The sequence below is a fragment of the Ligilactobacillus agilis genome, from assembly GCF_025311475.1.
Lineage (GTDB): Bacteria > Bacillota > Bacilli > Lactobacillales > Lactobacillaceae > Ligilactobacillus > Ligilactobacillus agilis.
On record NZ_CP104397.1, the window covers coordinates 1,495,172 to 1,665,000 of the forward strand.

Genomic DNA, 169,829 nt, shown 5'->3' on the forward strand with positions numbered 1-169,829 from the left:
TCACCGTACTTATCATCGAAGAGGGCAATTGCCCCCATCTTCTTAGCACTTTCTAAGTCAGTCACGATTGTTTCAACCTTAAGGTTAGCCCAAATCTTGTCGTTAACGATGGCTTCAACTTTAGCTAAATCTTCGGCGGTAACAGCCCCAAGGTTAGTGAAGTCAAAACGTAGGTAAGTAGGTTCAACCAAAGAACCTGCTTGGTGTGTATGTTCACCTAAAACGTCACGCAAGGCTTGGTCTAATAAGTGGGTCGCCGTATGATTCTTCTTAACCTTATCGTGGAAGGTTTGGTCAACCACTAAGCGGTAGCTGGTTTCGACTTGCATTGGTTGTAAGACTTCAAGTGTGTGCATATTTTGCCCATTAGGCGCGTGTTGCACGTCAACCACCTTGGCAACTACTTGCCCAGCTTTGTCTTCAATCACACCTTGGTCAGCTACTTGCCCCCCCATTTCTGCGTAAAATGGCGTTTGATCAAAAATTACTTGGGCCTTACCAGTTGTAACTTGGTCAACCAACTGGTCGGCAACAATGATATCCTTTAAGACCCCATTAGCAGTGAGCTGTTCGTAACCTACGTACTTCGATTCAGTCTTAATATCTGTTAAGAGGGCATTTTGAACTCCCATTGACTTAGCGTTGGACCGTGCGTTTCGAGCCCGTTCCTTTTGCTCAGCCATTTCTTGGTCAAATTCGGCCTTAGCAACCGTTAACCCCGCATCAGCTGCGTATTCTTCCGTCAATTCTAATGGGAAACCATAGGTATCATAAAGCTTGAAGGCAGGCTTACCAGGTAAAACAGTCCCTTGTTCTGCTTTAACCTTAGCAATCAAATCATCTAAAAGATTCATCCCGTCTTTTAAGGTTACTTGGAACCGTTCTTCTTCTAGTTTGATAACTTTTTCAATGTAGTCGGCTTCTTGTAAAACTTCAGGGTAAGCAGCTTCCATAATTTTACCCACCACGGGAACTAATTGGTATAAGAAACTACCCTTAATCCCTAATTTTTGCCCGTGCATAACCGCCCGTCTAATTAAGCGGCGGATAACGTAACCCCGACCTTCATTTGAAGGTAAGGCCCCGTCACCAATCGCAAACGTAACGGCCCGCGCATGGTCTGCAATAACCTTGAAGGACACGTCTGCTTCCTTATCTTGACCATACTTCTTGCCGGCAGATAATTCCGCGGTCTTTTCAATAATTGGTAAGAACAAGTCGGTTTCGAAGTTAGTCCGAGCGTGTTGGAAGACAGACACAACCCGTTCTAGCCCCATCCCCGTATCAATGTTTTTATGTGGTAGTGGTTCGTAGGTTCCATCTGGCTTGTGGTTAAATTCGGAAAAGACGATGTTCCAAATTTCCAAGTAGCGTTCGTTTTCGCCCCCAGGGTAGTTTTCAGGGTCATCTTCAGCTAAGTCGGAAAATTCTTGCCCGCGATCATAGAAAATTTCTGAATCGGGACCAGATGGGCCTTCCCCAATATCCCAGAAGTTATCTTCGGCTTCGTAAATGTGGTCGCTGGCAACCCCTACGACTTCGTGCCAAACCCGCTTAGCCTCAGTATCCTTAGGGTAAACAGTGATATACAGTTTTTCGGGTTCGATTGCAAACCAGTCAGGGCTTGTTAATAATTCCCACGCCCAGGTGATTGCTTCTTCCTTGAAGTAATCACCGATGGAGAAGTTCCCCAACATTTCAAATAAGGTATGGTGGCGGGCAGTGTGGCCCACGTTTTCAATATCGTTAGTCCGAATAGACTTTTGGGAACTGGTAATCCGGTGATTCTTAGGCACAACCGAGCCATCAAAATACTTCTTCATAGTTGCGACCCCGGAGTTAATCCAAAGGAGGGTTGGATCATCCTTAGGAACTAAGGGGGCACTCTTCATTACATCGTGGCCCTTACTCTTAAAGAAGTCCAAGTACATCTGTCTAATTTGCGCACTGGTTAATTGCTTCATTGTTCAATTCCTTTCTACAAAGAAAACACCGCTGCCAGTAAGGACGCAATCTGCGCGGTACCACCTTACTTGCAACGATGTTCTCGTCTGCCTCTTTAAGCTATTATTTACATTTTGACCATAGGTAGCACTCAAAAGCTACTTTTCTTACCTTGCAGCAACCGGTAAGTCTCTTAAAAAAGCCTGCCCTTAAGCATGTCCTAATCATACCCAAAGTATAGGTAAAAAAACTTGGCTTGTCAACTCTAAAAGCTATTTTTTTGCTTGTTAGCCCGCCGAGCCGCCCGCATTTCTTGCCGGCGTTCAATCTTTCTTCGTTGTTGTTCGTTTTTCTTGATGGCCCGCTTAATCTTGTTCTTGTAACCAGGCTTGCGCTTCTTTTTGGCCTTGCTAATCATCCCCTTTAATTCAGGGGCGACCATAGCTTTTCTAGTCCGCCGCTTTTCACGCCGGTTACGGTCATAGGAGTCCACCAGTTCCCCCTTTTTCAAAGCCTTGGGACTAAAGGTAATTCCTAATTCCTCTAACTCTTCGATTTGTTCTTCTTCATTAGGAGCGTATAAGGTAATAGCAATTCCTTCCATGCCATTACGCCCGGTCCGCCCTACCCGGTGGACAAAGAATTCTAAGTCTTCAGGTAAATCATCGTTAATAACGTGAGAAACCCCTTCAATATCAATTCCCCGAGCGGCCAAGTCAGTTGCCACTACGTATTGGTAGTCAAGATTTTGAATCTCACGCATCACCCGCTTGCGTTCCCGCGGTTGAATCCCGCCGTGAAGCTTGGCTACTTTAAGGCCCTGAGCCCGTAAATAGTCAGTTAATTCGTCGGCCCGATTCTTAGTGTTGGTAAAGACTAGGGCCAAGTAAGGTTCACCTAAGGTTAGTAATTGGTAAATCAGTTGGTTTTTGTCCCGGCCCTTGGTTGATAACAACCAGTTTTTGATGGTCGGGCTGATGACAGTTTGATTTTTAATCACTTCAATGACCGGGTTAGTCATATACTTATTCAAAAACGGCTTTAATTTTTCCGGAATGGTAGCTGAAAAGACTAACATCTGTAAGTCCTTTGGTAAGCTTGAAGCAATCGCATCCGTTTCCTTTAAGAAGCCTAAATCTAGGGTCATATCCGCCTCATCGACTACTAGGTAGTGGGCATTATGGATGTCTAAGGCATTAGATTTAACCAAATCTAAAATCCGGCCGGGAGTCCCGATTACAATCTGAGGTTGAACGCTTTGGAGCTTTTCTACCTGCCGTTTTTTATCGGTCCCCCCCACGTAATTGTGAACCAAAATTTCACCATCAGTAAACTTAGCAATTTGCTTAGCGGCCTCGTAAGTTTGGTAAGCTAGCTCCCGGCTAGGGCTAGTGATTACAGCTTGGACCGACTTATTGTCTGGATTAATCGCATTAAAAATTGGAAGTAAGAAGGTGTGGGTCTTACCGCTCCCTGTTTGTGATTGACCGACCACACTCTTATTTTTTCTAATCAGCGGAATTAACTTAGCTTGCACCGGAGTAGGTTCTAAAAAGTTAATTTCAGCTAAAGCCTGATTGATAAAAGGCTTAAAGTTAAAGTCTGTAAATTTCATCTAAAAAAGTTTTCACTCCGTTTCTGCTGCACTTGCAGCAATTTGATCTAATTTTTCAACGTAGGTCTCAATGGCGCTAGCATCCTTAAGCATGGCCCCACTAGCTAGTGGGTGGCCACCGCCGTGATACTCCTTGGCTAATTCATTTATCACCGGACCCTTAGAGCGGATCCGGAGTCTGTAAGAATGGTTTTCTTGTTCGACCAAGACGGTCCAACAAACCACTTCTTCTAGTTTACCCAGTAGGGGAACGACCGGCGCCGTGCCTCCGTCACTGAGATTATACTTAGCCATGATTTCCCTTGTTAAAATAACGTAGGCGGCCTTATGCTTGGTTACTACCATATTTTCTAAGACGTAAGCTGATAACCTAGCTAGTGGTTCGCTAATGCTATCGAGCTTGCGATTGAGCTTGGTTGCATCAATGCCGGTTTCAACCAAGGCGGCAGCCACCCTTAAAGTATGAGGAGTAGTAGCGTCATACATAAACCGGCCGGTATCACCGACGATGCCTGCATACAAGACCCTGGCTGCACTAGCTGGTAAGGTTAATTCTGCTTGGCAGGCTGCATAAAAGTCATAGATAATTTCTGAACAACTTGAAGCCTGGGTGTTGACCCAACAAATATCGCCATAAACGTCGTCGTTAGGATGGTGATCTATTTTAATGAGGTACTTTCCCTTGGTATAACGTTCGTCATCTACCCGGGGCCGGTTAGCCGTGTCGGTTACAATCACCAAGGCGTTGTCATACACTGAATCTTCAATCTCATCTTGACTGACTAACCAGTCAAAGCGGCTGACCATTTCGCCGACTTGATAGACTTTCTTTTTGGGAAAGGAAGCCCGAATAATCTCGGCTAAGCCCACCTGGGAGCCATAAGCATCTGGATCAGGCCGTTGGTGCCTGTGAATAATAATTGTGTCGTATTTTTTAATTTGTGCTAAGATGTCTGTCTCAATCGCCATCATAATTCCTCCTCATTTCCCTAACACTTCAGTTTAACATAAGCTTGAATGCAAAAAAAGCTAACTTAATCCCACAATGATAATTGAACGGTCTCCTCACTCTTAGCTAGATTGGTCATAGTCAACCCTAAGAGACGGACGTCAATTTCGTCTTGTTGAATCTGCTCGAATAATTTCTGGCCCTGGTAAGCAAACTCACTCGCGTCATTTTTAAAAAATTCGGCTTGGCTAACCCGCTTGGTGATGGTTTCATAATCACTGTTTCTTACCTTTAAAACTAGCGTCTTACCTCGAAGTTGCTTGGCCTCTAGGCTTACGACTAGCTGGTTTGCAGCTTGCTTTAAAAAGGCGGCAACCTCCTCGGTAGTTGTCAGCGGGCTATCAAAGGTTCGTTCCCGCCCAACCGACTTGCGCTTGCGCTGCCATTCAACAGGCCGGTCGTCGATTCCCCGTACGCATTGATAAAAGAAGTGGCCAATCTTGCCAAACTGGGCGACTAACTCTAAGTCAGAGTAAGCAAATAAATCTGCCCCGGTATAAATTCCCAGTTCGTGCATTTTCAAAACGGTTTTTTGCCCCACCCCGCGAAATTTTTCAATCGGTAAGGGAAATAAAAAACTCTCAACGTCAGCCGGTTTAATGACCGTCAAGCCCACCGGCTTATTGTAGTCAGAAGCTAGCTTGGCTAGAAATTTATTGTAGGAAATCCCGACGGAACTGGTTAGGTGGGTTTGTTCATAAATTTCTTGCTGCAAAAGGTGGGCTAGCTGGACCTCGTCGTAAAGCTTGCGTTTATTTTCGGTAACATCAAGGTAGGCTTCATCCAAGGCCACCGGCTCAATTTTATCGGTAAAACTATGAAACAGCTGGTGAATTTGGCTTGAGACTTGCCGGTACTTATCAAAATCAGGCTTCTTAAATACCGCCTGCGGGCATAATTCTAAGGCCTTGGCGGTCGGCATAGCCGAATGAATTCCATAGTCTCTTGCCACATAGTTAGCGGTAGCGACCACCCCTTTACCCCCAGAGTGTCTGGGGTCCCGCCCAATCACCAACGGTTTAGTCCGTAAATCCGGGTTAGCCCGCATCTCGACTGAGGCATAAAAGGAGTCCATGTCTAGGTGAATAATCTTGCGTCCTGCCACCAAATCCCCCCTTCAAAAAAAAGGAATCCAGGTGAAATCTTATTCACTTGCATTCCCTCTGTGCTATTATTAACAATTAAATTCCCAGTGGTTGCCATCCTTAGCTAGCAAGTCATCGCTTGCCTTTGGCCCCATGCTTGCGCAGTCATAGTTAGGGAAGGCGACCTGGTCGACATTTTGATCCCAAGCCTGTCTAATTGCGTCAACAAACTTCCAGGAGCATTGCAATTCCTTCCAGTGGGCAAAGTTAGAGGCCCGGCCTTGCATTGCATCTAAAATTAACTTTTCATAGGCCTCAGGTACGGCTGCCCGTTGTTCTGGACTCAGCTTGTAGTCAAGGTTTAAGTGGTGCGTATCAAAATCGAAACCTTGGCCGATGGTCTTAGAGTTGAGTTGCAGACTGAGGCTTGGTTCTGGGTCAACGTTGATGGTTAAAACGTCGTGGCGCAAGTTGCTGTCTTCAAACACGTTGTTAGGCACTTGTTTAAAGACCACATCAATTCTAGTTGCCTTGGTCTTCATCCGCTTACCAGTCCGCACGTAGATGGGAACCCCGGCCATGTCCATGGTGTTAACCATTAACTTCCCGGCCACAAAGGTTTCCGTCATGGAGTCTTCTGCCGTCTGTGCTTCCTCGCGGTAACCTATTAAACCATTACCAGGTCCATATTGCCCTCGGACAAAGTTTTCCTTCACTTCTTCTGGGTTATAAATCTTAAGACATTTCAAGGCGTTAATCTTGGCATTTCTAATGTCAGTATCGGTGAAGCTAACCGGCGCAGACATGGTTAATAGCGCCACAATCTGTAAGACGTGGTTTTGAATCATGTCGCGTAAGGCCCCGGCAGTTTCATAATAACCGGCCCGTTCTTCAACCCCTAGGGCTTCACTTAGAGTTATTTGAATATTACTGATGTAGCGGTTATTCCACATGGAGTTAAAGATGCTGTTGCCAAACCGCAAGGCGGCGATATTTTGCACCATTTCCTTACCCAGGTAGTGGTCGATTCTAAAGACATCTTCTTCGGGGAAGGATTTGGAGATTTCATCATTTAGTTCGGTGGCACTGGCTAAGTCACGCCCAAATGGTTTTTCAACAATCACCCGGTTATAACCGGTTTCAGTCATAATTTGTTGTGACTTCAAGTGGTCACAAATTGTCCCAAAGAACCGCGGTGACATGGCTAGATAAAAGAGGCGGTTGCCCCCAATTTGGTATTTTTCATCTAGACTTTGAGCTAGGGCCTGTAAAGTCTTATAGTGGTTAGTATCCGTAACATTATGTGATTGATAGTAAAAGTGGCTGGCAAACTCAGTGGCCACGGTTTGTTCATCATACATCCCATCGATGGAATCTTTGACTACTTCCCGGTAGTATTCATCAGTCCACGGGCGCCGGGCAGTTCCAATGACTGCGAAATTTTCTTTTAGATAGCCCTTCTTATAAAGTTGGAATATCGACGGGTAAAGCTTTCTTTGGGCTAGATCTCCCGTCCCCCCAAAAATAATGACAAGTGCTTTTTCATTCTTTTTCATTTAACTACGCACCGCTTTCTAATCAAAATTTAAACTCATATCTTCATTATACTGGTTAGCCTATATATAAACAATTATTTTCACTCACAAAAAAACTAGGCCTACGCTAGACCTAGTTAGTTAGTTGAAATCTTTAAAACTCCGCCGGTATAAATAAATCCCCATGATTGCCGTTAAAATGTCGGCCACAGCCTGGGCCCAGATAATGCCGTGATAGCCAAATAAGCTGCTAAAGGCTAGCATGACTAATAAGTAAAAGACCCCCTGGCGACTAACTGACATTAAAAGGGCACTCATAGCTTTACTTGCCGACTGAAAGACGGTGGTTAAAACCATGATTAAGCCGATAAATGGGGTGGTTGCTAGGCAGGCCCGCAACATGTAGGCCCCCTCTTTAACAATCTCAGCTTGGTTCATAAAGCAGCTAACCAAACCGGGCGCTAATATCATCAAAATTACTGAGAACACGAGGGCATAGACCACTTCGACCATGATATCAAAGCGTAAAACCTCTTTAAAACGTTGAACATTTTTAGCCCCATAGCAATAACCGACTAACGGTTGGGCCCCAAAGGCAAAGCCGACCAAGACTAAGATGACAATCCCATAGATTTTTTGGGTAATCCCCATCGCCGCCACGCTAGCAGCCCCAAACGGAGCCAGGTAATTGTTTAGTAAGGCCATCCCAAAGGTTTGCATAAAATTGGTGATAGAGGCCGGAATCCCAATTTCAATCACCCGTTTCCAGTCGGCCCAGCTAAGCTTAGCTAGCTTCAAGCTAAAACTTAGGTAGCGACTCTTAGTTTTGACACAGTAAATCAATAAACTGGTGTTGAGCGCATAACCAAGCACATTGGCTAAGGCGACTCCGGCTGCCCCCCAATTAAAAACAAACAAGAACAAGGGGTCTAAGATAATAGCTAAGATTGTCCCCGCCATCGTTGCTACCATTGACTGAACAGCCAAACCTTCGGTCCTAATCAAGTTTCCCGGAACTAATGAAACGGTAATAAAGGTTGAGCCTGCCACTAACACCCGGTAAAAATCGGCTGCATACTGGTAGGTTGCCGGCTTAGCCCCTAAGAGTAATAAAATTGGTTTTTCAAAAATTAATAAAATAACAGTCAATACTAAACTGATTACGATGGTGGCGTAAAAGGAGGCGCTGGCCAAGCGTTTGCTTAACGTATAATTTTTTTGACCAAATAGCTGGGAAACAATGGCGCTGCCACCGAGGCCAAAAATATCCCCCACAGCTAACATAAACGAAAAAAGCGGTGCCCCAATGGTTACCCCCGCTACCAGGTTGGCATTGCCCGTTTTAGCTACAAAGTAGGTATCAGCTAAACTATAAACCATGCTGACAATCATACTTAATACCACTGGTAAAGCTAGTTTAAAGTAGACTTTAGAAACAGCTTCTTTTTCAAATAATTTTTCCATATCCCACCTCTTAAAAAATAGCACTAGAAGCTATTCTAGCAAAAATTTTACTTGCGCGTAAGTGTTGTTTTAGATAATAGATTCCTGCTGAATCGATACCAAATCATACCGTATGAAATAATATCGAAACGTGGCTTAGGCTACCCTCGTTCGTAACTTACTTTGACCAACCCATCCACGCAAAAGCGAACGTCCATCGTCAAGTGACGACTTTCTCCGGGACAACTTTACGGTCAGTTCGGCAGTTGAACTTGTTTCGGAATCTTTCGGAAATGGTCTACCCTAAAACTGCAAGGACCATTTGACTGGGCATAATCCGATGCCCTCTATCCCGTCCGCAAAAGCTTTCGGGACTACTTTTTTGATGATTTGTAAGGCGCCGTTCACGTCGGCGTTAATTAATTGACCAGTATCGGCTTTATACAGTCCTCGCTTCAACCGACGTTTTGCTGGACTAATACCTTTACGCTTGCGAGCTTTATCCCCATTCTCACGAATAGGCTCCTCTTTGTCTAAAAAGGACGTTTGGCTCGTATAAGCTTCACTGTGCTGGATAACCACGATACCAGCCAAATTTGCCTTGTATTTAATTAAATTAATCATTATTTGATGAGGAATCCCAATGAAGTTTTGGTTGTTTTGCTTGTTCATTCGGGAACGTTGCTTCTGTCCTTTATTCTTACCAATGATGATTGTGTTTACCCCATGGCTTAGCGCAAAATCAACGATACGCTTACTTGCTTCATGGGCAAAGCGGTTCATCTTTTGGTTGCGGAAGAAATCAAGACTAGCTAACCGATGGCTGGAACGATTCTGACCTAACAAGTCATGAATACTAGTTAGTCGGGCTCGTTGCTTATTGTAAAACTGGTTAATCGCCTTAATTGGCTTACCGTTGACAATTACCGGCGTAATTCCCGGTACGTTGGTTACCAAGGTAAAGGCATTATTGACCCCAGGGTCAATCCCTAAATAGCGTCCGTTATCCGGCTTATATTGAACTGCTTGGTTCGTCTTGTAGACCACTTCAACAATAAAGCGCCGATTTTGGGGAACAATTCGCACTTCTTGGACTGCCGTAGTCTCTGGGTGAGCCAGTTTAATCTTGAATTTGTCCATGCAAGGAATTTCTACATAGCCATTTTTGCGTAACTTAGCCGTTTGGTTGTCGACAATAATCGTACTTAGTCCGCCTTTTGTTCGGTATTTTGGCAATTTAGGTCGGCCCGTGAATTTACCTGGATTCTTGGCATAAGCCTTGCGAGCCCTATTCCAAGAATCCATACTACGAGCGACCAGTTTAAGTTGCTGTTGAACTAAGTGAACGTTTTTCATCGAACCATAAATCATGTTGTCCTTTTGACGTTTTGATTGCTTTAGCGATGCATCTAGCTTGTTGTAAGATAACCACACTCCCTTAAATAAGGCTTGCCGGGCTCGATAGAGTCCTTGGTTGTAGACGTTATTAGCGAGGTGGCTGAAATGATCTAATACACTGTATTTAGGGTGTGAAGGGCGAATTACATGGCGTTCCGTCAAGTAGTCATACTGTTGTTCAGTCTGATTTTGGCGGATTCTTTGATAGCGAAGCCTTTTGTTTTTCTTCGTCTTTTGTGCCATGCGTCTTCATCTCACTTTCTTCATTGTCACTTAGAGCTTCTTTAATCTTTTTACGTCTTCCTGAATACATACGCATTGAGAATGCGTGCAAGAGACTAATGATTTCCTCGAATATTTCCTGCTGGTCGGTCTTCTTATCGGTGATTTCTGTCATTACCACGATTTCCACGTGATATTTGGCAAAAAGGTATTTGAATAAATCAAAGCCAACCCGACTTAACCGGTCTTTGTGGGTAATTATGACCCGTTGAACCTTATGTGCTAGCACTAGCTCCAACAGCTTAAAGAACTCCTTTCGCTTTTCAAAGGAAATGCCACTTGCGATATCTTGGAAGACTCCGTTAATTTGATAGCCGTTCTTCATCGCAAACGTTTGTAGATTCTCAACTTGGTGCTCCAAATCAGTTTTTTGCTTGGGGGTTGAAACCCGTGCATAAAGATACGTCCCACGTTGTTCGCCCTTATTTAAAATGGCGTAAACTGATTCTGGGTCCCAGTCATAACGACCGTTAGGCAGTTTACGAGCCTTGAGAATCCCTTGTTCCCGCCATCTTTGTAACGTTTGCCGACTAATTTGGAGGGTTTCTAAAACTTCTTTAGCTTTCATATTATAAATTATACCATATGATATAAAAATACATCAACAACATCAAAAATGTTGACTATACTATGAAACCGACCAAATGCAAATCAGCCACCACTCTAATTACATCCGCTGGATGGAAGAAGCTCGGGTGGCCTTCTTGGCTTGCGTCGGCTTTTCCTACGAAAAAATAGAGGCTAGCGGGCTAATTTCTCCGGTTGTAAGCGTCAAATGTGACTACAAGGCCCCAACGACCTTTGCCGACGTCATCAGCATCACCGTAACAGTCAAGCAATTTTCCGGTGTCCGCCTAGTCTTAGGCTACCGGATGACACTGCCTGACCAAACCGTCGTCTGCCTGGCCGAGTCAAGCCACTGTTTTACCACTAAGGCCGGTAACATCGTCAATTTAAAAAAGACCAACCCAGACTTTTATCAAGCCTTAGTCGCTAACCTTAAGGCAGACTAAATAAGTGGGGTCAAACCGGCTAACTAAAACCCGTTTGACCCCACTTTAATGTTTTCTTTAAACTAGGTGAACACCCTTATCAACATAAATGGTATCGCCGACTACACCGGTAGCCAAGTCTGACATCAAGAAAGCACAAGTTCCCCCGATTTCTCTAGTCGTCACTGACTGACCGTCAACAGTCCGTTCCTCAGACATTTCTAAAAGTTCTGAGTGCCCCTTAATTCCTGTTACCGCTAAAGTCTTAACCGCACCGGCAGAGATTGCGTTAACCCGGACCCCGTACTTAGCCATATCTCTAGCCAGGTAGCGAACAGCAGCTTCCAGAGAAGCTTTGGCTACCCCCATCACGTTATAGTTTGGTACGGCCCGTTCTGACCCAAAATAAGTCAAGGTTACAATACTTGCAGGGTTATTCAAGATTGCCTGCCCGTACTTAGCAACTGCTAGTAACGAGTAAGCAGAAATATCTTGGGCAATCGCAAAGTCTTGCCGACTAGCATTCATAATGTCGCCACCCAAGGCGTCCTTAGGGGCAAAGGCAATCGCATGTACAATTCCGTCTACTTTCCCAAACCGGTCTTTAATTGTTGCAAAAGCTGTTTGTAAACTCTCATCAGAAGCGACATCACACTCGATTAAGGCATTTTCATCTGCCACCAATTTATGTAAGCTCTTCTTTAAGCGTTCATTTTGGTAAGTGAAAATCAGCTGCGCTCCTTGTTCCATCATCATTTGCGCACAGCCCCATGCAATTGAGCGCTTGTTAGCAGCGCCCATGACTAAAATCTTTTTTCCAGTTAACAAATCACCCATGTGATTTCCTCCTTAAAATTTCCTAAAACGTGCTTGCCGTCTGGCAATTAATTCCCGACAACTTAGGGCCAGTAGCGGTTCTAGTTGAGTTGTTAATACCCGGGCAACATTTTTAATTACTTTTTTGTGAGAACTTGGTTCCTCAATAATCCCTTCAATTACCCCTTGTTTCAATAAGGATTTCGGGGTCACTTGCATGACCTCAGCAGCCTCATCAGCCCGCCGACTATCCTTCCACAAAATGGAAGCAAAGCCTTCCGGAGAAAGGACGGTATACATGCTGTTTTCCAGCATATAAACCTTATCAGCTAACGCTAGTGCTAAGGCCCCCCCGCTACCGCCTTCACCAAAAATCACGGCAATAATCGGAACTTTTAAGTCACTCATTGCTAACAGGTTTTGGGCAATCGCTTGCCCCTGACCGCCTTCTTCGGCAGTCCGGCCCGGATAGGCCCCTGCGGTGTTAATTAAGGTAATCACCGGCCGCTTGAATTTTTCGGCTTGCTTCATCAAACGTAAGGCCTTGCGATAGCCATTCGGAGTCGGTCCCCCAAAGTGTTTGGCAATCCGTTCTTCAGGCGTTTTGCCCTTATCAATCGCAATTACCGTTACCGCCTGGTTGCCAAGGTAGCCGATACCGCCAATGATGGCCGGATCATCTGCCCCGGTCCGGTCGCCATGCAGTTCAAAGAAATCATCAAAAATCCCCTTGATTAACTCAGGCGCAGTAATCTTATCTTCAGACCGGGCGGCCTTAACAACTTCGGCCGCACTCTTAGCTACCTTTTGCTTGCGTTCAAATAAACTAACCATTAGTTAGCCCCCCTTTTTGGTTGGTGGCTAATAAAAAGGCAATCGTCTCTTTTTGCTTAGCCCTAGGCACAATTGCGTCTACAAAGCCTTCTTTTAGGACCGTTTCTGCAGCCTGTAGGTCTTCTGGGACCCGCTGGTGAATGGTTTGTTCAATCACCCGTTTACCGGCAAAGCCCACTAGGGCGTGGGGTTCTGCCAAGATAATGTCACCTTGCATGGCAAAACTAGCAGTTACCCCCCCGGTAGTTGGGTCGGTTAAGACCGTTAGGTAAAATAAACCAGCGTTGGCATGGTTTTTGACTGCCTGTGACACCTTAGCCATCTGCATTAAAGAGAAAATCCCTTCCTGCATCCTGGCCCCACCCGAAGCGGTAAATAAGACCACCGCCAAGTTTTTCCTGGTAGCTTCTTCAAAGAGGCGGGTAATTTTTTCACCGGTAATCGTTCCCAAAGACCCCATGATAAATTGTGGGTCCATAATTCCTAAAGCAAAGCTAGTCTGGCCAATTTTAGCTAGCCCGGTCAAGACCGAATCGTTTAGTTTGGTTTTGGCCTGGGCCTTGGCTAACTTTGCTTGGTAGCCAGGAAAGTCCAAGGGATCTTTAGTTTGCAGCTGGTCATCTAATTCAGTGAAATCATCCACCAGCCACTCCAACCGTTCCCGGGCGGTAATTCGAAAGCCATACTGGCAAGAAGGACAGGCTTGGTAGCGCCCCAAGTCTTTATGATAAAAGGATTGGTGACACTTAGGACAAGAAATCCACAAGCCGGTCGGAACCTTTTGTTGGGCCGCCTTGTTGGCCTTAACGTGTTTATGGCCTAAGGTCTTTAATTCATCAAACAGTTGCACTATCTAACCCTTCCTTCCACTTAGGCAAAAACTCTCTCTCCAGATAATCGGTGGTTACCTGGTCTTTTAAGAAAGTTGGTGCCTGGAGTATGTCTAGGTGAATGGCTTGGTTGGTCGTAATCCCTAAAATTACCATCTCGTTTAAAAGGCGCTTAACCTTTTCGATTGCCTCGTGCCGGTCGTGTCCTAAAGCAATCACCTTGGCAATCATTGAGTCATAGTAAGGCGGAATTACTAGCCCTGAGTACAAGTCAGAGTCAATCCGCATCCCTAGGTTGCCAACGGGGAAGTAGAGGTACTTGACCTTACCGACAGAGGGCATGAAATTTTTGGCCGGATCTTCAGCGTTAATCCGACATTCGATTGCATAGCCATTCGCCTTGATATCTGCTTGCTTGAAAGGTAAATCCTCACCAGAGGCCACCTTCACCTGGGCTTTAACCAAATCAATTCCCGTAACCATTTCTGTTACCGTATGTTCAACTTGAATGCGGGTATTCATTTCCATGAAATAGAAATGATGCTCGCTATCCATTAAAAATTCGATGGTCCCTGTATTTAGGTAATCAATCGCGTTAGCAGCCCGCACGGCAATTTGGCCCAGTTCTTTTCTTTGCGCGGGTGTAATTGCCGAGCAGGGACTTTCTTCAATCATCTTTTGTTTACTTCTTTGAACGGAACAATCCCGTTCTGGGAAATATACCGTATGGCCGGCCTGGTCACGGAAAATCTGCACCTCAATGTGTTTAACATTTTCCATGATTTTTTCCAAGTACATCCGGTTATCACCAAAACCGTTTTGAGCCTCCCGGCGTGCCTCTTCAAAGGCCGTTGTTAACTCATCTTCATCGTTAACACGTCTAATCCCCTTACCGCCACCACCGGCAGCAGCCTTTAACAACACCGGGTAGCCAACTTTTTTAGCTACCGCCTTAGCCTCAGTTACATCTGAGATAAAGCCGTCACTACCGGGGATAACCGGAACGTTACTTGCCTGCATTTGCATCCGGGCGTTGGCCTTATTCCCCATTAATTCAATGGTTTGTGACTTAGGCCCGATAAAGGTCAAGCCACAAGCTTCACACATTTCCACAAAGCGGCTGTTTTCAGACAAGAAGCCAAAACCGGGATGGATTGCTTCTGCCCCAGTTCCAACAGCTGCAGCCAGGATATTTTGCATATTTAAATATGAATCCTGTGGTCGGGCCGTCCCAACACAGACCGCTTCATCTGCCAACTGAACGTGCAAGCTTTCACGGTCGGCCGTCGAATAGATAGCAACTGACTTGATACCTAATTCTTTTAAAGAACGGATAATCCGAACCGCTATTTCCCCGCGGTTAGCAACTAAAACTTTTGAAAACATTTCTTACCACCTATCTAGCCAATCATAAAGGTTAATTCGGCTGTGCATGCCTTTTTGCCAGCAACCGTGGCAATCGCTTTACCCAAACCGACATTGTTGCGAATCTTTTCTAAGGTCACTTCAATTCTTAAAGTATCGCCTGGGCGGACAACCTTTCTAAACTTTGCTTCTTTAATGCCCCCAAAGTAAGCCGTCTTGCCTTTAAACTCATCCATTGATAAGAGGGCTACGGCTCCCGTTTGGGCCATCGCTTCCACAATCAACACCCCAGGTAAGACGGGGTTACCTGGAAAGTGGCCGTTAAAGACCTGTTCATGGGCGGTAACGTTTCTAATTGCGACCGCCCGCTTACCTGCTTCTAATTCCTCTACCCGGTCAATTAAGAGCATGGGGTACCTGTGGGGAATGATCTTTTGAATTTCTGTTACGTCTAAAACCATCTTACCTTAACCTTCCTGAACTTCAAAGAGTGGTTGATCAAATTCAACCAACTCCTCATTAGTTACTAATACCTTAGTAATAATGCCATCGACTTCTGACTTAATTTCGGTCATCATCTTCATAGCCTCGATGATGCAAACCACGTCGCCTTTATGCACCTTAGTTCCAACTGAAACATAGGCTTCTTTATCGGGAGCTGGTTGGAGGTAAATACTTCCTACCATTGGCGCCTTGATGTAGCTAGCTGCCTGAGCTTGCTCGCTAGCTTCCTCAACCTTTGAACTTGGACTTGGCGTTTCAGCTTGAGGAGCTGGTAGCGAAGAAGTTGTTACAACCTGGGGCTTAAACGTGTTTTCATTCTTACTTAAATGAATATGAAAGCCATCGGTTTCAATTTCTAGTTCCCGCATCGGCGACTCATTAAATTCGGCCATTAATTCCTTGATTTCTTTAAAATCCAATTTACTCACTCCACTTTTTAAATGCAACAACCGCGTTATGACCACCAAATCCTAATGAATTACTGATGGCATATTCAATCTCGGCGGCTTGTGCGTTTTGCGTTACCAGGTTAACTTGGCACTTTTCATCTTGGTTAGCTAATCCAATATTAGCTGGTAACTTACCCATTTGTAAAGCAGCTACGGTGGCAACGGCTTCGATTGCACCGGCTGCCCCTAAAAGGTGACCCGTCATTGACTTGGTTGAACTGACTAGTACCTTGCTGTCCTTGCCAAAGACGAGGTTAATCGCCTTAGCTTCGCCTTCATCGTTGGCATGGGTAGCAGTTCCGTGGGCGTTAATATAGCCGACCTGGTCAGGCTTAATGCCGGCTTCAGCAATGGCAGCCTGCATTGCCCGGGCAGCCCCTTCACCTGATGGGTCTGGGGAGGTGATGTGGTAGGCATCACAGGTTGCCCCGTAGCCAACAACTTCTCCTAAAATCTTAGCCCCCCGCTTTTTAGCGTGTTCTTCACTTTCAAGCACTAAGGTGGCAGCTCCTTCACCCAAGACAAACCCGGACCGGTCCTTGTCAAATGGTAATGAAGCCAGTTTAGGGTCAGTTTGCGTTGATAAGGCGGTTAAGGCTGCAAAACCCGCAATCCCAATTTCATTCACAGAGGCTTCTGCCCCCCCGGTTAACATCACTTGCGCCCGCCCTTCCTTAATTTGGCGGTAGGCTTCCCCAATCGCGTTGGTTGCGGAAGCACAAGCAGTCACGACAGCCGTACAGATATTTTTAGCGTTGGCAAAAATCGCAACGTTACCGGCGGCCATGTTGGCGATAGCCGTAGGGACAAACATAGGTGAAACCCGCTTAGGGCCCTTTTCGTGCATCTTGATTACTTGTTCTTGGATGGTGGTTAAACCCCCAATCCCGGAACCGATAATCACTCCCATGTCATAAGGGTCGGTATTTTCTTCATTAATACCTGCTTGTTCTAAGGCTTCGAGGGCAGTGTGGACAGCGTATTGGGAGTAGAGGTCCATCCGCTTAGCCGCCTTTTTACCCAAGCGTAACTTAGGATCAAAATCCTTAACCTCGCCGGCAACACTAATTCCAGTTGCGCTCGCATCAAACTTAGTAATCTCAGTAATTCCTAGTTTACCTGCCATTAAATTTTCTACAAAGCTGGCGGTATCATTACCAATCGGACTAACTGTGCCCATCCCTGTAATTACTACTCTTGTCATCTTAATCACTCCTAGATTGTCATTCCACCATCAACAGTTATTACCTGGCCGGTAATATAATCGTTTTGCGCCAAGAAGACCGCCGTTTGGGCGACTTCATCAGCCTGACCAAACCGTTTAAGGGGAATTTCAGTCATGATATCTGCTTTGACCTTATCACTTAAGACGGCCGTCATGTCACTGACAATCATGCCAGGAGCGATGGCGTTAGCGCGAATATTGCGCAAAGCCCCTTCCTTAGCGAGGCTCTTGGTTAAACCGATAACCCCGGCCTTACTTGCGGCGTAATTAGCCTGGCCAACGTTACCATGCAAGCCGATGACACTGGCAAGGTTAATGATGACCCCGGCTTTTTGTTTATACATCTTCTTTAGGAAAGCTTGACTCATCAAGAAGGTTCCCTTTAAGTTGACGTCAATTACGCTGGCAAAGTCTGCTTCCTTCATGCCAATCAGCAGCTTATCGTTGGTGATACCGGCATTATTAACCAAAATATCAATTTGACCAAAGGCTGCATAAGCTTCCTTAACCATTCGTTTTACGTCACTAGCTTGGGAAATGTCCCCCAAGACCACCGCAGCTTCCACCCCGTAGCTTTCAATCTGGGCAACTAGTTCTGGCTTAACTGCTGTTCTCGCATTCAAAATCACATTACTACCGGCTTTGGCAAAGGCTTGCGCAATCGCTTGGCCAATCCCCCTTGAAGAACCGGAGATAAATACGACTTTTTCTTTTAAATCCACTTTAATTACCTCTTAGTTTTTCCCCGAAAGCTTGGTAAGTCGCTAAATCTTCAATATGATAGCGGGCCAACTTTCGGTCAATTTGCTTAACAAATTTACTTAAGGTTTCTCCCGGGCCAATTTCTAGGACCCCGGAAACTTCCTTAGTTGCTAATAAATACTTGACACAATCTGCAAAGTGAGTTGGTAGGCACACCTGCTTACTTAAAGTTTCTGCTAGGTTAGCTTTTGTGAATGGTTGGCCTAAGGTGTTACTTACCACCGTTACCGCTGGTTCTTTAAAGGTAACCGCCTCTAGACGTGCGGCTAGTTTGTGGCTACTATTTTTAAAAAGCGGGGTATGAAACGCCCCGCTTACCTTCAACGGCACTACTTTTTTGGCCGCACCAGCTGTTGTTAATTCTTCACTTGCCTTTAAAACCGCCTGGGGACTGCCCCCGATTACGACTTGCTTAGGCGAGTTGTAATTGGCGATTCCAACCGGATTAGCTGCCGTGCTTATTGCTCGGCAGACTGCCTCTACCTGGGCAACATCGGGGCCTAAAACGGCTGCTAGCATACTTTCGTTAGCATCCGCATCGGCTTGCATGTAAGCACCCCGATCTTTTAATAGCGCCATGCCGGCTTCAAAATCCAAGGCACCACTAGCCATTAAGGCCCCGTATTCACCCAAGGATAAGCCAACCATCCCCCTAATGTCTAAGTCAAAATCACGGGCTAACATAGCGTAGATTCCCAAACTGACCGCCACTAAGGCTGGTTGGACGTAGGCCGTTTTTTCTAGTTGGCCGGCTTTATTTGCCAAGATTTCGACAAGGTTTAAGCCACTGGCCTGACTGGCTTGGTCAATTTTTTCCTTAAACAAGGAATCGGTTTGATACAAGTCCAGCCCCATTTCACTATACTGCGCACCCTGTCCAGAAAATAATAAGACTAATTTTTCCATTCAAGGTCACACCCTAACTTATTTTGCGTCGACTTCTTTTTTAACGTAGTTAACCACGTCTTGGATGGTCTTAACGTTTTCGTCTGCTTCAAGCTTGATGTCAAGGTCATCTTCTAATTCGTTCATGATTTCAAAAACATCTAATGAGTCAGCGTCTAAATCTTCTTTGATGTCGGCAGCTAATGTTACATCTGCTTCGTCTACATCTAATTGATCCACTACGATTTCTTTTACTTTGTCAAAAATTTCTGCTTCAGTCATAATTAATTTGCTCCTTTAAATTCACTTAAGTTTAGTATCTAATAATTTGTGTTCCCACGGTCAACCCGCCCCCAAAACCACTTAGGGCAATAATTTGGCCGCGTTTTACTTTGTTTTGTTTCACTAATTCATCTAACAAGATTGGTTCGCTTGCCGCAGAGGTGTTGCCATACTCGCTGATATTGACCGCAAACTTGCTGAGGGGCAGTTTCAAGCGCTTGGCAATTGCCTTGATGATGCGCTCGTTAGCCTGGTGCAAAATAAAGTGGTCAACCTCTGCTAACTCAAGGCCAGCTTGGTGGCAAGCCCGCTTCAAAGAGGCCGGCACCTCCCTGGTAGCAAAGTTATAAACCGCATGTCCGTCCATCGCAAAGGCCGAGATTTGCTTAGGTTTAAAGTCACCAAAGCTTGTTAGCGGCTGGTTTAAGCCCGCGCTTAACTTAGCAGCCTCGCTTCCAAAGGTTTGTAAGTCCGAAGCGAGGATGGCCGTTTGGTCGTCACTTTCAGTTAGCAAGACCCCGGCGGCCCCGTCCCCGAACAAGACGGCCGTCGTCCGGTCTTGCCAGTCAACCACCTTGGATAAGACTTCTCCTCCAAGGACCATCACCTTTTTAGCTCGGCCAGTTGTGATAAACTGGCTGGCAACCTCAAAGGCGTAGGCAAAACCTGAACAAGCGGCTGCTAAGTCAAAGGCAAAGGCATTTGTTGCTTCAATATTGCCTTGAACAATTGCGGCGGTCGCAGGGGTATAAGCATCCGGTGACATGGTCGCTACAATGATTAAGTCTAATTGACTAGCCTGCCAACCGCTTTGGGCTAGCAAATCGCTCGCAACCTTAGTACATAAGTCCGAGGTGTTTTCGCCAAGACTCACGTGCCGACGCTTAATCCCGGTCCGCTTACTAATCCACTCATCGGAAGTTGTCATGATTTGACTTAAATCATCATTACTAACAACCAAGTCGGGGACATAGTGGGCGGTTTGTATTATTTTAACCTTTTCCAAACTTCCTGATCTCCTCGAAATTAAGAATGTTCACGTAAGAACTGTTCTAAATTCCACAGAGCTTTTTCAATCGTCTTAATCTCTGTAGCATCTAGATCTTTTAGGAAACTTCTCACCATCATATTATGGAATGCCTCGTGAGCCCGGTAGATAACCCGGCCCTTCTTGGTTAACCCCAACCTAATCACCCGCCGATCATCCTCAGACCTTAGGCGCTTAACATATCCCTTCCGCACAAGGCGATCAACCATCGCAGTCAAGGTCCCTGGAGTTAGGTGCAATTCCTTGGCCACTTCAGACGCTGACTTATGGTCATACATCGAAATAGCATGAATTGCGTGCATTTCCCGCATGGTTAAGTCGTTAAACTTACTCTTGCGTAATTCGTTTTCTTCAATCCACATGATGCCACTATATATTCTTACTAGTGAGTCATTGATAGCTTTATCTCTTTCATTCATTCTATCTACCGCCTTATCCTAGTTAACCGAATAGTTTGAACATCAAAATTATAACAAGAAATAAGTCTTTCGTCCTAAATTTTTTCGGTGCGCTCCTCGACTATAAACATCAATTCCGCCGTACAAGCTTTCTTACCATCAACAAGTGCTGCGGTTTCGACGATGCCCATGTTAGCCCGTTTCTTGACCATTTTAATTTCAAGTTTCAAAACATCACCGGGCCGGACCATTTGCCGGAATTTCGCATTCTTAATCGATCCTAGGTAGGCCGTCTTCCCTAAAAATTCGGGTGACTTCAAAATCAAAATCGACGCTGCTTGCGCCAAAGTTTCGATGATTAAGACCCCGGGCATGACCGGATTACCTGGAAAGTGACCTTCAAAATAACTTTCGTTAATCGTCACGTTTTTTGTTGCGACAATACTCTCGCCTGGCTTAATCTCATCCACGTAATCAATGTAACAAATTGGGTAGCGGTTAGGGATCAAGTCCATGATTTCTTGTGCATCCATTACTCTCACACTTGTCACCTCACTTATTCAAATTTATTTCGAACATCAAAATATTCGATAGGCAAATAATATTACATTCTAAAAAAGATGTCAACATTTCCTATTTTAGCAAGCCCCTGCTATTTATTACTTCTAAAAATTTAGTCTATTAATCAAACTATCTTTAAAAATCATTCGTTTTTGGGATTTAGCCAAGGTTAGGTCAAGATTTAAATCTTTTGATTTCTTGGGATGATTTTTATTTAAAGATAAATTTAAACTAATAAAAAAGCACCCACAATTTGTGAATGCTTTTGCAATTTACTTTGATTAGCAAAATTCTTATTATTTTTTAATCTAATTAGGTTAACTTTTTAAAAATAAAAAGTTGACTATTCGCTGGGCCACCCGCTGATTTTCATGTAACCGACTGTGTTGCCCCCCCTTGCCCTTAATTACTAGCTCCTGGTAACTAGCAGCTCGGTCGGCTACCAGGTAGGCCAAGGACTTAGAAGAAGCATTAGCCACCCGGCCGTCAGAGTGACTCCCGTCATTTAGGTCACCATAAATATTTAAGACGGCTACTTGCTTCGGGTAGCGCTTTTTAAGGGGCAACAATGCTTGGTAACTATTGGTTTGCTCTTTAGGCGCCCCGTCTTTTCCTAAACTAGCGTCCTTAGGGGCGTCATAATTTAAGATGCCGTTGTAGTGGCCGGCTAGACTCACCTGCTTGTTTAGACGCGGTAGTTTTTTATTCTGGCCGTTGTCTAAGAGGTAATAGGCAACCGCCATGTTGCCCATTGAGTGGGCTACCACGTTAAACTGCTTAATTTGATAGCGGGCCTGTAATTTTTCTACCACCGCCTTTAGGTAGGCCCCATCTTGGTGGTAGTCGCCGTTTTTGTTGTCGGCAAAATTCACCTCGACTAAGGGGTTATTGACGTTGGCCGTAAATTTACCCTTTAAGCTAACCTTGCCACTCTTGCTAACGTTAGCTCGAATTACCCCACTGCTAGCCCCACTATTTAAGGCCGCCTTAACCAGACTTTCTTCCGCCTTATAGCTACTCCCGTAACCATGCAGATACAAGGTCGGGACCTGGGATTGGCGGTACTTTTTAGCATTAGCGTGCCAGATGCCTTGCCGCACCACTAAAAAACCGCCGGCAAGCAAAATAAATAAGCTCGCCCCTATCACTAAGAACTTGCGCCATCTTTCCGTCATTAATCTTCCCTCAACTTTCTGATTGCTTGACAAGGATCGCCTAAACAAAAGCTATTAGCGGGCAAATCCTTAACCACCACACTCCCAGCTTGCACGATGCTGCCGGCGCCAATTTTAACCCCCGGGGCGATAACGGACCCACCACCGATTACGACGTCATCTTCGATAACAATCGGCCGTTCATAACAGTAGTGATTGGCCCGTAACTTGGGGTCTTCGGCGTGGTTAGCCGTATAAATCCCACAGTGGGGGCCGATTACGACGTTATTACCAATCGTCACAAAAGTGCAGTCAATTAAAGAAACGTCTTGCAAAATGGTGACGTTATCGCCAACGGACAAATTAAAACCAAATTCGGTCAAAAAGTTTGCCTCAATCCTGACATTTTTCCCTAGATGGGCAAACAAGCCGGCTAGTAGTTCGTAGTGGTACTCATTTTGATGTTGGACTAAGTCGTTGTACTGGCGACAAATCTTAAAAGAATAGTCCCGGGCTAAATCAATCTCCTCATTATAATCGTAGTAAAGCTCTCCACCATTAGTAATGGCTTGAACTCTTTTGATTAAGTCTTGTTCCATAAATTACCTCATAAAAAAAGGTGAGTGCTCGTTGGCCCTCACCTCACAAATAAGAGGCGCACCCCTTACTTATCTTCCTTTGGTTCGTCTGTTTTTTCAGCGTCCGTTGCAACCACTGTTTCTTCCTTAGCAGCAGTGCTCTTAGCTGGAACTACCCGGCCGACTGCGGCTAGGTTAAAGACTAAATAAACCCCGTCACAATCAAGGGTTACGGTCTTGTCTGCTTGGTTAACTTCGTCAATTACCCCGTGTAACCCACCGATGGTTACGACTTCGTCACCCTTCTTTAGACCATTCATCATTTCTTGACGCTTTTCTTGTTGTTTCTTTTGTGGACGAATCATCATGAAATACATCAAGGCGATGAAGACCACAAACATTAAAATTGTTGAATATGAGCCAGCCATTCCTGCTCCTAAAACCATTTCGGTCACTCCTTAATATAATCTAATTAATACTTTAACAAAAAAACTAAGTGATTACTAGGAACTTTAAGTAAAGCTTAGAAATTTTTCCGGTTTTCCTTGTTGAGGCCGTATTCTTCAAAGAATTCTGCCCGGAAATCTAAGAGGCGGTCTTCCTTGATAGCCGCCCGAATCTTGCGCATCAAATCTAAGAGGAAGTAAAGGTTATGGTAACTAGTCAAGCGCAAGCCAAAGATTTCATCCGTCTTTAGCAGGTGGCGGATGTAGGCGCGCGTGTAGTTCCTGCAGGCATAACAGTTACACTTTTCATCTAGTGGCCTAAAGTCCCGGGCGTACTTGGCATTTTTAACCACCAAGCGGCCCTTAGAGGTCATGCAAGTCCCGTTTCTTGCAATCCGGGTTGGCAATACGCAGTCAAACATATCCACCCCGCGGATTACCCCATCAATTAAGGCATCAGGTGAGCCGACCCCCATTAGGTAACGGGGCTTATTTTCCGGCAGAAGTGGGGTGGTGAAGTCTAAGACGTGGTTCATTTCCGCCTTGGATTCACCCACCGACAAGCCTCCGATTGAATAACCTGGGAAGTCTAAGGAAACCAGGTCCCGGGCGCTTTGTTCCCGCAAGGCCTTGTGTCCTCCCCCCTGAACAATTCCAAAGAGGGCTTGAGTTTGGGGATTTTTATGGGCCCGAAGTCCCCGTTCGGCCCAGCGGCTCGTTCTTTCAATCGACTTTTTAATGTAGTCATAGCTTTCAAAGAAAGGCGGGCACTCGTCAAAACTCATCATGATGTCGGCTCCAAGAGCATTTTCAATCGCAATCGCCTTTTCTGGAGACAAGAAGAGCTTTTGACCGTTGAGGTGGTTTTTAAAGTGAACCCCCTCTTCGGTAATATTGCGCAACTCTGCTAAGGAAAAGACTTGAAAGCCCCCGGAATCCGTCAAAATTCCTTGGTCCCAGTTCATAAACTGGTGCAAGCCCCCGGCTTCTTCAACCAAATCTTCCCCGGGCCGCAACCAAAGGTGGTAGGTGTTGGCTAAAATTACGCCGGCGCCCATTTCCTTTAGTTCCTCTGGGGCCATCGCCTTAACTGAAGCCTGGGTCCCAACCGGCATGAACATTGGCGTGTCAAAGGTTCCGTGGGGGGTCGTGATTTGTCCCAAGCGGGCGCCAGTGTGCTTTTCTTTTTTAATTAAGTTGTAAGTAACTGCTGGTGTCGTCATAAAAATTCCTTTCTACTTAATAAACATCGCGTCGCCGAAGCTAAAGAAGCGGTACTTTTCTGCTACCGCATGCTTGTAGGCATTAAGGATGGTGTCCCTGCCCGTAAAGGCTGCCACAAGCATGACTAAAGTTGACTTAGGCAAGTGGAAGTTGGTGATAAAGGCTTGCACTACCTTCCAGTCATAGCCAGGCCAGATAAAGATGTCCGTCCACCCACTATCGGCCTTGATTTCACCATTAAACTTGCTACCAATTGTTTCCAGGGTCCGAATTGAGGTCGTCCCGACTGCGACAATCCGGCCGCCATTTGCCCTCACTTCGTTTAAAGTTTGGGCGGCCTCTTCAGTTAGCCGGTAAAATTCGCTGTGCATCTTATGATCTTCGACGTTGGAGACACTAACCGGTCTAAAGGTTCCCAGGCCTACGTGCAAAGTCAAGTAGACTAGTTTTACCCCCTTAGCTTCAATTTTGGCTAACAATTCCTTGGTGAAGTGTAAGCCGGCCGTTGGTGCAGCCGCAGACCCAACTTCACGGGAGTAGACTGTTTGGTACATTTCAGGGTCATCCAACTTTTCCTTGATGTAAGGTGGTAGTGGCATTTCCCCTAATTGATCTAAAATTTCTAAAAAGATGCCGTCGTATTCAAACTCAATCAGCCGGCCCCCGTGTTCTAATTCCTTAGTTACGGTTGCCATCAACTTGCCGTCACCAAAGGAAAGCTTAGTCCCCACCTTGGCCCGCTTAGCCGGCTTGACCAAGGTTTCCCATTCGTCGCCCTTAGTGTTGTTTAAGAGTAAGACTTCCACGTGGCCGCCAGTATCGGGTTTGATCCCATAAATTCTAGCTGGCATCACCCGGGAATCGTTCATCACCAAGGCGTCACCAGGATTTAACTGGTCGATAACGTTATAAAAAACATCATCCTTCATTTCCCCAGTCTTTGAGTCCAAAACCAGCATCCGGGAGTGGTCCCGTTTTTCTAGCGGGGTTTGGGCAATCAATTCTTGGGGTAAGTCATAGTCAAAGTCTTCGGTTGTCAAGTGTGCTTGTTTTGTCAAAATAATACCTTCTTTATTTAGTTAATCATTAGTCATTTCAAGGCCTAAGTGGTCATAGGCCGCCTTGGTTACCACCCGGCCTCTCGGAGTCCGCTTTAAAAAGCCAATCTGTAAGAGGTAGGGTTCTACCATATCGGCAATCGTATCCGTTTCTTCCCCGATGTTAGCCGCAATCGTATTCAAACCAACCGGGCCGCCGTGATAGAGCTTAATCATGGTTGTCAGTAGCTTGCGGTCGGTTTCGTCTAGGCCTTTACTATCAACCCGCAGGAGGTTGAGGGCGTAATCAACAATTTCCTTATCGATTTCCGCCTTAGCCGCCACCTGGGCAAAGTCGCGCACCCGTTTTAAGAGGCGGTTGGCAATCCGCGGCGTCCCTCGTGACCGGCGGGCAATCTCATGGGCCCCGTCTTCATTTATATTAGTCGTGAACACCTCCGCCGACCTAAGGACAATCTGGCTTAATTCGGCTTCACTATAGTAATTCATGTGGCCGACAATCCCAAAGCGAGCCCGCAGTGGCGCAGAAAGCATCCCAGCCTTAGTCGTAGCCCCGATTAGGGTAAAAGGCGGCAAGGGAAAATGTACCGGGTGCGCAGTGGCATCCTGGCCCACGATAATATCGATAAAGTAATCTTCCATCGCCGAATAGAGGATTTCCTCGACGTTTTTAGGCAGGCGGTGGATTTCGTCAATAAACAAGACGTCGCCCACGTCTAAATCATTCAGCAAGGCGACTAGATCACCTGGCCGTTCAATCGCTGGCCCGGTGGTGGTCTTGATGTTAACCCCCATTTCGTTAGCGATAATGGTGGCTAAGGTGGTTTTTCCTAAGCCCGGCGGGCCATACAATAAGACGTGATCCAGTGATTCCTGGCGACTCTTGGCTGCTTGAATGTAGACGGCTATTTCTTGTTTGAGCCGACTTTGCCCGATGTATTGATCTAAAAATTTAGGCCGCAAGGTTAAGTCGTCTGTGAAATCAGCCGCTAACTCATCGCTGCTAATTAAGCGTTCGTCGTGTTCCATAGCGTCACCTTACTTTCTCATTAATAGTTTCAAACCATAGCGGAGGTATTCATCAGTCGAGCTAGCTTGGTAGTCAAGCAGCTTAGGCTTAAGCTTTTTAAGCTCGGTTTTAGTGTAGCCTAAAGCTAACAGGGCTTCGAGGCTTTCAGTGACATACTGATTTTCAGCCGCTAAGTCAAGGGCCAAGCCTTGTTGGCCTTGGAGTTGGTCTAAGTTACCTAGGTCGGCCAACTTCCCTTTGAGGTCCAAGATAATTTGCTTAGCCGTCTTCTTACCAATCCCTGGGAACTTGACTAAGTAGCCGTCGTCATCGTTATTAATAGCAGTAACTAGGCCACTTAGGTCGTCGCTAGCCAAAATAGCTAAGGCACTCTTAGGCCCAATCCCCGATACGTTTAAGAGTTTTAGAAATAGTTGCTTTTCAACCTTATTTTTAAAACCATATAGGGAAATATCATTATCCCGCACCGCTTGGTAAAGGTAGACTTTTTGTTGGCTTTCCACTTGGTAAGAAAAGGGGTTGGCCACGTAAACCAAATAACCTAGCCCATTGTTTTCTACAACAATGTGGTAAGGACTAACGTCTGTAATTTTTCCGTTAATGTATTCGTACATACTACCACTCTTTTCTTTTACTTTGGTGTGAATCTTGAATCCGTTTAAACATGTGCTCTAAGTCCTTGGGACTAAGCTTAACCACCGTTGGCCGACCATGAGGGCAGTTAAAGGGATTTTCACAGTCAGCTAACTTAGCTAATAATTCCTTAGCCTGCCTATCATCTAGGTGCTGGTTAGCCTTAATGGCCCGCTTACAACTCATCATAATCGCCGTTTTTTCCCTAAATTGCGCCAAAGTTAGCTTTTGGTCGGTCAACAGGTAGTCAATCATTTCCCGAATCGTGGCTTCTTCTTGCCCCGCCTTAAACCAGGCTGGGTGGGAGCGGATGATGTAAGTATTTTGCCCGAAGTCCTCTAACTTGACCCCTAAAGCTTGCAGGTCGTCTAAGTGTTGATTTAACTTCAAACTCTCGCTAGTTGGGTAGGTCAACACAATGGGCACTAGCAATTCCTGTTGGGCCTGTCCGACCTTAACGATTGCCTGGCGGTAATACTCATAATTGCGCCGTTCCTGGGCGGCGTGCTGATCGATAATATACAAGCCATCGTCACTTTGGGCTAAAAGGTAGGTCCCATGAAACTGCCCGATGTAAACCAGGTTCGGAAAGCGCACTGTTTCGGCCGGACTGGCTTCTTCGTCAACAGCTGCAGCCGCCTCAGTTGGCGCCACTTCCGCTTCTTCAAGCTGCTGGTCCTTAGGCGGCTTGGTTAGTTGTTGGTAGCGTTCGTCCCAGTTTTTTACTGCGGCTTGCTTTAGCTGAGCCTTATCGGTAATGATTAACGCTGGTAGTTTAACGGCCGTTTTGGGGCTGCTTTTTTCCTGGCCTTGGCCTAGCAAAGCCTGGGTAACCTCTTTATTAAGGGCTGGCTTTTTAGGCAGGGCTGGGGGTTGGTTTTTAAACTGATAGGCCCCCTTAGTTTCATTTAAGCCAATCTCTAGTTGCTTGAAATCCAGCTGCTGCTTAGCTTTTTTACCTGCCAGGTTTTCTAAGCCGTTAGGGATTAAATTTTCCTGGCTTAAGGCTTGACTGACGGCCTTAGTGAGTAAAAATTCCAGCTGTTCTTCCTTACTAATCCGCACTTCTTGCTTAGTCGGGTGGACGTTAACATCGACTAAAAGGGGGTCTAACTTGATATTAACCACCGCCAGCGGATAGCGGCCCACCATTAACTTGGAACCATAACCGGCTACAACCGCCTTACTAATCCGAAAGTTTTTAATGTAGCGGCCGTTAATCAAGAGGCTAATGTAAGACCGGGCCGCCCGGGTTAACTTCGGTAAAGAAATTAAGCCACTAACGGCAAAGTCAGCATCCGCCCCACTAAACTCAATCATTTGGCGGGCACTGGTTAAACCGTAAATGGCACTCACTGCCTGCTTCAAGTTACCGTTGCCCGCAGTTTTAAAGATGGTTTTGCCATCGCTAACCAGGCTAAAGGCCACGTCCGTGTGACTTAAGGCTAAGCGGTTAACAATGTCGGAAATGTTGGCCAATTCCGTGGCCCGCGAACTTAAATATTTAAGCCGGGCGGGCGTGTTAAAGAAGAGGTCCGTCACCGTAATCTTCGTCCCGGTCCTAGCAGAGCTAGGTTGTTGTTTGATTAACTCGCCGCCCTTAATCTCCACTAGCGAACCAGCGCTTTCGGCTTGGGTGCTCGTTTCTAAACTAACGTAACTGACTGAGGCAATACTTGGCAAGGCCTCACCCCGAAAGCCTAGGGTTTTTACCTTAAATAAGTCGGCCCGGTCGGTAATTTTACTGGTAGCATGCCGGCGAAAGGCAATCAAGACGTCGGCTTGACTAATTCCTTCGCCGTTATCAATCACCTGGATTGACTTTAAGCCCGCTTCTTCAACGTAGATATCAATTTGACTACTATGAGCGTCTAAGGCATTTTCGACTAACTCCTTGACCACTGAGGCTGGACGTTCGACGACTTCACCAGCCGCAATCTGGTCGGCTAAAATGTCACTTAGTTCATGAATCCGCCCCATCTAATCACTCCCTTACTCTAATTCCTGCTGCCACTTGTAAACGGCGTTCATTACCTCCATCGGAGTTAAGGCCATCAAATTAAGTTGGCCAAGCTCCTTAAGCACCTTATCAGCTTGCTTAGAAACCGGCTTTGCCTTTGGTTCAGCTGGCACTTCTTCGGCAAACAAGGACAGTTGGCCGGCTTCTTTGCTAGGTTCTTCTAGCTTAGCGGCCGGCGAAACTTGGTCTTGCTTATGGGCCTCTAGCTTGGTCAAGATTTTGTCGGCCCGGGTGAGTAACTCGGAAGGCATCCCCGCTAATTTAGCTACGTGAATCCCGTAGGACTTGTCCGCAGGACCAGCTTCGACCTTGTGTAAAAAGACTAGCTGACCGTCTTTTTCGACCGCCCCCACGTGAATATTTTCTAAGTGGGCAAGGGTTTGCTCGAGGTCGGTTAGCTCGTGGTAGTGGGTGGAAAAGACCGTCTTGGCCTTCACCTTATCGTGGACGTACTCGATGATAGCCTGGGCTAAGGCCATCCCGTCGTAGGTCGCCGTTCCCCGGCCAATTTCATCAAACAAAAGCAAACTATTTTCGCTAGCATTTTGCAGGGCTTCATTGGCTTCTTTCATTTCCACCATAAAAGTTGACTCCCCAGAAATCAAGTCATCAGCTGCCCCAATCCTGGTAAAAATTTGATCAAAGATTGGCAAGGCTGCTTGACTAGCCGGGACAAAGCAACCAATTTGGGCCATGATCACCGTCAAGGCTAGCTGGCGCATGTAGGTACTCTTCCCAGACATATTCGGACCCGTCACCAGTAAAATCTGCTTAGTTGGTGACATAATAATATCGTTGGGGACATAAGATTGCCGGCCCACGACCTTTTCAACCACTGGGTGAAAGCCATCTTTGATGACTAAACTCTTGTCGCTGGTAAAAGTTGGCCGCACTAGGTGGGCGTCTTCACTGACCACCGCAAAGCTTTGCAACACGTCTAGCTTAGCCAAAGCCTGCGCCAAGCTTTGCAGGCGTTTAATCTGGTCTTTAATTTGGTCGCGCACCGCTACGAATAACTGGTATTCTAGTTCGTAGGCCTTGCTTTCTGCCCCTAAGATCAGGTCTTCTTTTTCCTTCAACTCTGGGGTAATGAAGCGTTCGGCGTTAGTTAAGGTTTGTTTGCGTTGGTAGCGATCCTTAGGCAACTTAGCTAGGTTAGCCTTAGTGACCTCAATGTAGTAGCCAAAGACCCGGTTAAAACCAATCTTTAAGTTATGAATCCCGGTCAACTCCCGTTCACTAGCTTCGAGCTTGGCTAACCATAACTTACCATTTTTCATGGCGTCTTGGTATTCATCAAGCTTAGGGTCATAACCAGCCTTGATTAAGTTACCATCTGTCACCGAGATTGGTGGTTCATCCACAATCGCTCGGTCAATTAAATCAACCACCTCTTCTAGTGGGTCTAACTTAGCCAAGAGGTCGGCAAATTGTTTACCTGCTAGTTGTTCTAAGACATAGCGAATTTGCGGAACTTCCATCAAGGAAGTTTTTAGTTGGAGTAAATCCCGGCCGTTGACGTTTCCAAAGGCTACCCGGCCTGCTAACCGTTCCAGGTCGTAAACTTTACTTAGGCTTTCTTGCAAACTAGACCGTTCAAAGAAGTTATCCTTTAGAATTGCTACTAATTCCAAGCGTGCTTCGATTTCAGCCTGGTTTAACAAGGGCCGTTCCAACCACTGCTTTAACAAGCGGCCCCCCATGGCCGTCTTAGTTGCATCTAGTAACCACAACAGCGTCCCTGACTTCTTATTGGTCCGACTATTGACCAATAATTCCAGGTTGCGCTTAGCATAGTGGTCTAGCTTCAAATAATTGGCTGGTTCATAATGGACTGCCTTTTGCAAGTGCGCTAAGGCTCGTTTTTGGGTCACCTTTAAGTACATTAACAGGTGCATCACCGCCTCAATCTCACTGGCTTCATGCAGGTCCTGGCTAATGAAACTAAACTCCGCTTGGGCCTGGTAGTCATCTTGGTGGGAACTCAAAATCTTTAACTTAGCTAATAACTCCTTAGTTTGAGCACTGAGACTTTGATCGACCACAATTTCTTTTGTGTGCAAACTCAAAATTTCATTTTGCAGGCTAGCAAGGTTGTTAACGACCGTTGACTTCAATTCACCAGTTGATAAGTCAACGTAGGCAAACCCTAGCTGGCCTGCTTGTTCGTGTAAAGCCGTCAAGTAGTTGTTAGACTTAGCCTGGCTAGCCCCTTCGTCCATAATAGTCCCCGGCGTTACTAACTGAACCACTTCCCGCTTAACCATCCCTTTGGCCTGCTTAGGGTCTTCCATCTGTTCACAGATTGCCACCTTGTAGCCCTTATCGACCAAAATATCGATGTAGTTTTTAGCCGCATGGTGGGGCACCCCACACATTGGGATTGGTTCTAGCGAGTTCTTATTTCTCTGCGTTAGTGTTAGCTCTAATAGCTGGGAACCCTTAATCGCGTCATCATAAAACATTTCATAAAAGTCACCAAGTCGATAGAACAAAAAGGCGTCTGGGTATTGCTTTTTGACCGCCAAATACTGTTCCATCATCGGTGTGACCTTCTTTTTTGCCATCTCTTAATCCTCTCTTCCTAATCTAACCAGGGGTGGTCGGGGTTAATCTGAATCGTCTGAATCGACTTAGCCTTCCCGCTGGCATCATCTAACTCAATTAAACAAGCCCCCAAGGTCGTCTGACTTTCAGTGTCGACCTCAAAGCGCGTCGGCATCTGGGTTAAAAAGCGCTCAATCACATTGGCGCGTTTCATGCCCAAAATCCCGTCATAAGGTCCGGTAAAACCGACATCCGTTAGGTAAGCAGTCCCCCCAGGCAAAATTCTGGCATCATTGGTCTGCACGTGGGTATGAGTGCCCACTACCGCACTAACTTTGCCCGCAAAATACCAGGCAAAGGCTTCCTTTTCACTGGTGGTTTCTGCATGAAAGTCCACAAAAATCGCGTCAACCTGCTTAGCAAGCTTGGTAATTAAAGCCTCCCCGATTGCAAAGGGGTCGTCACTTGGATTCATAAAGACCCGTCCAATTAGGTTAACCACCCCTAATTTCAGCTGGTTAACCTTAATAATTGTATACCCCTGGCCTGGAACCTTATTTGCCGAAAAATTAGCCGGCCGCACCAACTTAGGAGCCCGCCCGATAAAGGTTTGTAACTCCGGGTTATCCCAAGTATGGTTACCCATAGTCAAAACATCGGCCCCCGCCTTGAGAATCTCCTTATAAACCTTCTCGTTAATCCCCCGCCCCCGGGTCGCATTCTCCCCGTTCACAATCGTCACTTGGGGCTGGTACTTTCTTTTCAACAAGGGCAGGTACTGCTTTAACATCTCCTGGCCCGGCTTGCCCATTACATCTCCGACAAATAAAATTCGCACTTGCTTTCCTCTTTCCAAAATAGTCTCAAGGTTAATTTTACCATTTTTTCTTTGCTTTGACAGTAATTGATTCCTAAGCAAAAAGCCCAGGCTAACTAGAAAATACTACGATTAAGTCCTAGTCACACGAACATAAAAATAGCCCCCAGCAGCACTAGTTATGCTGTTAGGGGCCTAGTTCATTTAGCACTTTGCCAAGCTTCACTCAGTCTTTTCACTAGTAATAATATTTGGCTAGCATTTTGTCAATGTAAGCCTGGTCTTTGAAGATGACCTTTAATGTCGCAAGCAAGTCAGCTACATTCTTGTGATTTTGGCGTGCGTCTTCAATTAACCCTTTGGCTATCTCTTCTCTTGCCTCATCGCGGCCTTCTGTACGACCTTCATCCCAGCCTTCTTGCCTTGCATAAGCTCTTTCCATCATAATCATATTTTCAATGTTCATATAACACCTATGTTTTCCTTATTCGTAATAGTACTTGGCTAGCATTTTATCAATATAAACTTGGTCTTTGAAGATGACCTTTAATGTTGCAAGCAAGTCAGTTTCATCCTTGTGATTTTGACGCGCGTCTTCAATTAACGCTTTGGCTGTCTCTTCTCTTGCCTCATCGCGTCCTTCATCCCAGCCTTCTTGCCTTGCATAAACTCTTTCCATCATAATCATATTTTCAATGTCCATATAGCACCTATGTTTTCCTTATTCGTAATAGTATTTGGCTAGCATTTTGTCAATGTAAGCCTGGTCTTTGAAGATAACCTTTAATGTCGCAAGCAAGTCAGCTACATTCTTGTGATTTTGGCGTGCGTCTTCAATTAACCCTTTGGCTATCTCTTCTCTTGCCTCATCGCGGCCTTCTGTACGTCCTTCTACACGACCTTCTTCTTTTCCTTCTACGCGACCCTTATCCCAGCCTTCTTGCCTTGCATAGGCTTTTTCCATTGTAAGAATTGATTCAATACTCATATAATGCTGCTACATAAAATGTGAACAAACGTAATCAAATATAGTAACTGATTACATTTGAGAAAGAATATAGCTTTTCCTTTCCTAATTTTATTTACTACCGTCAACACCAGTATTCCCATATCCCAACTCGGGGGTAATGACAGTGACTGACTCTTGTAGCTTAAGGGTGTAGCCCACCCCGTTAATTTTTACAATAAAGCAAGTAAGTTTCTCACGGCATTTTCGTCTCGTTCCATAACTGCCCCGCACTCATAACAAATATACTCGTTGTGCTTCGTTCCATGTTTCTCGTTGCCATCAAGTCCGACTTTATCTGCGCCGACCTTAACATGCCCACACTGGGAACACCGCTGGGTACTTGGATAGTAACGGTCCGCTAAGATTAACTCCTTGCCATACCATTCACACTTATATTTTAAAACTTGCTTGAAATAGCCAAACATCGACCGGTGTAAGCCTTTAGACGCAACGTGGCTCATCTGCATTTGCTTAACCGCTAAATCTTCGATGGCAATGCGGTCATAATTATTGACTAGCATAGTGGTGAACTTTTGGACAATATCGTGTTGGATATTGGCAACCCGGCGATAATCACGTTGTAACTTGGCTCTCGTCTTAACATAATTATTTGCTTGGGTCGCTTTCTTTCCATTTACCACTCGTTTCCTAGCTAAGAGGCGTTGGTAATGCTTAATGCGTTTGTACAAAGCTTTTAAATTGTTAGGCAAGGTCTTGACTTGACCTTCAGGATAGTCAAAGTGACCAACGTTAACGTCAACGGCTGTCTTTTGCCCGGTCTTAGCTTTTTTCGTCACTTTAACTTCAAAGGGTAAGCTCGCCCAGTACTTGCCGTTTTCACGGTAAATCGAGACTACTTTTAGCTTACCTTTTAAATCATCAGCACCCTTAAAGCTAATATCAGCCCAGTCCTTAACCCCATGCGGCTTATCCAACCGTAACTTACCGTCAACAATTTGAGCTCGGTCAGTTTTAAAACCTTGGCGGGCTGTCTTTTTAGACTTAAACTTCGGTTTGCCCCAATCCGGTAATGACTTCTTAAAGAAGTTTTGCCAAGCTTTACCTAAGTCAGAAATGGCTAGCTGTAAACAACGAGCCGACAGTTGGTACTGCCAATCTTCCTTGTTGGCGACTAACTCATCGCGAACCTTACGTGCGCTTGGACGTAACTTCTTGTCGCCTAAAATTAAGGAAACATCATACATATCATTCCATAAAGCTAAGCCTTGATTCCAACAATATCTGCGATAATCGCATAAATCATCAAGGACTTGTTTCATGGTTTCGTTAGGATACAGTCTAACTTTTTGTACACGTAGCATTAAACTCACCTCCTGTTACAGAGATGATAGCACTTTTTTAAGCAAAATTCAAAACATAAGTTCTAAAAGTTATATCTCTAAAAAGATATTCTCTTTAGCGTTCACAATCCCCATTCCCCCTCACAATTAAAAACTTGTCAAAAAGCAAGCGCTATCAAAATTGTAAAGACATATCAACCTTTTAGCAAGTTTATATTAAAAGGATTTAATAGTTTCAAAAACTCCATAACTTAGTAACCGCTCCTTTTTAATCAAGCATTCAGCAAAATTTTTCTTTTAGAAATCGTCGTCATATTCATCAAAATAATAACAGTCATTAGACTTATTCTTTCGATTTTTATTTAACCAATCAACTATTGCATCCTCTTTATACTTATCAAGATAAAGCGCTCTCTTCTGCTGCTCTGTTAATCCCCAAAACAACGGTATAATTCCAGTTCTTGCTATCTGTCTATAGAAAAGATTTAATGCTACATCTACGTCTAACCCGTGCTTCTTCAATTCCCATTCGGCTGCTAAAACTACTCTTTCGTCTAATTGAATTGCTACCGTACTTCTATACATATTTGTCCACTCTTTTCTTTATAAAATAAATAACTAAAAACAAATATAAGCATTCTGAAAAACTAAACAACTTTTGTATTATATTTTACTCTACTGTTTCAAATTATTCACTATAAACAATGCAAATTAATCAAAAATTTATTTTCAAAATATATTTTTTTAGTTTTTATTTTTTAATCGTCTTACGACGATTTTTGTAGATTCAATCTTTTCGTCTAATCAATTTATTTAAAAATACTAGTAGTTACGTAGTCATACCAATAGCAATACTACCGTAGAAAAATTTTTCCTGTCCTACCTACGAAATTTTCTTCTAGCCTAACTAGTTCATTTTATTTAAAGAGTGGTTATTATTAATCGGCTTACGCCGATTGATTAGAAATTAAATTCTTAGTAATTCTTAAATCACTTAATTTATTTATATTTTTAATTATGTCGGCGAAGCCGACAATAATCTTATCCACTATTAAATTAATATTATCTAACTTAGACTGGAAATTATTTTCTACCCTAGAAGTATTCTTCCCCATGAAATTTTCTTCTACCCCAGTATTATCAGCATTTTCTATCCCCTGGAAATTATCTTCTTGCTGGAAGTTTGCTTCTACCCTAGAAGATTTCTTCTCTAGGGGGTAGAAATTTTCTTCCATAGAAGTTTCCTGTGCAAACTCATCTTCATGTAACCAATCATATTCCTTATTCGCCTGTTCAGTAATTTGTTTCATCATGTATATTTGCTTTTCTAGTGGTGGTTCAGTCTCTTTCGATTTCAACTTGTTAAAAAACTCAGTTATCTTTTCTTCGGCATATAAAGCCTTGCCAAGTTGTGCTCCCTTGCGTAGCTTAGGATCATAACTATTCTTTGAGTGTAATTTGTTATAGGCTAGCTTTCTAAACTCTCTTAACTCAGCTTTTTGTTCAAAAGTTAAATGGTCTGGAATGGGGCCAAAACGAGCTGTCATCTCTGCTTCAATCACTTCCGGGTCAACCTTAGTATCAACCGTGTAATCATACTTATCACATGGTTCCGCCACGGCTTCAATTACTTTCTCATGACTTATTTCCTCATCGTAAAGGTAGCCATCCCTATCCAACGGATCAACCCCTGGCACAAAGCTGATAATCCGTTCGTTTTTATCCAAGGAATTGGCAAGTTCAATGTAACCACACTTAGCCAACTTATTGAGCCAAGCTGAAATTGACCTCACCGTCACATGGTATAAAGCCGCTAAGCGTTGGTTAGAAACCGTAAAAATTCCTGCCATACCGCCAAAGGTATATAGTTCCCCGTAAAGTAATTTCTCGTTAGCAGTTAAGCGTAAGTCAAAGCGAACCTTAGCTGGAATTGTAATTGGATAATTAGCTTCTCGTTTTAAAATCTTAGTCATATCTAAGTTCCTCGTTTTATTCTTGATTGTGGGTAAAGTTATCCCTCTATATATATGATTCGCAAAAACTCACTCAATTAATTCTTTTTTTACCTAAATTTTTAATAAAAAACTTCTCATAATATTCACATGTACAACAAAAAGCCCTAGATACTGGGCTTTTACTCAGTATCTAGGGCCTCACCTAATTCTTTTTATTTTTGCGTTTTATATTTTAAGTAGGTCAATATTCCTAGCAAAGCAGTAAATATAAACGCCAGTAACAATACTAATATCCAACTAAGATTAAAGAGCCAGAGGTGCATTGGTTCTGGATAAAGCACCTTACCGGCAAAGATTACCGCACTAAATAGGATAAGCAACATGAAGATAACGACCGTACAAGCCGGCCATACTTCACGTAAAACAGCAGTTAAATTAAGTTGGACATCTACATTAACATGGGAATTTAGTTTTTTCTTAGTCATCGCTCAGCATATTTAGCTACAAGCAAATCTAAGCCGATGCTAACTAAGCTTGAAAGAATTAACGCAAAGATAAAACTTGCTGTTCCACTAATGCAAGCTATCATTAAATATATTCCTAGCAAGATATAAGTCAGCTTAATGATTCCTGAAACCATATTTTCCTCCTTTCACTTTCCTATAAGAAAAGCCCCCAAACGGGAGCTCTTGTAATCTTAGTTCTTATGTTTAAGCTGCTGGTTCTTCAACATTAGGTTGAGCTGCAGAATAAACCACGTTTTCAGTTTTATCAATATAGGAAGCTGAAACTGGAGTACCTAATAACGGAATTCCATTTCCTTCATCATCAACTTTTTGGAAAACATTCAAAGCAATGATTTGATCCATGCAATCCTTTAATGCAGTTGCATCTAGTTCAGTATTAACGTTCTCAAACTTGAGGTGACGTACAGTGTGGTTAGGTGTTAAAAACTTAAGGTCTAAAATCTTCATAGTATATTTCCTCCTCTATAAATTATTCAGCAATTTGGTTAACTTCTGTGACAGCAATAAACTTAACATCATCACCAGTAAGCTTTTCAACAATCTTACTAAAGTCGATAATCTTTTGATCATCAACATCTTTGCCGATTGATGAGAAACTTCTATGCCCATCAACAGCATCCGCATTAATAGTAGTTAAACGTAAACCCTTCTTAGTCCATTGTTTTTCCATAGTATTTTACCTCTTTCTCTTAAATAAATTCTTGTAGCGGCTACATCCTTAATATACCCCTCATGCAATCAAAAAGCACTAAATCATTCGTATATCACCCTTATGAATTTATTAGTAATTAAAAATGAATTTTTAAGACTAAATTTTGTCCCTTAATGTTATCAAATCGCAAAATCAAGTAATAAATTATTCACTTAGGCGTTGCTACCTAAACTAAGACGAACTCTTATCATTTTGTATTTAAGTTTAAATTTTTACCAAAAAAGAACAATAAACAAACAACATATTAAGAAAAGGTAAAAGTCACGAAAAAAAAGATTAATTTTACTTTTTTTTGCGAACTATATATATGTAGGCCTATATTTTAAATATTAAGGAGTAATTTATTATTATGAATCAAAAAAATAACAACGTATCTCAAGACATCCCTTTACCATTTACTGTTCGTTATAGTAATCTACTAAATTCTAGCGAGAAGGTTCTCTATTCTGATTTGCTCTTTTTATCCCAAAAAAACGGCTACTGCGAAATATCTAATCGGGAAATCGCCACTCTCTACGGTGTCACTATTCCGTGTGTGGCTGGCTGGATAAGTAGCTTACGAACCAAAGGATTCATCAAAATTCAAATTGCACACTTTAATGGTGGCCCTGTCATTGAGCGAAAAATTTATCCTCTCATTCCTGATTTTGAAAACGTTAACACTAAAGAGAAGATTGAAATCCTTAGAAACGTCAATCTTAAAAAAGGAAAAATCACCTACTCAGAACTTGCCTAAAATAAATCTAACAGAAAGTGAAACTAATCTATGATAAGTGAAGTTGAAGAACGTATCATTGCCAATATTTTGCACAAACCAATGTTATTAGACTCCGTTGATTTACCACCATCAAATTTTACAAGTCCATTTTGTAAACAAGTAATTGAAATTGCTTTAAAGCTCCCGACTGGCGAACGTAGTCTTATTTCGATTGCAAACGAAAATTCTGTAAAATTAAGTGAGTATGAATTTGCTACTTTTTATTCAAAGCTCAATAGTCTATACGCTAGAACAATTTCTGAGAGCACGTTCCTTAATGATATAGAACTATTGAAACAACATAGGATAAAAGAAAAGCTTCTAGGAAATTTGGCAACATACCACCAATATCAAACATCTGCAAATTTGGACAATCTCCTTACTTCAATTCAGAATTATCAAAGTTTCAATGATTCAGATTCGGGGGAACTGACCGAAACTATCACACAGATTACCCAAAACGTTGAAGAAGGAGCTACCGCTGGAATTAAAACTAACCCTAAAATTGAACAGAGATTCAAGCACTTTTTAGTTGGTTCCAAGTTAATCTGTATTGGTGCTCGTCCTGGGGTTGGTAAAACTGCGTTTTGCTTAAATTTAATTTGTTCTACCCTAATTCATGATCCCAGCGTCCACATTGATTTTTTCTCGCTAGAAATGAATAAGAGCGAAATCCTTACACGGCTCATGGTGATGCTCTCACAGGTCAATAGCAACGTCTTAACAAGCGGAAAAGCCTTGGAGGATGAAAACATAAGCAAACGTATCTCACAAGCTACAGATATTCTTAAGCAAAGCAAGTTAAGAGTATACGACAGTGTAACTTCATTGGAAGGAATCTTAGCTAAAATCCGCAAAAATGCAATGCTCTGCGCTAAAAATAAATACTTAGCATTTGTCGATTACATCGGCTTAGTTTCGGTAAATTCTAAACGATCACTTGAGCGCTACTTACAACTAGGAAAAATTACACGTGAACTGAAAATTTGTACTAACAGTCTAAATATTCCAATTATCGTCACATCCCAGTTAAATCGCGGTATTGAATTTAGGCAAGAAAAAGAACCCCAACTCTCAGACTTAAGAGAGTCAGGGTCCATTGAACAAGACTGTAATGCCGTTGCCTTTTTATATCGCGATAGCAATAATCCCAATTTAGTTAATTTTACTGTTAAAAAGAATCGTGAAGGTCCACTAGGTCGAATCACATTTAACTTCACAGGTGATACATTGACATTTGTATAGAAATAGAAACGGAGGTTATCATATTTGAACAATGGAAGAGAACTCAACGCAACCCAATTTAAACAAATAATGACTGCACACAACTACAGTGAATCTGTTACTGTCAGAATTAATCTAGTTCGTGCTAGCTACTACTATCAACTGTATAAGCAATTATCCACAGTGGATAACTTTACTTCTGAAAACCAGCAAGACTGTGCATACTATCAAACTGAACGCTATAATTCAGTTAAGCAAGCCCTACTTGTTGCTAAGTTAGAGTATCAGCAAGGTTGGCGCTTAGTCGAAGATATTAGTTGCTATGTCAGAAAACTGCATCGTAAATACGCCGGTAACTTCACCAAGATTACTATCCAAGAAGAAGGTGTCCTAGAGCTTTCACGTTTATGTGAAACTATCTATAACATGCAAAACTCTGGTAAAAACTACGATGAGCCTGATAATCTGCACTTTGAATTGTTGATTGGTGGAGAAGAAAACAGGCTTTAAAATATACAATCTATTTTTCTGTGTAATGAATTTTCGTTACACAGTTTTTTGTTTTAATCTTCTTCAGACAAAAATGGATTTTCTTCCCCATAGAAGTAATCAATATCTTCGTAGTTTTCAGTTATATCTTCAAACGTAATTGGGATGCCCCATAACACATCGTGTCCAACAATCATTACTAATCACCTCGTTTATTGTTGAATGTAATATTTTAAGTCACCACTGTAAGCAGCATGGAAAAGATTTCTCTTTTGTTCAATTAGTTCCTTAGGATAATTTTCTTTCAAGAACTCATCCTCATCGTCGCCTACACCTTTGACATAAAATTCGTAATCGTCATAGACTTCTTCATCATACTTGTACTCTTTACCCTCATAATACTTATCAATGAAAGGTTGCCATTTAGAAAAATCTTTAACAGCCTCTTCATTATTTTTCAATTCTTCTTCTACTTGTCTAGCAACTTCAGCATTATGTTGTCTAACTTTTTCTACCCGAGCTTTTTCTTCAGGATGCTCATCTAAATATTTTTCCCGTTCTTTTCTAGCTCGTTTCTCTGCTTCTTCTTTTTTAGCTCTTTCTTCATCTTTTTTGCTTTCTTCTTCTAAAAACCAAGTCCACCAGTCTTCTGATTCTTCATAAGCTTCTAATTCTTCTTCATCCATAATTAAAACATTCCTTTCTTTTATCATTACCTATAACAATTCGATTCCCTATAATACTTGAATTGTATAATAAAATTAAGAAACATTCTAATCAAGATTATTTAATAAAAACATATAAAAAATAGGATTATAATTATGTAAAAACTATATATACGAGGAATAATAACAATGGAATTTTTAACATTAACACCAAGTGATTATATTTATCCCACAACAATTAACAGAAGCTATACTATCTGTAAATATAATTTTTCAGACTTTGATAAAAAAACTCAAACCTCACTAATTAATGAAGCAAACCAGCTTTCCATAACTGCAAATCCCGGTGAAGCAAACAGTGGACATACTCGTTCATCTATCCAACGTACTAACGATTCATATGCAGGTTTACTTGCAGAATATGCTGTTACACACTTTCTTAATTCTTGCACTAATAATTCTGCAGTAAGACCATACGTTACAACACCAATTAATCAAATTGATATAGTATGGAATAATAATGGGGCTTCATATACTATTGAAGTAAGATCATCTTTTGTAAAAAACGGTATTCCATTTGCACTCTATGCTATAAATAAAATAGATTTTTCACCATATTTTGATGTTCTTGGACCGTATTATCAAAAAACGTATAAAGAAAAATACGAATCTGTAAAAGATCTTTATTTCCGTGTGTTATTTGAAGGAGCTAAAACTAATATAATTGATCGCTTTATTAACAATGATGAATCTTTCTATGTTATCGGTGCAATGCGTGGTAACAAAATTATTAACTATAATAAACATAAAACTTTACAACCGGGTAGCTCTGTACAAAAATATTCAGACTTTTCAGGCGACTATTTTGTTTGTCCCATTAATAAAATTGGAGATATTACAGCATTTAAAAATTATTTCTTGGTAAATTAATTGTGGTCCTCTTGTTTTGGATACTGTATTTTTTTGCTGTCATATGTATAATTAATATCTAAAAAATAACTATATTTAAAACTTTGGGTATGAAAGAGTTTGTACCTAGAGTTTTTTCATTTTTTATAAGAGCTTTTTTAAAAAATAAATTGTGGTAAAAGACAACTGCTAAATCAAAGCTAAAAAAGGATTCTAGGAAAACTACGTAGTTTTCTTAGAATCCTTTGCGAATGAAGCAACCAAAATTTTAGACAACGCTGCATAATTTTATGTATTAGTATAAAAATTCTCTACATTCTATTCATGCTGGTAATTAAAGTTTAATACAAAAATCACATTGAATTACAATGACACCTATAAAAATATATTTCGGCAATTATATATTGTCACTATCTTTAATAATATTTGTATCTTGTTACTAAAGCATATCACTCACATTCCTGGCATCTTTTGAGGCATAGCATACTCTCTAATTTTTTTATAATCCCTAATAGATCTCACATTCTGCGAATAATTAACAAAATCAACAATATCCCATGGGTATATTTCTACACCGTTAGTCTGTCTGATCAGTTCACTTTGATCTCCTACATCACGGCTTATATTAGAAGCAATAAATAAACTAAACCACTCTTTGTAATGATTACTGTCTGCAACATCTTTTTTTGCACTTTCTAATACATGATTACGAATAGAAGGAAGTTCATGCTCAACTTGAAAACTCCTTTGTTTTGAAATAGTTGGTTCTAAAATAGCATGTACTTCATTTTCAAAAACATCTATATCAGCACCAATTTGATTATTTCTGCCTCCTGATGCCGTACTAAATGGAATTCCCTGATCATCAGCTTTATAATTTGCGACAACCTTAAGATCTGGTAAAGCTTTTTTTATTACAATAGCTGAAAGAAACTCTAACCTTGCCGTTTCCTTAATATACTTTAATACTAAGTGACTTGAAGGCCTTTTTTCCACACTATTCATCATTTCTTCTTCAAAGAAACTCCAATCATACTTATTCGCCCAATCTTCGATTGCTACTTCTTTCGCATCCTTTTCTTCCTGTGTTTCTACTTGATTACTTTCAAACATAAGGGAATTATCTATCTTCCCCATATATTTAGAATAACTGTCTACATCTTCACCAAAATCAATATTGTTCATGTATGTAGATAACACATGATTTATTTTTGTATTCTCATTTCTATTAATATCTATGAAACGCCCTGCTCCTCTAAGAGAAATTAACATAGTTAATCTCAATTTTCTTATAACTTCATCAGGTGTTTCTGTCATTATCTTATCGAATTTATAATCTCTTTTTTTTAGTTTAATAAACTCTTTTGAAGCAGGTGCTAAAATATTATTCGGTGTAGAATTATCCAACAGATTCATAGCATATTCATAAACCAACTCATCAGAAGTATTATATCCAAACTTTTTCCTGAATTTATAAATGTATTCACCTAAAGTTCTATAGTCATTATTCCCCCAAGTAATAATAAATGGTAAATCCTGCTTAGAAATTCCGGGACGATTGTAGGTTGTGTCCAAATATTTGATAACATTTAAAACTAAAGGGAAGAAATTAACGCTAATAGTATTGCTCCTATATGGATTATTAATTTGATATTTAGCGAAAGCATTTAAAAAAGCAGATTGCTCAAAACTTTCATCATACATTTCATTTTTTGGGTAGCCATTTTCATATTCATGAATCATTAAGTTCCCATTTTCGGAAATAATAATCTTTTTTCCCTTAACTACTCTTACAAAACCTAACTCATTCAAAAAATTAAATTGGGTATGTAACCTTGATTCCCACCCGCCTTTCCACCCTTTATCTTTATGAGCAGTTATAGTATTTTTCAATAAATACACTATGTCATTTAAAGAAACAGAGCCGGGATCTTCCTCTTTCCATCTCTCAAAAATTGTACTTACCTTTTCAGATGCATTCGCTGATTTATCATCAGCTTCAAACGAAAATTTCTTATCATACTTAGCAATATAAGTTCCAAGTGTTCCTTTTGTTGGTTCAAAAATTTTCTGACGAATTATTTCTCCTTCTAAAGCTAGAGCAATCTCATCATCAATTTCTTTACCTTCAAATTTCTTTAAAATAGAAATAAATTGTGGAATCCTACCTGGATTTCTCAGTGTAGTGTCAAAAGATATAGGCTTTCTCCGTCTCATATCAACTTCTCCTTACGCAATAATAAATTAAAAAACATTGGTTACATATATTTCTCTACTACCTATTTTTTGAGTATTATCAAATCTTGATATATAATTACTTTTAATACTAAACCTATTATATTTAGTTGCCCATTCTGATAAAATTTCATTTGTTTTTTCTTTATGCGTTAACATATTAGAGACCCCCCATTGTATTCCTTTTTCATTCAGTTTATCTAACATCGAATATAACCTACGTTCTTCCTCATCATTCCATAACTTGTTGTAATCGCTAAAAGTTATAAGGTATGGCGGATCAAAATACAAAAAATCTCCTTTTTTTATATTTTGAAGTTCGATGAACTTTTCAAAATCCATTCCATTAGAAACATAAACATCATTTTCGTTGTACCAATTAGCATAATTTCTTAATGCAACTGAAACATTCTTATTCCAATCAACATTACCAACGGGAAGATTGAAATCCCCCTTTGAGTTAAATCTAATCATATGGTTAAACCCATAAATCAACAACATATATAATAAGGCAGTATTAGATTGATCTTTATTATAATCGTGCCTCAATTTTAAATATGATTCTTTATTATATTTTGCAAAATAAGTCTTTTTATATTCTTTCTTTAGTTCTTCAATTTCAGTATTTTTCCCTAATTCTGATAAACTTAAACCATACTCCCTTATACAGTTATACATTTCAGATATGAATTTTTCAATATCACTAGAGTTCTTTTGCAAATAATTATGTAATTCAATAATCTTAGGATTTATATCATTCATTACATACTTATTCGCTTCTACATTTATTGAAGCACTCCCACCACCACAAAAAACATCATAATAAGTCTGAATGTTTTTAGGAAATAACTTCGTTAACTGAGGCATTAATTTGTATTTATCGCCAACGTAAAATAAGGGCGAGCGTATTGCTTTATGCTTCTCTATTTTTCCCACGATTTGCTTGTCACTAAAAAGTTCCATTTGAATCATTTTCTAACCTCCGTAATAAATACATATTCTTTATGCCCTACTAGATTAGTTTTTCCAGCATTAAAATATTGGAAAGGTTTCTCAAAGCTGCGAGTTTTACCTACTTTATTAAGAGATTTAATTATTTCTTCATGCGTAATTTTATTCCTAGAACTATTACTTTTAGAAGTATAGGTGTTATTGTATGTAACAACTATATATTTTGCATCTATATTTGTTACTAGGTCATCAAACACTCTAGGCGCAGAAGTTCTACTGTAATCACTCATATTTTCTGGTGCTGGTTTCATTGCTACACCATATAAATCAGGCTTTTCCCATTTAGCTATATTCTCTAGAACATGATAAAATCTTGAATATTGCCTAGAATTATAAGGTGGATCAATAAATGCAACATCTGCTTTTACTTCTCTAACTAACTGATTTGCATCTTTTCTATAAATTTCAATATCTTTACTTAATGTATTTATAGGATTTATTAATTCAAATACAAATTTATCTTCTATTTTAGTATTCTTCCTATACGCATCGTAGTGCCCTACTGTATTAGCAATTTTATCACTTGAATATAATAATGAAGCAATTAATATAGCCCTTTCTCTTTCATTGAGTTTTTCATCTCTCTCTATCCTTGTTCTTATTTCACCTATAATCTTAGCATCTTTCTCACTGAAAAACTTTCCTCCAAAATTATCATGAAAATAATTATCATCTACACTATTAGTTTCTATCTTTTGATATCTTGCTTGATAATCTTTCATTTTTTCTATATCATAATTTTCATTACCAAAAAATGCCTTATATATAATATTATTTGAAAATAAAAAGTCATTAATGATCAGTTTTTTATACTTAGGCAACATTGACTGTGTGACAACACCCGTACCTGCAAAAACATCCATGAAAGATTCGCCTTTAGTATATTGATTCATTATACTAGATATCCAATTTAATAATTTACTTTTATTTCCTATATATCTTCTATTTTCTAAATTATATTTTCCCATTGAATTTATAACGTCCTTTATTTTATTTAGTTCTTCTAATTCTTTCATAACAACTAAACGGTTTTTACCGATTGTTTTGGCTATTGCATCAAAATAGGATATATTCCATCTTGCTAATTCTCTTTTATTTATGTCACGAATAGTAGTCATAGGAATTTTTGTTTGTATATGCATACTTTTCAAGTCAGAATTATTATTTTTTAAATATAATTCAAGCAACATAATATCACCCCGCAGTTTTTAATATTATATCATTTTTCAAACCATCGAATCAACGATTATCCGTTTTTTAGATGGATATTAATGACATAAAAATAAATACACACACCTCCTAGCTCAAGAAAAAAGATTTTAAGAAAATAGAAAAATACTACTTTTTCTTAAAATCCTCTAAAAATTATGTTTTATCTTGTATCACCGATTATCAAAACCAGCAACTAAATTTTCAAAGTCAATAACGCTACTCAATGGGGTTAATTCATAATTATTTTTCATTTAATTTTCCAACTCTTAAAATGTTAATATCCTTAGTTTTCTTGCTTAAAGTGCCAACCATTAACACCAACTCCTATTAATAATTAAAAAACATGGCTTGGTTTACTTAAATTAATTCAATAACGTAAAGACCTTAGCTATTCCTAGCCCAAATAAATCAGCACTAACAATTACCTTACTACTGGTAAGTGCTAGTGCTGATTTTATTTTTCAGTTTGGTTAGCAAAGTATTGGCGGACGGCGGCTTCGTCGGCCTTGAGTTGGTCGATGAGCTCGGCAACCGAAGCGAATTTGACCATCGGCCGCAACCAGTGGTACCAAGCAACCGTGGCCTCCTGGCCGTAGACATCCTTTGCGAAGTCAAGCAGGTAGATTTCGACCGTCAGATCGAAATTGTCCCCAAAGGTTTCGTTATAGCCAACCGAGGCCATTCCTAGATAGGTTTGCCCTAAAAGTTCGACCTGGGTGGCATAAACTCCCGGTGCGGGTAGGTGCTGGCTGGGATCAATTTCAAGGTTGATAGTCGGAAAGCCGATGGTCCGCCCCCGGGCAAAGCCGTGGACGACTAGCCCCTTAGTTTGGAAGGGGTAGCCTAAGAGCTCGTTGGCCTGGTCAACTTGGCCTTGGTCTAGGTAGGCGCGGATAGCAGTTGAGCCAACCTTGCTGGTGCTAGCGGCCAAGACTAGGTGGTCAACTGCCACGATGTCAAATCGCCCCTTAGCAAAGCTGGGGAGAGTCTCCATGTTGGCTAACTCCTTTTTGCCGTAGGTATAGTCTTGGCCGGCTACGACTACCTGGGCGGACAGGCCGACCATGTACTTGTCCACGAATTCTTGCGGTCCCATAGAAGCTAAGTGCTCATCGAAGGTCACCACGTAGGCGATGTCGGCGCCTAACTGTTCAAACAGCTCCAGCTTGCGCGCAAGTAAGGTGAGATATAAGGCCGGCTTAGGATGTTTTTGATACATTAACTTGGGCTGGCGGTCAAAGGTCATCACCGCTAACTTTAACCCGCGCTCACAGGCAATTTTTTTAGCGGTCTTGATTACCTTTTGGTGGCCTAAATGAACCCCGTCAAAAAAGCCCAGGGCTAAGACGCTCGGCTCCTTGGGCAGTTGGCTAGACTGGTAAGGTTCGCTTAACTTAATAATTTCCACGATGTTCACCTCAACTTAAATCAATCATTTGCTCCGGTTGGTAGCGGGCCTTTGGCTCGTTATACTTGTAGACCGCCCGGGCTTTGCCTTGATACATCAAGACCAACTTAGGAACAACTTGCCCGCCATTAACGTAGCTTGGCGCTAGGAAACCCCCGTTTTTTACAAAGGTCCACTGTTTTTCGCTTAGCTCATGGTGGGCATAAGCTTCTAGGGCGTGGTCAATTGGCGCTAGGGTTTGGGCTAGCTGGTCTGCACTTAGGCTCTCAAGTTGGGCTAGACTAACGGCTTGGCCGATCATAAAGCCACCACTTTTTAAGCGGGTTAGATCTGACATCACCGCCGGGACCCCGAGCTTTTTACCCAGGTCAACGGCCAAGGTTCTGACATAGGTTCCCTTGCCACAACCAACCTCAAAGAAAATGGTTTGCTGGCCACTTTTTTCATCAAAGCTACTTGGCTTGGTTTGCTTGAAGTAGTCGACGTGAATTTGGCGTTTAGGCCGCACAACTTCCTCGCCCTTTCTGGCGTAGTCATAAAGGCGGCGACCGTTAACCTTGATGGCCGAATACATGGGCGGAATCTGAATTAAATCCCCACACAAAGCCTGCATGGCCTGGTCAATTTCTTGGTCACTAAAAGGGCGGACCAAGCGTTGTTGTTCAACAACTGCCCCGTCTAAATCCTCGGTTTCAGTCGCAAAGCCCAGGATAATTTGGCCCATGTAAACCTTGCCCGAATCCATCAGGTAGTTAACGACCTTGGTGGCTTTACCTACACAGATAGGTAAGACCCCGTCCACATTGGGGTCAAGCGTGCCGCTGTGACCAACCCGCCTGGTTTTGAAAAGCTTACGGCACTTAAAGACCGCGTCGTTACTGGTCATGCCCCGCTCTTTATATAAAGCTAATATTCCGTCCATAAAATCCCTCTCAATTTGTAATTTAGTTCCATTATAAAAGGGAGTTTACACTTCTGCAAACTCCCTTTGGCCTAGAAGCGGTCTTCTTGGCGTAATTTGTTTAATAATTCGTCGATATGGTCGCCATAACGCACTGACTTATCCTGTTCAAATTTCAACTCGGGGGTCACGTAAATTGTCAAACGTTTGCCCAGTTCGCCCCGGATTAAACCGGAAGCCTTGTCGAGTCCCTGTTGGGTCTTCTTAGCGTCTGAAGCTAAATCCGACAAGATACTATAATAAATCGTGGCGTGTTGTAAGTCACCCGTAACATCAACGCCGGTAATGGTTACCCCACTCACGCGCGGATCTCTGACCCGTTTTTTTAAGATATCATTTACCTCGCGTTGAATTTCTTGGGCTAGGCGGCCGACCCGAAAGTTCTGTGCCATCTCAATTCCCCTTTTCCTTAGTCGACTGGAACTTCTTCCATGATGTAGGCTTCGATTTGATCGCCGACCTTAATGTCGTTATACTTTTCAATCATTAAGCCACATTCAAAGCCTTGTTTAACCTGCTTAACGTCATCTTTGAAGCGTTTCAAGGAAGCAAGCTTACCTTCGTAAATAACGATTCCGTCCCGAATCAAGCGGACGCCTGAATCACGTTGGATGTAACCATCTGTGACGTAACCACCACCGATGGTTCCAAGCTTAGACACCTTGTAAGTTTCCCTGATTTCCACTTGGCCAGTAACCTTTTCTTCGTAAACTGGTTCAAGCATCCCCTTCATCGCCGTTTCAATTTCGTCGATGGCCTTGTAGATAACGTTGTGTAAGCGAATATCAACCTTGTCTGCTTCGGCTTGGACCTTAGCTTGAGGAGTTGGGCGGACGTTAAAGCCGACGATAATGGCGTTAGAAGCTTCAGCTAGGGTAACGTCACTTTCGTTAATGGCCCCAACGGCTTGGTGAATGATGTTAACCCTTACCCCTTCAACTTCAATCTTATTGAAGGATTGGGCAATGGCTTCAACAGACCCTTGCACGTCGGCCTTAATAATGACCGCAACTTCTTTCATGTCACCTTGCTTCAAGGTATCGAACAAGTTGTCCAAAGTAACGTGGTTCTTTTGGCTTCGTTCCTTCATCAAGGCCCGTTTTGCCCGTTCTTCCCCGGCAGCTCTGGCCGTCTTTTCGTCTTCAAAGACTAAGAAGCGGTCCCCAGAAACTGGGACGTCGTTTAAACCAGTGATTTCAACTGGGGTCGCTGGAGTCGCCTTCTTGATATCATGGCCCCGTGCGTCAAGCATGGTCCGCACCCGACCGAAGGTATTTCCGACCACGATTGGGTCGCCGACATGTAAGGTCCCGTGTTGAACTAAGAGGGTAGCAACTGAACCCTTCCCCTTATCCAAGCGGGCTTCGATTACGGAACCAGCTGCCCGTTGGTCTGGGTTAGCCTTTAATTCTAGGATTTCTGCTTCTAATAAAATCATGTCGAGCAGTTCGTCTAAGTTCTTGTTAAACTTAGCGGAAATTTCAACGAAGATGGTATCGCCACCCCAGGCTTCTGGAATCAATTCGTATTCGGATAATTGTTCCATGACGTGGTTAGGGTTAGCCCCTGGCTTATCAATCTTGTTAACTGCTACAATGATTGGCACCCCGGCAGCCTTAGCGTGGTTAATGGCTTCGACTGTTTGTGGCATTACCCCGTCATCGGCCGCAACCACTAAGACGGTAATATCGGTAATGTTAGCACCGCGAGCCCGCATATCAGTAAAGGCAGCGTGACCCGGTGTATCTAAGAAGGTGATAATCTTATCGTTATGTCTTACTTGGTAAGCCCCAATGTGTTGGGTAATTCCCCCAGCTTCACCTGCGGTAATGTGGGAGTGACGTAACTTATCCAACAAGGTGGTCTTCCCGTGGTCAACGTGACCCATGATGGTCACAACCGGTGGCCGCGGTTGTAAGTTATCCGTACTTTGAGCTTCTTCTTCAAAGAACTTGTCGATATCAGCAACATCGACTTCAACTTTTTCTTCTGCTTCGATACCGTAGTCGGCAGCTAATAATTCAATTGTATCCTTATCAAGGGATTGGTTTTGGTTAACCATTACCCCCATCATAAAGAGCTTCTTGATAATTTCAGCTGGTTCTCTGTGGATTTTCTTCGCAATATCGGCTACGTTCATTCCCACCGTGTAAACAAGTACTTCTGGCAACGGCTTGTTCTTTCTTGCTGGCACAGCCGGCTTTGTGTTCTTGTTTCTATTATTCCGGTTGTTCTTCTTATTGTTACGGTTGTTTTTCTTACCGTTAAAGCGATTATTGTTGTTATTGTTGCGTTGCTTCTTGTTATTGTTCGAAGCATTACCGCCCTTGTTTGTTTGTTTCTTTTTGTCCATATTCTTCCCTGAATGCCTTTCGTTAGTTTTCGCGGCTGACTTAGCCTGGTCAACATTTTGGGAGTGGGGCTTTTTTGTGTGGGCCTGCTTTACTTCAGGCTGCGACTGCGTTTTGGTGGTTGGTTTAGCTTGTTTACTAAATGCCGCGCGTAACTGCCGTTCTTCGTTTTCACCTACCGTTGACATGTGACTCTTGGTTGGAAAACCCTTTTCTTGTGCTAACTTAACTAGTTCCTTACTTGCAACGTTAAGTTCCTTAGCTATTTCATAAATATGTTTTTTACGCATACATTCCGCCTCCTTGGAAAGTCGACTAACCTTAGGCCTAGGTTAGTCTAACTTACCTAGGCTAAAAGTTGTCGCATCTTCTTGCTAAAACCAAGATCAGTGACCGCAATCAATGAGCGTTTTTGCCCGATTGCAATGCTTAACTCCAACTGGCTAAAGTCGCTACTTAAAGCCACGCCATAGGAGTGACACTTGTCACTAATCTTCTTGTGGGTACTTTGCCCCCCGTCACTGGCGATAAAAACCAGGTAGGCTTTCTTGGCTCTAACCTGCTTTAAAACTAATTGTTCACCAGTCACTAACTTGTTTGCTCTTTGAGCTAATCCCAATAAATTTAAAACTTTCTGCCTATTTTCCATTTCCAAATAACTCTTGTCTTGCCACCTGGTGGTCAACATAAGCAACTAATTCATCATAAAACTCCGGCTTGATTTTGATGCCAAAAGCCTTGTCAAAGGTCCGTTCCGCTTGAGCTTTCTTAGCGATTGCGACGTCTAAGAAAATGTAAGCACCCCGCCCAGCCTTCTTGCCGGTTGGGTCGATGCTAACTTCGTTTTCCTTGTTTTTCACAATCCGAACGAGTTCTTTTTTAGGCTTCATTTCTCCGGTCACAATGTCTTTTCTCATTGGTACCTTTCTTTGTGCCATGTCTATCACCCTTTCAAAAATTATTCTTCGTCTAAATCACTGGCTGGTGCTGCTAACTCTGGGTCAACTGCATCTACTGGTTCTTCTGAATCACTAGCTTCCTTTGCTGGTGCCTGTGCTAACTGGGCTTGTAATTCTTCGTAGTCAGATTCTGACTTGATGTCAATCTTGAAGCCAGTTAAACGGGCAGCTAAGCGCGCATTTTGCCCCCGCTTACCGATTGCAAGTGAAAGTTGGTTGTCAGGCACAACCACCGTGCAAGCCCGGTCGTTTTCAGGATCAAAGTGAACGGCCACTACTTCGGCTGGGTTTAGGGCGTTGGCAATAAATTCAGCGTTGTCTTCACGCCATTCAACGATGTCCATGTTTTCACCCTTAAGTTCGTTAACGATGGCTTGAACCCGTTCCCCCTTAGGTCCCACGCAAGTTCCGACTGGGTCAACGTTGTCGCTATGTGAACGAACTGCGACCTTAGCCCGGTCCCCGGCTTCACGGGCGATTGAAACAATTTCCACGGTTCCATCAAAGATTTCAGGAATTTCTTGTTCGAATAACCGCCGTAATAAGTCTGGGTGGGAACGGCTAACGTAAACTTGGGGACCCTTGGCAGAGTTTTCTACCTTGTAAATGTACACCTTAATCTTATCGTGTGGTGAGTACTTTTCGCCAGGAATTTGATCTTGGTGGGAGAGCACGGCTTCGACTTTACCAAGGTTAACGTAGATGTAACGACTATCGTGGCGTTCTACTTCCCCAGTAACGATTTCCTTTTCATATTCAATGTATTGGTTGTAAATGTTAGTCCGTTCTTCTTCGCGAACCCGTTGCATTACCACTTGCTTGGCAGTTTGAGCAGCAATCCGGCCGAAGTCCTTAGGGGTCACTTCAAATCTAATGGTGTCCCCAATTTCATAGGCCTTATTGATGTCTAAAGCATCCTTTAAGCTTACTTCCAAGCGGGAGTCAAAGACTTCGTTAACTACTTCTTTAACCGCATAAACCTTGATGTTACCCCGGGTCCGGTCAAATTCAACTTCAACGTTGTGGGCTTGCCCGTAGTTGCGCTTGTAAGCAGATACCAAAGCTTGTTCTAAAGCTTCAATCACTACTTCTTTTTTCACACCTTTTTCAACTTCAAGTGCATCCAATGCATTTAGCAATTCCTTACTCATTATTTCTACTCCTTAAAATTAAAATCTAAAATTTAATGGCTAAGCGAGCCTTAGCAACTTGTTTACGTGGAATAATTACTTCTTTTTGCCGCGTCTTATCCATATATTCAAGGGTTAATTCGTCAGCAGTCACCTTTCTTAAATAGCCTTCATAAACCTTGTGACCATTAAGTTGTTGGTACAAAGAAACATTAACATACTTATCAACAGCCCGCATGTAATCTGCTTCTTTCTTTAAGGGCCGTTCTGCCCCTGGAGAAGAAACTTCTAAATAATAGGCTTGTGGAATAGGATCTGGGTCGCAGTTATCAAGCTGCTCCCCTAATTCGTCACTGATTAACACACATTCGTCAATGGTAATTCCGCCTGGCTTATCGATGAAAACACGCAAATACCAGCTCTTACCTTCCTTAACAAATTCAACATCTACTAATTCAAAGTGATGACTGGCTAAAATTGGTTCAACCAAGCCAGTTACTGTCTCCACAACGCTACTCACACATTTACCTCCTTAAAGCTTTTCGGCACTAAAAATCTTATTCCAATAAAAAGAGTGAGCATCGCTGCCCACTCATACAGAGTATTTATGTTATTAGTATAGCATGTTTTTCTTACTCTTTCAAATATTATTGAAAAGCAGGTAAAACTTTTCACTTGACTTAGAAAAGATTTTCGAACAGATCTAACTGGTTAGAATCAGGCAGGTCGTCTAAGACGTTATTAACCGTCATAAACTCAATTAAACTGCTGGAAACCTTGCCCCGCTTAGACAAGTCTTCCTTAGATAAAAACTCACCTTCCTCTCTGGCGGCCACGATTTGCTTAGCTACGTTTAACCCTAGACCAGGAATGGCTGTAAACGGTGCTAACAAGTCATCACCGTCAATTAGCCAGTCGGAAGCGGCCGAGCGTTTTAGGTCGACCATCTTAAACTTATGTCCCCGCTCTAGCATTTCATTGGCTAATTCGAGCACGGTTAGGAGGTTCTTTTCCTTAGCCGAAGCTTCGTTACCCTTATCGTTGATTTCTTTCATCCTGGCTTTCACAGTTTCCTTACCATGAGCCATCGCCACTAAGTCAAAGTCGTCGGCCCGCACTGAAAAGTAAGCTGAATAATAAACCAGTGGGAAGTAAACCTTAAAGTAGGCAATCCGCAAGGCCATTAAAACGTAGGCGGCGGCGTGGGCCTTAGGGAACATGTACTTGATTTTCAAGCAAGCCCCGATATACCACTCTTCGACGTTGGCCTCCCGCATTTGGGCTTGCCAATCGTCAGGAATCCCCTTACCTTTCCGCACGCTTTCCATAATCTTAAAGGCAATGTCGGATTCAACCCCATAGTGAATCAAGTCCATCATGATGTCGTCCCGACAACCGATAACCTTCGCCATGGTAATCGTACCGCTCTTAATCAATTCTTCCGCGTTACCTAACCACACGTCCGTCCCGTGTGACAAACCAGAAATCTTGAGGAGTTCTGCAAAGGTGGCTGGGTGGGTTTCCTCTAACATCCCCCGTACAAAGCGGGTCCCAAATTCGGGTACCCCTAGCGTCCCAATCTTTGATTGAATCTGCTCGGGCGTCACCCCTAAGGACTCGGTCCCAGAAAAGAGCGCCATTACCCCGGGGTCGTCGGTAGGAATCGTCTTAGGATCAATCCCCGATAAATCTTGCAACATCCGGATCATGGTTGGATCATCATGACCTAAGATATCAAGCTTCAAGATGTTATCGTGAATCGAGTGGAAATCAAAGTGGGTCGTCCGCCAAGCCGCCGTTAAATCATCGGCCGGGTACTGAATCGGGGTAAAGTCGTAAATTTCCATCGTGTCTGGCACAACCAAAATTCCGGCCGGGTGTTGGCCGGTAGTTCGCTTGACCCCGGTTGCCCCCTTAGCCAGGCGGTCGACTTCGGCGGTGTTAAAGACCTGCTCGGTATCGCGTTCGTAGGCCTTAACGTAACCATAGGCCGTCTTATCGGCCACGGTCCCAATCGTTCCGGCCCGGTAAACATTGTTTTCACCAAACAAGACCTTGGTGTAGTTATGGGCGATAGGCTGGTAGTCCCCGGAGAAGTTCAAATCGATATCAGGCACCTTATTTCCCTTAAAGCCCAGGAAGGTTTCAAAGGGGATATCCTGCCCGTCTTTAACTAAGAGGGTCTGACAGTTAGGACAATTCTTATCCGGTAAGTCGTAACCTGACCCGTACTCACCCTTAGTATAAAACTCTGAGTACTGGCAGTTAGGACAGCGGTAGTGAGGTGGCAGGGGGTTAACCTCCGTAATCCCGGTCATGGTAGCCACTAAACTGGAACCAACCGACCCCCGTGACCCTACCAAATAACCGTCCTTGTTGGACTTGTACACCAATTTTTGCGAAATTAGGTAGATAACGGCAAACCCGTTACCAATGATTGATTTTAATTCCTTATCAACCCGGGCTTGCACTAAGTCTGGCAAGGGATCACCATAAAGTTCCTTAGCCTTATTAATGGTCAAATCCCTTATCTGCTCGTTAGCTCCCGGCATGTTAGGCGTATACAGCTTGTCTTTAACCGGCGAAATTTCTTCGCACCAAGAAACCACCTCGTTAGGCGCAGTCACAACTACTTCCTTAGCTAACTCTTCGCCTAAAAAGGCAAAATCAGCTAACATCTCGTCGGTAGTCCTAAAGTGGGCGTCAGGCAATTTCTTCAACCGGTTCAGCCTGTTTGCCCCCCCTTGTGAGTGGATCAAAATCTTGCGGTAAATGGCGTCTTCTGGGTTTAGAAAGTGGACGTCACCACTAGCAACTACCGGGATATTTAACTCATGCCCAAGTTTAACCATGTTTTGAATGATTTCTTCTAACTGGGCGTTATCTTTAACTAACTCTTTTTCCAGCAAGGGTTCGTATAAGGCCTTGGGTTGGATTTCCAGGTAGTCGTAGGCCTGGGCCTTTTGGCGGGCAATTGCATAGCCTTTTTGCATCATGGCCGTAAAAACTTCCCCGTCCGCACAAGCCGACCCCACGATCAACCCTTCCCGGTACTTAGCCAAGACCGAGCGGGGAATTCTTGGAACCCGATAAAAATACTGGGTCATCCCTTCCGAGGCCAGTTTAAAGAGGTTCTTTAAGCCGGCCTGGGTTTTAGCGATAATCGTCGCATGGAAGGGGTGCTCATTTTTGTAAGCATCATGTTCACCCATATGGTCATTGAGTTGGTCGTGGAACTTAATATCATAGTTAGCCTCCGCGTCCTTTAGCATCGCATAGTAAATATAACCGGTTGCTTCGGCATCGTAAATCGCCCGGTGGTGGTGTTCTAGTTGGACGTTGAGCTTTCTAGCCAGCGTATCCAGGGTAAACCGCTTCATTTCCGGATATAAAAACCGTCCTAAAGGTAAGGTATCAATCCAGGGTTGGCTGATTTCTGGTAAGTGGTGGCGGCTATAGCCCGTATTCATGAAGTCCACGTCAAAGGTAGCATTGTGCCCTACAATCACACAACCCTCACAGAAGGTTTGGAATAGTTTAAAGACCTCTTCTTCAGTTTTAGAGCCCTTAACCATTTCATCGGTAATACTGGTCAACTCGATGGTCGTCTTAGAGAGGGGGTGACCTGGGTCAATGAATTCCTCGAAGCGGTCGATAACTTCGCCGTCCTTCATTTTAACGGCGGCTAGTTCAATCACCTTATCGTAATTAGCCGATAACCCGGTTGTTTCCGTATCGAAGATGACGTAGGTCGCACTCTTTAGGTCGACTTTAGCTTCATTATAAGCAATCGGGGTCCCATCTTCGACTAGGTTAGCTTCCACCCCGTATAAAATCTTGACCCCGTGCTTTTGGCCGGCACTATGGGCTTCCGGAAAGGCCTGGAGGGTCCCGTGATCCGTGATGGCGATTGCCTTTTGGCCCCACTTAGCCGCTTGGGCCACGTAATCAGAGATGCTGTTGGTTGCATCCATCATACTCATATTGGAATGAAGGTGTAATTCAGCACGCTTTTCATCTGCAGGCGCACTATCTACTCGCTTAGCGTGTTTAACCTCCTGTAAGTCATAGGCGTTAACTGTCAGGTCGTGGATGAAGCTATCTTCCTGCACGCTACCACGAACCCTGACCCACATACCGGTTTTAAAGGCCGCAAAGAAGGCCTTATCCTCATCGGTCCGCGAAAATTTCTTAACGATAAATGAGGAGGTATAATCCGTCACCTTTAAGGTTAACAATTGGCGTTCCGACTTAAATTCCCGGACTTCCTTGTCAAAGACATAGCCTTCAATTACCACCGACCGCTCTTCTTCCGTAATTTCTACCATTGGTCGAATTGGCAGGTCGGAACTAATGGCCTTACCCATGAGTAGCGGGCCTTCGCCGGTAACCGGAGCCGGTTCTTGTTTGGCTTGCTTCTTCTTGGCATTTTGCTTTTGAATGGCTTCGACCGCCCGCTTAGTTAGCTCCGCGTCACTTAGGGCTTGCTTTTGTTTGAATTCCTCAATTTTGGCCTGACTCTTGGTTTCGTCTAATAACACAGTCAAATTAAACTTGGGAAAACCTAGGTTTTGGTAAGTTGCCTCAATCTTTCCCAGGGCTTCATTTTTTAAGAAGTTTTGCAACAACTCATTTTCGGCTAGTAAAACCACCCGCTTACCATCCACATACGGGGGCTTATTCTTAGCCAAACTTACTTGCAAGGGCGAGTTTAGCCCACTATTTTGGGCAACCCATTGCCAGTAGTCACCTAACTTACCAGCCTCTAGTTGCTCGCAATTGGTCCGAAATGCCAGGCTTACGCTCGCAATTTCCTTAAAGGCTAACTCGATGTGGTTTTTTAAATCGATAAAGGTTGCATAGGGCAAGACCGCCTCTAAACCGATATAAAAATCCCACCGGCGTGATTTAGTGTGAACCACGACTTTATCAATCACAGCCCCTTCAAAATAGCTTTGCTCACTTTCATTGGGCTGCCACTTAATTTGTTCAAGTAATTTTTCAAATAACTCTGCTTTTGTGAGTGCCACTTGTTTATCCTTTCTTGACCAAAAACACCTAGTGCCATGAACTTCATTGCCGCTAGGTGTTTTACTTAGTTATTAGTCGGCATTATTTGCCAATAAAATATTGAGTGTGTTTAACAACTCATCTTGCTTAATTTCAACGGTTTCGCCACTTTGACGTAACTTGATTTCGACAATACCTTCGCTAGCCTTCTTACCAACGGTAATCCGCACTGGCAAACCAATCAAGTCAGAGTCGGCAAATTTTACCCCCGGCCGTTCGTTACGGTCGTCTACCAAGACACTGTAACCAGCTGCTTCTAAGGTGGCAGTCAATTCTTGGGCTAGCTTAGCCTGCTCTGCTTTTTTCATGTTGATTGGCACAACGTGAATATCAAATGGAGCGATTTCCTTAGGCCAAATCATTCCGTGTTCATCGCAGTGTTGTTCCACAATCGCTGACAGCAAGCGTGAAACCCCAATCCCGTAGCATCCCATGATGATTGGCTTTTGGCGTCCATTTTCATCAAGGATTTGGGCATCCATTGCTTCTGTATACCGGGTCCCTAGCTTAAAGATGTGCCCAATTTCAATTCCGCGGGTAAACTTCAAAGTACCTTGGCCATCAGGACTGAGTTCGCCTTCGTTAACCGTCCGTAAGTCCACGAATTCATCGACTTTAAAGTCACGATTCAAGTTAACATTAATATAGTGATATCCATCTTCATTAGCACCAACACTTGCATTAGCCATGGCCTTAACGTCTAAGTCAGCCAAGACTTGTAAGTCTTCAGAAATACCGACCGGTCCAAGTGAACCAAAGTCAGCTCCTAAGTATTGCTTAGCTTCATCATTTGTAGCTGGACGTAAGAAGTCAGCGCCTAAGAAGTTAGTCAATTTAACTTCGTTTAGCTGATCATTACCGCGAAGTAATACTACCACTAGCTTGTCATCAGCCACGTAAAGTAAGGTCTTGATTGTATTTTCAGGCTTAGTCTTTAAGAAGGCCGCCACTTCATCAATCGTCTTGCAACCTGGCGTTTCCACCTTGGTCAATTCCTTAGGAATCTCATGGGATGGTTGCAAGGTCCGCTTGTTTTGGGCCATTTCTAAGTTAGCCGCATAGTCACTACCATCGGAGTAAACAACCGTATCTTCACCGATTGGGGCAATTGCCATAAATTCCTTGGAGTCATTTCCGCCCATGGCGCCAGCGTCCCCGATAATGCTACGGTAATTTAACCCCACCCGGTCAAAGATGTTTTGGTAAGCCACATCCATATCCCGGTAAACCTTATCCAAGCTGTCCATGTCAGCGTGGAAGGAGTAGGCATCCTTCATCAAGAATTCCCGCCCCCGCAGCAAACCAAAGCGAGGCCGATTTTCGTCCCGGTACTTCATTTGAATTTGGTATAAAGTAAGGGGCAGTTTCTTATAGGACTTGATTGCATCCTTAATAATCGTAGTCATGGTTTCTTCGTGGGTAGGTCCGAGGATAAAATCTCTTTCGTGCCGGTCCTTTAGCTTAAACAAGTTAGGCCCATATGATTCATAGCGGCCAGATTCTTGCCATAATTCAGCCGGTAGTACTGCCGGGGTCAACATTTCCACCGCGTCAATCTTATCCATTTCTTCCCTAATAATTTGCTCTAACTTAAGCAAGACCTTGTGTGCCAACGGTAGGTAGGAATACATCCCAGCAGAAATTTGCTTGATGTAACCCGCCCGTAGCATTAGTTGGTGGCTAATGGCTTCCGCGTCACTAGGCACTTCCTTTAAAGTTGGAATTAACATCTTTGATTGTTTCACAATTATCATTCCTTATCTAAGTATTAATGCAAGAAATAACGCGCAATATCATTCCACGTTACCAGCACCATTAAAATTAACAAGAAGGCAAAGCCCGCCACAGTTACAATCATTTCCTTGTTAGGGTCTAGCGGCTTGCCCCTAATTGCTTCAATTATATTTAATAAAATCTTACCCCCGTCCAAGGCCGGAATCGGCAAGAGGTTGAAAATTCCCAGGTTAATCGACAACAACCCCAATAGCATAATCACGCTTGCTAAGCCGTAATGGGCCGCCTGCGAAGTAAAGCTGTACATGGCTACTGGTCCGCCTAACTGGTCAAGGTTAAAGCCCTTAGTAACCATATTTTTTAAGGCGGCTAAGACTTGGATCGTTACCTGCCAACTTTCCTTAAAGCCGTAACCAATAATTGCTAGCGGACTGCGGTTAACGGTCAGCTTACTGGTAATGCCAATCAAGCCCACCTTTTGGCCGTTGACCTGGGTAGCCTTAGGCGTTAATTCAAACTTAAGCCGCGTGGACTGGCGCTTTACAACCACCGTTGTTTTTTTACCGGGCCGCTCACTAATCGTTTGGGCTAACTTAGTCCAATCGTTAGTCTTGACTCCGGCTACTTCCACGAGCTGATCACCAACCTTAATTCCCGCTTGGTGGGCCACCGAATTAGGCTGCACGCTGGCAATCGTGTTGGTCATGGTTTTAACCCCACCCTGGAGGACTGCCACCAAAGCAAAGGCTACAATCGCTAAGATAAAGTTATTAAACGGTCCCGCAAAGTTAGTCAGCATCCGATTTACCAGCGGAGCGGATTGGAACTGCACGTCCCGCGGGGCAATTTGAACCTCGGTGCCATCATGTTCCACTAAGAGGGCATCGTGGTCAACTTCGTAGCGTTTAAGTTCATCTTCGTTGCCATTTTCATAACCACTAATGTAAAGCTCATCGACTAAGTCCCAGTCGGCTAGCTCTAGGCCAATGCCTCCCATTAAACTTACCTTTTGACTGGTATTAATCTTACTTACCTTGCCATTTTCACCTAAGATTAGGCTTACCACCATGCCCTTTTTTAACTCCTCGCTGTCTTCTTCTAGACCAGCCATCCGGACATAGCCCCCTAAAGGCAGGATGCGCAGCGTATAAGTTGTTCCCGACTTACGGTAAGAAAAAAGCTTAGGCCCCATTCCAATCGCAAATTCACGCACCAAAATCCCTGACCGTTTAGCCAAGGTATAGTGCCCAAACTCATGGACAAAGACAATGGTTCCAAAAACAAGCACAAAGGCTAGAATGGTTACAATCATTTCCCCCACCCCACTAAATTAAACCAGTAAAGTGCATTAAGGGCAGAACAAATAAGAGCGAATCGAACCGATCTAAAATACCACCGTGCCCCGGCAAAATGTTGCCAGAGTCCTTGACCCCGTAGTAGCGTTTGAAGGCCGATTCAACTAAATCGCCTAATTGGCCCCCAACTGAGTAAAGTAAAGTTAACCCAATCATGGTCACAAAGTCATAGGCCTGTAATTCAGGCAAGAAGTAAAGGTAGCAGCTCACAACCACAACGGCCACTAAACTTCCCCCGATTGAACCTTCCCAGGTCTTATTAGGACTGATGTGGGGAGCCAACTTATGCTTACCTAACTTGCGTCCAATCATATAAGCCCCACTATCGGTTAACCAAACGATTAATAAGGCATATAAGAGCATCCACAAGCTAACCGCCCGGGCATGCATCATGTAGCCAAAGCCAATCCCGGCATAAACGCTACCTAAAATCAAGACCCCGGCATCGTCAAATGAAAAGCGGTTCTTAGAAAAGACCGTGTATAACAATAAACACAGACTAAAGAAGTAAAACATCCCTAAATTGGTCACCTGTTCTGGAATAAAATCTAACCAGGTCTTAGGAATTAACAGACTGGCCATCGCCAAAAAGCCAATAATTGCTTCGGGCGAAACCAGTAACTTTTTTTTCATCCGTAAAAATTCTGACATTCCGATTAAGCCCATTGCCACCACTAATAAATTAAATGGTGTCCCCCCTAAAATTAAGAGGGGGATAAAAATAATCAAGGCAACAATGGCGGTAATCACGCGTTGCTTCATTTTTCTTCCTCCGTTACACCCCCAAAGCGCCGGTCGCGACTTTGGTAAGTTTTAATATCCTGATACAAATTAGCCGGTTGATAATCGGGCCAAAGCGTCTCCGTAAAGACTAACTCGCTGTAAGCTAACTGCCACAATAAGAAATTGGAAATGCGCTCTTCCCCACTGGTCCGAATAATTAACTCTGGATCACAGTAAGGAGCCAGCTTGCCGGTCATTAAAGCACGACTGATGGTCTGTTCATCGATTGCTTCTGCTTCTAAGCTACCGGATTTTACTTGTTGACTAAGCTCTTTTACGGCCGTCACAATTTCAGCCCGGCTCCCATAGTTTAAAGCAAAGTTTAAGACCATCCCGGTATTGTCCTTAGTCTGTTCGATTGCATCTAAGACGGCTTTTTTGGTCTTGGCCGGCAGTTGTTCGACGTAACCCATTACGTTAACCCGCACATTTTGTTCGATTAATTCGGGCACGAACTTGTTGAAAAACTTGACCGGCAAGTCCATTAAAAAGCTGACCTCATCGTCAGGGCGCTTCCAATTTTCGGTCGAAAAGGCGTATAAAGTCAAGACCTTGACCCCAAGGTCACTAGCCGCCCGCGTTATCTCCCTGACCACATCCATTCCCTGCCGGTGGCCTGCAATCCGGGGCAGGTGGCGGCGCTTAGCCCAGCGCCCGTTTCCGTCCATAATAATGGCAATATGATTGGGAATTTTGCTTTCATCCAGCTCGATTTGTTCAGCTTCATCATTATTATTCTTGAATAATTTGGTAAACAAAAATTTTCCTCCCTGGCCTTCGCTAATAATTGCCCTAATTGTAGCAAAAAATTGATAACGAGACAAAAAATAGCTTTCTTGTCTCGTTACCAATCAGTAGCTTTAGCCTTGTAAAACTTCTTTTTCCTTATCAGCCGTAATTGCTTCGATGTTCTTAATGGAAGCATCCGTTAATTTTTGGGCTTGGTTTTCAAGGTCCCGCAAATCATCTTCGGTTAAGTCGCCATTCTTTTGGGCCTTCTTTAAGGCATCCATCATATCCCGGCGAACATTTCTCACGGCTACCTTAGCCTTTTCAGAAGTAGCCTTAACTTCCTTAGCCAATTCCTTGCGGCGTTCTTCGGTTAATTGTGGAATTACCAACCGAATAGCAGTCCCGTCATTGGCTGGAGTTAAACCTAAATCTGAAGCTAATAAGGCGTGTTCAACGTCCTTTAGTGAGGACTTGTCATAAGGGGTTACCAATAAGACCCGTGCTTCTGGAACAGAAATTTGTGCCATTTGGTTTAAAGGTGTGGGTACCCCATAATATTCAACGTTAATCCGGTTTAACAAACTAGCGTTAGCACGACCAGCCCGAATATTACCTAATTCACGTTGTAAAGCTTCTTCGGCCTTGGTCATCTTAGCTTGATGTGCTTCTAAAATCTTGTCCATTAAATTACTTCCCTTCTACCGTTGTCCCGATGTTTTCACCTTCGACAACGCGCTTAATGTTTCCATGTTCGTTCATATTGAAGACGACTAGCGGAATATCATTATCCATTGAAAGTGAAGAAGCAGTGGTATCCATTACCCGCAAGCCCTTGTTGATCACTTCCATATGAGTTAGACGTTCAAACTTAACTGCTTCTTGGTTAGTCTTAGGATCGGCTGAGTAAACTCCGTCTACCCCGTTTTTAGCCATTAAAATTACATCCGCGTTAATTTCTGAAGCCCGTAAAGCGGCCGTGGTATCAGTTGAGAAATAAGGGGAACCTGTTCCGGCAGCAAAGATTACAATCCGACCCTTTTCTAAGTGGCGGACTGCCTTTCTTCTGATGTATGGTTCAGCAATTTGTCGCATTTCGATTGAAGTTTGTACCCGGGTTGGGACCCCAATCGTTTCTAAGTTATCTTGCAAAGCTAAGGCATTCATTACGGTCCCTAACATCCCAATGTAATCGGCTTGGGCCCGTTCCATCCCCATTTGCGCGCCGGCTTCACCACGCCACATGTTACCACCACCAACAACGATGGCAATTTCAACACCAAGGTCGTGAACTTCCTTGATTTCTTCGGCAACCTTTCTAATTTCAGGCGGGTTAATCCCATGGCCTTGCGCTCCTGCCAAAGCTTCACCGCTTAACTTCATTACAACACGCTTGTATTTTATTTCAGACATGTTCCATCCTCCTAAAGTCAATCTCGTCTTAGTTTTGCTAACAAACCTGCTAGTGCTTCTTACTCATTTTAACATAAATAGCCGCTTGAAAAAACTTTTGGCCCGCTTGAAAAAGTGGCTTGACTAAGAATTTTCTGTTTGTCTACACACTATTTAAAATAATAACATTTTCTCCCCTAGATTTCTTTAAGAAATTTAGTAAAAACTGGTTTTTTTATACCAATTCTATCGAAAATTTGTAATAATAGAGGTGAAAGACGAGGAGGTAAATTTATGTTTAAGAATAAAATTTTGCAAAGCTTTCTAGCACTCCTCTTCGGGATGTGCCTTTTTTATGGGGGCAAGATTCAAGCTGATTACGCCATCACCAACTACGACGTCAACGTCAACCTACAACAAGATGGCTCAGCCGATATTACCCAGCAAATCACCTATAACTTTAAGGGTACTTCCCGGGGAGTCTACTATGATCAACCATTGGAAAAGGGCGTGGTTGCGACCCAGCCAAGTATTGTTGTCCAAGAAAACGGTCAATCAATCCAATTAACTCCTAATCAAGATGGGAGTAACAATAGTTTTCAAGTCATAGAAACAGACGACGCCTTAAAGTTGAAACTGTTCCACAATACGGCCGATACAACCACTACCTATTATTACAGCTATCATGTCACTAACTTTGTTAAAAATTGGCAGGATACGGCCGAGTTAAACTGGACCATTATCGGTAATAAGTGGAATGTGCCTTTAAATAACGTCCGGCTTAAGTTCCAACTTCCTAGCACCAACGTTGCTGACCTCAAGGCTTGGACTAGAAGCGAAAGTAAGGCCACAACCAGTATTTCTAAGGAAAAAGGTAGCGTAGTGGTCAACCTCAAGCAAAATCCAAGCGCTAGTCAAGTTAAAACCCGCTTACTCTTTCCAACTAGCGTTGTTAGCACTAACGGCTTAGTGGTAAACCAAAAGCACAAGCAAGCCGCCATCAAGTCTGAACAGGCCTGGCTTAAGGACAATACCCAGACTAAAAAGGTCTCAAACCGCAACAACTTGATTTTTAAGGCCGGCGTCTTTGGCTTAGCCTTAGTCATCATCTTAGTGTGGGCGCTTTACCTCTTAAGCCACCCAGTCAAAAAACAAAAGTGGCCCGACGTCAATCCCCCTCATTCCTATGAGATTCCACCAATGTCTGCTCCGGTAGCTATGTCTATTTACACCGATAACGTGCCGGACAATAACGCCTTGGGGGCCTACCTCTTAGAACTAGCGGTTAAACAAAAGATTGCTATCGAGGAATTTAACACCAAGCGTAAGGACTACCAGCTAACCTTACTCGATGCTTCCTTAGCCAATAGTGAACCGATGATTGATTTTCTCTTTAATACTGTCGGTGACGGCAAGAAAGTTACCCTACATGAATTAAGGAAGTATGGTAAAACCCAACGGGAAAGTAAGCAGATGAGTCACATTTACGACAAGTGGAAAAACCAAGTTGAACAAGAAGCACTTTCCTACGACTACCTCAGTAAGAAGTCAGCTGGTAATTTCTACCTAACTATTTTCCTTTGCGGGATTAGTTGCTTACTCCTCTTGTGGGCGCTCTTCTTATGGAAGACTCCGTGGATGACCGGTCTTAGTTTAGTCTTAATCTTAGGCCAAGTTGGTTTTAACGTTTACCACTTTAGAAAGCACTCCCCTTACACCGAAACTGGGGTTGAGCTAATCACCCAGCTACGGGCCTTTAGACACACCTTAAAGGACTTAAATAAAATCAACCTAAAGTCCAAGGGGGATTTAAACTACTGGAGCCAAGTTTTGCCATATGCGATTGCCTTTGGCTACAACAAGCGGGTTATCAATGCCTTACAGGCTAACTTTACCGTTAAGGAATTAGAAGAAGGCTTAGGTTTTTATTACAACCTCCTCTTCACCGCCCCAATCGACTTTGGTGATTCATTTTCAACCAGTGTTACCCGGGCGCTAGGTAACTACCACCCAAACAATAATTAAGAGCCACATTAAAAAGGCACTAGACTTGATTTAGTCTAGTGTCTTTTTTGGTTTATTGGCCTTAAGCAAGGATAAATTTTTCGATAGCAACAGCTACCCCGTCGTGTTTGTTATCAGCCGTGACGAAATCGCTAGCAGCCTTAATCATCGGTAAATCATTCCCGCCATCACCGATTGCCATTACGTCTTGGCTTAAATCAACATCTATCGCTACTAACTTGACTGTCATTTACTTTCCTTCTTTCTGCACTTCAATAGGTTAATTATACACCACTTCAAGAAAGCGATTAACTCCTTTGAACTAACGGCTCGCTTTGGGAGGCTACTCAGTTATTCTTTAACGCCTGCAAGCAGGAAAAAGGCAGAAAAAAGACGGCTATCACTAGTCGTCTTTATAAATATCATGATGTTACTTGTTAACTACTTCAATTCCTTTTTCTAAATACTTAATGAACCTTTTTCTGTCGGTTGGTGTAAGCTCTGGTGGAACCAGTTCTTTTTCTAAGTCGTCAAAGTATATATACTCATCTGTTTTGTCGAAGTTATAATCACTCCAGTAACTAAGCAAGTCATCTATTTTTAAAAAACATTATCCGGATACCCACTTTTTATTTCCCTTCCAGAAAATTCATAGTAAACAGATCCAATCCTATATTTTTTTGTCCTATTTATTTCTTCCATTCCAGTACACCCCTATTCAATACATTGAGCATGGCTCCTTTTTTTGGGATTATATTATATCATACGCTGTCACAATCGCTATAACATCTATGTTAAAATCCATGGGGTTATTCTTTAACGGAAAAATTGAAAAATATTTGCCCCTCTTATTATAACTCGTTATAATTTATAATTTAATTGAGGTGATTTTTGTGAAAATTAAAGTTAGAAATATTGGTAACAGCGTCGGTATTATTTTACCTAAAGAATTAGGGTTAGTTAGCGGTGATATTATTCAAGCTGAAAAAAAAGGTAACTTATTTATTCTTGATACTTCCGAAATTGCTAGAGAACATGATAGAAAATTGGTAGAAGATAGCTTTGCTAATTTTGAAAAAGAATTAATTGTATCAGAATCAAAAATGAAAGCTATCTTTGGAAAATATGGATGGAAATGAACTTAGCGACATTAATTGAGCGTACAAAAAAAGAAACCCCAATAACTGAGGTTTCTTTACTATTATTAACGACGGCGTTCTGGAATACGAGCTGCCTTACCGTGTAATGCACGTAAGTAGTAAAGCTTAGCACGACGAACCTTACCGTGACGTACTACTTCAATCTTGTCAACACGTGGTGTGTGTAATGGGAAAGTCCGTTCAACCCCAATCCCGTTTGAAATCTTACGAACAGTGTAAGTTTCTGAGATACCTTCACCACGGCGCTTGATAACAACACCTTCAAAAATTTGGATACGTTCGCGTGAACCTTCAACGATTCGTGCGTGAACCCGTACAGTGTCACCGGCACGGAATTCTGGAATATCATTACGTAATTGAGCTTCTGTAAGCTTTGCGATTAATGGATTTACTGACATTAATTTTCTTCCTTTCACCAACAATCTTGTCTCCCACAGCGGATTGTTGTTAATAATGGCAACAGCCACATAATAATTTACCATTTTTCGACTGATTTGTAAATCATTTTTATTTACTTTTCTGCTAAATCTGTTTTTTCAGCCGCAAACTCTGCTAACCACTTGCGATCCTGGTCAGTCAGAGGATAATCTTCTAACAAATCGGGCCGGCGTTCATAGGTCCGGCGTAAAGCCTCTTTATGCCGCCACTCCGCAATTTTTTGGTGGTTTCCGCTGGTTAATACCTCAGGGACCTTCATTCCCCGAAAATCAGCCGGCCGAGTATATTGTGGGTACTCTAACAGGCCGGTAGAAAATGAATCAGTTTGAGCCGACTCGCTATTGCCCAAAACTTCAGGTAGCAACCGAACCGTAGCGTCAATCATTACCATGGCCCCTAACTCGCCTCCGGTTAGGACATAGTCACCTAAAGACAATTCATCGGTCACCAGGGTCCGAATCCGTTCGTCATAACCTTCATAGTGGCCACAAATAAAGGTTAGGTGGTCTTCTTTAGCTAACTCTTCTGCTACCTTTTGGTCAAACTTTCGGCCCGCCGGATCCAGCAGGATTACCCGCCCCTTACTCTTGGCCTTAGCTTGGGTAGCTGCTAAGGCGTCAAAAATTGGCTGGGCTTGTAAAAGCATGCCGGCCCCGCCCCCATAAGGGGTGTCGTCAACGTGTCGTTGCTTTTGGGTGGTATAATCCCGAAAATCCGTAATTTCGATTTCTAGGAGTTCTTTTTCTAAAGCCTTACCTAGAATCGATTCCTTTAGGGGTTGAAACATATTGGGAAACAAACTTAAAATATCTATTCTCATTACTCTAACCCATCCATCATTTCCACTAGGACTTGCCCATCGGCCAGCCTAATTTCTTTGATTACGTCAGTGATTGCCGGCAACAACAAGTCCGCTTGCTTAGGCCGCGCAATCACCCACACATCATTAGCCCCCGGGGTCATAATTTCTTTAACCTTCCCTAGTTCCCGGCCCTCAGTCGTAATAGCCGTCAAGCCAATGATTTGGTGATAGTAATACTCACCTTCGGCCAGTTGTTCTTGCTGGTCAGCGGTAATCTTTAAATCAGCTTGCTTATACTTTTCAACGAGATTAATATCTTCCAAGCCAACAAATGTTAGCATATCAAACTGTTTGTGTTTCCGGTGAGTCTTAACCGTAACTTCAAGTGGAGTTTTTGCTTGCTTTTGAAAAAGATATAGCTTAGCTCCCGGCTTAAAGCGACTCTCCTTAAAGTCCGTGCTAGCCAGCACCTTTACTTCTCCCTTAATCCCATGAGTATTAACAATTTTTCCAACTTGATAATATTGCATACTAAATCCTTTCTTTAAAAAAAGACTCCAAATAAAACATTGCTGCTTTACTTAGAGCCTATTTTTAATCGTCTACAATGTTTAACCGAGCCCGTAAGGATTTATCATCCAAGCGTACACTATAAACAAGGGTCCGCAGGGCTTGGGCAATTCGGCCGTGTTTACCAATCACCCGGCCAACATCGTCTTTGGCGACAGTTAGATTAAAGTTCAGAAAACGAGTATCCCGCTTAGTTTCAATCCGAATCGCTTCGGGATCGGCAACTAAGGGCGCAACAATCGTTATAATTAATTGTTTTACATCCGCCTCTGTCATCTAATCTCCCTTATTTCTTAGAAAATTTTGCTTCGTGGAATTTCTTCATAACACCGTTCTTGGAAAGAATGTTACGAACTGTATCTGAAGGTTGGGCACCGTTGTTTAACCAGTTCATGATTTCTTCTTCTTTAAGTGTTACTGTTTCTGGTTCTGTTAATGGGTTGTATGTCCCTACAGTTTCGATGAAACGACCATCACGTGGTGAACGTGAGTCGGCAACAACGATCCGGTAGAAAGGACTCTTCTTAGAACCCATACGCTTTAAACGAATTTTTACTGACATTATTACACCTCCTAATATCTTCTCAACGTTTATTAATATACCAGTAATTTTGGCTGGTGTAAAGGAAAATTTCTTGACAGGGCCAATTTTTTTCAAAAAGCCTATTTTTTCCGCTTTCTTAGCCGTTGGAGTTTGCGCTTTTTATTCTTTCTCATCATCCGGTTCATCGACATCTTCGCTAACTTACCGGTCATTCCGTTTCCTAGCAAACCTTCCATCCCGGCGAAGTTACCATTAGACATCTTCTTCATCATTTCTCGCATCTGCTTAAACTGCTTTATCATCCGGTTAACTTCTTGGATAGGCCGCCCACAACCGGCCGCAATCCGCCGTCTTCTTGACGGATTTAATAAGTCAGGGTTTTCCCTTTCGGCAGGCGTCATTGAATAAACAATTGCCTTCGTCCGTTCAATGTCTTTAGGATCCACGTTCATGTTCTTCAAAGCTGGGTTATTAGCCATCCCGGGAATCATTTTAATAATATCTTCTAGTGGTCCCATGTTTTGAACCTGTTCCATCTGATCTAAGAAGTCATTGAAATCAAAGCTATTTTCCCGCATCTTGGCCGCCATCTCAGCAGCCTTCTTTTCATCGAAATCCTTTTGGGCTTTTTCAATCAGGGTTAACATATCCCCCATTCCCAGGATTCTTGAAGCCATCCGGTCAGGATAAAAGACGTCTAAGTCGGTCATCTTTTCCCCTTGCCCGATGAATTTAATTGGCTTACCCGTTACGGCTCTGATGGAAAGGGCGGCCCCACCACGAGTGTCGCCATCCAACTTGGTTAAGACTACCCCAGTTACGTCTAACTGGCTGTTAAAACCATCGGCAACCTCAACCGCATTTTGACCAGTCATCGCGTCAACGGTCAGTAAGATTTCATTAGGTTGGCTTAACTCCTTGATTTGGGCTAACTCATTCATCAACCGTTCATCGATTTGTAACCGCCCGGCCGTATCGATGATAATGTAGTCATTTTTCTTTTCCTTACCAAGCGCTAACCCCTGGCGGACAATTTCCACTGGGTTAACGTCCGTTCCCATTTCAAAGACAGGAACATCAATGTTTTGCCCCAAAATCTTTAACTGATCAACCGCAGCTGGCCGGTAAACGTCAGCTGCAATCAAAAGTGGGCGAGCGTGTTGTTCTTCCTTTAATTTTAAGGCTAACTTACCGGCAGTGGTTGTTTTCCCGGCCCCTTGAAGCCCAACCATCATAATAATCGTTGGAATCTTAGGAGCTTTATTGAGGGGACTAGCTTCTTGGCCCATCACCTTGACTAACTCTTCGTTAACAATTTTAACGATTTGTTGCGCCGGTGTCAGACTTTCTAAAACCTCGGCCCCCACCGCACGTGTCCGCACAGTCTTAACGAAGTCCTTAACGACTTTAAAGTTAACGTCGGCTTCTAGGAGGGCAAGCCGAATTTCCCGCATGACTTCCTTAACGTCAGCCTCACTAACCTTACCCTTTCGCCGTAACTTACTAATCGCATTTTGGAGTCGTTCTGTTAGTCCTTCAAATGCCATAAATGCGCACCATCCTTTTACTCTTCTAGTTTTTCTAACTGTCTAACTAATGCCATTAACTGCTTGTCTTGGGGATAATTTTCACTAACATAGGCAAGTAACCGATCTGTTTGGGCGACTTCTTTTTGGAAGTGGGCATACAGGTGTAATTTATCCTCATATTCTTCCAAAATCTTTTCGGTCCGCTTTATATTATCGTAAACGGCTTGGCGAGAGACCTGATAGTTTTCAGCAATTTCTCCTAGCGAATAATCATCACGATAATAAAGTTCAATATAGGTCATTTGCTTTTCAGTCAGTAGCGGTTCATAAAATTCAAACAAAGCATTAATTCTATTTGTTTTTTCAATCGCCATCTACTCACCCTAACGTTGCGCAATTAAGTCCTTGAACAAGCCGTAGACAAATTCTTCTGGGTTAAAGTCGCGCAAATCATCCATCTGTTCACCTAACCCAACCAGCTTAACCGGTAGGTGGAGTTCGTTTCTGATTGCCAACACAATCCCCCCCCGCGCAGTTCCATCCAACTTGGTCAGCACGATGCCGCTCACCTTGGTTACTTCCCCAAATTGCTTAGCTTGAGTTAAGGCATTTTGGCCAGTGGTTGCGTCTAAAGCCAGCAAGACTTCATGGGGAGCGTCAGGTAGTTCCCGCGTAATTACCCGCTGGATTTTTTCCAACTCATTCATTAAGTTAACCTTATTTTGCAAACGGCCGGCCGTATCGACTAATAAGAGGTCATAATCTTCTTCCTTAGCCTTCTTGACGGCTTCAAAGACCACCGCGGCTGGATCACTTTTTTCAGGTTTGCGAACGACTTCTACATCAACGCGCTTACCCCATTCAACCAACTGTTCAATCGCACCGGCCCTAAAGGTATCGGCAGCTGCCATCAACACCTTTTTACCCGCTGCTTGGTAGCGGTGCGCTAACTTACCAATCGTGGTGGTCTTCCCCACTCCGTTAACACCAACGAATAAAAAGACGGTTGGCCCTTGAGTGGCAAAGTGAAGTTGGTTATCTTCATTTTCGCCTTCCGCTTCATAGAGGTCGACCAATTTTTCAACAATGACATCGGAAACATCTGCTTTTTTCTTGGCGTTTTGAAACTTAACTTCATCACGGAGTTGGTCACTAATCTTCATGGCCGTTTCAAAGCCAACATCGGCTTCAATTAAGGTTTCCTCTAATTCTTCGAAGAAATCTTCGTCAACTGACCTAAAGTTAGCCAACAAGGCGTTAATCTTGGCCCCAAAGCCCTTACGACTCTTGGCCAAGCCCCGCTCATAGCGCTTAGTCTCTTCATTAGCAGCTACTTCTTTTGCTGGCTTTGGTGCTACTTTTTCCTCAACTTCAGCTGGTTGAACCGGGATCGGCGCTGCTACTTCAACTTCTGGTTCAGATTCAGTCTCAACGCTTTCTTGGTTTACCTCAGCTTGGTCTGCTTTTGTTTTTTCCTCTGTTGCCGGCTCAACTGCAGCTGGGGTGGACTCAACTTCTGCCTGTGGGGCCGGATTTTCTGTCACAACTTTTTCTTCTGACTCAGGTTTTGCTTCTGCTTGCCCGCCCCCAAAGGCGCGCTTTAGCTTATCAAATAATCCCATTAAAATTCCTCCTTACTGCTCTAATTGTGCCAAAGAGACCGAAACCATCTTAGACACTCCTGATTCTTGCATAGTTACCCCATACAAGATATCGGCGTTCATCATCGTTCCCTTACGGTGGGTAATCACAATAAACTGGGTTTTTCCTTCAAAATTCTGTAGGTACTGTGAATATCTCGCGACGTTAGCGTCATCTAAGGCTGCTTCCGCCTCATCTAAAACCACAAACGGTACCGGTCTAACTTTGAGGATAGCAAATAATAGGGCAATCGCAGTCAAAGCTTTTTCTCCCCCGGACAACAAGGTTAGGGTTTGAAATTTCTTACCCGGTGGTTGGGCCATAATTTCTACCCCAGTCGTCAGTAAATCACTATCTGTTAGGCTAAGCTTAGCCCGGCCCCCACCAAAGATGGCAGGGAAAATTTCTTCAAAGGCCTGAGCCACCTCTTCAAAGGTTTGCTTGAAGCGGCGCTTAACTTCGCCATCCATTTCCTGCATACTCTTTTCTAGTTGGGCCTTGGCAGCCAAGAGGTCGTCTTGTTGCTTAGCCAAAAATTCATAGCGTTCGTTAACCCGGTCAAATTCCGAAATAGCCCCTAAATTAACGTCACCTAATTCATCTAACCCCAACTGTAATAGCTTCAAGCGGCGTTTGACATAGTCAATGTCAGTTTCTAAATTTTCTAGCTTAGACGCGGCCTCGTAAGAAAGTTCGTGGCGGTCTGCTAAGTCGGTTAATAGCCCATCCAACTGAGCTTCTAACTTACTATCCTGTCGTGCTTTTTCACTTTGTTCATCATAAGCCGCCGCCTTTAATTCGCTAGCTCGTTTTAACTGTTCTTCGGCTTGGGCTACCTGAGCATGCAAGGTCTTTCTTTGTTCAATCATTTTTGCCACGGTTTGTTCTAACTGGGCATGCTCTTGTTTAACCTTGGCTTGCTTATCAGCTAAGTCTTCAACCTGACCGTGGCGTAGTTCTTGTTCTTGTTTAAGAATTGCTAAGCGCTCCTTAGCCTTAGCGATATTTTCACTTAGACGTTTAATCTGGTTAGCCACTTCATTTGCCTGCAACTTCACAGACTGCAAGCGTTCTTCCACCACGGCTAGTTCTTGCTTAAGCTTAGTTAGCTTTTGTTGGTTTTTAGCTTGGCTAGTCCGAGTATCATTTAAAAATTCTTGCTTATAGGCCAACTGTTCTTTGAGTTGAGCGATAGCTTGTTCTAACTGGTCTAACTTAGCAACCACTTCTTTTAACTCGGTCTGGGCTTGCATACTGGCCTTAGTTTGTTCCTCTTGGCTAGCCGCTTCTGCTCTTAATTGCTGCTCTTGGTGACTTAGTTCAACTTGACTAATATCAAACTGCTGTTGACATTGTTGCAACTTCGTTTGGGCCGCCTGCAGCTTAGGGGCAAGTTGTTGCACTGCTTGCTTACTAGCCGTAAGCTGCTGTTTAGCCTCATTGCCCTCTAGTTCAACCGTAGCTAGCTTAGACTTCATTAAGTCTATATTGGCAGCCAGCTTTTCTAATTGCTGCTTTTGTTCTAACAAGCCAATTTTTCTTTGCTGGTTAGCCCCCCCACTCATTGAACCGCCCGCGTTAACAATATCGCCTGCCAACGTAACAATTCTTAGGCTATGGTTTAAGGCCCGGGCAACAACCGTAGCCTCCGCTAAACTTTTAACCACCACGGTCGTCCCTAAGAGGTAATCCAAAATTGGTTGGTCAGCCGCATTAACCGTCACTAACTCCGACGCCACCCCGACTATCCCTTGTTGGCTAGCTAAAATTTGTCTTTGCTTGGTGGTAAGTGCCCGTCTTTTCACCGTATTTCGCGGTAAAAAGGTGGCTCGGCCTAACTTATTAGCCCGCAAATAATTGATGGCTTGCTTAGCAGCTTCATCCGTCGTTACCACCACATTTTGCAACTGCCCGGCTAAGACGGCCTCTAAAGCCTGACTAAATTCTTGAGGAACCGTGATAATTTCGGCAACCGCCCCAATCACCCCAGCTAACTTACCTTTGGCCTGTAAGACCTGCTTAACCCCTTGGTAGTAACCGTCATAACTGGTAGCAACATTTTTTAAGGTCTCGTACCTAGTTTGAGCTTGCTTTAAAATATCGCTGGCTTCATACCAACGTTCCTTTTGATTATCGTAGCGTAATTGGTACTTACTTACCTCGCTAGTTAGCTCAACTTGCCGTTGATCTAATTTAGCTACCGTCTCCTTAGCTGCTAGTAAATCGGCTTTAGCCTGGTGCTTTTTTTCTTTGGCTGCTTGATAGGCGGCCTCTAACTCCTTGTGCTTGGCTAAAGCTGACGCCGTCAGTGATTGTGAGTGCTCACTTTCACGTTTTAAATAGGCGTGCTGACTTTGTAAGGCAGACTGGTCCTGGGATTTTTCAAACAGTTCCTGTCTGAGTTTTTCAACTTGTTCGTTTAAAGTTGCTTCGTCAATATTGGCGTCTGCGGTCAATCGGTCAATTTTAGCCTGGTAGTCTGCCTTTTGGGCCTGGACTTGAGCAAGTTGTTCCTCTAATTTGACCTCTTGCTCCTTTAACTCGCGTAAATTCTTTTGGTCGACTTCTAACCGGTCACTAGTATCTTTTCTTTGTAGCTCCTGGTACTCGCGAGTTTGCTTAGAGACCTTTTCTTCCCCACTTAGATAACCCTTTTGCTTGGTCAGTTCTACCAACCTTTCTTGGGCCGCGTCTAATTTAGCCTCTAACTGCTGCTGTTGCTGGTGCAAATTAGCTGTTAATTGTTCTTGCTTGCTAGCACTTTGACTGTGCTTAACCACTAGGTCCTTAATCTTAGCCAGTTCCGCTTGAATTTCCGCTCGCTTCTGACTCTTAGCCTTAATTTCTAAGACAAGGTTATTTAAATCAAAATAATCGTACTGCTTTTTTTGTTCAAGGTAGTCTCGCGCAATACTTGCTTGTTCTTCTAATGGTTGTTTTTGTTGGTAGAGTTCTGTAATGATGTCTGCCACCCGGTTTAGATGACCGGTTGTTTCCTCTAATTCCTTTTGGGCCCGGTGCTTTTCTTTTTTATACTTTAAGACTCCAGCAACTTCTTCGATTAAGACCCGCCGTTCGAGTGGCTTACTATTAAAGATAGCTTCCACCCGGCCTTGAGAAATAATAGAAAATGATTCCCGGCCTAACCCAGTGTCCATGAATAAATCAACAATCTCGCGTAAGCGGACCTTCTTTTGGTTAATTAAGAATTCACTTTCGCCATTGCGATAAATCCTCCGAGTAATCACTAATTCCGGTGGCTGTTGCTTTAAAAAGCCGTCACTATTGTCAAGTTCAATCACCACTTCAGCTCGATTAAGCGGAGCACGTGTCTGAGAACCGGCAAAAATCACATCGGGCATCTTACCTCCCCGTAAGCTTTTGACTGATTGCTCACCTAAGACCCAGCGTAAGGCCTCGATAATGTTACTCTTACCACTACCGTTAGGGCCAACAATGCCCGTCATCCCGGGCTGAAATTCAATCTTAGTTTTATCGGCAAACGATTTGAACCCATTTAAAGTCAATGCCTTTAACTTCAAAAGTTCTCCCCCTTTAGCCTCTTAATTCCTTCAAGGCTTGGTTAGCCGCCGCCTGTTCAGCCGCCTTCTTAGTATGCCCCGTACCACGTCCGAGTTCTTTTTGGTTAGCAAGTACCGCCACGTAGTACTGCTTGGCATTATCTGGTCCTTTTGCTGCCAACACCTGGTATTCAATCTCACAATCACCATCTTGCTGTAATAACTCTTGCAATTCGGTTTTGTGGTCTAAGAAGTGATCAAACCAGCCCATATCAAGTTTAGGGAAAATAACCTTGCTGATAAAGCTAACAACCGTTTCTTTCCCTTGGTCTAGATATAAAGCCCCAATAAAGGCTTCGAAAATATCGCAAAGTAGCGATGGTCTATTCCTAGCGTTCGCCTTTTCTTCACCCTTACCTAGGCGAATATATTCATCAAAGTGACATTCCTTAGCAAACTTGCTGAAGCTGTCTTCACAAACCATTGCCGCCCGCAAGCGGGAGAGTTTGCCTTCCGGTAAGTTAGGGTAACGCTTAAATAGGTATTCTGATACGCATAATTGCATTACGGCGTCACCTAAAAATTCAATCCGCTCGTAATACTTTAAATTTTCTTTTGGGTGTTCATTCACGTAAGAAGCGTGTGTAAACGCTTCATCAAATAAGGCATAATTTTTAATGTCTATTTGAAAATTATCGTGTAACATTTTAGCTAATCCAATTATCAAATTGATGTCTCCTCTGAAATTTTATCTACATAGTCACTATCAATATTACCTTATCCGCACTAAAATTGCTAGAAAGTTAGGCCAAATAAAAAGAGTGGTAACAAGCTTTCCTGTCCCACTCCTCTTATTTTATTGGCGTGCTGCAATAAACTTAACAGCGTCACCAACAGTTGCGATTTGTTCGGCATCTTCGTCTGAAATTTCAGCCCCAAAGGCATCTTCTAATTCCAAGACAAACTCAACAATATCAATTGAATCGGCATTTAAATCGTTTTGGAAGTTCAAGTCGTTAGTGACCTTATCTTCCGGCAACTCAAAACGCTCCGCAATGATTTTGGCAATCTTAGCAAAAATTTCTTCTTCTGTCATAGCCGTATATCTCCTCTACATCTATTTATCACTTAAAAACTAACCTTTTTCAAAAGGACTCAGCAAAAACATTGTAACTACTTTAAGAAAAAAAGTCTAGTTATTTTCGGTTTGCTCACTGCGCTGTTGTTCCAAGTAAGCACTGAACTTCTCCACTACTTGCCCAGCAACAATTTCTCTAATTTGTTTCAAGGTATAGTAAACGGTCTTAGCATCGCTAGCACCGTGCGCCTTAACTACCGGAGCTTTAGCCCCTAACAAGACTGCGCCCCCGTACTGAGATTGGTCAAGTTTACCCTTTAATTCTTTGAAGACCGGCTTTAACATCAAGGCCCCCAATTTACCTGAAACACCAGCAGCCATAATCGCATCTTTTAGTAAGTGTAAAGTTGCAGACGCTGTCCCTTCAATCGCTTTTAAGACTGCGTTACCCGTGAAGCCATCGGCAACCACCACATCACAAACCCCTGTCAATAAGTCCCGGGCTTCGACGTTACCAACAAAGTTGATGCTGTCATCGGCTGCAATTAGTTGGTGAGCTTCGAGGGTTAACTTACTCCCCTTGTGTGGTTCGGTTCCGTTATTTAGTAGCCCAATTCTTGGGTTAGCTAACCCCCGTACGTTTTGGGCGTAATATTTTCCTAATAATGCATACTGGTAAAGTTGTTCAGGTTTACCATCCGCATTAGCCCCACTATCTAGGAGGTTAAAGCGGCCGTCGCCACTAGTGGCATTTAGGACGGGGAGGGTTGATAGCAATCCAGGCCGACTAACACCTTTAACCCGGCCAACAATCAACAAGCCTGCTGTAAGTAAGGCCCCCGTATTGCCACAAGAAAAGAGGGCGTCTGCCTTGTTTTCTTTAACAGCTTGCGCAGCTTGAACCATTGAGGAATCCTTCTTGCGTCTAATTGCCTTAACTGGTTCGTCGTTCATATCGATGACTTCACTCGTATGAATGATTTCAATTCTTTCCATGTTATCAATCAGCGGCTTTACTTGCTGCTCATCACCGTACAAGCAAAATTCTAAATCTGCAAATTCGTCGCGCGCACGTAAAACCCCCTCAACTACCGTCTTAGGAGCATTGTCTCCTCCCATTGCATCCACTGCAATTTTCACTAAAATCATCCTTCCTAATCAAACTTTTGACCCTGACCAACTTTTTGATGAAGATACTGAATCAACCCAGCATTTTCAGGGTTAGTTAAAAAGTCGGAGGCAGCAAGTACCTGCTGGGCCTCCATTTGAGCTATCTGTAAAATCTTTAAATCCGCGATGGGGTCTCCCACCCGGAAATCAGGAATCCCGGCTTGTTTAGAGCCCAAAACATCCCCGGGTCCCCGTAGTTCTAAGTCCTTTTGGGCAATTATAAAACCATCGTTGGTTTGAACCATCGTCTCCATCCTAGCCTTACCATAATCAGTCTTAGGGTCGGCAACCAAAAGACAGTAGGAGGCCTTAGACCCCCGCCCTACCCGGCCCCGTAATTGGTGGAGCTGGGCTAGCCCAAAGCGGTCTGCGTCTAAAATAACCATGACCGTAGCATTAGGGACGTCAACGCCAACTTCGATTACGGTTGTCGAAACCAGCAAATCGAGCTCATGCTTCTTAAAAGCGGCCATAATTGCTTCTTTTTCCGCCGCCTTCATCTGCCCATGTAATATTCCCACCCGAAAGCGGTCCTTAAATAACTGGGCCAGGTTTGCATAAACTTCCTTAGCGTTTTGGAGGTCAATCGCTTCAGACTCCTCGATTAAGGGGGAAATGACATAGGCTTGGCTGCCTAGCTCCAATTGCTGGGCAACAAAGCCCCACAGCTCCTTAAGTTGCTTTTTTCTTACCCAGGAAGTTTTAATCGGTTTTCGTCCTGCAGGTAATTCATCGATGATGGAAACATCCATCTCACCATAAGCTGTCAAGGCCAGGGTCCTGGGAATTGGGGTGGCGGTCATAGCCAAGACATCTGGCTTAGCCCCCTTTTGGCGTAAATCCTTACGCTGGTTGACCCCAAACCGATGCTGTTCATCGGTTACCACTAAGCCTAACTTTGCAAACTCAACGTCGGCTTGAATTAGGGCGTGGGTACCAATTAAAATATCAATTTCTCCCTTAGCTAGGTGGGCTAACAACTCCTGGCGTAACTTGGCCTTGTTAGAGGTTGTACTTGTCAGTAAGGCAACGTTTACCCCCAGTGGTTCAAATAAGTCCGCTAGTTTGTCTGCATGCTGTTGGGCCAAGATTTCAGTTGGAGCCATCAAGGTTGCCTGGTAACCAGCAGTCACCGCCGCATACATTGCAATGGCCGCAATGATTGTCTTACCAGAACCAACATCCCCTTGCAACAAACGATTCATGTGAGCGGGCCGACGCATATCCGCGCAAATCTCATTTACCACCCGTTTTTGAGCAGCGGTTAACTCAAAGGGCAACGTCTTTATAAAGGCCCGCAATTCGTCATTATTATACTTTAAGGCAATCCCTTCATCCTTACGGGCTAGCTTTTTCATGAATTGGATTCCAGCCTGAAAAAGGAAAAACTCTTCGAAAATAGCAGACCGGCGGGCCAGGTTTGCGGCCTTAGCTGTGGCTGGAAAGTGCATGTCATGAACAATTTGTTGGTGGCTTTCAAGGCGGTACTTAGCCCGTAACCTCACGGGCACCAGGTCTTGTAAAGACTCATGGTATAGTTCATAGGCATCTTTGACTAGGGACTTAATGGTCGTTGCCTTAATTTCCTTACTAGCACGATAGACCCCGGTAAAATCATTTCCCCCCTGGTTAGCCAGTAATTTCATTGCACTTAAAGCTTGCCGCTTAGCATTATACTTACCATAAATTACTATCTCTTTGCCACTAACCAATTGTTGCTTTAGGTAAGGTTGATTAAAAAAGGTTACCAAAATAACATCGTGCTCTACCAAGAAGCGAAAATTTATCCGACTCTTGGCCCGACCAAAACGGGCTAAAACCGGCTCTGAAGCCACAATCCCCTTCAAGGCCACCTTTTGACCATCGGCTACTTCTGCTAGGGACTTAACCGCAATATCATCATAGCGAAATGGATAATAGCCTAACAAGTCCGCAATCGTATTAATTCCCAGCTTGTTTAGACTTTGAACTTTCTTAGGACCAACTCCCCGTAAAGTCCCCACACTATCGCTTAATTGTCCGTGCATGACTAAGCCCCCCTTGTAAACCACCATAATCAACTACAAGCTGTGATTAAGGGGGTGTTCCTTTAACCACAGCCTGTTTAGTAACATTATTCTACTGAAATTAAGTATGGGTAGACTGGTTGATTACCAGCGTGAATTTCAACTTCAATATCTTCATCTAACTCTAAAGCCGCTTCCTTAATCGCTTGGGCTTCTGTTTCTGATCCATCTTGCCCATAGATAATTGTCACAATTTCGCTATCTTCATCTAGCATCTTGCTAATCATCTGTGTAGCAGCTGCTTGTCTATCTGGGTTAGTTACGACAATTTGACCGTCGACAATTCCCATATAGTCATCCTTCTTGATGGCTTGACCTTCAATCGTTGTATCACGAACAGCAATTGTTACCTGCCCAGACTTAACCCCGTCTAATTCAGCTAACATCGCCGCCTTATTTTCTTCTAGACTAGCATCTTTATCAAAGCCTAGCATTGCAGAAAGTCCTTGGGAAATAGTCTTCGTTGGCACTACTTCAGCGGCAACTTCAGCCACTTTTGTAGCCTGCTCAGCTGCCATGAAGATATTTTTATTATTAGGTAAAATTAAGACTTTCTTCGCCTTGGTTTCTTTAATGGCATCAACAATATCTTGCGTGCTTGGGTTCATGGTTTGACCACCACTTAAAATGTAGGTAACTCCTAGACTCTTGAAGAGCTTGGCAACCCCGTCACCAGAAGCAATTGCAATTACCCCATAATCACCGGTTAATTCTTTATTTACTTCCACTTCGTCTGCCGCTTGTTCTTCATCTTTTTCCAAAATTGTTTCGTGTTGCAACCGCATATTATCAACCTTAACCTTGATAAGGGAACCGTAACTTTGCCCTAAGGTTAAGACCTTCCCAGGTTGTTCCGTGTGAACGTGCACCTTAACAATCTCATCATCAGCGATTACTAACAAGGAATCCCCAATGGCAGCCAGGGCAGCATAGAAATCATCGTAGTTAAATTCGTGTTCGACCGAACGGCCGGCTCCTAAGCGAACCATGATTTCAGTACAGTAACCGTACTTAATATCTTCTGTATGCAGTTGACTTTGAACACTCTTATGGTGCTCTGCGTTAACCATTTCGTCCATTTCAACCACAGAAGGTTGGTGACTTTCTTGGCGTTCACGCCCACTTAAGGCATCAGCGAAACCTTGATAAACAAAGGTCAAACCCTGCCCACCAGAATCGACTACCCCAACTTCTTTTAGAACCGGTAATAAATCAGGGGTTGTTTGTAAGGCTGCGTCAGCCGCTTCATAAGCAGCTTGCATTACAGCAAGGCAATCATCGCTGGTCTTAACCAACTTGCGCGCAGCCTCTGCGGCCTTTCTTGCAACCGTTAGGATTGTCCCTTCGGTTGGCTTCATTACCGCTTTGTAGGCCATTTCCACCCCAGCAGATAAAGCGTCAGCTAAATCTTGAGCTGTTAGAGTTTCCTTTTTAGCGGTACTCTTACTGAACCCTCTAAAAATTTGGGAGAGAATAACCCCAGAGTTACCCCGGGCTCCCATCAACAATCCCTTAGCTAAGGCCGTAGCCAATTCACCTACATTACTTGTAGTTGATTCAGACACATACTTTTCCCCACTAGCCAGTGATAGGTTCATATTAGTCCCCGTATCACCATCCGGCACAGGAAAGACGTTTAAAGAGTTGATAAATTCAGCGTTGCTATTCAGTCTTTTTGAACTGACTAGCACCATCTTGCGAAATTCCGTTTCCGTAATTTTTGTTACTTTCAAAATGTACTTTCCTCCTTGGCTTGTTAATCAATGTTAGTCTTCGATTACCCGAACACCTTGTACGATGACGTTAACTGATTTAGCAGTTACTCCTAACATCGAAGCCAAATTATATTTAACTTTTTCTTGAACGTTATGGCAGACCTCGGAAATCTTAGTCCCATAACCCGCGATAATATAAACGTCGATTGCAACGCCATCATCTTCTTGACGGACAACTACCCCTTTTGCATAGTTATCCCGCTTTAAAATTTCATTTAAATTATCTCGAATCTGATTCTTACTTGCCATGCCGACAATTCCAAAAATTTCGGTGGCAGCTCCACCTACAACAGTGGCAATTACATCATTACTAATGTCGATCTTACCAAATTGGTTTTGAATCTTTACAGCCATTTTAATATAGCCTCCTTAATTTTCCAGACAATCTTATCAATATTTTAGCATAGTCGCTAGATAAAAAAAAGCTATCTCCCATTTACCACCAATTCTTACCTTAACTAACAATCCTTATTTTACCAACTTTTTTGCCTGACAAGTATTTTTTCTTTACAGGTTTTTCTTGCAATTAAGGTCTATCTATGATAATTTTATTTAGTGAGTGAGTAAGCAGATTACTCTATGAATTAGTATTGAATTAGGAGGAAATAACCATGGCAAAAGATTTCGTTACAGGTCGTAAGACTACTTTTGGTAAGAAGCGTTCACACGCTTTAAACCAAACTAACCGTAGCTGGAAGCCAAACTTGCAAAAAGTGCGCATCTTGGTTGATGGTAAGCCAAAGCGCGTTTGGGTTTCAACTCGTGCATTAAAATCAGGAAAAGTTACTCGCGTTTAATTGCGAACTAAAACGGACCTAAGTAAGTTGCTTACTTAGGTCCGTTTTTTATTGCTATTACTTAATCCCTGCTTTGGATGACACACACAACTCCCTCACTAAAGGCAAAGTGTGCTTTTTCTTCCATAAATTCGTTACTAGCCAGGCTAATCGGCCGGTTAAATTTAGCTTTAGCCAGGCGGTACTTAGTATTAAAGAGACTCAAATCCTTAACCGCCGTTAAGGGGATAAAGGCTAAATAGGTCATCTGCGCTTCTTTTAGGAGCTGATATTCTCCCGGTAAATAAAAGCTCACACTATTTTGACAGTCAAACAGCCGCACCTTAGTAGCCAGGTGTTCAAACTCCGTTCCTAGGACTAAAAAGATATTTGCCAATAAGTGGTCCAGCCTCCCACCGGTTGCCCCATAGATATTGATTTTATCCACCCAAGGAAAATATTTTTCAGTCATCAAGACGGCCAGCTGCGTATCCGTATAATCCTTTTCACTGCGCGCAGCAATTATCTTTTGCGCCCTAACTTGAACTAAGAACTGATCCCGACTAGAAGCTGAATCAAAGTCACCTATGGCTAAATTAGGGCTAATCCCTAGCTCGCATAAGGCCACCGCCCCTTGATCGGCCCCAACCCAAATAAAGTCTTGTGCGTGCTTAGTTGCTAGCTGCTCAAAATTTGCAGGCCAAAATTGCTTGGGACCACCAACTAAAATATTAGCTTCCATTAACCTTGTGCCAATTCCTTTAACAGTGCGACTTGTTTGGCAGGGTCGTCACTCCCAAAGACAAAGGATCCGGCAACTGCGACATCGGCTCCGGCAGCGGTCACCGTCTTAATCGTGTCAGCATTAACACCTCCGTCTACTTCAATTTCAAACTGAAGCCCCGCTTGTAAGCGCAACTGTGCCAATTCCTTAACCTTACTTACAGTCTCGGTTAAAAAGGCCTGGCCCCCAAAGCCTGGATCAACCGTCATAACTAGAACTTGGTCGACTAACTGTAATACTTCCTTAATCGCCGCTACTGGTGTGCCCGGGTTAATAACTACTTCAGCTTTAACCCCGGCTTGCTTGATTTGACTTAACACCCGGTGAATGTGAGCAGTGGCTTCGATGTGAACCCCAATGATATCTGCCCCAGCCTGCGCAAAGGCTTTAATGTATTTTTCAGGATTAATAACCATTAAGTGGCAATCGAATACCTGGCTAGAATGTGGGCGTAACGCCTTTACCACGTTAGGTCCAAAGGTTAGGTTATCTACAAACTGTCCATCCATAATATCAATGTGCAAGTAAGGTGCATTTTCAACCCGCTTTACTTCTGTCTTTAACTCTGAAAAATCTGCGCTCAAAATCGATGGTGCAATCTTCATACATAATTCCCCCACTATCTATACTTTGGTTTTTGATTTAATATCATTTCATGTAATTGTAAGTAATTGTCATAACGTGACTGCCTAATTTCCTTCTTAGCTACGGCCTCCTTAACGGCACACTGGGGCTCATTAACATGCAAGCAGGCCCTGAATTTACAAGCCCCTTGTCTTTGTCTAAACTCTGGGTAAAGTAAAGGGAGTTCTTCTTTACTGATATTTAAAATATCAAACGAAGAAAAGCCCGGGGTGTCGGCAATCAGACTCCCCTTAATGTCTAGGAGAGTTACCCTTCTAGTGGTATGTTTTCCCCGCGAGAGGGCCTTAGAAACCTGGCCCGTCTCCAAAGCTAGGTCTGGTTTAAGTTTATTTAACAACGTTGACTTTCCTGCCCCAGTCTGGCCCATTACCACCACAACTTGGCCAACCAAGTCAGCTAGTAGGTCTTCAAAGACCTGCTCATCAGCAGCCTTAGTCTGAACGTAGACAGGATAGAGCTGGTTATAATAAGCCATTACCTCTTGCATTTCCGCTTGCTTTGCTGCTGGTAATAGGTCGTACTTAGAAAAGTATAGCAGCGGTTTAATTCCATTTGACTCTAGCATTAATAATTGCCGGTCCAACAGGTTACTGGTAAATGTTGGTTGGCAACAAGCCGTTACCACAATCGCACTGTCTACATTGGCCACCGGTGGTCTTACCAACTGATTAGTTCGTGCTTCAATTTTTAAGATATAACCTTCATCCGGTTTTTCAGCCTTTAACTCGACCCAATCACCTACCAGTGGACTTTGCCCTTTCTTTCTGAAATTTCCCCGGGCACGCGTCCGGTATAATACTCCGTCTTCCCCCATTACGTCATAGTACCCGCTTAAAGATTGACGAATTTGTCCTCTGATCAAGATATCACCTCTTCATTAATGATCTACATTATTATTTTCAGCAATTACTTGCCCATCACGTACCACCTTAAACTTACCAGTTTCTTCAGGCTTCAAGGTAAAGGTTAACGAGAAATTCGTGTCCTTGGTAATTGTAGCCGTTTGGTAGACGTCACTATAACTATGGTCACTATCTGCGATGTAGATTTGGACCTTATTGCTTCCGGCGTTAGTAGCAGCATAAGGAACCTCAACGTCAAAACTAAAGGTGGTTGCCCCCGTAGTCGTATCAGTTGATGAGCTAGCTGCATTACTGCTAGTGTAGCTACTACCATCATTTTTAGCAATCGTAACCGTTAAGGTATCACCCGCCTTAACCTTAGTGCCAGCCTGTGGCTGTTGGGCGATTACCATTCCCGGTAAAGAAGAACTATCCGTCTCATTAACTACCAATTTTAATCCCAAGTCGTTTGCATAATCTTGGGCACTTTTTTCGGTATAGTTACTCAAATCACGCAGGCGTTCACTCTTAGCCCCGGCACTAACGGTGAAGATGACGTTAGTTTCATTAAAACTAACTTTTTTGTGTGCACTAATACTTTGACTAATTATCCGGCCCTTAGCCACTTTATTTGAATACTGCCCCGTCTTAGTAACACTAACCCCTTTTTTAGTCAGCTTTTTAGCTACCGTTTGATAACTCTGACCCCGGTAATCTCCGAATGGCTCTTTACGCTGGCCCTTAGATAAGACCACGTCAATTTTACTCTTCTGTTTAACAGTCGTATCCGGTTCGGGGGTGGTTGTAATAATTTGGCCACTATAATACTTAGAACTATAATGACGTCTAATCTTGCCTAGCGCTAACTTTTCACCGTTGAGACTTTCCTGGGCTTCAGCAATCGTCATCCCCCGTACATCTGGGACGGTAACTTCTTTAGGACTCATCAACAAGTAAACCAGTCCCGCTATTACCATCAAACTTACAACTAGCAAGCCACCTAGCAAGACTTGTCGCCGTTTCTTAGTGGCCTTTTTAGGGCTTTGACTTGCCTCATCCTTAATGTTAGGCAGAACCATGGTCTCTGCTTCCACCTGCTGACGTCCATGCCACTTAGGCTCGTTAAGTCGGCTTTGATCTAAAGCGTTACTCAAATCCAGTTCCATCTCATCGACGTTTTGATAACGGCTGGCTAAATCCTTAGCAGTCGCATGGAGGACCACATTTTCTAGTGATTGTGGAATCTGTTGGTCATAGTCCTTAACTGAAGGCATCTCACTTTGGTAGTGTTTTAAAGCAATCGCCACCGCCGTTTCCCCTTCATAAGGAACGTGACCCGTTAACATTTCAAAGAGAATAATCCCTAAAGAGTAGATGTCGGATTGTTTGGTAATAATACTTCCCCGCGCCTGCTCAGGAGAGATGTAATGAACCGACCCCATCAAGGTATTAGTCCTGGTCATGGTATCTTCTGCTACCGCCACCGCAATCCCAAAGTCAGTAATCTTAATATTACCCTCAGTATCTATTAAAATATTTTGGGGTTTCAAATCCCGGTGGATAATTCCGTGACGGTGGGCTTCCTTTACAGCTGACAAAATTTGGAGCATGATTTCAACCACCCGTGGATAGGTTAGGGGGTGATGACTTTCGATATATTCCTTTAAATTAGTGCCAGGTACATATTCCATCACTAAATACTGGAGCCCATTTTTTTCGCTAATATCGTAAATGTTAACAATGTGTGGGTTGGATAACTCGGTTAAAGCCCGGGCCTCCCTATGAAATCTTCTTAAGGCAGCAGAATCATCCCGCAAGTCTAACCGTAAGATTTTAATGGCTACTTCCCGGTTTAAAAAGATATCTTCGGCCAGGTAAACCGTAGCCATTCCGCCTTCCCCAAGGGTGCGGATAATTTTATAACGTTCATTTAGTAAGTATCCGGCTTGCATTAGCTACTCACCTCACTATCTAAGTGAACAAGTAGCAAGGTAATGTTATCTAAGCCCCCAGCTTGATTAGCCAAGGAAATTAGTTGCTGACACTTGCTAGCTAAATCTCCTGCTTCTTCTAAGACCTGTTGTAGTTGCGCTTCAGACACCATATTCGTTAACCCGTCACTGCAAAGTAACAAGTAGTCGTTTAGCTTACTAGGATAAATATTAGCCTCCAACTTAGCAGAAGTAGAAATCCCTAAGGTACGCGTAATAATATTTTTTTGCGGGTGACTTTGGGCTTCTGCCGGACTAATTTTACCTTGCTTAACCAACTCATTAACTAGTGAATGATCCTCCGACAATTGGAGGAGTTGACCATCACGCAATAAATACCCCCGGCTATCCCCAATATTTGCTAGAACAAATTCATCCGCAAAAACTAACACGCACACCAAAGTCGTCCCCATTCCGTGTAGATCACGGTATTGGGCCGCCTTTTCTAAAATCACTTCATTTTCTGCACTCACAACTTGTTGGAGCCACTTTAGCCCGGCTTGAGCCTCATAAAAATCAGTCTGTTCAAATTGATAACCCAAGTGAGAGACTGCCATTTCCGAAGCTACCTCACCACCTTGGTGACCTCCCAGTCCATCTGCTACAATTCCTAAGACTATTCCAGCCTTATTCTTGAAGTAGCCCACGCTGTCTTCGTTATTTTTTCTCGCTTTACCTACATCACTTCGATAGCTGACCTTCACTTTAATCATCCCCTAACTTTTTCTTTTGCAAGTTAGCAATAAAAAAGCCGTCTGATAGGTAATCATCAGGATAAATCGTCAATCCTAATTCTTGTCTATCAGCTTTCAAATTATATGCCGTCTTAGTTTTAACTTGTTCAAACTCAGGGTGCTTAGCCAAAAAAGCAGTCACCACTCCTTGGTTTTCCTGGCTAAGAATGGTGCAGGTGCTATAAGTCAAGTAGCCACCTTCCTTTACACTGGCGGCCACTGCATCCAGGATTGCTAATTGAATTTTACTTAAATTTTGTGAATCTTCTTCAGACTTACTATACTTTATCTCTGGTTTCCGGCGTAACAATCCTAATCCAGAACAAGGTGCGTCTACTAAGACCTTATCGAATTGGCCTGCTTTAAATTCAGTTGCTACCATCCGGGCATCCAGTTGTTGGGGGGTAACTAAGTTTGAAACTTGCGCCCGCTTCGCATTTTCTGCGATTAACTTCACCTTGTGCTTATGAATATCTAATGCAACTACCGTCCCAGTTGTTAGTCCCATCGCAATCTGAGTGGTTTTTCCCCCAGGAGCAGCACAGGCGTCTAACACTTGTTCAGGCCCAGCAATAGCCATCGATTCTACTGCTAGCATCGCACTTTCATCTTGGACGATAACTTCCCCCGCCTTAAAGGTGTGACTAGCAGGAACAAAGCCCCCACTAACTCTTAATGCTAAGGGGGTTACCGGACTAGTTGTTACCTCAAAGCCTTCTGCTTGCAGCTTTTCTCTAGCTTGAGTCGGACTGACAAGCTTGGTGTTAACCCGGACGGTTTGCTCAGGTGCTTGGTTAATACTTGCTAAGATGCTCCTAGCCTTAACTAAACCAACTTCACCAATTAACTTTTCTACTAGCCACAAGGGACAACTGGCTTCAACACTTAAGCGTTCAGTTTCATCTGCAATTAAAGCCGTCGACCGTAGTCCCTGGCGTTCAATTTCATGCAAGACCCCCGTAACGAACCTACGAACTCCTTCATGGCCTCTAACCTTAGCAATTTCAATACTTTCGTTAAAAACGGCCCGCTTGGGAATTTTATCTAAATACTCCAACTGGTAAATAGCTACCAAGAATAAAACTTCGACCCAAGCTTCTAACTTGGCCGGTTTCTTAATAAAGGGCTTTAACCAGTAACGGAGCGTTAATTGGCGCTGAATCACCCCGTAAACAAGGGTAGTTAGCAGGTGGGCATCACGTTTGTCTAGTTGGTACTTAGTGATAGTTTGGTTCAAAGCCAAATTGGAGTAGGACCCCTGTTTAAAGACCCGGGTCAAAATTTCAACCGCTAAATAACGGGGCGAAGCTTTAAGTTTTCTATTCGGCACCAATAATTACCTGCCCTTCACGTAAACCTTGACCCATCCCATTTAAGTAAGCCGTCACTTGCATCCGGGGCTTGCCAGCCGGTTGTAACTCATTTACCTGGTAAACACTACCGTCAGCAGCTGCTAACTTTAATTCATGCTTAGTCACGGCAACAACTGCCCCCGCAGGCAAGCTAGTTGTTTCAGCTAACGGGGTCACATCCCAAAGTTTAGTCCGTTTACCGTTAAAGTTTTCAAAATAAGCCCCAGGGGCTGGACGAAGAGCGCGCACCTTCCAGTCTATTTGCTTGGCATTTAAAGTTAAGCTTAATTTTTCTTCTTCGGGCTTAATTGTTGGTGAAAAGACCACTTGGCTTTCGTCTTGTTTTTGTGCCACCAGTTCACCTGCAACTAGTTTAGGTAGGGTGGCTAATAAGGTATCCCGCCCTAGGATACTCATTTTGGCAAAAATTGAGCCGGTATCATCATGCGGACCAATTGGTAATTTAGCTTGAGCTAGCATGTCACCAGCATCCATCTTCTTAACCATGTAAATAATAGTGACCCCGGTTTCTTGATCACCGTTCATAATTGCGTATTGAACCGGTGCGCCCCCACGATACTTAGGGAGCAGTGAGCCATGAACGTTGACGGCCCCAACCTTAGCGGCAGCAATCAACTTAGTAGGTAAGAATTGTCCAAAAGCCGCCGTAACAATCAAGTCAGGCGCTAAGGAAATTACCCGTTGCATCTCCTCGCTGCCACTCAACTTTTGCGGTTGTAAAACTTCGATGCCATGCTTAAGTGCTACTTCTTTAACCGGTGACGGGGTTAAAATCCGCTTTCTGCCGACAGGTCGATCCGGTTGTGTCACTACTGCTAACACTTCGTAATCATTGGTTTGAATTAATCCTTCTAAAATTGGGGCTGCAAACGCAGGAGTCCCCATAAATACAACTGATGTCATTATTTCACGTCCTTAAATAAAATTAATTGGTTCCCTATCAATCACAATCCTCAAACCTTGGCGTTCTTCTTTTTGACTGATAAGAAGTAAATGTTGCAGGTAATCTTCTAGTAAACTTTCCTGCTTATACTTTATTACTAATTGATAATAATAGCGGTTATTAACCCTCATCACAGACCGTGGACTCGGCCCTAAAATTTGTGCTGTGGGCGATAAGACTTGCTTTAGTTGCCCTGCAATCTGAAAAATCTTTTTAGCCGCCGTGGCTTCATCGCGGTAACTAGTCGTAATTTTAATCGTATAAAAGTACGGTGGGTAACCTCCTCGGTGACGCACCGCCATTTCCATTCGAAAGTAGCGTTCATAGTCTTGCTTTTGCGCCAATTTAATCGCGTAATTTTCGGGATTAAAGGTCTGAATCAGCACTTCCCCCTGTTTTTGCGCCCGGCCAGCCCGACCGCTAACCTGGGTTAACAGTTGGAAAGTACGCTCACTTGCCCGAAAATCCGGCAATTCCAAGGCGGTATCTGCGTTTAAAACTCCGACTAATGTTACGTTGGGAAAATCTAAACCCTTGGCAATCATCTGGGTGCCTAGCAAGATATCGGCCTTTCTAGCCCCAAACTGCCGTAAGATTTTTTCATGGGCACCTTTTTTGCGGGTAGTGTCTACGTCCATCCGCAAAATCCGGGCGGTTGGCAATAACTCTTTTAGCTCCGTTTCCACCTTTTCGGTCCCGGTGCCGTAATAGCCAATCCGCTTACTATGGCAACTAGGACATACGGAAGGAATTCCTTGTTCATGCCCACAATAATGACACCGCATTGAATGACTATCTAAGTGCATTGTAAGCGAGATGTCGCAGTTAGGACACTTTAAAACAAAGCCGCACTCCCGACACATTGCAAACGACGAATATCCCCGCCGGTTAAGCATTAACACTACCTGCTCTTTTTGGGCTAACTTCTGTTTAATTGCCGCCAAAAGTACCTGAGAAATATCTTGAACTGGCGCTGTCATTATTTCTTTTTTCATATCAATTAGACTAACGGCTGGCAAGGCCTTGCCATTTGCCCGGTGCGTTAATTTTAACCAGCCGTAAACCCCTTTTTGCGCCCGGGCTCGGGTTTCCAAGCTTGGAGTAGCACTGCCTAAAATTAACGGGCAAGCATGATACTCACTGCGCCAAATTGCCACATCGCGGGCATGATAGCGGGGCATATCATCTTGTTTATAGCTGGCCTCGTGTTCTTCGTCCATAATAATTAACCCTAACTTAGGCAACGGAGCAAAAATAGCCGACCTTGCCCCAACCACTACCTGGGCTTCTCCACGCTCAATCCTACGCCACTCATCATACTTTTCGCCGTCGGATAGGCCACTATGGAGCATGGCAACTTCCTTGCCAAAGCGTGCTTTTACCTGACTGACCATTTGGGGGGTCAGCGAAATTTCGGGAACTAGTAATAAGGCTTGTTTACCCTGGGCTAAAACGTGAGAAATCGCATGTAAATAAACTTCGGTCTTACCACTACCTGTTATCCCTTGAAGTAAGAAAGTCTGGGCCTTACCTTCATCGCTAGCTTGATTAATCGCTTGAACGACTTGGGCTTGTTGCGGAAGAAGGCTCTTAGCCTCGGTTTTTACCACCTCTTGCTTATAGGGGTTACGATAACTTTCAACTTTACTTTGCTTCAGCCAGCCCTTTTCAGCCCCTGCTTTAAAAATAGCCGCACCTAAGCCCGTTTTTGCTTGGGCATTTGCTTGAAAGACCTCTTTATCAAGTGGCAAGGTCTGGAGGTAGTCTAGTAATTGGGCTTGTTTTTTAGCTCCCTTTCTCAGCTTAGCCTTGGCAGCCTGCAACTCTGTTTCGCTAAGGCTACGCTTAATTGCCAAGACCAGCTTAGACTTAGCCCGGTCTTTGACATGATAATTAATTTCTATTTTGCCCTGCTTACTCAAAGGCACTAACAGCTTCTTTTGTTCGGGGCTTAACTTGGCTAAAACCAGTTCATCTTTTTGAGCAAACATTTCCCTAACCGCTGGCGTAACCTCTGAGGTCGTTAAACTCACAGTTTTTGTGTAAGCTGCTTTCATCGCCGCCGGAAGCATCGCCTGTAGACACGTAATCTTAAAAGCATAGGTATAACGCGCTAACCAGTCCGCCATTTGCAACGCCTCTTTGTTTAAGACCGGCCGTAAATCCTGCACTTCCAAAATAGGTTTTAGCTTAGCACTGCTTGTTAAGGGATTTTCAGCACTAACTGCCACCACAAAGCCTTGCACCCGTCTTTTTCCCCGACCAAAACCGACTACAACTCTCATCCCAGTTTCAACTTGCCCAGCTAATTCTGGGGGAATCACGTAAGTGTAAGGCTGATTGGTTTGCATGGTAGCGACGTCAACAATCACTTGTGCATACTGAGTTTTCATTTCATCCACCTACATCAACCTAACAATTTCATCAAGAATGGCTCCGGCTATCACCTGTTTGGAAGCCCGCTTTAAATGCTTTGGCTCTTGGTTTTTAGTTAGCAATGTCACTTCGTTACTGTCACTGGCAAAACCAATATCCTTGCGGGCAACATCATTAGCAACCAGTAAATCCAAATTTTTCTTAGTCAACTTAGCCTGAGCGTTTGCCAACAGATTTTCTGTTTCGGCAGCAAAGCCTACTAAAAGTTGGTTGCGCTTAGTTTGGCCTAGACCAAACAGGATATCTTCATTTTTTACCAACTCTAAGTGCCAACTAGCATTTTCCTTCTTGATTTTTTGACTTGCTACTTTTTTAACCCGATAATCCGCAACTGCTGCTGCCATTATTACTACGTCTGTAGTAGGGTAGGCTCGTTTGACTGCTGTTGCCAACTCGGCTGCGGTCTCAATTCCTATAAATTTAACTCCCATAGGCTGAGGGAGCGCACTGGGTCCAGAAATCAAGGTGACCTCTGCGCCACGCTGAGCAGCCGCGCTTGCTAGGGCGTAGCCCATTTTACCACTAGAGCGGTTAGCAATGTAACGCACCGGATCAATTTCTTCATGCGTTCCCCCCGCGGTAACTACCACCCTTTTTCCCTTTAAATCCTGCTTAACTTCTAACTGTTGAACTAACCAAGCATATATTTCTTCAACTTCAGGCATCCGGCCTTGGCCTTCATACCCTTCCGCTAAAAAGCCCCGCTTAGTCTCTAAGACTTTAATACCATCTGCTTGTAGGCGGGCCAAATTTCTTTGGGTCGCTTGGTTAAGTAACATGTGCTCATTCATTGCTGGTACAACATACTTAGGACAGGTACTAGCCAGTAAAGCCGTGGATACAAAGTCGTCGGCCAAGCCCGTAGCCATTTTGGCGATAATGTTAGCCGTTGCTGGAGCCACGATTGCTGCTTGACTCCAATCAGCTAGATCAATGTGAGGCACAAAGTCTTGATTATTTTCAGCAAATAAATCTGTATAAACTTGGTGCTTGGTCAAAGTTGCCAACGTTAAAGGTTGAATAAACTTCTGAGCTTCCGTGGTCATTGCCACTCTGACCTGGGCCTTATTTTTAATGAGCATTCTAACTAAGCTCACTACCTTATAACTAGCAATTCCTCCGCAAAGATAAACTGCAATTCTTTTTCCTTCCACGGCACTTCCTACCCTTCAAAATAATCTAGTCTAATTGTATCAAGTTTCACCTAAGATACCAAGTTATAATGGTTTGCCATCAACGCCAACAAAAAAGGGATAAAAGAAGTTGCTCTTTCATCCCGTAAGTATTTCTTAATTCAGTTTAGTCTTGCTTAATTTTCAAATCACCAGCAACAACTTCTTCAAGCGCCTTGCCAACACTTTTAACTGATTCGTACTCGCTTAACATTGGTAATTCACCAGCGTCTAATTCGTGTGCCCGCTTAGATGCTAACATAATTAGTGAGTAGCGTGAATCTACTTCTTCCAATAAATCATCTACAGAAGGATATAAAATCATTTCAATACATCTCCTAGTTGTTTTTTGTAATCTGGCAAGAAACGTTTTACGCGCCAACGTTCCGCCCGAATAATCGTCTTAATCTTTTCAGCAGCCGCTTCAACTTCATCATTAACCACGGCATAGTCGTAATTTTGCATCATTTCGATTTCATCGACCGCTTTTTTCATCCGCATATCAATGACGTCTAAGTCGTCAGTGCCCCGATTTACCAAACGTTGTCTTAATTCCATTAAGTCTGGGGGCGTCAAAAAGATAAACAGTCCATCCGGAACTTTTTCCCTAACCTGCATCGCGCCCTTAACTTCGATTTCTAAAAAGACATCCTTGCCTTCATCCAACATCTCATTGACATATTTTAACGGGGTTCCGTAATAATTGTCAACGTACTGAGCATATTCCAGCATGCCACCTTCAGCGATTTCCTTTTCGAATTCTTCCTTGGTTACGAAATAATAGTCCTTACCATTAACTTCTCCAGGACGCATTTGTCGAGTGGTCATTGAAACAGAATAATCAAACTTATTATTATCCTGGGCAAAAATTGCCTTTCTTACCGTTCCTTTACCAACTCCGGATGGTCCAGAGAGCACTATTAACATTCCTCTTTTCGACATGCTTGAAAACTCCTCAAAATTATAGTGTTAACTATTATATTGCACTTATTTTTAATTTTTTGCAAGCCTTGATTGCTAAATCAGCACCTAAATTTATTTAGCTAGCAAAAAATCAAACGTATTTTTGAAAAAAGACTTGCGCTTTTGAACGCTTGTTCTTATAATATAAATAAAGCCACGAACGGATGTTTTTTAGGAGGGATTTTTCATGTCACTTTTACAACACAAATTACTACAAGCACCTTTTATTAAGCACTTAAAGACCACCCTATCCCAGCAAGTTGAAAACTTTTTTGCCCCTGGTTGGCAAGAAACTGCCACTGAGTCGGAAATAACTACCCCGGTACAAATCATGCCTCTTTTCCAGGTTGAGTTGTTCATCAACAAGGCTATTATTAAACGCCAACCAGTGCAACTCGCCCTTAAAACTCCAACTGGAATCGAACAATTAACCGGGATTTTACACTATCAGTCAGTCAAAGGACAACAATTACTGATTCTACGGCAGGCCAATGTCATGCGGCCTCTTAAAACAATGGATGTTCTCTACATCCAACTAAGCCCGACTACCAATCAACTAACTAACTACCGTGAACTTGCCTAGCAGGTCTAATTAAAAAACGCTTGAAATCAGTCATTAAAACTGATTCCAAGCGTTTTTTACCCTTATTAGCTTAATACATTTCTAAGTATTGATCGCGTTCCCATTGAGAAACTTCTAACCGGTAAGCATCCCATTCAAGCCGCTTACCTTCCATGAAGTTAGAGTAAAGGTGGTTGCCTAAAGCATCCTTAATCACTTCATCTTCACGCATTGCTTTTAAGGCATTGTGAAGGGTAGATGGTAAGTCAACAATTCCAGCAGCCTTTCTTTCATCTTCGGTCATAGAATAGATGTTTCTATCAACTGGTTGAGCAGGTTCAATCTTATTCTTCAACCCATCTAAACCAGCAGCCAATACTGCAGCTACAGCCATGTATGGGTTAGCTGATGGGTCTACTGACCGCAATTCTAACCGTGTAGAAGCGCCACGTGCTACTGGGACACGAACCATTGGTGAGCGGTTATGACCAGACCAAGCAACGTAAACAGGGGCTTCATACCCTGGAACTAAGCGCTTGTACGAGTTAACTGTTGGGTTAGTTAGGGCCGTAAAGTTACGGGCATGTTTTAAAATTCCGCCTAAGAAGTAGTATGCTTCCTTAGAGAGTTGTTCTTGACCATTTTCGTCAAAGAAGGCATTACCATCCTTAGTAAACAATGACATATTCAAGTGCATCCCTGAACCATTAATTCTTTCAAGTGGTTTAGGCATGAAGGTAGCATGCAAGCCGTGCTTTCTAGCTACCGTCTTAACTACGAGTTTAAAGGTTTGAATGTTATCACAGGCCGTTAAAGCATCAGCATACTTAAAATCAACTTCGTGTTGACCAGGAGCTACTTCGTGGTGTGATGCTTCAACATCAAAACCTAACTTTTCTAATTCCAACACAATATCTCTACGGCAATTTTCACCCAAGTCCATTGGTGCTAAGTCGAAGTAACTACCGTGGTCGTTCAAATGAGTGGTTGGTTTGCCTGTTTCAGGATCTAACTTAAATAAGAAAAATTCTGGTTCTGGCCCAATATTAAAGTCAGTAAAACCTAATTCTTTCATTTCGTCTAAGATGCGAATTAAGTTGTTACGAGGGTCACCGTAAAATGGTGTCCGATCAGCATTATAAACTTCACAAATAATCCGTGCTACCTTACCATGTTCATTTCCCCAAGGAAAAATCATCCAAGTTGATAGGTCTGGGTAAAGCCACATATCACTTTCTTCAATCCGAACAAAACCATCGATTGATGATCCATCAAACATTAGCTTATTATCAAGCAATTTATCCAGCTGACTGATTGGCACTTCAACATTCTTGATTGTCCCGTATAAGTCAGTAAACATTAAGCGTAAAAATTTAACATCTTCTTCTTTAGCAATCCGGCGGATATCATCCTTGGTATAAGTAGCCTTTGCCATTTAAACTCGCTCCTTGTAATCTATTTTAGAGATTGCGATTATTTCTGAAAGAAAAGCCATCATTCTTACTTAAACCACTAACATTGATGAATTCATCCCGTAAAATACGCCGGACATCTTCGTCAGTTAATGGCTTAGAACGCTGAGCCTGTTTTTGAGCTTCCTTTTGGGCCTGCTCTTCGTAAATCCGCTTAATTCCCGCCATATTGATGCCATCAGCTAGAAAATCCTTAATTTCTAGTAACTTATCAATATCATTTAGGGAATACATACGCCGATTTCCCTCATTACGTTCAGGAATAACCAATCCCTGCTCTTCATAATAACGGATCTGCCTTGCGGAAAGGTTCGTTAATTTCATAACTGTCCCAATCGGTAAAACGGCCTGTGAACGCCGGAGCTCTTTTTCCTTCATAACAACCCTCCTCTGAATTACAAGCCTATAATAACAAGCCTAAAATCGTTTGTCAATAACCAATGTTATATTTTATAACATTAACTTTTTAACCTTGATAAAAAGTCTCGTTAACCGCATTTGAAATTGCAATCTTAACGTGTTCGTAAGAAAGCCCCCCTTGAATATAGAGGGCGTAAGGCTCACGCAATGGACCATCACTAGATAATTCTACGGTTGAACCTTCAGTAAAACTTCCCGAAGCCATAATCACTTGATCTTCATAGCCATCCATGTAACTAGGAACCGGATCAACATATGAATTTAAGGCGGAATAGTGCTGAATACATGCACAGAATTTAACCATCGGTTCTGGCTGATGGAAGATTACCGTTTGAACTAAGTCGGTTCTAGGCGCGTCCCAGGCAGGGGAAACTTCGAGTCCCATTTCTGCTAACAAGGCCGCTGTATAAATTGAGCCCTTAATAGCCTGCACAGTTGTATGGGCTGCCATAAAGAAACCTTGGTAAAAGTCACGCATATAACCCCAGGTAGGTCCTTCTCCCTTCCCAACTCCGGGAGCTACTAAGCGTGCAGCCGCCCCTTCAATCAAATCATGGCGTCCAACTAAAAAGGCCCCGCCTTTAACGATTCCAGCCCCTGCATTCTTAAAGAGTGAACCAGCCATTAAATCAGCTCCATAAAAAGTTGGTTCAGTTGTTTCCGAAAACTCACCATAGCAGTTATCGATAAAAATTACTGCCTGTGGGGCGACTTGTTTTACGAACTCAATCATCTCTTTGATTTCAGCAACCACAAAACTATCCCGGGTAGCGTAACCTCTTGAACGTTGAATAGCTACTACCTTGATACTCTTGTCTGCTAACAACTTTTCTTTAGCGGCTTGATAATCCACCTTACCATTGGCTAACAAATCAGTGTAAGCAAAGTTAATCCCGTATTCCTTCATCGTCCCCGGATTATCACCAGCTACCCCAATTACTTCTTGGATTGTATCGTATGGCATTCCGGTTAGGTAATAGAGCGTATCGTTAGGCCGTAAAACACTAAATAGTGCCGTTGCAATCGCATGCGTTCCGGACACTAATTGTGGTCTAACGTAGGCATCTTCGGCCTTAAAATAATCTGCAAAAATTTTTTCTAATTTTTCACGCCCAATATCGTCATACCCATACCCGGTTGAAGAAACCAAGTCTTCTTCCGAAACCTTGTGCTTTCTAAATAACTCTAACACCCGTTGTTGGTTATAAAGTGCCTGTTCATCCATCTCTGCTAACTTAGGCGCAATCTTGGCCTCAACTTTACTGATTTTTGCTTGTAATTCTTGCGGAAATTTTGCCTTCCAATCCATCATTTTATAGTCCACTGCTATACAAAATGTAGAATAACATAGAAAAGCGTGTAGCTTCTTCTACATTATCAGAAAGAATATAGTTTTCCTTTCCTAATTTTATTTACTACCGTCAACACCAGTATTCCCATATCCCAACTTGGGGGTAATGACAGTGACTGACTCTTGTAGCTCAAGGGTGTAGCCCACCCCCATTGATTTTTACAGTAAGGCAAGTAAATTTCTCACGGCATTTTTGTCTCGCTCCATAACTGCCCTGCACTCATAACAAATATACTCGTTATGTTTTGTTTTGTGTTTCTTGTTGCCGTCAAGTCCGACCTTATCTTCACCAGTCTTAACATGACCACAAGCAGAACAGCGCTGGGTACTTGGATAGTAACAGTCCGCTAAGATTAACTCCTTGCCATACCATTCACACTTATATTTTAAAACTTGCTTGAAATAGCAAACATTGACCGGTGTAAGCCTTTAGACGCGATGTGATTCATCTGCATCTGCTTAACTGCTAAATCTTCGATGGCAATGCGGTCATAATAAAGCTAAGACTTGATTCCAACAATAACGCCTATAATCACATAAATCATTAAGGACTTGTTTCATGGTTTCGTTAGGATCCAGTCTAACTTTTTGTACGCGTAGCATTAAACCCACCTCCTGTTACAGAGATGATAACACTTTCTTAATCACAATTTAAAACATAAGTTCTAAAATTTATCAATCCTACATTTTTACTTTCTGATTGATTATAATTCTATTGATTTCTACAATATTCTATATTTTTGGTAACAGTTAAACTACCTCCTCAATCAATTTCATTATTGCTGTTTCTTGCTGTGGATGTTCAATCAAATCAAACCACTTAACATCCATCTTGTTACGAAACCAGGTTAACTGGCGTTTAGCATAGCGTCTTGAGTTACGCTTAATCAACTCAACGGCCCGCTCATAAGAATACTCCCCTTGAAAATAAGGATAAAATTCCTTATAGCCAATCCCTAAAGCTGCAGGCATCTCCAGATTGCCATGCTCATACAAGCTGCGGGCTTCTGCTTCTAACCCGTCAGCTAGCATTAACTCAACCCTGTGATTAATCCGCTCATAGAGGACCGTACGCTCAGTCGTTAACCCTAACACCAACGGTTCAAAACTATTTTGAGCCTCATCTTCTTGACTAGAAAAAAGTTTACCCGTTTTACGATAAACTTCCAAGGCTCGAATTACCCGCCGCACGTTATTAACCGGAATTTTTGCCGCCGCCTTAGCGTCTACCGCAGCTAATTGCTGCCATAAAGCCTGGGTTCCATGAGCTTTAACATACTCCTCCAGTTCAGTTCTAATTTCGGTTTCCTCATAATTATCCTGCCCTAATTGATAACCATCCAAAAGCGCCTGCACATAAAAGCCCGTGCCCCCAACAATTAAAGGTAACTTACCCCGTTGCCAACAATCCGCCATGATTTGCTTGGCTTCTGAAATAAACTCCGCAACCGACCACCTTTCATTGACTTCACGACAATCGATTAAGTGGTGTTTAATTCCTTGCATTTCAGTTGGCTTGATTTTAGCCGTGCCAATATCTAAGCCCTTATATACCTGCATTGAATCTCCCGAAATAACTTCGCCATTAAATTTTTGGGCAATCCTTAAGGACAAGTCAGTTTTTCCAACTGCTGTCGGCCCTACGATAACCACTAGCTTATTTTTTATTTTTATCACTCCCTTAACCGGTTTAATCACTTTTATTATTGTAACATTTTCTTACCGGTGAAACTTTATTATTTTTCGACCTTTAGACTAGCTATTTTCCCTTAAATCATTCATAATAATTAGTGAAGAGTGGTATTTAAGGAGGTCTTTTTGATGAAACTTTTTGGTAAAGGATTTTTAGTAGGCGTTGCAACTACCCTTGGCACCCTAGCCGGTTTAGCATTCGCATTTAAGAAGACTGTGGTTGAACCAATCGAAGAACGCGAAGCAGAATTAGACGAACACCGTCGCCGGGCCTTGCGTAAAAGTCGCTCAGCTCACCAAGGCTAATTGTTTCACAGCCTAAAAAGATGCCCTAACTAACCGAAATACTCGGCTAGCTGGGGCATCTTTTAAGTCTAATACTTAATTTTTATAATTTTGCCTTTTTAATCTTGCCATCCCACTTAGCAAAACCACCGTTTAGGATAACAATCTCTTTAAAGCCTGCCTTGTGTAATTTGGCAGCTGCCCTGATACTAATACTCTTTCCTTGATCGTAGAGGTAAACGGGCATATCCTTGCGCAAACTTCCTTGATATAACTTAAATTGACTAAATGGCATGTTACGCGCCCCTAAAATATGGCTAGCCTTAAAGCTATCTGGTTCCCGTAAATCAATTAACTGCGCCTTCTTCATTCCAGCCTTGAATTCATCTTTTTCAACAATCTTAGCCACTTTCTTTCCTAGCAACCAGGTATAAAGTTGCACTCCTAAAATCCAGGCTAAAATGATTATTAAAATTATATCTAATACGTATAAAACGTTAATTGCACCGACCATTATTTTATCACCGCTTCTTTCTTAAAATATAGCAAAAAAGAGGCTAACTAGCCTCCATTGAAAGTTTTACTTAAAAACCAAAGCTAAAGAGGCTGCACCAATTACCCCAGCTTCATTCCCAAGTTCAGCTAATTTCAACTTGGTTGAAGTCTTAACTGTTGGAAATGCAAATTTTTGGAAGTAATCTTCCACTTGGTTCAATAAGAATTTACCGGCAGCAGACACCCCACCACCAATCACAATGTAGGCTGGGTTAGTGATTGCACCTAAGTTAGCAGCGGCTAAGCCAAGGTAGTAGCAAACTTTGTCAACAACCATTGCGGCTAGGGTATCCTTTTCTTTTGCTAAATCAAAGATAATCTTGGAGCTAATTTCTTCACCATCATCAAGCATCCGCTTCAATTCAGACTTACCTGCAAATTCTTCAGCCATATCGCGAGCTACCCTAACAACACCCGTTGCTGAAGCATAGGTTTCCAAGCAACCTTTGTTACCACAAGTACATAGGTAACCATTAGGTTCAACGTTAATGTGGCCAATTTCACCACCGGCACCCATTCCGTGAATCATTTGACCGTTGGCGATAATTCCACCACCAACCCCTGTTCCTAAGGTCATGAAGACAACGTCATCAGCGTTGTTACCTGCACCCTTCCAACGTTCACCTAAAGCAGCTACGTTAGCATCATTGTCGATTGCAAACTTAATGCCAGTTCCAGCTTCAATCGCAGACTTTACATCTTGCTTCGTCTTCCAATTTAGGTTATAGGCACCAATAACAGTCCCTGCCTTAATATCGACTGTCCCTGGAGTTCCCATTCCAATGCCGATAAATTGTTCTGGCTTCATGTCGTATAAAGCTAGGTGGTGGTTAATTGAATCGATAATATCTGGAACAATGTGGGCTCCGTCATCTAAAATGTTAGTTTCCACACTCCATTTTTGTTGAATTTCACCTGCTGCTGTTAAAATCGCAAACTTAATAGTTGTCCCCCCAAGGTCAACTCCAATCAACTTTTTGTCCATTATCTATTCCTCCATTATTTTAATTTCTCTTGCTCACGCTTTTCTTCAATACGATGTTCTCGGGTTAAAACTAACTTAGCTTGTACAAAAGTTGGTTCATCGATTACTTGAGCCTGCCTCAAATGATCGAGTTCCAAGGCCATTAATTCAATATCCCACATTCTTTTGCCAACGTAAACATAAATTCCAAATTTTTTAAGTAATTGCTGGACATCGTATAGGGTTTTCATAAATGCAACACCTCTTACATTATAAAGGATATTAAATCAGATTAAAACCGCTATAAAGCATTAATCCAAAAACTACGATTAACGCTCCAGCCGCTGTAATCCTTTTTAACTTCGAAACACTTCCAACTTTAGGTACTCCTAGTACATAGGCAATCAAAAAACCACCAAATAGGCCACCTAAATGCCCTGCTAAATCAATGTTACCCAAAAAGCCAAAGGCTATATTCAAAATTACTAGCGCCAAAAACTGGCGAGCCATCAACCGAATATAAACGTTCTCTCTAAAGGCTTCCCCCAACATTAGGTAAGCACCAAACAAACCAAATAAAGCAGTTGAAGCTCCCGCGGAAACACTATTTGGATTGAAGACAAAGCTAGCTATATTCCCACACAAACCACTTACTAAGTAAATTAATAGGTAACGACTAGCACCAAATAAATACTCAATCTGCATTCCAATAAAGTAAAGAGTTACCATGTTGACAACGATATGCGTCAAACCAATATGGATAAAAACCGGAGTAATTAACCGCCACCATTGTCCCATTAAAATATACTCATTTACCTTCGCACCGAATTTGATTAAAACTAAAGGGTTAGTGCTCCCTCCCGCTACAGTCATTAGGATGTAGACCACGATATTTGCAACAATCAAGCTAATCGTAACAAGCGGACGTTTAATTTGCACGTTTATTTTCCTCCAAATTAATCACTTCTTGAACTTGAATATCCGTTGGTTCAACTTCCCACTGAACTTGCGCAAAATAGCGGCTCTTATTAGCTAAAGCGATGGTTTGGCCAGAATAATCCGCCAAATAACGATCAAAAAAGCCCCCACCAAAGCTGAGTCGGTCGCCTGTAGGCGTGTACGCTAATCCCGGAACTACAATTAAATCTATCTGTTCTTTAGCTAGCTGGTGATAGTTGGCCGTCGGTTCCAAAACCCCAAATTTACTTCTTGTAATTTGAATTTCAGGCGTCAATTCCACAAATACCATCTGCCTTTTAGGTAGAGTTTTAGGCACGCATACCCGCTTGCCAGCTTGAAAAGCAGCCATAATCATCGGTTTGGTATCTAACTCTTCAGGCTGACTAAGTGTTAATGCAACCACTTTAGCTTCCTGCCACTTTTTAGTTGCAAACAACTTCAAATACAAAGCCAATTCTTCCTTTTCTTTTTGCCAGGTATCAGCTTGATCTATCAGTCGTTGCCGTTGTTCTTTTCGAAATTCCACTTTGGTCTGCATGCCAAACATCCCTCCCTAAAATAAAAAAGGCTGAGAAAACACCTTTCCCCAGTCCTTTACGCAATTAAATCATCAAAGCTAATCAATGATAGTTATTATTTAGTTTCACGGTGTAATGTAACTTTACGATCGCGTGGGCAGTACTTCTTTAATTCTAAGCGATCTGGGTTGTTACGTTTGTTTTTGCTTGACAGATATGTTTGTTCATGGCATTCTGTGCATTCTAATGTAATGTTTACACGCATGTTTCTAACCTCCAAACTACGTAGCGTATATATTCAAGTAGGCATACTTCTGCCTTCAACGTTTATTATCATATCATCTTTTATATGCCTTTTCCAGTCTTTTTTCTTAAAATGTTAAGGATTTTTCCTTGACACCTTTTTGTTTGATAAATTCCATCTTGTACTAGCTTTCCTAAAACTTTTAAGCTATAATCAAATAAAAATTAAAATAAGGTGTGATTATCATGACTAAAATTCTAATGTTATCTGTTAGACCCGACGAACAAGCTGCCATTAAAGCTTGGCAAGACCGCCATCCTGGCGTAGAAGTTACTACGGCCGCTTGGGAACTAAGAGCTAGCACGGTTGATCAAACAGCCGGCTTTGACGGTCTCGTTATCCAACAACGCTACAATATCGAGGCTGAAGTCTATCCTAAATTAAAAGCTTTAGGTTTCAAACAAATTAGTGCGCGTACCGCTGGCTTCGATGTCTTAGATCTTAATTTAGCTAAGCAAAATAACTTAGTGGTCACTAACGTTCCAGCTTACTCACCACACTCAGTCGCAGAACTCGCCTTAGCTCACACATTACGCTTAACTCGAAATTTGGAACTTTTCGATGACCGCGCAAGCCGCCAAGATTTCCGTTGGGCTGGTCTTCAAGCTAAAGAAATTCATTCACTAACCATCGGAATTATCGGGGCAGGTCGTATTGGGGGCACAGCTGCCCGCCTCTTCCACGCCTTAGGCGCTAAAGTTATCGCTAATGACTTGGTAGAAAACCCTGAATTAAAAGACGTGCTGACTTACCTTCCGTTTGAGGAAGTCTTAAAACAAGCTGACGTTGTTAGCTTGCACGTTGACTTAAACGAAACCACTCATAACCTAATTGATGAACACGCTCTTAGTTTAATGAAACCTACCGCCTTTTTAGTAAATGAATGTCGTGGCCCGGTGGTTGACACCGACGCTTTAATTAACGCCCTTGAAACTAAACAATTAGCCGGGGCCGCTTTAGACACACTAACCGGCGAAGAAAACTTCTTCAACTTCAACCTTGAAGGCCAAGCTCTTCCTAGCCAACAATTGGTCAAACTACGAGCAATGCCTAATGTTGTCATCACCCCACACGTTGGTTTTTACACAAATATTGCAGTTCAAAATATGGTTGATATTAGCCTTGATTCTGCCCTGGCTGTCCTTGAAGGCCAAAAACCCACCACACAAGTTAATTAATTTTCAGCTAAAAATGCACGGCCCAAAACCAATGAGCCGTGCATTTTTTATACTTATTTCGCTTTGTTAGTAACTACCATTAGATTTTCTAGTTACCGTCATTACTACTGTCCGTAAAACCTTCCGTTGTAATTACATCCTTCCAGAATGCTTCGTAGGTTTGCTTAGCAACAGACGCAACAACCGAACTGCTACTTGAAGTCCCCATTCCTGGGAAAACAACTGCCATCGCTACTTTAGCATCTTTAGACGGGCCGTACATAATCAAACTATTAGTAATGGTTTCTGCTGTTCCGTGGAAAGTTTGGGCCGTCCCAGACTTAGCGGAAACTTCAGGTTTCAAACTAGCGTAGGCACTCCCTGTTCTAAGTGACATTGATCCGTGTACCACTTGGTAGAAACCATTTTGAACAACGTTCCACTCTGCCCCAGAGGCCGAATAAACATTCAACACGTTAGGCTGGGCCTGGTAAACCGTCCGCCCTAATGACCCGTCCGCGTTACTCTCACGAATCGCCTCTAAGACGTGGGGTTGTAAGCGGTAGCCGCCGTTGGCTATCATCGAAACATACTGAGCTAATTGAATAGTCGTATAAGAATCGTAGTTCCCAAAGGACAAGTCTAACGCCTTACCTATGTTAGCCTGACTAGAAGCACCTGCGTATCCCAGCCCTTCACCTGGAATATCTATTCCCGTTTTAACCCCAAGACCAAACTGATTAAAGTTTTGCCGGAGCTTATCAAAAATCGACGAGGACATTGACAAAGCCCCACCTGGTACATACTTATAACCAGCTTCCAACATTGTCAGTTTCATCATATACGAGTTAGACGAAACTTCTAGAGCTTGAGCAGCGGTCAGCGACATACCGGAACCACCCGTTTTATTAAACCAAGATGTTTTAGGCGCAGTCCCCTTTAACTTAATCGGTTCATCGTAGAGGGTATTATTAGTAGGGGTAATTACTCCCGAAGTCAACCCCCCCATTACTTGGGCCCCCTTGACAACGGACCCCATAACAAAACTTTGGTTAATCGTCCCTAAGGCATTGGAGGTCACCTTCCCGGTGGATAAGTCGCGACTAACCCCTGCTAGAGCATAAATTCCACCTGTATTAGGATTAATGACGACCACATAGGCACCAGGCGCATACGGATTGCTACCCTTAATCCCATTGAAGCCATCCTCTAGATACTTTTGCACTTCATTTTGGAACTTTTCATTAATGGTTAAAACAACGTTATCGCCCTTTTTACCACCATACTTGGTAGTTTCCTTCAAGATTTTTCCATTTTGGGTTTCCACGTCAATTGTCTTTCTCGTTCCCTTTAAAATGTCTTCATAGCGAGATTCAAGGTAACTAGAACCGACACTATCATTTCGTGAATAACCCTTGGCTAGTAACTGGTTGATTGAATCATCCGGTAAACCGGTTTTTTCATTAGTTACCGTCCCGATAATACTTTTAACGGAAGTCCCATTAGGATAATCCCGGCGCCAGCTAGTACCGATTTTGACTCCGGCCATTTCCGACAGGTGTTCGCCAACTTCAGCCATTTCTTTGTCAGTAACACCCTCTGTTTTTAAATAAACGGTTGACAAGGCATAAGCCCCACTCATCTTACTATATAAAAGGGCGATTTCCTTTTGATTTGGACTTAAACTACCATACAACTTATTTTTCTTAACGTAATCCAACTGGGCCTTATATAGTGCTGACGGCGTCATCTTAGCCGCCCCAGGAATATGTTTATTGACACTTTTTTCATGTTGGGCTAAATAAAAATCAGCTTTATTAGTTGCCGTTAGATTTTTAGTTGGGACGCTAATAAAAGCGGCTAAATCCTTAGCAACTGCATACATTTCTTTATTAGTAACGTTTAGTGGCTTAGTGTAGGTGATTGCGCGCGCAGACTTATTACTTACTAAAACTTTACCGGTTGAATCATAAATTTGCCCCCGCTGAACGTTTTGAGTCTCAGTTTCCGTTTCACTGCTCGATACCTCGGATTCAAACATTGTTCCATGTAAAATTTGCAAATAAGCTAACTGGCCAATTAAAGCCGCAAATAAAAGAAACACAATTAAAAATAGGAAGTTTAACCTAAACGGAATTACCGACTTTTTTTGCTTGCGTTTATTATTGGTTTTTCTAACCTTTCTAAAAAATTCCAAAATAATTGCTCCTATCCTTTGCTAAGAGACTGTCATGCTTCTCTCAATTCGATTTTAACTAACAATTATCGTACCACAAAAATGGCTTGTACGGGGGTAAAGATTATTCTAAAAAAGCTTATATTTAAATTAATTTAGCCCTTCCTGCTATTTCAATCTATGTAAACTAGCTAGCACATATGCTATAGTTAGTAACTAAGGACTTATTATTTTGAGGTGTTGATTATGCAAAAGGTTCGTTCTTATTTCAAGGAACACTACCCCCTCTTACTTAGTTTTTGGGGACCGCTTTTATTAATGTTAGGCTACTTCATCTTCCGTAAGATGTATCCTTTCGGAACTAGTAGCATTTTAACAGTCGATATGGGCCAGCAATACGTTGATTTCTTTCAATTCTTTAGGAGGACCCTCCTAACTGACTCTAGCAATTTTTTTTATAGCTTCTCTAAAGCCATCGGCGGCGAGATGTTAGGCGAATGGGCTTACTACCTTTGCAGTCCGTTCAACCTGCTAATCTTACTTTTTCCAGGCAAAAGTATCATGGCCGGGATTATCGTTATCACACTGTGCAAGTACGCCTGTGCCGGTTATTGCTTTGGCCGCTTGTTACTCAAAAGAAAGATTCAAACCGGAATTTTAGTACCAACTTTTTCCACCGCTTACGCTTTTATGGGCTGGGCAGTCGCTAACCAACTCAACCTCCTATGGCTCGACGTCCTTGTCTTCTTACCCTTAATCATTTTAGGACTCTTAGATTTAATGGACACCAACCGGGGTTATGCTTACACCTTTTGGTTAGCCGCCTTATTATTTATTAACTATTACATGGCTTACATGGTCTGCTTGTTTTTAATCCTCTTTTTTGCTTGGTATGCACTTACTTCATTTACCGACGTTAAAAAACTTGGCAAACAAGTTGGACTGTTTGTGCACCGCTCACTCTTAGCCGCCGGCCTGGCCGCCTTCTTGCTCATCCCAACTTTTATTTCGTTAAAGGCAAGTAAGGGCCAATATACGACACAAACGATTCATTTTAAATGGGAGTATTTCCCACCAAAAATGTTAACCAAGTTAGTCTTGGGTGCCTTTGACTTTAAGCAAATGCCATCTGGTTATCCTAATATTTTCGTAGGTAGTTTGGTCTTATTTGCTTTTTTGCTCTTTTTCTTTAACCGCCGGTTTAAACTTAGCAGTCGCCTAGCCGCCCTGGCTCTCACTGGCTTTTTACTTGTTTCTATGTGCTTTGAACCACTAGATTTAATGTGGCATGGTTTTCAATTTCCGGTTTGGTACCCCTACCGCTTCTCTTTTTTACTATCGTTTTGGATAGTATTTTTAGCAGCTCAAGCCTTTAATAGCCCAACAGCCAGTCCAAAGTGGTGGCAAATTTGGGGCTGCTTTTTCATAGAGGCTGGCATTTTAGGTTACAGTTATACCGTTATGAAAAAGGTCTCTTACCTTAATCGAACTGTCTTAATTTTTTCCGCCCTATTTGCAGTGGCAACCCTACTCTTGTTGTCTATTAAACCGACTAAAACTAAAAACTTACGCAACCTTTGTTTATACCTCCTTGTTTTAGGAGAATTAGTTGCTAACGTTTGTTTTTCCTTAAATAATATCAGTTACCTTACCGCTAAAGAGTATAGTAATCCTAGCCAAGCCCTGACCCAAGACGCCCAATCCGTGCATAAACTTGACAACAGTTTTTACCGCACGGGTCAGACTTATAGTCGGACTCGAAATGATGGTCTAGCCCTTAACTTCAACAGCGGTAGTTACTTTAGTTCTGCTCTGGAAAAAGCGATTCCTGACTTTTATGGCCAAATTGGTAATCCTGATGGCGATAATTACGTCAGTTACTCAAACGGAACTTTAATTTCAGATAGTCTCTTAGATATGAAGTACTTCTTCAATCAAAAGGACAGTTCCGAACTTGAGCATAAAAGTGCCGATTTGAACTTAGCTGCCCTAACAGAAAAGCAGGACTTAAATCTCTATCGGTTGGTAAAAGACAATGTTTATAGTCGGATTTATCAAAACCCTTATGCCAGTGGGATTGGCTATTTAGCCGGTCCTAGTCTTAAAAGCCTACCTAGTCTGTATGATGATCCGGTTACCTACCAAACAAACTGGCTTAATGCTGTTACTAACACTTGGCCTACTACTAAGTACTTCACCGCTAAAAACTTTAATGAAGTTGTCTTCCAAAATACTAGCCAAACCATCAACCTAACCGGGGCAACTTTAAAGCGAAAAAAAGCCAACGCGGATGCCCAGGTTATTTTTAAGTTTGTACCTCAAACTAATAATTCATACTACCTAACTTTAGGAACTGGTCTCAACGGTGACAACGTTTCATTGTTCATTGGTAATCGGCCCCTTAGCTATTACAGCACCTTCCGCCACACTACGATTGTCAATATTGCCAACCACGCTAAGGGTCAAGAGATTGTTATTACTGCTCGCTTTAAAAAGCAAACCCTAAGCCTAAACAACTTTGTTCTTTACGAGCTAAACAATCCATTGGTTATCTCTAAATTAAAGCAGGTTCAAGCCCATTCCTGGCAGCTGAAACAATTTAACAACAGGAAGTTAAGCGGAACTATCACCGTGCCTAACAAAAATCAACTCTTCACCACTACTATTCCTTACAGCCAAGGTTGGCAAGCAAAAGTAGATGGAAAAGCTGTTAAAACTTTTAAGGTTCAAGACATCTTCCTGGCCCTAAATCTTCCTAAAGGTAAACATACCGTTAGCTTAAGTTACTGGCCCCCTTACTTTAACCTCGGGCTGGCATTAAGTATCTTAAGTCTAATTCTAATATTTATCCCTACCTTACTAAAAAGGTTCCTCAAACAAAACTAAAGAAGCTCTCCTCAGCTAGTTCTACTAGCGAGGAGAGCTTCTTTATTAATATTCCATCAAGGTTAACACGTCATAACCCTTCAACCTATCGCGGCCATTTAGTTGCTTTAATTCAATTAAGAATGCACACCCAACGACTGTCCCACCTAATTGTTCAACTAAATCAATCGTTGCTCCAATTGTTCCCCCAGTTGCCAATAGGTCATCTGTAATTAATACCCTTTGACCAGGTTTAACAGCATCTTTGTGCAAATATAAAGCAGAAGTTCCGTATTCTAAAGTATATTCGGCTTTAACCGTTTCCCGAGGAAGTTTTCCCTTCTTACGTGCAGGGGCAAAACCTACCCCGAGCTCATAAGCAACCGGGCAACCAACAATAAAGCCCCGTGCTTCCGGCCCAACAATCATGTCAACATTTTTATCCTTTGCAAATTGAACAATGCGATCAGTTGCTTGGCGATAAGCTTCACCATCTGCCATTAATGGAGATAAATCCCGAAAAATAATGCCCTTTTCAGGGTAATCTGGAATACTTGCAACATAATTATTTAAGTCTACTGCCATTAACTTTTTTCTCCTTTAAATATCCAAGCTTAATGCTTCAAAAATTTAGTCAAATATTGCGTTAAACTCGTAGAATTACTGAAAAGCAGGGTCGATTCCGCCTGCATTCTCAACTTGCGTGCTTGGTAACACTTAGCATTTTCTAACGCTTGTGCTTTAACATCCGGCACGTAATTCATCAATCCATTTTCTATTTTAACAAATCCTAATTCAAAAAACACCTGTAAGATGAAAATCAACAGCTCCCTGCGAATTTTTAGGTAGTTGGCTAACTCATCTAACCGTTGATAAATTGCTACGTTTTTATGACTAGCACTAAAGCGGTAAACAAGGGCAAACTGCTCTCGCGTTGGTAGTCCTAGTAGATAAGCATTATCTTGTTGATAAAACAGCAAGTAAAGCTTAGCAAACTCTAGTCTAGGCAACAAGGCTTCTAACTGGGTTAACGACTGCGGACAATCTACTAAATATAGCTCCTGGGCTTGGTAGGCATCATCAATTTCAGCAGCCAGTAGCGCGTTAGCCCCACTAGGTAAGAGTGGCGTCACCTTTTCTTTTAACTTAGCATCAAAGAAGATGTAACTAGCAACCTTAGTAAATAAAGACTTGCGTAGCTTGTTAGTTCTTTGATCAATAATTACCCCCTGACTCTTGTCTTGGTCAAGTTCTAAATCCTTAATCATGATTTGAAGTGAGACTTGGTTGCGCCACTTATTTTCGCTTAGTGTACCAACGAAGCGCAAAGCCTCACTATGCGCCACGATTGTAGTTACAGCTTGGTTACCCAAACTAAAAGCCACCCCGCTGATGCTTGGGCCTGCTCCACTCCCGCTTAATTCTAAGCGCAAATGATTATTTTCCTTACCAATCGCCTTAGCTGCAAGCGAATCATAACCTGTAATTAAAAAGAGTGGTTCCTCATTTTCAGTTCCAAACGGAGCCAGGGATTGCAACTGTTGGTAAAATGTCGGGGTAATTTGTTCCAACTTTAGTTCAGCATCAATATGCAAGGGCTGCTTGGCTTGGGCCGTCAATCCTTGAGTCTTAGCCTCAGCATTTAACTGAACTTGCAATTTAGGTAAACTAGCTTCAGCTATCGTTAGACCACAGGCCATCTCATGCCCACCAAATTTATCTAACAAATCACGTTGGTGGTCTAAAGCTGCAAATAAATCAAAGCCAGCCACTGAACGGCCAGAACCTTTAGCCAGTCCAGCTTCATTAACACTTAAGACTAAACTTGGTTTACCCGTCTCTTCTACCAACCGACTCGCAACGATTCCCAACACACCTTCGTGCCACCCGCGCTCATAAACTAGGTTTATGGCATTAGTGTCGTTAGCTGCTACCTTAGCCAGTGCTTGCGCGGTAATCTGTTCCACTAGCTCTTGGCGTTGCTGGTTATAAGCTTGGCAACTAGCTGCCAGTTGGTTAGCGGCAGTTAGCTCTTCAGTTGTCAGAAGTTCCACTCCTAATTTAGCCTGCGCAATCCGTCCTAATGAATTCAAACGGGGCGCCAACTGAAAAGCTATTGTTTGTTCGGTTAGCTCTTCTGGATTTAATTGTGCCAACTCATAAAGCGACTTTAAACCTAGACGTGGATTAGTTCTTAAAACTTCTAAGCCATACCTAACTAATAAGCGATTTTCCTTAACCAAAGGAACTAAATCAGCCACTGTTCCTAGCGCAACCAAGTCAAGCATATCACTAGGAACCTCGTCTAACAGAGCAGTTGCAACCTTAAAAGCTACTCCCACTCCAGCTAACCCACCAAACGGGTAATTACCTTTAGGGTGCCTTGGGTGGACAAGCGCATAGGCTGCGGGTAAAGTTGGTGGCAATTCATGGTGATCAGTTACTACCACATCAACGCCCTGGCTATTGGCATAATCAATCGCCTCATGACCAGCGACCCCATTATCAACGGTCACAATGAGCTGGGCCCCCGCTTCTATTAAACGCTGATAGGCAGCTTTATTAGGACCGTATCCATCCTTAAATCTATCAGGCACATAGTAGCTTACATCTGCACCTAATTGTTCTAAAGTAGAGTACATTACAGCCGTAGCGGTTATTCCATCAACATCGTAATCTCCATAAACGACTATCTTTTCTCCAGCAAACGCCGCCGTTTGGATTCGTTCGACTGCCTTATCAATATCATAAAGCAAAAACGCATCATTTAACTCAGAATCGCTAGGATGGATAAAATTTTCAATCGCGGTAGCAGTTTGATAGCCGCGCCGATATAAAATCTGAACTAAAGTTGCATCTAGTTTTGTTTCAGCGGCCAACTTAGCTATCACATTTTTATCAAGCTCTGCTTCTATTTGCCATTCATATTTGGAAGTTAACAACCTATCACCCAACCTATTTCTTATTAAAAATTCCACCAGCTAAATAGTCACCTAAAGTAGGAAAGGCATTATATAGGTGACTAGCTATTTCCATACTATACGGTAGATTCACTTCACGCTTATTGGTACCGATTGTCCTAATAACCTTCTTAGCCACCATTTCCGGTTGCAATACAATTTTATCTATACTCTTAAGATAGTTACCGGTTTTATCGGCTTTCTCAAAAAATGCCGTTGCAATTGGCCCCGGGTTAACTGTCGTTACCATAATTCCCAGTGGTTTTAACTCCAGGCGAAGCGCATTGGAAAAACCTAAGACGGCAAATTTAGTAGCTGAATAAATAGTTGATTTAGGAGTTGCTATCTTGCCAGCCATGGATGCGATGTTAATAATCGCCCCCCGGTGTCTCTTAGCCATCCTAAGCGCAGTATATTTACTCAAATAAATTAAACCTAAAACATTAACCCGAAACATTGATTCAATCGTCTGTTCATCAATTTGCAGTAAGTTTTCCATTAAACCAAAGCCAGCATTGTTAATCAAAACATCAATCGGACCAACATTGGTCTCAACCTCTGCTAAAACTCTCTCAATTTGATTTGGGTCTGAAACATCTAAGGTATATGCAAATGCCAATCTCCCCGAAATCTGCCGACAATTAGCTACCACCTCTTGCAACTTATCTAGTCTCCGGGCACAGGCCACCACAATTGCGCCCTTACTAGCTGCTTGATAGGCTAACTGTTCACCTAAGCCCCCGGAAGCCCCAGTAATTACTACTACCCTATTGCGGAGATTTTTTAACTCTTTATATCCAGCCATAATTCCACCTTCTTTACTTAACTTTTGGGAAACGGTACCTCAATCACATCGAAATCCTTGACAACTCTACTGTTAGCAAAGACGCTCTTTGCTTCTTGTTCTAATTGCTTAACAAGTGGGCCAACATACCGGGCAGAAATATGGGTTAATAGCAACTGTTTTACCCCTGCATTTTTGGCCACCTTGGCTGCCTGCAAAGAGGTTGAATGATAATAACTGCGGGCTAACTTTCCTTCACCCTTGCCAAAAGTACTCTCATGTACTAATACGTCTGCATCCTGGGCTAACTCACTGATACTTGCCGTTTGTCTGGTATCACCTAAAATGGTCACAATGCGGCCTTTTTTATCAGGACCAAGGTAATCTTTCCCATCCACGATTCGTCCATCATCAAGGGTGACAATCTGGCCAGCCTTCAACTGACCGTAAAGTGGGCCAGCCGGAATATTTGCTGCTTGTAACTTAGCAACCAGTAATTCACCCGGGTAATCCTTTTCCACAATCCGGTAACCCACGCTAGTAATCCGATGTTCCAGGTACTTAAAGGAAACGACAAACCTATCGTCTTCGTATAATACCCCTTCTTTGTCAAGTTCAACAAAGTTGATTTTATAAGATAATTTAGATTGTGAGATTTTCAAAGCACAATTAACAAATTCCTTAATGCCACGCGGACCATAGATTGTCAATGGCTCCATTTGGTCTCCACCTTGAAAAGAACGACTACTCAAAAAGCCTGGCAACCCAAAAACATGATCTCCATGTAAGTGGGTTATGAAAATCTTATCAATCTTCCGAGGCCGGATGTTAGTCCGTAAGATTTGGTGCTGGGTTCCTTCACCACAGTCAAATAACCAAATTGAGTTCCGTTCTTCTAATAATTTTAGCGCAATGCCTGTAACATTACGAAATTTAGCAGGCGATCCTGCCCCTGTTCCTAAAAATTCAAGTTCCATTGTCTAATTCCTATTCTAATTTACGCAAAGTAAATAATTCTTTATACGCTCAAGAGCGCAAACTATATCAATTTTATTCTAACATTTTTTCTCAATTAAGATAAAGGGCTTTTTACTTTTCCAAGTAAAAAGTCGTAGTTATAAAGAAAGTTGTCCTTCTTTATAACTACGACTTAACAATCGTGCTAGTAAGCTTTAATTAGTTTACAGCCACCTTGCTTTGGTCAAGCGCTACAGCTGCTTTTTGTGAAACCAAACCCAATTGTTCACTAGTGGCCTTTAAGCTAAGTTGCTCTTGCTTATTCAACTGACTGATTTGATCTTGATAGCTTGTTACTTCTTGGTTCAAATCTGTTACTTCAGCTTGCAATTCAGCAAGCTTTGACTTAGCATCAGCCTTTGACTTAGCATCTACTTCATTAGTTGCCTTAGCTGTCATCGCCTTTAAAGCTTTAGTCTTATTAGTTAGTTCTTTCACTTTAGCTTGTAAACGTTTTTGTAAAATAGCCACATTTTCACTATCATTATTGGTTGTAGTTGTTTGCAAAAAGTCAGCAGCTACAGCCTTCTTGCCTAGAGTACCGAATGTTATTAATCCAAATCCTAAAAAACAACAGATAATAGTCTTTGTTATTTTCATAATTATGTACGATGTCCTTTTCTTAATTTGTATCTATTTTCACATTAGCGATTAGAATCGTCAAGAACTATTTTAACTCTTATCCTTAATAAAGTAAATTCTTTTTTCGACAATCCCTCAATTAATTTAAGCAAAAATAGCTAAACTTTAGACTTTATTTTTCCCTAATTTTTATGGTATTTTTTAATAATAGGTATTTTAATTGAAATTAACTTGAGTATTTAGAAAGAAGTGATGACATGTCGCCGCACTATCACTTTATCATTAACCCTGTTGCGGGAAGTGGACATGCTAAAATAGTTTGGCCAAAACTTAGACAGATTTTACAGACACGCAATATTTCTTACAGCTTTGATGAAAGTCGTTATCCCGGCCACACCGAAAAACTTTGTCGCCAATACGCCCTTAACCATCCCCAAGCTGTAATTGTTCTTTTAGGTGGAGACGGAACTTTACATGAAGCTGTCAACGGATTACATAAAGAAACCAAGGTTAGTGCAACCTTAGCCTATATTCCCTGTGGCTCTGGTAACGACTTTGCTAGGGGACTTTCCATTCCAGCCGATCCAGTTAAAGCTTTGGATAAAATCTTGGCGGCTAAAGCTCCGCGCCTGGTCGATATCGGGCATTACACAGAAAAATTCCGCAATGAATCAGCCTTTTTTACCAATAACATTGGCATTGGCTTTGACGCCCAGATTGTATACTTGACCAACCATTCTCCCCTTAAGAAATGGTTAAACAAATACCACCTTGGCTTTCTTTCCTATGCCGCCCTCTTTTTTAAGGCCTTAAAAAAGCAGCCCACCTTCAAATTAGAGGTAACCAGTCCCAAAGGGCACCAAGTTTTTGAACAAGCCTTTTTATGTACCACCACTAACCACCCTTATTTTGGTGGCGGGGTTAATTTAATGCCCACGGCCAAAATAAATGACGGTAAATTAGACTTGGTTGTTATCGAAAAAAAACGAACTTGGCCTTTTTTAAGATTATTTTTATTAATGATTTTACCCGGCCATTTCCATATCTTTTCACGCCGAGTCCACCACCTCCAGGCTCCCAAGCTTAAGTTAGCCGTCTCTTCAGCCGAGTACGGTCAAGCCGATGGGGAAGAGATGGGGACTGAGCCATTTGAAATTAGCTTTTCCATCAACCAACAAGCTTTCTTATACTAATGTAAATAACGACCGCCTGAAAACACATCTAGCGATATGCTTTCAAGCGGTCGTTATTAATTTATTACTTTAAAATCTTTCGCGCCACATAGTTAGCGTAATATGGCTGTCCCTTAACATTAGGGTGAACCTGATCATTATAGAACCATTCAGAGTGATTACGACTGTAATTATACCAATCTATGATTGTTAAGTTATGGTATTTTTTAGTAGCCTTAGTCAAAGCATTGTTTACCGTATTTTGCCAACTCTTAGTTGGAACGTAGACGTTAACCCAGTAAACCTGCCGGTCACCTAAAATAGCCATAATCTCTGCTAACTGGTTATCGTTAAAAGAACCATTTGTCCCTTCAACTAATAGGACTACGTTGGCTAACTTACCATTAGCGGCTAATGATTTCAAAACAGGAATTGTATCGTAGACTTGCCGCCCCACCTTACCGTCCACATACATTTGGGGGAAGATTTCCGTTAGCTTAGCCGAAGTATCGGCCAAAACAGAATCACCAACCGCAGTAATTTGTAACGTTTGCGCTTTAGCCAACTGTTGCTTGGTTAAGCCCGTGGTCAGCTGGAAGTCCTTAGGAGACTGAGAAGTAGCAGCCTCATTAATATTTTTAGAGTCTTTAGTAGCTTTTTTAGTAGTTCCTATCTGCTTATTTTTTTGGGCTGCCTGCTTAGTGTTTTTAGCAATGGTTTCTTGGAGTTGTTTACTCTGCTCAGAGCCAGGATCTTTAGCCGGTAAAAACATTCCCACCACTGCCGTCACGATTACGATAACTGGCACTACCAACAGCCATTTTTCTTGAGACTGTTTGCGAAGCAAACCATTTAAATCAACCCCCAAGCGCCGGTAATTATAGCGCTGTAGCGGCCTTTCTATGTAGCGATAAGATAAAGCACTAATCACTACAATCAACAAAATTTCAATCAGCGCATGGATAAGGGGATGGTTACCGACTGCAATCTTACTTTCGTAAAAAATCATTACCGGATATTGGTAGAGGTAAATTCCGTAAGAACGTTTTCCCAACCAAGTAAAGACCTTATTAGTAAACAAGCGGTTCATATCCGCCCCTGGATGAGCTACGGTTGCAATAAAAATCATCGCAACTAAAGAAAATAAAAACATTCCGCCCCTATAAATCGTAGCGCTTTGTGAATCCATCTTGAAAAAACAAGTTAGAATAATTGCTAAACTAATCAAGCCTACCACGTCAACCATCAAACTTAAGCGGCGATCAAGCTGCCGTTTTAAGGCGGTGCTTGGCCAGATAAAGGCTAAACTAGCCCCTAATAAAATAGAAAAAGTCCGAGTATCGGTTCCGTAGTAAAGCCGTGATGGGTCAATTCCATCATGGTAGATAAACGCCATAGCCAAGGCAGATACCCCAGCTAAAACAAATAGGATATCAAAAATCTTAACCCTCTTTTTAATAAAGGTTAAGGCTAGAATAATTAATAGCGGCCACAAAAAGTAAAACTGACCTTCAATCGATAAGGACCACAGGTGCGTAAATGGTGATTCGCCCCCAAACTTGTCAAAGTATGACTCGTGGTGAGCAATTTGAAACCAATTATAAACATAAAGAAAGTTACTAATCACTATCCCCTTAAGGTTAGTTAATAAATTTCGTTGAAAAACCGTGATGTAAGCCGCAGTCGTTAGCACCATCGTTACTAAAGCAGGATATAAGCGCCTTATTCTGCGGAGATAAAACGCCTTAACATCAATTTTGCCGTATTCATCCCACTCTTGTAAAAGTAGGTCAGTTATTAGGTAACCTGACACTACAAAAAAGATAGGCACCCCTAAGAAGCCACCTGGCATCGTAGCTGGCAAGATATGATAACAAATGACTCCGATTACCGCTAAAGTTCTAATTCCATCGAAACCCGTGATGTAACGGCTGTGCTTTAACCTTCTATTCATACTTTACGTGTTTGTGTAAAACACCTTCCCCCCTCTTATCAGGAATGACTCCCATTCATTATACTCATAAACTTCAACTTGGTTCAATAGCCTAACTAGAGTTAGGACCACTTTTATTCTATAATTATTTCCAAAGGAAAGGAGCTGTTGCATTTGTTAGTCAAAGATTTTTTAACTGCCACTAAAGGCATCGATTACTCACGGGAATTGTTTTGGCAAGCTCCGACCAAGCAACTGATTCCGTTGGCAGAAATTATTGTTAACTCTGATAGCGTCTTACTTATAGCAGATGCCACCCTCCAGCTTCCTGCCTTAACACTACTGTCGGTTCATAATGACTTAGTCCAAATCTCCCAATCTCTACCTATACTTTTAAGAACCGCGACTAAGCCCAAGCTGCATTTTTACGGTTACCATCTCCAAAATAACCAACTAATCATTCGCTAATTGCGGTTGTCGCTTTGATTAGGGCTAGTGTTAAGTTTTCCTTTTCCATCTAAAGTGTGTTTATCCAAAATATACTCTGTAATCAAGCTAACAATCTGCTTATTTTGTGGCAAACTAGAATGTTGCGCATCCACTCCAGTTACAGTTATCTCCGTAAAAGACTTGACCTGGTTTTGGTAAACATATTTACCAGCCTCCACACTATCTAGTGGAACCAAGCCATCAGATTCATAATTCTGAGTTCCGGCGACTGAATAAACAATTAAATTACTAGGTAGATTCACTTTATTTTTGATAAAACTAGCTAACATTTGTGTTTTGTTGGCTGTTGATTTTTCAGCGAAGTTAAACGGTGACCCAATCGTCATCAACTTTTTTATTTGAGCATCGTCTTCATTAAAATACTTTTCTAAAAAGGCCGTGTAAACTAAGCCACCATTAGAATGACCGATTCCCTTAAAATTATTGAAATCATACCTGTTAGTCAAAGCCGTAAACGCCTTATTAAACATCTTAGCTTGTTTTAAAATATTGTCATAGCCATCATGGTTATTTTCAAAGCCGACCACAATGAATGGCTCGTTATCTTTAGGGTTAATCTTACCTTGATAGGTAATTTTACCGCTATTCCAAACCTTGACCTTAAGTAGACTGTGCTTCTTAAAACTTTGCTTATTTATCAGTGAAACTAAACTATCAAAGCGATTTTCGGTAGCCGAACTGCCTGGAATCATGATAATCGGTGACAATTTTGAATTATGCCACTTAGTCAAATTAGCGACATTATCCTTAGTCCAAAAATAGGCAGGCCAGGCTAAGGCTAGAATTAATAAAAGTGAAAATAGTAAACTGGCAATATTCTTACGTCTCCGCACGTTAAATCCCCCCAGTCAATTTACAACTAACGGCATCTGCTACTTTTACAAACGGGATGTAAAGTAACACATCTATCCCCAAAAGTACTATTCCTAAAACTAGACTACTGATGCTGGCATTAGTCCCAATATAAGCCACCAGCACCCCAGGAGTCCCCACAGGAACAGGGTAGGTTAAAACTGTAATCAGCTGCCATTTGATGGCTAAACTAGCAATCAGCATGTTAAAACAAGGAGCTAGCACAAAAGGAAGCAGGTACAAGGGATTAAATAGCAGGGGCAAGCCAATCATTAACGGGCTATTAACGTTAAAGAAGACCGGCAAAAATGACCAGCGACTTACCCGCAAAGCCCGGTGACTATTGCTAACAAGACTAATTGCAATTAGGAGTGCTAAGGTGGCCCCAACTCCTCCAAACATTCCAAAGGACTGATATAAGGTTGTCACCGTGTATTTATAGGGAACATTGACTGCTGAACCATGACTTAAAGCATAGTTTAAATTATCCAAATACTTCTGATCACCATAAACAGTCCCGATGGTATTATAGGGCCCACTTAAACCTAACCAGTTTAAAAGGTTACTAATGATTCCTAACCCAACTACCGTCCCCACCCGGTCTTGATTATCAGCAAATGCTTCCATGCCCGCAAAAAAATTGGTAACTGCATCTTGGCCGCTAAAAAAGGCCAGCGCCAAATTAAATAATAGGCATAATAATAAGGCTAGCGTAATTACTGGTAAGGCTGCAAATGCACGAGCCAAGACGTCATCAGTCCGCTCAACTTGTCTAGCAGTTTTTTTACCTAATAAGTTAAATAAGTTGCCAACTAAACAACCTACTAGTAAGCCCAATAATAATCCTGGCGTCCCCAAGAGGGCCCAGTTAAAATTTAAGCGCCCAGTTCCATCAAGGGGCCTTATTACCAAAATCAAAAAACAAACCAGGCCGGTCAACCCCGCCATTGCTCCATCCTTATGCAGGTATTTGGCCTGATAATTAGCAACTTGGTAGGCCGCTAACAAGGCACTAATTCCTAGCGTAAAAAAACTTAAATTCGTAAAAAAGTAATAAATTTTCTCAAACGCCGGCACCTTATCACTCAACTGAAAAATACTATTCAAAAAACCTGTTTGGGAAAACACACTCTGCGCTAAAATTTGCATAAAACTTCCCAAAAGAACGAATGGAAAAATCATTACTAACGTACGACGGACAGCTTTTATTGTTGGTTGTTCCTTTTTTTGCGCCATCCAAGCTACCAATTTTGTTACCATAGCTACACCCTACTACATCAAATACAAGCTACTGAATAAATTATGTCCTAACTCGTAACAACATAGTCTTTCCTTTCTCAATTTAATTGCCAAAAAAGCCAACCAAGAAACCTTGGCTAGCTTCATTAATTTAATAATCCCCTTGCAGATTTTGCCATTTTTGGCTATAGAAATAATCATTAATCCGATAACTTGGTGCAGGTTGCTTTTTAGTCAAGAAGGGCTTAACAGCTTGATCTAATTTCAACCAACCACGCCACCCCAAGTGAATCGTATCTTGCATAAAGTATTTTTCGCCCCCATCTTTAGACAAGTCAACAATATTGTTAAAACCTTGACTTTGAAGTTGGTACTTAATTTTATTATCAAATTGGGCTAACATCTTTAAAGATAAGCCCGTATACTGAGACCATTGTCTATTGACAGGGGGAATGACAAACAATACGTCCGTTTTATCTAAGGCAAACTGATTTAAAACTAATTCAAAATCACTATACTCAGGGGAGGCTAAGTAGTTAAACTTAGCTTGTCTGCCCTTTAGCTGCCGATAATTATCCTTGAGCCGCTTATTCCAAAATCTATCACTGATGCGGAAAGGATTGTTGCCTGTCTTCTTTTCACCAATTTCCATCGCCAGTTTATCTAAGTGTTCAACAGAATACTCAGCCGGTAATTGTTTAGCCGCCTTGGCTAGTTTTTGGGTCCGCAAATTCATATGCAAACTGGAGAACAATTCGTCTTCCCTACTTAACTCATTATACTTTAGCTTAACATATGTCAGCTGACCTTTACTCAAAGCTTGCCCTTGAGCAATTGTATCCACGGCATGTGCGATTCTTTCATCCGAGTGAACAGATGGCATCATCAATAAGCGTTTAGCTGCGTGCCTATTCATCACAGTTGGCTTAGCTGTTTTCAACCAGGTAACTGCTTGCAAGTTTGAATAGTAATAAGAAAAGGCATTCTTATCAATTCCCTGTTTTGTAAACCATTGGGGGGAAATGACAAAGACAACTTTTTTATGGCTAATTTCTGAGTTAATTCCTTGCATTGCAAAAAAATGAGATAGGGACTGAGAACCTGCCGCTCCTAACAAGAATGGCCGGTAAGGGCGCTTATATTTAGCCGCTAGAACTGCAGGATGGAAGGGATCCATCCGTGACAATTCAGATGAGCCCATAAAGGCAACGTAATTCTCAGACAAAGCCGCCTGTTTAATTGCATTCCCCTTGAAAATATTAGCACTTTGAGAAATTGCTGCTCCAGGCAAGACTTCTTGATTCACTTTTAACTTATAGGGAGTTACCATGAAAAGCAATAACGCCACGATAGCAATTACTGCTGGTCCTAAGATTAGCCATAGTCTCTTTTTCAAACTCATTATTTCATAGCTTCTACTTTCGCAATAATTTTGTTAGGAGTGTCCCATTCACTACGTTCAAATTCAGAAACTGGCACTTGAATACCACATTGATTATCCAATTCGAGTAACATTTGAACTGTCCCCATTGAATCCAACAAGCCGTTGTCAAACAAATTAATGTCTAAATCTTGTTTTACTTCTTCGCTACCTGTTAAATCTGCCAAAATATCTAAAACTGTATCTTTCATCTTAAATTACTTCCTTTGTTCAAAAATTAATTATTTAAAAAATAGTTTATCTAGAAAACCTGAGAAAATCAAAAAACTAAAACAAACAACGTTAAAGGTTACAAATATTCCGATATACTTAGTTAGCCAATTACTTGGAATATGTGCTTGGTGCTTCTTTTTAAACCGTAACCACATATCACAGATGATAATGGCGCTAGCATGAAATAACCCGTAAACGATATAATACCAAGTTAACCCATGCCAAAAGCCCATTATTAAAAATAGGGTTAGGTAACCTAAATTGGCCAACGTAATCTTGCTTTTAACTAACTTCTTTTTCATCAAGAAAAAGACTAAGCGCATGTAGATATAATCCCTAAACCAAAATGACAAGGTCATGTGCCACCTATTCCAAAATTCTTTGATATTTTTAGAAATAAACGGCTGGTTAAAGTTCATCGGAGTTTCAATCCCCATTAGGTAGCTAGTCGCAACCGCAAAGAAGCTATAACCTGCAAAATCAAAGAATAAATCCATTGAGTATACGTAGGTATAAGCGACTAGGTATTTAGAAAAGCCCCCGTGAATTAAAGCCAAGTGTGCTACTCGAGGTTCCAACACACTCCCAAAATAGTAGGCCAGTAAAAACTTATAGAGAAAGCCTAAAAACAAATACCACACTGCCTTTTCAAGCAACTGCAGGTACTTACTTTGGCTTGGAATTTGGCGATAATCTTTGATGAAGCGCCGGTAACGATCGATTGGACCGGAAGAAATAGTTGGGAAGAACAAAATAAAGTGTAACACTTCTAATAACTTTAATTCCTTAATTATTCCATCCCTAGTTTCCATAATCATTCCAACTACCTTAAAGGTTAGGTAACTGATTCCTAAAAAGCCCAAAAGCGAATTTCTCCCCGCCATTATCGCAGGCGTTACTTTAACAATTACCAAGGGGAGAATTGCCAAGCAAACAGTCAAAACAAAGACCCACGTCTGATTGTGTTTGCGGCGATACTTTAGGTAGGCAAAAATTAATCCGACTTCAAAGAGTACATAAATTATCAGTGCCACTCCCTGCTGCCATTTATCGGCATCAAAGATTAAAAATAAGAATATTAGCGAAATTGCCGTTTCATATAGGCGCCACCTTTTGCCCAACAGCAGACCGACTACAATGGGAGCAAGCCCCAAGAGTAAGTAAACAAAATAAACTGGATTAGCATATGGTTGTAAGTTTGGCATTAGCTATTGACCTCTTGCATCAATGATTTGCGGTCAATCTTCCCATTCATGGTTAACGGTAATGAATCTACATACTTAAACCTTTGCGGAATCATGTAATTCAAAGTTGTCTCTGCTAATTCCTTTTTAATCGCTTGGGTTAGGGCTAATTCAGTTGGGTAGTCATTTTTTTCGGCAACCACGTAGGCAATTAATTGATTTACCTTATGGTCTTTATCGTATTTAGGCACCGTGGTAGCTTGATTAATTAGAGATACCTTGTCTAAATGATGGTCAACTTCTTCTAACTCAATTCTAAAACCATGCATTTTAACCTGGAAGTCTAACCGCCCTTTATAAAAGAGAAGCCCTTGATCGTCGAACTGTCCTAAATCCCCCGTCCGATAGGCTGCTTTTCCTTGGTATTCAACAAAGGCATGAGCTGTCTTTTCTGGATTATTAAGATACCCCTTAGAAATCCCTGGCCCAAGTAATAAGATTTCTCCTGGTTGACCAACTTCAACAGGCTGCAAATCGTTATCCACTAACACTATTTCGCTTTCTCTTTTAACATAACCGATAGGTAGGCGCCCATAGTTATCTAAAATTTCCCGGGAAATTTCAACCGCACTAATTGCCACCGTTGCTTCCGTTGGACCATAAGTATTATAAATCTTAGCCGCAGGGAAGCGTTGCTTCAACATTGCCGCTGTCTTGTGGGTCAACTCTTCTCCACAAAATAGGAATGTCTTCAGTGCAGGTAAATGTTCTTGGTCAAAGGTTGGTTGCATTAAGCAAATATCCATGAAGGAAGGAGTTGAAACCCAGGCGTCCAATGATAATTTGGGCAAGGTCGCAAATAATTCCTTAAAATTATCGGTTATTTGTCGAGGTAAGACTGCTAACTTACCACCCATGCTTAAGCTTGGATAGATACTCATTACCGATAAGTCGAAGGAATATGGAGCTTGCGCAAGAAAAGTTGCTCCTGACTCCAAGCCAAAATCCAGTTGCATCCACTTCACAAAACTCACTAAGTTATCATGACTTATTTGAACCCCTTTAGGTAAACCAGTCGTCCCCGAAGTGAAGATAATGTAGAAATTTTCTGCCCCGCTTACATAATGTTTCTTAGCAATCGGCGCTACTATCTGCTTTAAAATTACCTCTAGTTCGGTTGGTTCAATTACAGGAATCTCCACTGTCAATTCAACTTCTTCCGCCTTCACACAAGCGACGGGTTGGGCAATTTGATTGATGATTTCTAGTCGTTCCTTAGGTGAATGTGAATCTACCGGAATATAAGCATGACCTGCCTTAACACACCCCAAGAAAGTAGCTAACGTGGCAAATTCTTGTCCACCATAAACCATAATGGGACCAGCGCTCAAGTTCATTGTTAGTAACTTATGCGCCACTGCGTCAGAGGCTTGTTTTAATTGTTGGTAAGTATATTCTTGCCCTAAGTAATCATAAGCTAAGCGTGTAGGTTCATTTTGAGCCCACAAATCTATTTGCTCAATTAAATTCATAATCTGACTCCTCTTTAAAATTCATTATAAATAAAGTGTGGTTGATTAATTCCACTGTAACTGTACAAATAAACTAAGCCTAACAAAATAACAAAATAAAAAATAGTACGCATAATAAAGTTGAAAACTGAATTATGCCATAGTTTTTTTAATTCTTGCATTAAAATGCTCCTTTGCATTAAAGCTTCATTTACTCTTTTTAGGATAGAACTATTACAAAGGTATTACAATAAACAAACTTTAAACTCTTTTTAACGAATATTTACGTTCTGCGGTAACTAATAAAAAAGCTCCCCGTAAAAAATGTTTACGTGGAACTTCTCAAAACCTTATTCGTTTAGTTTTTCTAAGGTAGCTCTAACCTGACTCACTAATTCCCGGCTACCAGAAAAGACAATGTGATCGCCCAATTGAATGCGCGTAGAACCATGTGGCGCGATTGATTTATGATTGCGGAAAATCCGACTGATAGTGATTTCTTCGATAAATGGTAACTTATAAAGTTCTAAGCCATCAAATTTAGCATTATTAACCGTTAATTCATACAGACGGGCATCCCCGCTAGTCAAAATCTGCATAATGGATGGGGATTCTATCATTGATCTCATCATACCAACCCTGGTATCAAAGCTACTGTAGTATTCTATCCCTTGTTTTTCACATTCAGCTTCCTGCTGGGAGTTAATTACTGGATCTGGATTATCTAGGCGTGCAATTACTCGCTCTACCCCATATTCCTTAGCCGCCAAAGCAAGTTGGTAGTTAATGTCAAAATTAACGTGACCTAAGACTAAAATATCCGTATCAAAAGCACCACTTGCAATCGCGGTTGCTTTGTCCATCCTAGTCAATAAGTGAACATTAGCCTCAGAATCGTAAGTAGTATAATTCTTCTGACTATCTGTATATAAATCTACCTCATACCAACTTTGGCTTAACTGTTGGGCTGCAGAAATCGTCACTAAGTTAGCCCCAATAAAGTGCACCTTGGTCTTTTTCTTATCTGTTGGCTCAGGACGATAAAGTTTGTTGAATAGTAAGGGACTGATGATGCATGTTAGCAAGCCAGCCAGTAAGAACGCGCCTGATTGTTGCGCAGTTACTACCTTCAATTCCTCAGCTACGGTTAAAGTTGCTAACACCAAGGTGATGGTTGTGCTAGCTAAAAACGAGCCCGCCAGTGCATTTTTAGAACTAAAGTATTTTCTTAAAGCTAGGTAAGCTGGTAGTTTGGCCAACACATAAGCTAAAAAGAAGAGCGGAATCAGTACTAAGGTAGTTGGCGAGGTTAGTAGGGCCGGAATGTCTAATTTCACTCCCGTCATAATAAAGAAGAAGGGAATTAAAAAACCATACCCGATTGAATCTAACCTTTGTTCCGTATCCTCAGCAGGTTGTAACAACTTAAAAACAATTCCTGCCACAAAGGCCCCGAGGATATTTTCAGCTCCCACCTTTTCGGCCATCCACACTAACATAATAATCACAAAAATCGCCAACCTAATGTCTAACTGGGTGGTCGATTTATTAATGGTGTCAAAAAAAGTAAAGAATGACCGAAATTTCCTAAATAAGAAGGCCGCCACAATGAAGAGAATTGAAATCAACCAAATACTAGCGCCATCCCCCGCTACCAAGGACGAATAAAGGGTTAGCAATAGCATAGGCACGACTTCTCCCAAAACGGCAAACAATAAGATTGCTTGGCCAAAGGGGCGACTAAGTAATTCGTTTTCTTTCAATAACGAAATAACAATCCCTAAAGAAACCGTCATGAATAAGATTGTAGCTAACCCAATATCACTAAATAAGCCGGTAACATGAAATACCAAGGCCAAAATTACAGCTGTAACCGTAGCCAGTATATATGCACCCACTGCTGCCTTTAACGGTGAAACCGTCGGTTCTTGGTTAGCCTTTTTCTTAGCCAGTGGTGTTTGTGGACCAGCACTTTTCTTAAACAAGCTAAAATCTATTTCCATCCCACTAAGAAACATCAATAATAATACCCCAAAGGTCGAGGCATATGACAGTAACGGTCCCGTATGGACGATATTAAGTGCACTTTTACCTAAAATAATCCCGACGATAATTTCTGCCACCGAGGTAGGTAAAATGCCAATTTTAAACCGTGACAAAATCATTGGCGTTGCAAAGGCCGCCAAGGTCACTAATACCAAGGAAAAATCCATAATTAAAAGTCCTTTCTCTCGTTTCAAATTAAGTCCATTTTATACTAGCTTGAGTTAGCGGGCAAATATTTCAGCCTATTTCCCGGGAAATAACTTTAGCTATAAATCAAAAAGCCGTAATTTTGCCAAAGCGCAAAATTACAGCTCTTTTTATTTCGCATATTCAATCGCCCTTGTTTCGCGAATAACAGTCACTTTAATGTGGCCCGGATATTCAAGCTCATTTTCAATCTTTTCCTTGATTTCCCGAGCTAACAATGTAGCCTGTAAATCACTGATTTCATTAGGTTTAACAATTACGCGGACTTCACGCCCTGCTTGAATAGCATAACTCTTTTGGACTCCGTTAAATTCATTAGAAATATTTTCCAATTTTTCTAAACGGTGAATATAATTTTCCAAAGATTCACTCCGTGCACCAGGACGTGCAGCTGAAATTGCATCTGCAGCTGCTACTAGCACAGCAATTACTGACTCTGGTTCAACATCTCCGTGATGCGAAGCAATCGTATTAATTACCGTCTTACTTTCCTGGTACTTCTTGGTTAATTCAACCCCAATTTCCACGTGTGAGCCATCAACTTCATGATCCACCGCTTTACCAATATCGTGTAATAATCCCGCTCTTTTCGCCATTGTAACATCTTCGCCTAGTTCGGCTGCTAACACACCAGCAATCTTAGCCACTTCAACAGAATGGTCTAAAACATTTTGCCCATAACTAGTCCTATAATTCAAGCGCCCAACAGTCTTAATCAAATCAGGGTGCATTGAATGCAAGCCTAAGTCAAAAATAGCTGTTTCACCCTTCTCCCGAATCTTGGCATCCATTTCTTTAGTGGATTTCTCTACCATCTCTTCGATACGGGCAGGATGAATACGTCCGTCTTGAATTAATTTCTCCAAGGTCATCTTAGCTATTTCACGTCTGACAGGGTCAAACCCACTTAAAACAACTGCTTCTGGTGTATCATCAATGATTAGGTCAATTCCCGTTAAGGTTTCTAAAGTCCGAATATTTCGACCTTCACGCCCGATAATCCGGCCCTTCATTTCCTCATTAGGTAAGTTAACCACAGAAACTGTCGTTTCAGAAACCATATCTGCAGCCGAACGTTGAATTGCCTGGGAAATTAAATCCTTAGCAATTCTATCAGCCTTAGCTTGTGCTTCTGCTTCACTGTCCTTAACCATTACTGCTAGGTCATGACTAAGCTTTTCACGTGTATCCTTAATTATAAGTTCCTTTGCCTGGTCTTGGGTCAGTTCAGCCACTTCTTCGAGTTTAGTTTGCTGTTGCTCTACTAACAAATCTACTTTATTGCGCTTGGCAACTATTTTTTGTTGTTCAACATCTAATTGCTTTTCTCGTTTACTAATTACATTTTCACGTTTCTCAAGGCCATTATCCTTACGATCCAATAATTCTTCTCTTTGTAATAAACGATTTTCTTGTCTTTGAATCTCTGAACGACGTTCTTTTAATTCACTCTCTACTTCACTGCGATATTGGTGACTTTCTTCTTTAGCCTCCAATATCACTTCCTTCTTTTCAGCATCCGCCTCTTTACGTGCTTGTGCTAAAATTCCAGCTGCGGTTTGAGTAGCTTGATCAAGTTTTTCCTCATAGTGCCGCTTTCGATACCAAATTCCGCCAGCAAAACCAAGTAACAACGTTATAATAGCGACGGCGGGGATTACAATAATAGAACTCAAAATTTGCACCTCCGACGTCAATTAATGTTTACAACTAATTATATTTGTTTGATTATACACACAAGAATATTTTAATGTTTTTAACGGGCCAATGTCAACATAAATAAGTTCATACCTTGTTTTTGTCGCAAAAAAATATAGTAGAAACAGCTAGGTTCCTACTATATCCTTCATTTATTTCTTATCTTTGGCCGTCTTTTCCTTAGCATCCGGCTTGTCTTGCTTATCGCCAAGTTTCAATTCTAATTGTGCCTCTTCATCGGCATCAGCAATCCCATATGCCTTTCTGACTTTGAGATAAATCTCATTCATCATTTCTGAATGTTCTAAGAGGTATTTCTTAGCATTTTCACGGCCTTGACCAATTCGTTCCTCGCCATAAGAGAACCAAGACCCACTCTTATTGATAATGTCTTTTTCGACGGCCATGTCAATTAATTCACCAGTCTTGGAGATACCTTCCCCATACATGATGTCAACTTCGGCAATTCTGAATGGAGGCGCAACCTTATTTTTGACAACCTTTATCTTAACCCGGTTCCCAATAATTTCAGAACCATCCTTAATTTGTTCAGCCCGTCTTACCTCTAGACGAATAGTGGAATAAAATTTTAAAGCCCTTCCCCCTGGAGTTGTTTCAGGGTTACCAAACATAATCCCCACTTTTTCACGAATTTGGTTAATAAACAAGGCGATGGTCTTAGTTTTATTGATAGTCCCGGATAGCTTGCGCAATGCTTGCGACATTAATCGTGCTTGCAGCCCTACGTGGGAATCACCCATTTCTCCCTCAATTTCGGCCCGAGGTACCAAGGCAGCTACTGAGTCAACTACCACAATGTCAATTGCACCGGAAGAAACCAAGGCATCGGCAATTTCTAGCCCTTGTTCCCCCGTATCTGGTTGTGATAACAAGAGTTGATCAATATCTACCCCTAGAGCAGTTGCATAAGCTGGGTCAAGTGCGTTTTCAGCATCAATATAAGCGGCAGTCCCACCATTTTTTTGAACTTCAGCCACCGCGTGCAAGGCTACCGTTGTTTTACCAGAACTTTCAGGCCCATAAATTTCAACAATTCTTCCTCGAGGATAACCACCGACTCCTAAGGCTTCATCCAAGGCTAAAGAACCACTAGATACGGTTGAAATTTGCGTATCAGCTTTTTCACCCATTCGCATAATTGAACCCTTACCGAAATTCTTCTCTATTTTTTTTAAAGCTACGTCTAACGCAGCTTTTCTTTCATCAGCTACCACAAAGATACCTCCTTAGCTCAATCTTTTCTTTAATCATACATTAGTTTGGTGATAAATTGCAAGCATAAAAGAACTAATTTTCGCTTAACAATTCTTTTCTGACTAAATCTAAGGCAGTCAGCACCGCTCTTGCTTGCACATACTTTCTCTGCCTTGGGAAATGGAATTTTTGGGCATAACCAGCTTTATTTCGATAAGCAATTCCAATCCAAACGGTCCCCACCGGTTGCCCCTCTAAGCTATCAGGACCAGCTACCCCAGTCAAACTAACCCCCACATCGGCTCCTAGCTTTTGTTTAGCTTGCTCAGCCATTAAAATCGCAGTCTGTTCACTAACGCTCCCATGCTTATCAATGACCTCCGCTGGAATAGCTAACAATTTTTCCTTAGCATAGTTTGCATAGGTGACAAAGCCTCCCATAAAGGCTTGCGAAGCACCGGGAATACTTGTTAGCGCCGCTTGAAGTTGACCACCTGTTAGACTTTCTGCCGCTGTTATGGTTAGGTGTTTTTCTATTAACTTAGTCATTACGACTTGGGCTAAACTATTATCATCACCATAGCCATATAAATATTGACCACAGCGCTTAGCAATTTTACTTTCTAGCCCATCAAGTAAGGCCTGCGCTTCTTGTTCGTTTTTAGCACTGGCCGTTAACCGCAAAGTAACCTCATTATCCTTAGCATAAGGTGCTATCGTTGGGTTAGTTTGATTTTCAATTAAATCATCCAACTGGCTAGCTAATTGCGATTCCCCAATACCAAAGAAACGTAGTACCCTTGAACTTAAAAGTTGGTCTTGTCGGTAAGCTTGTTTTAGCAAGGGTAAAGCGACCTTAAACAACATTGGTCTTAACTCACTTGGCGGTCCCGGTAGCAACATAAAATCAGGTCCCTGCTCAGCTTGATAAAAGTCACCCACGGCTAGCCCCGTTTCGTTTGCAAGCGGCTTGGATCCTTCAATATAAAGGGCCTGCAAGCGATTGTTAGCCGTCATCTTGCGCTGACTAATTTCAAAGTGACGCTTAATCTTAAGCATGGCCGCTTCATCTTCAACTAACTGCTTACCTAGATAAGCTGCAACAACTTGCTTAGTCAAATCGTCTTTAGTTGGTCCCAAGCCCCCAGTAAGGATCACTAGGTCACTTCGTTTAGCCGCCAAATCAATCGCAGCTCTCATCCTAACTTCGTTATCGCCAACCACGGTTTGGTAATAGACATCTATCCCCAAATCGGCTAAAACCTGACCGACTAACCTTGTATTAGTATCAATAATTTGGCCTAATAATATTTCTGTTCCTACTGCAATTATTTCTGCATGCATTTTATCACTTCACTTACTATTAATTAACATTACTATAACACATAAGTCTATTTTCTTCTCTATATTTAATATACGCAAAAAAGAGCTAATTAATTTAAAAAAGTCGAGAAAAATTAATTTCTCGACCATTAATTATTACTTGCCACTCTTAAATGAATCGGCAAAGACAAACCGGGCATTGTAAAAATAATCACACCCTGAGTAAACCGTAAAGAATAAGCAGATATATAAAAGTACCTGTCCGATTGGGAAGCCAATATTTGCAAACAAGACGTTATTTAAGAATAAAAAGATGATTGCAAACATTTGGGTAAAGGTTTTAATCTTTCCTGGCATCGCAGCCGCCATTACCTGGCCATCGTTTTCTACCACAATTAAGCGCAAACCAGTAACTGCTAATTCCCGGCAAACAATGATAGCTGCCACCCATGAAGGAACTTTACCCATTTCTACCAAAATAATAAATGCTGTCATTACTAGCATTTTATCGGCCAAAGGATCGGCAAATTTACCAAAATTAGAGACAAGGTGGTGTCTTCTAGCAATTTGTCCATCTGCAAAGTCTGTAATTGACGCCACCGCAAAAATGATTGCCCCCAATAATTGGGTAACCGGGATTGGCGTTCCCAAAGCGTTAACCTGCCCCCAATTTAGCGGTAACAACAGCACCAACATAAAAATTGGAATCAAAATAATACGCATAATCGTTAACTTATTTGGTAAGTTCATTTTTTTCTCCCCTTACTAGTCCTTGACGTTAATTACAATTGTCCGAACGGTAGTGGTTGCATCTTCCTTTAGGAAATTGAACTTCTGTCCGTTAATCGTGATAGTGGTTGCTTTGGAATTACCTAAATTAAATGTTATTGACTCAGTTCCAGTTGGCAAAGTCACAGTGTGTGAAGCCCCTGAAGACAGGGTTCCTTGCCATTGTTGGCTTCCATTAGCACTAACCGCCATCCAAGCAGTTGCATCTGCTCCAAGTTTAATGGTTGTCTTAGCCTTTGAACCTGTTAACTCATAAGTAAAGGTTGACGCATCAACTTGAGTGCTAGTGATTTTTTGCTTAGAGCTAGTTTTTTTGCTAGTCTTTTTAGTTGACTTAGCCTTCTTAGTAGCAACCTCAGTCTTCTTTTCGCTACTTACACTCTTTTCACTACTTGCCTTTTTGGTACTGCTTGCTTTTTTGGTAGTTGAACTAACATCTGAAGAAACAGACACCTTAGAACTGCTACTATCAATCTGTGCATCAGCCTTTTTATTATTAAGGGTAACAAAGTAAATTGACCCGACAATAGCAACTACAACGACCACAATAATAATTGTTGGCAAATAAGTATAGAGTGTTTCAAATTTGCTTGGGGCTTTATTACTTTCCGTTAATTTACGCTTTTTAGTCCTTGAATCCACAACTTCTTCAGGAGTTGCTTCTTTATCTTTACCAGTTTGCTCAGCCAGTTGTAACAATAATTCCTTAGAATCCAAATCAACTGCCTCAGCGTACTGCTTAACAAACGCACGGACATAAAACTCCCCTGGAAGAGCAGCAAAATTATCCTCTTCAATGGCAATCAAATACCGTTTTTGAATTTTTGTATTTTGTTGTAAGTCATCTAAGGTTAAGCCCTTATCTGAACGAGCATCTTTTAAAGTTTGTCCAATACTCATTTAACCACGCCTCATTGCTTTCTATTAAAAATATAAAATAAGTTCCACAAGCTAGTATAGCATAGCTTGAATTATTTTTTTAGCAACTACCAAAGAATTTTAAACTTTTCCTTACTTTAGCCAGCCACCACTAACATAAATAGTTTGTCCTGTAAGATAACCTGCCTTTTGAGCCAATAACGCTGACACCCAATAGCTGATTTCTGTTGGGGCAGCAAAACGACCGGTAGGAATTTCCGCACTGACACTGTCCTTATCAGCTTTTGAAAAGACTTGGTTCATTTGCGTATCAACCGCTCCGGGGGCTACTACATTGACTGTAATTCCCAAAGACGCAACCTCTTTGCTATACGCTAAGGCAAAAGCAGAAAGCGCCCCTTTAACCGTACTATACGCAACTTCCATCGCGCTCCCTGCTCCTCCATAAACGGAACCGATAAAAACAATCCGCCCCTGCCCACTACGAGCAAGTTTTTCTTCAAGTTTTTGCAATAACAGTAGTGGGGTTTGAACTTGCATCTGCCATAAAGTCGCCAGTTGTTCGGCCTTCAAGTCATGAAACAAGCCATAATAGGTTGTCCCCTGGGTAAAAATTACTGCATCCAAAGAAAAAATATTAGTGGTAATTTGTTCCAAGTGGTGACTATCACATAAATCATAATGGATACTCAAAAAATCTTGCTTGGGATAGTCGGCCTGTAATTTTGCTTGGAGGTTCATCAACTTAGTTTCATTTTGATAATAATGGAGGTACAAGGACCACCCCTTCTTAGCCAAATCATAAGCGATATTTTGGCCAATATCGCCAGAAGCCCCTAAAATCAACGCCCACTTCACTTAATAATCATCCTTTCGGTAAAATTTGGAAAACACTAATTGCCTCCGGTTTTATGAATGACTTAGCCACCGCAATTATATCCTCTAAAGTCAGTTCCTCAATCACTGGCACAAGTTCAAAAACGGTTGCCCCTTCAAAGAGGTTCGCTGAATAACGATTAGCAATTGCTTCCAGCGAATTCATCGCTTGAATGTAACGCCCGATAAATTCCCGTTGAGCTAATTCAAATTCAGCTTGGCGGTTACTTAAAGAACCGACTGCATTCTCGGCAATTTCGATAATGGCATTGCTTAAAGCCTGGGGTTGGTCACTATCGCCACTAATCACCGCAAAATGAAAGCCGCGTTCAAATGTAAATTCATAGCCAAAGCTATCATCCAGGATTCCCTCTTGATATAGTTTTAAGTACTCTGGCGCTGACTCACTGTACAAAAGGTATAACAATAATTCTACAGCTAGCTTGTACTTAAGCCCAGCTTTAGTGGTGCTAACTTCGTCCAAACCTTTTATTCCGACCATCGTTTTAGGTCGATTTACATTTAATTCCAACATCCTATACGGAATAATGTCACTTCCACTTGAATCAACTTCTAGTTTAGGGCGCTTAATTTCTTGGGGGGCGGGGAATTGTTTTTGAGCCTGGTTAGCCTCGATTGTCGCTAAGATTTCATAGATATCAAAATTTCCCACCAAAAATAAGGACATGTTTTGGGGCTGATAAAAAGTTTGATAACAAGTATATAAATCCTCAGTTGTTATTTGACCAATCGATTCAACGCTCCCAGCAATATCTATGCTTAAGGCTGTGTTAGGATACAGATTCCCTATCATCCCAAAATATAAACGCCAACTAGGGTCATCATCGTACATCTTAATTTCTTCAGCAATGATGCCTTTTTCCTTGGCCACCGTTTGCTCTGAAAAATATGGCTGTTGCACAAAATCTAGTAAAATTTCGACGCATTTTTTAACATTATTTGTTGCCGAAAATAAATAACTTGTTTTAGTAAAGCTGGTAAAGGCATTAGCCTCCGCTCCATATTTACCAAATAATTCAAAGGCATCGTAGTCTTCTTTTTCAAATAATTTATGCTCTAAAAAGTGTGCAATTCCATCGGGAACCTTGACAAACTCAGTATCTTTTGCTGGAACAAAGGTATTATCAAGTGAACCATAATTAGCCGTCATCACCCCATATGTTTTGTGGAAGTCATTTTTAGGCAAAAGATTTACTTGTAATCCATTTTGTAAAGTTACCCGGTATAAGGTTTCCCCAAATTGTTGGTATTCTATCTTTTCCATTAATTAATCTGCCCCTTTAAAAAATAACTAACCTCAAGCTTAGCCAAGGCTGCTACCGCTTGAACATCTGCCACACTCACGGCCATAATTGCCGCTTTCCACTCACTAGCTGTTACCTTACTTTGGCTAAGCTGATCCATTGTAGCTTGAATCAAGGCCGTTGCTTGGGAATCTTGTCTAATTTCATAGTCGGTTATCAATTCCTGCTTAATATTAGCTAGTAATTGAGCTTCAACATCCCCAGCCACTAACGCAGCTAACTGTTGTTCAATTAGATCCAGCACTTGCTGTTTTTTGTCCGCCTGAATCCCGGTTTGAACAAATAACACCTGCCTTAAGCTATCAAAACTACTATTAGCATAATAAGCCAAGCTAGCCTTTTCTCTTACATTTGTAAATAATTTTGATAAGGCCGAACCACCAAATAATGCGTTAAATACCAAGGCCGCATAATGATACTTGCCCCGATATTCCACCGGAAAATGGTACGCTAAGTCTAACTTGGATTGATTCAAATCCTGTTGTTCTTCGTAAGCCACTAGTTTATTCCTAGCTGTCTGCTTGTAGGTTAGTTGATACTTACCTACCGTTCGGGGAGTAAACTTTAACTGTGCTATTGCAGCTAGCACCTCATCGCTAGCAAAATCACCAGATAAGGTAATAATAACTTCATCATGAGCTAACATTTCTTGGTAGTAAGCATAACACTCTGCCGCCGTTAAAGCCGCCAGATTCTCCTTATCACCATAAGGTGGAATCTGGTGGACCGGATCTTCAAAGTAAGCCTGCTGCAATTTTTGAAGTGCATAAGCTTGCTTATTGTCTTTTATTGACTCTAGGTAGGCAATTAGATTTTTCTGTTGCAAAGTAAACATCGTCTGGTCAAAAGCTTGGTTAGTTACCAACGGGTTGAAGATTAATTCTTGCAAAAAATTAATCGCTTCAGTTAGCAACTGTTGCTTTTCTTTAAGATAATGATCATTAACCACCCGCATTTCAAAATTCACTAGGTGTAGGTTGCCCCGGCGGTTAACACTAGTTCCAAATGTCGCCCCGTAAAGAAAAGCTAGTTGATCAGAAATTGCCTTTTGGTTAGGATACTTTTGACTACTTACCTCTAACATATTGGCAATCAAGGTCCGTAAAGCCACCGTCTTTTTAGAAACAGCAGCCGTTGCAAATGTTAGGTTAATTCTACTAGTTTTAAACTGTTTGCTAGCAATAAAATCTAGGGTTACCCCCGGTACTATTTGTACTTGCAAAGCTCTTTTCCCCCTAATTATCTTCTTGTTTTGGTAAAAATACTTTCCGCGGCTTACTTCCTTCTTGTGGGCCAATCATTCCCGCAGCCGCTAACTGATCAACAATTCTAGCTGCGCGATTATAACCAATCTTGAAGCGCCGTTGCAATAATGAAATACTACATTTTTGTTCTTGGCTAATAAATTCTAGCACCTGTTGAAAGAGCTCATCTTGTTCGTCCTTACCATTTACTCCTTCAGCCAGCTCATCATCGCTAACTTCTAGACTAGTATCATAACTAACTTCTTGCTGTTGTTTGACAAATTCGACTACTCGTTCAACATCTTGATCCGAAATATAAGCTCCTTGAACTCGAGTTGGTTTATTGCTCCCCATTGGGGCAAATAACATATCCCCACGACCAAGTAACTTTTCTGCACCATACTGGTCGATAATCGTCCGCGAATCCGTCCCCGATGAAACTGCAAAGGCCATTCTTGACGGCACGTTTGCCTTAATCAAGCCGGTAATAACGTCTACCGAAGGCCGTTGAGTTGCTAAAATCATATGGATTCCTGCTGCCCGCGCCATCTGAGCTAGGCGGACAATCGCATCTTCAACCTCATTTGAGGCTGTCATCATCAAATCGGATAACTCATCAACAATAATTACAATGTAAGGCATCGGTTGACTATCACTTTCAACTCCATCGGCCTTTTGTCGTTGAATCATCTCATTGTAACCAGTGATATTTCTTTGGCCAGTATCAGCAAAGCACTCATAACGTCGTTCCATTTCACTAACCAACTTTTGTAAAGCTCCGGCTGCTTTTTTAGGGTTAGTCACCACCGGAATCAAGAGGTGGGCAATATCGTTATATACCCCCAATTCTACTTTCTTAGGGTCTACCAACACTAACCTAACTTGGTCAGGAGTACAGTTCATTAATAAACTGGTAATAATGCCGTTGATAGCCACTGACTTCCCACTCCCAGTTGAACCAGCAATCAGCAAATGGGGCATCTTGGCTAAATCGGCTGTAACTAGATTGCCAGAAATGTCCCGCCCCAACGGAACTTCCAATGGCTTTTTGGGGTTCCGCTTTTGAGCAGAAATGATACTCTTAAAGGAAACCGTTGCTACGTTTTGATTAGGGACTTCAATTCCCACGAGCGATTTTCCTGGAATCGGTGCTTCAATCCGTAAATCTTTAGCAGCTAAGGCTAAGGCTAAATCATCACTTAAGTTAACAATCTTAGATACCTTGACCCCAATGGCTGGGTGTAACTCATACTTGGTAACGGCTGGTCCTAGGATGGCATTTACCACCTTAGCATCAACCCCAAAGCTGGCCAAGGTTTCTTCTAAGATTTTCTTATTCTTTTGCATGGCTTTACGTTCACTGGACTGGTCAGTTGCACCTACTTCACTCAATAGTGAATAATCAGGTAATTTGTAGTTAGGGTTGACTCGATTTTCCACCGTAAATTCACTTGGACTTTCTTCTTTAACGCTTGGCGTAGGGGCTTCATCCCAAACTGACACCTCTTCGACTTCATCTGCCACTACCGGCTTTGGCTTAGTTGCCACCGGCTTTTCTAATTCTGCTGCAACTATCTTTGATTCTTTTAATTGTTCTTGGTCAGGTTGCTTTGCTTTTAAAGTAGGCAGGGTTGCTTTTTCCAGACTAGGTTTAGCTTTAAGCACCAGCTCCTTGATAAAATTTCCTACTATGCCTAGCCCTTGTAAAATTAGGTAACCTAACTTACCTACTGTAGCCACAACTTGTGTAAATGAAACTTTAAAAAGTAGGCACAAGCCCAAAACCCCTACTAAACTACTGAGAATATAGGTCCCCAACTGGGCAACTAAAAAGTGGGTTAAACTATATAAACTTGCCCCTAAAATTCCGCCACCAACAGAACTTCCCAAACTAGCGTCAATAATGTCGGCTTGTAAGTATTGCCAAGTAACACTAATAAAATGGGCATGGATATCAAGTTTTCCAAAAAAATAGGCAGTTAAAGCCAATAAAGCGGCCCCATATACCAAGCTAGCGCCTAACCACAAATTATACTTTAATTTAGGCTGTTTATTAAAAATAACGAGGTAAGCCCCCAAAATTATCAACAAACCCAAGCCCAATTGATAGCTATCCCCGACAAAAATCCGGATAAAATTGCCCATCAAAGTACCAACATACCCCAAGTTAAACAGACCGATAATTCCCAAAATGATAAAACATAAACCACTGACTTGAAGTGATAATTCTATTTTTAGCTTTGTTTTCTTGCTCTTTTTTCGCCTAGGGTGTGGCTTTCTACGTGATTTGGCCATTACTAACGCCCCTTTCTTCTTAAAAATTATACCATACCTTATAAAAAGTGAGTTTTGCTAATAAAAAGGCGAGCATAACCTCTGAAAGATTCTTCTTAGGTCAGCTCACCTTTAAGTTTATTTTAACTTATCGTTTTCGTAAGTGTGTGTGCGCTCCAACTTAGGAAAGCCCTGTTGTCTTAAAACCTCATAAATGACAATTGCTGCAGTATTAGATAGATTTAGGGCCCGAATGTTCGCATCATTTTGTGGAATTCTGATGCACTTTTCGGGATTTTGCCGCATGAATGGCTCTGGCAAGCCCGTGGTTTCCTTACCAAATAAGAAGTAATGATCAGCTTCAGTATCTTGATAATCTACATCCGTATAATCCTTATTGGCAAACTTGGATACAATATAAAGTTTACTTAAATCTGGAATAGTTTCCAAAAAAGCGGGTAAGTTTTTATGGTAGGTTACTTCCACCTTATCCCAGTAATCTAACCCTGCGCGCTTAAGGTGTTTATCATCCGTTGAAAAACCCAAGGGCTCAATTAAATGCAGGTGCGTGTTGGTGCCGGCACACGTCCGCGCAATATTACCAGTATTAGCCGGCATTAGTGGTTCAAATAATGCAATGTGATTAGTCATTAATCCTAATTCCTTCCTAAAAGCATAAAAAAAGCGTAACCATTCGGTGTGGGCACGGCGAACAGCTACGTTAATGAAGTACAATTACTTAGCAACTAACGGTTTCCCGATAATTACTAACAACCGATTTCTTGAAAATATCTTAACACTATCTTTTACATTTGGCAAGGTTTTTTCAAAAAATTACTTACTCTGCAACCCGAATATATTCACCTGCAACTAACTTTACTAGGTCAGTTTGCTTTAAGAGGACGGACCGTCCAATCTTACCGGCGGAAACAGCAATCTTTTCAAAAACTTTAATCCGTTCGTCAAAATAAATTGGAAAGCCTTTTCTAATCTTAATTCCGATGGGGGTATTTTCCCCGTGAACATAACCTGTGATATTGATAAGATTTTTATTATCCGCTAAATGTACCTGCTTTTTATTTAACTGTTGGGCAACCAGCTTTAAATCTAGTTCATATTCTAAGGGCAAACAGACTACCAGGTAATCTTTAGGATCTTTATTGGCCTGTAAAACTATCGTCTTTAAAATACTTTTAGGATCCACCCCCATTGTGGCAGCTTCTGCGAGGGCATCTTTTCCTTTATTAATCCAGTCAAAATGTGTTTCAACATACTCGATGTGATGTTGGTCTAAAATGCGCTCATCGTTGGTTTTCTTTAACTTAGCTTTCTTTGCCATCTTCTTCATCTCGCTTACTTTAAGTTCTTTACCAATTGTAAGTTTTTATTATTTTAACGTCAAATAACGAACATTATCTGAGATAGCAAGTTTTATCCCTTGACTTAGCTCTATCATTTCAGTATTATTACATTGTTTGTGAGAATTCATCACTTCCAATAACGAACATTTAGTTCATAACAGAAAGGCGCGATCTTTTATGCCACCAGTATTTGATTACGAAGATATTCAATTAATCCCTAATAAATGTATTGTTAAGAGTCGGTCCGAAGTAGACACTAGAGTCAAATTTGGCCCTATGACCTTTAACATCCCGGTAGTTCCCGCTAACATGCAGACTATCATTGATGAAAAATTAGCGATTTGGTTAGCCCAAAATGGTTACTTCTATATTATGCACCGCTTTGATGAAGACGACCGCCTTGACTTTGTGAAACGGATGCATAGCCTTGGCCTATTTGCTTCTATTTCCGTCGGAGTTAAACCAAAGGAATATCAACTAATTGATGACTTAGCTGCCCAAAACCTAGTGCCTGAGTATATCACAATTGATATTGCACACGGTCATGCCCAAACTGTCATCGACATGATTAAATATATCAAGCAGAAACTTTCTGGCGTCTTTCTAATCGCCGGTAATGTTGGTACTCCTGAAGGGGTGCGTGAACTCGAAAACGCTGGTGCCGATGCAACTAAAGTCGGAATTGGTCCTGGTAAGGCATGCATTACCAAGATTAAAACCGGCTTCGGGACTGGTGGCTGGCAACTTGCAGCCGTCCGCCTCTGTGCTAAAGCCGCAAGTAAACCGATTATCGCTGACGGTGGTATCAGAACTAACGGTGACATTGCCAAGTCAGTTAGGTTTGGAGCTTCCATGTGCATGATTGGCTCTTTATTTGCCGGCCACGATGAAACTCCTGGAGAAATTATCGAAGAAGATGGCAAGAAATATAAGGTCTACTTTGGATCTGCTTCCCAATACCAAAAGGGAGAATATAAAAACGTTGAAGGTAAAAAGCTCTTACTTCCTTATAAAGGTCACATTGCCGATACCCTCCGTGAAATGCATGAAGATTTACAATCATCTATTTCCTACGCTGGTGGCAAAACCCTAGCCGCCCTCCGTAAAGTTGATTACGTCATTGTTAAAAACTCAATTTTTAATGGCGACCGTTACTAAAAACTAATCTCAGCCCCCATTTGCTATCATAGCTGAATGGGGGCTTGTTATTATTAGCGAACTTCAAACTTCCATCCTTCTTAAATACGCCTTAAACCCTAACTTTTTTTCTAAAATTTAACTATTAACCTTTAAAAAAGCAACATTTAGTGAAATGTGCTTTATTTTGTGGTAAATTATAAGTTGGTATTTATTAATTGGAGGGAAAGAGAATGAAACGCATTAAATCTTGGCGTCTTTCATTAGGATGGCAAATCCTATTAGGACTTGTTATTGGGATTATTTTAGGCGCCTGCTTTTATGAAAACATTAAATTTATTACCTTCGCCACTAATTTAGGTGATGCATTTATCAACCTAATTTCGATGGTGGTGCTCCCCATCGTGATGTCTAGCTTAATTGTTGGAATTGCTAACATGGGTGACTTACGCAAACTAGGACGAATTGGGGTTAAAACCCTAATTTATTTTGAAATCCTCTCAACCATTGCTTTTATCATCGGGATGGTAATTTCTAACTTAGCTCACTTGGGGTCTATGGTCGATTTAAATCAACTAACTAAAACAGATATTTCAACCTATTTAAAAACTGCTAAGACCACCCACGCTAACCTTGGGTCCGTCTTGATGTCAATTATTCCCACTAATATTTTTGCTTCCCTGGGCAATAACGACATGCTTCCCGTAGTTTTCTTCTCATCAATTTTTGGATTAGGCCTTGCTTCCATTGGCGAAAAAGGTCAGGTCGTCATTGATTTTCTAAACGCAGTTTCAGCAACGATGTTTAAAATTACTGGTTGGGTTATGCACGTTGCTCCTTTTGGGGTAGCCGGCTTGATTGGGGCAACTGTAGCGAAATTAGGCTTAGCTTCCCTTAAGCCACTAAGCCTCTTCATCTTAATGGCTTATGCAACCATGATTTTCTTCATTTTAGTTATTTTAGGAATTACTTCCCGCTTGTTTGGCTTTAAAATTACCGAGCAATTATTAGTGGTTAAAGACGAATTAATCCTAGCCTTTACCACTGCTAGTTCTGAGGTTACTTTACCTAGACTAATGGATAAGTCAGTTAAACTTGGAGTCGATCAGTCAATCGGGGCCTTCGTTATCCCGACTGGTTACACCTTTAACCTAGATGGTTCGGCAATCTACCAAGGGTTAGCCGTAATTTTCGTTGCCCAAGCCTATCATATCAACCTTAGCTTAAGTCAACAATTAACCTTGTTATTTGTGCTAATGTTGACTTCTAAGGGGATGGCCGGAACACCAGGTGCATCTTTTGTCGTCCTGTTAGCTACGGTCGGAACAGTCGGCATCCCTACCTCAGGTATCGCTTTGATTGCTGGAATTGACCGGCTTGTAGACATGGGCCGGACTGTCGTTAACGTTATCGGTAATATGACTGCTACCTTGGTGATCGGTAAATCAGAAAATGAATTTAACCAAGCAACTCATGACCGCTACGTCGCTAGTTTTAAAAAATAACCATTGGTATTAAAAAAAGCTTGAAATCAATGATTTCAAGCTTTTTTCTTGCTCTTAGCCAAAAGTAATTTCCATTCCCAATTCCAAATCAGGTAATTCTTGGGGTTCTAGGTAAACCGCGTTATGTTGGGGACTGTCAGGAACAGCCTTGAATTGTAAGACCGTATGGCCAATTTCCAATAGATTACTTGCTACCATATCACCTAAATAAGTAATCTTATAGGCTTTAGAACCGATTACCACTTGCTTACCTACCGCTAAATCGTAGTCCTTTGGGCCCTCAAATTCTTGAATGACCGAGACCGCCCGTAATTCCTTACTAGCGCTGGCGTCAAATAAAATCAACATCTGATCTTTTTCATCGACGGCTTTAGGACCAATGTAGGTTATCTTACTCTTAATCATCTTATCCACCTCAACTTTTTATTTCCCTTCTATTTTACAATAAAATTCATCTTCCTTACACCTTTAAGACTTGTACCAACAAATATTAAAAATCGCTGTCATTTATGCTATACTATTAGTGTTGACAATTCAATTCGAAAGGTGTGTTATTTCTATGCAAGAACCCGTTTTATTCGGAACTTATACCAAAAAAAGTAGCCACGGTATCTACCGGGCTTTCCTAGATACTGAAACCAAGACACTATCCAAACCCGAACTTTTTTTAGAGGTTCAAAACCCTACCTACCTCACCTTAAGTCCCCAAAAGACCTTACTTACCATTTCAAGTCAGGAAACTTTGGGTGGAATCTCCAGCTACAATGCTACTAACCAAGCCTTGTATAATGAAGTCTTATTTGACGGCCCTAACCCATGTTACGTTTCCTTAGACGAAGACCGCCAATTAGTGTACAGTGCCAACTATCATAAGGGGGAAATTCTTAGTTACCAACTAGCCGCCGACCAAACGCTAACCTTAGCGGACAGGGTTGTCAAAACCGGCAGTGGTCCCTTACCCGAACAGACTGCCGCCCACATGCATTACAGTGATTTAACCCCTGATAAACGCTTAGTCGCCATTGATTTAGGGGCAGACACCGTTTATACCTTCGATGTTGCTCCTACTGGAAAATTAACGGAAGTAGCTGCCCTTAAAGTCCCTGCCGGCTTTGGACCACGTCACCTAGTCTTCGCTCCTAATAAACAATATGCCTACTTAGTTGGTGAACTTAGCAGCCAGGTAGCTACTCTTCGTTACCATGATGATGGCCACTTTGACTATCTAGGTGCACTTAAGACCATCCCCGCGGACTGGACAGAACATAACGGCGCTGCCGCTATCCGGTGCTCACAAGACGGTAAGTTTGTTTACGTTTCTAACCGGGGTCACAACTCCCTGGCAGTTTTCACAGTTCAAGCAGACCACAGCCTAACCCTAAGTCAGTTAATTTCAACTGCCGGTGAATTTCCGCGGGATTTTGCCCTCGACCCTAGTGAACACTTTGTCGTAGTCGCTAACCAAAACACCGATAATGCTAGCCTATACGAACGTGATACTACCACTGGGCAACTAACCTTACTTCAAGCAGATATCGCTTTACCAGAAGGCGTCTGTGTTTGCTTCGAATAAAAGTAACTTCCAAAAAGTCCTAGCTTCAAAAGTTAGGGCTTTTTTTCTACTTGCTTAGAGAATATTTATTTGCTATGATAATAGCCGTTATTTACTAACACAGTGGTTCGCAATTATCCCACTAAAAAAAACTAAGGAGCGTTTTTCATGAAAAAACTTACATTATCTGATTTAGTAAAAGCCGGTGTAGTGGCGGCTATTTACGTAGCCCTCACCTTGGTTAACCCTTTAAGCTACGGGGCTGTACAATTTAGAATTTCCGAATTTCTAAATAACCTTGCCCCCTTCAACAAGCGTTATGTTTGGGCCTTAACCATCGGCTGTGTCATCGCCAACCTCAACTCACCATTGGGCGTTTATGACGTTATCTTCGGTTCACTTGGAACATTAGTTATGACTGGGCTTAGCTACTTCTTAGCTAAAAAAGTCAAATCGGTTCCTGCTAAATTAGCTATTACCGTCATCATCTGCACCCTCATGAGTTGGAGTGTGGCTTTAGAACTTTACCTGTTAACCGATGCCCCATTCTGGTTTACTTATCTCACCGTTGCTTTAGGTGAATTTGGGGCTTGTTTACTAGGAGCAGTTATCGTTTGGATTTTAAATACTAGAATTGATCTAAGTAAGTAAACGGAGGCTTTTATGACATTTGAAGAAGTTTTACCCCAACTAAAGGCGGGGAAAAAAGCCGTTAGGACCAAAGGCTGGTCTGGCTTTGAAGAATATATTTTTGTAGTTAGCGCTGATACTTATCAAGGCCAAGCAGTTAATCCTTATCTTATGATTAAGACTAAGGAAGAACCTAGCCTCTCCCAGTACATGCCTACTTCATGTGACGTCTTGGCTGATGATTGGGAGCTAGTCAATGATTAACTCTTATCCTGACCTGGCTAAAAAGGTGGTAATCATTACTGGAGTGGCCTCTGGCATCGGTTATGCCCAGGCCAAAGCCTTTCTTACTAACGGCTGCCAAGTTTTCGGGCTGGATAAACAGACCACTGCCAAGATTACTGAGTTAACGGCAACTTTTGGCAGTAATTTTTCCTTCAGTCAAGTTGACGTCAAAGAAGAAGACCAGCTAGAAAAGTTCGTTAAGTTAGTCCAAGCTAAGTGCTCACGGATTGATATCTTGTTAAATACCGCCGGAATTTTAGATGGCTACCGCCCTAGCTTAGAAACCCCGCTAGCTTTTTTTGACGAAGTGATTGCAACCAACCTCCGGTCTGTCTTCATCTTAACTAACCTAGTCTTACCCCAAATGTTAAGCCAAAAACACGGGGTAATTATTAATATGGCTTCAATCGCTGGTTTAGTAGCTGGCGGTGGTGGGGCAGCTTATACTACCGTTAAACACGGGATTATTGGCTACACTAAACAATTAACCTATGACTATGCTTCAGTCGGGATTCGCGCAAACTGCATCGCTCCCGGAGCAATTAACACCCCGATGAATGCCGCTGACTTCGCAGGTGATGGGGCTATGGCTAAAGAAGTTGCCGCCTCAACCCCTGCCAAGCGTTGGGCTAACCCTGAAGAAGTCGCCAACCTTAGCCTCTTTTTAGCTAGCCAGTCTGCCGACTATATTCACGGCAGCGTACTTCCAATCGATGGTGGTTGGTTAGTGAAATAACCACAATAACGCCCGCAAACTCACATTTACTCGTAAGTTTGCGGGCATTATTTTTGCCTATTTTTAGTTTAAACCATCCATTTCAAAAATACCTGGACTAAGCCAAAGTATAATATCACGGACGAAACGTCACTGACGGTGGCAATCAAAGCCCCAGGAACCACGGAAGAATCAATTCCAATCCGATCCAAGCCCCATGGAACTAGACAGCCTAACAAATTAGCAGTAGCAATCGACAACATCAAAGCTAGGCCTAGCACTAAGCCTAAAAGGTAGTTATGTTGCCACCAACCAGCAATCAGAGCAAAAACTAAACCGGAAGCTAGCCCCACTAAGAGTCCTGCCCAAACCTCGGCCAAAATTAGCTTTCCAAAGCTTTCAGACTCGTCTTCCTTATTGGTTAACCTTCTAGCGGCCACAGCTAGACTCTGGGTCCCAGCATTACCAGCTGCCCCCATAATCATGGCGATGAAAATAATCAAGGTACTGTCATCTTGAATCAAAGCTTGATAGTGTTCAATCACTACCGCTGTGGCTAAGCCTAAAATTAAGAGGCCCAAAGACCAAGGCAACCTACTCCAAGCCGCCCTAAAGGGATTAGCCGGTGTATTTTCAACATCGACCCCCGCAAAGCCAGAGTAATCTTCTGCCGATTCCTCATCAATGACATCAATGATATCATCGACGTTAATAATCCCAATCAAAGTATCGTCAAAATCGGTTACGGGCAAGGCTAAGAAATTATAATCCCGAATAGTTTGGGCAACTTCAGCTTGGTCTTCATCAACTCTAACGGACATAACGGGAGTATTCATGAGGTCACTGATTAAAACGTCGTCATCATTAGTCAACAAATCACGTAAGGTCAAGACCCCTTGGAGTTTATTTTCGTCTTCAATCACATAAATATAGTAGATAGTTTCAGCATCTAAGGCCTCTTTTTTTACAACCTGCAAAGCCGAACGGACTGTTTGGTTGGCGGTGATAGCTACGTATTCAGTAGACATAATGGCCCCAGCCGTCTTATCTTCATAATGTAACATCTCGCGAATCTCATTAGCAGCTTCTTGAGGCACATGATGTAGGTATTCATTTAAATCCTGTGGGTCCGCATAAGCTAAAATATCTACGGCGTTATCCGTATACATTTCATAAATAACTTCCCCTGCATACTTCAAGGGCATCTCTTTGAAATAACCAACCACATCTTGGGGCTCTTCTTCAATCGCATTAAACATGTCCCCAACTTCTTCAGGGGTTAAATAGCGATACAGCCTCGCACGTTGAGTCTTATCTAGGTCTACAAAAATTTGTGCTTGCTCATAAACGTGTAAATCTAAATAAGCCTCCCGAAAGGCTGTCGCTTTTTGCTTGGTTAATAGTGCTTTAATCTCTATTTCTCTATCATGTGTTGTCATATTTGTTTCAACCATGATGTTATCCCTCTTTTATCTGTTTTTTTCAATATAACCTTGCATATCTGCCGGCAATTCGCTAATAAATCGTAGCTGTTTTTCCAAGAAAGGGTGATAAAAACTTAACTGCTGACAATGCAAGGCTTGGCGCTGAAGCGGCAGCTCTATATTCCCACCATACAATTCATCACCAACCAATGGGTGCCCCAAATACTGACTATGCACCCTAATCTGGTGTGTTCTACCAGTATGTAACTTAACCTGGCACAAGGTGGCTTTTCCTAAGCGGTGTATGACTTCAAAGTCTGTTAACGCCGCCTTACCATCGGCGGCTACTCCCCGTTTCATTGTGCTGGTTGCCAAGCGTGCAATTGGCTGGTTAACCTCTAACTTAGTCCAAGTAACTGATCCTGTCAAAAGCGCCCAATAACGTTTGTCAATTGCATGCTGACGTAGCTGTTGGTCTAATAAAGCATGTGCTAAGCGGTGCTTGGCAAATAAGACCAAACCAGATGTATCCCGATCTAACCTAGTAGCCACGTGGGGAATAATCCCTTGATATCCTCGCAAGTCATAATAACCAGCAACTCGATTGACCAATGAATCTACTGGATGCAACCGCGAAGGAATAGTCGCCACCCGGGCAGGTTTATCTATTACCAAAAAATCTCGATCCTCATAGATAATCTTTAAGGGGACATAGGATTTAGCTAGACTTTGCTTGCGATTTTTTTCGACCGGCAACCGTAGCCAAACTTGATCGTTCGGGTAAAGTTTATCCACAATTCGGCCGGATTTGCCATTAACTTCCACTTGCCCATTATCATTACGGATGGTTGCTAGCAAGCGACGCGATAATCCTTTTTGTTTTAAAAACGTCTTTAGCTTTATCGGGGCTTGTTCTTGGTAAGTCCACTTAATCTCCATACTCGTCACCTATAAATGCCTCTTGGACTCGGTGCCAAAAATGAGTGTGGCGGTACTTCGCAAACTTAATTCGTTCCTTGGCAATCTTATACCTTATTTGGCGGATATTATGATCATGGTAGCTGTTAGAATCGACGGTCAACAATAAATCCTGCTTATTTTCTCGACTAGCCATTGGTTTTAAAGTAATCCAATCATTCGACGCAATAATCATCGGCGAGCTTAAGGTACGAAAGACCTTATTATTGATGGAACTAATTTCTGCAATTTGCATTACTTCCATATCAGGATGAACTACCGCTCCCCCGACAGATTTATTATACCCCGTCGACCCAGTCGGTGTAGAAATACATAGACCGTCTCCTCGGAACCGTTCAAATAATTCGCCCCCAATATAGACGTCGGTGACCATCGTCGAACTAGCACGCTTTAAGGTTGATTCATTTAAGGCTAAAAAACGTTGCGGTCTATCTTGATTATTATAGTGAACCAACACGTCCAATAACGGGTAAGATACCGATTGCCGATTATCGGACTGTAAACTGATAACTAAGTCATCAATTTCATCATCGCGCCAATCAGTATAAAAACCTAAATGCCCCGTATGGACCCCTACAAACCGGATTGTTTCCAATTGCTGGCGATAATGATAAAAGGCAGATAGCAAGGTCCCATCTCCACCAATAGTTACCACTACTTCTGGAGTAACCTCATCAATTATAAAATGCCGTTCTTGAAATTTTCTGGTTAACTTTTGTTTCACAGCTTGGGTTTTCCGCCCCATATTGGCAAAAATTGCGACTCTCATTTTTCAACCCCTATTATTTATCGTCTTCTACTTTTGGTTTTTGTTTCGTCTGAAATAAAACTTGGGCCTCTTTAATTTCTTCTCTAATATCAGACATTTCCTTGTCTAACATGAAGGCAGCTTCTGCAGAACGTCGCAAGCGCTCTGCTAGCTCTGGCGGAAATGCCCCTTGATATTTGTAATTTAGGGAATGTTCAATCGTTGCCCAAAAATTCATCGCTAAAGTTCTAATTTGGATTTCCGCTTTAACAACCCTTTGTCCGTCCAATCTCTGAATAGGATAGGAGATTACAATATGATACGAACGGTAGCCACTTGCCTTTTGATTAGCGATATAATCTCTTTCCTCGAGCACTTGCATATCATAACGCTGTTTCAAAAGCTCTACTACTAGGTAAATATCTTCAACAAATTGGCACATCACCCTGACACCAGCAATATCTTCCATATCCTCTTCCAAGCGGTCAAGGCGAATATTGCGCCGTTGCATTTTTTCAACGATACTAGCAATGGGCTTAACTCGTCCAGTTACAAATTCAATCGGTGAATGTTGTCCTCGTTGTCGATATTGATTTCGTAATTGACGTAGCTTTAATTTCAATTCAGCGACGGTCTGTTCATATGGTTCTAAAAATTGTTGCCAATCTTCAATCATAGGACATCCCACCTTTCTGTACCTATCTAGTTTAACACAATTCCTAGCATAATTGATTACTTAGCTTTTTAAGGGCAAAAAAATTGCAAAAATCATTTATTTTGTTAAAGTATAAGTAGAATTAAACTAACGGTATTAGTTTGGAGGTATTGATTGTGTTAGAAATGTATCTGTTTATTAACCCGCTTGGGGCAGTGTGCTACCAAGCAGAACAAGATATTTTAACCCTGGTGGCACGATCAGATAAACAAATTAACTTTAGGTTCATCCCACTCCTAACCCTCAAAACGGTTACTAGTGTTATGAAGACTCGCCACATTCCCCTAGGCGATTTAGAACAAAGAAATAAGCTTGCCAAGGAATTGTATCAAGCTGCGCTCGACTGTAAAGCTGCGCTGTTCCAGGGCAAGAAGAAAGGCCGAGCTTTTTTACTGTACATCCAACAAGCCTTCTTAAATTCACCAACTAGCTATAACGAAGCCTTAGCCCTTAGCGCTGCTAAGGCCTGTAAACTAGATGTCGATATGTTTCTCGAGGACCGTCAATCAGAGTTTACGGAACACCAATTTCAACAAGACCAACAGCTAGCTGCTAAAATGAACGTCACAGATCACCCTACCTTGGTTTTATATAACTTGGAAGGCTTTGATTGTGGGGTAGCAGTCACAGGCTGCGATTCCTTTGATGTCCTTGAAAGTATTATCCATGGCAACATCCCCCGGGAGTTAATCTTAGAACATCAAACTCGCCAAAGACTGCACCCTCTTAAGAATCAAAAAAAATCTAACCTGCCTCCTTGTTAACTAAATAGCGAGCCCTTACTTTGCTAGTAAGAGCTCGCTATTTATTATGCTATTTGAGTAATAAACCCTCTAATTGATTCAACCGCTTTTCAAATACTTTAAACGCCTCTTGCAGGTAGGCACTTTCTTCCATATTTACCCCAGCTTGTTTCATAACTTCAAGTGGATAGTTAGAACTACCCGCTTTAAGATAGTCTAGGTAAGCAGTTAACTTAGCTGGATCTTTGCTTAAAATATTTTGGGAAAGGGTTGTTGCCGCTGCAAATCCCGTCGCATATTGATAAACATAGAAATTATAGTAAAAATGAGGAATCCGGGCCCATTCGTAGGCAATTTGCTGGTCATTAACCACGGCCGAACCATAATAATGTTGGTTTAATTTACCATAATAATCGGCTAACTTTTCGGCTGTTAATGCCTGGCCACTAGCCTCTTGTTCATGTAGCCATAACTCAAATTGGGCAAACTGAGCTTGTCTAAACACGGTTCCCTTAAACCCATCTAAATAATGATTTAAAACATAAGCTTGTACTTGCGGATCTTTTTGCGTCTCCAACAAATATTGGGTTAGCAAGTTCTCGTTAGTGGTTGAAGCAATTTCTGCTAAAAAGATGGGATAATCTCCGTACTGATAAGGTTGGTTATGCGTTGTAAGGTAAGTGTGCATACTGTGACCCATTTCATGTACAAGTGTAAATAAATTATCTAAATTATCTTGCCAGTTTAATAAAATATACGGTGCAGTATCATATACCCCGGAAGAGTAAGCACCACTTCTCTTACCTTCGTTTTCAACCACATCAATCCACCGACTAGCATAGGCTTCTTTCACGTGCCCTAAATAGTCGTCACCAAGTACCGCTAGCGCCTTTAAACTTTCTTGCTTAGCTTCCTCGTAGGTATAAGCTAAGTTGGCTTTACCTGTAAGGGGAGTATACAAATCATACATATGCAATTCGGTTAGGCCTAAGACCTTTTTTCTCAATTCAACATATCGGTGTAACAATGGTAGGTGTTGTTCAACCTGTTCCAGTAAAGTGGTGTATACTTTAACCGGAATGGAATTACTTGCCAAGGCTCGTTCTTGGGCTGAATTATAACCACGTAATTTAGCTTCAAAATTATGCATCCGCACGTGGGTAGCTAATGTAGTAGCCAGGGTGTGTCTAAATTGATGATAGACTAGGTAAAGCTTTTCAAAGGCCTCTTTTCTTACTTCCCGGTTTACGGATTCTAATAATTTTCCATAAAGTCCCTGTGATAGTTGAACTTTATTCCCCGCTTCATCACTAACTTGCGCAAACTTAAAGTCGGCATTGTTTAGTACCCCAAAAATATTTTCGGGCGCTCCTAAAATATCACTAGCTCCCGCTAACAAGGCTTCTTCCTTGTCGCTTAAAATATGGGCTTTTTTAGCTAATAGTACCTCCAATAAATGTTGATACTGCTGTAACTTAGGCTCAACCTGTAAGTAAGTTGCAACCGTTTCTTCGGATAAGGCCAGCAATTCTGGTTCAAACCAAGCTATCTTAGCGGAGACTTCCGCCACTAACTTTTGAACCCGTGTGAATAACGCTTGATATTCAGCGTTTTTAGTATCTTGATCATTTTTCATGCTAGCATAGACATAGATTTTCTCTAAGGCACGATCTAAGTCTAACCACGCTTCTAAAGCCGTCAATAACGTTTGGGCACTTTGTCCTACTTGGCCTTGATAGGTTAAGAAAGTTGTTGCTTGTTGCTCTAACTCCGTAACAGCGGTATCAAATTCACCGCTATTTGCAAAAATCAACTCTAAATCCCAAGTTAATTCTACGGGAACTTCTTTTCTTTGGGGTAATTTTTTTACCTCAGTCATCCAATCACTTCCTTAGTAATAATTAGCTTCATTTTAGCAAAAGCTAGGTTAATTGCAAGCCGCTGCTAGCAAGGTGGGGGGGTATCCTAACGAAGGGAAGCAAATATAAACTATCTTTTAACACCGCTTGGGTATCCTGGTAATCTAATAGCTGAAAGCTCCTAAGTACCAATAAAGGCTTACGATAAAGAGGCGGGTGGTAGCTGTCTATAAAAATTTGTTTAGGCAGATCAGCTAGTGTTAACCCCTTGGTATAACAGTAAGCCCGCAGACTCGCTAGGGATTTACTGCCATAATATATTTGTTGTTGAAACTTGTATTCTTGGGTCATAATCTGTTTGGCTGTTAACGGATAATAACAAATTTCGTGCCGTGCATGCAAAAATGCTACTAGTTCTTGAAATGAGTAAGCATAGTGGCGCAAATATTTTAGTGGCAAAAAATCGGCTTGCTGAATAGCATAGTCAATTTCAAAGCGCTTGCGTGCAATGTCTAAAAAAAGCAGATAAAAGCCCAAGTTAGGCGCCCAGTGCATAAACATTGCATTTTGTTGAGTTAAGCGCCCCTTTAAAAAATAGCGCTTACCTAAAATCCAAATATAAGCTAACCTCCCTTGCTTATAGCCCCTGGAGCGGTAGACCAACTTTTGAAATGATATGGGGGCACATTGATATTCAAATGCAACTAGACCGCAACCAGCTTTTTGTCCCAAAATATCAGGTCGTTGATGCAACTCACTCTGGTAAGCCTCGTATTGGACCTGCCAGCCGGCCTGCTTTAGCTCGTGATAAATAAATTTCTTACCTTCCAAATGTTCGTCGCTTTCTCCTTCACTAAATAGCTGGCAACTATGCCTAGGATGAGCAAAGTGGGCAACCTTTTTTAACCCCCGCTTTAAAATTAACTTTTCATGACAGCCTGGGACAATAATAGCTATGGTTCTTTTGAGCTTGATTGGCACTTACTAAAAGTTTTGCCTCGGTTTGCGCATACAACATAAAAAAACACCTCCTACTTTTATAGTTCGCAAAAAAAGTAGGAATTAATCTTTTTTTCGTTATTCTTAAGATAATCTTAAACATACTAAAAGCAGGCCTGCTAACCCTAGCAGACCTGCTTTGAACTTAGTAGCTTTTAACCAAAGTAACCGCGCGCAATTTCTAAAGCATTTCTTTTCATAATTAATCGTGCCCGCTCCTGGATTACAGCAGCAGAAAAAGAAACAACTTCTCCGTACTCATAGGCAATCGCTAAAATATCTTTGATTTCATTTTCATTGACTTGATCAACAAAAAAGATTAACTCTAAATAATATTTATCGTCATACTTATACAAGTTAGATGCAACCCCATCTACATCTAGTTCCTTGACTAGTTGGATGAAGTCTTCAAAATTGGCAAACGATACTAAGTAACGCTTTTGCATGTTACTTTGATCATCTAAGTAATCCGACTTAGCTTGCAAGCGTTTAGTTTCACTATCATTGGCAGTCAACATCTTATTCTCACTCTTTTCTAAGGCAGCACCTAACTGCTTACGGATAAAATCCGTGATATCATCCGCATCGCCTAAGTCATTAATGTCTACCTGTTGAACCCGTTTGCCTTTTTTTTCCAATTCTTTAAGTGGGGAAAATGGTTCTTCATCACTATCTGGATCCATTTTGGTGATAAACAATTCCAAGCCATTAAGGTTAGGCATCAGCTGAAAAGTCACCGCGTCAGTTTCACGAAATTCGTGCTCCGTATCTACCTCATCTAAGATACTATAAAAAAAGCTTTCTATTTCTTTTTGGTTTCCAAGTAAGTCAAGGACGGTTATCCCACGTTCGGTTAAATCATCGTTTTCAAGCGATACTTTAATCGTATTCTCGTTGATTTTCTCCATTTCCATTAGTGGTCACCCCTTCTCTCAAAACTAATCAGTAAAAAAAGTTAAATACTGATACTCCCCTTTATCATAGCAGAAAAGCGTAAAAAAAACCACCCATTGATATGGGTGGTTGCTCTTTAATAGAATCCTGCCAATTCCTGTGCTTTTCGTAATTCCAGCGCCCGCACTTCTCGTGGTAAGAAACGCCGAATTTCATCTTCATTGTAACCCACTTGTAGGCGTTTATCATCCATGATGATAGGCCGCTTTAAAATGCCAGGGTTATTCTGAATTAACTCAAATAAATCTTTTAATGGGAGTTCATCAATTTCAACGTGTAAATCTTGATAAATTTTAGACCGTTTAGAAATAATTTCTTCCGTTCCATCTTCGGTCATTTGCAAAATTTGTTTAATTTCGTTAACCGTTAGTGGTTCGGAAAAGATATTTCTCTCAGTAAAAGGAATATCGTGTTCTTTTAACCAAGCGCGTGCTTTACGGCACGATGTACAACTTGGTGATGTGTATAGTGTAACCATAAAAATCGCTCCTTTACAGTTAAAACCTAACCTTTTATCGACAATCTTTTCTACACGTCTTATTATACATCAAATTTCAAAAAATTAATACCTTCTCCCTAAAAAAATTTATGGCTGGTTGAATGTTTTTTTGACTATAAATCTGTAAATCATTATTATATCAACTCTTAAACTAATTGACCGGCTAATGTTTCCTTGCGGGGGTTTTCACAAAAACTTATTTAATCAATAGCAAAAGTGTATATTTTACACAATTTTAACTAATTGGTTAAAGTTACACTTGTTAAGTTTGCTGGCTACCTTGTAAAATATTTATATAATAAAGAAAACGTTTTAGGAGGAAAATATATGCAGACACAGCTATCTGACTTTGTTAACTTACAAACACTCACTGAAGACCTAATCATCGAATTAGCCTATGCTACCCCTAATAATTTCACCGGCCAAGTGGTATATGATTTTACTACCGCCATCGCCCGGAGGGGTTCTGCCCAAAAATTAGCTGAAGCTAGCAAAATTTTGAAAAAGCAGGGTTATCGCATCAAGGTCTGGGATGCTTACCGTCCAGTCTCCGCCCAATTAAAGCTCTTCGAGGTTTATCCAGATCCCACCTTTGTTGCTAAGCCCAACCCCAACTTCAGCCACCAAAAAGGTGTTACCTTTGACGTTACTTTAACTGACTTAGCAGGTAAAGAACTAGTAATGCCAACAGCTTTTGACGACTTCAGCGAAAAAGCTAAACGATCTTCTAAGCACCTCTGGAGCCCTGAAGCATTAGCTAATTACAACCTCCTCAATGATGCCATGACCCAAGCAGGCTTCATTGGTTATCCTAACGAGTGGTGGGATTTCCGTGATAGCCAAATGGATGAATACGGCCCCTTAAGCGCCAACCCTAACGATTACTAGTCCGTATAAAGATTAAAATAACCCACCTTAAAAACGCTAGAAACCAGTGCTTGATTTCTAGCGTTTTTTGCTCTTTCCTATAGTTCTATTCTGAATCCTGATTCCTATTAATCTGCCATTATTAAAGCAGCACTACTGACTAATTACAATAAAGGCGCAATCGTTTTAGTCAACGCACCAACCACCTTGGTTGTCACCGGCTCTTGTTGGAGGCTTGCCAATGTAACTGGGGTTGACTTGGCCTTAGTTTCCTCAAAATCAGCGGCAATCGCTGGAATGCAATCCGTCTTATACATAAAGGCTGCACATTCAAAGTGGTGGTATAAACTACGATAATCGAGGTTAATTGTTCCCACCACCGCTTTTTTATCATCGGCCACAAAAACCTTAGCGTGAACAAAGCCGGGGGTGTAAAGATATATCTTAACCCCCGCTTGTAACAGCTGCTTGAAGTGCGTTTTGGCTAAAGCATATGGGATAGGCTTATCTGGAATTCCCGGCAAAATCAACTCAACATCCACCCCGCGTTCAGCCGCAAAGGTCAAGGCCCGCTCCATTTTACCATCTAAAATTAAGTAAGGGGTCATAATGTGAACGTAGTTATGCGCTCGATTTAAAATGTCCATGTAGACATTTTCAGCAACCTTTTCTTCCTCTAGGGGAAAATCTGCATACGGAATCACATAGCCACTCGTTTTGGCTGGCACTTTACTTTCAACTTCTAGGTACTTAGAAAAATCCACTTCTTTTTCGGTAATATTCCACATCTGCAAGAATAACTGGGTGAAGGTCTTAACCGCCTTTCCTTCAAGCATAATTGCGGTATCTTTCCAATGACCAAAACGTTCTAGTTCGTTGATGTATTCATCAGCCAGGTTAACTCCACCCGTAAAGGCAACCTGTCCATCGATTACTAAAATTTTACGGTGATCCCGGTAATTATAGTAAGTAGAAACAAAGGGGTGAATAGGTGAAAACATCTTGGCTTTTATACCCAATTTAGCTAACCGTTGCGGGTAATCAACACTCAAGGTGGTAAACTCACACATCCCGTCATACATTACCCGAACTTCTACCCCCTCTTTAACCTTTTGGGCTAGAATTGCTAGAATTTCACCCCACATCTTTCCTTCAGCAATAATGAAATATTCCAAAAAGATAAACCGCTTAGCTTGTCGTAACTGGTGAAGCATTTCCTTAAACTTCGCTTCTCCGATTGGAAAATAAGTCACCTTCGTATCTTGATAAACAGGAAAATTATCATTAGTTCTTTGCAAATACTTGGCTAAACCGTAAGTATCAGCGTCTTCTAACTTCAGTTTTTTCAACGCTAAATTGTCCTCGGTTAGACTGTGCTTACTTTCGGCAACCAGCTGCCTAATTCGTTTACGTAATGCCCGGTGCCCGATATCACTTTGCGTATACAGAAGTAATACCGAGCCAAATAAAGGGGCTATCGCTATTAGTAATAGCCACGTTGTTTTAGCACTGGGATCAATCTTGCTGTTGACTAAATATAGCATCATTATAAAATCAAAAACTACTACTGCCACCGTATAGTGGGGAAATTCTTGACTAAACCACTTGAATAAACTAAAAATCCATACCAACTGTAACAGTAACAACAAAACTACTAGCCCTAAGCGACTAAATAAAATGCGACCAAGCCCGTTTTTTTGCTTAGTCAGCAACTGAATTTCATGTTCCTTCACTACACTCACCTCTACTTATATTTTAGCCTAAATATAAGTGGATTAAAATTCCGCTTGCCATAAAATTGGCTGCCGGGCTTTAAGCGAGGCTGGTACAGCAATTATTCGTTGGTTCGCAGACCCCCGGAACTGTAGGGTTAAATCTTTTTGCGCTTCCAAAAAACGACCGTCAACCAAAATATCTAGGTAACTCAAAAGCTCTAGTTTATCGGCAGATTCTTTTTGCAGCTCTTCCCAGGTGTAACCACTCCAAGACCAAATATCCTTTTGGTGTCCGTATTCAGCCCGGACCCTCTTCACCAATTGAAGGCAAACTTGTGTGTTTAAGAAAGGCTCTCCTCCCAATAAAGTAAGCCCTTGAACATAAGACTGGCCTAAGTCGGCAATAATTTGGTCTTCTAAGGCCTTGGTATAGTCATAGCCGTAGTTAAAATTTTGGGCCACCTTGTTATAACAACCAGGACAGGAAAACTTGCAGCCACTAACATACAAGCTACACCTTACTCCTTCACCATCAACAAAGTTAAACGGCTTGTAGTCTGCAATTTTTTGCTGACTTAAATTACTTGCCAACCACTCTTTAGGCTCCGGATTGCGCGGCAATCTAGGGGCTTTAGCTCTAGCCTGTAAGTCTTTGCACTTCATTTTCACTTCAATCACTATTCTTCCCTCATTTCAGGACTTAAGTTTTTAGCCCGTGATGCAATTTCGACATGGCGACCGTGAACCATTGGCCGTTGCAAAGGATTACCTAGGTAACCACAAGTCCGCTTGACACAATCACAAGTTTTAGGGTCATGGTTGCCACAAGTTGGACACTCAAACCCCCGTGCGGTTGCCTTAAATTCCCCTTCAAAGCCACACTTATAACAACGGTCTATTGGCGTGTTGGTCCCTAAGTATCCGACCTTGTCATAAGCAAAGTCCCAAACAGCTTCCAACGCCTTAGGATTTTGTTTTAAGTTAGGATACTCACAATAGTGAATAAAGCCCCCGGCTGCATAGCGAGGATAGTCCATTTCAAAGGTTAACTTTTCAAATGGGCTTGGATGTTTTCTGACGTCATAGTGGAAACTATTAGTGTAGTATTCCTTATCCGTCACATCCTTAACCTTGCCAAACTTTTGCAAGTCTAGGCGACAAAAACGATCAGTTAGTGACTCACTTGGAGTTGAATAAACACTATAATGATAACCTGATTCCTGTGACCATTGCTTGCAGGCCTGGGCTAAGCGTCTTACAATTTCAACCGTAAAATCATGCGCCGCTTGGTTATGCTCCCAATTGGGGCCATAAAAAGTAGTCGCAACTTCATACAAACCAATATATCCTAGTGAAACCGTGGCCCGCTCGTTCTTAAATAACTCCGCCACTGACTGATTAGGTTTAAGCCGCTTTCCAAATGCCCCATACTGATATAAAATCGGAGCATTTTCCGGTTTAGCATCTAAGGTCCGTTTCACTTTAAAAGCTAACGCTTCCTTGGCAAGTGCAACCTTTTCTGCGAAAATTTGCCAAAAAAGTTCTTGGTCTCCCTTAGCAAACAAGGCAATCCGCGGCAGGTTAATGGTTACCACCCCTAAATTCATCCGCCCTGAATTGACCTCTTTTCCAGTTTCATCACGCCAGCCTTGTAGAAACGACCGACAACCCATTGGCGCCTTGAAACTGCCAGTAATTTCCTTAATCTTGTCATACATTAAAACGTCTGGATACATCCGCTTCGTCGCACATTTAACGGCCAGTTCTTTAATATCATAATTAGGTTCCCCGGGCTTTAAATTAAGTCCCGCCTTAATCGTAAAAACTAATTTAGGAAAAATAGCGGTCCGTTTTTCCCGGCCCAAACCAGCAATTCTAATCTTCAGAATAGATTTTTGAATTTCTCGTGCTATCCAAGAGGTCCCCAAACCAAAGCCAAGGGTCGTAAAAGGAGTCTGTCCCTGGGAAGAAAAGAGCGTATTAATTTCATACTCTAGTCCTTGCATCGCATCGTAAATATCCTTTTTGGTCCGCTTTCTTGCAAATTCAATTTGCTTTGCTTCAGTGCTGATATATTCCTTAGCTTCAACCAAATGTTTTTGATAATTCTTTTTAGCAAATGGTTCTAAAACCTCATCGACTCTATCAGCAGAGCAACCCCCATACTGACTAGACGCAACGTTAGCGATAATTTGTGCCATTTGCGCTGTGGCAGTTTGAATCGAATGAGGGCTTTCAACCTCCGCATTCCCAATCTTAAAACCGTTGGTTAACATTTCTTTAAAGTCAATTAAACAACAGTTAGTCATTGGACTTAACGGCGTATAGTCCAAGTCATGGTAATGAATATCACCACGCAAATGAGCCTTGGCTACGTGTTCGGGCATCATCTTTAAACCTAATGTCTTTCCCACCGTTCCGGCCGTCAAATCTCTTTGTGTATTAAAAACCCGACTGTCCTTATTAGCATTTTCATGCACTAAGCGGGGATCATTAGCTTGCAATTTCTCTAGCCGCACCTTAGGGTCAGTCGCCTCTTGCCACTTCACTTGTCGTTCTTGGTAGACCTGATCGTACTTGGCTACTTCATCATCAAAGCCATTTTCAAGTAAGACCTGCCTAAAAATCGCCCTCATTTGCTTAGCAGTTACAACCTCTTCAATCCCTAAGGCTTGGAACATTTGACTTAATAAGAAATTTTGGTCTGCCTTTAATCCTAAAACATCCAATAAATATTCCAACTTATACAACATGAAGGGCATTTCTTCACCATCACACTTAATAAATTTGGTTGGCAAAATCAAACCTGTAACCACTTTCTTTGTTTGTACTTCCATGATTATCATCCCTTCAATCAATCAAAACTTATTTCTCCAAAAAATAATTACCACAGTATATTCTATACCACCAGTATAACAAACACAATATATTGTGTAAATAAAATAAAAATCGCACAATATATTGTATAAAATTATTACTGGCAATTTTTTATACATTCTGCTTGATTAAGGTTATAATGGGGAATAAGTAAGTAGGAAAGAAGGTCTTTTGATGACACTTGACTTAGAAAAAATCAAAACCCAAGTCCAGACCGGTTTAAAAGAATTGCTGGCTCAAGCTAACCTTGAAGCCGGGGACATTTTTGTACTAGGCTGCAGCACTAGTGAAATTCAAGGAGAACATATCGGTAAGGACTCTAATATTGAAGTTGGACGTACCGTAATTGCTGCCCTCCTTGAAATCTTGCGTCCCTTACAAATTAACTTGGCAGTTCAAGGCTGTGAGCACTTAAACCGCGCCCTAGTGGTTGAAAAAGCGGTTGCTAAAGAAAACCAGCTTGAAATAGTCACCGTCTACCCATCACTTCATGCGGGTGGGGCCGGTCAAATCGCCGCCTTTGAACAATTTACAGATCCAGTTGAAGTAGAACATATTACCGCCAAAGCTGGCATGGATATAGGCGACACTTCCATTGGCATGCACGTTAAATTCGTGCAAATCCCGGTTAGAACCTCTGTTAAAGAAGTCGGGGCAGCCCACACCACTTACTTGCGCTCCCGGCCTAAATTAATTGGAGGCAAACGAGCTAAGTACGAATGGAATCCGTTTAATTAATCGCAACAAAAAGAAGTCTGTAATTCTTACTACCAAGAACCACAGACTTCTTTTTTGCGATTAACCTAAATTTAATTGTACTTGTTAGTCAAACGTTCAAGTTGCCCCCTAAACTCGTGGGGGTAACGCTCAATCGTATGCTGCTCATCTACCAAGTAGTCTGCACGTTCCCCGTGCTCGCTTCTATCTAGGCCAATCAATTCTTCTTGTTGACTTACCCGCATCTTAATTACCAGCCTCAAAGCCGGAATTAACAGCAAGCACATTAAGCTAACAAATCCAATCGTTGCTAACGTCCCTAGGAGTTGTATACCTAACAAGTGCCAACCTCCACCATAACATAAGCCATTCTCACTAATGGTCGGGTTAACGGTCTTAGTTGCGAACGCTCCCGTTAAAACGGAACCAACGATTCCCGACACACCGTGACACCCAAACGCATCTAGCGGATCATCAAAACTAAGTTTGGGTTTCACATAGGTAACAAATACAAAGCTGACTAGGCTACACAAAAAACCAATCAAAACAGCACCAACGCTAGTTACATACCCCGCTGCAGGTGTAATACCAACTAGGCCACATAAAGCCCCTGTACAAACTCCAACTAAACTCGGCTTACCGCTCAGATAGATATCCAATCCCATCCAAGTAAGCATCGCAAATGCCGCTGCAACCGTCGTGACTAAAAAAGCGTTAACCGCTAGGCCATTGATTCCTAAAGCAGAACCGGCATTAAAACCATACCAGCCAATCCAAAGAATGGCGGTTCCACATAAAACCCACGGCAAATTATAGTGGCTAGTCTCTTTTTTTAGCCGTTTGCCAAGAAAAAGAGATAATAATAAGGCGGTAATGCCGGCGTTAATGTGGACCACAGTCCCCCCAGCAAAATCTAGCACCCCTAAGTTAGCTAAAATTCCCTTTGGTGACCAAACCATGTGAACTAGGGGATAATAAATTAATATCGACCAACCAACAATAAATGCCAGTAGGTAATTAAATCTCATCCGACCTACGATTGCCCCCACAAATAAGGCGGGCGTAATCAAAGCAAACATCATTTGAAAACTTAAGTAGGTACCGGTATCTAGACCTTGTTTAGGCAAAGTCACCTTACTTAAGTCCAAACCACTTAAAAATGGATGTTGCAGCTTACCAACAATTCCAAACAGATTGCCAGTAAAACTTAAATCATACCCAAAAGCTATGTAAATGATAACCGCTAACCCACAAATAATAAACACGGATAACATTGTGTTAACAACATTTTTCTTAGAAACTAAACCACCATAAAAGAAGGCCAAACCTGGAGTCATAAAGAATACTAAAATCGTTGAAATAATAATAAATGTCGTATTGGCTTCGTTTAACATCGCAACCACTCCTCTCTTATGTCAGAAATTATAACTTAGTTTTAATTTTTTACTACTGAAAATTAGGTTCATTAATACTTTTTTAATATTCAAGCCGTTAACATTCGGGTTTTAAGTCGCTATATCTCGGTTTTATGTTATTAAAAGTTACATAAAAAGGGTATCTCTATCAATCAACTTAGATAGAGATACCCTTTACTAACTTTTACTTTAAGCTAACGCTTGTAACAAACGCTCTAATTCAGTTAAAATCTCTGCTGGTAAGGTATCAGTAGGATGTGCTTCGTTATAATCCTTGACCCAATCACGTCTAATTTCTAAGCGAGTCTTCAACTTCAACAAGTAATCTTGGTCAGTAAAATCAACTGGATAACCTTCGATTGGCATGTAGGATAAATCTTCTAACTTACCAAACTGTTGCCAACCTTCTTGTTCGTTAACAACCGCTTCTAAAACGCCTAGCGTTACTTCTTTATTAATATCAATTCCATTAAAGGCGGCGGTATTAACAATGTAACAAGCCACGTTACGTTTAGCAAATAGCTCTTTAAAATCATGATAGTCTTCTGAAAGTGAATAAGCCCTAAACGGATCCGCAAATGGTTCAATTACTAAGGCATTTTTATCCGCAGCACCAACTACATTTTCGGCGTTAGAACGTTTAGTAGCCAGCGTAACCCCAAAGGTCGCCGCTGCAGTTGGATTTTCTAGCCTTACAATCGGTGGTAAACTATCATCCTTCATAATCCAAAAGATAGCGTCCATCGGACTAGCCTCTTTATCAACCCGATTTAGAGATGAGTAGCGCGACTTAATGGTCCGCCCATTACCATTCCGCAAATCTTCTGTGACCAATACCTTTTTGCCTTCCTTGTTAAGCGTTACCCCGACATTCATTAACGTCGTGAAGTAAGTCGTTTCCCTGGTACCAGGTAGGTAATCATTAGTTTTGTCAAAGTATGCTGGTTCTAGTGCTACTGACGAACCGTCTTGACGTGAAATTACAAATGCATCATCATGCAAGACGGTAATATCATACTTACCGCCATGCTTGGCATGAGTTAGCGTTGATTTACCTGAACCGGATAAGCCATAAAAAGCAAAAACTTTGTCAGGCTTGTCCTTGAAGTGAAAGGCCTTAGCCCCACCGTGACAGGCTGTATAACCATTACGGTGGGCGGTTGCCCATGCTAAGGTTAGCGTTCCCTTCTTAAGTTCTCCAAAGTAACGTAACCCTAAAACAGCAGCCACATTGTGCTTAGCATCAATAATTACCAAGCCATTAGGATACTTGTCATCTTGCCATTCTGGGTCTGCATACAGATAGATATCCCCTTCTGGATACTGTTTTGAATTAGCATATAGTTCTTGATACTCTTCGTTAATTGCTTGGAAATTAAGTAGATACGACAAGAGGTTCATCTCAAAGCCAACTGGAACTGCTAAGTGGGCTTTAAGCATAAAGTCCTTATCTAGTCCCACCACCACTTGGGTTTTATAGAATTTACGCTTGGAACCCTCGTAGAGTGCATCCCGCAAAACCTTAATTAGCTCTTCAGAGTTTTCCTTAGGATCACCTATTAAATGACGTGCAGCTGCGGTTCTCCCTACGACGGCCCCATGATTATCTACCAGCATTTTAGCGTCTGCCGGTAAACCTAATTCAGTTGTATGTATAATTGGCAAATCTGTTACAATTGTCGTTGGATTAGCAGCGGCTAATTTATAAGCAGTCGTCACATCATTGACAGCAACCATATTATTAGCATAAAAGGCTGTCTCAACAGTCGTTCTAACTTGTGAAAAAATCGGGTTAGCTTTTCTAATTTCCGTTTCAGCAAAACATCCTTGCGTACTCATCACAACCACTCCTAACTTTTACAGTCTTAATATAAAACGTTTTCAATTATTATTTTACCACATTTTATCGAAATTTTTATATTTAAACTAAAAAAGATCCTAAGAATATTTCTTAGGACCCTCTTATTTCCGGTCAAATACCGGTAAAAAAACTTATTTAATTAAAGCCGCACTATTATTCTTCAACGCGGAAGCGGTCTTCATCTGCCATGAATTCTTTTTCACCAGCAGGGGCTTCAATAGAACCGAATGGCATTTGGGCGCGTAACTTCCAGTTAGCAGGAATATTAAATTCCTTAGCAATCATTTCATCGATTAATGGGTTGTAGTGTTGTAATGACGCACCAACGCCTTCGTTAGCCAAGGCAACCCAAACTGCTTGTTGAGCCCCACCAATAGCTTGTTCTGACCAATCTTGGAAGTTAGCAGCGTACAATGGGAAGTTTTCTTCTAAATTCTTAACAACATCTGTATCTGTGAAGTAAAGAATAGTTCCAAAACCTGCTCTGAAAGTAGCAATCTTTTCTTGAGTCTTCTTGAAAGCTTCTTCGTTAGGCACTTCAGTTTCAAGCCGTTTTTCAACGATATCCCAAACCTTGTTTGACTTATCACCAAATAAAATTACGGCCCGAACAGTTTGGCTATTAAAGGCTGTTGGTGAGTGCTTAATTGCATCCTTGATTACTGTTGCTAATTCGGCTGGACTTTGCTTAACATTTTCCCCCAAAGCATAAATTGAACGACGCTTCTTTAAATCATTAATAACTGAATTTGACATTTTATCTCTCCTCTATATCTGTCTTTTCTTAACTATGCTTTTATTATAACACTTATTTTTAGTAAGTAAATATATTTTTCATACTTTTTGTAATTTTTTTACAGAAGCTTAAAAATAGCCGGTCCTTTCACGTAGAAAAAACCGACTATTTATACTAGATTAGCTTAAAAAAACAGTTTACTTACAATCGTCACTAACACTAAGAGTGCAGTCGAACTAATAAAAGCTGCCGCAAAAACACTGCGCCCTCTTTGAGCAATAACTCTAAAGTTAACGCTCATCCCTAAGGCTGCCATTGCCATCCCTAAAAATAGGTAAGCAGCTTGAACTAAGAAATCAAGCATAGCTTGGTTAAATGGTAAAAATGTTCCTGCCACGCTTGCTAAAATGAAGCCTCCCATGAACCATGGAATTGGAAGTTTCTTTTTAGATTGGCTCTGATTAGTAACCTTACTTGTTTTTTGATACCAAATTCCGACAATTAAAGCCACCGGCGCCAATAATAAGACCCGTGATAATTTCATCAGTAAGGCAGCCTGCAAACTTACAGAACCACCTGCACCACCAGTAGCAACCGCATGAGCAATTTCATGTAAAGAGCCTCCCGCTACCGTTCCAAACTGAGTTGCATCCAAGCCCAGTAGTGGCTTTAAGAAAATTTCAACTAGGGTGAAAAAGGTTCCCATTACGCAGACCACAGCCACTGCTAAAACTTCGTTTTCTCGTTTCCGTTCAGCAGATAAGTCTGAATCCTCTAACTGTGGTGAAACCCCCATAACGGCTGCAGCACCACAAATTCCGCACCCACAGGCTGTCAGTAAAGCTAGTTCCTTTTCAGCCCCAAATTTATGACAGAGATAATAGGTTAAACAGATTGTAAAAGTTACTGCCACTATTGCTAAGGTGATTGTCTTAACCCCAGCGTTAATTAAGGTCATCAAGTTTAACTTAAATCCTAACAAGATAATCCCTAACCGCAAAAATTTATTTGAGATAAAGCCTATCCCACCTTTAGTCTCTGCAACCACCTTAGGGCTAACTTGTAAGAACATTCCTAACAATAACGAAATTACCAGGGCACCTATTAGACTGAGGTAAGGTAATTTGGATAAAAACAAGCCCCCTAATGAACAAATCAAGGTGGTTAAAATTGCCAACCAAAAACTCTTAGTTTTAACTAATTGCGCCATTATTTTCCTCCTCATTTTAATTACTAAAATAATCTTAACAGAAAAATTGTATAAGTAAAAATAATGAATTAAGATATATACATAAGTAAAAATTATGGAAGTGTGAAAATGTTAGAACAAAAATACCTTACTTTTATTAAAGTGGCACAGCTAGGCTCTTATACAAAGGCGGCTAAACAACTCTTTATCAGCCAACCAGCCGTTTCACAACAACTTACTAGTTTGGAAAATGAATTAGGTGTCAAATTATTTACTTACCACAACCGCCAGTTAAAATTAACTTGCGAGGGGGAAAAACTACTCACTTATGTCCAGTCATTAAAGGTTCAGACTGATAAATTCATCACTAACCTGCACCATCCTAGCAGCTTGCAAACTAGCTTAACAATTGCCACAACTATGTCACTTGCAAATGAAATTACCCCTAATATTATCGCTAAGATTCAAGCAAATAATACCTTTACAAAGCTTAACTGTAAAATTGCTAATACTAAACTCTGTCTTGAGTCAGTTCAAGCAGGTAAAGTTGATTTTGCTCTAATAGAAGGCAATTTTCCCAAGGAAAAATTTTCCAGTCACATTATTACTGAAGAAAAATTTATCCCCGTCTGTTCACCCCTGCTTGGGCTTAACGCTGAGCAAACGTACCGCTTCAGTGATTTACTTAACTATCCCGTCATTTATCGCGAAGAAGGATCAGGTTCATATAATATTTTCAAAACCATTTTAGCTTCCCGTAATATTGCCCCCAGTGACTTTAAATTTAACTATCAAGTTGGAAGTCCCACGGCCATTAAGGCATTGCTCTTAAAGGGATTAGGAATTAGTTTTATCTATCAAACTGTTGCTAAACAAGAATTAGCTACTAAGCAGTTAATCCCACTTAAAATTGAAAACCTAAATATTACCCATCCAATTTATCTCGTTTATAGTAAAAACTCTTATTTTGCCAAAGACTACTTAAATATCCTAGGTCTATAGCTAAAAATAGCATTCAGCCATTTCACTGGCTGAATGCTATTTAGTTTGCTGTTCCTTTAGCGTCTTTCTCTACTCCGTCCGTTATTAAAAATGTCACCAGTTACTACTAGCAATTATCTGTGGACAACTTTTTGGACAACTATTTTTTCAAGAATACGAAGCAAGTCAAAATAAGCAGATTGCAAATACTTCACGATTTCTAACTGATTTTAACTGTAACTATAAAGAAAAAAGCCCGATTTCTCGGACTTTACTGTTTCTAACGGTTTCTAAAAATACCGGTGATCGGGGTCGAACCGATACGTCCCAAGGGACACTAGATTTTGAGTCTAGCGCGTCTGCCAATTCCGCCACACCGGCATAAAAGGCGGTAACCGGATTTGAACCGGTGATAAAGGTTTTGCAGACCTCTGCCTTACCACTTGGCTATACCGCCATAAATAACCAACAAAATACTGGGGTAGCTGGATTCGAACCAGCGCATGACGGTACCAAAAACCGTTGCCTTACCGCTTGGCTATACCCCAAACATACTATAATTCATATTAGGTAGTTGGATTCGAACCAACATGTATGGAGTCAAAGTCCATTGCCTTACCAGTTGGCTATACCAAATATGAAAGGGCGGTAGGTGGGAATCGAACCCACGCGTGCCGGAGCCACAATCCGGTGCGTTAACCACTTCGCCACTACCGCCATAAATTGGTCGGAACTAATAGGAATCGAACCTATATCTCAATGCGTTTTCCTTAAACTATAATTCCATAAAATGGAAGGGAGTGGATTCGAACCACCGAACCCGAAGGAGCGGATTTACAGTCCGCCGCGTTTAGCCAGACTTCGCTACCCTTCCATAATGGCGCGGGACGGAATCGAACCGCCGACACATGGAGCTTCAATCCATTGCTCTACCGACTGAGCTACCGAGCCATTAACTTATATCATTATTTGATATAAACGGTCCATGACGGATTTGAACCGACGATCTTCTCCGTGACAGGGAGACGAGATAACCACTACTCCAATGGACCAATTTCAATGGAGGATACAGGGCTCGAACCTGTGACCCTCTGCTTGTAAGGCAGACGCTCTCCCAACTGAGCTAATCCTCCATAAGTGACCCGTACGGGATTTGAACCCATGTTACCGCCGTGAAAGGGCGGTGTCTTAACCACTTGACCAACGGG

General features: G+C 41.9%; 164 protein-coding genes, 10 tRNA genes, 2 pseudogenes and 1 riboswitch (2 of these 177 running past the window's edge). Of the genes and pseudogenes, 24 read left to right on the forward strand and 152 right to left on the reverse strand.

Features of this window, described 5'->3' with window-relative positions:
* The 8 genes from alaS to N4597_RS07590 form a co-directional block, all read right to left on the reverse strand.
* On the reverse strand, positions 1–1,964 hold the 5' portion of the coding sequence (gene alaS, locus N4597_RS07555; protein WP_260903222.1) for an alanine--tRNA ligase. It extends 682 nt beyond the left edge of the window; the window shows 1,964 of its 2,646 coding nt (coding positions 1–1,964); it begins with the start codon at positions 1,962–1,964; the stop codon falls past the left edge of the window.
* 245 nt (positions 1,965–2,209) lie between these two features.
* Positions 2,210–3,559, reverse strand: coding sequence for a DEAD/DEAH box helicase (locus N4597_RS07560; RefSeq protein WP_260903224.1), 1,350 nt, complete (start codon positions 3,557–3,559; stop codon positions 2,210–2,212).
* 12 nt (positions 3,560–3,571) lie between these two features.
* Positions 3,572–4,528 (reverse strand): DHH family phosphoesterase, encoded by a 957-nt coding sequence (locus tag N4597_RS07565; protein ID WP_172580029.1) that lies wholly within the window; start codon positions 4,526–4,528, stop codon positions 3,572–3,574.
* Positions 4,529–4,593: 65 nt separating this feature from the next.
* Complete coding sequence (dinB, locus tag N4597_RS07570) at positions 4,594–5,676, reverse strand: DNA polymerase IV (RefSeq protein WP_260903231.1); 1,083 nt, start codon at positions 5,674–5,676, stop codon at positions 4,594–4,596.
* A gap of 66 nt (positions 5,677–5,742) precedes the next feature.
* Positions 5,743–7,209, reverse strand: coding sequence for a glucose-6-phosphate dehydrogenase (gene zwf / locus N4597_RS07575; protein WP_172580027.1), 1,467 nt, complete (start codon positions 7,207–7,209; stop codon positions 5,743–5,745).
* A 120-nt stretch (positions 7,210–7,329) separates the two neighbouring features.
* A complete protein-coding gene (locus tag N4597_RS07580) occupies positions 7,330–8,652 on the reverse strand; it encodes an MATE family efflux transporter (protein WP_260903236.1) in 1,323 nt (440 codons plus the stop codon).
* Positions 8,653–8,934: 282 nt separating this feature from the next.
* Positions 8,935–10,272 (reverse strand): RNA-guided endonuclease InsQ/TnpB family protein, encoded by a 1,338-nt coding sequence (locus N4597_RS07585; protein WP_260903238.1) that lies wholly within the window; start codon positions 10,270–10,272, stop codon positions 8,935–8,937.
* Positions 10,208–10,879: an IS607 family transposase gene (locus N4597_RS07590; RefSeq protein WP_192944309.1), complete on the reverse strand. Its 672-nt coding sequence runs from the start codon at positions 10,877–10,879 to the stop codon at positions 10,208–10,210. Before N4597_RS07590 ends, N4597_RS07585 begins: the two co-directional genes overlap by 65 nt.
* 58 nt (positions 10,880–10,937) lie before the next feature.
* Here N4597_RS07590 and N4597_RS07595 point away from each other — a divergent pair.
* Positions 10,938–11,324 (forward strand): annotated as a pseudogene (locus N4597_RS07595) (acyl-CoA thioesterase); the annotation flags it as partial.
* Positions 11,325–11,381: 57 nt separating this feature from the next.
* Here the strand turns inward: N4597_RS07595 and fabI are convergent.
* The 33 genes from fabI to N4597_RS07760 all read right to left on the reverse strand — a co-directional run bounded on the left by fabI (position 11,382) and on the right by N4597_RS07760 (position 38,231).
* Positions 11,382–12,140 carry an enoyl-ACP reductase FabI gene (fabI, locus tag N4597_RS07600; RefSeq protein ID WP_050611124.1) on the reverse strand — a complete coding sequence of 253 codons (759 nt, stop codon included), beginning with the start codon at positions 12,138–12,140 and terminating at the stop codon, positions 11,382–11,384.
* Positions 12,141–12,152: 12 nt separating this feature from the next.
* Positions 12,153–12,953, reverse strand: coding sequence for an acetyl-CoA carboxylase carboxyltransferase subunit alpha (accA, locus tag N4597_RS07605; RefSeq protein WP_089143834.1), 801 nt, complete (start codon positions 12,951–12,953; stop codon positions 12,153–12,155).
* A complete protein-coding gene (gene accD / locus N4597_RS07610) occupies positions 12,946–13,803 on the reverse strand; it encodes an acetyl-CoA carboxylase, carboxyltransferase subunit beta (protein WP_056977073.1) in 858 nt (285 codons plus the stop codon). Before accD ends, accA begins: the two co-directional genes overlap by 8 nt.
* Positions 13,790–15,169 carry an acetyl-CoA carboxylase biotin carboxylase subunit gene (gene accC, locus N4597_RS07615; RefSeq protein ID WP_056977072.1) on the reverse strand — a complete coding sequence of 460 codons (1,380 nt, stop codon included), beginning with the start codon at positions 15,167–15,169 and terminating at the stop codon, positions 13,790–13,792. The genes accD and accC overlap by 14 nt, the downstream gene beginning before the upstream one ends.
* Positions 15,170–15,183: 14 nt before the next feature.
* Entirely contained in the window at positions 15,184–15,609 is a 426-nt protein-coding gene (fabZ, locus tag N4597_RS07620; protein WP_050611128.1) for a 3-hydroxyacyl-ACP dehydratase FabZ, read from the reverse strand.
* Between the two features lie 6 nt (positions 15,610–15,615).
* Entirely contained in the window at positions 15,616–16,071 is a 456-nt protein-coding gene (gene accB, locus N4597_RS07625; protein WP_167588968.1) for an acetyl-CoA carboxylase biotin carboxyl carrier protein, read from the reverse strand.
* A gap of 1 nt (position 16,072) precedes the next feature.
* The gene (fabF, locus tag N4597_RS07630) at positions 16,073–17,305 is read right to left on the reverse strand and encodes a beta-ketoacyl-ACP synthase II (RefSeq protein ID WP_050611239.1); all 1,233 of its coding nucleotides are present in this window, start codon (positions 17,303–17,305) and stop codon (positions 16,073–16,075) included.
* Positions 17,306–17,316: 11 nt separating this feature from the next.
* Positions 17,317–18,048, reverse strand: a complete 732-nt coding sequence (fabG, locus tag N4597_RS07635; protein WP_260903243.1) for a 3-oxoacyl-[acyl-carrier-protein] reductase — start codon at positions 18,046–18,048, stop codon at positions 17,317–17,319.
* Between the two features lies 1 nt (position 18,049).
* Positions 18,050–18,994, reverse strand: coding sequence for an ACP S-malonyltransferase (locus N4597_RS07640; protein ID WP_260903245.1), 945 nt, complete (start codon positions 18,992–18,994; stop codon positions 18,050–18,052).
* Between the two features lie 18 nt (positions 18,995–19,012).
* Positions 19,013–19,255: an acyl carrier protein gene (locus tag N4597_RS07645; RefSeq protein WP_050611132.1), complete on the reverse strand. Its 243-nt coding sequence runs from the start codon at positions 19,253–19,255 to the stop codon at positions 19,013–19,015.
* A 31-nt stretch (positions 19,256–19,286) separates the two neighbouring features.
* Complete coding sequence (locus tag N4597_RS07650; RefSeq protein WP_260903248.1) at positions 19,287–20,261, reverse strand: beta-ketoacyl-ACP synthase III; 975 nt, start codon at positions 20,259–20,261, stop codon at positions 19,287–19,289.
* Positions 20,262–20,281: 20 nt separating this feature from the next.
* Complete coding sequence (locus tag N4597_RS07655; RefSeq protein WP_050611134.1) at positions 20,282–20,722, reverse strand: MarR family winged helix-turn-helix transcriptional regulator; 441 nt, start codon at positions 20,720–20,722, stop codon at positions 20,282–20,284.
* Between the two features lie 74 nt (positions 20,723–20,796).
* On the reverse strand, positions 20,797–21,243 hold the full coding sequence (gene fabZ / locus N4597_RS07660) for a 3-hydroxyacyl-ACP dehydratase FabZ (protein WP_260903250.1): 447 nt from the start codon (positions 21,241–21,243) through the stop codon (positions 20,797–20,799).
* A gap of 336 nt (positions 21,244–21,579) precedes the next feature.
* Positions 21,580–22,437 carry an alpha/beta hydrolase gene (locus N4597_RS07665; protein WP_260903252.1) on the reverse strand — a complete coding sequence of 286 codons (858 nt, stop codon included), beginning with the start codon at positions 22,435–22,437 and terminating at the stop codon, positions 21,580–21,582.
* Complete coding sequence (locus N4597_RS07670; protein ID WP_172576608.1) at positions 22,437–23,015, reverse strand: sugar O-acetyltransferase; 579 nt, start codon at positions 23,013–23,015, stop codon at positions 22,437–22,439. Before N4597_RS07670 ends, N4597_RS07665 begins: the two co-directional genes overlap by 1 nt.
* 65 nt (positions 23,016–23,080) lie before the next feature.
* Positions 23,081–23,440 carry a preprotein translocase subunit YajC gene (gene yajC, locus N4597_RS07675; RefSeq protein ID WP_371864310.1) on the reverse strand — a complete coding sequence of 120 codons (360 nt, stop codon included), beginning with the start codon at positions 23,438–23,440 and terminating at the stop codon, positions 23,081–23,083.
* A 77-nt stretch (positions 23,441–23,517) separates the two neighbouring features.
* Positions 23,518–24,663, reverse strand: coding sequence for a tRNA guanosine(34) transglycosylase Tgt (gene tgt / locus N4597_RS07680; RefSeq protein ID WP_101812221.1), 1,146 nt, complete (start codon positions 24,661–24,663; stop codon positions 23,518–23,520).
* A gap of 12 nt (positions 24,664–24,675) precedes the next feature.
* Entirely contained in the window at positions 24,676–25,704 is a 1,029-nt protein-coding gene (gene queA / locus N4597_RS07685; RefSeq protein WP_390892661.1) for a tRNA preQ1(34) S-adenosylmethionine ribosyltransferase-isomerase QueA, read from the reverse strand.
* A 39-nt stretch (positions 25,705–25,743) separates the two neighbouring features.
* Positions 25,744–26,751 (reverse strand): Holliday junction branch migration DNA helicase RuvB, encoded by a 1,008-nt coding sequence (gene ruvB, locus N4597_RS07690; RefSeq protein ID WP_056977063.1) that lies wholly within the window; start codon positions 26,749–26,751, stop codon positions 25,744–25,746.
* A gap of 9 nt (positions 26,752–26,760) precedes the next feature.
* Positions 26,761–27,366, reverse strand: coding sequence for a Holliday junction branch migration protein RuvA (ruvA, locus tag N4597_RS07695; RefSeq protein ID WP_050611141.1), 606 nt, complete (start codon positions 27,364–27,366; stop codon positions 26,761–26,763).
* Position 27,367: 1 nt separating this feature from the next.
* A complete protein-coding gene (gene mutL / locus N4597_RS07700) occupies positions 27,368–29,365 on the reverse strand; it encodes a DNA mismatch repair endonuclease MutL (RefSeq protein WP_260903262.1) in 1,998 nt (665 codons plus the stop codon).
* Positions 29,366–29,377: 12 nt separating this feature from the next.
* Complete coding sequence (mutS, locus tag N4597_RS07705) at positions 29,378–31,972, reverse strand: DNA mismatch repair protein MutS (RefSeq protein WP_260903264.1); 2,595 nt, start codon at positions 31,970–31,972, stop codon at positions 29,378–29,380.
* 17 nt (positions 31,973–31,989) lie between these two features.
* Positions 31,990–32,790: a TIGR00282 family metallophosphoesterase gene (locus N4597_RS07710; protein ID WP_202022262.1), complete on the reverse strand. Its 801-nt coding sequence runs from the start codon at positions 32,788–32,790 to the stop codon at positions 31,990–31,992.
* Positions 32,791–33,007: 217 nt separating this feature from the next.
* Positions 33,008–33,214: a hypothetical protein gene (locus N4597_RS07715; protein WP_260903267.1), complete on the reverse strand. Its 207-nt coding sequence runs from the start codon at positions 33,212–33,214 to the stop codon at positions 33,008–33,010.
* Positions 33,215–33,253: 39 nt separating this feature from the next.
* Entirely contained in the window at positions 33,254–33,451 is a 198-nt protein-coding gene (locus N4597_RS07720; RefSeq protein WP_260903269.1) for a hypothetical protein, read from the reverse strand.
* A gap of 39 nt (positions 33,452–33,490) precedes the next feature.
* On the reverse strand, positions 33,491–33,757 hold the full coding sequence (locus N4597_RS07725) for a hypothetical protein (protein WP_172578311.1): 267 nt from the start codon (positions 33,755–33,757) through the stop codon (positions 33,491–33,493).
* A gap of 191 nt (positions 33,758–33,948) precedes the next feature.
* On the reverse strand, positions 33,949–35,100 hold the full coding sequence (locus N4597_RS07730; protein ID WP_260903273.1) for an RNA-guided endonuclease InsQ/TnpB family protein: 1,152 nt from the start codon (positions 35,098–35,100) through the stop codon (positions 33,949–33,951).
* Positions 35,101–35,376: 276 nt separating this feature from the next.
* Positions 35,377–35,664, reverse strand: coding sequence for a hypothetical protein (locus tag N4597_RS07735; protein ID WP_172578313.1), 288 nt, complete (start codon positions 35,662–35,664; stop codon positions 35,377–35,379).
* Between the two features lie 362 nt (positions 35,665–36,026).
* Entirely contained in the window at positions 36,027–37,052 is a 1,026-nt protein-coding gene (locus N4597_RS07740; RefSeq protein ID WP_260903275.1) for a helix-turn-helix domain-containing protein, read from the reverse strand.
* A 194-nt stretch (positions 37,053–37,246) separates the two neighbouring features.
* On the reverse strand, positions 37,247–37,519 hold the full coding sequence (locus tag N4597_RS07745) for a hypothetical protein (protein WP_172578315.1): 273 nt from the start codon (positions 37,517–37,519) through the stop codon (positions 37,247–37,249).
* A complete protein-coding gene (locus tag N4597_RS07750; RefSeq protein WP_172578316.1) occupies positions 37,516–37,674 on the reverse strand; it encodes a hypothetical protein in 159 nt (52 codons plus the stop codon). The genes N4597_RS07745 and N4597_RS07750 overlap by 4 nt, the downstream gene beginning before the upstream one ends.
* A gap of 70 nt (positions 37,675–37,744) precedes the next feature.
* Positions 37,745–38,008 (reverse strand): DUF2922 domain-containing protein, encoded by a 264-nt coding sequence (locus tag N4597_RS07755; protein ID WP_172578317.1) that lies wholly within the window; start codon positions 38,006–38,008, stop codon positions 37,745–37,747.
* Between the two features lie 22 nt (positions 38,009–38,030).
* Positions 38,031–38,231 (reverse strand): DUF1659 domain-containing protein, encoded by a 201-nt coding sequence (locus N4597_RS07760; RefSeq protein WP_172578318.1) that lies wholly within the window; start codon positions 38,229–38,231, stop codon positions 38,031–38,033.
* 391 nt (positions 38,232–38,622) lie between these two features.
* On the opposite strand from N4597_RS07760, the gene N4597_RS07765 reads away from it, so the two are divergent.
* The 3 genes from N4597_RS07765 to N4597_RS07775 are packed head-to-tail and all read left to right on the forward strand — an operon-like array spanning position 38,623 to position 40,764.
* Positions 38,623–39,009 (forward strand): helix-turn-helix domain-containing protein, encoded by a 387-nt coding sequence (locus tag N4597_RS07765; protein WP_260903276.1) that lies wholly within the window; start codon positions 38,623–38,625, stop codon positions 39,007–39,009.
* Positions 39,010–39,039: 30 nt separating this feature from the next.
* Positions 39,040–40,275, forward strand: a complete 1,236-nt coding sequence (locus N4597_RS07770) for a DnaB helicase C-terminal domain-containing protein (protein ID WP_260903277.1) — start codon at positions 39,040–39,042, stop codon at positions 40,273–40,275.
* Between the two features lie 24 nt (positions 40,276–40,299).
* Complete coding sequence (locus N4597_RS07775) at positions 40,300–40,764, forward strand: hypothetical protein (protein ID WP_260903278.1); 465 nt, start codon at positions 40,300–40,302, stop codon at positions 40,762–40,764.
* A 53-nt stretch (positions 40,765–40,817) separates the two neighbouring features.
* On the opposite strand, the gene N4597_RS07780 is transcribed toward N4597_RS07775, so the two are convergent.
* Both N4597_RS07780 and N4597_RS07785 read right to left on the reverse strand, forming a co-directional pair.
* Positions 40,818–40,940 (reverse strand): hypothetical protein, encoded by a 123-nt coding sequence (locus N4597_RS07780; protein WP_260903279.1) that lies wholly within the window; start codon positions 40,938–40,940, stop codon positions 40,818–40,820.
* A 15-nt stretch (positions 40,941–40,955) separates the two neighbouring features.
* Positions 40,956–41,429, reverse strand: a complete 474-nt coding sequence (locus tag N4597_RS07785; protein ID WP_260903282.1) for a hypothetical protein — start codon at positions 41,427–41,429, stop codon at positions 40,956–40,958.
* Between the two features lie 168 nt (positions 41,430–41,597).
* On the opposite strand from N4597_RS07785, the gene N4597_RS07790 reads away from it, so the two are divergent.
* On the forward strand, positions 41,598–42,338 hold the full coding sequence (locus tag N4597_RS07790) for a hypothetical protein (RefSeq protein WP_260903284.1): 741 nt from the start codon (positions 41,598–41,600) through the stop codon (positions 42,336–42,338).
* A 432-nt stretch (positions 42,339–42,770) separates the two neighbouring features.
* Here N4597_RS07790 and N4597_RS07795 read toward each other — a convergent pair whose 3' ends face one another.
* The 18 genes from N4597_RS07795 to pyrH form a co-directional block, all read right to left on the reverse strand.
* The gene (locus N4597_RS07795; protein ID WP_172578765.1) at positions 42,771–44,534 is read right to left on the reverse strand and encodes an AlwI family type II restriction endonuclease; all 1,764 of its coding nucleotides are present in this window, start codon (positions 44,532–44,534) and stop codon (positions 42,771–42,773) included.
* 27 nt (positions 44,535–44,561) lie between these two features.
* Positions 44,562–45,524 carry a DNA adenine methylase gene (locus tag N4597_RS07800; RefSeq protein ID WP_004564387.1) on the reverse strand — a complete coding sequence of 321 codons (963 nt, stop codon included), beginning with the start codon at positions 45,522–45,524 and terminating at the stop codon, positions 44,562–44,564.
* The gene (locus N4597_RS07805; protein ID WP_172578766.1) at positions 45,521–46,753 is read right to left on the reverse strand and encodes a DNA adenine methylase; all 1,233 of its coding nucleotides are present in this window, start codon (positions 46,751–46,753) and stop codon (positions 45,521–45,523) included. Before N4597_RS07805 ends, N4597_RS07800 begins: the two co-directional genes overlap by 4 nt.
* A 476-nt stretch (positions 46,754–47,229) precedes the next feature.
* On the reverse strand, positions 47,230–48,183 hold the full coding sequence (gene ribF, locus N4597_RS07810; RefSeq protein ID WP_260903289.1) for a riboflavin biosynthesis protein RibF: 954 nt from the start codon (positions 48,181–48,183) through the stop codon (positions 47,230–47,232).
* Positions 48,184–48,193: 10 nt separating this feature from the next.
* On the reverse strand, positions 48,194–49,105 hold the full coding sequence (gene truB, locus N4597_RS07815; protein WP_260903292.1) for a tRNA pseudouridine(55) synthase TruB: 912 nt from the start codon (positions 49,103–49,105) through the stop codon (positions 48,194–48,196).
* 71 nt (positions 49,106–49,176) lie between these two features.
* Complete coding sequence (rbfA, locus tag N4597_RS07820) at positions 49,177–49,536, reverse strand: 30S ribosome-binding factor RbfA (protein ID WP_050611152.1); 360 nt, start codon at positions 49,534–49,536, stop codon at positions 49,177–49,179.
* Positions 49,537–49,553: 17 nt separating this feature from the next.
* The gene (gene infB / locus N4597_RS07825) at positions 49,554–51,785 is read right to left on the reverse strand and encodes a translation initiation factor IF-2 (protein ID WP_167588983.1); all 2,232 of its coding nucleotides are present in this window, start codon (positions 51,783–51,785) and stop codon (positions 49,554–49,556) included.
* Between the two features lie 56 nt (positions 51,786–51,841).
* On the reverse strand, positions 51,842–52,144 hold the full coding sequence (locus tag N4597_RS07830; RefSeq protein ID WP_056977048.1) for a YlxQ-related RNA-binding protein: 303 nt from the start codon (positions 52,142–52,144) through the stop codon (positions 51,842–51,844).
* Positions 52,134–52,433 (reverse strand): RNase P modulator RnpM, encoded by a 300-nt coding sequence (gene rnpM, locus N4597_RS07835; protein WP_050611155.1) that lies wholly within the window; start codon positions 52,431–52,433, stop codon positions 52,134–52,136. Before rnpM ends, N4597_RS07830 begins: the two co-directional genes overlap by 11 nt.
* Before the next feature lie 20 nt (positions 52,434–52,453).
* Positions 52,454–53,605: a transcription termination factor NusA gene (gene nusA, locus N4597_RS07840; RefSeq protein ID WP_094130172.1), complete on the reverse strand. Its 1,152-nt coding sequence runs from the start codon at positions 53,603–53,605 to the stop codon at positions 52,454–52,456.
* A 25-nt stretch (positions 53,606–53,630) separates the two neighbouring features.
* Positions 53,631–54,104, reverse strand: coding sequence for a ribosome maturation factor RimP (rimP, locus tag N4597_RS07845; RefSeq protein ID WP_172584051.1), 474 nt, complete (start codon positions 54,102–54,104; stop codon positions 53,631–53,633).
* 160 nt (positions 54,105–54,264) lie between these two features.
* A complete protein-coding gene (locus tag N4597_RS07850) occupies positions 54,265–58,614 on the reverse strand; it encodes a PolC-type DNA polymerase III (protein ID WP_260903304.1) in 4,350 nt (1,449 codons plus the stop codon).
* Between the two features lie 72 nt (positions 58,615–58,686).
* Positions 58,687–60,399 (reverse strand): proline--tRNA ligase, encoded by a 1,713-nt coding sequence (locus tag N4597_RS07855; RefSeq protein ID WP_204783623.1) that lies wholly within the window; start codon positions 60,397–60,399, stop codon positions 58,687–58,689.
* 23 nt (positions 60,400–60,422) lie between these two features.
* Positions 60,423–61,700, reverse strand: a complete 1,278-nt coding sequence (rseP, locus tag N4597_RS07860) for an RIP metalloprotease RseP (protein WP_260903308.1) — start codon at positions 61,698–61,700, stop codon at positions 60,423–60,425.
* A gap of 13 nt (positions 61,701–61,713) precedes the next feature.
* Positions 61,714–62,505 (reverse strand): phosphatidate cytidylyltransferase, encoded by a 792-nt coding sequence (locus tag N4597_RS07865; protein WP_050611161.1) that lies wholly within the window; start codon positions 62,503–62,505, stop codon positions 61,714–61,716.
* Positions 62,502–63,284 carry an isoprenyl transferase gene (locus N4597_RS07870; protein WP_167588987.1) on the reverse strand — a complete coding sequence of 261 codons (783 nt, stop codon included), beginning with the start codon at positions 63,282–63,284 and terminating at the stop codon, positions 62,502–62,504. Before N4597_RS07870 ends, N4597_RS07865 begins: the two co-directional genes overlap by 4 nt.
* 102 nt (positions 63,285–63,386) lie before the next feature.
* Complete coding sequence (gene frr / locus N4597_RS07875; protein ID WP_050611163.1) at positions 63,387–63,941, reverse strand: ribosome recycling factor; 555 nt, start codon at positions 63,939–63,941, stop codon at positions 63,387–63,389.
* Positions 63,942–63,945: 4 nt separating this feature from the next.
* Positions 63,946–64,668: a UMP kinase gene (pyrH, locus tag N4597_RS07880; protein WP_056977041.1), complete on the reverse strand. Its 723-nt coding sequence runs from the start codon at positions 64,666–64,668 to the stop codon at positions 63,946–63,948.
* Between the two features lie 273 nt (positions 64,669–64,941).
* On the opposite strand from pyrH, the gene N4597_RS07885 reads away from it, so the two are divergent.
* Positions 64,942–66,672: a DUF2207 domain-containing protein gene (locus N4597_RS07885; protein WP_260903313.1), complete on the forward strand. Its 1,731-nt coding sequence runs from the start codon at positions 64,942–64,944 to the stop codon at positions 66,670–66,672.
* A gap of 61 nt (positions 66,673–66,733) precedes the next feature.
* Here the strand turns inward: N4597_RS07885 and N4597_RS07890 are convergent, their stop codons facing one another.
* Complete coding sequence (locus N4597_RS07890) at positions 66,734–66,901, reverse strand: HAD hydrolase family protein (protein WP_260903314.1); 168 nt, start codon at positions 66,899–66,901, stop codon at positions 66,734–66,736.
* 643 nt (positions 66,902–67,544) lie between these two features.
* Here N4597_RS07890 and N4597_RS07895 point away from each other — a divergent pair.
* Entirely contained in the window at positions 67,545–67,790 is a 246-nt protein-coding gene (locus tag N4597_RS07895) for an AbrB/MazE/SpoVT family DNA-binding domain-containing protein (protein ID WP_390892630.1), read from the forward strand.
* Positions 67,791–67,855: 65 nt separating this feature from the next.
* On the opposite strand, the gene rplS is transcribed toward N4597_RS07895, so the two are convergent.
* The 15 genes from rplS to N4597_RS07970 all read right to left on the reverse strand — a co-directional run bounded on the left by rplS (position 67,856) and on the right by N4597_RS07970 (position 83,299).
* Entirely contained in the window at positions 67,856–68,209 is a 354-nt protein-coding gene (gene rplS / locus N4597_RS07900) for a 50S ribosomal protein L19 (RefSeq protein ID WP_050611167.1), read from the reverse strand.
* 113 nt (positions 68,210–68,322) lie between these two features.
* A complete protein-coding gene (gene trmD / locus N4597_RS07905) occupies positions 68,323–69,069 on the reverse strand; it encodes a tRNA (guanosine(37)-N1)-methyltransferase TrmD (protein WP_050611168.1) in 747 nt (248 codons plus the stop codon).
* Entirely contained in the window at positions 69,069–69,581 is a 513-nt protein-coding gene (gene rimM / locus N4597_RS07910) for a ribosome maturation factor RimM (RefSeq protein ID WP_260903315.1), read from the reverse strand. The genes trmD and rimM overlap by 1 nt, the downstream gene beginning before the upstream one ends.
* 64 nt (positions 69,582–69,645) lie before the next feature.
* Positions 69,646–69,897, reverse strand: a complete 252-nt coding sequence (locus N4597_RS07915) for a KH domain-containing protein (RefSeq protein WP_089143867.1) — start codon at positions 69,895–69,897, stop codon at positions 69,646–69,648.
* A gap of 10 nt (positions 69,898–69,907) precedes the next feature.
* Positions 69,908–70,183: a 30S ribosomal protein S16 gene (rpsP, locus tag N4597_RS07920; RefSeq protein WP_050611171.1), complete on the reverse strand. Its 276-nt coding sequence runs from the start codon at positions 70,181–70,183 to the stop codon at positions 69,908–69,910.
* 101 nt (positions 70,184–70,284) lie between these two features.
* Positions 70,285–71,712: a signal recognition particle protein gene (ffh, locus tag N4597_RS07925; RefSeq protein ID WP_094130194.1), complete on the reverse strand. Its 1,428-nt coding sequence runs from the start codon at positions 71,710–71,712 to the stop codon at positions 70,285–70,287.
* Positions 71,713–71,729: 17 nt separating this feature from the next.
* Entirely contained in the window at positions 71,730–72,068 is a 339-nt protein-coding gene (locus N4597_RS07930; RefSeq protein WP_050611173.1) for a putative DNA-binding protein, read from the reverse strand.
* A gap of 9 nt (positions 72,069–72,077) precedes the next feature.
* Positions 72,078–73,316, reverse strand: a complete 1,239-nt coding sequence (ftsY, locus tag N4597_RS07935; protein ID WP_260903318.1) for a signal recognition particle-docking protein FtsY — start codon at positions 73,314–73,316, stop codon at positions 72,078–72,080.
* A gap of 12 nt (positions 73,317–73,328) precedes the next feature.
* On the reverse strand, positions 73,329–76,877 hold the full coding sequence (gene smc, locus N4597_RS07940) for a chromosome segregation protein SMC (RefSeq protein ID WP_260903319.1): 3,549 nt from the start codon (positions 76,875–76,877) through the stop codon (positions 73,329–73,331).
* A 13-nt stretch (positions 76,878–76,890) separates the two neighbouring features.
* Complete coding sequence (rnc, locus tag N4597_RS07945) at positions 76,891–77,583, reverse strand: ribonuclease III (RefSeq protein WP_089143872.1); 693 nt, start codon at positions 77,581–77,583, stop codon at positions 76,891–76,893.
* 129 nt (positions 77,584–77,712) lie between these two features.
* A complete protein-coding gene (gene acpP, locus N4597_RS07950) occupies positions 77,713–77,952 on the reverse strand; it encodes an acyl carrier protein (protein ID WP_050611177.1) in 240 nt (79 codons plus the stop codon).
* A 96-nt stretch (positions 77,953–78,048) separates the two neighbouring features.
* Complete coding sequence (plsX, locus tag N4597_RS07955; protein WP_172578776.1) at positions 78,049–79,083, reverse strand: phosphate acyltransferase PlsX; 1,035 nt, start codon at positions 79,081–79,083, stop codon at positions 78,049–78,051.
* Positions 79,084–79,088: 5 nt separating this feature from the next.
* A complete protein-coding gene (gene recG, locus N4597_RS07960; RefSeq protein WP_260903321.1) occupies positions 79,089–81,131 on the reverse strand; it encodes an ATP-dependent DNA helicase RecG in 2,043 nt (680 codons plus the stop codon).
* A gap of 86 nt (positions 81,132–81,217) precedes the next feature.
* Complete coding sequence (locus tag N4597_RS07965) at positions 81,218–82,903, reverse strand: DAK2 domain-containing protein (RefSeq protein WP_260903324.1); 1,686 nt, start codon at positions 82,901–82,903, stop codon at positions 81,218–81,220.
* A gap of 33 nt (positions 82,904–82,936) precedes the next feature.
* Complete coding sequence (locus N4597_RS07970) at positions 82,937–83,299, reverse strand: Asp23/Gls24 family envelope stress response protein (protein ID WP_050611180.1); 363 nt, start codon at positions 83,297–83,299, stop codon at positions 82,937–82,939.
* Between the two features lie 257 nt (positions 83,300–83,556).
* On the opposite strand from N4597_RS07970, the gene rpmB reads away from it, so the two are divergent.
* Positions 83,557–83,742: a 50S ribosomal protein L28 gene (gene rpmB, locus N4597_RS07975; protein ID WP_050611181.1), complete on the forward strand. Its 186-nt coding sequence runs from the start codon at positions 83,557–83,559 to the stop codon at positions 83,740–83,742.
* A 61-nt stretch (positions 83,743–83,803) separates the two neighbouring features.
* On the opposite strand, the gene N4597_RS07980 is transcribed toward rpmB, so the two are convergent.
* The 11 genes from N4597_RS07980 to gmk form a co-directional block, all read right to left on the reverse strand.
* On the reverse strand, positions 83,804–84,463 hold the full coding sequence (locus tag N4597_RS07980; RefSeq protein WP_260903326.1) for a thiamine diphosphokinase: 660 nt from the start codon (positions 84,461–84,463) through the stop codon (positions 83,804–83,806).
* Entirely contained in the window at positions 84,463–85,110 is a 648-nt protein-coding gene (gene rpe / locus N4597_RS07985; RefSeq protein ID WP_260903327.1) for a ribulose-phosphate 3-epimerase, read from the reverse strand. The genes N4597_RS07980 and rpe overlap by 1 nt, the downstream gene beginning before the upstream one ends.
* 14 nt (positions 85,111–85,124) lie before the next feature.
* Positions 85,125–86,012, reverse strand: coding sequence for a ribosome small subunit-dependent GTPase A (gene rsgA, locus N4597_RS07990; RefSeq protein WP_094130214.1), 888 nt, complete (start codon positions 86,010–86,012; stop codon positions 85,125–85,127).
* 15 nt (positions 86,013–86,027) lie between these two features.
* On the reverse strand, positions 86,028–87,944 hold the full coding sequence (gene pknB / locus N4597_RS07995; protein WP_260903328.1) for a Stk1 family PASTA domain-containing Ser/Thr kinase: 1,917 nt from the start codon (positions 87,942–87,944) through the stop codon (positions 86,028–86,030).
* On the reverse strand, positions 87,944–88,687 hold the full coding sequence (locus N4597_RS08000) for a Stp1/IreP family PP2C-type Ser/Thr phosphatase (protein WP_056977084.1): 744 nt from the start codon (positions 88,685–88,687) through the stop codon (positions 87,944–87,946). Before N4597_RS08000 ends, pknB begins: the two co-directional genes overlap by 1 nt.
* Before the next feature lies 1 nt (position 88,688).
* The gene (gene rsmB, locus N4597_RS08005) at positions 88,689–90,047 is read right to left on the reverse strand and encodes a 16S rRNA (cytosine(967)-C(5))-methyltransferase RsmB (RefSeq protein ID WP_167589003.1); all 1,359 of its coding nucleotides are present in this window, start codon (positions 90,045–90,047) and stop codon (positions 88,689–88,691) included.
* On the reverse strand, positions 90,037–90,993 hold the full coding sequence (gene fmt, locus N4597_RS08010; RefSeq protein WP_260903329.1) for a methionyl-tRNA formyltransferase: 957 nt from the start codon (positions 90,991–90,993) through the stop codon (positions 90,037–90,039). The genes rsmB and fmt overlap by 11 nt, the downstream gene beginning before the upstream one ends.
* A 12-nt stretch (positions 90,994–91,005) precedes the next feature.
* A complete protein-coding gene (priA, locus tag N4597_RS08015) occupies positions 91,006–93,426 on the reverse strand; it encodes a primosomal protein N' (RefSeq protein WP_260905266.1) in 2,421 nt (806 codons plus the stop codon).
* A 9-nt stretch (positions 93,427–93,435) separates the two neighbouring features.
* Positions 93,436–94,623, reverse strand: coding sequence for a bifunctional phosphopantothenoylcysteine decarboxylase/phosphopantothenate--cysteine ligase CoaBC (coaBC, locus tag N4597_RS08020; RefSeq protein ID WP_172584035.1), 1,188 nt, complete (start codon positions 94,621–94,623; stop codon positions 93,436–93,438).
* 145 nt (positions 94,624–94,768) lie between these two features.
* Positions 94,769–94,966, reverse strand: a complete 198-nt coding sequence (rpoZ, locus tag N4597_RS08025; protein WP_050611188.1) for a DNA-directed RNA polymerase subunit omega — start codon at positions 94,964–94,966, stop codon at positions 94,769–94,771.
* A complete protein-coding gene (gmk, locus tag N4597_RS08030; RefSeq protein ID WP_050611189.1) occupies positions 94,963–95,583 on the reverse strand; it encodes a guanylate kinase in 621 nt (206 codons plus the stop codon). The genes rpoZ and gmk overlap by 4 nt, the downstream gene beginning before the upstream one ends.
* 208 nt (positions 95,584–95,791) lie before the next feature.
* On the opposite strand from gmk, the gene N4597_RS08035 reads away from it, so the two are divergent.
* A complete protein-coding gene (locus N4597_RS08035) occupies positions 95,792–96,187 on the forward strand; it encodes a hypothetical protein (protein WP_101812033.1) in 396 nt (131 codons plus the stop codon).
* Positions 96,188–96,257: 70 nt separating this feature from the next.
* Here the strand turns inward: N4597_RS08035 and glnA are convergent, their stop codons facing one another.
* From glnA to miaA, 6 genes and pseudogenes are all read right to left on the reverse strand, one after another.
* Positions 96,258–97,601: a type I glutamate--ammonia ligase gene (gene glnA, locus N4597_RS08040; RefSeq protein WP_089143884.1), complete on the reverse strand. Its 1,344-nt coding sequence runs from the start codon at positions 97,599–97,601 to the stop codon at positions 96,258–96,260.
* A 25-nt stretch (positions 97,602–97,626) separates the two neighbouring features.
* The gene (locus tag N4597_RS08045; RefSeq protein ID WP_050611192.1) at positions 97,627–98,016 is read right to left on the reverse strand and encodes a MerR family transcriptional regulator; all 390 of its coding nucleotides are present in this window, start codon (positions 98,014–98,016) and stop codon (positions 97,627–97,629) included.
* Between the two features lie 88 nt (positions 98,017–98,104).
* On the reverse strand, positions 98,105–99,370 hold the full coding sequence (locus N4597_RS08050) for a methionine gamma-lyase family protein (protein ID WP_170091387.1): 1,266 nt from the start codon (positions 99,368–99,370) through the stop codon (positions 98,105–98,107).
* A 198-nt stretch (positions 99,371–99,568) separates the two neighbouring features.
* Positions 99,569–99,903, reverse strand: a pseudogene (locus tag N4597_RS08055) (zinc ribbon domain-containing protein); the annotation flags it as partial.
* Positions 99,899–100,012, reverse strand: coding sequence for a helix-turn-helix domain-containing protein (locus tag N4597_RS10735; protein WP_313958047.1), 114 nt, complete (start codon positions 100,010–100,012; stop codon positions 99,899–99,901). The gene N4597_RS10735 and the pseudogene N4597_RS08055, both read right to left, overlap by 5 nt.
* Positions 100,013–100,159: 147 nt before the next feature.
* Positions 100,160–101,077 carry a tRNA (adenosine(37)-N6)-dimethylallyltransferase MiaA gene (miaA, locus tag N4597_RS08065; RefSeq protein ID WP_170091396.1) on the reverse strand — a complete coding sequence of 306 codons (918 nt, stop codon included), beginning with the start codon at positions 101,075–101,077 and terminating at the stop codon, positions 100,160–100,162.
* Between the two features lie 153 nt (positions 101,078–101,230).
* Here miaA and N4597_RS08070 point away from each other — a divergent pair, with 153 nt between their 5' ends.
* Positions 101,231–101,407, forward strand: coding sequence for a DUF3042 family protein (locus N4597_RS08070; protein ID WP_082174178.1), 177 nt, complete (start codon positions 101,231–101,233; stop codon positions 101,405–101,407).
* An 82-nt stretch (positions 101,408–101,489) separates the two neighbouring features.
* On the opposite strand, the gene N4597_RS08075 is transcribed toward N4597_RS08070, so the two are convergent.
* The 6 genes from N4597_RS08075 to rpmG all read right to left on the reverse strand — a co-directional run bounded on the left by N4597_RS08075 (position 101,490) and on the right by rpmG (position 104,648).
* Complete coding sequence (locus N4597_RS08075) at positions 101,490–101,900, reverse strand: rhodanese-like domain-containing protein (protein WP_050611195.1); 411 nt, start codon at positions 101,898–101,900, stop codon at positions 101,490–101,492.
* Positions 101,901–101,966: 66 nt separating this feature from the next.
* A complete protein-coding gene (locus N4597_RS08080) occupies positions 101,967–102,926 on the reverse strand; it encodes an ROK family glucokinase (protein WP_172579702.1) in 960 nt (319 codons plus the stop codon).
* 14 nt (positions 102,927–102,940) lie between these two features.
* Positions 102,941–103,156, reverse strand: a complete 216-nt coding sequence (locus tag N4597_RS08085) for a YqgQ family protein (RefSeq protein ID WP_050611197.1) — start codon at positions 103,154–103,156, stop codon at positions 102,941–102,943.
* A gap of 31 nt (positions 103,157–103,187) precedes the next feature.
* On the reverse strand, positions 103,188–103,850 hold the full coding sequence (locus N4597_RS08090; RefSeq protein WP_260905272.1) for a rhomboid family intramembrane serine protease: 663 nt from the start codon (positions 103,848–103,850) through the stop codon (positions 103,188–103,190).
* On the reverse strand, positions 103,834–104,403 hold the full coding sequence (locus N4597_RS08095) for a 5-formyltetrahydrofolate cyclo-ligase (RefSeq protein WP_260903334.1): 570 nt from the start codon (positions 104,401–104,403) through the stop codon (positions 103,834–103,836). The genes N4597_RS08090 and N4597_RS08095 overlap by 17 nt, the downstream gene beginning before the upstream one ends.
* A gap of 95 nt (positions 104,404–104,498) precedes the next feature.
* Complete coding sequence (rpmG, locus tag N4597_RS08100; RefSeq protein WP_082174179.1) at positions 104,499–104,648, reverse strand: 50S ribosomal protein L33; 150 nt, start codon at positions 104,646–104,648, stop codon at positions 104,499–104,501.
* A gap of 224 nt (positions 104,649–104,872) precedes the next feature.
* Here rpmG and N4597_RS08105 point away from each other — a divergent pair, with 224 nt between their 5' ends.
* Complete coding sequence (locus N4597_RS08105) at positions 104,873–105,865, forward strand: D-2-hydroxyacid dehydrogenase (RefSeq protein ID WP_172579701.1); 993 nt, start codon at positions 104,873–104,875, stop codon at positions 105,863–105,865.
* Positions 105,866–105,953: 88 nt separating this feature from the next.
* On the opposite strand, the gene N4597_RS08110 is transcribed toward N4597_RS08105, so the two are convergent.
* Positions 105,954–108,041: a peptidoglycan D,D-transpeptidase FtsI family protein gene (locus tag N4597_RS08110; protein ID WP_260903339.1), complete on the reverse strand. Its 2,088-nt coding sequence runs from the start codon at positions 108,039–108,041 to the stop codon at positions 105,954–105,956.
* A gap of 225 nt (positions 108,042–108,266) precedes the next feature.
* Between N4597_RS08110 and N4597_RS08115 the strand changes: the two genes are divergently transcribed.
* The gene (locus N4597_RS08115) at positions 108,267–110,906 is read left to right on the forward strand and encodes a YfhO family protein (RefSeq protein ID WP_260903342.1); all 2,640 of its coding nucleotides are present in this window, start codon (positions 108,267–108,269) and stop codon (positions 110,904–110,906) included.
* Positions 110,907–110,951: 45 nt separating this feature from the next.
* Here N4597_RS08115 and N4597_RS08120 read toward each other — a convergent pair whose 3' ends face one another.
* From N4597_RS08120 to N4597_RS08140, 5 genes are all read right to left on the reverse strand, one after another.
* A complete protein-coding gene (locus N4597_RS08120) occupies positions 110,952–111,470 on the reverse strand; it encodes an adenine phosphoribosyltransferase (RefSeq protein ID WP_050611203.1) in 519 nt (172 codons plus the stop codon).
* Positions 111,471–111,499: 29 nt separating this feature from the next.
* Positions 111,500–113,827: a single-stranded-DNA-specific exonuclease RecJ gene (gene recJ, locus N4597_RS08125; RefSeq protein WP_260903346.1), complete on the reverse strand. Its 2,328-nt coding sequence runs from the start codon at positions 113,825–113,827 to the stop codon at positions 111,500–111,502.
* A 13-nt stretch (positions 113,828–113,840) separates the two neighbouring features.
* A complete protein-coding gene (locus N4597_RS08130) occupies positions 113,841–114,650 on the reverse strand; it encodes an SDR family NAD(P)-dependent oxidoreductase (RefSeq protein WP_089145016.1) in 810 nt (269 codons plus the stop codon).
* A 17-nt stretch (positions 114,651–114,667) separates the two neighbouring features.
* Positions 114,668–115,606, reverse strand: a complete 939-nt coding sequence (rnz, locus tag N4597_RS08135; RefSeq protein WP_260903351.1) for a ribonuclease Z — start codon at positions 115,604–115,606, stop codon at positions 114,668–114,670.
* Positions 115,607–115,805: 199 nt separating this feature from the next.
* Positions 115,806–116,246, reverse strand: coding sequence for a hypothetical protein (locus N4597_RS08140; protein WP_260903352.1), 441 nt, complete (start codon positions 116,244–116,246; stop codon positions 115,806–115,808).
* Between the two features lie 239 nt (positions 116,247–116,485).
* Here N4597_RS08140 and N4597_RS08145 point away from each other — a divergent pair, with 239 nt between their 5' ends.
* Positions 116,486–117,421 (forward strand): diacylglycerol/lipid kinase family protein, encoded by a 936-nt coding sequence (locus tag N4597_RS08145; protein ID WP_167589011.1) that lies wholly within the window; start codon positions 116,486–116,488, stop codon positions 117,419–117,421.
* A gap of 64 nt (positions 117,422–117,485) precedes the next feature.
* Here N4597_RS08145 and N4597_RS08150 read toward each other — a convergent pair whose 3' ends face one another.
* Entirely contained in the window at positions 117,486–119,354 is a 1,869-nt protein-coding gene (locus N4597_RS08150) for an acyltransferase family protein (RefSeq protein WP_260903355.1), read from the reverse strand.
* A 153-nt stretch (positions 119,355–119,507) separates the two neighbouring features.
* Here N4597_RS08150 and N4597_RS08155 point away from each other — a divergent pair, with 153 nt between their 5' ends.
* Positions 119,508–119,801, forward strand: a complete 294-nt coding sequence (locus N4597_RS08155) for a hypothetical protein (protein WP_056977006.1) — start codon at positions 119,508–119,510, stop codon at positions 119,799–119,801.
* Here N4597_RS08155 and N4597_RS08160 read toward each other — a convergent pair.
* From N4597_RS08160 to N4597_RS08250, 19 genes are all read right to left on the reverse strand, one after another.
* Complete coding sequence (locus tag N4597_RS08160) at positions 119,798–120,676, reverse strand: alpha/beta hydrolase (protein ID WP_089145021.1); 879 nt, start codon at positions 120,674–120,676, stop codon at positions 119,798–119,800. The two genes, N4597_RS08155 and N4597_RS08160, sit on opposite strands and share 4 nt — an antisense overlap.
* Position 120,677: 1 nt before the next feature.
* Complete coding sequence (locus N4597_RS08165) at positions 120,678–121,955, reverse strand: PTS transporter subunit EIIC (RefSeq protein ID WP_260903359.1); 1,278 nt, start codon at positions 121,953–121,955, stop codon at positions 120,678–120,680.
* 130 nt (positions 121,956–122,085) lie between these two features.
* Entirely contained in the window at positions 122,086–123,336 is a 1,251-nt protein-coding gene (dltD, locus tag N4597_RS08170) for a D-alanyl-lipoteichoic acid biosynthesis protein DltD (RefSeq protein WP_260903361.1), read from the reverse strand.
* On the reverse strand, positions 123,336–123,566 hold the full coding sequence (gene dltC / locus N4597_RS08175; protein WP_167589016.1) for a D-alanine--poly(phosphoribitol) ligase subunit DltC: 231 nt from the start codon (positions 123,564–123,566) through the stop codon (positions 123,336–123,338). Before dltC ends, dltD begins: the two co-directional genes overlap by 1 nt.
* A gap of 30 nt (positions 123,567–123,596) precedes the next feature.
* A complete protein-coding gene (gene dltB / locus N4597_RS08180; RefSeq protein ID WP_260903366.1) occupies positions 123,597–124,793 on the reverse strand; it encodes a D-alanyl-lipoteichoic acid biosynthesis protein DltB in 1,197 nt (398 codons plus the stop codon).
* Positions 124,793–126,304, reverse strand: coding sequence for a D-alanine--poly(phosphoribitol) ligase subunit DltA (gene dltA / locus N4597_RS08185; RefSeq protein ID WP_260903370.1), 1,512 nt, complete (start codon positions 126,302–126,304; stop codon positions 124,793–124,795). The genes dltB and dltA overlap by 1 nt, the downstream gene beginning before the upstream one ends.
* A gap of 14 nt (positions 126,305–126,318) precedes the next feature.
* On the reverse strand, positions 126,319–126,465 hold the full coding sequence (locus tag N4597_RS08190; RefSeq protein ID WP_089145026.1) for a teichoic acid D-Ala incorporation-associated protein DltX: 147 nt from the start codon (positions 126,463–126,465) through the stop codon (positions 126,319–126,321).
* A gap of 168 nt (positions 126,466–126,633) precedes the next feature.
* On the reverse strand, positions 126,634–128,496 hold the full coding sequence (locus N4597_RS08195) for a monovalent cation:proton antiporter family protein (RefSeq protein ID WP_260903374.1): 1,863 nt from the start codon (positions 128,494–128,496) through the stop codon (positions 126,634–126,636).
* A 150-nt stretch (positions 128,497–128,646) separates the two neighbouring features.
* Positions 128,647–130,212 carry a ribonuclease Y gene (gene rny, locus N4597_RS08200; RefSeq protein WP_089145028.1) on the reverse strand — a complete coding sequence of 522 codons (1,566 nt, stop codon included), beginning with the start codon at positions 130,210–130,212 and terminating at the stop codon, positions 128,647–128,649.
* A 174-nt stretch (positions 130,213–130,386) separates the two neighbouring features.
* A complete protein-coding gene (gene recA, locus N4597_RS08205) occupies positions 130,387–131,469 on the reverse strand; it encodes a recombinase RecA (protein ID WP_260903377.1) in 1,083 nt (360 codons plus the stop codon).
* A 73-nt stretch (positions 131,470–131,542) separates the two neighbouring features.
* A complete protein-coding gene (locus N4597_RS08210; protein ID WP_260903379.1) occupies positions 131,543–132,793 on the reverse strand; it encodes a competence/damage-inducible protein A in 1,251 nt (416 codons plus the stop codon).
* Positions 132,794–132,928: 135 nt separating this feature from the next.
* A complete protein-coding gene (gene pgsA / locus N4597_RS08215; RefSeq protein WP_056976996.1) occupies positions 132,929–133,522 on the reverse strand; it encodes a CDP-diacylglycerol--glycerol-3-phosphate 3-phosphatidyltransferase in 594 nt (197 codons plus the stop codon).
* A 15-nt stretch (positions 133,523–133,537) separates the two neighbouring features.
* A complete protein-coding gene (locus tag N4597_RS08220) occupies positions 133,538–134,461 on the reverse strand; it encodes a helix-turn-helix domain-containing protein (RefSeq protein WP_172576561.1) in 924 nt (307 codons plus the stop codon).
* 111 nt (positions 134,462–134,572) lie between these two features.
* Positions 134,573–135,298, reverse strand: a complete 726-nt coding sequence (gene ymfI, locus N4597_RS08225) for an elongation factor P 5-aminopentanone reductase (protein WP_101811123.1) — start codon at positions 135,296–135,298, stop codon at positions 134,573–134,575.
* A gap of 7 nt (positions 135,299–135,305) precedes the next feature.
* Positions 135,306–136,601: an EF-P 5-aminopentanol modification-associated protein YfmH gene (gene yfmH, locus N4597_RS08230; protein WP_260903382.1), complete on the reverse strand. Its 1,296-nt coding sequence runs from the start codon at positions 136,599–136,601 to the stop codon at positions 135,306–135,308.
* A complete protein-coding gene (gene yfmF / locus N4597_RS08235; RefSeq protein ID WP_260903383.1) occupies positions 136,601–137,863 on the reverse strand; it encodes an EF-P 5-aminopentanol modification-associated protein YfmF in 1,263 nt (420 codons plus the stop codon). Before yfmF ends, yfmH begins: the two co-directional genes overlap by 1 nt.
* 13 nt (positions 137,864–137,876) lie before the next feature.
* Positions 137,877–140,180 carry a DNA translocase FtsK gene (locus tag N4597_RS08240; protein WP_260903384.1) on the reverse strand — a complete coding sequence of 768 codons (2,304 nt, stop codon included), beginning with the start codon at positions 140,178–140,180 and terminating at the stop codon, positions 137,877–137,879.
* Positions 140,181–140,297: 117 nt separating this feature from the next.
* Positions 140,298–140,810 (reverse strand): tRNA (cytidine(34)-2'-O)-methyltransferase, encoded by a 513-nt coding sequence (locus N4597_RS08245; RefSeq protein ID WP_050611226.1) that lies wholly within the window; start codon positions 140,808–140,810, stop codon positions 140,298–140,300.
* A 187-nt stretch (positions 140,811–140,997) separates the two neighbouring features.
* Positions 140,998–141,507, reverse strand: a complete 510-nt coding sequence (locus N4597_RS08250) for an aminoacyl-tRNA deacylase (protein WP_056976990.1) — start codon at positions 141,505–141,507, stop codon at positions 140,998–141,000.
* 190 nt (positions 141,508–141,697) lie between these two features.
* Here N4597_RS08250 and N4597_RS08255 point away from each other — a divergent pair, with 190 nt between their 5' ends.
* Both N4597_RS08255 and N4597_RS08260 read left to right on the forward strand, forming a co-directional pair.
* Positions 141,698–142,678, forward strand: coding sequence for a GMP reductase (locus N4597_RS08255; RefSeq protein WP_050611228.1), 981 nt, complete (start codon positions 141,698–141,700; stop codon positions 142,676–142,678).
* Between the two features lie 212 nt (positions 142,679–142,890).
* Positions 142,891–144,162, forward strand: a complete 1,272-nt coding sequence (locus N4597_RS08260) for a cation:dicarboxylate symporter family transporter (protein WP_167589028.1) — start codon at positions 142,891–142,893, stop codon at positions 144,160–144,162.
* A gap of 54 nt (positions 144,163–144,216) precedes the next feature.
* On the opposite strand, the gene N4597_RS08265 is transcribed toward N4597_RS08260, so the two are convergent.
* Positions 144,217–144,567: a PTS glucitol/sorbitol transporter subunit IIA gene (locus N4597_RS08265; RefSeq protein WP_056976987.1), complete on the reverse strand. Its 351-nt coding sequence runs from the start codon at positions 144,565–144,567 to the stop codon at positions 144,217–144,219.
* Between the two features lie 154 nt (positions 144,568–144,721).
* Between N4597_RS08265 and N4597_RS08270 the strand changes: the two genes are divergently transcribed.
* The 4 genes from N4597_RS08270 to N4597_RS08285 all read left to right on the forward strand — a co-directional run bounded on the left by N4597_RS08270 (position 144,722) and on the right by N4597_RS08285 (position 147,365).
* Positions 144,722–145,735, forward strand: coding sequence for a lactonase family protein (locus tag N4597_RS08270; protein ID WP_172573915.1), 1,014 nt, complete (start codon positions 144,722–144,724; stop codon positions 145,733–145,735).
* Positions 145,736–145,831: 96 nt separating this feature from the next.
* Positions 145,832–145,876, forward strand: a riboswitch (PreQ1 riboswitch).
* Positions 145,877–145,882: 6 nt separating this feature from the next.
* Complete coding sequence (locus N4597_RS08275; protein WP_050611232.1) at positions 145,883–146,365, forward strand: QueT transporter family protein; 483 nt, start codon at positions 145,883–145,885, stop codon at positions 146,363–146,365.
* A 12-nt stretch (positions 146,366–146,377) separates the two neighbouring features.
* Positions 146,378–146,608 carry a DUF2829 domain-containing protein gene (locus N4597_RS08280; protein WP_050611233.1) on the forward strand — a complete coding sequence of 77 codons (231 nt, stop codon included), beginning with the start codon at positions 146,378–146,380 and terminating at the stop codon, positions 146,606–146,608.
* A complete protein-coding gene (locus N4597_RS08285; RefSeq protein ID WP_260905274.1) occupies positions 146,604–147,365 on the forward strand; it encodes a 3-oxoacyl-ACP reductase in 762 nt (253 codons plus the stop codon). Before N4597_RS08280 ends, N4597_RS08285 begins: the two co-directional genes overlap by 5 nt.
* Before the next feature lie 68 nt (positions 147,366–147,433).
* Here N4597_RS08285 and mgtE read toward each other — a convergent pair whose 3' ends face one another.
* From mgtE to N4597_RS08305, 4 genes are read right to left on the reverse strand one after another with little or no spacing between them, the layout of a single operon-like run.
* On the reverse strand, positions 147,434–148,798 hold the full coding sequence (gene mgtE, locus N4597_RS08290) for a magnesium transporter (RefSeq protein WP_094130307.1): 1,365 nt from the start codon (positions 148,796–148,798) through the stop codon (positions 147,434–147,436).
* Positions 148,799–148,813: 15 nt separating this feature from the next.
* The gene (locus N4597_RS08295; protein WP_170091372.1) at positions 148,814–149,707 is read right to left on the reverse strand and encodes an RluA family pseudouridine synthase; all 894 of its coding nucleotides are present in this window, start codon (positions 149,705–149,707) and stop codon (positions 148,814–148,816) included.
* Complete coding sequence (locus N4597_RS08300) at positions 149,697–150,515, reverse strand: NAD kinase (protein ID WP_056976982.1); 819 nt, start codon at positions 150,513–150,515, stop codon at positions 149,697–149,699. Before N4597_RS08300 ends, N4597_RS08295 begins: the two co-directional genes overlap by 11 nt.
* 13 nt (positions 150,516–150,528) lie before the next feature.
* Complete coding sequence (locus tag N4597_RS08305) at positions 150,529–151,170, reverse strand: GTP pyrophosphokinase (RefSeq protein WP_089144115.1); 642 nt, start codon at positions 151,168–151,170, stop codon at positions 150,529–150,531.
* A 164-nt stretch (positions 151,171–151,334) separates the two neighbouring features.
* Between N4597_RS08305 and N4597_RS08310 the strand changes: the two genes are divergently transcribed.
* Complete coding sequence (locus tag N4597_RS08310) at positions 151,335–151,973, forward strand: DsbA family protein (RefSeq protein WP_225435949.1); 639 nt, start codon at positions 151,335–151,337, stop codon at positions 151,971–151,973.
* Between the two features lie 49 nt (positions 151,974–152,022).
* On the opposite strand, the gene pepF is transcribed toward N4597_RS08310, so the two are convergent.
* The 4 genes from pepF to spxA form a co-directional block, all read right to left on the reverse strand.
* Positions 152,023–153,831, reverse strand: coding sequence for an oligoendopeptidase F (gene pepF, locus N4597_RS08315; protein ID WP_260903393.1), 1,809 nt, complete (start codon positions 153,829–153,831; stop codon positions 152,023–152,025).
* Between the two features lie 43 nt (positions 153,832–153,874).
* Entirely contained in the window at positions 153,875–154,792 is a 918-nt protein-coding gene (locus N4597_RS08320) for a competence protein CoiA (protein ID WP_260903395.1), read from the reverse strand.
* 173 nt (positions 154,793–154,965) lie between these two features.
* The gene (locus N4597_RS08325; protein WP_260903398.1) at positions 154,966–155,724 is read right to left on the reverse strand and encodes an adaptor protein MecA; all 759 of its coding nucleotides are present in this window, start codon (positions 155,722–155,724) and stop codon (positions 154,966–154,968) included.
* A gap of 116 nt (positions 155,725–155,840) precedes the next feature.
* A complete protein-coding gene (gene spxA, locus N4597_RS08330) occupies positions 155,841–156,242 on the reverse strand; it encodes a transcriptional regulator SpxA (RefSeq protein ID WP_050612525.1) in 402 nt (133 codons plus the stop codon).
* 348 nt (positions 156,243–156,590) lie between these two features.
* On the opposite strand from spxA, the gene N4597_RS08335 reads away from it, so the two are divergent.
* Positions 156,591–157,151 carry a M15 family metallopeptidase gene (locus N4597_RS08335; protein WP_094130322.1) on the forward strand — a complete coding sequence of 187 codons (561 nt, stop codon included), beginning with the start codon at positions 156,591–156,593 and terminating at the stop codon, positions 157,149–157,151.
* A gap of 143 nt (positions 157,152–157,294) precedes the next feature.
* On the opposite strand, the gene cls is transcribed toward N4597_RS08335, so the two are convergent.
* From cls to nrdD, 3 genes are all read right to left on the reverse strand, one after another.
* Positions 157,295–158,839 carry a cardiolipin synthase gene (gene cls / locus N4597_RS08340; RefSeq protein ID WP_167589040.1) on the reverse strand — a complete coding sequence of 515 codons (1,545 nt, stop codon included), beginning with the start codon at positions 158,837–158,839 and terminating at the stop codon, positions 157,295–157,297.
* A 66-nt stretch (positions 158,840–158,905) separates the two neighbouring features.
* Complete coding sequence (gene nrdG / locus N4597_RS08345; protein WP_167589041.1) at positions 158,906–159,508, reverse strand: anaerobic ribonucleoside-triphosphate reductase activating protein; 603 nt, start codon at positions 159,506–159,508, stop codon at positions 158,906–158,908.
* 14 nt (positions 159,509–159,522) lie between these two features.
* Complete coding sequence (gene nrdD, locus N4597_RS08350; RefSeq protein WP_207192541.1) at positions 159,523–161,682, reverse strand: anaerobic ribonucleoside-triphosphate reductase; 2,160 nt, start codon at positions 161,680–161,682, stop codon at positions 159,523–159,525.
* Between the two features lie 214 nt (positions 161,683–161,896).
* On the opposite strand from nrdD, the gene N4597_RS08355 reads away from it, so the two are divergent.
* Entirely contained in the window at positions 161,897–162,460 is a 564-nt protein-coding gene (locus N4597_RS08355) for a TIGR01440 family protein (protein ID WP_050612527.1), read from the forward strand.
* Between the two features lie 71 nt (positions 162,461–162,531).
* On the opposite strand, the gene N4597_RS08360 is transcribed toward N4597_RS08355, so the two are convergent.
* The 4 genes from N4597_RS08360 to N4597_RS08375 all read right to left on the reverse strand — a co-directional run bounded on the left by N4597_RS08360 (position 162,532) and on the right by N4597_RS08375 (position 167,661).
* Positions 162,532–163,833, reverse strand: a complete 1,302-nt coding sequence (locus N4597_RS08360) for an ammonium transporter (RefSeq protein ID WP_260903408.1) — start codon at positions 163,831–163,833, stop codon at positions 162,532–162,534.
* Between the two features lie 210 nt (positions 163,834–164,043).
* A complete protein-coding gene (locus N4597_RS08365; RefSeq protein ID WP_094130328.1) occupies positions 164,044–165,693 on the reverse strand; it encodes a phosphoenolpyruvate carboxykinase (ATP) in 1,650 nt (549 codons plus the stop codon).
* 175 nt (positions 165,694–165,868) lie between these two features.
* Complete coding sequence (locus tag N4597_RS08370) at positions 165,869–166,471, reverse strand: nitroreductase family protein (protein WP_089144105.1); 603 nt, start codon at positions 166,469–166,471, stop codon at positions 165,869–165,871.
* Between the two features lie 164 nt (positions 166,472–166,635).
* Positions 166,636–167,661, reverse strand: a complete 1,026-nt coding sequence (locus N4597_RS08375; RefSeq protein ID WP_089144104.1) for a YeiH family protein — start codon at positions 167,659–167,661, stop codon at positions 166,636–166,638.
* A 108-nt stretch (positions 167,662–167,769) separates the two neighbouring features.
* Between N4597_RS08375 and N4597_RS08380 the strand changes: the two genes are divergently transcribed.
* A complete protein-coding gene (locus tag N4597_RS08380) occupies positions 167,770–168,642 on the forward strand; it encodes a LysR family transcriptional regulator (protein WP_172579684.1) in 873 nt (290 codons plus the stop codon).
* Positions 168,643–168,918: 276 nt separating this feature from the next.
* On the opposite strand, the gene N4597_RS08385 is transcribed toward N4597_RS08380, so the two are convergent.
* From N4597_RS08385 to N4597_RS08430, 10 genes are all read right to left on the reverse strand, one after another.
* Positions 168,919–169,002: transfer RNA gene (locus N4597_RS08385), tRNA-Leu, on the reverse strand.
* A gap of 5 nt (positions 169,003–169,007) precedes the next feature.
* A tRNA-Cys gene (locus N4597_RS08390) sits at positions 169,008–169,078 on the reverse strand.
* Between the two features lie 19 nt (positions 169,079–169,097).
* Positions 169,098–169,169, reverse strand: a tRNA-Gln gene (locus N4597_RS08395).
* 16 nt (positions 169,170–169,185) lie between these two features.
* Positions 169,186–169,258 (reverse strand) — tRNA-Gln (locus N4597_RS08400).
* 7 nt (positions 169,259–169,265) lie between these two features.
* Positions 169,266–169,338 (reverse strand) — tRNA-His (locus N4597_RS08405).
* A gap of 74 nt (positions 169,339–169,412) precedes the next feature.
* Positions 169,413–169,495, reverse strand: a tRNA-Tyr gene (locus N4597_RS08410).
* A gap of 4 nt (positions 169,496–169,499) precedes the next feature.
* Positions 169,500–169,572: transfer RNA gene (locus tag N4597_RS08415), tRNA-Phe, on the reverse strand.
* 28 nt (positions 169,573–169,600) lie between these two features.
* Positions 169,601–169,673: transfer RNA gene (locus tag N4597_RS08420), tRNA-Asp, on the reverse strand.
* A gap of 8 nt (positions 169,674–169,681) precedes the next feature.
* Positions 169,682–169,754: transfer RNA gene (locus N4597_RS08425), tRNA-Val, on the reverse strand.
* Between the two features lie 5 nt (positions 169,755–169,759).
* Positions 169,760–169,829 (reverse strand) — tRNA-Glu (locus N4597_RS08430); it runs 2 nt beyond the window's last position.

Bases quoted from the DNA above. Each gene is read 5' to 3' on its own strand.
- N4597_RS07560 (WP_260903224.1), bottom strand. From the start codon at position 3,559: ATGAAATTTACAGACTTTAACTTTAAGCCTTTTATCAATCAGGCTTTA.
- N4597_RS07565 (WP_172580029.1), bottom strand. From the start codon at position 4,528: ATGGCGATTGAGACAGACATCTTAGCACAAATTAAAAAATACGACACA.
- zwf (WP_172580027.1), bottom strand. From the start codon at position 7,209: ATGAAAAAGAATGAAAAAGCACTTGTCATTATTTTTGGGGGGACGGGA.
- N4597_RS07580 (WP_260903236.1), bottom strand. From the start codon at position 8,652: ATGGAAAAATTATTTGAAAAAGAAGCTGTTTCTAAAGTCTACTTTAAA.
- N4597_RS07585 (WP_260903238.1), bottom strand. From the start codon at position 10,272: ATGGCACAAAAGACGAAGAAAAACAAAAGGCTTCGCTATCAAAGAATC.
- N4597_RS07590 (WP_192944309.1), bottom strand. From the start codon at position 10,879: ATGAAAGCTAAAGAAGTTTTAGAAACCCTCCAAATTAGTCGGCAAACG.
- fabI (WP_050611124.1), bottom strand. From the start codon at position 12,140: ATGGGTGATTTGTTAACTGGAAAAAAGATTTTAGTCATGGGCGCTGCT.
- accA (WP_089143834.1), bottom strand. From the start codon at position 12,953: ATGGTTAGTTTATTTGAACGCAAGCAAAAGGTAGCTAAGAGTGCGGCC.
- accC (WP_056977072.1), bottom strand. From the start codon at position 15,169: ATGTTTTCAAAAGTTTTAGTTGCTAACCGCGGGGAAATAGCGGTTCGG.
- fabZ (WP_050611128.1), bottom strand. From the start codon at position 15,609: ATGGTTTTAGACGTAACAGAAATTCAAAAGATCATTCCCCACAGGTAC.
- fabF (WP_050611239.1), bottom strand. From the start codon at position 17,305: ATGACAAGAGTAGTAATTACAGGGATGGGCACAGTTAGTCCGATTGGT.
- N4597_RS07640 (WP_260903245.1), bottom strand. From the start codon at position 18,994: ATGGAAAAATTAGTCTTATTATTTTCTGGACAGGGTGCGCAGTATAGT.
- N4597_RS07645 (WP_050611132.1), bottom strand. From the start codon at position 19,255: ATGACTGAAGCAGAAATTTTTGACAAAGTAAAAGAAATCGTAGTGGAT.
- N4597_RS07655 (WP_050611134.1), bottom strand. From the start codon at position 20,722: ATGAATGAAAGAGATAAAGCTATCAATGACTCACTAGTAAGAATATAT.
- N4597_RS07665 (WP_260903252.1), bottom strand. From the start codon at position 22,437: ATGACGGAAAGATGGCGCAAGTTCTTAGTGATAGGGGCGAGCTTATTT.
- N4597_RS07670 (WP_172576608.1), bottom strand. From the start codon at position 23,015: ATGGAACAAGACTTAATCAAAAGAGTTCAAGCCATTACTAATGGTGGA.
- yajC (WP_371864310.1), bottom strand. From the start codon at position 23,440: ATGGTTTTAGGAGCAGGAATGGCTGGCTCATATTCAACAATTTTAATG.
- tgt (WP_101812221.1), bottom strand. From the start codon at position 24,663: ATGACGACACCAGCAGTTACTTACAACTTAATTAAAAAAGAAAAGCAC.
- ruvB (WP_056977063.1), bottom strand. From the start codon at position 26,751: ATGGAACACGACGAACGCTTAATTAGCAGCGATGAGTTAGCGGCTGAT.
- ruvA (WP_050611141.1), bottom strand. From the start codon at position 27,366: ATGTACGAATACATTAACGGAAAAATTACAGACGTTAGTCCTTACCAC.
- mutL (WP_260903262.1), bottom strand. From the start codon at position 29,365: ATGGGGCGGATTCATGAACTAAGTGACATTTTAGCCGACCAGATTGCG.
- mutS (WP_260903264.1), bottom strand. From the start codon at position 31,972: ATGGCAAAAAAGAAGGTCACACCGATGATGGAACAGTATTTGGCGGTC.
- N4597_RS07715 (WP_260903267.1), bottom strand. From the start codon at position 33,214: ATGATGGAAAGAGCTTATGCAAGGCAAGAAGGCTGGGATGAAGGTCGT.
- N4597_RS07720 (WP_260903269.1), bottom strand. From the start codon at position 33,451: ATGATGGAAAGAGTTTATGCAAGGCAAGAAGGCTGGGATGAAGGACGC.
- N4597_RS07725 (WP_172578311.1), bottom strand. From the start codon at position 33,757: ATGAGTATTGAATCAATTCTTACAATGGAAAAAGCCTATGCAAGGCAA.
- N4597_RS07730 (WP_260903273.1), bottom strand. From the start codon at position 35,100: ATGCTACGTGTACAAAAAGTTAGACTGTATCCTAACGAAACCATGAAA.
- N4597_RS07735 (WP_172578313.1), bottom strand. From the start codon at position 35,664: ATGTATAGAAGTACGGTAGCAATTCAATTAGACGAAAGAGTAGTTTTA.
- N4597_RS07740 (WP_260903275.1), bottom strand. From the start codon at position 37,052: ATGACTAAGATTTTAAAACGAGAAGCTAATTATCCAATTACAATTCCA.
- N4597_RS07745 (WP_172578315.1), bottom strand. From the start codon at position 37,519: ATGACTAAGAAAAAACTAAATTCCCATGTTAATGTAGATGTCCAACTT.
- N4597_RS07750 (WP_172578316.1), bottom strand. From the start codon at position 37,674: ATGGTTTCAGGAATCATTAAGCTGACTTATATCTTGCTAGGAATATAT.
- N4597_RS07755 (WP_172578317.1), bottom strand. From the start codon at position 38,008: ATGAAGATTTTAGACCTTAAGTTTTTAACACCTAACCACACTGTACGT.
- N4597_RS07760 (WP_172578318.1), bottom strand. From the start codon at position 38,231: ATGGAAAAACAATGGACTAAGAAGGGTTTACGTTTAACTACTATTAAT.
- N4597_RS07765 (WP_260903276.1), top strand. From the start codon at position 38,623: ATGAATCAAAAAAATAACAACGTATCTCAAGACATCCCTTTACCATTT.
- N4597_RS07770 (WP_260903277.1), top strand. From the start codon at position 39,040: ATGATAAGTGAAGTTGAAGAACGTATCATTGCCAATATTTTGCACAAA.
- N4597_RS07780 (WP_260903279.1), bottom strand. From the start codon at position 40,940: ATGATTGTTGGACACGATGTGTTATGGGGCATCCCAATTACGTTTGAA.
- N4597_RS07785 (WP_260903282.1), bottom strand. From the start codon at position 41,429: ATGGATGAAGAAGAATTAGAAGCTTATGAAGAATCAGAAGACTGGTGG.
- N4597_RS07790 (WP_260903284.1), top strand. From the start codon at position 41,598: ATGGAATTTTTAACATTAACACCAAGTGATTATATTTATCCCACAACA.
- N4597_RS07795 (WP_172578765.1), bottom strand. From the start codon at position 44,534: ATGAGACGGAGAAAGCCTATATCTTTTGACACTACACTGAGAAATCCA.
- N4597_RS07800 (WP_004564387.1), bottom strand. From the start codon at position 45,524: ATGATTCAAATGGAACTTTTTAGTGACAAGCAAATCGTGGGAAAAATA.
- N4597_RS07805 (WP_172578766.1), bottom strand. From the start codon at position 46,753: ATGTTGCTTGAATTATATTTAAAAAATAATAATTCTGACTTGAAAAGT.
- truB (WP_260903292.1), bottom strand. From the start codon at position 49,105: ATGGACGGAATATTAGCTTTATATAAAGAGCGGGGCATGACCAGTAAC.
- rbfA (WP_050611152.1), bottom strand. From the start codon at position 49,536: ATGGCACAGAACTTTCGGGTCGGCCGCCTAGCCCAAGAAATTCAACGC.
- infB (WP_167588983.1), bottom strand. From the start codon at position 51,785: ATGCGTAAAAAACATATTTATGAAATAGCTAAGGAACTTAACGTTGCA.
- N4597_RS07830 (WP_056977048.1), bottom strand. From the start codon at position 52,144: ATGGAAAATAGGCAGAAAGTTTTAAATTTATTGGGATTAGCTCAAAGA.
- rnpM (WP_050611155.1), bottom strand. From the start codon at position 52,433: ATGGCACAAAGAAAGGTACCAATGAGAAAAGACATTGTGACCGGAGAA.
- nusA (WP_094130172.1), bottom strand. From the start codon at position 53,605: ATGAGTAAGGAATTGCTAAATGCATTGGATGCACTTGAAGTTGAAAAA.
- rseP (WP_260903308.1), bottom strand. From the start codon at position 61,700: ATGATTGTAACCATTCTAGCCTTTGTGCTTGTTTTTGGAACCATTGTC.
- N4597_RS07865 (WP_050611161.1), bottom strand. From the start codon at position 62,505: ATGAAGCAACGCGTGATTACCGCCATTGTTGCCTTGATTATTTTTATC.
- frr (WP_050611163.1), bottom strand. From the start codon at position 63,941: ATGGACAAGATTTTAGAAGCACATCAAGCTAAGATGACCAAGGCCGAA.
- pyrH (WP_056977041.1), bottom strand. From the start codon at position 64,668: ATGTCTGAAATAAAATACAAGCGTGTTGTAATGAAGTTAAGCGGTGAA.
- N4597_RS07885 (WP_260903313.1), top strand. From the start codon at position 64,942: ATGTTTAAGAATAAAATTTTGCAAAGCTTTCTAGCACTCCTCTTCGGG.
- N4597_RS07890 (WP_260903314.1), bottom strand. From the start codon at position 66,901: ATGACAGTCAAGTTAGTAGCGATAGATGTTGATTTAAGCCAAGACGTA.
- rplS (WP_050611167.1), bottom strand. From the start codon at position 68,209: ATGTCAGTAAATCCATTAATCGCAAAGCTTACAGAAGCTCAATTACGT.
- trmD (WP_050611168.1), bottom strand. From the start codon at position 69,069: ATGAGAATAGATATTTTAAGTTTGTTTCCCAATATGTTTCAACCCCTA.
- rimM (WP_260903315.1), bottom strand. From the start codon at position 69,581: ATGCAATATTATCAAGTTGGAAAAATTGTTAATACTCATGGGATTAAG.
- N4597_RS07915 (WP_089143867.1), bottom strand. From the start codon at position 69,897: ATGACAGAGGCGGATGTAAAACAATTAATTATAACGATTGTTGCGCCC.
- rpsP (WP_050611171.1), bottom strand. From the start codon at position 70,183: ATGTCAGTAAAAATTCGTTTAAAGCGTATGGGTTCTAAGAAGAGTCCT.
- ffh (WP_094130194.1), bottom strand. From the start codon at position 71,712: ATGGCATTTGAAGGACTAACAGAACGACTCCAAAATGCGATTAGTAAG.
- N4597_RS07930 (WP_050611173.1), bottom strand. From the start codon at position 72,068: ATGGCGATTGAAAAAACAAATAGAATTAATGCTTTGTTTGAATTTTAT.
- ftsY (WP_260903318.1), bottom strand. From the start codon at position 73,316: ATGGGATTATTTGATAAGCTAAAGCGCGCCTTTGGGGGCGGGCAAGCA.
- acpP (WP_050611177.1), bottom strand. From the start codon at position 77,952: ATGACAGAAGAAGAAATTTTTGCTAAGATTGCCAAAATCATTGCGGAG.
- plsX (WP_172578776.1), bottom strand. From the start codon at position 79,083: ATGATTTTAGTGAAAATTGCAGTGGATGCAATGGGAGGAGACAATGCT.
- recG (WP_260903321.1), bottom strand. From the start codon at position 81,131: ATGCACGGACAATTAAGCGATAGTGTGGGGACTTTACGGGGAGTTGGT.
- N4597_RS07970 (WP_050611180.1), bottom strand. From the start codon at position 83,299: ATGGCTGTAAAGATTCAAAACCAATTTGGTAAGATCGACATTAGTAAT.
- rpmB (WP_050611181.1), top strand. From the start codon at position 83,557: ATGGCAAAAGATTTCGTTACAGGTCGTAAGACTACTTTTGGTAAGAAG.
- N4597_RS07980 (WP_260903326.1), bottom strand. From the start codon at position 84,463: ATGGAAGCTAATATTTTAGTTGGTGGTCCCAAGCAATTTTGGCCTGCA.
- rpe (WP_260903327.1), bottom strand. From the start codon at position 85,110: ATGAAGATTGCACCATCGATTTTGAGCGCAGATTTTTCAGAGTTAAAG.
- pknB (WP_260903328.1), bottom strand. From the start codon at position 87,944: ATGCAAGCCGGATACTTACTAAATGAACGTTATAAAATTATCCGCACC.
- fmt (WP_260903329.1), bottom strand. From the start codon at position 90,993: ATGACATCAGTTGTATTTATGGGGACTCCTGCGTTTGCAGCCCCAATT.
- priA (WP_260905266.1), bottom strand. From the start codon at position 93,426: ATGAAAACTCAGTATGCACAAGTGATTGTTGACGTCGCTACCATGCAA.
- rpoZ (WP_050611188.1), bottom strand. From the start codon at position 94,966: ATGATTTTATATCCTTCTGTAGATGATTTATTGGAAGAAGTAGATTCA.
- gmk (WP_050611189.1), bottom strand. From the start codon at position 95,583: ATGTCGAAAAGAGGAATGTTAATAGTGCTCTCTGGACCATCCGGAGTT.
- N4597_RS08035 (WP_101812033.1), top strand. From the start codon at position 95,792: ATGTCACTTTTACAACACAAATTACTACAAGCACCTTTTATTAAGCAC.
- glnA (WP_089143884.1), bottom strand. From the start codon at position 97,601: ATGGCAAAGGCTACTTATACCAAGGATGATATCCGCCGGATTGCTAAA.
- N4597_RS08045 (WP_050611192.1), bottom strand. From the start codon at position 98,016: ATGAAGGAAAAAGAGCTCCGGCGTTCACAGGCCGTTTTACCGATTGGG.
- N4597_RS08050 (WP_170091387.1), bottom strand. From the start codon at position 99,370: ATGATGGATTGGAAGGCAAAATTTCCGCAAGAATTACAAGCAAAAATC.
- N4597_RS10735 (WP_313958047.1), bottom strand. From the start codon at position 100,012: ATGCTACGCGTACAAAAAGTTAGACTGGATCCTAACGAAACCATGAAA.
- N4597_RS08070 (WP_082174178.1), top strand. From the start codon at position 101,231: ATGAAACTTTTTGGTAAAGGATTTTTAGTAGGCGTTGCAACTACCCTT.
- N4597_RS08075 (WP_050611195.1), bottom strand. From the start codon at position 101,900: ATGGTCGGTGCAATTAACGTTTTATACGTATTAGATATAATTTTAATA.
- N4597_RS08080 (WP_172579702.1), bottom strand. From the start codon at position 102,926: ATGGACAAAAAGTTGATTGGAGTTGACCTTGGGGGGACAACTATTAAG.
- N4597_RS08085 (WP_050611197.1), bottom strand. From the start codon at position 103,156: ATGAAAACCCTATACGATGTCCAGCAATTACTTAAAAAATTTGGAATT.
- N4597_RS08095 (WP_260903334.1), bottom strand. From the start codon at position 104,403: ATGCAGACCAAAGTGGAATTTCGAAAAGAACAACGGCAACGACTGATA.
- rpmG (WP_082174179.1), bottom strand. From the start codon at position 104,648: ATGCGTGTAAACATTACATTAGAATGCACAGAATGCCATGAACAAACA.
- N4597_RS08105 (WP_172579701.1), top strand. From the start codon at position 104,873: ATGACTAAAATTCTAATGTTATCTGTTAGACCCGACGAACAAGCTGCC.
- N4597_RS08115 (WP_260903342.1), top strand. From the start codon at position 108,267: ATGCAAAAGGTTCGTTCTTATTTCAAGGAACACTACCCCCTCTTACTT.
- N4597_RS08120 (WP_050611203.1), bottom strand. From the start codon at position 111,470: ATGGCAGTAGACTTAAATAATTATGTTGCAAGTATTCCAGATTACCCT.
- N4597_RS08130 (WP_089145016.1), bottom strand. From the start codon at position 114,650: ATGGCTGGATATAAAGAGTTAAAAAATCTCCGCAATAGGGTAGTAGTA.
- rnz (WP_260903351.1), bottom strand. From the start codon at position 115,606: ATGGAACTTGAATTTTTAGGAACAGGGGCAGGATCGCCTGCTAAATTT.
- N4597_RS08140 (WP_260903352.1), bottom strand. From the start codon at position 116,246: ATGAAAATAACAAAGACTATTATCTGTTGTTTTTTAGGATTTGGATTA.
- N4597_RS08145 (WP_167589011.1), top strand. From the start codon at position 116,486: ATGTCGCCGCACTATCACTTTATCATTAACCCTGTTGCGGGAAGTGGA.
- N4597_RS08150 (WP_260903355.1), bottom strand. From the start codon at position 119,354: ATGAATAGAAGGTTAAAGCACAGCCGTTACATCACGGGTTTCGATGGA.
- N4597_RS08165 (WP_260903359.1), bottom strand. From the start codon at position 121,955: ATGGTAACAAAATTGGTAGCTTGGATGGCGCAAAAAAAGGAACAACCA.
- dltD (WP_260903361.1), bottom strand. From the start codon at position 123,336: ATGAGTTTGAAAAAGAGACTATGGCTAATCTTAGGACCAGCAGTAATT.
- dltC (WP_167589016.1), bottom strand. From the start codon at position 123,566: ATGAAAGATACAGTTTTAGATATTTTGGCAGATTTAACAGGTAGCGAA.
- dltB (WP_260903366.1), bottom strand. From the start codon at position 124,793: ATGCCAAACTTACAACCATATGCTAATCCAGTTTATTTTGTTTACTTA.
- dltA (WP_260903370.1), bottom strand. From the start codon at position 126,304: ATGAATTTAATTGAGCAAATAGATTTGTGGGCTCAAAATGAACCTACA.
- N4597_RS08190 (WP_089145026.1), bottom strand. From the start codon at position 126,465: ATGCAAGAATTAAAAAAACTATGGCATAATTCAGTTTTCAACTTTATT.
- N4597_RS08195 (WP_260903374.1), bottom strand. From the start codon at position 128,496: ATGGATTTTTCCTTGGTATTAGTGACCTTGGCGGCCTTTGCAACGCCA.
- N4597_RS08210 (WP_260903379.1), bottom strand. From the start codon at position 132,793: ATGCATGCAGAAATAATTGCAGTAGGAACAGAAATATTATTAGGCCAA.
- pgsA (WP_056976996.1), bottom strand. From the start codon at position 133,522: ATGAACTTACCAAATAAGTTAACGATTATGCGTATTATTTTGATTCCA.
- N4597_RS08220 (WP_172576561.1), bottom strand. From the start codon at position 134,461: ATGAGTATTGGACAAACTTTAAAAGATGCTCGTTCAGATAAGGGCTTA.
- yfmH (WP_260903382.1), bottom strand. From the start codon at position 136,601: ATGGAAAAGATAGAATACCAACAATTTGGGGAAACCTTATACCGGGTA.
- N4597_RS08240 (WP_260903384.1), bottom strand. From the start codon at position 140,180: ATGGCCAAATCACGTAGAAAGCCACACCCTAGGCGAAAAAAGAGCAAG.
- N4597_RS08245 (WP_050611226.1), bottom strand. From the start codon at position 140,810: ATGACTAATCACATTGCATTATTTGAACCACTAATGCCGGCTAATACT.
- N4597_RS08250 (WP_056976990.1), bottom strand. From the start codon at position 141,507: ATGAAGAAGATGGCAAAGAAAGCTAAGTTAAAGAAAACCAACGATGAG.
- N4597_RS08255 (WP_050611228.1), top strand. From the start codon at position 141,698: ATGCCACCAGTATTTGATTACGAAGATATTCAATTAATCCCTAATAAA.
- N4597_RS08260 (WP_167589028.1), top strand. From the start codon at position 142,891: ATGAAACGCATTAAATCTTGGCGTCTTTCATTAGGATGGCAAATCCTA.
- N4597_RS08265 (WP_056976987.1), bottom strand. From the start codon at position 144,567: ATGATTAAGAGTAAGATAACCTACATTGGTCCTAAAGCCGTCGATGAA.
- N4597_RS08270 (WP_172573915.1), top strand. From the start codon at position 144,722: ATGCAAGAACCCGTTTTATTCGGAACTTATACCAAAAAAAGTAGCCAC.
- N4597_RS08275 (WP_050611232.1), top strand. From the start codon at position 145,883: ATGAAAAAACTTACATTATCTGATTTAGTAAAAGCCGGTGTAGTGGCG.
- N4597_RS08280 (WP_050611233.1), top strand. From the start codon at position 146,378: ATGACATTTGAAGAAGTTTTACCCCAACTAAAGGCGGGGAAAAAAGCC.
- mgtE (WP_094130307.1), bottom strand. From the start codon at position 148,798: ATGGTTGAAACAAATATGACAACACATGATAGAGAAATAGAGATTAAA.
- N4597_RS08295 (WP_170091372.1), bottom strand. From the start codon at position 149,707: ATGGAGATTAAGTGGACTTACCAAGAACAAGCCCCGATAAAGCTAAAG.
- N4597_RS08300 (WP_056976982.1), bottom strand. From the start codon at position 150,515: ATGAGAGTCGCAATTTTTGCCAATATGGGGCGGAAAACCCAAGCTGTG.
- N4597_RS08305 (WP_089144115.1), bottom strand. From the start codon at position 151,170: ATGATTGAAGATTGGCAACAATTTTTAGAACCATATGAACAGACCGTC.
- N4597_RS08310 (WP_225435949.1), top strand. From the start codon at position 151,335: ATGTATCTGTTTATTAACCCGCTTGGGGCAGTGTGCTACCAAGCAGAA.
- pepF (WP_260903393.1), bottom strand. From the start codon at position 153,831: ATGACTGAGGTAAAAAAATTACCCCAAAGAAAAGAAGTTCCCGTAGAA.
- N4597_RS08325 (WP_260903398.1), bottom strand. From the start codon at position 155,724: ATGGAAATGGAGAAAATCAACGAGAATACGATTAAAGTATCGCTTGAA.
- spxA (WP_050612525.1), bottom strand. From the start codon at position 156,242: ATGGTTACACTATACACATCACCAAGTTGTACATCGTGCCGTAAAGCA.
- N4597_RS08335 (WP_094130322.1), top strand. From the start codon at position 156,591: ATGCAGACACAGCTATCTGACTTTGTTAACTTACAAACACTCACTGAA.
- nrdG (WP_167589041.1), bottom strand. From the start codon at position 159,508: ATGAAGTGCAAAGACTTACAGGCTAGAGCTAAAGCCCCTAGATTGCCG.
- nrdD (WP_207192541.1), bottom strand. From the start codon at position 161,682: ATGGAAGTACAAACAAAGAAAGTGGTTACAGGTTTGATTTTGCCAACC.
- N4597_RS08355 (WP_050612527.1), top strand. From the start codon at position 161,897: ATGACACTTGACTTAGAAAAAATCAAAACCCAAGTCCAGACCGGTTTA.
- N4597_RS08360 (WP_260903408.1), bottom strand. From the start codon at position 163,833: ATGTTAAACGAAGCCAATACGACATTTATTATTATTTCAACGATTTTA.
- N4597_RS08365 (WP_094130328.1), bottom strand. From the start codon at position 165,693: ATGAGTACGCAAGGATGTTTTGCTGAAACGGAAATTAGAAAAGCTAAC.
- N4597_RS08370 (WP_089144105.1), bottom strand. From the start codon at position 166,471: ATGTCAAATTCAGTTATTAATGATTTAAAGAAGCGTCGTTCAATTTAT.
- N4597_RS08375 (WP_089144104.1), bottom strand. From the start codon at position 167,661: ATGGCGCAATTAGTTAAAACTAAGAGTTTTTGGTTGGCAATTTTAACC.
- N4597_RS08380 (WP_172579684.1), top strand. From the start codon at position 167,770: ATGTTAGAACAAAAATACCTTACTTTTATTAAAGTGGCACAGCTAGGC.